At 71.8% G+C, this 227,568-nt stretch carries 200 protein-coding genes, 2 tRNA genes, 2 pseudogenes and 2 riboswitches (1 of these 206 running past the window's edge); of the genes and pseudogenes, 119 read left to right on the top strand and 85 right to left on the bottom strand.

Translation table 11 applies throughout. The annotated features are described in order from the left end of the window. Window positions 1-1,730, top strand: the 3' portion of a protein-coding gene (gene hutU, locus R8Z57_RS01060; RefSeq protein ID WP_318351907.1) for a urocanate hydratase. The gene continues 7 nt to the left of window position 1, outside the view; 1,730 of the gene's 1,737 nt are visible here — the last part of the coding sequence; its start codon lies beyond the left edge, outside the window; it ends in the stop codon at window positions 1,728-1,730. A 99-nt stretch (window positions 1,731-1,829) separates the two neighbouring features. Next, the gene (hutI, locus tag R8Z57_RS01055) at window positions 1,830-3,179 is read left to right on the top strand and encodes an imidazolonepropionase (protein ID WP_318351906.1); all 1,350 of its coding nucleotides are present in this window, start codon (window positions 1,830-1,832) and stop codon (window positions 3,177-3,179) included. Between the two features lie 51 nt (window positions 3,180-3,230). On the opposite strand, the gene R8Z57_RS01050 is transcribed toward hutI, so the two are convergent. The 6 genes from R8Z57_RS01050 to R8Z57_RS01025 form a co-directional block, all read right to left on the bottom strand. Then, the gene (locus R8Z57_RS01050) at window positions 3,231-5,612 is read right to left on the bottom strand and encodes a LamG-like jellyroll fold domain-containing protein (RefSeq protein WP_318351905.1); all 2,382 of its coding nucleotides are present in this window, start codon (window positions 5,610-5,612) and stop codon (window positions 3,231-3,233) included. Between the two features lie 232 nt (window positions 5,613-5,844). After that, window positions 5,845-6,315, bottom strand: a complete 471-nt coding sequence (locus tag R8Z57_RS01045) for a SixA phosphatase family protein (RefSeq protein ID WP_318351904.1) — start codon at window positions 6,313-6,315, stop codon at window positions 5,845-5,847. Further along, the gene (locus R8Z57_RS01040; protein WP_318351903.1) at window positions 6,312-7,199 is read right to left on the bottom strand and encodes an agmatinase family protein; all 888 of its coding nucleotides are present in this window, start codon (window positions 7,197-7,199) and stop codon (window positions 6,312-6,314) included. The genes R8Z57_RS01045 and R8Z57_RS01040 overlap by 4 nt, the downstream gene beginning before the upstream one ends. Window positions 7,200-7,233: 34 nt before the next feature. Next, complete coding sequence (locus R8Z57_RS01035; RefSeq protein ID WP_318351902.1) at window positions 7,234-7,584, bottom strand: gamma-glutamylcyclotransferase family protein; 351 nt, start codon at window positions 7,582-7,584, stop codon at window positions 7,234-7,236. 80 nt (window positions 7,585-7,664) lie between these two features. Continuing rightward, window positions 7,665-8,936, bottom strand: a complete 1,272-nt coding sequence (locus tag R8Z57_RS01030; protein WP_318351901.1) for a DUF445 domain-containing protein — start codon at window positions 8,934-8,936, stop codon at window positions 7,665-7,667. A gap of 36 nt (window positions 8,937-8,972) precedes the next feature. Beyond that, window positions 8,973-9,506, bottom strand: a complete 534-nt coding sequence (locus R8Z57_RS01025; RefSeq protein ID WP_318351900.1) for a PadR family transcriptional regulator — start codon at window positions 9,504-9,506, stop codon at window positions 8,973-8,975. Window positions 9,507-9,556: 50 nt separating this feature from the next. On the opposite strand from R8Z57_RS01025, the gene R8Z57_RS01020 reads away from it, so the two are divergent. After that, window positions 9,557-10,693 (top strand): serine hydrolase domain-containing protein, encoded by a 1,137-nt coding sequence (locus R8Z57_RS01020; RefSeq protein ID WP_318351899.1) that lies wholly within the window; start codon window positions 9,557-9,559, stop codon window positions 10,691-10,693. A gap of 7 nt (window positions 10,694-10,700) precedes the next feature. Here the strand turns inward: R8Z57_RS01020 and R8Z57_RS01015 are convergent, their stop codons facing one another. Further along, window positions 10,701-11,834, bottom strand: a complete 1,134-nt coding sequence (locus R8Z57_RS01015) for an acyl-CoA dehydrogenase family protein (RefSeq protein ID WP_318352701.1) — start codon at window positions 11,832-11,834, stop codon at window positions 10,701-10,703. Between the two features lie 67 nt (window positions 11,835-11,901). On the opposite strand from R8Z57_RS01015, the gene R8Z57_RS01010 reads away from it, so the two are divergent. After that, entirely contained in the window at window positions 11,902-12,909 is a 1,008-nt protein-coding gene (locus R8Z57_RS01010) for a TIGR00341 family protein (protein ID WP_318351898.1), read from the top strand. 77 nt (window positions 12,910-12,986) lie between these two features. Here R8Z57_RS01010 and R8Z57_RS01005 read toward each other — a convergent pair whose 3' ends face one another. After that, window positions 12,987-13,745, bottom strand: a complete 759-nt coding sequence (locus tag R8Z57_RS01005) for an alpha/beta hydrolase (protein ID WP_318351897.1) — start codon at window positions 13,743-13,745, stop codon at window positions 12,987-12,989. A gap of 43 nt (window positions 13,746-13,788) precedes the next feature. Then, window positions 13,789-14,286: a MarR family winged helix-turn-helix transcriptional regulator gene (locus tag R8Z57_RS01000; RefSeq protein ID WP_318351896.1), complete on the bottom strand. Its 498-nt coding sequence runs from the start codon at window positions 14,284-14,286 to the stop codon at window positions 13,789-13,791. 164 nt (window positions 14,287-14,450) lie between these two features. Between R8Z57_RS01000 and R8Z57_RS00995 the strand changes: the two genes are divergently transcribed. Then, a complete protein-coding gene (locus tag R8Z57_RS00995; protein WP_318351895.1) occupies window positions 14,451-14,786 on the top strand; it encodes a hypothetical protein in 336 nt (111 codons plus the stop codon). A 129-nt stretch (window positions 14,787-14,915) separates the two neighbouring features. Continuing rightward, complete coding sequence (locus R8Z57_RS00990) at window positions 14,916-15,320, top strand: pilus assembly protein CpaE (RefSeq protein ID WP_318351894.1); 405 nt, start codon at window positions 14,916-14,918, stop codon at window positions 15,318-15,320. Window positions 15,321-15,334: 14 nt separating this feature from the next. Here R8Z57_RS00990 and R8Z57_RS00985 read toward each other — a convergent pair whose 3' ends face one another. After that, a complete protein-coding gene (locus tag R8Z57_RS00985) occupies window positions 15,335-16,543 on the bottom strand; it encodes an MFS transporter (RefSeq protein ID WP_318351893.1) in 1,209 nt (402 codons plus the stop codon). Window positions 16,544-16,907: 364 nt separating this feature from the next. Here R8Z57_RS00985 and nrdH point away from each other — a divergent pair, with 364 nt between their 5' ends. Genes nrdH through nrdF form a run of 4 tightly spaced genes read left to right on the top strand, consistent with a single transcriptional unit; the run spans window position 16,908 to window position 20,754 of the window. Next, window positions 16,908-17,141: a glutaredoxin-like protein NrdH gene (nrdH, locus tag R8Z57_RS00980; RefSeq protein WP_116196298.1), complete on the top strand. Its 234-nt coding sequence runs from the start codon at window positions 16,908-16,910 to the stop codon at window positions 17,139-17,141. Between the two features lies 1 nt (window position 17,142). Then, a complete protein-coding gene (gene nrdI / locus R8Z57_RS00975; protein WP_318351892.1) occupies window positions 17,143-17,586 on the top strand; it encodes a class Ib ribonucleoside-diphosphate reductase assembly flavoprotein NrdI in 444 nt (147 codons plus the stop codon). Continuing rightward, window positions 17,571-19,724, top strand: a complete 2,154-nt coding sequence (nrdE, locus tag R8Z57_RS00970) for a class 1b ribonucleoside-diphosphate reductase subunit alpha (protein WP_318351891.1) — start codon at window positions 17,571-17,573, stop codon at window positions 19,722-19,724. The genes nrdI and nrdE overlap by 16 nt, the downstream gene beginning before the upstream one ends. A 55-nt stretch (window positions 19,725-19,779) precedes the next feature. Then, window positions 19,780-20,754: a class 1b ribonucleoside-diphosphate reductase subunit beta gene (gene nrdF / locus R8Z57_RS00965; protein ID WP_318351890.1), complete on the top strand. Its 975-nt coding sequence runs from the start codon at window positions 19,780-19,782 to the stop codon at window positions 20,752-20,754. Window positions 20,755-20,963: 209 nt separating this feature from the next. Here the strand turns inward: nrdF and R8Z57_RS00960 are convergent, their stop codons facing one another. Then, the gene (locus R8Z57_RS00960) at window positions 20,964-21,905 is read right to left on the bottom strand and encodes a helix-turn-helix transcriptional regulator (RefSeq protein WP_318351889.1); all 942 of its coding nucleotides are present in this window, start codon (window positions 21,903-21,905) and stop codon (window positions 20,964-20,966) included. Between the two features lie 474 nt (window positions 21,906-22,379). On the opposite strand from R8Z57_RS00960, the gene R8Z57_RS00955 reads away from it, so the two are divergent. Further along, a complete protein-coding gene (locus R8Z57_RS00955) occupies window positions 22,380-23,060 on the top strand; it encodes a hypothetical protein (RefSeq protein WP_318351888.1) in 681 nt (226 codons plus the stop codon). A gap of 10 nt (window positions 23,061-23,070) precedes the next feature. Here R8Z57_RS00955 and R8Z57_RS00950 read toward each other — a convergent pair whose 3' ends face one another. Continuing rightward, complete coding sequence (locus R8Z57_RS00950) at window positions 23,071-24,183, bottom strand: class I SAM-dependent methyltransferase (RefSeq protein WP_318351887.1); 1,113 nt, start codon at window positions 24,181-24,183, stop codon at window positions 23,071-23,073. A gap of 92 nt (window positions 24,184-24,275) precedes the next feature. On the opposite strand from R8Z57_RS00950, the gene R8Z57_RS00945 reads away from it, so the two are divergent. Together R8Z57_RS00945 and R8Z57_RS00940 are read left to right on the top strand one after the other, a co-directional pair. Then, window positions 24,276-24,725 carry a helix-turn-helix domain-containing protein gene (locus R8Z57_RS00945; protein ID WP_318351886.1) on the top strand — a complete coding sequence of 150 codons (450 nt, stop codon included), beginning with the start codon at window positions 24,276-24,278 and terminating at the stop codon, window positions 24,723-24,725. Window positions 24,726-24,747: 22 nt separating this feature from the next. Further along, window positions 24,748-25,212 carry a DUF3817 domain-containing protein gene (locus R8Z57_RS00940; protein ID WP_318351885.1) on the top strand — a complete coding sequence of 155 codons (465 nt, stop codon included), beginning with the start codon at window positions 24,748-24,750 and terminating at the stop codon, window positions 25,210-25,212. A gap of 105 nt (window positions 25,213-25,317) precedes the next feature. On the opposite strand, the gene R8Z57_RS00935 is transcribed toward R8Z57_RS00940, so the two are convergent. Further along, window positions 25,318-25,689 (bottom strand): GNAT family N-acetyltransferase, encoded by a 372-nt coding sequence (locus R8Z57_RS00935; RefSeq protein WP_318351884.1) that lies wholly within the window; start codon window positions 25,687-25,689, stop codon window positions 25,318-25,320. A gap of 181 nt (window positions 25,690-25,870) precedes the next feature. Here R8Z57_RS00935 and R8Z57_RS00930 point away from each other — a divergent pair, with 181 nt between their 5' ends. Next, the gene (locus tag R8Z57_RS00930; RefSeq protein WP_318351883.1) at window positions 25,871-28,507 is read left to right on the top strand and encodes an ATP-dependent Clp protease ATP-binding subunit; all 2,637 of its coding nucleotides are present in this window, start codon (window positions 25,871-25,873) and stop codon (window positions 28,505-28,507) included. A gap of 106 nt (window positions 28,508-28,613) precedes the next feature. On the opposite strand, the gene R8Z57_RS00925 is transcribed toward R8Z57_RS00930, so the two are convergent. Next, the gene (locus R8Z57_RS00925) at window positions 28,614-29,333 is read right to left on the bottom strand and encodes a DUF72 domain-containing protein (protein ID WP_318351882.1); all 720 of its coding nucleotides are present in this window, start codon (window positions 29,331-29,333) and stop codon (window positions 28,614-28,616) included. 111 nt (window positions 29,334-29,444) lie between these two features. Here R8Z57_RS00925 and R8Z57_RS00920 point away from each other — a divergent pair, with 111 nt between their 5' ends. Genes R8Z57_RS00920 through R8Z57_RS00900 form a run of 5 tightly spaced genes read left to right on the top strand, consistent with a single transcriptional unit; the run spans window position 29,445 to window position 34,022 of the window. Then, a complete protein-coding gene (locus R8Z57_RS00920) occupies window positions 29,445-30,320 on the top strand; it encodes an LLM class flavin-dependent oxidoreductase (protein WP_318351881.1) in 876 nt (291 codons plus the stop codon). After that, window positions 30,317-31,081 (top strand): LLM class flavin-dependent oxidoreductase, encoded by a 765-nt coding sequence (locus R8Z57_RS00915; protein WP_318351880.1) that lies wholly within the window; start codon window positions 30,317-30,319, stop codon window positions 31,079-31,081. Before R8Z57_RS00920 ends, R8Z57_RS00915 begins: the two co-directional genes overlap by 4 nt. Beyond that, entirely contained in the window at window positions 31,081-31,479 is a 399-nt protein-coding gene (locus R8Z57_RS00910; protein ID WP_318352700.1) for a hypothetical protein, read from the top strand. Before R8Z57_RS00915 ends, R8Z57_RS00910 begins: the two co-directional genes overlap by 1 nt. Further along, on the top strand, window positions 31,476-32,480 hold the full coding sequence (locus R8Z57_RS00905; protein ID WP_318351879.1) for an epimerase: 1,005 nt from the start codon (window positions 31,476-31,478) through the stop codon (window positions 32,478-32,480). Before R8Z57_RS00910 ends, R8Z57_RS00905 begins: the two co-directional genes overlap by 4 nt. Before the next feature lie 15 nt (window positions 32,481-32,495). Further along, on the top strand, window positions 32,496-34,022 hold the full coding sequence (locus R8Z57_RS00900; protein WP_318351878.1) for an ATP-dependent DNA ligase: 1,527 nt from the start codon (window positions 32,496-32,498) through the stop codon (window positions 34,020-34,022). Between the two features lie 118 nt (window positions 34,023-34,140). Here the strand turns inward: R8Z57_RS00900 and R8Z57_RS00895 are convergent, their stop codons facing one another. Together R8Z57_RS00895 and R8Z57_RS00890 are read right to left on the bottom strand one after the other, a co-directional pair. Then, a complete protein-coding gene (locus R8Z57_RS00895; RefSeq protein WP_318351877.1) occupies window positions 34,141-34,797 on the bottom strand; it encodes a response regulator in 657 nt (218 codons plus the stop codon). Then, entirely contained in the window at window positions 34,794-36,476 is a 1,683-nt protein-coding gene (locus tag R8Z57_RS00890) for a sensor histidine kinase (RefSeq protein WP_318351876.1), read from the bottom strand. Before R8Z57_RS00890 ends, R8Z57_RS00895 begins: the two co-directional genes overlap by 4 nt. A gap of 191 nt (window positions 36,477-36,667) precedes the next feature. Between R8Z57_RS00890 and R8Z57_RS00885 the strand changes: the two genes are divergently transcribed. Genes R8Z57_RS00885 through R8Z57_RS00875 form a run of 3 tightly spaced genes read left to right on the top strand, consistent with a single transcriptional unit; the run spans window position 36,668 to window position 39,573 of the window. Further along, window positions 36,668-38,206, top strand: coding sequence for a CitMHS family transporter (locus R8Z57_RS00885; protein ID WP_318351875.1), 1,539 nt, complete (start codon window positions 36,668-36,670; stop codon window positions 38,204-38,206). Window positions 38,207-38,245: 39 nt separating this feature from the next. Continuing rightward, a complete protein-coding gene (locus R8Z57_RS00880) occupies window positions 38,246-38,866 on the top strand; it encodes a hypothetical protein (RefSeq protein ID WP_318351874.1) in 621 nt (206 codons plus the stop codon). Beyond that, window positions 38,863-39,573, top strand: a complete 711-nt coding sequence (locus tag R8Z57_RS00875; protein WP_318351873.1) for an NAD-dependent deacylase — start codon at window positions 38,863-38,865, stop codon at window positions 39,571-39,573. Before R8Z57_RS00880 ends, R8Z57_RS00875 begins: the two co-directional genes overlap by 4 nt. A gap of 58 nt (window positions 39,574-39,631) precedes the next feature. On the opposite strand, the gene R8Z57_RS00870 is transcribed toward R8Z57_RS00875, so the two are convergent. The 7 genes and pseudogenes from R8Z57_RS00870 to R8Z57_RS00840 form a co-directional block, all read right to left on the bottom strand. Next, window positions 39,632-40,906, bottom strand: a complete 1,275-nt coding sequence (locus R8Z57_RS00870) for an ABC transporter permease subunit (RefSeq protein ID WP_318351872.1) — start codon at window positions 40,904-40,906, stop codon at window positions 39,632-39,634. Then, a complete protein-coding gene (locus tag R8Z57_RS00865) occupies window positions 40,903-41,712 on the bottom strand; it encodes an ATP-binding cassette domain-containing protein (protein WP_318351871.1) in 810 nt (269 codons plus the stop codon). Before R8Z57_RS00865 ends, R8Z57_RS00870 begins: the two co-directional genes overlap by 4 nt. Window positions 41,713-41,801: 89 nt before the next feature. After that, window positions 41,802-42,881 (bottom strand): sugar ABC transporter substrate-binding protein, encoded by a 1,080-nt coding sequence (locus R8Z57_RS00860; protein ID WP_318351870.1) that lies wholly within the window; start codon window positions 42,879-42,881, stop codon window positions 41,802-41,804. Window positions 42,882-43,170: 289 nt separating this feature from the next. Further along, window positions 43,171-44,418: an ABC transporter permease subunit gene (locus R8Z57_RS00855; protein WP_318351869.1), complete on the bottom strand. Its 1,248-nt coding sequence runs from the start codon at window positions 44,416-44,418 to the stop codon at window positions 43,171-43,173. Window positions 44,419-44,624: 206 nt separating this feature from the next. Further along, window positions 44,625-45,383: pseudogene (locus R8Z57_RS00850) on the bottom strand (ATP-binding cassette domain-containing protein); the annotation flags it as partial. A 10-nt stretch (window positions 45,384-45,393) separates the two neighbouring features. Continuing rightward, complete coding sequence (locus tag R8Z57_RS00845; RefSeq protein WP_318351868.1) at window positions 45,394-46,485, bottom strand: sugar ABC transporter substrate-binding protein; 1,092 nt, start codon at window positions 46,483-46,485, stop codon at window positions 45,394-45,396. A gap of 9 nt (window positions 46,486-46,494) precedes the next feature. Further along, entirely contained in the window at window positions 46,495-47,697 is a 1,203-nt protein-coding gene (locus R8Z57_RS00840) for an ROK family transcriptional regulator (protein WP_318351867.1), read from the bottom strand. A 99-nt stretch (window positions 47,698-47,796) separates the two neighbouring features. Here R8Z57_RS00840 and R8Z57_RS00835 point away from each other — a divergent pair, with 99 nt between their 5' ends. Next, a complete protein-coding gene (locus R8Z57_RS00835) occupies window positions 47,797-49,203 on the top strand; it encodes an FAD-binding oxidoreductase (protein WP_318351866.1) in 1,407 nt (468 codons plus the stop codon). Further along, the gene (locus R8Z57_RS00830; RefSeq protein WP_318351865.1) at window positions 49,184-49,990 is read left to right on the top strand and encodes an alpha/beta hydrolase; all 807 of its coding nucleotides are present in this window, start codon (window positions 49,184-49,186) and stop codon (window positions 49,988-49,990) included. The genes R8Z57_RS00835 and R8Z57_RS00830 overlap by 20 nt, the downstream gene beginning before the upstream one ends. Window positions 49,991-50,009: 19 nt before the next feature. Here the strand turns inward: R8Z57_RS00830 and R8Z57_RS17405 are convergent, their stop codons facing one another. The 4 genes and pseudogenes from R8Z57_RS17405 to R8Z57_RS00815 all read right to left on the bottom strand — a co-directional run bounded on the left by R8Z57_RS17405 (window position 50,010) and on the right by R8Z57_RS00815 (window position 53,705). Next, window positions 50,010-50,240, bottom strand: coding sequence for an OST-HTH/LOTUS domain-containing protein (locus tag R8Z57_RS17405; RefSeq protein WP_404810344.1), 231 nt, complete (start codon window positions 50,238-50,240; stop codon window positions 50,010-50,012). Window positions 50,241-50,576: 336 nt separating this feature from the next. Then, a pseudogene (locus R8Z57_RS17400) lies at window positions 50,577-51,251 on the bottom strand (NYN domain-containing protein); the annotation flags it as partial. Between the two features lies 1 nt (window position 51,252). Further along, entirely contained in the window at window positions 51,253-52,278 is a 1,026-nt protein-coding gene (locus R8Z57_RS00820) for a Gfo/Idh/MocA family oxidoreductase (RefSeq protein ID WP_318351863.1), read from the bottom strand. 41 nt (window positions 52,279-52,319) lie between these two features. Next, entirely contained in the window at window positions 52,320-53,705 is a 1,386-nt protein-coding gene (locus R8Z57_RS00815; protein ID WP_318351862.1) for an O-acetylhomoserine aminocarboxypropyltransferase/cysteine synthase family protein, read from the bottom strand. Between the two features lie 116 nt (window positions 53,706-53,821). Between R8Z57_RS00815 and R8Z57_RS00810 the strand changes: the two genes are divergently transcribed. Then, window positions 53,822-54,697, top strand: a complete 876-nt coding sequence (locus tag R8Z57_RS00810) for a sulfurtransferase (protein ID WP_318351861.1) — start codon at window positions 53,822-53,824, stop codon at window positions 54,695-54,697. Here the strand turns inward: R8Z57_RS00810 and R8Z57_RS00805 are convergent. Together R8Z57_RS00805 and hrpA are read right to left on the bottom strand one after the other, a co-directional pair. Next, a complete protein-coding gene (locus R8Z57_RS00805; protein ID WP_318351860.1) occupies window positions 54,681-55,622 on the bottom strand; it encodes an NADP-dependent oxidoreductase in 942 nt (313 codons plus the stop codon). The genes R8Z57_RS00810 and R8Z57_RS00805 overlap by 17 nt on opposite strands. 60 nt (window positions 55,623-55,682) lie before the next feature. Continuing rightward, window positions 55,683-59,639: an ATP-dependent RNA helicase HrpA gene (gene hrpA / locus R8Z57_RS00800; protein WP_318351859.1), complete on the bottom strand. Its 3,957-nt coding sequence runs from the start codon at window positions 59,637-59,639 to the stop codon at window positions 55,683-55,685. 97 nt (window positions 59,640-59,736) lie between these two features. Between hrpA and R8Z57_RS00795 the strand changes: the two genes are divergently transcribed. The 6 genes from R8Z57_RS00795 to R8Z57_RS00770 all read left to right on the top strand — a co-directional run bounded on the left by R8Z57_RS00795 (window position 59,737) and on the right by R8Z57_RS00770 (window position 65,247). Further along, window positions 59,737-60,450 (top strand): hypothetical protein, encoded by a 714-nt coding sequence (locus R8Z57_RS00795; RefSeq protein ID WP_318351858.1) that lies wholly within the window; start codon window positions 59,737-59,739, stop codon window positions 60,448-60,450. Continuing rightward, window positions 60,447-60,743, top strand: coding sequence for a transcriptional regulator (locus R8Z57_RS00790; protein ID WP_318351857.1), 297 nt, complete (start codon window positions 60,447-60,449; stop codon window positions 60,741-60,743). The genes R8Z57_RS00795 and R8Z57_RS00790 overlap by 4 nt, the downstream gene beginning before the upstream one ends. Next, window positions 60,740-61,678: an ABC transporter ATP-binding protein gene (locus R8Z57_RS00785; RefSeq protein WP_318351856.1), complete on the top strand. Its 939-nt coding sequence runs from the start codon at window positions 60,740-60,742 to the stop codon at window positions 61,676-61,678. The genes R8Z57_RS00790 and R8Z57_RS00785 overlap by 4 nt, the downstream gene beginning before the upstream one ends. After that, window positions 61,675-62,451 carry an ABC transporter permease gene (locus R8Z57_RS00780; RefSeq protein ID WP_318351855.1) on the top strand — a complete coding sequence of 259 codons (777 nt, stop codon included), beginning with the start codon at window positions 61,675-61,677 and terminating at the stop codon, window positions 62,449-62,451. The genes R8Z57_RS00785 and R8Z57_RS00780 overlap by 4 nt, the downstream gene beginning before the upstream one ends. A gap of 71 nt (window positions 62,452-62,522) precedes the next feature. Continuing rightward, a complete protein-coding gene (locus tag R8Z57_RS00775) occupies window positions 62,523-63,359 on the top strand; it encodes an aldo/keto reductase (RefSeq protein ID WP_318351854.1) in 837 nt (278 codons plus the stop codon). A 13-nt stretch (window positions 63,360-63,372) separates the two neighbouring features. After that, window positions 63,373-65,247 carry a thioredoxin domain-containing protein gene (locus R8Z57_RS00770; protein WP_318351853.1) on the top strand — a complete coding sequence of 625 codons (1,875 nt, stop codon included), beginning with the start codon at window positions 63,373-63,375 and terminating at the stop codon, window positions 65,245-65,247. Window positions 65,248-65,256: 9 nt separating this feature from the next. Here R8Z57_RS00770 and R8Z57_RS00765 read toward each other — a convergent pair whose 3' ends face one another. Continuing rightward, the gene (locus tag R8Z57_RS00765) at window positions 65,257-66,840 is read right to left on the bottom strand and encodes a dolichyl-phosphate-mannose--protein mannosyltransferase (protein ID WP_318351852.1); all 1,584 of its coding nucleotides are present in this window, start codon (window positions 66,838-66,840) and stop codon (window positions 65,257-65,259) included. Between the two features lie 23 nt (window positions 66,841-66,863). On the opposite strand from R8Z57_RS00765, the gene rsmI reads away from it, so the two are divergent. Next, window positions 66,864-67,682: a 16S rRNA (cytidine(1402)-2'-O)-methyltransferase gene (gene rsmI, locus R8Z57_RS00760; RefSeq protein ID WP_318351851.1), complete on the top strand. Its 819-nt coding sequence runs from the start codon at window positions 66,864-66,866 to the stop codon at window positions 67,680-67,682. A 16-nt stretch (window positions 67,683-67,698) separates the two neighbouring features. Here the strand turns inward: rsmI and R8Z57_RS00755 are convergent, their stop codons facing one another. The 5 genes from R8Z57_RS00755 to R8Z57_RS00735 all read right to left on the bottom strand — a co-directional run bounded on the left by R8Z57_RS00755 (window position 67,699) and on the right by R8Z57_RS00735 (window position 76,453). Then, window positions 67,699-70,428 (bottom strand): glycosyl hydrolase 53 family protein, encoded by a 2,730-nt coding sequence (locus R8Z57_RS00755; RefSeq protein WP_318351850.1) that lies wholly within the window; start codon window positions 70,426-70,428, stop codon window positions 67,699-67,701. Between the two features lie 41 nt (window positions 70,429-70,469). Continuing rightward, on the bottom strand, window positions 70,470-71,390 hold the full coding sequence (locus R8Z57_RS00750) for a sugar ABC transporter permease (RefSeq protein ID WP_318351849.1): 921 nt from the start codon (window positions 71,388-71,390) through the stop codon (window positions 70,470-70,472). Further along, the gene (locus tag R8Z57_RS00745) at window positions 71,390-73,012 is read right to left on the bottom strand and encodes an ABC transporter permease subunit (protein ID WP_318351848.1); all 1,623 of its coding nucleotides are present in this window, start codon (window positions 73,010-73,012) and stop codon (window positions 71,390-71,392) included. Before R8Z57_RS00745 ends, R8Z57_RS00750 begins: the two co-directional genes overlap by 1 nt. A 154-nt stretch (window positions 73,013-73,166) precedes the next feature. Further along, window positions 73,167-74,393 (bottom strand): maltose ABC transporter substrate-binding protein, encoded by a 1,227-nt coding sequence (locus R8Z57_RS00740; protein WP_318351847.1) that lies wholly within the window; start codon window positions 74,391-74,393, stop codon window positions 73,167-73,169. 41 nt (window positions 74,394-74,434) lie between these two features. Beyond that, complete coding sequence (locus R8Z57_RS00735; protein ID WP_318351846.1) at window positions 74,435-76,453, bottom strand: beta-galactosidase; 2,019 nt, start codon at window positions 76,451-76,453, stop codon at window positions 74,435-74,437. 212 nt (window positions 76,454-76,665) lie between these two features. Between R8Z57_RS00735 and R8Z57_RS00730 the strand changes: the two genes are divergently transcribed. The 4 genes from R8Z57_RS00730 (at window position 76,666) to R8Z57_RS00715 (ending at window position 80,922) form a co-directional block, all read left to right on the top strand. Beyond that, window positions 76,666-77,673: a LacI family DNA-binding transcriptional regulator gene (locus R8Z57_RS00730; protein ID WP_318352699.1), complete on the top strand. Its 1,008-nt coding sequence runs from the start codon at window positions 76,666-76,668 to the stop codon at window positions 77,671-77,673. 102 nt (window positions 77,674-77,775) lie between these two features. Then, complete coding sequence (metG, locus tag R8Z57_RS00725) at window positions 77,776-79,353, top strand: methionine--tRNA ligase (RefSeq protein WP_318351845.1); 1,578 nt, start codon at window positions 77,776-77,778, stop codon at window positions 79,351-79,353. A 117-nt stretch (window positions 79,354-79,470) separates the two neighbouring features. After that, complete coding sequence (locus R8Z57_RS00720) at window positions 79,471-80,382, top strand: TatD family hydrolase (RefSeq protein ID WP_318352698.1); 912 nt, start codon at window positions 79,471-79,473, stop codon at window positions 80,380-80,382. A 3-nt stretch (window positions 80,383-80,385) separates the two neighbouring features. Next, window positions 80,386-80,922, top strand: coding sequence for an NUDIX hydrolase (locus R8Z57_RS00715; protein WP_318351844.1), 537 nt, complete (start codon window positions 80,386-80,388; stop codon window positions 80,920-80,922). Window positions 80,923-80,965: 43 nt separating this feature from the next. Here the strand turns inward: R8Z57_RS00715 and R8Z57_RS00710 are convergent, their stop codons facing one another. After that, the gene (locus R8Z57_RS00710; protein WP_318351843.1) at window positions 80,966-82,270 is read right to left on the bottom strand and encodes an MFS transporter; all 1,305 of its coding nucleotides are present in this window, start codon (window positions 82,268-82,270) and stop codon (window positions 80,966-80,968) included. Between the two features lie 44 nt (window positions 82,271-82,314). Beyond that, the gene (locus tag R8Z57_RS00705; RefSeq protein ID WP_318351842.1) at window positions 82,315-83,778 is read right to left on the bottom strand and encodes a sugar porter family MFS transporter; all 1,464 of its coding nucleotides are present in this window, start codon (window positions 83,776-83,778) and stop codon (window positions 82,315-82,317) included. A gap of 169 nt (window positions 83,779-83,947) precedes the next feature. Here R8Z57_RS00705 and rsmA point away from each other — a divergent pair, with 169 nt between their 5' ends. Together rsmA and R8Z57_RS00695 are read left to right on the top strand one after the other, a co-directional pair. Next, window positions 83,948-84,808 (top strand): 16S rRNA (adenine(1518)-N(6)/adenine(1519)-N(6))-dimethyltransferase RsmA, encoded by an 861-nt coding sequence (rsmA, locus tag R8Z57_RS00700; RefSeq protein WP_318351841.1) that lies wholly within the window; start codon window positions 83,948-83,950, stop codon window positions 84,806-84,808. 119 nt (window positions 84,809-84,927) lie between these two features. Beyond that, a complete protein-coding gene (locus R8Z57_RS00695) occupies window positions 84,928-85,878 on the top strand; it encodes a phosphodiesterase (protein ID WP_318351840.1) in 951 nt (316 codons plus the stop codon). On the opposite strand, the gene R8Z57_RS00690 is transcribed toward R8Z57_RS00695, so the two are convergent. Next, window positions 85,826-87,412 (bottom strand): stealth conserved region 3 domain-containing protein, encoded by a 1,587-nt coding sequence (locus R8Z57_RS00690; RefSeq protein WP_318351839.1) that lies wholly within the window; start codon window positions 87,410-87,412, stop codon window positions 85,826-85,828. The two genes, R8Z57_RS00695 and R8Z57_RS00690, sit on opposite strands and share 53 nt — an antisense overlap. A 210-nt stretch (window positions 87,413-87,622) precedes the next feature. Here R8Z57_RS00690 and R8Z57_RS00685 point away from each other — a divergent pair, with 210 nt between their 5' ends. The 6 genes from R8Z57_RS00685 (at window position 87,623) to R8Z57_RS00660 (ending at window position 94,860) form a co-directional block, all read left to right on the top strand. Next, the gene (locus tag R8Z57_RS00685; RefSeq protein ID WP_318351838.1) at window positions 87,623-88,690 is read left to right on the top strand and encodes an aldo/keto reductase; all 1,068 of its coding nucleotides are present in this window, start codon (window positions 87,623-87,625) and stop codon (window positions 88,688-88,690) included. Next, window positions 88,687-89,613 (top strand): 4-(cytidine 5'-diphospho)-2-C-methyl-D-erythritol kinase, encoded by a 927-nt coding sequence (locus tag R8Z57_RS00680; RefSeq protein ID WP_318351837.1) that lies wholly within the window; start codon window positions 88,687-88,689, stop codon window positions 89,611-89,613. The genes R8Z57_RS00685 and R8Z57_RS00680 overlap by 4 nt, the downstream gene beginning before the upstream one ends. Window positions 89,614-89,668: 55 nt before the next feature. Then, entirely contained in the window at window positions 89,669-91,042 is a 1,374-nt protein-coding gene (locus R8Z57_RS00675; RefSeq protein WP_318351836.1) for a GNAT family N-acetyltransferase, read from the top strand. Window positions 91,043-91,136: 94 nt separating this feature from the next. Continuing rightward, complete coding sequence (locus R8Z57_RS00670; protein WP_318351835.1) at window positions 91,137-92,189, top strand: iron ABC transporter substrate-binding protein; 1,053 nt, start codon at window positions 91,137-91,139, stop codon at window positions 92,187-92,189. A 77-nt stretch (window positions 92,190-92,266) separates the two neighbouring features. Then, a complete protein-coding gene (locus R8Z57_RS00665) occupies window positions 92,267-93,742 on the top strand; it encodes an ABC transporter permease (RefSeq protein ID WP_318351834.1) in 1,476 nt (491 codons plus the stop codon). Then, a complete protein-coding gene (locus tag R8Z57_RS00660; RefSeq protein ID WP_318351833.1) occupies window positions 93,739-94,860 on the top strand; it encodes an ABC transporter ATP-binding protein in 1,122 nt (373 codons plus the stop codon). The genes R8Z57_RS00665 and R8Z57_RS00660 overlap by 4 nt, the downstream gene beginning before the upstream one ends. On the opposite strand, the gene R8Z57_RS00655 is transcribed toward R8Z57_RS00660, so the two are convergent. Further along, entirely contained in the window at window positions 94,835-97,495 is a 2,661-nt protein-coding gene (locus tag R8Z57_RS00655; protein ID WP_318351832.1) for an AMP-binding protein, read from the bottom strand. The genes R8Z57_RS00660 and R8Z57_RS00655 overlap by 26 nt on opposite strands. Window positions 97,496-97,638: 143 nt before the next feature. Here R8Z57_RS00655 and R8Z57_RS00650 point away from each other — a divergent pair, with 143 nt between their 5' ends. Together R8Z57_RS00650 and R8Z57_RS00645 are read left to right on the top strand one after the other, a co-directional pair. Next, window positions 97,639-99,510 carry an ABC-F family ATP-binding cassette domain-containing protein gene (locus R8Z57_RS00650; protein ID WP_318351831.1) on the top strand — a complete coding sequence of 624 codons (1,872 nt, stop codon included), beginning with the start codon at window positions 97,639-97,641 and terminating at the stop codon, window positions 99,508-99,510. Between the two features lie 90 nt (window positions 99,511-99,600). After that, window positions 99,601-105,066, top strand: a complete 5,466-nt coding sequence (locus tag R8Z57_RS00645; protein WP_318351830.1) for a cell wall protein — start codon at window positions 99,601-99,603, stop codon at window positions 105,064-105,066. 115 nt (window positions 105,067-105,181) lie between these two features. Here R8Z57_RS00645 and R8Z57_RS00640 read toward each other — a convergent pair whose 3' ends face one another. Further along, window positions 105,182-105,679, bottom strand: a complete 498-nt coding sequence (locus R8Z57_RS00640) for a MarR family winged helix-turn-helix transcriptional regulator (RefSeq protein ID WP_318351829.1) — start codon at window positions 105,677-105,679, stop codon at window positions 105,182-105,184. A gap of 244 nt (window positions 105,680-105,923) precedes the next feature. Between R8Z57_RS00640 and R8Z57_RS00635 the strand changes: the two genes are divergently transcribed. The 8 genes from R8Z57_RS00635 (at window position 105,924) to R8Z57_RS00600 (ending at window position 114,939) form a co-directional block, all read left to right on the top strand. Beyond that, window positions 105,924-105,995 (top strand) — tRNA-Gln (locus R8Z57_RS00635). Window position 105,996: 1 nt separating this feature from the next. After that, window positions 105,997-107,469 (top strand): bifunctional UDP-N-acetylglucosamine diphosphorylase/glucosamine-1-phosphate N-acetyltransferase GlmU, encoded by a 1,473-nt coding sequence (glmU, locus tag R8Z57_RS00630; protein ID WP_318351828.1) that lies wholly within the window; start codon window positions 105,997-105,999, stop codon window positions 107,467-107,469. Continuing rightward, window positions 107,444-108,478 (top strand): ribose-phosphate diphosphokinase, encoded by a 1,035-nt coding sequence (locus tag R8Z57_RS00625; RefSeq protein ID WP_318351827.1) that lies wholly within the window; start codon window positions 107,444-107,446, stop codon window positions 108,476-108,478. Before glmU ends, R8Z57_RS00625 begins: the two co-directional genes overlap by 26 nt. Window positions 108,479-108,532: 54 nt before the next feature. Next, window positions 108,533-111,307 (top strand): HAD-IC family P-type ATPase, encoded by a 2,775-nt coding sequence (locus R8Z57_RS00620; RefSeq protein WP_318351826.1) that lies wholly within the window; start codon window positions 108,533-108,535, stop codon window positions 111,305-111,307. 92 nt (window positions 111,308-111,399) lie between these two features. Further along, a complete protein-coding gene (locus R8Z57_RS00615) occupies window positions 111,400-111,879 on the top strand; it encodes an FMN-binding protein (RefSeq protein WP_318351825.1) in 480 nt (159 codons plus the stop codon). Window positions 111,880-111,888: 9 nt separating this feature from the next. Continuing rightward, complete coding sequence (locus tag R8Z57_RS00610; protein ID WP_318351824.1) at window positions 111,889-112,821, top strand: FAD:protein FMN transferase; 933 nt, start codon at window positions 111,889-111,891, stop codon at window positions 112,819-112,821. Continuing rightward, window positions 112,818-113,372 (top strand): MOSC domain-containing protein, encoded by a 555-nt coding sequence (locus tag R8Z57_RS00605; RefSeq protein WP_318351823.1) that lies wholly within the window; start codon window positions 112,818-112,820, stop codon window positions 113,370-113,372. The genes R8Z57_RS00610 and R8Z57_RS00605 overlap by 4 nt, the downstream gene beginning before the upstream one ends. A gap of 4 nt (window positions 113,373-113,376) precedes the next feature. After that, window positions 113,377-114,939: a flavodoxin reductase gene (locus R8Z57_RS00600; protein WP_318351822.1), complete on the top strand. Its 1,563-nt coding sequence runs from the start codon at window positions 113,377-113,379 to the stop codon at window positions 114,937-114,939. 152 nt (window positions 114,940-115,091) lie between these two features. Here R8Z57_RS00600 and R8Z57_RS00595 read toward each other — a convergent pair whose 3' ends face one another. After that, window positions 115,092-116,699 carry a sensor histidine kinase gene (locus R8Z57_RS00595; RefSeq protein WP_378723172.1) on the bottom strand — a complete coding sequence of 536 codons (1,608 nt, stop codon included), beginning with the start codon at window positions 116,697-116,699 and terminating at the stop codon, window positions 115,092-115,094. Beyond that, window positions 116,696-117,424, bottom strand: coding sequence for a response regulator transcription factor (locus R8Z57_RS00590; RefSeq protein WP_318351821.1), 729 nt, complete (start codon window positions 117,422-117,424; stop codon window positions 116,696-116,698). The genes R8Z57_RS00595 and R8Z57_RS00590 overlap by 4 nt, the downstream gene beginning before the upstream one ends. A gap of 296 nt (window positions 117,425-117,720) precedes the next feature. On the opposite strand from R8Z57_RS00590, the gene R8Z57_RS00585 reads away from it, so the two are divergent. Together R8Z57_RS00585 and R8Z57_RS00580 are read left to right on the top strand one after the other, a co-directional pair. Continuing rightward, the gene (locus tag R8Z57_RS00585; protein ID WP_318351820.1) at window positions 117,721-119,178 is read left to right on the top strand and encodes an ABC transporter permease; all 1,458 of its coding nucleotides are present in this window, start codon (window positions 117,721-117,723) and stop codon (window positions 119,176-119,178) included. A 71-nt stretch (window positions 119,179-119,249) separates the two neighbouring features. After that, window positions 119,250-119,975 (top strand): ABC transporter ATP-binding protein, encoded by a 726-nt coding sequence (locus tag R8Z57_RS00580; protein WP_318351819.1) that lies wholly within the window; start codon window positions 119,250-119,252, stop codon window positions 119,973-119,975. 36 nt (window positions 119,976-120,011) lie between these two features. Here the strand turns inward: R8Z57_RS00580 and R8Z57_RS00575 are convergent, their stop codons facing one another. Next, window positions 120,012-121,001, bottom strand: coding sequence for an SDR family oxidoreductase (locus R8Z57_RS00575; protein ID WP_318351818.1), 990 nt, complete (start codon window positions 120,999-121,001; stop codon window positions 120,012-120,014). A gap of 124 nt (window positions 121,002-121,125) precedes the next feature. Between R8Z57_RS00575 and R8Z57_RS00570 the strand changes: the two genes are divergently transcribed. Then, window positions 121,126-122,463, top strand: coding sequence for an FAD-binding oxidoreductase (locus R8Z57_RS00570; RefSeq protein ID WP_318351817.1), 1,338 nt, complete (start codon window positions 121,126-121,128; stop codon window positions 122,461-122,463). Between the two features lie 54 nt (window positions 122,464-122,517). Here the strand turns inward: R8Z57_RS00570 and gndA are convergent, their stop codons facing one another. Further along, the gene (gene gndA / locus R8Z57_RS00565) at window positions 122,518-124,125 is read right to left on the bottom strand and encodes an NADP-dependent phosphogluconate dehydrogenase (RefSeq protein WP_318351816.1); all 1,608 of its coding nucleotides are present in this window, start codon (window positions 124,123-124,125) and stop codon (window positions 122,518-122,520) included. A gap of 128 nt (window positions 124,126-124,253) precedes the next feature. On the opposite strand from gndA, the gene R8Z57_RS00560 reads away from it, so the two are divergent. Further along, a complete protein-coding gene (locus R8Z57_RS00560) occupies window positions 124,254-124,760 on the top strand; it encodes a gluconokinase (RefSeq protein WP_378723168.1) in 507 nt (168 codons plus the stop codon). Window positions 124,761-124,772: 12 nt separating this feature from the next. Here the strand turns inward: R8Z57_RS00560 and R8Z57_RS00555 are convergent, their stop codons facing one another. Continuing rightward, window positions 124,773-124,895 (bottom strand): hypothetical protein, encoded by a 123-nt coding sequence (locus R8Z57_RS00555; RefSeq protein ID WP_318351815.1) that lies wholly within the window; start codon window positions 124,893-124,895, stop codon window positions 124,773-124,775. Window positions 124,896-125,152: 257 nt separating this feature from the next. Here R8Z57_RS00555 and R8Z57_RS00550 point away from each other — a divergent pair, with 257 nt between their 5' ends. After that, on the top strand, window positions 125,153-125,794 hold the full coding sequence (locus R8Z57_RS00550) for a 50S ribosomal protein L25/general stress protein Ctc (protein ID WP_318351814.1): 642 nt from the start codon (window positions 125,153-125,155) through the stop codon (window positions 125,792-125,794). Between the two features lie 138 nt (window positions 125,795-125,932). Beyond that, window positions 125,933-126,517 (top strand): aminoacyl-tRNA hydrolase, encoded by a 585-nt coding sequence (pth, locus tag R8Z57_RS00545; protein ID WP_318351813.1) that lies wholly within the window; start codon window positions 125,933-125,935, stop codon window positions 126,515-126,517. Window positions 126,518-126,653: 136 nt separating this feature from the next. Here pth and R8Z57_RS00540 read toward each other — a convergent pair whose 3' ends face one another. After that, on the bottom strand, window positions 126,654-127,253 hold the full coding sequence (locus R8Z57_RS00540; RefSeq protein ID WP_318351812.1) for a hypothetical protein: 600 nt from the start codon (window positions 127,251-127,253) through the stop codon (window positions 126,654-126,656). Window positions 127,254-127,373: 120 nt separating this feature from the next. Here R8Z57_RS00540 and mfd point away from each other — a divergent pair, with 120 nt between their 5' ends. Beyond that, window positions 127,374-131,000, top strand: coding sequence for a transcription-repair coupling factor (gene mfd / locus R8Z57_RS00535; protein WP_318351811.1), 3,627 nt, complete (start codon window positions 127,374-127,376; stop codon window positions 130,998-131,000). Window positions 131,001-131,102: 102 nt separating this feature from the next. Here the strand turns inward: mfd and gdhA are convergent, their stop codons facing one another. Then, a complete protein-coding gene (gdhA, locus tag R8Z57_RS00530; protein ID WP_318351810.1) occupies window positions 131,103-132,461 on the bottom strand; it encodes an NADP-specific glutamate dehydrogenase in 1,359 nt (452 codons plus the stop codon). Between the two features lie 138 nt (window positions 132,462-132,599). Between gdhA and R8Z57_RS00525 the strand changes: the two genes are divergently transcribed. Together R8Z57_RS00525 and R8Z57_RS00520 are read left to right on the top strand one after the other, a co-directional pair. Next, complete coding sequence (locus tag R8Z57_RS00525) at window positions 132,600-133,199, top strand: gamma carbonic anhydrase family protein (RefSeq protein ID WP_318351809.1); 600 nt, start codon at window positions 132,600-132,602, stop codon at window positions 133,197-133,199. Between the two features lie 40 nt (window positions 133,200-133,239). Further along, the gene (locus tag R8Z57_RS00520) at window positions 133,240-134,931 is read left to right on the top strand and encodes an MFS transporter (protein WP_318351808.1); all 1,692 of its coding nucleotides are present in this window, start codon (window positions 133,240-133,242) and stop codon (window positions 134,929-134,931) included. A gap of 57 nt (window positions 134,932-134,988) precedes the next feature. Here the strand turns inward: R8Z57_RS00520 and R8Z57_RS00515 are convergent, their stop codons facing one another. Together R8Z57_RS00515 and R8Z57_RS00510 are read right to left on the bottom strand one after the other, a co-directional pair. Beyond that, the gene (locus R8Z57_RS00515; protein WP_318351807.1) at window positions 134,989-135,156 is read right to left on the bottom strand and encodes a hypothetical protein; all 168 of its coding nucleotides are present in this window, start codon (window positions 135,154-135,156) and stop codon (window positions 134,989-134,991) included. Window positions 135,157-135,223: 67 nt separating this feature from the next. Beyond that, window positions 135,224-137,896: a phosphoenolpyruvate carboxylase gene (locus R8Z57_RS00510; protein ID WP_318351806.1), complete on the bottom strand. Its 2,673-nt coding sequence runs from the start codon at window positions 137,894-137,896 to the stop codon at window positions 135,224-135,226. Window positions 137,897-138,066: 170 nt separating this feature from the next. On the opposite strand from R8Z57_RS00510, the gene nhaA reads away from it, so the two are divergent. From nhaA to R8Z57_RS00495, 3 genes are all read left to right on the top strand, one after another. Next, on the top strand, window positions 138,067-139,227 hold the full coding sequence (gene nhaA / locus R8Z57_RS00505) for a Na+/H+ antiporter NhaA (protein ID WP_318351805.1): 1,161 nt from the start codon (window positions 138,067-138,069) through the stop codon (window positions 139,225-139,227). After that, a complete protein-coding gene (locus R8Z57_RS00500) occupies window positions 139,182-139,967 on the top strand; it encodes a MazG family protein (protein ID WP_378723318.1) in 786 nt (261 codons plus the stop codon). Before nhaA ends, R8Z57_RS00500 begins: the two co-directional genes overlap by 46 nt. 329 nt (window positions 139,968-140,296) lie before the next feature. Further along, a complete protein-coding gene (locus tag R8Z57_RS00495; RefSeq protein WP_318352694.1) occupies window positions 140,297-141,565 on the top strand; it encodes a histidine--tRNA ligase in 1,269 nt (422 codons plus the stop codon). A 105-nt stretch (window positions 141,566-141,670) separates the two neighbouring features. On the opposite strand, the gene R8Z57_RS00490 is transcribed toward R8Z57_RS00495, so the two are convergent. Then, window positions 141,671-142,921 (bottom strand): APC family permease, encoded by a 1,251-nt coding sequence (locus tag R8Z57_RS00490; protein ID WP_318351804.1) that lies wholly within the window; start codon window positions 142,919-142,921, stop codon window positions 141,671-141,673. A gap of 71 nt (window positions 142,922-142,992) precedes the next feature. Here R8Z57_RS00490 and R8Z57_RS00485 point away from each other — a divergent pair, with 71 nt between their 5' ends. Both R8Z57_RS00485 and R8Z57_RS00480 read left to right on the top strand, forming a co-directional pair. Further along, window positions 142,993-143,433: a YdeI/OmpD-associated family protein gene (locus R8Z57_RS00485; protein WP_318351803.1), complete on the top strand. Its 441-nt coding sequence runs from the start codon at window positions 142,993-142,995 to the stop codon at window positions 143,431-143,433. Between the two features lie 278 nt (window positions 143,434-143,711). Continuing rightward, window positions 143,712-144,539, top strand: a complete 828-nt coding sequence (locus tag R8Z57_RS00480) for an SGNH/GDSL hydrolase family protein (protein ID WP_318351802.1) — start codon at window positions 143,712-143,714, stop codon at window positions 144,537-144,539. Here the strand turns inward: R8Z57_RS00480 and R8Z57_RS00475 are convergent. Further along, the gene (locus R8Z57_RS00475; RefSeq protein WP_318351801.1) at window positions 144,526-145,032 is read right to left on the bottom strand and encodes a VOC family protein; all 507 of its coding nucleotides are present in this window, start codon (window positions 145,030-145,032) and stop codon (window positions 144,526-144,528) included. The two genes, R8Z57_RS00480 and R8Z57_RS00475, sit on opposite strands and share 14 nt — an antisense overlap. A 93-nt stretch (window positions 145,033-145,125) precedes the next feature. Here R8Z57_RS00475 and R8Z57_RS00470 point away from each other — a divergent pair, with 93 nt between their 5' ends. Next, complete coding sequence (locus tag R8Z57_RS00470) at window positions 145,126-145,887, top strand: helix-turn-helix domain-containing protein (RefSeq protein ID WP_318351800.1); 762 nt, start codon at window positions 145,126-145,128, stop codon at window positions 145,885-145,887. A gap of 3 nt (window positions 145,888-145,890) precedes the next feature. Here the strand turns inward: R8Z57_RS00470 and R8Z57_RS00465 are convergent, their stop codons facing one another. Next, the gene (locus R8Z57_RS00465) at window positions 145,891-146,370 is read right to left on the bottom strand and encodes a DUF4442 domain-containing protein (RefSeq protein WP_318351799.1); all 480 of its coding nucleotides are present in this window, start codon (window positions 146,368-146,370) and stop codon (window positions 145,891-145,893) included. Between the two features lie 107 nt (window positions 146,371-146,477). Here R8Z57_RS00465 and R8Z57_RS00460 point away from each other — a divergent pair, with 107 nt between their 5' ends. The 11 genes from R8Z57_RS00460 (at window position 146,478) to R8Z57_RS00410 (ending at window position 155,492) form a co-directional block, all read left to right on the top strand. Beyond that, window positions 146,478-146,849: a GntR family transcriptional regulator gene (locus R8Z57_RS00460; protein ID WP_318351798.1), complete on the top strand. Its 372-nt coding sequence runs from the start codon at window positions 146,478-146,480 to the stop codon at window positions 146,847-146,849. Next, window positions 146,827-147,822: a type II CAAX endopeptidase family protein gene (locus tag R8Z57_RS00455; protein ID WP_318351797.1), complete on the top strand. Its 996-nt coding sequence runs from the start codon at window positions 146,827-146,829 to the stop codon at window positions 147,820-147,822. The genes R8Z57_RS00460 and R8Z57_RS00455 overlap by 23 nt, the downstream gene beginning before the upstream one ends. Then, on the top strand, window positions 147,819-148,832 hold the full coding sequence (locus R8Z57_RS00450) for a DUF1648 domain-containing protein (protein ID WP_318351796.1): 1,014 nt from the start codon (window positions 147,819-147,821) through the stop codon (window positions 148,830-148,832). The genes R8Z57_RS00455 and R8Z57_RS00450 overlap by 4 nt, the downstream gene beginning before the upstream one ends. Before the next feature lie 247 nt (window positions 148,833-149,079). Next, on the top strand, window positions 149,080-149,748 hold the full coding sequence (locus R8Z57_RS00445; protein ID WP_318351795.1) for an O-methyltransferase: 669 nt from the start codon (window positions 149,080-149,082) through the stop codon (window positions 149,746-149,748). Window positions 149,749-149,877: 129 nt separating this feature from the next. Beyond that, complete coding sequence (gene eno, locus R8Z57_RS00440; RefSeq protein WP_318351794.1) at window positions 149,878-151,158, top strand: phosphopyruvate hydratase; 1,281 nt, start codon at window positions 149,878-149,880, stop codon at window positions 151,156-151,158. An 86-nt stretch (window positions 151,159-151,244) separates the two neighbouring features. Beyond that, on the top strand, window positions 151,245-151,733 hold the full coding sequence (locus R8Z57_RS00435) for a septum formation initiator family protein (protein WP_318351793.1): 489 nt from the start codon (window positions 151,245-151,247) through the stop codon (window positions 151,731-151,733). Window positions 151,734-151,839: 106 nt separating this feature from the next. Beyond that, window positions 151,840-152,358, top strand: a complete 519-nt coding sequence (locus R8Z57_RS00430; RefSeq protein WP_318351792.1) for a DUF501 domain-containing protein — start codon at window positions 151,840-151,842, stop codon at window positions 152,356-152,358. After that, complete coding sequence (locus R8Z57_RS00425; protein ID WP_318351791.1) at window positions 152,355-153,632, top strand: S8 family peptidase; 1,278 nt, start codon at window positions 152,355-152,357, stop codon at window positions 153,630-153,632. Before R8Z57_RS00430 ends, R8Z57_RS00425 begins: the two co-directional genes overlap by 4 nt. Window positions 153,633-153,666: 34 nt before the next feature. Continuing rightward, entirely contained in the window at window positions 153,667-155,094 is a 1,428-nt protein-coding gene (locus R8Z57_RS00420) for an NAD(P)/FAD-dependent oxidoreductase (RefSeq protein WP_318352693.1), read from the top strand. A 73-nt stretch (window positions 155,095-155,167) separates the two neighbouring features. Continuing rightward, window positions 155,168-155,243, top strand: a tRNA-Leu gene (locus R8Z57_RS00415). Window positions 155,244-155,309: 66 nt separating this feature from the next. Beyond that, window positions 155,310-155,492, top strand: coding sequence for a hypothetical protein (locus R8Z57_RS00410; RefSeq protein ID WP_318351790.1), 183 nt, complete (start codon window positions 155,310-155,312; stop codon window positions 155,490-155,492). Here R8Z57_RS00410 and R8Z57_RS00405 read toward each other — a convergent pair. From R8Z57_RS00405 to R8Z57_RS00395, 3 genes are all read right to left on the bottom strand, one after another. After that, the gene (locus R8Z57_RS00405; protein ID WP_318351789.1) at window positions 155,482-155,709 is read right to left on the bottom strand and encodes a hypothetical protein; all 228 of its coding nucleotides are present in this window, start codon (window positions 155,707-155,709) and stop codon (window positions 155,482-155,484) included. The two genes, R8Z57_RS00410 and R8Z57_RS00405, sit on opposite strands and share 11 nt — an antisense overlap. A 97-nt stretch (window positions 155,710-155,806) precedes the next feature. Then, window positions 155,807-156,649 (bottom strand): class I SAM-dependent methyltransferase, encoded by an 843-nt coding sequence (locus R8Z57_RS00400; RefSeq protein ID WP_318351788.1) that lies wholly within the window; start codon window positions 156,647-156,649, stop codon window positions 155,807-155,809. A 123-nt stretch (window positions 156,650-156,772) separates the two neighbouring features. Further along, window positions 156,773-157,864 carry an alpha/beta fold hydrolase gene (locus R8Z57_RS00395; protein WP_318351787.1) on the bottom strand — a complete coding sequence of 364 codons (1,092 nt, stop codon included), beginning with the start codon at window positions 157,862-157,864 and terminating at the stop codon, window positions 156,773-156,775. A 180-nt stretch (window positions 157,865-158,044) separates the two neighbouring features. Here R8Z57_RS00395 and R8Z57_RS00390 point away from each other — a divergent pair, with 180 nt between their 5' ends. From R8Z57_RS00390 to R8Z57_RS00375, 4 genes are all read left to right on the top strand, one after another. Next, window positions 158,045-159,274, top strand: coding sequence for an alanine racemase (locus R8Z57_RS00390; RefSeq protein ID WP_318351786.1), 1,230 nt, complete (start codon window positions 158,045-158,047; stop codon window positions 159,272-159,274). Further along, complete coding sequence (locus R8Z57_RS00385; RefSeq protein ID WP_318351785.1) at window positions 159,271-160,584, top strand: D-arabinono-1,4-lactone oxidase; 1,314 nt, start codon at window positions 159,271-159,273, stop codon at window positions 160,582-160,584. Before R8Z57_RS00390 ends, R8Z57_RS00385 begins: the two co-directional genes overlap by 4 nt. An 83-nt stretch (window positions 160,585-160,667) precedes the next feature. Then, complete coding sequence (locus R8Z57_RS00380; RefSeq protein ID WP_318351784.1) at window positions 160,668-161,234, top strand: LemA family protein; 567 nt, start codon at window positions 160,668-160,670, stop codon at window positions 161,232-161,234. Between the two features lie 33 nt (window positions 161,235-161,267). Continuing rightward, window positions 161,268-162,359, top strand: coding sequence for a DNA glycosylase AlkZ-like family protein (locus R8Z57_RS00375; RefSeq protein WP_318351783.1), 1,092 nt, complete (start codon window positions 161,268-161,270; stop codon window positions 162,357-162,359). Window positions 162,360-162,409: 50 nt separating this feature from the next. Here the strand turns inward: R8Z57_RS00375 and R8Z57_RS00370 are convergent, their stop codons facing one another. Continuing rightward, complete coding sequence (locus tag R8Z57_RS00370; RefSeq protein ID WP_318351782.1) at window positions 162,410-163,732, bottom strand: winged helix-turn-helix domain-containing protein; 1,323 nt, start codon at window positions 163,730-163,732, stop codon at window positions 162,410-162,412. A 127-nt stretch (window positions 163,733-163,859) separates the two neighbouring features. Between R8Z57_RS00370 and R8Z57_RS00365 the strand changes: the two genes are divergently transcribed. Both R8Z57_RS00365 and ilvA read left to right on the top strand, forming a co-directional pair. Further along, window positions 163,860-165,050 (top strand): AI-2E family transporter, encoded by a 1,191-nt coding sequence (locus tag R8Z57_RS00365; RefSeq protein ID WP_318351781.1) that lies wholly within the window; start codon window positions 163,860-163,862, stop codon window positions 165,048-165,050. 71 nt (window positions 165,051-165,121) lie between these two features. After that, window positions 165,122-166,342, top strand: a complete 1,221-nt coding sequence (gene ilvA, locus R8Z57_RS00360; protein WP_318352692.1) for a threonine ammonia-lyase — start codon at window positions 165,122-165,124, stop codon at window positions 166,340-166,342. 72 nt (window positions 166,343-166,414) lie between these two features. Here ilvA and greA read toward each other — a convergent pair whose 3' ends face one another. Next, window positions 166,415-166,903, bottom strand: coding sequence for a transcription elongation factor GreA (gene greA / locus R8Z57_RS00355; protein ID WP_318351780.1), 489 nt, complete (start codon window positions 166,901-166,903; stop codon window positions 166,415-166,417). A 132-nt stretch (window positions 166,904-167,035) separates the two neighbouring features. Then, window positions 167,036-167,443 carry a DUF4307 domain-containing protein gene (locus R8Z57_RS00350; RefSeq protein ID WP_318351779.1) on the bottom strand — a complete coding sequence of 136 codons (408 nt, stop codon included), beginning with the start codon at window positions 167,441-167,443 and terminating at the stop codon, window positions 167,036-167,038. A gap of 116 nt (window positions 167,444-167,559) precedes the next feature. Between R8Z57_RS00350 and R8Z57_RS00345 the strand changes: the two genes are divergently transcribed. Next, the gene (locus tag R8Z57_RS00345; protein ID WP_318351778.1) at window positions 167,560-167,895 is read left to right on the top strand and encodes a hypothetical protein; all 336 of its coding nucleotides are present in this window, start codon (window positions 167,560-167,562) and stop codon (window positions 167,893-167,895) included. A gap of 47 nt (window positions 167,896-167,942) precedes the next feature. Here the strand turns inward: R8Z57_RS00345 and trhA are convergent, their stop codons facing one another. Further along, entirely contained in the window at window positions 167,943-168,686 is a 744-nt protein-coding gene (trhA, locus tag R8Z57_RS00340) for a PAQR family membrane homeostasis protein TrhA (RefSeq protein WP_318351777.1), read from the bottom strand. Between the two features lie 113 nt (window positions 168,687-168,799). Here trhA and R8Z57_RS00335 point away from each other — a divergent pair, with 113 nt between their 5' ends. The 4 genes from R8Z57_RS00335 to R8Z57_RS00320 all read left to right on the top strand — a co-directional run bounded on the left by R8Z57_RS00335 (window position 168,800) and on the right by R8Z57_RS00320 (window position 173,266). Next, on the top strand, window positions 168,800-169,585 hold the full coding sequence (locus tag R8Z57_RS00335) for an isoprenyl transferase (protein ID WP_318351776.1): 786 nt from the start codon (window positions 168,800-168,802) through the stop codon (window positions 169,583-169,585). 23 nt (window positions 169,586-169,608) lie between these two features. After that, a complete protein-coding gene (locus tag R8Z57_RS00330; protein ID WP_318351775.1) occupies window positions 169,609-170,739 on the top strand; it encodes an aminotransferase class V-fold PLP-dependent enzyme in 1,131 nt (376 codons plus the stop codon). Between the two features lie 213 nt (window positions 170,740-170,952). Beyond that, on the top strand, window positions 170,953-172,308 hold the full coding sequence (locus R8Z57_RS00325; protein WP_318351774.1) for a PhoH family protein: 1,356 nt from the start codon (window positions 170,953-170,955) through the stop codon (window positions 172,306-172,308). Between the two features lie 226 nt (window positions 172,309-172,534). Then, window positions 172,535-173,266 (top strand): hypothetical protein, encoded by a 732-nt coding sequence (locus R8Z57_RS00320; RefSeq protein ID WP_318351773.1) that lies wholly within the window; start codon window positions 172,535-172,537, stop codon window positions 173,264-173,266. 117 nt (window positions 173,267-173,383) lie between these two features. Here R8Z57_RS00320 and R8Z57_RS00315 read toward each other — a convergent pair whose 3' ends face one another. The 7 genes from R8Z57_RS00315 to xseA are packed head-to-tail and all read right to left on the bottom strand — an operon-like array spanning window position 173,384 to window position 179,910. Then, a complete protein-coding gene (locus R8Z57_RS00315; RefSeq protein WP_318351772.1) occupies window positions 173,384-174,040 on the bottom strand; it encodes a response regulator transcription factor in 657 nt (218 codons plus the stop codon). Continuing rightward, entirely contained in the window at window positions 174,037-175,551 is a 1,515-nt protein-coding gene (locus R8Z57_RS00310; protein ID WP_318351771.1) for a HAMP domain-containing sensor histidine kinase, read from the bottom strand. Before R8Z57_RS00310 ends, R8Z57_RS00315 begins: the two co-directional genes overlap by 4 nt. 47 nt (window positions 175,552-175,598) lie before the next feature. Continuing rightward, window positions 175,599-176,993 carry a class II fumarate hydratase gene (locus R8Z57_RS00305; protein ID WP_318351770.1) on the bottom strand — a complete coding sequence of 465 codons (1,395 nt, stop codon included), beginning with the start codon at window positions 176,991-176,993 and terminating at the stop codon, window positions 175,599-175,601. A gap of 38 nt (window positions 176,994-177,031) precedes the next feature. Continuing rightward, the gene (locus R8Z57_RS00300) at window positions 177,032-177,643 is read right to left on the bottom strand and encodes a carbonic anhydrase (RefSeq protein ID WP_318352691.1); all 612 of its coding nucleotides are present in this window, start codon (window positions 177,641-177,643) and stop codon (window positions 177,032-177,034) included. A 35-nt stretch (window positions 177,644-177,678) separates the two neighbouring features. Beyond that, window positions 177,679-178,326, bottom strand: a complete 648-nt coding sequence (locus R8Z57_RS00295; RefSeq protein WP_318351769.1) for a DUF4245 family protein — start codon at window positions 178,324-178,326, stop codon at window positions 177,679-177,681. Then, window positions 178,326-178,586, bottom strand: a complete 261-nt coding sequence (locus tag R8Z57_RS00290) for an exodeoxyribonuclease VII small subunit (protein WP_318351768.1) — start codon at window positions 178,584-178,586, stop codon at window positions 178,326-178,328. The genes R8Z57_RS00295 and R8Z57_RS00290 overlap by 1 nt, the downstream gene beginning before the upstream one ends. Window positions 178,587-178,596: 10 nt before the next feature. Further along, window positions 178,597-179,910 (bottom strand): exodeoxyribonuclease VII large subunit, encoded by a 1,314-nt coding sequence (gene xseA, locus R8Z57_RS00285; RefSeq protein WP_318351767.1) that lies wholly within the window; start codon window positions 179,908-179,910, stop codon window positions 178,597-178,599. A gap of 140 nt (window positions 179,911-180,050) precedes the next feature. On the opposite strand from xseA, the gene R8Z57_RS00280 reads away from it, so the two are divergent. The 5 genes from R8Z57_RS00280 to R8Z57_RS00260 all read left to right on the top strand — a co-directional run bounded on the left by R8Z57_RS00280 (window position 180,051) and on the right by R8Z57_RS00260 (window position 183,681). Next, window positions 180,051-181,091: a 4-hydroxy-3-methylbut-2-enyl diphosphate reductase gene (locus tag R8Z57_RS00280; protein ID WP_318352690.1), complete on the top strand. Its 1,041-nt coding sequence runs from the start codon at window positions 180,051-180,053 to the stop codon at window positions 181,089-181,091. Beyond that, window positions 181,088-181,684: a DUF6264 family protein gene (locus tag R8Z57_RS00275; RefSeq protein WP_318351766.1), complete on the top strand. Its 597-nt coding sequence runs from the start codon at window positions 181,088-181,090 to the stop codon at window positions 181,682-181,684. Before R8Z57_RS00280 ends, R8Z57_RS00275 begins: the two co-directional genes overlap by 4 nt. A 150-nt stretch (window positions 181,685-181,834) precedes the next feature. Next, entirely contained in the window at window positions 181,835-182,374 is a 540-nt protein-coding gene (locus R8Z57_RS00270) for a sigma-70 family RNA polymerase sigma factor (RefSeq protein WP_318351765.1), read from the top strand. Next, on the top strand, window positions 182,371-183,075 hold the full coding sequence (locus tag R8Z57_RS00265; protein WP_318351764.1) for a zf-HC2 domain-containing protein: 705 nt from the start codon (window positions 182,371-182,373) through the stop codon (window positions 183,073-183,075). Before R8Z57_RS00270 ends, R8Z57_RS00265 begins: the two co-directional genes overlap by 4 nt. A 54-nt stretch (window positions 183,076-183,129) precedes the next feature. Beyond that, complete coding sequence (locus R8Z57_RS00260) at window positions 183,130-183,681, top strand: MOSC domain-containing protein (RefSeq protein WP_318351763.1); 552 nt, start codon at window positions 183,130-183,132, stop codon at window positions 183,679-183,681. Between the two features lie 77 nt (window positions 183,682-183,758). On the opposite strand, the gene fbaA is transcribed toward R8Z57_RS00260, so the two are convergent. Beyond that, window positions 183,759-184,790: a class II fructose-bisphosphate aldolase gene (gene fbaA, locus R8Z57_RS00255; RefSeq protein WP_318351762.1), complete on the bottom strand. Its 1,032-nt coding sequence runs from the start codon at window positions 184,788-184,790 to the stop codon at window positions 183,759-183,761. Between the two features lie 215 nt (window positions 184,791-185,005). On the opposite strand from fbaA, the gene glpX reads away from it, so the two are divergent. Both glpX and R8Z57_RS00245 read left to right on the top strand, forming a co-directional pair. After that, window positions 185,006-185,995, top strand: coding sequence for a class II fructose-bisphosphatase (glpX, locus tag R8Z57_RS00250; RefSeq protein ID WP_318351761.1), 990 nt, complete (start codon window positions 185,006-185,008; stop codon window positions 185,993-185,995). Window positions 185,996-186,198: 203 nt separating this feature from the next. Beyond that, window positions 186,199-186,414, top strand: a complete 216-nt coding sequence (locus tag R8Z57_RS00245; protein ID WP_318351760.1) for a UDP-N-acetylmuramyl pentapeptide phosphotransferase — start codon at window positions 186,199-186,201, stop codon at window positions 186,412-186,414. A gap of 11 nt (window positions 186,415-186,425) precedes the next feature. On the opposite strand, the gene R8Z57_RS00240 is transcribed toward R8Z57_RS00245, so the two are convergent. Next, window positions 186,426-187,718 carry a DNA recombination protein RmuC gene (locus R8Z57_RS00240; protein ID WP_318351759.1) on the bottom strand — a complete coding sequence of 431 codons (1,293 nt, stop codon included), beginning with the start codon at window positions 187,716-187,718 and terminating at the stop codon, window positions 186,426-186,428. Between the two features lie 57 nt (window positions 187,719-187,775). After that, the gene (locus R8Z57_RS00235) at window positions 187,776-188,378 is read right to left on the bottom strand and encodes a 3'-5' exonuclease (RefSeq protein WP_318351758.1); all 603 of its coding nucleotides are present in this window, start codon (window positions 188,376-188,378) and stop codon (window positions 187,776-187,778) included. A gap of 69 nt (window positions 188,379-188,447) precedes the next feature. Between R8Z57_RS00235 and R8Z57_RS00230 the strand changes: the two genes are divergently transcribed. After that, the gene (locus R8Z57_RS00230) at window positions 188,448-189,206 is read left to right on the top strand and encodes a class I SAM-dependent methyltransferase (protein ID WP_318351757.1); all 759 of its coding nucleotides are present in this window, start codon (window positions 188,448-188,450) and stop codon (window positions 189,204-189,206) included. A gap of 37 nt (window positions 189,207-189,243) precedes the next feature. Here the strand turns inward: R8Z57_RS00230 and R8Z57_RS00225 are convergent, their stop codons facing one another. After that, window positions 189,244-189,900 carry a methyltransferase domain-containing protein gene (locus R8Z57_RS00225; RefSeq protein WP_318351756.1) on the bottom strand — a complete coding sequence of 219 codons (657 nt, stop codon included), beginning with the start codon at window positions 189,898-189,900 and terminating at the stop codon, window positions 189,244-189,246. Between the two features lie 69 nt (window positions 189,901-189,969). Between R8Z57_RS00225 and ychF the strand changes: the two genes are divergently transcribed. Together ychF and R8Z57_RS00215 are read left to right on the top strand one after the other, a co-directional pair. Further along, window positions 189,970-191,043, top strand: coding sequence for a redox-regulated ATPase YchF (gene ychF, locus R8Z57_RS00220; protein ID WP_318351755.1), 1,074 nt, complete (start codon window positions 189,970-189,972; stop codon window positions 191,041-191,043). Window positions 191,044-191,070: 27 nt separating this feature from the next. Further along, on the top strand, window positions 191,071-191,637 hold the full coding sequence (locus R8Z57_RS00215) for an alpha/beta fold hydrolase (protein ID WP_318351754.1): 567 nt from the start codon (window positions 191,071-191,073) through the stop codon (window positions 191,635-191,637). Between the two features lie 15 nt (window positions 191,638-191,652). Here R8Z57_RS00215 and R8Z57_RS00210 read toward each other — a convergent pair whose 3' ends face one another. Beyond that, window positions 191,653-193,026, bottom strand: a complete 1,374-nt coding sequence (locus R8Z57_RS00210) for an NAD(P)-binding protein (RefSeq protein WP_318351753.1) — start codon at window positions 193,024-193,026, stop codon at window positions 191,653-191,655. 109 nt (window positions 193,027-193,135) lie between these two features. Here R8Z57_RS00210 and R8Z57_RS00205 point away from each other — a divergent pair, with 109 nt between their 5' ends. Both R8Z57_RS00205 and R8Z57_RS00200 read left to right on the top strand, forming a co-directional pair. Then, on the top strand, window positions 193,136-193,852 hold the full coding sequence (locus R8Z57_RS00205; protein WP_318351752.1) for a phosphatase PAP2 family protein: 717 nt from the start codon (window positions 193,136-193,138) through the stop codon (window positions 193,850-193,852). Window positions 193,853-193,916: 64 nt separating this feature from the next. Further along, window positions 193,917-194,717, top strand: a complete 801-nt coding sequence (locus R8Z57_RS00200; protein ID WP_318351751.1) for a DUF1206 domain-containing protein — start codon at window positions 193,917-193,919, stop codon at window positions 194,715-194,717. Here the strand turns inward: R8Z57_RS00200 and R8Z57_RS00195 are convergent. Then, window positions 194,702-195,454, bottom strand: a complete 753-nt coding sequence (locus R8Z57_RS00195; RefSeq protein WP_318351750.1) for an EI24 domain-containing protein — start codon at window positions 195,452-195,454, stop codon at window positions 194,702-194,704. The genes R8Z57_RS00200 and R8Z57_RS00195 overlap by 16 nt on opposite strands. Window positions 195,455-195,623: 169 nt before the next feature. On the opposite strand from R8Z57_RS00195, the gene R8Z57_RS00190 reads away from it, so the two are divergent. Further along, window positions 195,624-195,878, top strand: coding sequence for a hypothetical protein (locus R8Z57_RS00190; RefSeq protein WP_318351749.1), 255 nt, complete (start codon window positions 195,624-195,626; stop codon window positions 195,876-195,878). Between the two features lie 19 nt (window positions 195,879-195,897). Here R8Z57_RS00190 and R8Z57_RS00185 read toward each other — a convergent pair whose 3' ends face one another. Then, complete coding sequence (locus R8Z57_RS00185; protein ID WP_318351748.1) at window positions 195,898-196,386, bottom strand: MarR family transcriptional regulator; 489 nt, start codon at window positions 196,384-196,386, stop codon at window positions 195,898-195,900. A gap of 156 nt (window positions 196,387-196,542) precedes the next feature. Here R8Z57_RS00185 and R8Z57_RS00180 point away from each other — a divergent pair, with 156 nt between their 5' ends. From R8Z57_RS00180 to R8Z57_RS00155, 6 genes are all read left to right on the top strand, one after another. Continuing rightward, on the top strand, window positions 196,543-196,911 hold the full coding sequence (locus R8Z57_RS00180; protein ID WP_318351747.1) for a hypothetical protein: 369 nt from the start codon (window positions 196,543-196,545) through the stop codon (window positions 196,909-196,911). 116 nt (window positions 196,912-197,027) lie between these two features. Next, the gene (locus R8Z57_RS00175; protein ID WP_318351746.1) at window positions 197,028-197,993 is read left to right on the top strand and encodes a TIGR03885 family FMN-dependent LLM class oxidoreductase; all 966 of its coding nucleotides are present in this window, start codon (window positions 197,028-197,030) and stop codon (window positions 197,991-197,993) included. Between the two features lie 286 nt (window positions 197,994-198,279). Beyond that, window positions 198,280-198,570: a hypothetical protein gene (locus R8Z57_RS00170; RefSeq protein WP_318351745.1), complete on the top strand. Its 291-nt coding sequence runs from the start codon at window positions 198,280-198,282 to the stop codon at window positions 198,568-198,570. Window positions 198,571-198,606: 36 nt separating this feature from the next. Next, window positions 198,607-199,437 (top strand): DNA-formamidopyrimidine glycosylase family protein, encoded by an 831-nt coding sequence (locus R8Z57_RS00165; RefSeq protein WP_318351744.1) that lies wholly within the window; start codon window positions 198,607-198,609, stop codon window positions 199,435-199,437. Window positions 199,438-199,490: 53 nt separating this feature from the next. Then, window positions 199,491-199,613 carry a hypothetical protein gene (locus R8Z57_RS00160; protein WP_318351743.1) on the top strand — a complete coding sequence of 41 codons (123 nt, stop codon included), beginning with the start codon at window positions 199,491-199,493 and terminating at the stop codon, window positions 199,611-199,613. Between the two features lie 34 nt (window positions 199,614-199,647). Next, window positions 199,648-200,157, top strand: coding sequence for a hypothetical protein (locus R8Z57_RS00155; protein WP_318351742.1), 510 nt, complete (start codon window positions 199,648-199,650; stop codon window positions 200,155-200,157). Here R8Z57_RS00155 and R8Z57_RS00150 read toward each other — a convergent pair. From R8Z57_RS00150 to R8Z57_RS00140, 3 genes are all read right to left on the bottom strand, one after another. Further along, entirely contained in the window at window positions 200,144-200,743 is a 600-nt protein-coding gene (locus tag R8Z57_RS00150) for a carboxymuconolactone decarboxylase family protein (RefSeq protein ID WP_318351741.1), read from the bottom strand. The genes R8Z57_RS00155 and R8Z57_RS00150 overlap by 14 nt on opposite strands. 102 nt (window positions 200,744-200,845) lie before the next feature. Then, on the bottom strand, window positions 200,846-202,366 hold the full coding sequence (locus tag R8Z57_RS00145; protein WP_318351740.1) for a DHA2 family efflux MFS transporter permease subunit: 1,521 nt from the start codon (window positions 202,364-202,366) through the stop codon (window positions 200,846-200,848). 128 nt (window positions 202,367-202,494) lie between these two features. Next, window positions 202,495-202,698: a hypothetical protein gene (locus R8Z57_RS00140; protein ID WP_318351739.1), complete on the bottom strand. Its 204-nt coding sequence runs from the start codon at window positions 202,696-202,698 to the stop codon at window positions 202,495-202,497. A 47-nt stretch (window positions 202,699-202,745) separates the two neighbouring features. Here R8Z57_RS00140 and R8Z57_RS00135 point away from each other — a divergent pair, with 47 nt between their 5' ends. Next, window positions 202,746-204,752 (top strand): ABC transporter ATP-binding protein, encoded by a 2,007-nt coding sequence (locus tag R8Z57_RS00135; RefSeq protein ID WP_318352689.1) that lies wholly within the window; start codon window positions 202,746-202,748, stop codon window positions 204,750-204,752. Window positions 204,753-204,794: 42 nt separating this feature from the next. On the opposite strand, the gene R8Z57_RS00130 is transcribed toward R8Z57_RS00135, so the two are convergent. From R8Z57_RS00130 to R8Z57_RS00105, 6 genes are read right to left on the bottom strand one after another with little or no spacing between them, the layout of a single operon-like run. Continuing rightward, window positions 204,795-205,748 (bottom strand): glycosyltransferase family 2 protein, encoded by a 954-nt coding sequence (locus tag R8Z57_RS00130; protein WP_318351738.1) that lies wholly within the window; start codon window positions 205,746-205,748, stop codon window positions 204,795-204,797. Between the two features lie 48 nt (window positions 205,749-205,796). After that, window positions 205,797-206,951, bottom strand: a complete 1,155-nt coding sequence (locus R8Z57_RS00125; RefSeq protein ID WP_318352688.1) for a cysteine desulfurase family protein — start codon at window positions 206,949-206,951, stop codon at window positions 205,797-205,799. 22 nt (window positions 206,952-206,973) lie between these two features. Further along, on the bottom strand, window positions 206,974-207,831 hold the full coding sequence (gene nadC / locus R8Z57_RS00120) for a carboxylating nicotinate-nucleotide diphosphorylase (RefSeq protein WP_318351737.1): 858 nt from the start codon (window positions 207,829-207,831) through the stop codon (window positions 206,974-206,976). Next, complete coding sequence (gene nadB, locus R8Z57_RS00115) at window positions 207,825-209,612, bottom strand: L-aspartate oxidase (protein WP_318351736.1); 1,788 nt, start codon at window positions 209,610-209,612, stop codon at window positions 207,825-207,827. The genes nadC and nadB overlap by 7 nt, the downstream gene beginning before the upstream one ends. Next, window positions 209,609-210,961: a quinolinate synthase NadA gene (nadA, locus tag R8Z57_RS00110; RefSeq protein ID WP_318351735.1), complete on the bottom strand. Its 1,353-nt coding sequence runs from the start codon at window positions 210,959-210,961 to the stop codon at window positions 209,609-209,611. The genes nadB and nadA overlap by 4 nt, the downstream gene beginning before the upstream one ends. Window positions 210,962-210,985: 24 nt before the next feature. Further along, a complete protein-coding gene (locus R8Z57_RS00105) occupies window positions 210,986-211,723 on the bottom strand; it encodes an NUDIX hydrolase (RefSeq protein WP_378722269.1) in 738 nt (245 codons plus the stop codon). A 149-nt stretch (window positions 211,724-211,872) separates the two neighbouring features. Here R8Z57_RS00105 and R8Z57_RS00100 point away from each other — a divergent pair, with 149 nt between their 5' ends. From R8Z57_RS00100 to gcvP, 4 genes are all read left to right on the top strand, one after another. Then, the gene (locus R8Z57_RS00100; protein WP_318351733.1) at window positions 211,873-213,045 is read left to right on the top strand and encodes a MarP family serine protease; all 1,173 of its coding nucleotides are present in this window, start codon (window positions 211,873-211,875) and stop codon (window positions 213,043-213,045) included. Between the two features lie 42 nt (window positions 213,046-213,087). Then, a riboswitch (glycine riboswitch) is annotated at window positions 213,088-213,184 on the top strand. Further along, window positions 213,185-213,276, top strand: a riboswitch (glycine riboswitch). A 45-nt stretch (window positions 213,277-213,321) separates the two neighbouring features. Further along, window positions 213,322-214,437 carry a glycine cleavage system aminomethyltransferase GcvT gene (gene gcvT, locus R8Z57_RS00095; protein WP_318351732.1) on the top strand — a complete coding sequence of 372 codons (1,116 nt, stop codon included), beginning with the start codon at window positions 213,322-213,324 and terminating at the stop codon, window positions 214,435-214,437. Continuing rightward, complete coding sequence (gene gcvH, locus R8Z57_RS00090) at window positions 214,434-214,817, top strand: glycine cleavage system protein GcvH (RefSeq protein ID WP_318351731.1); 384 nt, start codon at window positions 214,434-214,436, stop codon at window positions 214,815-214,817. Before gcvT ends, gcvH begins: the two co-directional genes overlap by 4 nt. After that, a complete protein-coding gene (gene gcvP / locus R8Z57_RS00085) occupies window positions 214,814-217,705 on the top strand; it encodes an aminomethyl-transferring glycine dehydrogenase (protein ID WP_318351730.1) in 2,892 nt (963 codons plus the stop codon). Before gcvH ends, gcvP begins: the two co-directional genes overlap by 4 nt. A 277-nt stretch (window positions 217,706-217,982) precedes the next feature. On the opposite strand, the gene R8Z57_RS00080 is transcribed toward gcvP, so the two are convergent. Both R8Z57_RS00080 and R8Z57_RS00075 read right to left on the bottom strand, forming a co-directional pair. Beyond that, the gene (locus R8Z57_RS00080; protein WP_318351729.1) at window positions 217,983-219,005 is read right to left on the bottom strand and encodes a hypothetical protein; all 1,023 of its coding nucleotides are present in this window, start codon (window positions 219,003-219,005) and stop codon (window positions 217,983-217,985) included. A 279-nt stretch (window positions 219,006-219,284) separates the two neighbouring features. Further along, window positions 219,285-220,142, bottom strand: a complete 858-nt coding sequence (locus R8Z57_RS00075) for a CPBP family intramembrane glutamic endopeptidase (protein WP_318351728.1) — start codon at window positions 220,140-220,142, stop codon at window positions 219,285-219,287. A 156-nt stretch (window positions 220,143-220,298) separates the two neighbouring features. Here R8Z57_RS00075 and R8Z57_RS00070 point away from each other — a divergent pair, with 156 nt between their 5' ends. The 3 genes from R8Z57_RS00070 to R8Z57_RS00060 all read left to right on the top strand — a co-directional run bounded on the left by R8Z57_RS00070 (window position 220,299) and on the right by R8Z57_RS00060 (window position 225,035). Then, on the top strand, window positions 220,299-222,152 hold the full coding sequence (locus tag R8Z57_RS00070; protein WP_318351727.1) for an ABC transporter family substrate-binding protein: 1,854 nt from the start codon (window positions 220,299-220,301) through the stop codon (window positions 222,150-222,152). Window positions 222,153-222,328: 176 nt separating this feature from the next. Continuing rightward, entirely contained in the window at window positions 222,329-223,846 is a 1,518-nt protein-coding gene (locus tag R8Z57_RS00065) for an ABC transporter permease subunit (protein ID WP_318351726.1), read from the top strand. A gap of 1 nt (window position 223,847) precedes the next feature. Continuing rightward, on the top strand, window positions 223,848-225,035 hold the full coding sequence (locus tag R8Z57_RS00060) for an ABC transporter permease (RefSeq protein WP_318351725.1): 1,188 nt from the start codon (window positions 223,848-223,850) through the stop codon (window positions 225,033-225,035). A 7-nt stretch (window positions 225,036-225,042) separates the two neighbouring features. On the opposite strand, the gene R8Z57_RS00055 is transcribed toward R8Z57_RS00060, so the two are convergent. Beyond that, the gene (locus tag R8Z57_RS00055; protein ID WP_318351724.1) at window positions 225,043-225,651 is read right to left on the bottom strand and encodes a PH domain-containing protein; all 609 of its coding nucleotides are present in this window, start codon (window positions 225,649-225,651) and stop codon (window positions 225,043-225,045) included. Between the two features lie 32 nt (window positions 225,652-225,683). Between R8Z57_RS00055 and R8Z57_RS00050 the strand changes: the two genes are divergently transcribed. Beyond that, entirely contained in the window at window positions 225,684-227,489 is a 1,806-nt protein-coding gene (locus tag R8Z57_RS00050) for an ABC transporter ATP-binding protein (protein ID WP_318351723.1), read from the top strand. Window positions 227,490-227,568 lie beyond the last annotated feature (79 nt).

Below are 227,568 nucleotides of genomic sequence, written 5' to 3'. Positions count from 1 at the left end.
CGACCGAAGAACAGCAGATCTCCGACGGCGTGGCGCCCGGCACGCCCGGCCCGGCCGCGGCCTCGACCGGGACCCGTGTCGTGCGCGCCCCGCGCGGCAGCGAGCGCACCGCCAAGAGCTGGGGCGCCGAGGCCGCCAAGCGCATGCTCATGAACAACCTCGACCCCGAGGTCGCCGAGCACCCCGAAGACCTCGTCGTCTACGGCGGCACCGGGCGCGCCGCGCGCAACTGGGCGGCGTTCGACGCGATCGTCCGCACGCTCGACGAGCTCGAGCCCGACGAGACCCTGCTCGTGCAGTCGGGCAAGCCGGTCGGCGTGTTCCGCACCCACGAGTGGGCGCCGCGCGTGCTCATCGCGAACTCGAACCTCGTGGGGGACTGGGCGACGTGGCCCGAGTTCCGCAAGCTCGAAGAGCTCGGCCTGACCATGTACGGCCAGATGACCGCCGGGTCGTGGATCTACATCGGCACGCAGGGCATCCTGCAGGGCACGTACGAGACGTTCGCCGCCGTGGCGCGCTCGCTGGGACGCGAAGACCTTGCCGGCACGCTCACCCTGACCGGCGGCGCGGGCGGCATGGGCGGCGCGCAGCCGCTCGCCGTCACGCTCAACGGGGGAGCGGTGCTCATCGTCGACGTGGACGAATCGCGCCTCGCGCGCCGCGTCGAGCACGGCTACCTCGACGAGTACACCACCGACCTCGAGGCCGCCCTCGCCCGGGTCACGGCGGCCAAGGACGCCGGTGAGGCGCTCTCGGTCGGGGTCGTCGGCAATGCCGCCGAGGTCTTCGGCGACGTCCTGCTCCGCCACCGGGCGGGGGAGCTCACCGTCGACATCGTCACCGACCAGACGAGCGCGCACGACCCGCTGGCCTATCTCCCGGTGGGCGTCGCGTTCGAGGACTGGAAGGCCGAGGCATCCCGCGATCCCGAGGGGTTCACCGCCCGCGCGCGCGGCAGCATGGCGAAGCACGTGGCCGCGATGGTCGGATTCCAGGATGCCGGAGCCGAGGTCTTCGACTACGGCAACTCGATCCGCGCCGAGGCGCAGCTCGGCGGGTTCGAGCGGGCGTTCGCGTTCCCCGGGTTCGTGCCGGCGTACATCCGGCCGCAGTTCGCCGAGGGCCGTGGTCCGTTCCGGTGGGTGGCGCTGTCGGGCGACCCCGAAGACATCCGCAAGACCGACCAGGCCGTCAAGGCGCTGTTCCGCGACAACGCCGGGCTCGTGCGGTGGCTCGACAAGGCCGGCGACGCCGTGCACTTCGAGGGACTCCCCGCCCGCATCTGCTGGCTCGGCTACCAGGAGCGCCACCTCGCGGGCCTGAAGTTCAACGAGATGGTCGCGTCGGGCGAGCTGTCGGGGCCGATCGTGATCGGCCGCGACCACCTCGACGCCGGATCGGTCGCGAGCCCCTACCGCGAGACCGAGGCGATGGCCGACGGCTCCGACGCGATCGCCGACTGGCCGCTGCTCAACGCGCTGCTCAACACCGCGTCGGGCGCGGCCTGGGTCTCGATCCACCACGGCGGCGGCGTCGGCATCGGTCGCAGCATCCATGCCGGTCAGGTGACCGTCGCCGACGGCACCCCGCTGGCGGCGGAGAAGCTCGAGCGCGTGCTCACGAACGACCCGGGCACGGGCGTCATGCGGCACGTCGACGCGGGCTACGACCGCGCGAAGGAGGTCGCGCGCGAGCGCGGGCTCCAGGTGCCGATGCTCGACGCGTAAGCCGGGCATGTCCCGATTTCGTTCCCACCGTGACGCGGGTAGGAACGAAATCGGGACACGCCGGCGAGATTTCGGGACACGCCGGCGAGATTTCGGGACATGAAGAGGACGGATGCCGTGACCACGACGCTCATCACCCACATCGGCGAGCTGACGACCAACGTCGCGCGCGACGGTGATCCGCTCGGCACGCTGCACGACGCGGCGGTGCTGATCGAGGGCGACCGGATCGCCTGGGTCGGACCGGCCGCCGACGCCGCGACCGCCGCCCGCCTGATCCGCGAGAGTACTCCTGACCGCCGAGAGGTAGGGAACCCACCCGCATCTCGTCCACCAGCTGTTCTCTCGCGGAACCGGGCGGGGCGCGACGGCGAGGACCGGACGGAGGGCGACGGCGAGGACCGGGCGGTCGACGGCGAGGACCGGGCGGAGGTCGAGGTCATCGACGCCGGCGGTCGCGCGGTCATCCCGGGGTTCGTCGACAGCCACACGCACCTCGTGTTCGGCGGCGACCGGGCCGACGAGTTCGAGGCCCGCATGACCGGCACGCCGTATGCGGCGGGCGGCATACGCCGCACCGTGGCCTCGACACGGGCCGCGACCGACGACGAGCTGCGGGCCCGCCTGCGCGCGTTCGTCGCCGAGCTGCGCGCCCAGGGCACGACCACCTTCGAGGTCAAGACGGGCTACGGGCTCGCGGTCGCCGACGAGGAGCGGCTGGCCCGGCTCGCCGCCGAGGTCACGCCCGAGGTCACGTTCCTCGGCGCGCATGTGGTGCCGGCCGAGTACGCCGAGCGCCGCGACGAGTACATCGACCTCGTGTGCGGCGAGATGCTCCGCGCGTGCGCGCCGCACAGCCGGTGGATCGACGTGTTCTGCGAGCGCGGCGCCTTCACCGCCGACGAGTCGCGCCACATCCTCGCCGCCGGTGTGGCCGCAGGGCTCGAGCCGCGCGTGCACGGCAACCAGCTCGGGCCCGGCGAGGGCGTGCGTCTCGCGGTGGCGGTGGGCGCGGCATCCGTCGACCACTGCACCTACCTCGACGACGCCGACGTCGCCGCGCTCGCCGGGTCGGCGACGGTCGCCACGCTGCTGCCCGGCGTGGAGTTCTCGACCCGCCAGCCCTATCCCGACGCGCGTCGGCTGATCGACGCCGGCGTCACCGTCGCGCTCGCGAGCGACTGCAACCCGGGGTCGAGCTTCACCAGCTCCATGCCGCTCATGATCGCGCTGGCCGTCCGCGAGATGGGGATGACGCCGGCCGAGGCGGTGTGGGCGGCCACGGCGGGCGGGGCCCGCGCGCTCCGCCGCGACGACGTCGGTGTGCTCGCGCCCGGGATGCGGGCCGACGTCGTGCTGCTCGACGCCCCCACGCGCGTGCACCTCGCGTACCGCCCGGGGGTGCCGCTCGTCCGCACGGTGTGGGTGGCGGGACAGATCCGCGAATGACGCAGGGCCGCCCGGCGCGGATGCTGGGCGGCCCTGCGGTCAGCGTGCGGCTCAGCGCGTCGCGAGCTCCGCGACGTCGTCGGGCGAGAGCGCCGAGCTCCACGCCGACAGCTCGTCGACGTCGCCCCGGAACGGCACGTCCCACCAGTTGACGCCGAGCGCGAAGACGTTGCCCGCGCCCGACAGCACGTCGGGGAATCCGGTGCCCTGGTACCGCAGCTCGCCGTCGACGTACACCGAGGCGGCGCCGCCGTCGACGACGAACGCGACGTGCGACCACTCGCCGAGCGGCAGGCTGCGCCCGGTGCCCGCGTCGTACCACTGCGTGCCCGACCACAGCATCGTCGAGCCGCCGACGCCGTCGTGGCCGCGCGGCACGAGGCTCACCCACGAGGTCGGGGTCGCCGCCGCGAAGAACGCCGTCGTGTACGCCGTCAGCGCCTCGGGCCGCAGCCACAGGCTCACCGAGTACGACGAGCCCTGCACGAGCCCGTCGGGCAGGCGCACCCCGCCGGTACCGTCCAGGTGCAGGGCCGTCCCCTCGACCCCGTCGGCGACGAACGCCGCCGGAGCGGTGGCCGGCGCGTCGATGCGGGCGCCGGTGAGCGTGGCGTCGGCGAAGGCACCCGCGTCGTCGGAAAGCGAGCCGTCGAACGACCACGCGCCGGCGAGGACGCCCGGCGTCCGCGCGAGCACGGTCACCTCGAAGGTCGCGGATGCCGATGCCGCCCCGTTCGCGACGGTCGCGGTGAGCGTCACGTGGGCGTCGGGCTCGCCGATCCCGGGGCGGGTCACCGTGCCGTCGGCAGCGATCACGCTCGCGTCCGACGTCGCCCACGCGATCGTGGTCCCGCCGGTGCCCGAGGCGGGCAGATCGAGGTCGACGGTCACACCCGACGTGTCGCCGAGCGAGAGGTCGGCGATCACCGCGGCGACGGCTGCGGCATCCGTCACCTCCACGCTCTTGCGGGCCCACAGGGTGACGCCGGCGTCCGAGACCGCGGTGAAGCCCGTCGACCACGCCTCGAGGTCGGGGTCCCACACCGGCGCGAACACGCCGCGGTAGGCGACGCCGTCGATCGTGATGGTCGCGGTGTGCTGACCGGTCAGCTTCCACTCGCCGTCGACCGCGCCGCTGACCCGTCCGGTCTTCCCGAGGGTGACATCGGATGCCTCGGCCGCCGTCGCCGTGATGTCCTTGCCCAGATCGACCAGCTGCCACGAGCCGACGACGTCGGCGCGCTTCACCTTGCCGGCGGTCTCGCCCGCGTACCGCATCGGCGAGACGACGGGCCACCCGTCGGCGTTCATCCACATCTGGTGCACGCGCACCTCGTGGAGCTCACCGGTGCCCGGGAAACGGGCGTGGAACACCATGAACATGCGGCCGGTCGCGGGGTCCTGGTACCACGAGGTGTGACCGGGGGAGACGTAGCCCGTACCGGCGCCGGTGCCCGGGTCGCCGAGCTCGCGGCCGAACAGGTGCCCGCCCATGAGCTTGACGCCGTAGGGCTGAATCGACGCGTCGTCGAACAGCGGCAGTGCCGGGTCGGACTTCACCTCGCGCATGTCGTTGCCCTGCGCGTCGAGGTAGGGCCCCGCGACGTCCTTCGAGCGGGCGACGCGCACGTCGTAGCCGCCGGTCACGCCGAGGCCGCCGAACGAGAGGTAGAGGTAGTAGTAGCCGGTCGCGGCGTCGTACTGGATGGTGGGCGCCTCGATGCGGCTGTGGTTGCCGCCCACCAGGTGCGTGCCGTAGCCCTGGCCGGGCAGCGGCTGGCCGGTCGCGGCATCCATCTCGAGCAGGAAGATGCCGCCCGAGTACGAGCCGTAGACCATCCACATCCGCCCGTCGGCGTCGACGAACGCGTCGGGGTCGACGGCGTTGGGGTGGACGCGCGCGTCGTAGACCTCGCCGGGGTTCTCGGACTCTTCATCCCACATGCCGCTCTTGAGCAGGATGCCCTGGTTCTCGTACGGGCCGTCGACGGCGTCGGACGTCGCAAGGCCGAGCGCCGACCGCGGTGACGAGCCCTCGCACGCGTTGTAGTACATCGCGTACCGGCCGTCGGGCAGCTGGATCACGTCGGCCGCCCACAGCGTCGAGGTCTGCGCCCACTCGAACGTCTCGGCGAGCTCGGTGTAGATGTCGTCGAAGAGCGCGTTGTCGGCGTTCTGCGAGAGGTCGACGGTGTGCTGCTGCCACGACATGAGGTCGGTGGTGCGCGCCGACGCGCCGTGCGAGCCGAAGGCCCAGATGTCGTCGCCCGAGGTGACGATCGACGGGTCGTGCACCGTGACGTCGGTGAACACGGGGGCGGGGGGATCTGCCGGCGGCTTCGCCCAGGCGGGCGCGGCGCTGAGCGTGCCGGCGACGAGAAGTCCGGCGGTGGTGAGGGCGAGCGCGGTGCGATGGGGTGCGCGGCGCGTCATGGAGTCTCCAGTTCGACGATGGACGGGACGGTGACGGATGCCGCCGCTCGGCGTCGAGGGTCGGACCGTCGTCATGCAATCTACAACGATGTAGAGCAGAAGTACAACGATGTAGATCGCAATCGCGCAGAGGTCGGGGTCCGCCCGTCAGCGCCGCGCGACCGCTCGGCCGCAGCGGATCAGCGCGGGGGCGCGAATCAGTGCGGGGCGCGGATCGGCGCGTGGCCTCGGCTCAGCGAGGCGTGTCGAAGGTCCAGTCGTCGGGATCGAGGGCCGTCGCGACGTCCCAGTCGTCGGCCGACCACCGGAAGGTCGCCACGGCGCACGTCGGCATGTGGCCGATGCCCCCGCCCGAGAGCCGCCCCGCGAGCACGCTCATGCCCGGGTCGTGGGCCACCACCGCGACCGAGCGCGCGCCGCTCGCCGCAGCCGCGGCGAGCAGGGCGGACGCCGGCGCGCCGTAGAGCTCGGGATCGGGTGAGACGGCCACCCGGAGCGCGGCGGCGAAGGCGTCGGCCGTGGTCCGGGCGCGCAGCGCGGTGCTCGTGAGGATGAACTCGGGGCGGAAGCCGTTCGCGGCCAGCCGCTCGGCCATGACCGGCGCGTCGCGCATCCCGCGGTCGTTGAGGGGCCGGTCGTGGTCGGCGAGGCCCGGGTCGCCCCAGTCCGACTTCGCGTGACGCACCAGTGCCAGTTCGATCATCGTCCGACCGCCTTTCCCGCGAGGAGTTCCAGCACGCACAGCGCCGCGAGCCGCACGGTGCGCCCGTCCGGGGCATCCGCGGTCGCATCGACCTCGGCGATGTCGGCGCTGTGCACGCGTGCGTCGGCGGCGACGGCGCGCACGAGCGCCCGCAGCTCCCAGGCCGCGAGGCCGCCCGCGATCGACGCCGGGCACCCGGGCGCCACGGACCGGTCGCACACGTCGACATCGATGTCGAGATGCACCGGGCCGCCGCCGGCCCCCGCGATCTCGAGCGCCTCGGCGGCGACGTCCGCGGCGCCTCGGCGCCGCAGCTCGTCCATCGTCACGACGGTGATGCCGAGGTCGGCCGCCCGCCGTGCGTAGGCGGCGGAGTTGGCGAAGTCGGCGATCCCGAGCTGCACGATGCGCCGCGGGTCGAGGCCGTCGTCGACGAGGCGGCGCACCGGCGAGCCGTTCGAGACGCCGTCGCGCAGGTCGAAGTGCGCGTCGATGGTGATGAGCCCGGCGGCGTCGGCGCCCTGCGCCACCGCATAGGTGAGGGAGTTGTCGCCCCCGAGCGCCACGACGAGGTCCGCGCGCTCGCACAGGGCGCGAACGGCCGCGCGGACGGATGCCTCGCCCGCCGGCCCGTCGGGCTCGTCGACATCGCCCGCATCGGCGATGCGCAGCGCCTCCGTCAGGTCGACCGGCGGAGGGCCGAGGAGCGTCGGGCTGTACCGGCGGAGCGCCTCGCGGATCGCCGCCGGGGTGGCGTGCGCGCCGGTGGGCGAGAGGGAGGTGCGGAAAGTGGGGACCCCGAGGAGCACGGCGTCGGCGCCGGTCTCGTCGATGGCCGGCCACGCGCCCGCGCGCGGCCAGAGGGGATCGTGCGGTAGCGTCACGCCCCGACGCTACCCCAGCGCGTGCCCGCCGCACTCACGCCGCGACGTACACCCAGGCGCGGCGCCCCGACGCGAGCACGACGGCGATGCGCCGGTAGAGCGACACCTCGTACTCGTCCGAGGCGTCGAGCTCCTCCTCGGTGACGACCAGCGCGCGGCCGAGCACCTTGTCGAGCGGATTGCCCGTCTCGCGCACGATCGGATGCACCGAGTGCCCCGACAGGTCGACGACGCGGGTGTCGTCGATCTCGGCGTAGTCGACGGTGTAGCCGGGCAGGGCGTCGGGCTCGCTCTCGACGAGGCGCCCGAACGTGTCGAGCTGCACGTCGGCGTTCTGCAGCGTTCCGTAGCTGAAGAGGTACTGGGTGGGCTCATCCGCAGACACGGCCTCAGGCTAGCCCTCGCCGTCGCCCCGCGACCGGGACGTCACGCACTCTTAACACCCGCACAGGTGGGGCGGAGGCGTCAGCCGAGCACCGCGTGGGCGATCGAGAAGATGGCGAGCCCGGCGAGCGCGCCGACGATGGTGCCGTTGAGGCGGATGTACTGCAGGTCGCGCCCGACCATGAGCTCGATCTTCTCGGTGGTCTCGGCCGGGTCCCAGCGTTCGACGGTGTCGGTGATGATCGAGGCGATGTCGTGCCGGTACCGGTCGACGAGGAACACCGCGGCATCGGTGACCCAGGAGTCGACGCGGCGTTGCAGCGCGGCATCCGTCGTCAGCCGTGCGCCGATCTCGGCGAGCGCCTCGGCGGCCCGGCGGCGCAGGCCGCTGGCGGGATCCTCGAGCGAGCGCAGCAGCCCGGACTTCGCCGTCGTCCACGCCTCGGACGCCAGCTCCCGCACCCGCGGGCTGTCGAAGACCGCGAGCTTGGCATCCTCGAACCGCCCGATGGTGGCCGGATCGTGCTGCAGGTTGTCGGCGAGGCGCTCGAGGTAGCCGTCGATCGCGACGCGCGCGGGGTGATGGGGGTCTGTCCGCACCGCGGCGACGAACTTCACCGCCTCGTTGTAGACGGTGTCGTCGACGAACCGGTGCGCGACGGACGGCATCCACGAGGGCAGGCGACGCGAGATCACGCCGGTGAAGGCGCCCTTGTTGGCCTCGAGCCACGCGGCGATGGTGTCGGCGGCGAGCTCGACGGCGCCGTGGTGCGCGCCGGCGTCGACGATGCGCCCCAGCCATTCGCCGAGCGGCGGCCCCCACTCCGGCGCGATGAGGTGCTCGCGGGCGAGCTCCTCGATGACGTCGCGCACATCGTCGTCGCTCAGGGCGCGCAGCACGCTCCCCGCCATGACGGATGCCTCGGCCGCGACCCGCTCGGCATGCTCGGGCGCGCTCAGCCACTCGCCCAGGCGCGCCGAGATCGCGGTCTGCTCGAGCTTCGTGCGCACGACGTCGCCCCGCAGGAACTCCGTCTCCACGAACTCCCCGAGCGTGCGGCCGATCTCGTCCTTGCGGCTCGGGATGATCGCGGTGTGCGGGATGGGAATGCCGAGCGGATGCCGGAACAGCGCCGTGACCGCGAACCAGTCGGCGAGAGCCCCCACCATGCCGCCCTCGGCGGCGGCGCGTACGTAGGCCAGGGCGGGCACGTCCTGCTGGAAGGCGAAGGAGAACGCGAACAGCACCGCCATGAAGACGAGGGCGCCGAGCGCGACGCCCTTCATCGTGCGCAGTCCGCGCCGCCGCTCTTGATCGGCGGGGCTCAGCAGAGAAGTCGGGGTCCGCGCCATGTCGTCATCCTCGCACGCGGGCAGCAGGCGGGGCCGTCATCCGCGGGCGCGTGCCGGCAGCTCGTCGCACCACGCCAGCGCCAGGCGGTTCGAGCGGATGCCGTAGTCCAGGGTGGCGCGCTGGAAGGCGAAGACCTCGGCGAACTCCGCGGGGATCTCGGCGCCGTCGAGGCTGCGTGCCACGTCCTCGAGCTCGGCGAGGTCCGCCTCGATCCGCGCCCGGATCGACGCCACGGCGGCGGGGCGGTCGGCGTCCGGGAGAAGGCCGAGGAAGAAGACGCGGGCCAGCGCGGTCGTCTCGACGTCGGCGCCGGTCACGGGAGAAAGCATCCATGCGCGCCAGGAGGCGCGGCCGGCGTCGGTCACCGTGTACGGCTTGCGGCCCCGCGCATCGGCGCTCGCCGCGGCGACGGTGACCGATCCCTGCGCGGCCAGCTGGGTGAGCGCGCGCGTGATGCTGCCGAAGCTCGCGCTGTAGAAGAGGGATACGCCCTGCTGGAAGTGCCGCTGGACGGCGTACAGCGACAGGGGCCCGTGCAGGATCAGCAGACCCAGGATCACGTGTTGCACCGCGCCTCCGATCACGATATATCTAGTGGAGATATCTAGGGGGTATATCTGTGAGTGATGTCGACACCGATCTTCCCACGGGCCGTGCGGTCGACCCGGACCGGCTGACGGAGAGGATGACGCGGGCGGTGGCCGCGGCAGATCGTGCCCGGGCCCGCCGCGGCCTGCCGCCGCTGCAGGCGCTCGTGCGCGCGCCCGGCTTCGAGTTCTCCTCCGGCGACCGGGGGCGGCCCTTCCATGCCGCGAGCGTCGGCAAGGCGCTCACCGCCACGCGCGCCTTCCAGCTCGCCGAGGCGGGGCGCCTCGATCTCGACGCACCGGTGACCGACGTGCTCCCGCAGGACGACTGGCGCGGCCTCTTCGTGCGCGACGGCCGGGACCGCGCCGCGGAGGTGACCACCCGCCACCTGCTGGCGCACACCAGCGGCGCGGCCGACTACTTCGAGGGCAGGGTCCTGTCGGGGCCGACCTTCGGGGAGCTGCTCGTCCAGGAGCCGGAGCGGCGGTGGACACCCGCCGAGCTGCTGGCCTTCAGCCGGGATCACCAGCGTCCGGTGGCCGAGCCCGGTCGAAGGTTCTCGTACTCCGACACCGGCTACGTCCTCCTCGGCCGCGTCATCGAGAACGCGGGCGGCGCGGGCCTCGGCATGCAGCTGCACGAGGGCATCTTCGCGCCCACCGGCATGGCGGACTCGTGCCTGCTGTTCCACACGCTGCCCGGGGGCGCGGCATCCACCTCCGCCGCTCCGGCGGCCGACCTCGGCATCGCGCCGCTGTGGATCGGTCGCGACGAGCTCAGCCGGGCCGGCAGCCTCAGCTGCGACTGGGGCGGCGGGGGAGTGGTGACCACGCTCGACGATCTCGACCGCTTCTGGTCGGCGTGGAGCGCGGGCGACCTCATCGGCGAGGAGTCGCGGCGGCGCATGGGCGACATCCACAGCACGTTCCGCCCCGGCATCCGCTACGGACAGGGGCTCATGCGCCTGCACTACGAGGGGTTCTCCCCGTTCCTGCGCGGCCTGCCGCGGCCGGTCGGCCATCTCGGTGTGACGGGCGCGCACGCCTTCACGGCGCCCGAGCTCGGCATCCGCATCGTGCTGAACTTCCATTCCACCCGCGAGATGCTGCGGAGTTTCCGTGTGCACATCCAGCTGATGCAGCTGCTCACCCGCGCGCTGCGCTCCTGAACCGCGCTCAGTCCTCGATCGGCCCGAGCCACGCCGTCGCGACGGCGGAATGCGCGGATTCGGGATCGGACGGGTGGAAGAGGCCCGCGAGGACGTCGCGGTAGAGACGGCTCAGCTCGTTCGCCGAGAAGTAGGACGAGCCGCCCGCCACGAGCATGGCGTCGTCGACGATCGCCTTCGCCGCCGTCACCGCGCGGTGCTTGACGCCCGCCAGCAGCGAGAACCACCGGGCGCCATGGTCGGCGGCGACGTCGACGTCGTGTGCGAGCGACGCCAGCTGCGGCGGCAGGGCGTCGTAGGTCAGGGCCATGCCGGCGATGCGCCAGCGGATGTCGGGGTCCTGGCTGTAGGCCTTGCCCGTGCGCTTCGAGGTGCGGGTGCCCGCGGCGGCGACGGCGAGGTCCAGGGCCCTGCGGGCGATGCCGGTGTACACGGATGCCAGCAGCAGCTCGAAGACGCTGAAGATGCCGAACACGAGCGGATCGGGGTTCGGCCCCGGCGCCAGGCGGCGCACCACGCGGTCGGGGGGAGCCACCGCGTCGCGCAGCACGGTGGTGCGCGACTGCGTGCCGCGCATGCCGAGGGTGTCCCAGTCGTCGCGGACGACGACCCGGTCGGCCTGCACCTCGGACCGCGGCACGAACGCGTAGACCATCCGTGGTCCGTCGTCCGACGTGGTGTCGAGCCCGTGCAGCCCCAGCTGGGTCCACACCGGGGCGAGCGAGGTGAAGATCTTGGTCCCGGTGAACGCGTAGCCGCCGTCGGGGAGGGGCGCGGCATCCGTCCCGCTCCCGAAGAGCACGAGGTCGTTGCCCGCCTCGCTGATGCCGAAGGCGAACACCTCGCCGGCGGCCGCGCCCTCCTGCACGAACCGCAGGTCGTCGCTGCCGCGATCGGCCAGCACCTTCGCCACGCCCGTCCACACCAGGTGCATGTTGACAGCCAGCGCCGTCGCCGGCGCCGCGCCCGCCAGCCGCTGCTGGAGAGCGGATGCCTCTACCAGCCCGAGACCCGCCCCGCCGAGCTCGCGCGGCGCCAGGACGGCGAGGTAGCCGGCATCGCGCAGCTCGGCCAGATCGTCGTCGGGGAACGTGTTGTCGCGGTCGTGGACCGCCGCTCGCGCGCGGAAGCGCTCGAGCATCTCGTCGGTCAGGATCTCGCGCGAATCGAATGGGGCCACCCCGTCATTCTTACGCGATGATGTGCCCATGGCGACGCTTTCGGACGCGCTGCACGCGCTCATCCCGCCGACCCAGCGGCAGACCGCGGCCGAGGTCACCGAGGCGCTCGACCTCGGCTCAGGAGACCGGGCGGGCAAGCGCAGCGGCTTCCTCATCATGCTCACGCTCGCGGGCGTCATCGCGATCGCCGGCGTGCTCACCGACTCGACGGCGACCGTGATCGGCGCCATGATCATCGCGCCGCTCGGCACGCCCATCCTCGCCATCGGGCTCGGGATCGTGACGGGGCACCTGAGCCTCGTGGTGCGCTCGATCCTGTGGGTGCTGCTCGGCCTCGTCATCGTCGTGGTGCTGGGCCTGGCGTTCTCGGTGTTCGTCTCGACGCCCGAGAGCCTGGAGACGAACTCGCAGGTGCTCGGCCGCACGTCGCCGAGCTTCATGGACCTCGTCGCGGCACTGGCCACGGGCTTCGCGGGCGGCTTCGCCATGTGCCGGCGTGACCTCAGCGCCATCCTCCCCGGTGTCGCGATCGCCATCTCGCTCGTGCCGCCGCTCGGAGTGGTCGGCGTCTGCGCCGGCCAGGGGCTGTGGGGCGACGCGCTGGGGGCGCTGTGGCTCTTCCTGTCGAACGTCGTCGCGCTCGTCATCGCCGGCAGCATCGTCTTCACCATCGCCGGCTACGCCCGCGACCCCGGTTCGTCGCCCGTGGCGAACCGCCGCCGCGCTTACGTCATCGTCACGCTGCTCGCCGTGGTCATCGCGATCCCGCTGGCGGTGAACTCCATCATCTCGGTCGCCCTCGCGCGCTGGTCGGTCTCGATCCAGGACATCACGGCGGACTGGCTCGACGATGACGACGGGGCGCGCGTCCTGGGCGTCGAGTGGTCGGGCGCGGTCGCCACCGTGAACGTGCTGACCGACGACGGCACGACCCCCGACGTCGACGATCTGCGCGAATCGCTCGCAACGGCGATCCCGTCGTTCGTCGGCGTCTTCGTCGACGTCGGTCAGGGTGTCGAGGTCCGCGTGCAGTAGCTCGGGGCTCGGGGCTCGGGGCTCGGGGCTCGGGGCTCGGGGCTCCGCGACCCGGCGACCCGGCGTTCGGCGCCGCGTCAGGCGAGGGCTGCGAGGAGCGCCGCGATGGTCGCCTCCGGCGCGTCGCGGTGAGGGGAGTGGCCGGCGCCGGCGACGACCGAGACCTGGAACAGCGGGTTGGCGGCGACCGCCCGCTCCGCGGGCTTGCCGCGGAAGATCGAGTACACCTCGGGGTCGGAGGCGATCACGTGAGTGGGCACGGCGACGCGGAGCGCGGCATCCGTCACATCCCACTGCGGATTCTGCACGCTCGTCTGCTCCACCGCCCACCGGCTCGCCTGCTGCGCCGAGAGCGCCTTGAGCTCGACGTCCTGCGCATGCCAGTCCGGATGCTCGGCGCGGACGGCGGCCGCGCTCGGGTCGTCGAACGACCGCGTCTGGCTGTCGCGGACGATGTCGCGATCGCGCGCGGTCAGCGAGATGGCGGGGTCGATGAGCACGAGGCGGCGCGTCCACGACGCATCCTCCGCCGCGGCGAGGACGGATGCCGCGCCCCCGAGCGAATGGCCGATCACGAGGTCCCACGGGGCACCGTCCGCCGGGCGCGTGCCGAGGACGTCAGCCCCGTAGGCCGCGAGGCTGTAGTCGAGCGTGCGCGGTGCCGTGCCGTGCCCACGCAGGTCCACGGCATCCGCCCGCCATCCTCTTTCGGCGAGAGCGACCCCGTAACGCCACATCAGCGCGCCGTTCGAGCCGAGTCCATGGATGAGGAGCGCGCGGCGCCCGGCCGTGGGGAAGCCCCAGGACTGGCGTGGAAGGGTCACGGGGTGCGGCATGCGTTCAGCCTAGGCGCGGCGTGGCTGCGTGGACCCGGTGTCGTCAGGCGACGCCGTCCAGCGCGTCCGCGATCCTGACCAGGACAGCGGCGGCACCTTCGGCTTCGTCGTCGTCGAGCCCGTCGATGACCTCGACGATCGCCTCGTGGTGCGCGGCGAACGCCTCATCGATGCGCTGGATCGCCTCGTCGGTCGGGACGAGGAAGTGCGCGCGGCGATCGGAGGGGTGCTCGACGCGCGTCACGTAGCCACGGGTGACGAGCCGTTCGACGACGTTGGTGACCGTCGCGCTCGAGGTGTCGAGCATCACGATGAGGTCCTTCGGTCCCAGGTCGCGCTCCTCGCGCAGGCCCTGCACCAGGTACCGGAGCGCGGTGAGATCGAGGTTCGACAGCCCCGACTCGCGCAGGGCCCGCTCGGACTGGCGGCGCTCGGCGCGCCGCAGCTGGAGGATGGCCTCGCTCAGCCGCCTGCCGGCCGCCGACTGCGGCTGGGCGGCGTACAGGTGCTCGTTCTCGTGACGTACGACGTTCTGGGGCATTCGTCCTCCCCGATCTTCATTCCGACTGGATGCCTCGCGTCCGCCCTAGCATAGTCTCACATCACTTGTGACGGCTAGTGGATTACACAATCATTGTGATACATATTCACTGGGATTGACAGATGGTGGTCGATTCGCCCACCGCCGCACAGGAGGAGGAAGCCATGGCACACCTGTACTACGGAGCAGACGCTCGCCCGGCCGAGATTCCAGACCACGTGCTCGCGCACGTCAAGGTCGTCGCGGCGACGAAGCTGCGACGGGGCGAGAGCTTCATGCTGACGTGGCGTCAGGGGGAGGACGGCCCGGACGGTCGCACGTCGGTGTGGATCCAGCCGTCCATCCCGCTCCGGTTCGTCTTCGACAGCGCCGAGCCCGAGACGCTCGACCAGGAGTACCTGCGCGCGCTGGCGAACGAGGCCACGTCGAGCCGCGGCATCGTGCTGGAGTGGGACGAGGAGCGGGCCGACGCTCCGCCCGTGCGCGCGGTGGCGGCCTGACCGCGGGCCCGCGGGCTGACCGCGGGTGGTGCGGCCCGGCGGCGCGGGCCGCGCGGTCCGGTCGCGGGTCTCGCGGCCCCGTCGCTGGCCTCGCGGCCCGGCCGGCGCGGGGCGCGTAAGAATGGTGGGGTGATCTCGACGGAGCTGGCGGTGGCCCTGCGCGACGGCGGCCTGGTGTGGCATCCGCGATCCGGCGACCGGTTCCAGCTCGACGAGCCGGAGTTCGAGGCCGACGTCTTCACCGTCAGCGAGATGACGATCGAGCCGCGGGAGTACCCGACCGGGCGCATCCTCGCCTTCAACGGCACCACCGAGTGGGCGCTGGACTCGGTGGCCCTCGAGGATGCCCTGTGGCTGCCGCACGAGCACCAGCTGCGAGAGCTGCTGCGCGGGGCGTTCCGGACCCTGCGGCGCCTGCCCGACACCCACGAGGTCGAGATCGTGGTGGGCGGCGAGCGGCGGGTGTTCGAGCACCCCGAGCCCGCCGACGCCTACGCGCTCGCCGTGCTCGAGCTGCTGCGCCGCCTGGCCTGAACGGCCGGGCCGCGTCAGCCGATCGTCGTGACCGGCTCGGTGTCGGGGATCGGGCTCGCGCCCCGCACGCGCAGATCGGGCAGGCCCCGCGCGAACACGATGGCGACGAGCAGGCCGAGCGCGCAGAAGGCCGCGGCGGACGCGTATGCGGCCGTCACGCCGCCCGGGCCGTCGATGAGGATGCCGGCGACGGCCGATCCCGCCGCGGCGCCGATCAGCTGACCCGTGCCGACCCACCCGAACGCCTCGGCGGTGTCGCTGAACTTGACGCTCGCCGTCGTGACCGCCGAGAGCACGGCGAGGGCCGGCGCGATGCCGATGCCGGCCAGGAACAGGGTGGCGCCGATCCACCACACGTTCACCCAGAGCGCGGTGAGCGCGAGTCCGACGGCCACGACCGTCAGGCGCCGCGCCATCGCCCACCGGCCCATCGGCAGATGCCCGAAGGTGAGTCCGCCGGCGAGGCTGCCGATCGAGAAGACGGCGAGCACGAGTCCGGCCTCGAGTCCGCCGTGGTCGAACGTCGCCACGACGCTCGCCTCGACGGCGGCGAAGGAGCCGATGAGAAGGAAGCCGATGATCGTCGCCAGCAGGATCGGCGGACGGGTGAGGACCTTGCCGAACGACCGCTTGCTGCGCGGGATGCGCACGCGCCCGACCTCGGGGGAGAGGATGAACCAGGCGCCCCCGCCCACCAGGATCACCACGACCAGCATCAAGCCGACGACGGTGCCTGCCTGCGTCGCGACGAAGGTGATCAGCACCGGGGCCAGGATCCAGATGAACTCCTGCAGCGAGGCGTCCAGCGAGTACAGCGCGGTCAGCTGCGTGGAGTTGACCATCTTGGCGTAGATCGTGCGCACCGCGGCGACGATCGGAGGCGTCGCGGCGCCCGCGATGAACCCGAGGACGATGTACGCCGGCACCGGGACGACGAGCAGGGCGATCGCCGTGAGGGATGCCGCGGCCACCGCGGTGGTGAGGGTGAGCACCGGGCGCATGCCCCAGCGGCCCATCCAGCGGCTCGTCACCGGGCCCGCGAGCGCTTGACCGATCGAGACGGCGGCCAGCACGACCCCCGCCGCCCCGTACGAGCCGGTGATCCCCTCGATGTGGAGGAGGATCACGAGGCTGATCATCCCGTTCGGGAACCGTGCGGTCAGCTGGGCCGCGATGATGCGCGCGACCCCGGGGGTGCGAAGGAGTTCCCGGTAGCCGGCCACCCGACAACGCTACGTCAGGTGGCGACGCGCCGAGGACGCCGACGCGACACGCCGAAGGCTCTCTCCACAGGCGAATCCGATGTCGGCGCCCCTCGCTACCGTCGCGCCTGTGGACGGATGCGGCCGCGGAGCGTGAAAGCCCTGTGATCCAGGCGTTTTCCCAGGGTCGCGCGCTGTGGATGAATCCGTGGACAACCTGTGTTGTACATGGGGAGAGCGGTGGAAAATCACACCGATGTAACTACTAGCCCTTGTGGTGCTATCGAATGTCGGTACCCATATGTAGTATTGGACTCCCGGTGGGGGGTCTACCGGAAACTACGCCGGATGCCACCGGGGGAAGCACTGAGGAGACGGAATCGACATGGCGATCACGGTTTACACGAAGCCCGCGTGCGTGCAGTGCACGGCGACGTATCGAGCACTCGATTCCAAGGGGATCGAGTACGAGATCCACGACCTCTCGGAGGACCCGGCGGCCCTCGAGCAGGTCAAGGCCCTGGGTTACCTCCAGGCCCCGGTGGTCATCACCGATGAGGACCACTGGTCGGGCTTCCGTCCCGACAAGATCGACGAGCTCGCCTCGCGACTGGCGTGACATGGCCGTCGTGACGCAGGGCGTCGCGACGAGCGCCCCGCTGCTGGTCTACTTCTCGAGCGTGTCGGGCAACACCGCACGATTCGTCGAGAAGCTCGGCGCCCGAGCCGTCCGGATCCCGCTCCGTTCGACGGATCCGGGGCTCGTGGTCGACGAGCCGTACGTCCTCGTGACACCCACCTATGGCGGCGGCCAGGGGAAGGGCGTCGAGAAGGGCGCCGTTCCCAAGCAGGTGATCCGGTTCCTCAACGACGAGCGCAACCGGCGCTTCATCCGCGGAGTCATCTCCGCCGGGAACACCAACTTCGGCGAGCACTTCTGCGTCGCCGGCGACATCATCAGCCGCAAGTGCAACGTGCCGCACTTGTACCGGCTCGAGGTATTCGGCACGCCTGAAGATGTGGAACGCGTGAGCGCGGGATTGGAACGATGGTGGGAACTCTGACGGAGACCGATTTCAAGGCGGAGGCTCGCTTCGAGGGCATGGATTACCACGCCCTCAACGCCATGCTGAACCTGTACGACGCGGACGGGCAGATCCAGTTCGACGCCGACAAGCGCGCGGCGCGGGAGTACTTCCTGCAGCACGTGAACCAGAACACGGTGTTCTTCCACTCCCTCAAGGAGCGCCTGGACTACCTGGTCGAGAAGGAGTACTACGAGGGCGCCGTCCTCGAGAAGTACTCGTTCGAGTACATCCAGAAGCTCAACGACCTCGCATACTCGAAGAAGTTCCGCTTCGAGACGTTCCTCGGGGCGTTCAAGTACTACACGAGCTACACGCTCAAGACGTTCGACGGCAAGCGCTACCTCGAGCGCTTCGAGGACCGCGTCGTCATGACCGCCCTCGCCCTCGCCGACGGCGACGAGAAGCTCGCCACCGCCCTGGTGGAGGAGATCATCTCGGGTCGCTTCCAGCCGGCGACCCCCACGTTCCTCAACGCGGGCAAGGCACAGCGCGGCGAGCTCGTCTCGTGCTTCCTGCTCCGCATCGAAGACAACATGGAGTCGATCTCGCGCGGCATCAACTCGTCGCTGCAGCTGTCCAAGCGCGGCGGCGGCGTGGCGCTGCTGCTGTCGAACATCCGCGAGTCGGGTGCGCCGATCAAGCAGATCGAGAACCAGTCGTCGGGCATCATCCCGGTCATGAAGCTCCTCGAAGACAGCTTCAGCTACGCCAACCAGCTCGGCGCGCGGCAGGGTGCGGGCGCGGTGTACCTCAACGCGCATCACCCCGACATCATGCGGTTCCTCGACACCAAGCGCGAGAACGCCGACGAGAAGATCCGCATCAAGACGCTGTCGCTGGGCGTCGTCGTCCCCGACATCACGTTCGAGCTCGCCAAGAACGGCGAGGACATGTACCTCTTCTCGCCGTACGACGTCGAGCGCGTCTACGGGGTGCCGTTCGGCGACATCTCGGTCACCGAGAAGTACCGCGAGATGGTCGACGACCCGCGCATCAAGAAGACGAAGATCAACGCGCGCGAGTTCTTCCAGACCCTCGCCGAGATCCAGTTCGAGTCGGGCTACCCGTACATCATGTTCGAAGACACGGTGAACAAGGCCAACCCGATCAAGGGCCGGATCAACATGTCGAACCTGTGCTCCGAGATCCTCCAGGTCAACACGCCGACCACGTTCAACGAGGACCTGTCGTACGACCAGATCGGCAAGGACATCTCGTGCAACCTGGGCTCGCTCAACATCGCCCTCGCGATGGACGGCGGCGACCTGGCGCAGACGGTGGAGACCAGCATCCGCGCTCTCACCGCCGTGAGCGACCAGAGCCACATCCGCTCGGTGCGCTCGATCGAAGACGGCAACGACCGCTCGCACGCGATCGGCCTCGGGCAGATGAACCTGCACGGCTACCTCGCCCGCGAGCACGTCTACTACGGCTCGGAAGAGGGCGTCGACTTCACGAACATCTACTTCTACTCGGTGCTGTTCCACGCGCTGAAGGCGTCGAACACCATCGCGATCGAGCGCGGTGAGGTGTTCGACGGGTTCTGGGACTCGAAGTACGCGACCGGCGAGTTCTTCGACAAGTACATCGACCAGGAGTGGGCACCCGCGACCGACAAGGTCGCCGAGATGTTCGCCGGCCACCACATCCCGACGCAGGACGACTGGCGCGAGCTGAAGGCGTCGATCCAGCAGCACGGCATCTACAACCAGAACCTGCAGGCGGTGCCGCCGACCGGCTCGATCTCGTACATCAACAACTCGACGTCGTCGATCCACCCGATCGCGGCGAAGATCGAGATCCGCAAGGAGGGCAAGCTCGGCCGCGTCTACTACCCGGCGGCGTTCATGACGAACGACAACCTGGAGTACTACCAGGACGCGTACGAGATCGGCTACGAGAAGGTCATCGACACCTACGCCGCCGCCACCCAGCATGTCGACCAGGGACTGTCGCTCACGCTGTTCTTCAAGGACACCGCGACCACGCGCGACATCAACAAGGCCCAGATCTACGCCTGGCGCAAGGGCATCAAGACGATCTACTACATCCGCCTCCGCCAGATGGCGCTCGAGGGCACGGACATGAGCGAGTGCGTCAGCTGCACCCTCTGACCCCCGGTCGTTGAGCGAGCTTGCGAGACGAAACGTTTTCGGAGAAGAAGGAAAGATGAGCGAGAAGCTCCAGCTCCTGGACCACGTCCAGGCCATCAACTGGAACAGGATCCAGGACGACAAGGACCTCGAGGTGTGGAACCGCCTCGTGAACAACTTCTGGCTGCCCGAGAAGGTGCCGCTGTCCAACGACATCCAGTCGTGGAACACGCTCACCCCCGAGGAGCAGACCCTCACGATGCGGGTGTTCACCGGCCTGACCCTGCTCGACACCATCCAGGGCACGGTCGGCGCGGTGTCGCTGATCCCCGATGCGCTCACCCCTCACGAGGAGGCCGTCTACACGAACATCGCGTTCATGGAGTCGGTGCACGCCAAGTCGTACTCGTCGATCTTCTCGACGCTGTGCTCGACGAAGGAGATCGACGAGGCGTTCCGCTGGTCGATCGAGAACCCGAACCTTCAGAAGAAGGCTCAGATCGTCATGGAGTACTACCGGGGCGATGAGCCGCTCAAGCGCAAGGTCGCGTCGACCCTGCTCGAGTCGTTCCTGTTCTACTCGGGCTTCTACCTGCCGATGCACTGGTCGAGCCGCGCCAAGCTCACCAACACGGCCGACCTGATCCGCCTCATCATCCGTGACGAGGCCGTCCACGGCTACTACATCGGCTACAAGTTCCAGCGCGGGCTCGAGAAGGTCGACGAGGCGACCCGCAACGACATCAAGGACTACACGTTCTCGCTGCTGTACGAGCTCTACGACAACGAGGTGCAGTACACGCAGGACCTCTACGACGGCGTCGGCCTCACCGAGGACGTCAAGAAGTTCCTGCACTACAACGCCAACAAGGCCCTCATGAACCTGGGGTACGAGGCGATGTTCCCCTCGACCGTCACCGACGTGAACCCGGCGATCCTGTCGGCCCTCTCGCCGAACGCCGACGAGAACCACGACTTCTTCTCGGGGTCGGGCTCGTCGTACGTCATCGGCAAGGCCGAGGCGACGGAGGACGAGGACTGGGACTTCTAGAAGCTCCAGAACACGCTTCGCCCGTATTGGGCGGCTGAGAGGCCCGGACCCGCAGGATTCTGCGGGTCCGGGCCTCCTCTCCGATCGGGATCATCGGGTGCTCGGCTGCCGAGGCGCCGACGACCCCGAGCTGCCAGCCGCGCTGGTGTCGCGCGGCTCCTCCTGACGCATCCCGGCATCCGCGGCGCGTCCCGACAGCAGGTCGGGGATCAGCGGTCCAGGACCTGCTTGGGCGAGACGCCGTACGCGTCGGCGAAGTACCCGGCGAATCGGCTCGGAGACAGGAACCCCCATCGTCGGCTGATGTCGCGCACCGTGTCTCCGCGGGTGGGGTCTCCGAGACGGAGGTCTTCGTAGGCTGCCTGCAGCCGCACGTTGCGCAGATAGGTCCTCGGTGGCGTCTGGTCGATCTCCCTGGCGCGGAACGCGGTGGTCAACTCCCTGACCGAGGTTCCCGCGGCCGCCGCGACGTCGAGCACCGTGATGGGCAGCGACGCGTGCGCGTGCATGAAATCGACGGCTTCGCGGTGGATCCGAGCCAGGCGCTCTATCGACGCCCGCCGCTGGACCGGGTCGCCCACGAGTCGGAAAGAGTCGAGGGCGGTGACGGCGAGGAGCCGGTAGACGGTCGTGCGGACCATGTCGTCGTGCAGTCGACCGGCGCGCTGGAGGTTCTCGGCGACGTCGAGCACGGAAAGAACCGTGGCCCCCGCCCGCGGGCTCGCCGGGTGTGCTCCGTCGAACGCCAGGGCCAGGTCGTCCTGCCCGTACAGCACACGGGCGGTCTCCGCGAGGGCGGCGGGCTCCAGGATGACGGCGCGGTTGCAGGTCGGCTGGAAGAACGTCTCGTAGCGGGTGTTCGGCTGGAACAGCACCGGTGCGGACGACAGGTCGCCGTCTTCGTCGCCCGTGTGCCAGCCGACCGGGGTCGAGCTGGTGCCGATCACGAACTGGTCGCTCTCGCCGGCGCACCCATACGATCCCGCGGATCGCGTGATCGAGATCTGGAACCGATCGTCCCCGACCACGAGCTGAGCGAGCACACCGAACCCCGTGCTCATCTTCACGGGGCCGTACACCCCCGTGAGATGCTGCTCGGTCCGGTCCGGGTCGTCGAGATCGAGGACCCTCTCGAGATAGGCGGGCGACATCACAACCTTCCTGCGACCGTCGCTGCGGCGACGACTTCCGCCCAGCGTGCCCCCGCATCGGGCATGGGTCAATCCCACCGACGCGGGGCCACGCTCGCGCTGATGATGACGGATGCCGGGGGCCGCGGCATCCGTCATCATCTCGTCGAGACGAACCTCTCGAAGTCGCGTAATAGAACCGACGTCGCGGTGTCTCTTGAGTGGGGGGATTGCGCCGGAGCCCCGGTCCGGCACCCCGGCCGCGAGTCCCGAGCTTGTGGCTACCGGGGGAGCCGGCATTCTCGCGTCGGCCCCCCGGTCAATCTCCGGCCTGCGCCGCGGTGTTCCCGCGTGCGGCCGCGAGCTCCCTGGAGTCACGCGAAGCGCGTGAAATCGCGGGCGGACAGGTGACACGCGGCCACCGCGTTCCCTACAGTGGCCACATCGGCACCGGGCTGTGGGAGTCCGGGCCCAGCGCGGGGGAAGGGGTTGACCGTGGAGAGCAGCACGAGCCCGAGCAGCGAGTCCGGGCGCGCCGTCGCCGCGCCCGGTCGCCCGCCGGCGGCACCCGTCACCCGCGGGACCCTGGTGTGGTTCGGCCTGGGGTTCGTCCTCCTGTCGTTCTTCGCCGCCTTCCTCGGCTCGTGGCTCGCACGCTCGGTCGACACCGCCGAGGCGGTCCCCGCCCCCGCGCCGTCGCAGTCCGAGACCGTGGCGCCCGAGTACGAGGAGGCGCTGGCCGAGATCCTGCCCGCGGGCTCTGCCGTCAGGGCGGGGTCGGGCGTGCCCGAGGCGGGCAAGGGCTACGAGGGCGACGTCTACATCGACATCCTGACCGCCGACGTCTACTACTTCGAGGACGGGGAGTGGACCCACGTCGGCAACATCCGTCAGTCGGCGGCCGAGAACCTCACCGGCGAGCAGGGGCCGGCCGGGGCGCAGGGAGCTGCGGGGCCGCAGGGGCCGACGGGAGAGGCGGGCGCGCCCGGCGCGCCCGGAACGCCCGGGACGCAGGTCGCCCTCGGGACGTCCGCGCCCGCGGATGAGACGTGCACCGCCGACGGAGACATCTACATCGACACCGCCGCGGTGGAGTTCTACGAGTGCCAGGCCGGGGAGTGGGTGCTCTTCGGACCGACGACCGAGCCGACGCCCGAACCCGAGCCGACGGAGTGACTCGGCGCCGCTACGACCGGCGCGTCGAGGCGGTGACGGTGAACTTGGCGTTGCGTGCGACCTGGCGCGTCGGTCCGACGTGGCGCTCCAGCGCGGGGCGGTAGCGCAGGGCGGAGTTCCACACCGTCCACAGCTCGCCGCCCGGTCGCAGGACGCGCGCGGCGTCGGCGAACATGCGGGGTGCGATGCCCTCGTGCACGGCGGAACCGGAGTGGAACGGCGGGTTCAGCGCGATGAACGACGCGCTCTCGTAGGGTCGTGACCCGAGCATGTCGTCACGGACGACCTCGACACGGTCGGCGACCCCGTTGGCGATCGCGGTCGCCCGCGCGGAGGCGACCGCGGCGGCCGACTGGTCGCACGCCACGATCCGCAGCGCGGGTTCGCGGAGCGCCAGCGTCGCGCCGACGACGCCGGTGCCGCACGCGAAGTCGATGACATCCCCGCCGCTGGTGACGAGCTCGGGCAGCTGTGCGAGGAGGAATCGCGTGCCGATGTCGATCGACGTCCCGGCGAAGGCACCCCCGAACGCGCAGACGACGAGCCCGTCGTGCGTCTCACGCCGGGGCGCGGGATCGGCTCCGCCCCGCGCGCCGCGGACCACGAGCACGCGCGACTTCTGACGCGCGTGCGTGACGTCCAGTCGCACGAAAGAGTCGCGCAGCACGTCGTTCATCGCGAGCGTCATGTGCTTGACCCGCCCGCCGGCGAAGACCACGACGTCCGGCTCGGCGTGCGCCGCGATGAGCTGCGCGATGTCGCGCAGCGCGTCGAGCGACCGCGGCAGCCGCAGGAGGACGACGCGCGCGCCGCGCACGAGGTCCTCCGACAGCGGCAGCGACGCGAAGGCGCCGGTGAGTGCCGCGCGGTGCGCGTTGGCGGCGAGGGCGCGCTCGCCCGTGAGCGGATCCTGGTGGACGCGGATGCCGCTTCCGCCGTCGGCGGCGGCACTCAGGGTGAGCGCCCCGTAGCCGTCTCCGATCACGACCAGCTCGCCGGGGGCGGCCTCGCGCCGCGCGGACACGGACTCGTCGAGCAGCAGCCGGTCGGCGGCATCCGATGCGACGAGATCGGGAGCCTCGACGTCGGGCCACCGCCGCAGGTCGTCGAGCGAGAACGTCACCGTCCCACGCTACCGGGGCGGTGCGTGCGAAGGCGGTGCGGCCGCACCCGCGAATGCGCACCGGATCCAGACGGCGGGTCTAGCATTCAGAGGTGTCCGAGCGCCCGTTCAGCCCCGTCATCTCGCTGCTCACCGTGGCCGCCGTCTGGGACGCGCACCTGGGCGCCCAGTTGCGCGACCTCGGACTCACGACGCGCAAGTACGGACTCTTGGCCCACATCGACGCCACACCGGGCATCTCGTTCAGCGAGCTCGCCCGGCGGTCGCAGATCACGGTCCAGTCGGCGCATGCCGCCGTGCAGACGCTGGTCGCTGACGACCTCGTCGCCGACGCGACGGCGCACGCCGGTGCGGCGTCCGACCTGCGGGTGACGGCGCGGGGAAGCGACGTGCTGCAGGCTGCTGAACGACGGCTGGCGGCGCTCGACGCGAATCTCACCGCGGGCGCGCCGGGCCTGGCCCGCGCGCTGGAGGGACTGCACGAGGAGCCGTTCGGCCTGGACCGCGGCTCGCTCGGCACGGGAGCCGGTCCGAACCGCTGATTCCTTCAGGTAGCCTGAAGGTGTGTTCCGAAATCCCCATCACCTCTTCCGTGCGCTCGCGATCGCCGAGGCGATCTCGTGGACGCTCCTCATCGCGGGCCTGATCGCGCGGGCGCTCACCGGCTGGTCTTTCGGGGTCACCGCGGGTGGCGGCATCCACGGCTTCATCTTCCTGTCGTACGGGGCGACGGTGATCCTGGTCGCGCTCAACAACCGCTGGCGCGTGGGCGCGACTCTCGTCGCGCTCGTTAGCGCCATCATCCCCTACGCGACCATCCCGGCCGAGCTGTGGCTGCAGCGCACCGGACGACTCGCGGGCGCCTGGCGCCTCGACCCGACCGACGACCCGCGCGACGCCACCTGGTACGACCGGACGATGCGCTGGTTCCTGCGCCGCCCGTGGGTGCTCGCCGGGCTCATCGCCCTGGCAGTCGTCGCTCTCTTCGTCGCCCTGCTGATCATCGGTCCCCCCGGCGGACGCGACTGACGCGCCGACCGCGGCCGGAGGGGCGCGACGGGTGCGCCGAACCGCAGCCGGACGGGCGCGGCAGACGCGCCGGTTGCGCAGCGCGTCCGGCGCGTCCGTCGCTGCTCAGTCCCGCGGCGGCAGCTGCTGCAGCGTCCAGGTGTTGCCGTCGGGATCGTCGAAGGTGACGAAGCGGCCCCACGCCTGCTCGTCGACGCCCTGCGCGTCGAGGCCCTGCGTCCGCAGGTGCGCCAGCGCCTCGTCGGCGTCGGGCACCACGACCTGGATCGTGTTCTGCTGCCCCGGCTCGAGCGTGCCGCCGAGGCCGGTGCCGAAGGCGATCGAGCAGGCCGAGCCGGGCGGCGTCATCTGCACGAAGCGGAGCCCTTCGAAGGGCACCTGGTCGTGGTCGGCGTGGAAGCCGATGCGCTCGTAGAACTCCTTCGCGCGGTCGACGTCGCTGACCGGCACGAAGATGAGCTCGATCTTCCAGTCCATGGGCATCCCTCTCGTCGGTGAATCGGGCCCCCTCCATCGCTCACGCTACGCCCGGGGTCCGACAATCGGCGGGGTCGGCGTCGATCCGGGAATACCTGCGCGGTTCCTCCGTTGAACTTGACAACGCCTGTATCAAGTTCAAAACTTGATGCCGATCCACTCAAGTTTCAGGAGAGATGGAATGCCCGAAGACTTCACCCCCCAGGCCGCCGGCGACGGAAGCTCGTTCGACGAGTTCCTGGCCCGCTACCTCGCGGGGGAGCGCGCCCGTGCGGAGCGCTCGATCGACCTCAGCCGCTTCCTGGGCGCCCGCACCCAGCAGCTTCTCCAGCGCGCCGGCAAGTACGCGCTCGACCGGGGCCAGCATGAGCTCGACGCCCTCCACGTGCTGCGCGTCCTGGTGGCCGAGGCCCCGGCGCGCGACGCGGTGCGCCGCATCGGTGCGGACGCCGACGCGATCGTGCGCGCCACGGAGGAGCGCCTGCCCGCGCCCGCTGCGGCGGCCGACGTCGACGGTGCCGTGGTCACCTCGTCCGTGCAGCGCGCGCTCTTCCACGCCTACCAGGTCGCCCGGTCGTCCGGTTCCACGTATGTCGACCCGGAGCATCTGTTCTTCGCGCTCGTGCTCGCGCAGGACACCCCGGCCGGGCAGGTGCTGGCACGCGCCGGCGTCACCGCCGAGGCGCTGACGCAGGGCGCGCGCGAGACCGTATCGCCCTCGAACGCCCCCGCGACGGACGAAGCGGATGCCGCGGCATCCGACACTCCGATGCTCGACACCTACGGCACCGACCTCACCGCGCGCGCCCTGGACGGCGAGCTCGACCCCGTGATCGGCCGCGCCGACGAGATCGAGCAGACGATCGAGATCCTCAGCCGCCGCACGAAGAACAACCCCGTGCTCGTCGGCGAGGCCGGTGTCGGCAAGACAGCGATCGTCGAGGGCCTCGCCCAGGCGATCGTCGAGGGCGCCGTGCCCGAGCAGCTGCTCGGCAAGCGCGTGGTGGCCCTCGACCTCCCGGCGATGCTGGCGGGCACCCGCTATCGCGGGGACTTCGAGGAGCGCCTGACCAAGACGATGGACGAGATCGCCGACCGCAAGGACGAGCTCATCGTCTTCATCGACGAGGTGCACACCGTGGTGGGTGCCGGCGGCGCCGGTGACGGCGGCATGGACGCCGGCAACATCCTGAAGCCGCGCCTCGCCCGCGGCGAGCTGCACCTGGTGGGCGCGACGACCCTCAAGGAGTACCGCGTCATCGAGAAGGACCCCGCCCTCGAGCGGCGGTTCCAGCCCGTGCGTGTCGGCGAGCCGTCGGTCGAGGACGCCGTGCTGATCCTGCACGGCCTGAAGCCGGCCTACGAGGAGCACCACGGCATCGTGTACACCGACGAGGCGCTGCGCGCGGCCGTGGAGCTCAGCGACCGGTACCTCACCGAGCGCGTGCTGCCCGACAAGGCCATCGACCTCATCGACCAGGCGGGTGCCCGGCTGCGGCTGCGGCTCGGCGCGCGCGCCGAGGGACTGAGCAGCCGGCGGATCAGCGGGCTCATCGAGCGCCTCGCGACGCTCGAGGCCGACAAGAACGCCGCCGTCTCGGCCGAGCACTACGAAGAGGCCTCGCGCATCCGCGACCAGATCGCCGACGTGCAGGAGCAGCTGGACCGCGCGACCGCGCCGAGCCAGGGGATCTCGCGCGAAACACAGGGCGATGCCCTCGGTCTCGGCGAGAATCCCCGGGTTCGGGATGCCGGCACCCCCGCGGCGGTCGTCGACGAGGCACAGATCGCCGCCGTGATCAGCCGGGCCACCGGCATCCCGGTGAACCGGCTCACCGAGACCGAGCGCGAGCGCCTCGCCGCCCTCGAGGACGAGCTGCACGATCGCGTGATCGGGCAGCACGACGCCGTGACCGCCGTCGCCAAGGCCGTGCGCCGCAGCCGCACCGGCATGGGCGACGCCCGCCGGCCCGTGGGCTCGTTCCTCTTGCTCGGCCCGACCGGGGTGGGCAAGACCGAGCTCGCCAAGGCGCTGGCCGGGTCGCTCTTCGACGACGACACCGCGGTGATCCGGTTCGACATGAGCGAGTTCGGCGAGCGGCACACCGTGTCGCGTCTCGTCGGCGCCCCTCCCGGATACGTCGGCTACGACGAGGCCGGACAGCTCACCGAGCGTGTGCGGCGCAACCCGTACTCGATCGTGCTCTTCGACGAGATCGAGAAGGCGCACCCCGACGTGTTCAACCTGCTGCTGCAGGTGCTCGATGACGGGCGCCTGACCGACGGCCAGGGCCGCACGGTCGACTTCCGCAACACCGTGATCGTGATGACCTCCAACCTCGGCTCGGAGTTCCTCGCCTCCCGCGGCGGCGCGATCGGCTTCCTCGCCGACGGCGGCGGGTCGACCGGCTTCGGCTCGGAGAAGGACCTGCGCGACCGCGTGTTCAGCAAGCTCCGCGAGGCGATGCGGCCGGAGTTCCTCAACCGCATCGACGAGATCGTGCTGTTCCGCAAGCTCGAGAAGCCGCAGCTGCAGAGCATCGTGCGCCTGCTGCTCGGGGCGTCCGACGCCCGCCTCGCCCAGCGCGAGGTGTCGCTGGTGGTGACCGACTCGGCCGTCGCCTGGCTCGCCGACAACGGCTACGAGCCCGAGTACGGCGCCCGCCCGCTGCGGCGCCTCATCCAGCGCGAGGTCGACGACCGCATCGCCGACCTGTTCGTCACGGGTGCGCTCGTGGACGGCGGGACGGTGACGGTGGATGCCGCGGCCGACGCGCTGACGGTGGTTTCGGGTTCGCCCTTCGCCCAGGCCGCCTGACCCGCTCAAACCCCGCTCACCTGTCGCGATCTGCCGCCCGTGCCGGCAGGTTGTGACAGGTGAGCTTCGGGGGCGCCGGCCGTCGGGCGTGGTGCTCCGGCACGGGTCAGGGCTGCAGCATCCCCTTCAGCGTCCGGGCGTTGCGGACGGCGTTGCCCTCGCCGTCGTTGTTGAAGTAGGCGAAGACCTCGTGCCCGCCGGCCTCCCATTCCCCGATGCGGTCGGCCCACCACCTCAGGTCGTCGTCCGAGTACGAGCCGGCGTACAGATGCTGCGTGTCGGGGCCGTGCAGCCGCACGTACACGAGGTGGGTGGTCGCGCGGAGGATGCACGGGAGGTGCGCCCCGCTCATGACGCAGTACGCGGCCGCGTGCCGCTCCAGCATCGCGAACACCGCCTCGTCGTGCCACGACGGGTGCCGGAACTCGATCGCCGGCCGCGTCCAGTCCGGCAGCACCGTGAGGAAGTGGTCGAGCAGCCCATCGTCACGCTCGAGGCTCGGATGCAGCTGCACGATGAGCGGTCCCCGTTTGCCATCGAGGGCGTGCAGGCCGCGGGTGATGCGCTCGATCCAGACCTCGGGATCGCGCAGCCGGCGTGCGTGGGTGAGGCCGCGCGAGGCCTTGACGGCCATCTCGAATCCGTCGGGGAGGCGATCGCGCCACGCGGCGTACCGGGCGTCGGCGGGCCAGCGGTAGAAGCTGCCGTTGAGCTCGACGGTGTCGAACTCGGCCGTGTACTGGTCGAGCCAGGTGCGCTGGTCGCCGCGATAGATCACGCCGCGCCAGTGGGGGTAGATCCACCCCGAGGTCCCGATCCGAGCCATGGCCCCAGCGTGGGCGACGCCGGCCCGGAGCGGCACGGGGTTGCACCGCCGCCGCGTCCGCGATAGCCCCGCCAGGATGCGACTGTCGGCGACCGCTGACAGAGTGGGTCCATGGCGCGCATCGGAGCGATCTTCAACCCCTACACGCACACCCCCGACGAGTTCCGCGATGCGGTGCTGGCGGCCGAGTCCGCGGGCCTCGGGGAGCTGTGGATCTGGGAGGACTGCTTCCGGCAGTCGGCCTTCGCCGCCGCGTCCGCGGCGCTGGCCTGGACCGACGCGCTGCGCGTCGGGATCGGCATCGCGCCGATGCCACTGCGCAACGTCGCGGCGACGGCCATGGAGATCGCGACGATCGAGCGGCTGTTCCCCGGCCGGCTGCTGCCGGGGGTGGGCCACGGCGTGCTCGACTGGATGGGACAGGTCGGCGCGAGGGCCGCCTCGCCGCTGACCCTCATGCGCGAGTACGTGCCCGCGCTGCGCGCACTGCTCGCCGGCGACGAGGTGACGGTGCCGGGCCGCTACGTCGGCCTCGATGCCGTGCGCCTGGACTACCCGCCGGTGACACCGCCGCTCGTCTACGCGGCCGCCGAGGGCCCCAAGACGCTGCGCCTCAGCGGCGAGGTCGCCGACGGCACCGTGCTCGACAGCGGACACACCGCCGAGGAGTACGCCACGGCGACCGCGTCGATCCGCGATGCCCGCGCGCAGGCGGGGCGCGGTGAGGCGCACGACATCGTGGCGTACGTCGTGACGGCGTTCGGCGCCGACGCCGAGGCGCGCGCGACAGCCGACGTCGGCGACAAGCCCGATCCGGCGTCGCGGGCGCTGTGGGGCGAGCCGGACCGCGTCGCCGCCGAGGCGCAGCGGTTCTTCGCGGCGGGCGTCGACGACGTCGTCCTGCTCCCCGCCTCGCGCGGCGACATCGCCGAGTTCTACCGCTCGGCCGCCGAGGTCGCACGCCTGGTGCGGGGCGACGCCGCATGACCGCCGTCCTCTCTCTCGGCATCGCGGCGGCCGGCGGTTCCGAACTCGCCGCGCGCATCGCTCCCGCCGCCGAGGCCGCGGGGCTCCATGCGCTGTGGGTCAACGACACGCCGGGGCATGATGCGCCGGCGCTGCTCGCGGTCGCCGCCGACGTGACGGAGCGCCTCGTGCTCGCCACGGGCGTGCTGCGCGTCGACCGGCGCACCGCGAGCGACATCGCGGCCGCGGCGGCCGCGCTCCCGCAGGACCGCCTCGTCCTGGGGATCGGATCCGGGCAGCTGCGCGTCGGCGCCGTCGACGCCGTGACGGATGCCGCCGCCGACCTGCGCGCCGCCACCCGGGCGCGCGTCGTGGTCGGAGCGCTCGGCCCGAGGATGCGGCGGGCGGGGGCCGCGGCATCCGATGGACTCCTCCTCAGCTGGCTGACGCCCGAGGCGGCCGCCGCGCAGACGGCGGAGGCGCACGAGCTAGCGCCCCGCGCGCACGTCGCGCTCTACGTGCGGGCGGCCACCGACCCCGCCGCGGTCGCCGCGCTCGAGGAGGAGACGGCGCGTTACGCCGGGTACCCGGCCTACGCCCGCAACTTCGCGCGGCTGGGAGTGGATCCCGCGACCACCGTGATCCGCCCCGCCGAGCTGCGCGAGCGCATCGCGGCCTACCGGGGTGCGGCCGACGAAGTGGCGCTGCGGATGATCACGCCGCACGGCGGCGTCGACGAGCACCTCCGGTTCATCGACGCGGTCGCGGAGGCCGTCGCGTGATCCGGCTGATCGCGCGTGCGGCGCTCGCGGCGCTGCTGCTCGCCGCCGGGGTGTCTCACCTCACGTGGGGGCGCCGCGGCTACCGGATCGTCGTGCCCGACTGGGCGACGCGCCTGCTGCGCACCGACAAAGACACCATCGTGGTCGCCTCGGGGGTGGTCGAGATCATGCTCGGCGGTGCGCTGGTCGCGCTGCCGGCCGAGCGGCGCCGCGTCGGATGGGTGGTCGCCGCGTTCTTCGTCGCCGTCTTCCCGGGCAACGTGCACCAATGGCGCACGCGGCGATCTGCGCCGATGCTCGAGACCGACCGTGCCCGGCTCCTCCGGCTCCTGCTCCAGCCGGTGCTCGTGGCCTGGGCGCTGTGGAGCACGTTCGACGCTCGCCGGCGCGCCCGGTGAGCCAGCCGCGCGCCGTCATCGCGGGTGCCTCCGGCTTCGTCGGCACGGCGCTCGTCGCGGCGTTCACCGACGACGGCTACGAGGTGCGCACCATCGGACGGCCCGGCGGCGGCGCCGACGTGGCATGGAGCGACCGGGACGGCGTGCGGCGCCTGGTCGACGGCGCGGCGGTGCTCGTGAACCTCGCCGGCACGTCGGTCAACCGCCGGTACACCGACCGCAACCGCGACGACATCCTGCGCTCGCGTGTCGAGACGACCCGCCGGCTCCGCGAAGCGGTGACGGATGCCGCGGCCCCACCGCCGGTGTGGCTCAATGCCAGCACCGCCACGATCTACCGCTACGCACTCGACCGGCCGCAGACCGAGGCCGACGGGGAGCTGGGACAGGGGTTCTCGGTCGACGTCGCGCGCACGTGGGAGGACGAGTTCTTCCGCGGCGAGCTGCCGGCGACACGGCGTGTGGCGCTGCGGATGGCGATCGTCATCGGCGACGGTCCCGCGACGCGCGTGCTCCTGCGGCTGGCGCGGCTCGGGCTCGGGGGACCCCAGTACGACGGCTGGTGGTTTCCGCGCCGCCGCTACCGCGGCATCGGGCCGGCGCCCACGGGCGATGGCCGCCCGCCGTGGCATCGCTCGCGCGGGCGCCAGCGATTCAGCTGGATCCACCTCGACGACGTGGTGGGCGCGGTCCGCTTCGTCCGGGACCGCGACGACATCGCCGGGCCCGTGAACCTGGCGGCACCCGCCGCGAGCGACAACCGCACGCTCATGGCGACCCTGCGACGCGTCACGGGCGCGCCGGTCGGTCTGCCGGCATGGCGGTTCATGCTGGAGCCGGCGATGTGGGTGCTGCGCACCGAGCCGGAGCTCGTCCTCAAGAGCAGGTGGGCGCAGCCCGCCGCGCTCACCGCCGCCGGCTACGTGTTCGTGCAGCCCGACCTGGAGCGCGCGCTGCGCGATGCGGCGCACATAGCGAGGGGAGCGCGTGTCGGCACCTGATGCGACAATGCGGGAGTGCTGCTGAACGAGCTGGTGGAGGCGACCGAGACGGTCGCCGCCACGTCGTCGCGTCTGGCGAAGATCGCCGCGCTCGCGACCGTGCTGCGCGGGCTCGACGCCGACGAGGTCCCGGTGGCGATCGGCTTCCTCACCGCCAGCCCCCGGCAAGGGCGGCTGGGCGTCGGCTGGCGCAGCCTGGGCGGCCTCGACGTCGCGCACGCCCGCGAGCCGGGGCTCACGGTCCTCGACGTCGATGCCGCCCTGACCCGGCTCGCGGCGACCGACGGCGCGGGGTCGGTGAGCGCGCGGCGGACGGAGCTCGACACGCTCGCCGCGGCCGCGACCGCCGCCGAGTGGGACTTCGTGGCGCGGGTCATCCTCGGCGAGCTGCGCACCGGGGCCCTCGAGGGCGTGCTGCTGGATGCCGTGGCCAAGGCGTCCGGGCGGGAGGCCGCGACCGTCCGGCGCGCGGCCATGCTGTCGGGCGACCTCGGCGAGACGGCGCGCCTGGCACTGTTCGGCGAGCCGGAGGACCTCGCGTCGGTCGGGCTGGAGGTCGGGCGCGGTGTGCTGCCGATGCTCGCGTCGACCGCGGGCTCGGCGACCGAGGCCGTGGCCCTGCTCGGGGGAGCGGCGTCGGTCGAGTACAAGCTCGACGGCGCGCGCGTCCAGGTGCATCGCGACGGCGACGCGGTGCGGGTCTTCACGCGCAGTCTCGCCGACATCACCCACCGCGTCCCCGAGATCGTCGACGCCGTGCGGGCGCTGCCGGCGGAGCGCGTGATCCTCGACGGGGAGACGCTGTCGCTCGACGAGGACGGCGCGCCCCGGCCGTTCCAAGACACCATGGCGAGGTTCGGTTCCGAGGCCGCCGCCGCCGTCGCCCTGCGTCCGTGGTTCTTCGACATCCTCCACCTCGACGGGCGCGACCTGATCGACGAGCCGCTGTCGACCCGCCTCGAGATGCTCGAACGGGTCGCCGGTGACGCGCGCATGCCCGGCGTGGTCACCGACGACCCCGTCCGGGCCGAGGAGTTCTCGCGCGAGGCGCTGGCGGCCGGCCACGAGGGCGTGATGGTCAAGGGCATCGACTCGCCCTATGCCGCGGGGCGGCGCGGAAAGAGCTGGCTCAAGGTCAAGCCGGTGCTCACCTACGATCTCGTCGTGCTCGCGGTGGAGTGGGGCTCGGGTCGGCGCACCGGCAGGCTGTCGAATCTGCACCTCGGGGCGCGCGACCCCGAGGGTGAGTTCGGCGAACCGGGCGGGTTCGTAATGGTCGGCAAGACCTTCAAGGGGCTGACCGACGCGACGCTGAAGTGGCAGACCGAGCACTTCCCGACCATCGAGACCCATCGCTCGTCGTACGCCGTGCACGTGCGACCAGAGACCGTCGTCGAGATCGCGATCGACGGCGTGCAGCGGTCGACCCGGTACCCCGGCGGCGTGGCGCTGCGCTTCGCGCGCGTGAAGGGCTACCGCCCCGACAAGCGCGTGGACGAGGCCGATACGATCCAGACCCTGCGCGCTCTGCTGCGCGGCTGATCCGGGCGTGCGCGGGGGCCGCCGCGCAGCGACCCGCGCGACCCCCGTCGCGGGCCGTCGCCCCGGGCCAACGCCCCGGGGCCAACGCGCCGGGCCGCCCGGGCCGCCGCCTCGGCGCTCAGCGCCGCGCCACGACGTAGCGGTGCTCGGGGCGCCCGGTGCTTCCGTAGCGCAGCCGCACCTCCACCTGGCCGCGCGCCGCCAGTGCGGCGAGATGCCGCTGTGCGGTCGCCCGCGAGATGCCGACGCGATCGGCGACTTCGGCCGCCGACGCCTCCTCGTCGCCGAGGCCGTCGAGGATCAGCTGCTCGGTCGCCGAGCGCGACGCCGTCGCGGGCTCCGCCCCGCCGTGCAGGATCGACAGCGACCGGTCGATCTGCTCCTGCTCGAGCGGCCGGTCGCCGCCGAGCACGTTGCGCATGCGCGCGTACCGGTCGAGGCGATCGGCGAGCGTCCGCGCCTCGAACGGCTTGGTCAGGTAGACAAGCGCACCGACGCGCAGCGCACGACGCACGGTCGCGGCATCCGTCGCCGCCGACAGCACGAACGCGTCGACATCGACCGAGGCGACGAAGTCGACGCCGTCGCCATCGGGCAGGAACGCGTCGACGAGCAGCAGGTCGGGGGTGTGTGCGCGCACGGCTTGACGCGCGGCGCCGAGGGTGTGCACCGGGTCCAGGGCGACGAACCCGGGTCGCCCGGCGACGACGTCGCGGTGGAGGCCGGCGACGCGGAAGTCGTCGTCGACCACGAGGACGCGGATCGGGGTGCTCATCGGGGTTCCTCTCGGTCGGATCCGTCGCCGTCGGGCTCGCGGAGCGCGTGCGGGATGCGTGCGCCGAACACCGCGCCGGCTGCTTCGCCCCCCGCGTCGATGACCCACACGTCGCCGCCGTGCCGCCGCGCCAGGTCGCGCGACAGCGGCAGCCCGTAGCCATGGCCGTGGACCGCGTCGGCCGAGGCCGAGGGGGACGCCGGGCCGTCACCGCCCGAGAACGGGTCGGCGCCGGCGGGAAGGCCCGGGCCGGAGTCGGCGACGGTGACGACCAGCTCGCCCCGGTCGCCGAGGAGCGCGAGCTCGACCCAGCCGGGAGAGGACTCCGCCGCCGAAACGGCGGCGCGGACCGCGTTGTCGACGAGGTTGCCGAGGATCGCGGCGACGTCCTCGGGCTCTGCGACCTCGCCCAGCAGCAGGGTGTCATCCGAGACGCGCAGCGCGACGCCGCGCTCGCGTGCCGACATCGACAGGGCGCCGACGAGCGACTGCAGGAACGGATCCGGCAGCCGCTCGATCCCCTCGACGGCGAAGTCGACGGAGCCGCGCGAGGTCAGGTCGCCGAGGAACGCGCGCGCGTCGTCCGTGCGGCCGGCGTCGAGGAGCCCGGTGGCGACGTGCAGACGGTTCGCGAACTCGTGCCGCTGCACGCGCAACGCCTCCGTCATGGCGCGCACCGTCTCGAGCCGGCCAGCCAGCGCCTCGATGTCGGTGCGGTCGCGCACCACGACGACACGGCCGAGGGAGCGTTCGTCGCGGAGGACCGGCCGCACCTCGATGTACAGCACGCGATCGGCGACCACCGCCTCGACGCCCCCGCCCGCCGCGTCCTTGCCGGTCCCGACGCCGTCGCGCATCGCCTCGAGCACGGTGCCGGCCAGGCCGAGCGCCTCGACGGTGCGGCCGACGGGAGCCTTTAGTCCCAGCATCCGCTCCGCCGCGCGGTTGCACACGCGCACGACGCCCGCGGTGTCGATGGCGATGACCCCGTCGCCGACGCCGTCGAGGACGGCGGCCTGATTCTGCACGAGCGCGACGAGCTCCTCGGGCTGCAGGCCCAGCGTCTGCCGTTCGAAGCGGCGGCGCAGCAGCAGCGTGGCCAGGGTGGCGAGCACCAGCGCCCCCGCGGCAGCGACGGCGATCGTGGTCACGAGTGCGGGCAGGTCGTCGAACACGCTCGCGCGCTCGAAGCCCACGCTCACCTCGCCGACGGGGCGCTCGCCGTCCGGCGGCAGGATGGGCACCTTCGCGCGCGCGGACTCGCCGAGCGTGCCGGTCTCCCAGTCGACGACCTCGTTGCCCTCGAGCACCTCGGCGAACGGCGTCGACACGACCTGCCCGAGCAGGTCCTGATTCGGATGGGCGAGCCGGATGCCGTGGTCGTCGGTGATGACGACGAACAGCGCGTCGGTGCGCTCGGCGACGGCGATGGCGACCTGCTGCAGCGCCCCGTCGCGCAGGTCCTCGTCGTCGGGCGTGCCGGGATCCGCGGAGAAGTCCGCGACGAGGGCGCGGACGTCGGGGTCCTCCGCGACGGTGCGCGCGATGTTGAGGGCGGATGCCTCGGACTCGGCGCGCAGCTGCCGCACCGCCAGCCAGCCGAAGACGGCGACGCAGATCGCGACGACGGCGGTCACCGTCGCCAGCTGGACCAGCAGCAGGCGGGTCGCGAATCGCATGCGTCCTCCTCGCTCGGCGTCCGGGGTCGAGCACAATGCGCAGAACCTACGCTACGCGCATAAGGCGCGGGAATGAGACTTAGCGCGCGCGGCCTCGGCGACGCCTCCTACTCTCGCGGGAACGCATCTCGCTTCCCGCCCGATGCGCGGACCACGCGACGCACCACGCACGACACGACGAAGGAGTCGACATGCACGCGGCACTCCCGATCTTCACGGCGGCCGACGCCGAGACCTACGACACGGCCTTCGTGCCGCCCGAAGGGGTGCTCGTCGCCCTCGGGTTCACCATGGTCCTCGTGTTCATGGCGCTCATCATGACGCGGCGGCTCACCCCCATGGTCGCGCTCATCCTCGTGCCGACGGCGTTCGGCCTGTTCGCCGGCGCGGGCCTCGGCCTCGGCGACATGATCATCGACGCGATCGGCAGCATGGCGCCCACGGCGGCGCTCCTCATGTTCGCGATCATGTACTTCGGCATCATGATCGACGTCGGCCTGTTCGACCCGCTCATCCGCGTCATCACGCGCGTGCTGGGCGAGGATCCGGCGAAGGTCGTGCTCGGCACGGCGATCCTCGCCGGCGCGGTGTCGCTCGACGGCGACGGCTCGACCACGTTCATCATCACGACGTCGGCGATGCTGCCGATCTACCTGCGCCTGGGGATGAGCCCGGTCGTGCTCACCTGCGTCGCCGGCCTCGTCAACGGGACGCTCAACATCGTGCCGTGGGGAGGGCCCACCGTGCGGGCGGCCACCGCGCTCGGCATCGAGCCGACGGACGTCTTCGTGCCGATGCTGCCCTCTCTCGCCGCGGGACTCGTCATCGCGTTCACCTTCGCGTGGTTCCTGGGCCTCGCCGAGCGCAAGCGCATCGGCCTCATCGACACCACGCGCCTGGACGGCGGCTCCGGCGGCGCGGGCGGCGGCACAGCGGGGCGGATCTTCCGCACCCCGGACGCCAAGCCGGGCGCCCGCGCGACGCTGCGCACCGGGAACATCGTGACCGTGGCCGGCGGTCACGGGGCGGTGGCGGCCGCGACCGCGGTCGTCGACCGCGACGACACCGCGATGGCCGACACGCTCCTCGACCCGAACCGCGCGACGCTGCGACCGAAGCTCATCTGGTTCAACCTGGCCCTGACGGTCGCGGTGATGGTGCTGCTCGTGCTCGACCTCTTCCCGCTGGCCTACGTCTTCATGGTGGGCGCGGCGATCGCGCTCCTGGTGAACTTCCGCAAGCTCAAGAGCCAGGCCGACGAGATCGTCGCGCACGCCCCGAGCATCGTCGGCGTCGTGTCCATGGTCCTGGCCGCCGGCGTGCTCGTCGGCGTGCTCAACGGCACCGGGATGGTCGACGCCATGGCGACCTGGATCACCACCGTGATCCCGGCGTCGCTGGGTCCCTTCCTCGCGGTCATCACGGGGGTGCTGTCGATCCCGTTCACGTTCTTCATGTCGAACGACGCGTTCTACTTCGGCATCCTCCCCGTGCTCGCCGAGAGCGCCGCGCACTTCGGCATCGAGCCCGTCGAGATGGCCCGCGCCTCGATCACCGGGCAGCCGGTGCACCTGCAGAGCCCGCTCGTGCCGGCGATCCTGCTGCTGGTCTCGCTCGCGAACGTGAACCTGGGCGACCACCACAAGAAGGTGCTCTGGCGGGCCTCAGTGGTGTCGCTGGCGATGCTGGCGGTCGGCGTCCTCGTCGGTGCGATCCCGCTCGTCGCGTGATGCCGCCGGTGCGGCTGCCGCGGATCCTAGGATGATCGCATGACCAGGGCAGCCGCACCCGACGCCGCCTTCGAGCACCGCAGCTTCGGCGCCCCCGGCGCCGAGCGCACTGTCGTCGTCCTGCGCACCGGGACGGCGACGCTGTCGGATCCTCACCCCGACGTCACCGCCCGCCGCGATGTGCGGATCCTCGCCGTGGCGCTGACCGTCGACGACATCGACGACCCCGCCGCCTACCGGGGCACGACGCCCGCCGAGGCGACCGCCGACGCCATCTCGCAGTTCATCGCGGGGGAGGGGCACGACACCCCGGTCGGGCTCGTCGGGGTGGGCGCGGCGGGTGAACTGGCGATCCTGATCGCCGCGCGGCTGGGCGCAGGCGTCGACCGCCTGGCGCTCGTCGCGGTTCCGCGGCCCGAATCCGAGCTCGGCGGCCACGAGGTCGCCGAGCTGCTCGCGGAGATCGACGCGAAGGCGCTCGTCATGAACGCGGGGTCGGATCCGGATGCCGCGGCCGCCGCGGCGCGGTGGTTCCAGGAGCGACTGTCTTCGGCGCGGGTCGAGATGGTGCCCCGCACGTCTGATCCCGAGGGGCGGCTCATCCTCGCCGACGTGTGGGAGCGCGTGCTCTCGCACGCCGCCCCCGGAACCGTGCGATGACCCGCATCGTCGTCCTGACCGGCGCGGGCATCTCGGCCGAGAGCGGCGTGCCGACCTTCCGCGGACCGGACGGCCTGTGGGAAGGGCACCGGATCGAAGACGTCGCGACCCCCCAGGCGTTCGACCTCGACCCCGGCACGGTGCTGCGGTTCTACGACGCCCGTCGCCGGGCCCTGACGCGCGTCGCGCCCAACGCCGCGCACCGCGCCCTCGCACGGCTGGAGGGCGCACTCGGCGACGGCCTGCTCGTGGTCACGCAGAACGTCGACGACCTGCACGAGCGGGCCGGCAGCCGTAACCTCGTCCACATGCACGGCGAGCTCCGCCGCGCGCTGTGCGTCGCCTGCGGAGCGCGCCCCGAATGGGACGAGGATCTCGCCGGGCGCCCGTCCTGCCCGACATGCGGACAGCGGATGCTGCGCCCCGACGTGGTCTGGTTCGGCGAGATGCCGTACGAGCTCGACCGGATCGAGCAGGCGATCGTCGCCTGCGACGTCTTCGCCTCGATCGGCACGTCCGGCGTCGTGTATCCGGCGGCCGGGTACGTCGCACTCGCGTCGGCGTTCGGCGCGCGCACGGTCGAGCTGAACCTCGAGCCGAGCGACGCCGACGTGCCGTTCGACGATGCGCGCGCCGGCCGCGCGAGCGAGCTCGTGCCGGCCTGGGTCGACGAGGTCATCGCGGCGGAGGCTTCGGCTCGGTCGTGAACGCGCAAGAGCGCCGGGCGGAGGCATCCGTCCGGCGCTCTTGCGTGGTGCGGTGACGCTACATGCGCACTCCGCCCGATCGCACGCGCGAGAGCGCGTCGACCGTGGCGGCGAGGATGAGCACGCCGCCCGTGACGAGCAGGTTGATGCCGGCCGGCAGGTTGAGCAGGCCCAGCCCATTCGTGATGGTCGCGATGACCAGCGCGCCGATCGCCGCGTGCATCAGGCGCCCCTTGCCGCCGAACAGGCTGACGCCGCCGACGACCGCCGCCGCCACGCCCGAGAGGACGATGTCGCGCCCCACGGTCGCGTCGACCGATCCGACGCGGGCGACGCTGAGCAGCGCCGAGAAGACCGCGAGGCTCGAGCAGATCACGAACGCCCACCACTTGATCCAGCGCACCTTGACGCCTGAGCGGCGCGCCGCCTCGGCGTTGCCGCCGATCGCGTAGATGTAGCGGCCGAAGCGGGTGCGGTCGAGGACGAAGGTGCCGATCCAGAGGATCGCAAGCACGACCGGGACGACGATCGGCACGCCGGCCACCTCGACGACGGACTGCCCGCGGTTCTGGTTCAGCACGTACACGACCACGCCGCCGATGACGGCGATCGCGGCGAGCTTGATCCAGACCATGGAGAGCGCGCGGTTGGGTACCCCCGCGCGGCTGCGCCGTGCGCGATCCCAGAACGACGTGCCCGCCGAGATCGCCAGCATGATCACCAGCATCGCCCAGCCGCCCCACACCGGGAGGTTGCCGTTCTGCAGCGCGATGAGCTCGGGCACCTCGAGGCGGAACAGGCCACCCGGGCCGATGATGACGAGCGCGAGCCCCTGGAAGCCGAGGAAGAGACCCAACGTCACCACGAAGGACGGGATGCCGACCCTGGCCACGAAGAAGCCGATCAGCGCACCGGTGAGGAAGCCGAACCCGAAGCCGATCAGGAGCGCGAGCGGCCAGGGCACGCCGAACTGGGCGTTCAGCACCACGAAGAGCGCCATGCCGACGCCGCCGGTGACACCGGCCGACAGGTCGATCTCACCGAGGAGCAGCACGAAGACCAGCGCCATGCCGAGCACGACCAGGGTCGCCGCCTGGTTGAGCAGGTTGGCGAAGTTGCGCTCGGTGAGGAAGTACGGGCTCAGGATCGAGAACAGCGCCCCGAGCACGATGAGGCCGCCGATCGCCGGCAGGGCGCCCATGTCGCCGCCGCGGACGCGCTGCCACCAGGCGCGGAGCTGGTCGCCGAGCCCGCCCTCGACGCCGCTGCCGATGAGGTCGCTCGCCAGCGGGTCGGGCGCGGCCTCGGTGCGGGTGGTCGCGTTGCTGCTCATTCGTCGCCTCCTTCGGTGCGGATGGTGGATGTGTCGACGATCGAGACGCCGGCCGGCGCCTTCGTGCCGGTGATGTAGCCCACGACATCGTCGCGGGTGGTCTCGCTGGTCGGGATCTGCGCGACCATCTGGCCGAGGTAGAGCACGGCGATGTCGTCGGCCACCTCGAACACGTCGGCGAGGTTGTGGCTGATGAGGATCACCGCGACGCCCTGCTCGGAGAGTCGCTTGACGAGGTTGAGCACCTGCTCGGTCTGCGCGACGCCCAGCGCCGCGGTGGGCTCGTCGAGGATCACCACACGCGCCTTCTTGAGCACAGCGCGGGCGATCGCGACCGTCTGTCGCTGGCCGCCCGAGAGGGACGACACCTTCTGGCGGACGGACTTGACCGTGCGCACCGACAGCGATCGCAGCGTGTCGGACGCCTCGCGCTCCATGCGGCCCTCGTCGAAGGTGCCGAACGACAGCTCTTCGCGGCCGAGGAACATGTTCTGCACGATGTCGAGGTTGTCGCAGAGCGCGAGGTCCTGGTACACCACCTCGATCCCGAGGCCGGCGGCGTCGCGCGGGGCGTGGAGGTCGCGGTGCCTGCCGTCGATGAGGACTTCGCCCTCGTCGTAGGGCTGGACGCCCGCGAGCCCCTTGATGAGGGTGGACTTGCCGGCGCCGTTGTCGCCCACCAGGGCGGTGACCTTGCCGGGATGGACCTTGAGATCGACGCCCTTGAGGACGCTGACCGGTCCGAAGGACTTCTTGACGCCGACCAGCTGGATGATCGGCTCGGTGGCGGTGAGTGTGTCTGACATGCTCGCTTCCTTGCGATGACGGCGGTCCGGCGCGAAGGGGCGCCGCGCCTGCGGCGCGACGCCCCCGCGGCCTGTGCCGGCTGGCGTTCTTACTCGGTGACTCCGTACTGCTCGCAGGCGGCCATCACGTCGGGCGTGCACACGTCGTCGTAGGCGGCGTCACCGGCGGCGACGACGTCCTTGACCTTGTCCGGTCCGACAAGGATCGGCGTGACCTGGACGTAGGGAGTGCCGTCCTCGAGCTCGGCGTCCGCCGTGACGTCCTCGCCCTTGAGCAGGGAGACGGCGGTCTCGACCGCGGCCGTGGCCTCGTCCTTGACCGGCTTGTACACCGTGGCGGTCTGCCAGCCGAGCAGGATGTTCTGCAGGCCCGCGACGTTCGCGTCCTGGCCCGACACGGCCACGCCGGTCAGGTTGTTGTCCTGCAGGACCTTGATGACGCCCGCGGCGTTGGTGTCGTTCGCGACCCACACGCCGTCGACCTTCCCGCCGAGCGAGGTCAGCGCCTGCTCGAAGTTGGTCTGCGACTTGGCCTGGTCCCACACCCCCGGAGGCTCGGCGGCCGCCTTGATGCCGGCAGCCTCCATGACCTCGACCGCGCCGTCGTGGAACATCGCGGCGTTGCCGTCGGTCGGGTCGCCGCCCATGTAGACGACGACGGCCGACGCCGGGTCCTTGCCGGCGGCCTCGAGGCCGTCGAGCACGGTCTGGCCCTCCATGCGTCCGACCTCGGTGTTGTCGAACGACACGTAGTAGTCGGCGCCCTCGAAGGGGCGGTCGTAGGCGATGACCGGGATGCCCTCGCTCTTGGCCTTCGCCGCGACGGCCTCGGCCGCGCCCTGGTAGTCGACCAGGAGCATGACGCCACAGCCCTGCGTGAGCTGCTGGTCGGCGATGGTCGAGTACTTGTTGACGTCGCCCTGCGCGTTCTGGATGTCGGCCTCGAACCCGGCCGCCTCCAGGCCTTCCTGGAGGTACTTGCGGTCGAAGTTCTCCCAGCGGGGCGAGGACGCCGCGTCGGGAAGGATCACGCAGGCGCGGCCAGCAGCGTCGCCGCCGCCCTCGGTCGCGCCACCGCCGGTGTCGCCGCTGTTGCCGGCACAGCCGGCCAGCATCACCGCAGCAGCGCCCGTGAGGGCCGCCACCGCGAGGAGTGAAGACTTCTTCATCTTTCGCCTTTCGTCGTTGAAGCGAGCGAGTCCCAGGATCGTCCCCGGGTGTCCATCGCGCTGAGAGCGATCATTCCGATACGGATTCTTGGCGTCAAGTCTTGAACATAACGCTTTGGCAACGCCGGAGAGGTCGCTGCCGACAGGCGCCAGGCGCCGCCAGGCAGAGAGCGTTTACCGGCCGGAAGTCACCGGTCCGCCGGGATCGCGGGCTCCGGGTACGGCTGAGACCGCGAAAACCGTCCTCGGCGACGTGGACGTGTTCGTGAAGTGAAGACAGCGCGTGGCGTCAGGCCCGGCCGGCGGCGGCGCGCGTGCGGCGCGAGAGCGAGTCCACGATGACCGCGAGGACGAGCACGACACCGGTGACCATGAACTGCACCGACGAGTCGAGGTTCAGCAGCGTCAGACCCGACGAGATGGACTGGATCACGACGATGCCGATGAGCGCCGCGTACGCCGACCCCCGGCCGCCGAACAGGCTCGTGCCGCCGATCACGGCGGCGGCGATCGCGTTCAGGTTGACGTCGCCGGTGCCCGAGCTCTGGTTCGCCGAGGCGAGCCGCGCGGCGGCGAGGATGCCGCCGAGCGCGGCCAGCGACGAGCACAGTGCGAACACCGAGAGATAGATCCGGTCCACGCGGATGCCGGCGCGACGGGCCGCCTCCACCGAGCCGCCCACGGCGTACACGGCCCGGCCCCACCGGGTGCGGGTGAGCGCGAAGTCCATCGCCACGACGAGGGCGAGGAAGAACAGGAACATGACGCCCACGCCGCGGTACAGGTTGAGGTACCACGTCGCCGCCAGCAGGAACAGCAGCAGCACCGCACTGCGCACCGCGATCTCGGCGTAGCTCTGGCTGGCGAGGTTCGCCGCCGCGCGGCGGCGCGCACGCCGGAGGCGCGACGCGGTGAAGGCGGCCACCGTCAGCACGGCGACCGCGTACGAGGCCCACACCGGAAGGAACATCTGCTGTGCGAACTGCACCAGCCACGAGTCGAACGGCAGCGCGATCGACCCCGTCTCGCCGAGCACCCAGAGCTGCAGCCCCAGGAACCCGAGCAGGCCCGCGAGCGTGATCACGAAGCTCGGCAGGCCGAAGCGGGTGAAGAGGTAGCCGTAGAGCAGTCCCACGAGGCATCCGATCGCGATGGCCGCGACCAGGGCGAGGATGAGGTTCCATTGCAGCTGCACGAAGGTGACGGCGAGCACGGCGGCCGCCAGTCCCGACACCGACCCCACCGACAGATCGATCTCGCCGACGAGCAGCACGAGCACGACGCCGAGCGCGATCGTGCCGATCGCGGCGCACTGCATCGTGAGGTTGACGAGGTTCTCGCTCGAGAGGAACACGGGGTTCAGCAGCTGGAACACCGTCCAGATCACCGCGATGCCGACCACCACTGGCACCGCGCCCAGGTCGCCGCCGCGGATGCGTGCGACGAACCCGCCCACCGCCTCTCGGACCGCGGGTCCGCTCAGCACGCGCCGCTCCGGCGCCGTGACCTCCGTCACCCGCTCGCCGCCGGCGCTCATCGGCGCCCCTCGCCGGGGGACCGGGGCGTCCGGCGAGGCCCGGGGCGCGGCATCCGGATCACCGTCCCTCCGCTGTCGTCGCGGTCATCGCCGCCGCCGTCGTCGCTCTCGCCCGCGTGGCTGTCGACAGCCGGGGCGGCGGGAGCGGCGTGAGGGCTGCGGTCGCCGGTCGCGGCGACCTCGGGTGCGCGGCGCACCGCCGAGTGGTCCACGGCGCCCGTGATGGCGGCGATGAGCGTCTCGCTCGTGACGTCAGCGACGTTGTAGACGCCGTTGTTGCGGCCGAGCCGCAGCACCACCACGCGGTCGGCGACGGCCATCACGTCGGCCATGTTGTGGCTGATGAGGATCACACCGTGCCCGCGCTCGCGCAGCCGCTCGATGAGGTTCAGCACCTCGGCCGTCTGCGCCACGCCGAGCGCCGCGGTCGGCTCGTCGAGGATCACGACGCGCGGCTCGCCGATGAGCGATCGCGCGATCGCCACCGTCTGGCGCTGACCGCCCGACAGCGCCGCCACCGGCACGCGGACCGAGGGGATCTTCGCCGACAGCTCGCGCAGCAGCGTCCAGGTGCGCCGCTCCATGTCGACCTCGTCGAGCGTGGCGCCGTCGCGGAGCTCGCGCCCGAGCCAGAGGTTCGCGACGACGTCGAGGTTGTCGCACAGCGCGAGGTCCTGGAAGATCGTCTCGATCCCGAGCTCCTGGGCGTCGGCGGGGGAGCCGATGCCCACGGGCTCGCCGTCGAACTCGATGGTGCCGGCATCCGGCGGGTGCACGCCGGCGAGCACCTTGACGAGCGTCGACTTGCCGGCGCCGTTGTCGCCCACGAGGGCGACGACCTCGCCCTCGTTCACCCAGAAGTCCACGTCGGTGAGCGCCCGGACGGCGCCGAACCGCTTGCCGATGCCCCGCATCGTCAGCACGCGTTCGCGCGGGCGTCCCGTCCGCGGCTGCGTCATCGACATCCTCCGGACCCTACCCGATGCCCGCGGCTTCGCACGCATCGGCGTAGGCGGGCGTGCAGATGTCGTCGACCGTCCAGAAGCCGTCGGCCACGACGGTGTCCATGATGTCGTCGACGGTCACCGCCACCGGGTCGAGGAGGGTGGCCGGCGTCCCCTCGATCTCGAGCGGCGCGGTCACCTGTTCGCCGTGCAGGAGCTTGACGGCGACCTCCGCGGCGAGTTCGGCCTGCGGCCGGATCGCCTTGTAGACCGTCATGTACTGGTCGCCGGTGAGGAGCCGTTGGATGGCCGAGAGCTCGGCATCCTGTCCCGTCACGATCGGGAGCGGATCGACGTTCGCCACCCGCAGTGCCGCGATGGCGCCACCGGCCGTGGCGTCGTTGGCGGCGTAGACCCCTGCGATCGCGTCGCCGTGCTGCGCGATCTGCCCCGACACCCACTCCTGCGCCTTCTCGGGGTTCCAGCCCGGGGTGTCGTACTCCGCGAGCACGCGCAGGCCGCTGTCGTCGATGACGCTGTGGGCGCCCTCCTTGAAGAGCGCGGCGTTGCTGTCGGTCGGCGAGCCGTTCACCATCAGGATGCCGCGGCCGTCGTCGCCGTCGCCCACGCCCTCGACGAACGCGGTCGCCTGCAGCACCCCGACCTTCTCGTTGTCGAACGAGATGTAGTACGCCAGATCGCCACCGGCCACGAGCCGGTCGTACGAGATCACCGGGACCCCCTTGGCGTTCGCCGAAGACACGATGCTGACCGCGGCATTGGCGTCGACGGGGTCGAGGACGAGGACGCCGGCACCCGCCGTGAGCGCGGACTCGGCCTGCTGCTGCTGTTTCGCGGCGTCCTGGTCGGCGTTGGCGTACAGCACCTCGTAGTCGCCGAGCTCGGCGACGCGGGCCTCGAACAGGGGCCGGTCGAACGTCTCGTAGCGCGCGGTCTTCGCATCGGGCAGCAGCAGGGCGATGGTGTCGTCGGCGGGCGTCGCACTCGGCGCCGCCGTCCCGCCGCACCCCGCCAGCAGCGAGACCGCGAGCAGGGACGCGGCCACCGCGCTCGCGCGGCGCCCGGGGCGCCGTCGCGGCCGATCCAGTCGCGTACGGGGCATCGGACGAGCTTATGCGGTGATGGGCAGCGACGGTGCCGACGGCAGCTGCGCGTCGACCGTGACGTGATCGAGGGCGATGGCGATCGCGCCCCGGGTCTCGGCCCACTCGCCGAACGACGCCCCGACGATCTCGGGCAGGCCGTCGGCCGAGGGGAGCGCCGTGCGCTCGAGCGAGTGCCGCATCGGCGCCATGAGGATCTCGCCGGCCTGACCGAGCTCACCGCCGACGACGATGATCTCGGGATCGAACAGGTTGCACAGGCTCGCCGCCGCGATGCCGATGTGGCGACCGGCGTCGGCGATGACCCGGCGTGCGGCCCCGTCGCCGGCCTCGGCGGCGTGCAGCAGGTCGCCGAGGCGGTGCATGCCCTCGCTCGGCGGGAAGAGCGACAGCAGCGCCGGGCCGCCCGCGTAGGTCTCGAGGCACCCGCGGTTGCTGCAGCGGCAGATCGGCCCGTGCTCGTCGAGCGTCACGTGCCCGATCTGCCCGGCCTTGCCGTTGACCCCGCGGAACAGGTCGCCGCCGACGACGAGTCCCGCGCTGATGGTGTGGCCGACGCGGATGAACACCGACGAGGCGGCGGAGCGGCCGTTGCCCTCGCGCGCCTCGGCGAGGCCGCCGAGGTTCGCCTCGCTGTCGACGTGGACGGGACGCCCGATGCGCGCCGAGAGGCTCTCAGCGACGTCGACGCCCTCCCAGCCGCGCAGCAGTCCGGGCGTCGAGACCATGCCGGTGCGCGGGTCGATGGGGGCGGGCAGGGCGAGTCCCACTCCGAGCAGATCGGAGAGGGTGCCGCCGAGCGACTCCATCATGTCGCCGAGGAGGAGCGCGAGCCGGTCGAGCTCGGAGTCGTGGCGATGGTCGAGCGGCAGCGGCAGCGACGACTGCGTCACGATGGTGCGCGCGGTGTCTGCGATCGCGATGTGCAGGTGGCGCGAGCTGTAGTGCACGCCGGCGACGAGGCCGAGCCGCCGGGCGAGCGAGACGAGGGTCGCGCGACGGCCGCTGCTGGTGGTGAACGAGGTGTGGAGCAGGCCCGACGCGGTCAGTTCTTTGACGATGTTCGAGACGGTGGCGGGGGAGAGCCCGGTGCTGCCGGCGAGCTCGATCTGGGTCAGCCGGCCGTGGCGCTTCAGCGACTCGACGACGCGCGCGCGATTGGCCTCGCGCAGCGAGGTCTGCGAGCCCGGCGGGGCTTGACGGCGTGCCACAGGTCACACTGTACCCGACCGCCGTTTTCCCAGATCGGGTCTCGGATCTCCTGGCGCCGCGAACGCGCGGGCGTCCTCGGGCATTAGCATCGGTAGGCCATGGACACCGTCGTCGACGCCCTTCGGGCCGTTCTGCCCCCGCTCGCCGTCGCCACCGACGCCGAGACGCTCGCCCGCCACAGCCACGACGACGCGGAATGGGCGCCCTACGGTCTGCCCGCCGCGGTCGTGTTCGCCTCCCGTGTGGACGACGTCGTGGCGACCGTGCGCATCGCCGCCGAGCGCGGCGTCCCCGTCGTGCCCCGCGGCGCCGGCACCGGGCTGTCGGGCGGTGCGAATGCGACGAGCGGATGCCTCGTGCTCTCGCTCGAGCGCATGACCCGGATCGTCGAGGTCGATGCCGCGGAGCGCTACGCGGTCGTCGAGGCCGGCGTGCTCAACGACGACCTGCGCCGTCACGTCGCCGGGCACGGGCTCTGGTACCCGCCCGACCCCGCGAGCCAGGCGATCTCGACCATCGGCGGCAACGTGGCGACCAACGCCGGCGGGATCTGCTGCGTCAAGTACGGCGTGACGCGCGACTACGTCCTGGGCATGACGGTGGTGCTCGCCGACGGCAGCATCGCGAAGCTGGGGCGCACGACGGCGAAGGGCGTCACCGGCTACGACCTGACGGGTCTGCTGGTCGGCTCGGAGGGCACCCTCGCGATCATCGTCGACGTCACGGTCCGGCTGCTGCCGCTGGGCGGGAGGCAGGAGCGCGCCGTCGTCGGCTACTTCCGGACGCTGACGGATGCCGGAGCCGCCGTGGCGGCGGTGACGCGGGCCGGCATCGTGCCCTCGGCCCTCGAGCTGATCGACCGCACGTGCCTGCACGCGGTGGCGCAGTGGCAGGGCTGGGACCTCCCCGAGGAGGCGAACGCCCTGCTGCTGGCGAAGGTCGACGAGCCGGGGGAGCGGGGCGAGGAGCTCGCCGCCGCGCTCGCCGGCCTGTTCCGCGATGCCGGCGGCGACCGTGTCGAACGGGCTGCGGACCCCGCCGAGATCGATCGCCTCTTCGCCGCGCGCCGCCTGGCCTACCCCGCCCTCGAACGACTCGGCCCCGTGCTCACAGAGGACGTATGCGTGCCCCGTCGCGCGGTGCCCGAGATGCTCGCGCGCATCGAGGCCGTTGCGGCGGAGGCCGGCGTCGTCATCGCCAACATCGCCCACGCCGGCGACGGCAACCTCCACCCGCTGATCATCGCGCCCGAGGGCGACGACGAGGCGAAGGCGCGGGCCAAGGTCGCGTTCGACCGCATCGTCGACGCCTGCCGATCACTCGGCGGCACGGTCACCGGCGAGCACGGCGTCGGGCTGCTCAAGCTCCCCGGTGCCGCAGCCGAGCTCAGCCCCGTCGTGCGCGGTCTGCACCGGGCCGTCAAGCACGCCCTCGACCCGGCCGGGATCCTCAACCCCGGCAAGGCCTTCCCGGACGGAGAATCGGATGCCCTCGATCCACGCTGACGACGGTGTGCGGCTGGAGTACGGCGCGCACGGCGACCCGGCGGGTCGGCCCGTCGTGCTGCTGGCCGGATTCAAGGCCGCGGCGGCCAGCTGGCGGTATCAGGTGCCCGCGCTCGCGCATGCCGGCTACCGGGTGCTGAGCGTCGACCTGCGTGGCCACGGTCTCGCCGAGCGCCCGGCGACCGGCGTCGACATGGCGCGGCGCGGGAAGGACGTCGCGAACGTGCTGGACGCGCTCGACCTGCACCGCGCGGTGCTCGTGGGGGGATCGATGGGCGCGAGCACCGTCTGGTCGTACCTCTCGCAGTCCGCAGCGGAGCGCGTCGCGGCGGCGGTGTCGGTGGACCAGACCCCGAAGATGCTCAACACGGCGGACTGGCCGCACGGATTCTACGGCTACGCCGAGGCGAACGCCGACACGTACTTCGCCGACGGGATCCCCGAGACCGGGCACGGCACGCCGCTGTTCCGGCGCGGGCCGAGGCTGCTGCGGCTGCTGCGGGCCATGAAGGGCGCGGAGCGGGAGCTGTCGCCGGGCGAGCTGGCGCTGCTGCACGACCACGCGCGCGCGGACTGGCGCCCGGTCATCGCCGCGACCCAGCTGCCGGTGCTCTTCGTCGCGGGCGCCGAGAGCGAGTTCTGGCCGAGCTCGCACGCCGCCGCGGCCGCTGCCCTGGCACCGCGCGGCGAATCGGCGGTGATCGCGCATGACGGGCACGCGGCGAACATCGAGCAGCCGAAGGCGTTCAACGCCGGGCTGCTCGACTTCCTGGCGCGGGTCGGCTGAACCGGCCCCGGGCGGCGCGCTATTCGCGCAGCCGCACCAGTCGTTCGTGCCCGGTCTCCTCGAGTTCGGCGATCGACTCGCGGGCCTTCACGAAATCGTTGAAGGAGCGGTAGCCGAGGGCCTTCTCGCTGAACGACGGGTCCATCCGGCGCATGTGCGTCTTCACCGCGGAGCTGTGCAGCCACTCCGAGTCGTCGTTCTTGTCGTGGCCCAGTCGCAGGGCGCGTTCGAGCAGTCGCGTGGCGACCACCTGCGGGTCCTCGACCGGCTCCTCGGCCGGCTGCGGCTCGTCGACGGTCTGCGACGGCTCGGCCGGCGCGACGTCCGCACCGGCGGCCACGCTCTGGGATGTCGCGCGCCGGCTGGTGCGCTTCGGCGGCGCGGTGGTGCCGAGCGCCTCCTGGAGCGCGGCCTCGACCTCCGCAGCGGACGGGGCGGCGGCCACGGCCGCGCCGGCGCCCGGGGCGCCCGCACCGGCCGCGGTCGCGGCATCCGTCTCCGTCTCGGTCGCCGAGGCCGCCTTCGCCGTGCCGCGGCGGCCACCGGATCGTGCGGTGCCACCGGCCGCGGGTGCCGCGGCCGTGCCCGTGGCCGCCTTCGCCTTCGTCGTGCGCGTCGCCTTCACCGGCGCCTTCACCGGCGCCTTCTCGGCCTTCTCGGCGGGCTTCGCCGCCTTCGCGGGCTCGCGCACGACGCGCGGAACGCCGGGAAGCGAGTCGTAGGCCTCGAACTCGTCGCAGGCCGCCGCGAGCGACTTCGCGGTGGAGCCGGCCACGCCGACGCCGACGACGTAGCGGCCGAGGCGCTTGCAGCGCTGGGCGAGCGGCACGTAGTCGGAGTCGCCGGCGACGATCACCACGTGCGTGAGATCGGGGAGACGGAACATGTCCTCGACCGTGTCGACCGCGAGGCGGATGTCGGCGCCGTTCTTGGCGTACGCGGCGGCCGGGAACAGCTGCACGAGGTCGACCGCGCGGGCGACGAGCTGCGAGCGGTAGATCGCGTTGACCGGCGACGACCAGTCGGCGTACGCGCGCGTGAGCACCAGCGTGCCGAACGACGCGGCGAAGTCGATGATCGCCCCCACGTCGATCGTCGCCGCCGAGAGGCGCTCGGCGATCTCGGGGTCTGCCGGGTTCTCGGCGATCCGCTGGCGGTCGCGCGAGTACGAGTTCTTGCCGTGCACGCGGTCGTACCACGACATCACGATGTTGTCGAAGTCGAGGTACACCGCGACGCGGGGATCCTGCAGGTCGGGCATCTCATTCCTCCCCGGGGTAGCGCACGCCCACGAGCGCGCGGATCTCGTCGAGCGTGGCCATGATCGCGACGGTCTCGTCGATCGGCAGCACGTCCGAGTCGGTGCGCCCATCGGCGAGGTACCGCTCGGCCGCCAGTGCCTGATACTGCATGCCGCGGCCGGCGATGTCGGAGCGGAACTCCTCGCGGACCGTCCCGTCGGGGCCGACGAGGCGGAACGAGCTCGCGGAGTACCACACGCGGTCGATGTCGATCCTGGCCTCGGTGCCGATGATCGATGCGGTGTTCGGTCCCGCGCCCCGCGACGCCGACAGAGATGTCGACAGGGCGCCGGACGCGTGGGCCATGATGGTCGCCACCTCGGTGTCGGATCCGGCGTCGCCCAGCCGCGCCGAGGCGACGATCGAGAGGGGCTCGCCGAGGATGTCCCACGCGAACGAGACCGGGTAGATCCCGAGGTCGAGCAGGGCGCCGCCGCCGAGCTCCAGCGCGTTGATGCGGTGCGCGGGGTCGGTCGGGAGGAGCTGGGTGTGGTCGGCCATGACCGCGCGCACCTCGCCCAGTGCTCCGGCGGCGACCAGCTCGCGGATGCGCACCATGTGCGGCAGGTACCGGGTCCACATCGCCTCCATCGCGAGCAGCCCGCGCTCGGCGGCCGCGTCGCGGACGGCGGCGGCCTCTGCCGCGTTGAGGGTGAAGGGCTTCTCGACGAGCACGTGCTTGCCGGCCTCCAGTGCCAGGAGCGCGTTCGCGGCGTGCATGGGGTGCGGCGTCGCGATGTAGACGATGTCGACGTCGGGATCGGCGACGAGCTCCTCGTACGAGCCGTGGGCGTGCGGGATGCCGAAATCGGCCGCGAAGGCCTCGGCAGTGTCGCGGCGCCGCGAGCCGACGGCCGCGACCTCGCAGCCGGCCGTGCGCAGGTCGCTGGTGAACGCCCGTGCGATGCCGCCGGGACCGAGGATGCCCCAGCGCGGCGCGGACGATCCTCCGGACGACGACGGGGCAGGGGAGGACGGTGAGGTCATGTCACGAGGCTACTGGTCCGCGCCCCGTCCGCCGCGGACGGCTAGCGGGAAAGGCTCCCGGCCGGCTGCGTCAGTCCGGCGTCCAGCGCGATGGGGTCGAGTGCGCGCGCGAGGTCGGCCACGATGTCGCGCGAGTCCTCGAGCCCGATCGACAGCCGCACGGTGGTGGAGCAGATGTGCGCGTCGGCGAGCTGCGTCGGCGACATGTGGCTGTGCGTCATCGAGGCGGGGTGGGCGACGAGGCTGCGCGCGTCGCCGATGTTGGCGACGAGCCGGACCACGCGCAGGCGCGCGATCAGCTCCTCGACGAGACGGAAGTCGGCCTCGGCGTCGCCGGTGGCATGCACGTCGAAGGCGAAGACCGAGCTGGCGCCGCGCGGCAGGTACGTCTGCGCGGCGGCGTGCCACGGGCTCGACTCCAGGCCGGGGTGATGCACCCGCGCCACGGCGGGGTGCGTCTCGAGGAACCGCGCGACGGCGAGCGCGTTCTCGGTGTGGCGCTGCATGCGCAGGTCGAGGGTCTCCAGGCCCTGCAGCAGCTGGAACGCGTTGAACGCCGACAGCGACGGGCCGAGGTCGTGCACGTACTTGGTCTTCACGAGTGCGATGTAGGGCGAGCCGGTGGCGCCGAACCGCTCGACCAGGCTGCCGTCCGGCACGCGCGGGTAGGTCCGGGTCAGCTGCGGCCAGCGCGCCGCGTCGGCGGTGAAGTCGAAGGTGCCGAGGTCGACGACGACGCCGCCCAGCGACGTGCCGTGCCCGCCGATGAACTTGGTCGCGGAGTGCACGACGATGTCGGCGCCGAAGTCCTTCGCGCGCTGCAGGTAGGGCGTCGCGACGGTGTTGTCGATGACCAGCGGCACGCCCGCCCGGCGCGCCACGGCCGAGACCGCACCGAGGTCGAGCACCTGCGCGATCGGATTCGAGATGGACTCGGCGAACAGGGCGCGGGTGGTGGGACGCACGGCGGCCTCCCAGGCCGCCAGGTCGTCCTGGTCGACGAACGTGACCTCGATGCCCCAGTCGGCGAAGGTGTCCTGCAGCAGGTCGACCGTGCCACCGTAGAGCTGGCGCGCGGCCACGATGTGCTCGCCCTGCTTCGCGAGCGCCAGCAGCGCGACGGCGACGGCGGCCTGGCCCGACGCGACCCCGGCGGCGCCGATGCCGCCCTCGAGCTCGGCGACGCGTCGCTCGAACACCAGCACGGTCGGGTTCGCGGCGCGGCTGTAGATGTTGCCGTCCTTGCGCAGCGCGAACAGCTCCCGCGCCTCGGTCAGTGAGCCGAACTCGAAGCCGTTGGACTGGTGGATCGAGGGGACGGCGGTGTTCTCGGCGACGGACGAATCGAACCCGGCCTGCACCTGCGCCGTCGCGAACGAGCGGGGGGCGGCGGAGGGCGCGGCGGCGTCGCGGACCGATTCAGACATAAGAAGCATTGTCGATCCGTGATGCCCCGCACCGTGCGTCGTGTGTCGAACTGTTGCGGCCCGCGACGGCGGAGGGAATTCCGGAGCACCGGCCCCCGGCGGGCGAGAATGGACCGGTGGCGCAGCTGATCACCCCCGCAGACCTCGACGACCTCCTCCGCTCCGACGCCGGCGGGCGCGCCGTGCGCGTGCTCGACGTGCGGTACCGGCTGGACCGGCCGGACGGCCGCGCGGACCACGACGCGGCCCACATCCCGGGCGCCGTCTACGTCGACATGGAGACGGAGCTGTCGCGCCACGGCCGGCCGGAGGAGGGCCGCCACCCGCTCCCCGAGCGCGCCGCGCTGCAGGCTGCCGCGCGACGCTGGGGCATCGACCGGGGCGCGACGGTGGTGGTCTACGACGAGGACCGCGCGCTCGGCGCGTCGCGGGCGTGGTGGCTGCTCACCCGGTCGGGCGTCGCCGACGTGCGCATCCTCGACGGCGGGCTGCCGGCCTGGCGCGCCGCCGGGCTCGCGCTCGAGAGCGGACCCGTCGTCCCCGCGCCGGGCGACGTGTCGCTCGATCCGATCTCCGAGCCGGTGCTCTCGATCGACGACGCCGCAGCCCTCCCGGCCGCGGGCGTGCTGCTCGACGTCCGGGCCGCCGAGCGCTACCGCGGCGAGGTGGAGCCGATCGACCCCGTCGCAGGGCACATCCCGGGCGCGGCGAACCTGCCCACCGGCGCGTACATGGACGGAGAGCGGTTCCGGGATGCCGCCACCCTGCGCGCGCTGTTCGACACGGTCGGCGTCCGGCCGGGGGTGTCGGCCGCCGCCTATTGCGGTTCGGGCGTCACCGCCGCGCAGGCGGTCTTCGCCGCGGAACTGGCGGGACTGGACCTGCGGATCTACCCGGGCTCGTGGAGTCAGTGGTCGAACACGCCCGGGCGCGCCGTCGCGACCGGGGCGACGCCCGACGACGTGACGGGGACGGTCACGGCACCAGCGTGATCTTGCCGTCCACGCCGCTCTCGACGGCGCGATGGGCGTCGGCGGCATCGGCGAGTGCGAAGGACGGACCCAGCTCGACTGCGAAGGCCCCCGCGGCCATGAGCGCGAGGGCGACCGGGACCGCCTCGCTGCGCCACGCCTGCTGCTGCGCCGTGAGCGGCTGGGGCGAGCCGCCCGAGAACGCCCGGATGCCCAGGCCCGCGGCATCCTTCCCCCGTACGAGGGTCGCAACGCGCTGACGGTCGTCGACGAGCTCAAGCGAGACCGCGAGCGCCTCGTCGGTGCCGGCAGCGTCGATCGCGACCGTCACCCCGCGCGGAGCGGCCGCGCGCACGCGGTCGGTCAGTCCCTCGCCGTACGCCACCGGCGCGGCGCCGAGCTCGCGCACGCGGTCGAAGCGCCGCTCGGACGACGTGGCGATCACCGTCGCGCCCCAGAGCACGGCGAACTGGATGATCGCCTGGCCGACCGCGCCGGATCCGCCGTGCACGAGGAGCGTGTCGCCGGCGCCGACGCCGAGCGACCGCAGCGTCTGGTACGCCGTGCCGACCGGGATGCCGAGGGCGGCGCCCTCTGCCGCGCTCACCCGCGACGGGCGGGCGAAGACCTGCGAGGCGGTGACGGCGACCTCGTCCGCGTAGGCGCCGGTGGCGCCCGTGAACACCACGGCATCGCCGGCGCGGAAGCCGTCGACCCCGTCGCCCACCGCCGTCACCACGCCCGCTCCGTCGGCCCCGACGCGGCGGGGCTCGACGATGGGCGCCGAGGGGCGCGCACCGCTGCGCAGCTTGGCGTCGATCGGGTTCACGCCGGCGGCCGCGACGCGGACCAGCACCTCGTCCTCGCCGGGAACCGGATCGGCCACCCTGATCTCGTGGAGGACCTCGGGGTTCCCGAACTCGGTGTACGCGATCGCGCTGGTCATGACGTTTGCCGGCTCCTCTCCGCGGGGCACCGGCCGCTCGGTCGCGGGCCCCCTCGAAGGCTACCCGCGCAGGGCCTTCTGGATCCGCTGGAGCGACACCGGCTCGGCCGTCCCGAGGGACTGGGCGAACAGGCTCACCCGGTACTCCTCGAGGAGCCACCGGACGTGCTCGAGCGGCGCGGGACCGTCTTCGACCGGAGGGATCACCCCGCCCGCATCGGCGAACACCGCCGCCGCGCGCTCGAACTCGGTCATCCGCTGGCGGTCGCGCCCAGGGTTGTCGGAGAGCGTCCGCACGCGGTCGAGAGCCCCGCGCAGATAGCGGGGGAGATGCGTGAGCCGCGCCGTGCCGGTCCGCGAGGCGAACCCGGGGAAGACCAGGCCGGCGAGCTGCCCCTTGATGTCGCCGAGCGCGCCGAGGAGCGTCAGCGAGTTGGCGTCGCGCATCGCCCGCTCCACGTCCCGGGCGCCGCTGAGGATGCGCGCGGCGAGAGACACCGTCTGGAACAGCTCGTCGACGACCACGGCCGAGAACGCGTCGCGCACGGCCTCGAAGCCGGCTCGGGTGCGCACCGGGCGGTCGGGCGCGGTGCGGGCGATGACGGCATCCGCCACCGCCACGCGGCAGTCCTCGATGAGCGCCTTCGCCGACGGATAGGGCGAGGCCGCCAGGGCGAGCTTCTCGGCGGAGGTGAGGTGCTCGAGGACGTAGGCCGCGGGGGAGGCGACCGACAGCAACACGAGCCGGCGCACGCCCGCCGTCGTCTGCCGGAGGGCGGCCTCGGGGGTCGCCTCGATGCGGAGGGCGACCGAGGTGCCCTCGTCGACGAGCGCCGGATACCCGCGGACGACGCCGCCCGCCACCTTCGTGTCGACGACCTCGGGGAGGTCGCCGAAGGTCCAGTCGGTGAGGCCCGTGCGCTCGGCGACGGCTGCCGCACTCCGGTTGCCGGGCGAGGGAGACGCGACCGGGGCGGCAGGCACCCGGCCGGAGGGGCCATCGACGCGGGCGGTCTCGCCCCGGGCGCCGAGCGACCGTGAGACCGATGCGCGCGCCCGGTCGGCGAGCCGCGCCTGCAGCGCGCCGAGATCGCGGTCGGAGCCGACGGTCCGGCCGCGCTCGTCGACCGCGCGGAACGACACGCGCAGGTGCGACGGCACCCGCTCCAGCTCGAAGTCGGCGGCGCTCACGGGCTGGTTCGCCACGCGCTGGATCCGCGCGGCGAGCGCGTCGAGCAGCGCCGTGGGCGGGAGCCCGTGACGTGACTCGGGGCCCTGACCCGCGAGGTCGGCCGCGAACGTCGCCGCCCAGTCGGCCGCAGGCACCACGTGCCGGCGGATCGCCTTGGGCAGCGCCCGCAGCAGGGCCGTGATGAGCTCGTCGCGCATGCCGGGCACCTGCCAGTCGAATCCGTCCGGGCGCAGCTGGGCGAGGAGCGCCAGCGGCACGACGGCCGTGACGCCGTCGTCGGGCGCGCCGGGCTCGAACCGGTACGCGAGCGAGAGCACCTGGTCGCCCTGCGTCCAGCGCGCGGGGAAGTCGCGCTCGTCTCCCCGGGAGGCCTCGTCGACCAGGTCGGCCTCGGTCATGTCGAGCAGGCGCGGCGTGCGGGCCGAGGCATCCTTCCACCAGGCCTCGAACGAGCGCGCATCGAACACGTCGCGGGGGATGCGCGCGTCGTAGAACCGGAACACGGCCTCGTCGCCGACGAGGATGTCGCGGCGGCGCTCGCGCTCCTCGATCTTCTCCAGACGGCGGCGCAGCTCGAGGTTGCGGCGCTCGAACGCGGTCAGCTTCTTGTCGAGGTGCGACGAGTCCCACTCGCCCTCGACGAGCGCATGGCGCACGAACAGCTCGCGCGCGAACGGCCGGTCGAAGCGGGCGAGCTGCACCCGGCGCTTCGGGATGATCTCGAGGCCGAAGAGCGTGACCTTCTCGTAGGCGGATGCCGCACCCGACGCCTTCGACCAGTGCGGCTCGCTGAGCGACCGCTTGGCGAGGTCGCCCGCGAGCGGCTCCGCCCACGCCGGGTCGATCGCGGCCACGGTGCGGGCGAACAGGCGGCTCGTCTCCACGACCTCGGCGGCCATGACGGCGCTCGGGCGCTTCTTCTTCAGGCCCGAGCCGGGGAAGATCGCGAAGCGCGTGCCGCGCGAGCCGAGGTACTCGGCGCCGCGCCGCTGCTCGGCGCGCTCGGAGCGGTCGGCGGCGCCGCGCCCGCGCGCTGCGGAACCGGTGGTGCGCTCGTCGAGGACGCCGAGCTGCGACAGCAGGCCCGACAGGATCGCCTTGTGGATGTCGTCGGGGTCGGCGGTGCCCGCCGCGTCGGCCCGTCCTCGCTCGGAGCCCTTCGCCCGAGGGGCGTTCATGAGCGCGCTCAGCTGGCGGTGCACGTCGGCCCATTCGCGCACGCGCACGTAGTTGAGATGTTCGGCGCGGCAGAGGCGCCGGAAGGCGCTCGAGCCGAGGTCGGCCTGCTTCTCCTGCAGGTGGTTCCACAGGTTCAGCAGGCTCAGGAAGTCGCTGGTGGGATCGGTGAAGCGTGCGTGCAGGCGGTCGGCCTCGTCGCGGCGGTCCTCCGGGCGTTCGCGGACGTCCTGGATCGACATGCCGGCCACGATCGCGAGGACGTCGCGCAGCACGCCCGTGCGCCGCGCCTCGATCAGCATGCGCGCGAAGCGCGGATCGATCGGCAGCCGGGAGATTTCGCGGCCGAGGTCGGTGAGCGTCGGGTGCTCGCGGCCGGTGCGCACCGCGCCGAGCTCCACCAGGAGGTCGAGCGCGGCCTTGACGCCCCGTGAGTCCGGCGGCGTCAGGAACGGGAACGACGAGATGTCGCCGAACCCGAGCGACAGCATCTGCAGGATGACCGACGCGAGGCTCGTCCGCAGGATCTCGGGCTCGGTGAACTCGGGGCGGGCGTCGAAATCCTCCTCCGAGTACAGCCGGATCGCGATGCCCTCGCTGGTGCGGCCCGCGCGCCCCGATCGCTGCTGCGCCGAGGCCTGCGACACCGGCTCGATGGGCAGCCGCTGCACCTTGCTGCGGTTGCTGTAGCGCGAGATGCGCGCCGTCCCGGTGTCGACGACGTACCGGATGCCCGGCACCGTGAGGCTCGTCTCCGCGACGTTCGTCGCGAGGATCACGCGGCGACGGATGCCGGCCACCTGCGATCGTTCGAACACCCGGTGCTGCTCGGCCGCCGACAGACGGCCGTAGAGCGGCAGCACCTCGGTCGGGGCGGCATCCTTCGCGTACATGCCCCGGACCGCGTCGGCGGCGTCACGGATCTCGGCCTCGCCGGGAAGGAACACCAGCACGTCGCCCGCCGCCTCGCGGTCGAGCTCGCGCAGGGCGCCCGTGATGCCGTCGACGTCGTCGGACTCGTCCTCGCCTCTCGCGGGCTTCGCGGGCGGGCGGTAGCGGATCTCGACGGGATAGGTGCGCCCCGACACCTCGATGATCGGCGCCGGGGTGCCATCGGCCCCCGCGAAGTGCTTCGCGAAGCTCTCGGGATCGATCGTCGCGCTGGTGATCACGACCTTGAGGTCGGGGCGCTTCGGCAGGATGCGGTGCAGGTACCCCAGGAGGAAGTCCACGTTGAGCGAGCGCTCGTGCGCCTCGTCGACGATGATCGTGTCGTAGCGGCGCAGCAGCCGGTCGCGGTGGATCTCGTTGAGCAGGATGCCGTCGGTCAGCAGCGCGATGCGCGTGTCTTCCGACACCTTGTCGGTGAAGCGCACCTTGTAGCCGACGGTGGAGCCGAGGGGGACCTGCAGCTCTTCGGCGACGCGCTCGGCGATCGTGCGGGCCGCGATCCGGCGCGGCTGGGTGTGGGCGATGCGGGTCCGGCCGAGCTCGAGGGCGATCTTCGGGAGCTGCGTCGTCTTCCCGGAGCCGGTGGCGCCGGCGACGATCACCACCTGGTGGTCGCGGATGGCGCGCGCGATCTCGTCGCGCGCGGCGCTGACGGGGAGCTCCGGCGGGTAGGAGATGACGGGTTCGGGCGCGGACATAGCCCTCCATCGTATTCCGCGGGAGGGTGGCCGTCGGCCCGTGGCAGCATGAGCAAACTCATTGGAGTCGACGACTACTTTGTGATACAAAGTTGATGTGAACATCACAGACCCCTCCACCTGCGGCCCCGTCCCGGGCGTCCCCGGCTCCGTCGCCGACGACGCCCCACTCGATCCGGCGGCGATGCTCGCGCTCGTGGACGATCAGCGCCGGAGCGTGGAGCGGCAGATGGCGGGATTCGTCCCGTACATCGTCACCGCATGGGGCGTCGCCTGGCTGGTCGGATTCGGCGCTCTCTGGCTCATCGAGGGGCTCGCGCCGGCGTTCTCGCTCCCGGCCTCGATCGCCTTCTCGATCTTCGGCGTCTGCATCGTCGGGGCGATCGTCGTCTCGGCGGTGTTCGGCGCACGATCCGGACGCGGGCTACGAGGTAACCCCGGCGAGGCCTTCACGGGCATCGTGTACGGCTGCGCGTGGTGGATCGGCAGCATCGCGATCGTCGGCCTCGGGCAGGGGCTCCACGCCAACGGCATGTCGGCCGACCTGGCCGAGATCTACTATCCCGTCGCATTCGTCTCGTTCGCCGGCATCATGTACGTGCTCGCCGCGGCCATCTGGCGCGCGGTGCCGATGCTGGTCGTCGGCGTGTGGACCGTAGTCGTCGCCGTCGCGGCCCCCTTCTTCGGCGTGCCCACGCAGTACCTCGTCCTGGCGCTCGGCGGCGGCCTCGGGTTCCTCGCCCTGGGGGTCGCCTCGTTCGTGCATCTGGCACGGCTGCGCGGCCGCGTGCGGCGGGCGGCGCACCGATGACCGAGCTCGACCCGGTCATCCACGCGGCCGCGCGCCTGCGCATCACCGCGACGCTCGCCACCCTCACGCCGGGGGAGAGCATCGCCTTCCCGCGCCTGCAGGAGCTGCTCGACATGACCGCCGGCAACCTCTCGACGCACGTGCGCAAGCTCGAAGACGCCGGCTACGTCACCGTCGAGAAGACCCACCGCGGTCGCACCCCCGTCACCTACCTCGCGCTGACCCGGCAGGGCCGTCGCGCGTTCGAGGACTACACCGAGGCCCTGCGCTCCGTCCTGGGAGAACTGCCATGAACCTCGCGCGCTTCGATCGCGTCACGCGTCGCTACGGCGACGTGGTCGCGGTCGACGATGTCAGCCTCGACCTCGAGCCCGGCGTCCTCGTCGGCCTCCTCGGCCCCAACGGCGCGGGGAAGACCACCCTGCTGTCGCTGCTGCAGGGCCTCCGTCGTCCCACGTCCGGGACGGTGACGCTGTTCGGCGGCGATCCCCGGGACGCCCGCAGCCGGCAGCTGCTCGGTTCGACGCCGCAGGAGACGGCGCTCCCCGAGACGCTGCGCGTGCGCGAGGTGATCGACTACGTCGGCGGGCACTTCGCCGACCGCGTGCCGACCGGCGAGCTGGCCGCCGAGTTCGGCATCGACGAACTGCTCCGGCGGCAGTGCGGCGCGCTGTCGGGAGGCCAGAAGCGGCGCCTGTCGGTCGCGCTCGCGTTCGTCGGGCGCCCGCGGCTGGTGCTGCTCGACGAGCCGACGACCGGGCTCGACGTCGACGCGCGCCGCACGCTGTGGGAGGCGATCCGCCGCCAGCACCGCAGCGGCGCGACCGTCGTCGTCACGAGCCACTACCTCGAGGAGATCGAGGCGCTCGCCCAGCGCGCGGTGGTGGTGGGCGGCGGTCGGCTCATCGCCGACGACTCGGTCGAGCGGATCCTCGCGCGCGTGGGCGTCAGCCACGTCCGCCTGCGCTCGCCCGAACCGGCGCGTCTGGACCGGCTGACCGGCGTCGTCCACCACGAGCGCGACGACGACCGCGAGGTGCTCACCGTCGCCGATGCCGACGCGTTCGTCCGCGAGCTGGTCGGCAGCGGCGTCCCCTTCCAAGACCTCACCGTCCGCGGCGCGACCCTCGAAGAGGCCTTCCTCGCCCTGACCGGCACCGGTCGCGCGCCGCACACCGGCGCACCCGCACCCCTTTCCGACTCCGCAGATCAGGAGGCGCCCGCATGAGCGTGGCCGCGGCATCCGTCCCGTCCCTCCGGCAGCTGACCCTGCTGCACGCGCGCTACCAGCTGATCGAGACGCTGCGCGTGCCGATCGCCGTGATCGGCTCGCTCGTCTTCCCCGCGCTCGCGCTGCTGTTCTTCGTGGTGCCGCAACGTGCGGTGGCCGAAGACCCGGTCATCGCGACGCAGGCCGTCATCTCGCTCGCGGTGTTCGCCGTCATGTCGAACGCGCTGTTCAACTTCGGACTCACGATCGCCGAGAGCCGCGAGAAGCCGTGGGACCCCTACCTGCGCACGCTTCCCGCCCCGGGGCTCGCACGCGTGCTGGCGCAGATCCTCTCCACCGGGACGCTCGGACTCGTCGCCGTACTGCCGGTCATCGTGATCGGGGCGCTGTTCACCGCGGCGGAGGCGACAGTCCTCGCGGTGCTCGCGGGCCTCGTCGCCCTCGCGATCGGTGCGCTGCCCTTCATGCTGATCGGCACGGCCATCGGCTACGGGCTGCCGTTCAAGGCCGCGATCGCGGTCATCCAGATCCTGATGTTCGGTCTCGCGTTCATCGGCGGCCTGTTCCTGCCGCCGATCCTCTTCCCGGACTGGCTCGACACGATCTCGAAGTTCACCCCCTCGCGCCAGGCCCGTGAGCTGGTGATCTGGGCCGTCGAAGGGGGCACTCTCGAGTGGTGGGTGTGGGTCGGCATCCTCGTATGGACCGCGGTGTCGCTCGCGGCGGCGCTCCTGCTGTTCCGCCGCGACGAGGGGCGGCGCTACCGCTGAGAAGCTGCGGCGAGGGGCCGGGGCTGTCAACCCCGGCCCCTCTCGCCGCGGGCGGCTTCTAGGCTGGACGCATGACAGTCCCCAGCGTGACCCTCAACGACGGCAACTCGATCCCCCAGCTCGGCTACGGCGTCTTCAAGGTGCCGCCGGCCGACACCGAGCGCGCTGTCACCGAGGCTCTCGAGGTCGGCTACCGCCACATCGACACGGCGGCCATCTACGGCAACGAGGAGGGCGTGGGCGCGGCCATCGCTGCGAGCGGCATCGCCCGCGACGACCTGTTCATCACCACCAAGCTCTGGAACGACCGTCACCACGACGAGGAGCCCCGCGCGGCCATCGGCGAGAGCCTCGAGAAGCTCGGGCTCGAGAAGGTCGACCTCTACCTCGTGCACTGGCCGACGCCCGCCAAGGACGACTACGTCCACGCGTGGGAGAAGATGGTCGAGCTCCGCGCCGCCGGTCTCACGCGCAGCATCGGCGTCTCGAACCACCTGGTGCCGCACCTGGAGCGCATCGTCGCGGCGACGGGCGTCGTGCCGGCGGTCAACCAGATCGAGCTCCACCCGGCGTACCAGCAGCGCGAGATCACGGACTGGGCCGCGGCGCACGACGTGAAGATCGAGTCGTGGGGACCGCTCGGGCAGGGCAAGTACGACCTGTTCGGCGCAGGGCCCGTGGCCGCGGCGGCGAGCGCGCACGGCAAGACGCCCGCCCAGGCGGTGCTGCGCTGGCACCTGCAGAAGGGCTTCATCGTCTTCCCGAAGTCGGTGCGCCGCGAGCGTCTGGAAGAGAACCTCGACGTCTTCGACTTCGAGCTCACCGCCGACGAGATCGCCGCGATCGACGCGATGGACCCGGGCGACGGCTCGGGTCGCGTCAGCGCCCATCCCGACGAGGTCAACTGACGGGGCGGATGCCGTGAACTCGCGCCTCGCGGAATCCACGAGCCCGTACCTGCGGGCCCACGCCGGCAACCCGGTCGCGTGGTTCCCGTGGGGCGAGGAGGCGTTCGACGAGGCGCGCCGCCGTGGTGTGCCGGTCATGGTGTCGATCGGGTACTCGACCTGCCACTGGTGCCACGTGATGGCGCGGGAGTCGTTCGACGATCCCGCGACGGCCGCCCAGCTCGACGCCGGCTTCGTGTCGATCAAGGTCGACCGCGAGGAGCACCCCGAGGTGGACGCCGCCTACATGGCGGCGGCCTCTGCCTTCACGGCGCACCTCGGCTGGCCGCTCACGGTGTTCGTCACGCCCGAGGGCCGTCCGTTCTACGCCGGCACCTACTTCCCGCCCGAGCCGCGCGCCGGCATCCCGGCGTTCCGGCAGGTGCTGGCGGCGGTCGAGGAGGCCTGGACCGAGCGGCGCGACCAGATCGACGCCACCGCGGACGCGGTGGCCGAGGCGCTCGCCGAGGCGCGGGCAGCCGCTCCCGCCGACGGCGGCCTGCCGGGGCCGGACGCGCTGGCCGAGGCGGCCCGGGTGCTCGCCGCCCGGGAGGATCCCCGCCACGGCGGCTTCGGGGATCCCGCCGCACCCGCGCCGAAGTTCCCGGTCGCCACCGCGCTGCGCTTCCTGCAGACCCGTCTCGTGCGCGAGCGGGCGGCCGAGGCGGCGGCGGTCGCCGACCGGGCGCTGGCCGCGATGGCCGCCTCGCCGCTGCGCGACACCGTGGAAGGCGGGTTCTTCCGCTACGCCACGCGGCCCGACTGGACCGTGCCGCACTTCGAGAGGATGCTGACCGACAACGCGCAGCTGCTCGACGTCGCCCTCGACGCCTCTCCGAGCCGGGAGGACGTGGCGCGCGGCATCGCCGGTTTCCTCGTCGAGGTGCTGCAGCAGCCGGGCGGCGGCTTCGGCGCGGCGCAGGACTCCGAGTCGTGGATCGACGGCGCGCGCAGCGAGGGCGGCTATTACGAACGGGATGCCGCAGCCCGGGCGACGCTCGACCCGCCGGCCGTCGACGGCAAGGTCGTGACCGGGTGGAACGGCCTCGCGATCGGCGCGCTCGCGCGCGCCGGCGGGCGCCTGGGCGAGGCATCCTGGATCGCATCCGCGCGCTGGGCGGCCGACGCCGTGCTCGAGACCAACCTCGACGCCGACGGACGCCTGGTGCGGGCATCGCTCGACGAGGTCCCGTCGCGGGCGCACGCCACGCTCGCCGATCACGGTCAGCTCGCCGCGGGGCTGCTGGCGCTGGCCGCGGCGACCGGCGAGACGGCCTACGCCGTCACGGCACGCCGGCTGGTCGACGCCTGCGCCGATGCGGCGGGACGGCCGTCAGTGCCGGGCGGGGGAGACCCGGTGCTCTCGCAGCAGGGGATCGCGGCGCCGGACGCCGCGTCCGACGGCGACGAGCCCTCGGGCGTCGCGTCGCTCGCGGAGGCGGCCGCCGGGCTCTGGCTGCTGGGGGCGGGCGACGGCTATCGCGCCGTCGCCGAGAGGCTCCTCGCCCCGCACTCCGCGGCTGCCACGAGCCAGCCCCTCGCCTATGGGGCACTGCTGCGCGTCGCGGCGCTGCTCGCGGCCGCGCCGCGGCAGGTCGTGGTGGTGCACCCCGGCGAACCCCGTGCGGCCGAGATCGCCGCCGACCCGCGGGGGCTCGCGGCGGCTGCGCGGGCGATCCCCGCCGACGTCGTGACCGTCGTGACGTCCGCGCAGGCGGCGGAATGGGCGGCGGCCGGGTTCGCGCTGTTCGACGACAAGGGCGCACGCGACGGCCTGCCGACCGCCTACGACTGCCGCGACTTCGCGTGCCGGCTGCCCGTCACCGACCCGGCTGACCTGGTGCCCTGAGCGCGGGCGTCACACCCAGCTGGTCAGCCACATGTGCATGTGCCAGAACTCGTAGGGCACGTTCATCGCCGTGACGATCGGGTACCAGTAGGCCGACAGGGCGAGCGCCACGCCCAGGAAGACAATGACGAGGCGCTGCCCGGTGAGCCGGCGGTACGTCGTCGCGTTCGGCCCGCCGGCGATGTCTTTCAGCGCGAAGGTCAGCGCGAGGATCATGAATGGCAGGATCAGCACCGTGTAGAACTGGAACACCGTGCGCGCCGGCAGGAACAGCCAGGGCGCGTATGTCACCGCGACGCCGGTGAGCACGAGGGCGTAGCGCCAATCCCGCGCCACCACGAACCGGTACGCGAGGTACAGCACGGCGGCCACGCCCGCGTACCAGACCAGCGGATTCGGCATCGTGGAGATGGCCTCGGAGCACCCCTTCGCGGCGGTGCAGCCGTCGACGCCGAGCTCGTCCTGGTGGAAGTACACGCTCGTGGGCCGCAGCAGCAGCGGCCACTGCCACGCCGGACTCGCGTACGCGTGCGGGGAGGTGATGCCCGACGTCGAGTTGTACATCGCGACGTGGTACAGCCACAGGCTCTCGAGCGGGTTGCTGCCGGCGTGACGGTCGTAGCCGCCGTCGGTGACCAGCCAGCCGGTCCACGACGCGAGGTACACGGCGACGGCCACCGGCACGAAGAGCAGGAACGTCACCACACCCTGACGCAGCGCGTCGGTCGGCCAGAACAGCACGCCCGCGCGGCGGCGCGCCAGGGCGTCGGTCACCACGAGATAGAGGCCGAGCCCCGCCAGCACCCACGCGCCCGACCACTTGACCGCGGTCGCGGCGCCGAAGGCGGCTCCGGCGGCGATGACCCACGGCCGGTTCCACAGCAGCGGACCCCACGACGGCGGCTCGTCGCCGTCGAACCGCGCCGCGACGGTCTGCGCGATGCGGGACATCGTGCGCTCACGATCGCGCACCACGAAGAGGAAGCCCAGGAGCACGAAGAAGGTGAGGGAGGTGTCGAGCAGCGCGACCCGGCTCATCGAGATCGCCAGGCCGTCGACCGCCATGAGGAGCCCCGCCACGACGGCGAAGGTCGTCGACGTCGAGAGGCGCTTGGCGATCAGCATGAGGACGAGCACGGCGGCGGTGCCCAGGAGCGCGGTCGTGATGCGCCAGCCCCAGCCGCTGTCGGGTCCGAGCACCATCATGCCGAGCGCGATGATCCACTTGCCGAGCGGCGGATGCACCACGAACGCCGCGTTGCCGGTGAACACGTCCACGTCGCCGGCGAGGAAGCTCTCGTTCGCGCCCGAGGGCCACGAGCCCTCGTACCCGAGGTTCAGCAGCGTCCACGCGTCCTTGACGTAGTACGTCTCGTCGAACTGGTTCATCAGGTCGTGCGCGGCGGCGAGATTCCACAGCCGCAGCACGCCGGCCAGCACGACGACGATCGCCGGGCCGAGCCAGCGATAGAGCCGGGCGGCGCGAGGGTCCTCGCTCACGCGCCGCGTGAACCGGTCGTAGAGGCTCGGGCGCTGCGGCGGCGGGAGGGGCGCGGCGGGCGGTTCGGCCTCGAGCCGCGGGGCATCCGTCACCCGGCCAAGTCTAGGCTGAGGGCGTGATCATCCTCGCGGCGACCCCGATCGGCAACCTCGGGGACGCCTCCCGCCGGCTCATCGAGGCGCTGGAGGACGCGACCGTCGTCGCCGCCGAGGACACCCGCACCACGCAGCGCCTGCTGGCGGCGCTCGGCGTCGCCAACCGGCCCCGGCTGATCGCCCTCCACGACCACAACGAGAAGGAGCGCGCGCCCGAGCTCGTCGAGCTCGCGCGCGACCAGGACGTGCTCGTGCTCAGCGACGCCGGCATGCCGACGGTCAGCGATCCGGGGTACGGCCTGGTGGCCGCGGCCGCGGCGGCCGGCGTCGACGTCACCGCGATCCCCGGACCGAGCGCCGTCGTCACCGCCCTCGCCGTCTCGGGGCTCCCCACCGACCGGTTCACCTTCGAGGGCTTCGTGCCGCGCAAGCCCGGCGAGCGGGCGGCGACGCTGCGGGCGCTCGCCTCCGAGCCGCGCACGATGGTCTTCTTCGAGGCGCCGTCGCGGGTCGCCGCGACCCTCGCCGACATGGCCGCCGCCTTCGGCGACGACCGCCGCGCGGCCGTGTGCCGGGAGCTGACGAAGCTCCACGAGGAGGTCGCCCGGGGTCCGCTCGCCGACCTGGCCCGCTGGGCCGATGCGGGGGTGCGCGGCGAACTTGTGATCGTGGTGGAGGGAGCGCCCGCACGCGGCGTCGCCTTCCCCGACGCGGTCACGCAGGTGCTCGAGCTGGTGCGCGACGGCGTGCGCTTGAAAGCGGCCGCGGCCGAAGTGTCCGGCCTCACCGGCCACTCCAGCCGCGAGCTGTATCAGGCGGCGCTCGCCGTGCGGGGCTGACACGGCACCGCCGCCGTCATCTCCGCACTGTGACCGAGACATCCTTACTCATCGTCACACCCGCGTCGTTCGCGAATTCGACACGGTAGGTGTGCGTGCCGCGGGCGGCACCGGTGACGACGAACGTCGCGTGCTGTGCGCCGGGGGTCGCCGCGACGAGCGTTCCGCCGGCGATGACGGTGTCGCCTTCGAAGAACCGGTAGGTGGTGGCGTTGGTGCCCCACCACAGGTCGGCGGTCAGCGTGAAGACGCCGTCTCCGTCCTTGTTGTCGTGGCTGAGCACCGGCTTTCCCGGTGAGGCGTCCGTCACGGTGACGGTGACCGGGCGGAGCGCCGTCGCGCCCTGCGAGTTGACGAGTTCGCCGGTGTAGACGTAGACGCCGTTCTTCTTCCCCGTCACCGGGATCTCGGCCGACTGCTCGCCGACGCCGCCGTACGCGAGCGACACCGTCGCGATGCGCTCGCCGTTCTCGAACACTCGGAGCTTCGTGCCGTTCTCACCCCACCACAGGTTCATCCTCACGGTGTAGGCGCCGTCCTTGAGACCCGTGTCCCAGCCGTTGTCGTGCGAGAGGATGCCCCGGCCCGGCGCCTTCGCGGCGGCATCGAGTGCGACGAGCCCGTCGACGGCGTCGGCCAGCGCGGTCGTCGCGCCCTCGACCGCGTCGCGGGACGCGGCATCCGCCGACAGCACGATGCGGGCCCGCTCGATCGCCGCCTGCAGCGCGGCCGCGGTCGCAGGCGTGTACGCGGCCGGATCGATCGCCTCCGCGGCGGCGAGGTCCGCGGTGAGGGGGGAGGTGTCGACGCCCGTCGGGGCGGCCCGCACGAGTTCGAGGTCGTCGATCGTGCCCCAGGCCCCGCCGGCGAGCGTCGCGGTCACCGTGACCGTCACGCTTGCGCCCTCCGCCACGTCGATCGGCGCCGTCGTCGGCGTCGACCAGTTACGCCAGCCGTCCATCGAGAAGGGGACGGATGCCTCGGCCGATCCGCTCGAGACGCTCAGGCGCACGCTGCTCGCGGCGTCCTCTCCATCGCCCTGCAAGGCGCCGCGGACGACGTAGGATCCGGCGGGGACGGCGTCCACGCGCTGGGAAAGAGAGAACGAGTAGGCGCCCGCGGCCCAGAAGTGCGCGGACCGGTCGCCGGAGTGCGGGTCGTCCCACGCGCCGATCGTGAGTCCTGTGCCGGTCTTCGTCCAGGGGCTGTTGTCACCCTCGAATCCGGGGCTGCGGAGCAGGTTCTTCTGCGCGACGACGACCGTGGCGTTCGCCGCGAGACCCGACGACGTGACGCCTGAGATCGAGTACGTGCCGGGGCCCTCGATCCAGGTGGCGGCGTCGGACCAAGCGACCGGTTCCGCCTCTGACGAACCGTCGTTGTACGACACCATGACGGTGTCCGGGAGGATGATCTCGTCGCCCTCAGTCACGGTGAGCTCCGCCGGCGCCACCTCGGTGACCTCCCGCGGCGCCAGCGCGCCGGTGCGGGCATAGGCGAAGACGTTGAGCGACTCGAGCGGCGTGCCGTCGTGCGCGAACAGCGCCTGGTTGTCCCACGCTGAGCCGCCGTACCACTGCCCGGCGTCGTGGGGGTCGTACTCACCGGCGTAGCTCGACGCCCAGCCCGACCCGTGGGCCTCCCAGAGCGCCTTGTTCGTCTCGAGCTGCGACGGCGGACCGACCGGCAGCCAGGCGGGCTCCCAGTAGAAGACGCCGATGCCCGCGTCGCCGACGTTCACCACGGCCTGGATGACGTCGCGGACGGCGGTGGCCTGGCCCTGGACGCTGATCGGATACTGCGTCGCCTCGGACGGAACGTCGATGACGTTTCCGTGCCCGTCTCCGTCCTCCAGTGTGTACGCCCACGAGGTCTCCGCGACCATGACCTTCTTGCCGTACGTGTCGGCGACGTTCTTCAGCACCGTCGTGAGGTTCTGGACCGTGCCGTGCCAGTACGGGTAGTAGCTCGACGCGAACACGTCGTAATCGACGTCGCGCGAGGCGAGATTCGCTGCGTACCCGGCGTAGCGGCCGCTGGTCTCCGGGTTGGTGAAGTGCACGGCGACGAGGGCGTCGGGGAAGACCTCGCGGACGGCCGCCGAGCCGGCGGAGAAGATCTGCGCCATGCCGTCCCAGCCGCTGACGCCGGCCACCGCGTTGTTGGTCTCGTTGCCCACCTGCACCATGCGCACGTCGACGCCCGCGGTCTTCAGCTGCCCGAGAGCGTCGGTGGTGAAGTCCTGCACAGCGACGGCCTTCTCGGCCACGGTGAGCGCCGCCCAGTCCTTCGGGGCCTGCTGCTTGGCCGGGTCTGCCCAGAAGTCGGAGTAGTGGAAGTCGACGAGGACGCCGAGTCCGGCATCCGTCGCCCGCGTGCCGATCTCGATCGCGTGGGCGACGTCGTTGTCCCCGCCTCCGTAGCCGTTGCGGGCGGCGTCGAAGGGGTCGTTCCACACGCGCACGCGCACGTCGGTGATGCCGGCGTCGGCGAGCACTTCGAACAGGTCCGCCGGCTGCCGGGCGGCGTCGCGGAACACCACGCCGGACTCCTCCAGGGCGATGGCCGACGAGACGTCGACGCCGCTGATGAAGTCCGTGGGGAGGTTCTCGACCTTCGGCACCGTGATGCCGGCTGGGACGGGGCCGTCGTCTGCGGCGGCGGGCACTGCCGTTATTACGCCGAGGACGAGGGCGAGGGATGCCGCGACGGCCGCGAGGCGCGCGGATCGGGGGTGGTGAGACACGGTGTTCTCCGATCGACGTTGATCAAGGGGTGGGCTGGAAGTCAGCCCTTGACGGACCCCGCGGTGAGGCCGCCGACGATGTAGCGCTGCAGCGACAGGAACAGGACGAGCACGGGGATGGCTGCGATCACGGCACCGGCCGCGAACAGACCCCAGTTGGAGGCGAGCTGGTTCGAGACCCACTGGTACATGCCGACGGCGAGGGTCCAGTTGTCTTCGGAGACGAGCACGATCTTGGCGATGATGTAGTCACCGAAAGCGGCGATGAAGGCCAGGAGCGCGACCACGGCGAGGATCGGCGTCACCAGGGGGAAGATGAGCCGCCAGAAGATCTGCGCGTGCGTGGCGCCGTCGATCTTGGCGGATTCGTCGATCTCGATCGGCACGGTGTTGAAGAAGCCGTACATCAGGAAGGTGTTCACCCCGAGCGCGCCGCCGAGGTACACGCAGATGAGTGCGATCTTGGAGTTGAGCCCGAGCGCGGGTATCACTTCGCCGAGTCCCAGCAGCATCAGGAAGATCGCGACGAAGGCGAGCGCCTGGGGGAACATCTGGATGATGAGCAGACCCGTGAGGCCGGCGCGACGCCCGGAGAACCGGAAGCGCGAGAAGGCATACGCGGCGGCGGCCCCCATGAGAACCGCGCCGACCGACGCGATGCCGCCGATCAGCAGGGTGTTGCCCGCCCAGGTCCAGAAGCTGGTCGCGCCGAGGGCCGCGTAGTTCGACAGATCCACCACGCTGAAGAGGGCGTTGCTCGCGGCGAGCGTGCCGTTCGGGTTGAGCGATGCCGACAGCACGTACACCAGTGGGAAGATCGCGTAGAAGATCACGACGGCGGCCAGCAGGTACTTCCAGCCCACCTCGAGCAGCCAGCGGCGGCGACGGGCGGAGCGCCGGTCGCGCGGCGCGCCGGGGATGCGGGTGGTCGCTCCAGCGGCGACATCGGCGGCGGTGGACATCACTGGAACTCCTCGAGCTTGCGGGTCTGACGGAACGCGATCGCCGAGATGCCCCCGACGACGGCGAACACGAGGATCGACAGCGCGCTCGCGAGGCCGTAGTCCGCCGCGCCGCCCGACACCCCGGAGATGTCGTAGATGGCGGAGATCAGGATGTCGGTGGCCCCGAGCGCGTACGGGGCGCCGGGGATCGCCGGTCCGCCGTTGTTGAACATGTAGATGACCGTGAAGTTGTTGAAGCTGAACGCGAAGGACGAGATCAGCAGCGGCGCGGTGGCCACGAGAACCAGCGGCAGGATGATCGAGCGCAGCTGCCGCGAGCGGCCCGCGCCATCCAGCGACGCGGCCTCGAGAGTGTCCTGCGGCAGCGCCTGTAGCGCTCCCGTGCACACGAGGAAGTAGTACGGGTAGGTGAGCCACAGATTCACCCACACGACTGCGGCACGGGCGAGCCACGGATCGCCCAGCCAGTTGATGTTCGCGCCGAAGAAGAACAGGTCGTTGATGACACCGAACTCGGCGTTGAACATGCCGCGGAACAGCAGCGCAGACATGAATGCCGGGAAGGCGTACGGGAGGATGTACAGCGTCCTGAGGAACCGCCTGCCCTTCAGCCGCGCGTCGTTGTAGATGAGCGCGAGCAGCAGCCCGAGTGCGAACGGCAGAACGACAGACAGCGTTGCGAACGCAAACGTCCACACCGTGACCGAGAGCAGCGTCTGCGCGAGCGCCGGGTCGGTGAACAGCCGGAGGAAATTCTCGAAGCCGACGTTCACGTACCAGCCGGCAGGCAGCGCCGAGCCGTCCTCGGCGACGAAGGAGCCCGTGTCGCTCGCCGTGTAGACGGTGCCGGTCGTGGTGTCGGTGATGGTCTGGGTCTCGGCATCCCAGACCAGGGTCGACTCGTAGACCGCACCCGACGAGCCGTCGCGGGTGCGGATCGACCCGTCGTTGGGGTCTTCCGAGACCGGCACGCGCAGGCCGGCGATCTGCTCCTGCAGCGCGGCGTCGGTGATGACGGTGGCGCGAGGGACGACGTCCCAGCCGGGAACTTCGGTCGGAGCGCCGGCGCTGCCCACTTCGGCGCCCCGGGCCTCCTCGAGGGGCTGTTCGGCAGAGCCGACGAGGACGTCGCCGTTTTCGTCCATGATCGCGAATCCGAGCTCGCCGACGCGCTCGACGACGGAGAGCGGGTAGGTGGGCGAGTCGTCGATACGGCGCTCGCCCTGGATGAGGGCGGCCTCGACCGCCTGCTCCTGGGTGCCGGCGTGGCCGGTGCCGTAGTTCGTGAAGGCGATGTAGGCGGTGTAGCCGAAGATGAAGACCTGGAAGACGAGCAGGAACACCAGCCCGGGCAACAGGTACTTGAGCGGCAGCGCGCGCTTGGTGAAATAGACGATGTCGGCGGCAAGGAGCAGCACGAGCGTCGCCGAGAACACCACCCACGACTCTGCGCGCAAGGCGCTCAACAGGGTCATCACGCCGAAGGCGTTCACGAGAGCCATCAGGCCGAGTTTCGCGAGGAAACCCCAGCCGAGGCCCCGCCAACGGCGCGCGTGAGATTCGCGCGGCGGCGTCTGCACCGGCGCCGGGGTCGTGGTGGGTCGGGAGTCCACCGTCATGCGTCTGCTCCTGTCACCGGCCTCATCGCCGGGCGTGAGGGAATCGATCGGTCGATCGGGAAGTGGGTGGGATCCGGGAGGCGGGGAGAGGCACTCACCCGCCTCCCGGAGCATGTCGGTCACCGTGCCGGTGACCGGGTTCAGGCGACCGGGATCAGCCCTCGACCGCGGCCTGGACGTCGGAGACCATGGTGTTCCATGTCGACACGGGGTCTGCGCCGCTGATGATCTGCGACTGCGCCGCGTTCCAGAGGTCCCAGACCGACCCCATCTCGGGGATGCTCGGCATCGGAACGCCGTTCTGCGCCGAAGCGAGGAAGCCCGCGATGACCGGGTCGGATGCCACCTCCGAGGCGAGCGTCGACCACGCGGGGATGCGCGGGTCGGCCTCGTACAGGGCGCGCTGCGCCTCCTCGGTTCCGAGATAGTTCACGAGGAACTCCTGCGCGAGCAGCGCGTTCTTCGACTGCGAGCTCAGGTAGAAGCCCTGCACGCCCACGAACGGAGCGGCGGTCTCGCCGCCGGCCGACGGGATCGGGTTGACCGCGATGTTCGCGACATCGGGATACGCGCTGATCGCCCACGGGCCCTGGATCGTGTAGGGCGCCTTGCCGCTGTTGAACAGCTCGTTGTTGATGTCGTAGTCGACGGTCGTCGAGATGTAGCCGGTGCCGGCGGTGCCGTTGGCTCCGAGCCACGTCGCGAAGGCCTCGCCCGCCGCGCCGCCCATGCCGACCTCGGTGGTGTACGAGCCCGACGCGTCCTGCACGAACACGGGGGCGCCGAACGACGTCTGGAAGCCGTACATCGTGTAGCCGTCCCCTGTCTCGCCCGCCGTGTTGATGACGAACGGGCGCTCGGCGCCGGACGCCAGGCCCTTCTGGATCATCTCGTCCCACGTCGCGGGGGCGTCGGCGCCGACGAGATCGACGTTCTGGACGAGCGCGATGGTCTCGAGCGAGTACGGGAGGGCGTACAGCTGACCGTCGTAGGTCATGGCCTCGAGAGCGACGGGCTCGAACTCCGACGCCTTGTCGCCGAGGTCGATCGTGTCGACCACACCGGCGGCGACGAGCGCGCCGAGCCAGTCGTGGGCGCCGACCGTGATGTCCGGACCCTCGCCGGTCGGCACCTGCGCGATGAAGTCGTTGCGGAGGTCCTCGAAGTTCTTCTTGACGATCTCGACGGTCGCGCCGGTCTCCTCCTCGAAGGCCTTCGCGGCGTCCTTGACCGCCGTCTGGCGCTCCTCATCGGTCCAGATGACGAGCTTCGCGCTGCTGTCGGCCTCGCTGCTCTCTTCGGACGAGCCGCCGGCCGCGCAGCCGGCGAGGACGACCGCGGCCGTGAGCGCCAGCGCTCCGAATGCGATCTGCTTTCGCATGATTTCCCTTTCGGTTGTGTGTGTTGCAGGGTTCGTATGGGTCAGGGGATGTGCGGGGCGCGGATGACCGCGACCCCGCCGGCGGGCACGAGGAACTCGTCCTCCACCTCCGCGCCGGTGAGAAGCTCGACGCCGGACGCGGCGAGGGCGACGGCGTCGTCGCGGTGGTTGACCGCGATGGTGTAGTCCGCGTCATCACCGCGGCGCATGACGACCTCGAGGCCTTCGGGAAGGTCCGAGGGGGCGACGCCCGCGTCGGCGTACACGTCGGACATCACGGTGCGGAGCCCCGCCGCATCCAGCCGGGTGCTGATGTACCAGCCGTGTCCGGTGCCGTGCGCGTGACGCGTGACCGCTGCCTTACCGGCCCCCGGGCCGTCGACGTACGTCGCCTTCACCTCGGCGCCGTGCAGCACGAGATCCTCCTGCCACGCGTCGGCGAGGAGCCTGGCGGATGCCGGGCCCGTCCACTCGACGGCGTGGCGGGCGCCCTCACGCAGGGGGAGGAACTCCTCGACGACGATGCCGAGCGCATCCCGCAGCGGCGCGACGAAGCCGCCGAGGTGCACCGCGTCGTTCTCGTCGACGATGGCCGAGAAGAACGACACCACGAGCGTGCCCCCCGCCTCCACGTAGCGCGTCAGGTTCGCCGCGTCGGCGGTGTTCAGCAGGTACTGGGCGGGTGCGAGCACGAGCTTGTAGCCGGAGAGATCCTGGCCCGGGAGCGCGAAGTCGACCGTGATGCCGTCGCGCCAGAGGCGCTCGTAGAAGGCGCGGATCTGCTCGGCGTGCGAGACGTCGACCGACGGGCGCCACTCGAGGTCCTGGGCCCAGAACGATTCGAAGTCCCACAGGATCGCGACGTCCGCAGCGACGCGCGAACCGCGCACCTCTTCGAGGCGCCCAAGGGCGTCGCCGAGCTCGACCACCTCCCGCCACACGCGGGAGGCGGTGCCGGCGTGGGGGACCATCGCCGAGTGGAACTTCTCGGCGCCCGAGCGCGAGGCGCGCCATTGGAAGAAGAGGATCGCGTCGGCGCCGCGCGCGAGGTGGGTCAGTGAGTTGCGCGCCATCTCGCCCGGGCGCTTCGCCACGTTCCGCGGCTGCCAGTTCACGGCCGACGTGGAGTGCTCCATCAGGATCCACGGCGCCCCGCCGCCGACCGACCGGGAGAGGTCCGCGGCGATCGCCAGCCCGATCTCGCCTTCGCAGTCCGCCGCCCACAGGTAGTGGTCGTCCGACACGATGTCGACCTCGCGCGCCCACGCCCAGAGGTCCGTCGTCCAGCTCTGGTTCGCCATGAAGTTCGTCGTGATCGGCTGCGACGCGTGGGCGCGGATGGCGTCGCGCTCAGCGACGAAGCAGGCCCGGAGCTGGTGGTCGGTGAAGCGTGCGAAGTCGAGGCGCTGCGCGGGGTTCACCACCGAGGGTGCTGCGGCCGGTGCGCCGACGTGGTCCCACTCGCCGTAGCGCTGGCCCCAGAAGGTCGTGCCCCATGCGGTGTTGAGCGCGTCGAGGGTGGCGTACTTGTCGCGGAGCCACCCGCGGAACGCCCGCACCGATTGCTCGGAGTAGTCCTCGCCGACGGGAACGCCGTACTCGTTGTGCACGTGCCACATCACCACTGCAGGGTGCGAGCCGTAGCGCTCGGCCAGTGCCGAGGCGATTCGGACGATCGCCGCGCGGTAGGCCGGAGACGCATGCGAGGCCATGCCTCGAGCGCCGAAGCCCATCGTGACGCCGTCGCGCGAGACGACGCGGGCGTCGGGATGGTCGGCGAAGAACCACGCCGGGGGAGAGGCGGTGGGCGTGCCGAGGTCGACCGAGATGCCGTTCTCGTGCAGCAGGTCCAGCAGCTCGTCGAGCCACTCGAAGTCGAACACGCCTTCGCTCGTCTCGAGCAGTGCCCACGCGAAGATGCCCACGCTCACGAGATTCACGCCGGCTTCGCGCATGAGGACGACGTCTTCGCGCCACACCTCTCGCGGCCACTGCTCGGGGGTGTAGTCGCCTCCGTAGGCGATACCCCGGATCTCAGGCCAGCGGTCGGGCGAGGTCATAACACTCCATCGGGTCGTGTGCAGGTGCGGTCCTGCAAGAAGGCGGTGGCCGGCGTCGCATGACTGTGACCGGTCACAGTTTTACCCGACCGCGCGGGTACAGCGTGAACTGGACCCCGGAACCGTTACGCAACTGTGACCGGTCACAGGTTTCGTCGTGTCGACGGGTGGAGCGTCGCTCGACCGGGGTAGAGTCGCTGGTCGTGGAGGAGATGACGTCCGTGCGACGCAAGCCGACGATCCGTGATGTCGCGGCCGCTGCGGGTGTCTCGCGCGGAACCGTGTCTCGCGTCATCAACGGCGGTCACTGGGTGTCGCCGGACGCACGCGTCGCTGTCGAGGAGGCGATCCGTCGCACCGGCTACACCGCGAACCACGCCGCGCGCAGCCTCGCGACGGGCCGGGCGGGTTCACTGGCGTTCCTCCTGACCGAGCCGCAGCACCTCCTTTTCCAGGATCCGACCTTCGCCCTTCTGCTGCGCGGGGCGGCCGAGGCGCTCGCCCAGCGCTCGATGACGCTGGTCCTTCTCGTGGCGGGAACCCCCGCGGAGCGGGCCAACGTCGCCCACTTCGTCCGCGCGGGCCACGTCGACGGCGTGCTTCTCATCTCCTCGCACGAGGCCGATCCGCTGGTGGACGAGCTGCTAGAGGCGGGCGTGCCCACCGTGTGCTGCGGCATCCCGCTCGGTCACGAGTCGCAGGTGCTGACGGTGTCGGTGGACGAGGTGGGTTCGGCGCGCGAGATGACACGGTACCTGCGCAATCGCGGGTACCGCCGGATCGGCATGATCGCGGGCCCGCACGACACCCCGGGCGGGAAGTTCCGGCTCGTGGGCTTCGAGGAGGAGATGGGCGCGGACTTCGATTCCGCCCTCGTCGAGGAGGGCGACTACAGCCAGGAGTCCGGCGCACTCGCGATGTCGCGACTGCTGGAGCGCTCCCGCGACATCGATGCCGTCTTCGCCGCGAGCGACCTCATGGCGGCGGGCGCGGTGGCGACCCTGCGCAAGGCCGGGCTGCGTGTGCCGGACGACGTGGCCGTCGCGGGCTTCGACGACTCCGGCATGGCCGCCACCCACGAGCCGCCGCTGACCACCATGCGGCAGCCGTGGGAGCGGATCAGCGAGGGCATGGTGTCGTTGCTGCTCCAGCTGATCGACGGTGCGCTGCCCGAGCCGATCACGCTCCCGACCACTCTGGTGGTGCGCGAGAGCGCCTGACACCGGACCGCGGATTATGACGTTCGCGGGCCCATGGGCGGCTTCTGCCGGGGCTTCGGTCACAGCGCCGGGGGCGGCATCCGCTCGAACTAGACTCGTCGGGTGACTTCCGGCCCCTCGTCCTTCTACATCACGACGCCGATCTACTACCCGAGCGACGTGCCCCACATCGGCCACGGCTACACCACCGTGGCGGTCGACACCCTCGCGCGCTGGCACCGCCAGGCGGGCGACGACACGTGGATGCTCACCGGCACCGACGAGCACGGCCAGAAGATGATGCGCGCCGCCAGTGCGAACGGCGTCACGCCGCAGCAGTGGGTCGACAAGCTCGTGGGCGAGTCGTGGTTCCCGCTGCTGAAGACGCTCGACGTCGCGAACGACGACTTCATCCGCACCACGCAGCCCCGCCACGAGGAGCGCGTGCGCGCCTTCGTGCAGGCGATCTACGACCGCGGCTACATCTATGCCGGCGAGTTCGAGGCGCTGTACTGCGTGGGCTGCGAGGAGTTCAAGACCGAGGCCGAGATCGTCGACGGCACCGGGCCGTTCGAGGGGCTCAAGGTCTGCGCGATCCACTCGAAGCCGCTCGAGCTGCTCCAGGAGAAGAACTACTTCTTCAAGCTCAGCGAGTTCCAGGACCGCCTGCTCGACCTGTACGCGTCGACGGACTTCATCCGTCCGGAGTCGGCGCGCAACGAGGTCGTGTCGTTCGTGAAGAACGGCCTCAAGGACCTCTCGATCTCGCGGTCGACGTTCGACTGGGGCATCAAGGTGCCGTGGGACGAGACGCACGTCATCTACGTGTGGGTCGACGCCCTGCTCAACTACGCGACCGCGATCGGGTACGGCACCGACCCGGAGGAGTTCGCGCGCCGCTGGCCCGCGTACCACGTGGTCGGCAAAGACATCCTGCGCTTCCACGCCGTCATCTGGCCGGCGATGCTCATGGCCGCGGGTGTCGAGGTGCCGCGCGGCGTCTTCGCGCACGGCTGGCTGCTGGTCGGCGGCGAGAAGATGTCGAAGTCCAAGCTCACCGGCATCGCCCCCACCGAGATCACCGACGTGTTCGGCTCGGACGCCTACCGCTTCTACTTCCTCTCGGCCATCGCGTTCGGCCAGGACGGCTCGTTCTCGTGGGAGGACCTGTCGGCCCGCTACCAGGCCGAGCTCGCCAACGGCTTCGGCAACCTCGCCTCGCGCACGACCGCGATGATCGAGCGCTACTTCGAGGGCGTCGTTCCGCCGCCGGGCGCCTACACCGACGCCGACCTGCGCATCCAGAAGACCGTGGCGGATGCCGCCACCGCCGCCGACGCCGCCATCGAGCGGTTCCGCATCGACGAGGCCATCGCGTCGATCTGGACGATCGTCGACGCGCTGAACCTCTACATCACCGAGAACGAGCCGTGGGCGCTGGCTAAGGACGAGGCGCAGCGCGCGCGCCTCGGCACCGTGCTCTACACGGCCGCCGAGGGACTGCGGGCGCTCGCGGTGCTGCTGTCGCCGGTGATGCCGGTCGCTACCGAGAAGCTGTGGGTGGCGCTCGGCGCCGCCGAGTCGCTCGGACGCCTGCACGACCAGCCCATCCGCGAGGCCGGCGCCTGGGGTGTGCTGAAGCCCGGCACGTCGGTGAACGGGCTCGCCCCGCTCTTCCCGCGCGTGGAGCAGTCGGTCTGACCCCACCCAGGCGTCCGTGTCCCACTTTCAACGATCCATGTCCCGATTCCGGCCCCAAGAGGGGGGCCTTGGGAACGAAAGTGGGACATGCGCCGAGCACAGGATGCGAGACGCATGATGGCTGAACCCCGGGTGCCGTACCCCGACGCGGCGGCGGACCCCTCGCAGTACGTGCGCACCCGCGAGAAGGGCTCGCGCGACGTCACCTACCCCGACGCGCCCGAGCCCCTCGCGGTGCCGGTATACGACAACCACGCGCACCTCGAGATCGAGGACGGCGTCGGGCTCGACCTCGATGAGCAGCTCGAGCGCGCCACGGCCGTCGGTGTCGTCGGCGTCGTGCAGGCCGGGGGCGACATCGAGTCGAGCCGGTGGTCGGCGTGGGCCGCGGCATCCCATCCCCGCGTCCTCGCGGCGGTCGCCATCCATCCGAACGAGGCGCCCGCGTACCAGGAGGCGGGGCGGCTCGACGAGGCGATCGCCCTGATCGACGAGCTGGCGGCGCAGCCGCGCGTGCGCGCGATCGGCGAGACGGGCCTGGACTTCTTCCGCACCGAGGCCGACGGCATCCCCGCCCAGGTCGAGAGCTTCGAGGCGCACATCGCCCTCGCGAAGAAGCACGGCATCGCGATGCAGATCCACGACCGCGACGCGCACGACGCGGTGCTCGAGACGCTCGAGCGCGTGGGCGCTCCCGAGCGGACGGTGTTCCACTGCTTCTCGGGCGACGCCGACATGGCGCGGATCGCGGGGGAGCGCGGCTACTGGCTGTCGTTCGCGGGCAACGTGACGTTCAAGAACGCGCAGAACCTCCGCGATGCGCTCGCGGTGATCCCGCGCGAGCGGATCCTGGTCGAGACGGATGCCCCGTTCCTCACTCCGACGCCGCACCGCGGTCGTCCGAACGCCCCCTACCTGATCCCGGTGACGGTGCGCTTCATGGCCGCCGAGCTGGACGTCGACGTCGACGAGCTGTGCGCGCAGATCGCCGCGAACACGCTCGCTGTCTACGGGAGCTTCGAGGACTGAGCCGTGGAGGGCGAGCTCTGGGATCTGGTGGATGCCGCGGGCACGCCTGTCGGCCTGACCCACTTGCGCGCCGACCCCGCCTTCCCCGCGGGTCTGTTCCACGTCGTCGCGTCGGTGTGCGTGGTGCGCGGCGACGGCCGGGTGCTCATGACCCGGCGTGCGGCGGCGAAGGACTGGGGCCTCACGTGGGAGTTCCCGGCGGGGAGCGCCCTCGCCGGCGAGACCAGCGCCGAGGCGGCGGCCCGCGAGCTGCACGAGGAGACCGGCGTGCGTGTCGAGGTCGAGCAGCTCGAGCTCGTCGGGCGGCTGACTGAGCGCATCGCGCTCTTCGACGTGTACGTCACCCACGTGCCGGGCGACCCGGCGCTCGCCCCCGACCCCGAGGAGGTGTGCGAGAGCGCGTGGGTGCCGTTCGCCGAGGCGCTCCGCCGCGCGGATGCCGGCGTGATGGCCGGCCCCTGGGCGCCGCGCCTCGCGCAGCTGGGCGCGCGGCTCGGTGAGCTCGTCGATACCGGGGATTCGCGCCGAGACCCGGGGTGACGCCCCGCGTCTCGACCGAGACGCCGTGTCTCGGCGACGGCGGTCAGTCGCGCAGCGGCAGACCGCCCGCGCCCGGCTCCTCGTCGCCCGCGACCTCGTCGGCCTCATCGGGGTCGAGCACCGGCTTCGCGGCCGCGATGTGCGAGATCGAGCGCCACACCAGCGCGAGCGTGATCGCCGAGCCGGCGAACGCGAACCACCACGGCGCGGTCAGGCCGAACAGCTGCGCGAGCACCCCGCCGATGAACTGCCCGATCACGAGGCCGCCGAACACGCCGACCATGTTGACCGAGGCGATGCGGCCCTGCAGCTCCATCGGCACGAGCCGCTGGCGGACGGTCGTCGAGATCGTGCCCCACACGAACGCGTACAGCCCGAAGCCGAACATGATCATGAAGGCCACCACCGACGACGTCGTGAGCGCGAAGCACAGGTGCATGAGCACCTCGAGCGACAGGCACACCCGCATCAGCGTCGAGAACGACACGTGCTTCTCGAGCCACCCGAAGCTGAAGACCGCGATGATGCCGCCGAGCGCGGAGGCGGTGGTGAGCGCGCCGTAGCCGACCGGCCCCATGCCCAGGTGCTCGGTGGAGTAGAGCACCAGGACTCCCCAGGGCGCCGCCCACGTGACGTTGAACACGAGGATGATGATGACGAGCGTGCGCACCGGCGCGTTGTGACGCAGCCAGTGCAGGCCCTCGCGGATCGCGTGCGCCTTCGTGCCCCGCTCGGATGCGGGGTGCTCGGGAACCGGCGTGCGCGCGATCCGCGAGATGAGCAGCACCGCCAGCGACACGCACAGCACCTGCAGCACGAACGGCCAGAACGAGCCGACCGCGAACAGGAAGGCGCCGAGCGGGGGCCCGGCGAGCTGATTGGCCACGAGATACCCCGCCTGCATGCGGGCGTTGCCGATGCCGAGGTCGGCGGGCTTGACGAGCATCGGCAGGAGCGTGCTGCCGGCGGAGTCGGCGAACACCTCGGCGGTGCCGTAGAGGAAGGCGGTCGCGAGCACGAGCCACACGGTGGCCTGGCCGGTCACCAGGAACACCACCAGCACGCCCACGATGACGGCTCGCAGGCCGTTGGCGAGCATCACCAGCCGCCGGCGGTCGTGGTGGTCGGCGACCGCCCCCGCGAGCAGTCCGAACAGCAGCCACGGCAGGAACTGCATCATGGCGCCCGCGGCCACGAGGATCGGCGACGAGGTGAGCGATGCGATCAGCAGCGGAGCCGCGGCCAGCGCGATCCCGTCGCCGAGGTTGCTCGTCCACGACGACGCGAGCAGCCAGCGGAAGTCCCTGCCCAGACGGCGTGGTGCGATGAGGTCGCCGAGCGAAGGCATCCGTTCATCCTAGAGCGGAAGACGGATGCCGCTGCCACCGCCCGTCAGCTCGCGGTCGGTGCGTCCTTCCGGTGCACGAACAGCGTCTCGGTCTGCTCGATGTCCATGCCCTTCGTCTCGGGGATGCGCCACGCGACGTAGACGAACGACAGCGCCGCGAACAGCGCGTACATGCCGTACGTGAGCGGCAGCGACCAGGCCGACATCGCCGGGAACGAGATCGTGATGAGGAAGTTCGCGATCCACTGCGCGCCGGCGGCGACGCCCAGCGCCTTGCCGCGGATGCGGCTCGGGAAGATCTCGCCGAGCAGGACCCACACGAGGGGTCCCCACGACGCCCCGAACCCGATCACGAAGATGTTCGCGGCCACGAGCGCGATGGGCCCCCACGGCGCCGGCAGCACGACAGCGCCCTCGGCGTCGGTCGTGGAGAAGAGGAACGAGATCGCCATGAGGCCGAGCGAGAGCGTCATGAGCACCGAGCCCGTGAGGAGGATCGGCTTGCGCCCGACGCGGTCGACCAGGAAGATCGCGACGAGCGTGACCAGGACGTTGGTGATCGAGGTCGCGACGCTGATCGTGAACGAGTCGCTCTCGTCGAACCCGACCGACTGCCACAGGCTGGTCGAGTAGTAGAAGATCACGTTGATGCCCACGAATTGCTGGAACACCGACAGGATGATGCCGACCCACACGATCCGCTGCAGGCCCAGCACCGGGCCGCGAAGCGAGACGCCGGCGTTCTTGCGGTCGGTCTCGATCGCGGTCTGGAGCTCCCGCATCGTCTGGTCGAGGTCGGCCTCCGGCACGAGGCGGGCGAAGATCGCTCGCGCCTCGTCGAAGCGGCCCTTCGAGATGAGGTAGCGCGGCGACTCGGGAAGGGTGAACGCCAGGATGCCGTAGACCGCCGAGGGCACGACGCCCACGAGGAACATCCACCGCCAGGCCTCGAGCCCCAGCCACAGCACGTTGTCGGCGCCCCCGGCGGTGTTGGCCAGGAGGGCGTCGGAGAGGAGGGCGGCGAAGATGCCGAGGGTGATGGCCAGCTGCTGCAGCGACGCCAGCCCGCCGCGGATCTGGCGCGGCGCGATCTCGGCGATGTAGGCCGGCGCCACGACCGACGCGATGCCGATGCCGAGGCCGCCGATGACGCGCCACAGCGCGAGATCCCAGGCCGAGAACGCGAGGCCGGCGCCGAGCGAGCTGACGAAGAACATGATGGCGCCGAGGAACATCACCCGCAGGCGGCCCCAGCGGTCCGAGAGGTTGCCGGCGATGATGGCGCCGACCGCGCAGCCGAGCAGGGCGATCGCGACGACGAAGCCGGTGATGACGTCGTTGAGCGCGAAGTCCTTCGAGATCGAGTCGACGGCGCCGTTGATGACCGACGAGTCGAAGCCGAACAGGAAGCCGCCGACCGCGGCGGCCACCGACAGGCCGATCGCGCGACGACCGTACGGGCTGCGCATCGAGAAGGCGCCGGTGGGGATCGACCCTGTCGTGTTCATGACCGTCACGGTAGCGGCCGTGCGGCCCCAGGGCGAGGGCCTCCGGCGCGCGTCGCCGTATGCTACGGCGCGGACGCAGGACGGATGCCGGCGGCATCCTTCCGCGCCGATCCGCCGGTGCGCGGGCCCGGCGCCGGGATCCCGGCGCGCTGATGGGTACAGTGAACGCATGCCCGTGACTCTTCTCGGCGCGGCCGAGATCCGCGCGCTCGCCGCCGAACTCGACGTCACGCCGACGAAGAAGCTCGGGCAGAACTTCGTCGTCGACGCCAACACGGTGCGCAAGATCGTGAGCGTCGCCGAGGTGCGCCCGGGCGACCGCGTGGTCGAGGTGGGGCCGGGTCTGGGATCGCTGACCCTGGCGATCCTCGAGGCCGGGGCCACGGTCACCGCGGTGGAGATCGACCACCGCCTCGCCGAGCGCCTGCCCGCGACCGCCGCGGCGCACGGCGTCGCGGACGGCGCGCTCACCGTCGTGGACGCCGATGCGCTGCGCGTCACGGAGCTGCCAGGAGACCCGGCCGTCCTCGTCGCCAACCTGCCCTACAACGTCAGCGTGCCGGTGCTGCTGCACTTCCTCGAGACCTTCCCGGGACTCGACCGCGGCGTCGTGATGGTGCAGGCCGAGGTGGGGGAGCGGCTCGCCGCTCCGCCCGGATCGAAGGTGTACGGCGCGCCGAGCGTCAAGGCGGCCTGGTATGGTCCGTGGCGCCTGGCGGGCACGGTGTCGCGCCAGGTGTTCTGGCCGGTGCCGAACGTCGACAGCGTGCTGGTCGGCTTCCGTCGCGACGTCGAGCCCCGCGGCGACGACGAGCTCCGCCGGCGCACGTTCGCGATCGTCGACGCGGCGTTCCAGCAACGGCGGAAGATGCTGCGGCAGGCGCTGTCTCAGGTGCTCGGCGGCTCGTCGGCCGCGGCATCCGCTCTCCTGGAACGCGCCGGCGTCGCCCCGACCGCGCGCGGCGAGGATCTCGGGATCGACGACTACGTCCGCATCGCCGAGACGGTCGCGGTCACCGGCCAGAGCTGAAATTCAGCGGATGTTCACCGCGCCATCGGGGTTCTCCCGAAACCTCCCGGTAACATTCCGGGCATCCGTCGTCCGGTAACACTGGCAGATCGCCACGCGGCGGAGCGGAGTGACCCGACATGCGCACCGCCGAGTATCCGGCCCCCGAACGCATCCTTCTGCACCTCAGCGACACCCACCTGCGCGCCGCGACGACGCCGCAGCTCTTCGACGCACTCGACGGTGCGGCCCGCCTCACCGAGGCGATCGCCGCGATCGAGGCGAGCGGCGTGCGCCCCGACGCCATCGTCTTCACCGGCGACCTCGTCGACCTCGGCGAGCCGGCGGCGTACGCCGACCTCCGCGCGCTCGTCGAGCCGTTCGCAGAGCGCCTCGGCGCGCGCGTGCTGTGGGTGATGGGCAACCACGACGAGCGCGGCGCGTTCCGCGCAGGGCTCCTGGACGAGGCCGCCGGGCCGGGTCCGATCGACCGGGTCGACGAGCTCGACGGCCTGCGCGTGATCACCCTCGACACGAGCGTGCCCGGCCACCATCACGGCGAGGTGCGCGACGAGCAGCTGGAGTGGCTCGGCGAGGTGCTGGCGACGCCGGCGCCGCTCGGCACGATCCTCGCGATGCACCACCCGCCGGTGCCGAGCGTGCTGCCCCTCGCCGCGAGCGTCGAGCTGTGCGACCAGGCCCGCCTGGCGGCGGTGCTGCGGGGCAGCGACGTCCGCGCGATCATCGCCGGGCACCTCCATTACTCGACCTTCGCGACGTTCGCGGGCATCCCGGTCTCGGTCGCGTCGTCGACCTGTTACGCGCAGGACCTCACCGTGCCCGTCGGCGGCACGCGCCCGCAGGACGGCGCGCAGGCCTTCAACCTGGTGCACGTGTACGACGACACCGTGGTGCACTCGGTCGTGCCGGTGTCGGCACCGCGCACGCTCGAGCACATCGACGCCGACGAGGCGCGCCGCCGCCTCGAGGCTGCCGGCGTCGCCCCGCTGACCGCGATCCGCGCCGCAGCTCCTGCCGCTACCGCCGCGCGGAGGGATGCGCCGACCGAGCCGATTCCCGTGCTGCGCTGAGCTCGTCGCGCTCCCAGGGCGCCCGCACCGGGAACATCCGCTCCAGCGCGCTGCGGATCGCCCGCACGCGGATCTCCTCGGCGACCTCCCTCTCGCCGCCGTCGTTCAGGCAGAACATGTCGGCGTCGCACCGCTCCGCGAGTCGCTCCATGAGCCGCAGCCCGCGGGGCAGGGTGGTCTGCGCGTAGCGGACGCGCGGTGCCCGCGTGGGGACCGCCCGCCCGGTCAGCAGCGCGTAGTAGTGGTAGAGGCTGTTGGTCACCGAGATGTCGGTCGCCGAGCGGAAGCGGGATGCCGCGGTCCGGGCGAAATCGTCGGGGAAGGCGTCTTCGAGCTCGGCCATCACGCTCTTGCGCAGGGGAGCAGCGCAGTGCTCCAGGTCGCGGACGATCGTCCGGCCGAACCGCTCCTTCAGCAGGGCGCGGTTCACGCGCAGCCCGTTGTCGTGGCCGCTGCGGTGCAGCGCCGGGTCGCCCGCGCCGATGCGCACCTCGCACTCGACGAACTTGGTGACGCCCGCCGGGGTGAAGAACATCTCCGGCGCGACGGCCCGCCCGAAGAACATGTCGTCGTTGGAGTAGAGGAAGTGCTCGGCGAGCCCGGGGATGCGGTGCAGCTGCGCCTCGACCGCGTGCGAGTTGTGGGTGGGCAGCACCGAGGGGTCGGCGAAGAACTCCTCGCTGCGCACGATGGTGACCTTCGGGTGGTCGAGCAGCCACGCCGGCGCGGGGGAGTCCGTCGCGATGAAGATGCGGCGCACCCACGGCGCGTACATGTGCACGCTGCGCAGGGCGTAGCGCAGCTCGTCCACGTGCCGGTACCGGGCAGGGCCGTCGTCCCCCTCGCCGACGACGTACTCCGCGAGCTGCGCGGCCCGCTGCCGGCGGAAGTCGCTCGACGAGCCGTCGACCCATGAGAAGACCATGTCGATGTCGTAGGTGACCTCGAGCGGGTGGGGATCGAACATCCCCGCCGGTGTGCGCCACACCCGGTCGTACCGTTCGACCGTGGTGCAGGCGACGTCCTCGGCGGCCGTGCGGCGGCGCATGAGCGCGTTGTCGCGCGGTGCCTCCACCGTCTCGGATCCGAACCGCCAGAACTCCAGGTGCACACCGAGGGCCGCGCCGTAGCGCAGCGACCCGCCGCGGGTGATGCGCGGGCGGAAGAGGCGCACCGTGGCGGGCGCGTCGGGGATCGGCGCCGCATCCGACGCGAGGACGGGTGGCCGTCCCTTGGCCTTCAGATACAGCGGCTCCCGCGTGCACAGCTCGGCGAGGGCGGCCAGCGCCGCCTCCCGGTGGGCGAGGTCGACCGCGAGCGCGGGCACCCCGCTGTCGTGGCGGATCAGGAGCGTCTCGATGCCGGCGTCGTCGAGGGCCGCGGCGACGAGCAGCAGGTCGGCTTCGCGCGCGTGGTGCGGCGCGACGTCGTCGTGCACGAGATGAAGGATGCCGCGATCGACGACGACGTCGCCGCGCTCGACGAGGACGCTCCACGGGTCGGCTGCGGGCGGCAGCGCAGACAGCAGGCTCATGCGTCCTCCTTCGGGGTGGGGAACCGGCCGGCGCGGAAGTGCGCGGGACCCGGTGTCGCCACCATAAGTGAGAGTCCGTTACGGGCGCGTTTCCGGCGAAGGCCCTTGACAGACGGTTCTGCCATGTGCCGTGCCCGCCTCCGGCCGGGTGGGGCTCGTATGCCGTGCCCGGCTCCTGCGCAGGCCCGCCGACATCGCTAGCCTGGACCGGTGAGCGAAGACGCGCGTTACCTGTCCCGTGGAGGAGACCTCCACCGCCCCTACACCGCCGCTGGCGAGCGCTATGACGGGGCGCAGTACCGCCGCGTCGGCACGTCGGGTCTCACGCTGCCCCCGGTGTCGCTCGGACTCTGGTGGAACTTCGGCGACAACATCCCGTTCGACAACCAGCGTGCGCTGCTGCGCCACGCGTTCGACCGCGGCATCACCCACTTCGACCTCGCGAACAACTACGGCCCGCCCTACGGCACCGCCGAGACCAACTTCGGCCGGATGATGCGCGAGGACTTCGCGCCGTACCGCGACGAGCTCATCATCTCGTCCAAGGCCGGGTACGACATGTGGCACGGTCCCTACGGCAACGGCGGGTCGCGCAAGTACCTCCTCGCCAGCGCCGAGCAGTCGCTGAAGCGCATGAGCGTCGACTACGTCGACATCTTCTACTCGCACCGCGTCGACCCCGACGTCCCCGTCGAGGAGACGGTGGGCGCGCTCGACACGCTGGTGCGGCAGGGCAAGGCGCTCTACGTCGGCATCTCGTCCTACAGCGCCGAGCGCACGGCGGTCGCGGCATCCGTCGCCCGTTCCCTCGGCACGCCGCTCGTGATCCACCAGCCGGCGTACTCGATCCTCAACCGCTGGGTGGAGGACGGCCTGACGGGCGTGCTGCGGCAGGAGGGCATGGGCGCCATCGCGTTCACGCCGCTCGCCCAGGGGCTGCTCACCGACAAGTACCTCGGCGACGGCTCTGCCGAGCGCGCCCAGCAGCGCGGATCGCTGCCCACCGGGTCGCTCAGCGAGAAGGGCCTGTCGACGCTGCGCTCCCTCGACGTCATCGCGAAGGAGCGCGGGCAGACGCTGGCGCAGATGGCGATCCAGTGGGTGCTGCGCGACCCGGTGGTCGCCTCGGCGCTCATCGGGGCCTCCCGCCCGGCGCAGCTCGACGAGAACCTGAAGGCGCTCGAGGGCCCGGCGTTCACGACCGAGGAGGAGGAGCGCATCGACGCCCTGTCGGACGGCATCGACGTCGATCTCTGGGCGGAATCGGCGAACCGGTGAGCCAGGCTCTCGCCGCCGATGGCGTCCGCGTGAGGGCGCCGGGCAAGCTCAACCTCTTCTTCGAGGTCGGCGGCGTGCAGGACGACGGCTACCACGACGTGGCGTCGGCCTACCAGGCGGTCTCGCTGTACGAGGACGTGTGGGCTTCGCCCTCCGACGAGTTCACGATCGCCGTCTCGGGCACCGTGGACGTCTCGGGCGTCCCGGCCGACGACCGCAATCTCGCCGTGCGCGCCGCGCGGCTCGTGGCGCAGCGCGTCGGTCACACCGGCGGCGTGCACCTCGACATCGTCAAGCACGTGCCGGTCGCCGGCGGTATGGGCGGAGGATCCGCGGATGCCGCGGCCGCCCTCGTCGCCTGCGACGCGCTGTGGGGAGCCGAGCTCGGCACCGCCGAGCTGCACAAGCTCGCCGCGCGGCTCGGCGCCGACGTGCCGTTCGCGCTCATGGGCGGGACGGCGGTCGGCACCGGGCGGGGCGACGAGCTGAGTCCCGCCCTGGCCAAGGGGCGGTTCGACTGGGTCGTCGTGCCGTCGCAGGCGGGGCTGTCGACGCCGGAGGTGTACGCGCACCTCGACCAGCTGCGCGCGCGTCCCGACATCGTCGCGGGTGCGCGCGTGCCGGCGGTGGACCCGGGGGTGCTGCAGGCGCTGCGCGCGGCCGACCCCGTCGCGCTCGCCGAGCACGCGCGCAACGACCTGCAGGTCGCGGCGCTGTCGCTGCGTCCGGAGCTGCGCGACGTGCTCGAGCTCGGCGAGGAGTCGGGCGCGCTCGCCGGGATGGTGTCGGGGTCCGGGCCTACGCTGGCCTTCCTGACGGGCGACCCCGAGTCGGCGCTCGAGCTGCAGATCACGCTGTCGGCCGCCGGGTACGAAGCGCTGCACGTGCACGGGCCGGTGGCCGGCGCCCGTGTGATCAACTGAGGCCGGCGGGCGCGCACCCGACCGGAGCCGTCCCTGCGACGGCGGAGAGGAACACATGACCACGCTCGATTCCCGCACCGTCGCCGTCGGCGAGGACGACCGGGCCGCCTTCCGGGCGGGACCCGTCGACGAGGAGTCGCGCTCGCGCCTCGCGGACGGCGGGCTGGAGTACCGGCGCGTCGCCGTCGAGGGCGACGACTACCCCTCGTGGCTGCAGTCGGTCGCCCGCGGCTTCCAGGACGGCGAGCGATCGGCCGAGCAGATCGCCGCGTCGCGGGAGCGCAGCGGCTACCGCCGCCTCACCGGCGTGTACGACCCGCAGGCGCCCGTCGCGGACGCCCCGGTCGCGACCATCGCCTCGTGGCTCGGGGAGCTCTCGGTGCCCGGGGACGCGGTGATCCCGTCCTGCGCGATCTCGGCGGTCACCGTGGCGCCGACGCACCGGCGCCGCGGCGTCGCGCGCGCGATGCTGGAGGGCGAGCTGCGGGCCGCGCATGCGGCCGGGGTGCCGATGGCGATGCTGACCGTGAGCGAGTCGCCGCTGTACGGGCGCTACGGCTTCGCCCCCGCGGCGGCCGGCGCGGAGTGGCGCATCGAGACCAAGCGCGCGGCGTGGATCGGTCCGCGCCCGGGGGGTCGGGTCGACTTCGTGAGCCGCGAGCGGGTGCGCGAGCTGCTGCCCGTCCTGCACGAGCGCGTGCGCCCGTCGGTCGCCGGCGAGATCGACGTGCCGGGCAGTCACTGGGACGGCTTCGCGGGCACCAATCCCGCGGCGGAGAAGACCGGCGAGAAGCGCGCCGTGCAGTACGCCGATGCCGACGGCGAGGTCCGCGGCGCCGCCGTGTACGCGGTGCGCGAGAACCACGAGGACTTCACCAAGGCGACCGTCGACGTCCACTACCTGCTGGCCGAGACCGACGACGCGTACGCCGCCCTGTGGCGCTTCCTCCTCGAGCTCGATCTGGTCGCCGAGGTGCACGCGTCCCAGCTGTCGGTCGACGAACCGCTCCTGTGGATGATCGCCGACCAGCGCGCCGCCAAGGTGACCGTGCGCGACCACCAGTACGTGCGGATCCTCGACGTCGTCGCGTCGCTCGAGACGCGCCGCTACGGCGGAGCGGGCACGCTGGTGCTCGACGTGTCGGACCCGCTCGGCATCGCCGCCGGCCGCTATCTTCTCGAGGTCGACGAGTCCGGGGCCGGGCGCGTGCGGAGCCTCGGAAGCGAGACGGTCGACGCGGTGACGGTGGCGCTCGGCGTGACCGAGCTCTCGGCCACGTACCTGGGTGGCGTCTCGCTCGCGACGCTGGCCGCGGCAGGACGCGTGACGGTGACGGATGCCGCGGCCGAGTCATCCGTGAATGCGCTCGCCATGGCGACCAGCGTGCTCGGCTGGCACACGGCGCCGCGGCTGAGCATTTGGTACTGAGCGTCCCGGCTCCGCGCCGACGAGGGAACCGGACGAAACACAAGGATCGCGTGCTTTAGGCTAGCCTTACCTGTCTGTTCTCGAGGGGTTCCCCATGCCTTCACGCCTCCCGTCTTCGGCGCGCCTGCGCGCCATCCTCGCCGCACCCGGTCTGATCGCGGCGCTCGCCCTCGCCGGCTGCGCCGGTGGTGCGGCCGGTGACGATGCCGCCGCCGATCCGGACGCCCTCGTCGTCTACAACGCGCAGCACGAGCAGCTCACCGAGGAGTGGGCCGACGCCTTCACGGCCGAGACGGGCATCGAGGTCGTGCTCCGCAACGGCGACGACAGCGAGCTGGCCAATCAGCTCGTGCAGGAGGGGACGGCGTCCAAGGCCGACGTGTTCCTCACCGAGAACTCGCCCGCCATGTCGCTCGTCGAAGAGGCGGGCCTCTTCGCTCCGGTGGACGAGTCCACGCTGGAGCTGGTGCCCGAGCAGTTCCGTCCGGCGTCGGGCCTCTGGACCGGGATCGCCGCACGCTCGACCGTGCTGGTCTACAACCCCGAGCTGATCTCGGAGAGCGAGCTTCCGGCATCCCTTCTCGACCTCGCCGACCCCGAGTGGAAGGGCAAGTGGGGTGCCGCGCCTGCGAAGGCCGACTTCCAGGCGATCGTGTCGGCCGTGCTCGCGACCCAGGGCGAGGACGGCGCGCGCGACTGGCTCGAGGGCATGGCCGAGAATGCGGTCGAGTATCGCAACAACATCGTCACCATGAAGGCGGTCAACGCCGGCGAGGTGCCCATGGGCATCATCTACCACTACTACTGGTTCCGCGATCAGGACGCCGCGGCCGAAGACAGCGCGAACACGGACCTGCACTACTTCGGCAACCAGGATCCGGGTGCCTTCGTCAGCATCTCGGGCGGCGGCGTGCTCGAGAACGCACCTCACGCCGACGAGGCGCAGCAGTTCCTCGCGTTCATCGCCGGTGAGCAGGGTCAGAAGATCCTCGGCGAGGGCTACAGCTTCGAATACCCCGTGGCGTCCGACGTGGCGGCGAAGCCCGAGCTGCCCCCGCTCGCGGAGCTCGACGCACCCGTGATCGACCCGTCGACCCTCAACGGGCCGGCGGTCATCGAGCTCATGACGGAAGCCGGACTCCTCTGACCCAGCTCCAGACGCGAACACCCGCGCGCGGCACGGACGAGAGGCGCCCGCCCGCCGCGCTCGTCGTCGTCGTCGCGGTGCTCGCTCTCGGCGCCCTCATCCCGATCGGGTACGTCGTCCAGGCGGCGGTCGCGATGGGATGGGACGAGCTGTCGGCGCTCGTCTTCCGGCCGAAGGTCGCCGAGCTGCTCGTCAACACGGTGCTGCTGGTGGTCATCGGGGTGCCCGCGACCGTGGTGCTCGGCGTCGGCGGCGCATGGCTGGTCGAGCGGACGACGCTCCCGGGCCGCGGATTCGTCAAGGTCGCCCTGGCCGCTCCGCTGGCGATCCCGGCGTTCGTCGCGAGCTATGGCTGGGCCAGCGCGATCCCGTCCATGAACGGACTGTGGGCGGCGGTGCTCGTCGCGACGCTGGCGTACTTCCCCCTCGTCTACCTGCCCGCCCTCGCCGCGATCCGGGGTCTGGATCCGGCGCTCGAGGAATCGGCCCGCTCGCTCGGCATGGGCTCGTGGGCGGTGTTCTTCCGGGTCGTCGCGCCGCAGCTGCGGCTGGCGGTGCTCGGCGGGGCGCTCGTAGTCGCACTTCACTTGCTGGCGGAGTACGGCGCGTTCGCCTTCCTGCGCTTCGACACGTTCACCACGGCCATCGTCGTCGCCTACGAGAGCATGTTCGCCGGCCCCAACGCCGCCGCCCTCGGGCTCGTGCTCGCGCTCCTGTGCCTGATCCTCCTCGGCGCCGAGTCGGCCGCCCGCGGCCGGGCCCGCTACGCCCGCGTGGGCGGCGGTTCGCCGCACCCGCCGGAGACCCTCGGTCTCGGCCGGCTCACCGTGCCGGCGCTCGTCGCGGTGGCGGCCGTGCTCGCGGGCGCGCTGGTGGTGCCGTTGACGAGTGTGGTCCGGTGGCTTCTGAGAGCGGATGCTGCGGCCTTCGGCGACGTCGGCATCGCAGCGCTGCAGACGCTCGGCCTCGCGCTCGCGGGTGCGCTCTGCACGATCGCCGTCGCGTTGCCGTTCGCGTGGCTGGCGGTGCGCTACCCGGGCCGGCTGGCGCGACTGCTCGAGGGTGCCGCGTATCTCGCGAGCAGCCTCCCGGCGATCATCGTCGCGCTCGCGTTCGTGGCGGTCACGCTCGCGTTCGCGCCGTCGCTGTACCAGACGGCGTTCACCGTGGTCGCGGCCTACGTCGTGATCTTCCTGCCGCGGGCGCTCGTGCCGCTGCGCGCGGGCCTCGCGCAGGTGCCGGAATCGCTCGAGGAGGCCGCGCGCGCGCTCGCTGTGCCGCCCGTCGCCGCCCGCCTGCGGGTCACGGTGCCGCTGCTGCTCCCCGCGATCGGCGCAGGTGCGGCTCTCGTCGCCCTCGGCGCGGCGAACGAGCTGACCGCGACGCTGCTGCTCGCCCCGACCGGCACGAGCACGGTGGCGACGAGCTTCTGGTCGGCGGCATCCGCCCTCGACTACCCGGGTGCCGCACCGTACGCGGTGCTGCTGGTGCTCCTGTCGGTGCCGGCGGTCGCCCTCATGTTCACGCACGCGACGGGGAGGACCCTCAGATGACGCTTCGACTGGAGGGTGTGTCGAAGGCGTACGGCGGCACCGAGGTGCTGCGCGACGTCTCGCTCGAGGTTCCCCGGGGCACACGTCTCGCGCTCGTCGGCGCCTCGGGCAGCGGCAAGACCACGCTCCTGCGTCTGGTCGCCGGGTTCGTCGACCCTGACGCCGGGGTGATCAGCCTCGGCGAGCGCCGGTTGTCCGGAGACGGCCGGGCCGTTCCCACCCACCGGCGCGGCATCGGCTACGTCGCGCAGGACGGCGCGCTCTTCCCGCATCTGTCGGTGGCCCGCAACATCGCGTTCGGGCTCCCGCGGGGATCCGGCCGGGCGGCCCGTGTGCGGGAGCTGCTCGAACTCGCCTCCCTGCACCCCGACCTCGCGGACCGCATGCCGCACGAGCTGTCGGGCGGGCAGCAGCAGCGCGTGGCGCTCGCGCGGGCGCTCGCGCAGAATCCGGGCGTGATCCTGCTCGACGAGCCGTTCAGCGCCCTCGACACCGGCCTGCGATCCGCGACGCGCGACGCGGTGGTCGACGTGCTGGAGCGCAGCGGCGTCACCGCCGTGCTGGTGACGCACGACCAGCATGAGGCGCTGTCGTTCGGGCACCAGGTGGGTGTCCTCGTCGGCGGTCGCCTGGTGCAGTCGGGCGACCCGATGGCCGTGTACGACGCGCCGATCGATGCGAGCGTGGCGCTGTTCCTCGGCGACGCCCTCGTGGTCCCGGCCCGATCGGACGAGAAGGGCGTGGAGTGCGGGTTCGGCCGACTCGACGTGCGGCACGATCTGTCGGGAGGAGCGTCCCGGGTGCGGGCGATGGTGCGCCCTGCGCAGCTGCGCGTGGCCGCCGCGACGCACGGGGCAGCGGCCACCCTGGCCCCGGTGGCCAACGGCACCGTCGTCGCGGTGCGTCCGGCCGGGTCGACCGCCGACCTGCGCCTCCGCGTCGGCACCGGAGAGTTCGAGGCCGAGCTCATGTACCGGGTGCCGCAGCATCGCGCGGCGGCGTTCGCGCCCGGCACGGCCGTGCGCGTGATCGTGGAGGGCGGCGTCGTGCTCTACGCCGCGTCGGGTGAGACCGCCACGACGGGGAGCGTCGTCACGCGCGTCGCAGCCGCAGGCTGAGCGGCGCCGCCGCGCGACGCAGTCGCGCCCACCCGGCCACCGCACGGGCGCCGGCGGCGACGTAGAGCCGGTAGGCGACCACGCCGACCGCGAACGACAGCAGCGTGCCGAACCAGGGCGCGCTCTGCTCGAACGGCGGATACACCTGCCAGTGCGTGAGATACACGAACAGGGACGCCCCGGCCACGGTCACCACGAGCGGCACCGCAAGGCGGGGGAGCGGGATCGCCCTGACCCACACGAGGGCGAGGATGCCGCCCGCGACGACAGCTTCGCGCCACGGCTCGCCGAAGAAGCCGAAGGTCGCCGCGACGGCGACCACGCAGGCGACGATCCGCTTTGCGGTGGTGTCGGCGCGCGCCACGAGCCATCCGAGCGCGACGAGCCAGAGGACGACCGGCGCCGAGTAGCGCTCCACGTACTCGGCGGTGGGTCCGGCGATCGCGAAGCGGGCGGCCAGCGCGACGGCGAGCGCGACGAGGGCGAACGCGAACGGCGCCCGGCGCTCGAGCCGCTCGACGCGGCGGACGGCGAACAGCGCGGCCGCCCCAGCGAACGACCAGAGCATCGCCTCGAGGAACCAGAACTGCCACTGCTCGTTCCACCGTCCGTCGCCGGGAACGAGATTGTTCACGAGTGCGACGGTGGTCGGCGCGTACTGGCCGGTGACGAGGGCGACGGCACCGATCCACAGCACCGCCGGCACCGCCAGCTGGGCGGCGCTGCGCCCCAGCCGCCGCAGGCGTGCGGCGCCTGCGACGGGCGCCAGCTGGAATCGCGCCAGGTTGTAGCCGGCGACGGCGAGGAGCAGGTGCGCGCCGCCCTTCAGAGCGAACAGGTCGGCGTGGGTCGCGACGATGAGGAAGATCGCCGCCGCCCGCAGCACGACCGGCGTCTCCAGGCGCGTCCACGCGAGGCGGCGTCGCCAGGGCTGCACGGCCGCTGCCGCCGCAGCACGCGCGGACGCGGCATCCGCTTCCACGTCCGCGACCGGGGGCTGCGGGGGCGCAGCGGCTGCCGCCAGTTCGCGGGGCGTGCGCGTCGGCCAGTCCCGGGGGAGCGTGCCGACCAGGTCCTCCAGGCGCAGCGACACCTCGACGTAGCTCAGGGAGTCGCCGCCGAGCCCGGCGAACGAATCGTCGAGGCCCGCGTCCGGCTTGCCGAGGAGCGCCGCGTACAGCTCGCGCACGGTCTCGGGCGTGACTGCGGCGGGAGTAGCGGGTCCTGCCGCGGCCGTCGTCGCGGTGCGGTCGTGCACGTCGGCGAAGCGCACCAGCGCGGCGTAATCGCGCTTGCCGTTGGACGTGCGCGGGAACTCGTCCACCGCGTACGCGCCGATCACCCGTGCCGGCACGCCCGTGAGGGCGGCGGCGCGCTCGCGCGCACGGGCGGCCGCGCGCTCGGAGGTCGCGAACAGCAGCAGCCGCTCGTCGGCGCTCGCGGCGCGCACCTCGATCCCCTCGTCGGCGAGGAGGTGCTCGACGCGATCGAGGTCGAGACGCAGGCCGAACACCTTCACGAAGCGGTTCATGCGGCCGACGATCTCGTACAGCCCGTCCGTACGCAGCCGTGCCACGTCTCCGGTGCGGAGCTCGGTCACGGTGCGCCCGAGCGCGAAGTCGTCGGGGCCGTGGGCGTACCCCATCATGACGTTCGGGCCCTCGTATACGAGCTCGCCCGACTCGGCGCCGTCGACGGCGTCGATGCGGAACGCGCCGCCCGGGATGGGAAGGCCGATGGTGCCGGCGTGCGTCATCGCGAGGTCGGGCGGGAGGTAGGCCATGCGGGCGGTCGCCTCGGTCTGCCCGTACATCACGAACAGCTCGAACCCGCGCTCGCGGCCGAGGTGCGCGAACCGTCGCACCGCGTCCGGAGCCATCCGCCCGCCCGCCTGCGTCAGGTAGCGCAGCGACGGCAGGTCGCCGCCGTCGAAGCCTCGCGCCTCGAGCAGTTCGAACGTGTAGGGGACACCCGCGAACGAGGTCACACCGTGCGTGCGCGCCCGGTTCCAGAACTCCTCGTCGGCGACGGAGCGCTCCGTGAGCAGCAGACTCGCCCCGCTCAGCAGGTGGCTGTTGACCACCGAGAGCCCGTAGCAGTACTGGAGCGGCAGCGTCGTCGCGGCGCGGTCGGCCGGGGTCAGCTGCAGGTACTCCGCGATCGCGGCCGCGTTGCTGCGCACGTTCTCGGCCGACAGGCGCACGAGCTTCGGCGAGCCCGTGGAGCCCGAGGTGCTCGAGAGGACGGCGAGGTCGGGGTGGAACTCGTGGCGGCTCCCGGCGCGGCGCTCATCGATCGTCCAGCCCGAGGGCCCGTCGTGCGCGACGACATCGGGGTCGAACCGAGCGATCAGCGACGCGCGATGGGCGGCCGCCGCCGCCTCGTCCTCGTCACCGGAGACGAGCAGCACCGGGTGCCCGCCCTCGAGCGCGGCGAGGTAGGTGACGATCGGCTCGATGGCGTTGCCCGCCGCGATCATCACGAGTCGTCGCACGTCGCCGAGCTCGTCCCGGCGCCGCCCCACCCGAGCGCGCAGTTCCGCGTAGTCGATCCGCGTGCCGTCGGCGATCAGGGCCGTCTGGTCGGGAGCTCCTCCGAGGAGGGACAGGCCGAGGGTGGGCGCGGTCGCGGTCATAGAGGCGGGGCTTTCTCCTGACGCGCCGGTGCGGGGAGAGTCGCCGGCGCACGTGCAAGGTATGGCTAGCCTAACCTGTCCGGTTCCGCGCCACCGCAGTGTGACGCCGGGTGTGGTGGCCCGTCGCCTAGCCTTGAAGGGACATGGCACATCTTCTGGGGGCCGAGGCCCTGCACCTGGAGTTCCCGACCAAGGTCGTCTTCGAGCGGGTGTCGCTCGGCATCGACGAGGGCGACCGCATCGGCGTCGTCGGCCGCAACGGCGACGGCAAGTCCAGCCTGCTGGCGATGCTGGCCGGGCGGCTCGAGCCCGACGGCGGTCGCGTGACCGTCCGGGGCGGTGTGCGGGTCGGCGTGCTGGACCAGGCCGACACGCTCGACGACTCCCTCACGATCCGCGAGGCGGTCGTCGGCGACCGCCCCGATCACGAGTGGGCCGGCGACGCGCGCACGCGAGACGTCATCGCCGGGCTCCTCGGCGACCTCGCGTGGGACGGCCCCGTCGCCGGCCTGTCCGGTGGTCAGCGCCGACGCGTGTCGCTCGCCGCGCTGCTCGTCGGCGACCATGACGTGCTCTTCCTCGACGAGCCCACGAACCACCTCGACGTCGAGGCGATCGCGTGGCTCGCCGAGCACGTCAAGCGGCGGTGGCCGGCGAATCAGGGCGGACTCCTCGTCGTGACGCACGACCGCTGGTTCCTCGACGAGGTGTGCAACACCACATGGGAGGTGCACGACCGCATCGTCGAGCCGTTCGAGGGCGGCTATGCGGCGTACATCCTGCAGCGCGTCGAGCGCGACCGTCAGGCGGCCGTGATCGAGCAGCGCCGCCAGAACCTGGCCCGCAAGGAGCTCGCGTGGCTGCGCCGCGGCGCGCCCGCGCGCACGTCGAAGCCCAAGTTCCGCATCGACGCCGCCAACGTGCTCATCGCCGACGTGCCCGAGATCCGCGACGCCACCGAGCTGCGCTCGCTGGCCGTCTCGCGCCTGGGCAAGGACGTCGTCGACCTCCTCGATGCCGCGGTGTCGTACCCCGATGCGGCCACCGGAGCTGCGCGCGAGGTGCTCCACCCCGTCGAGTGGCGGATCGCGCCCGGTGAGCGCACCGGCATCCTCGGCGTGAACGGCGCCGGCAAGTCGACGCTGCTCGGCCTCGTCTCGGGTGACGTCGAGCCGACCGCGGGCCGTGTGAAGCGCGGCAAGACGGTCAAGGTCGCCACCCTCACGCAGCGGCTCGACGAGCTGGAAGAGCACCTCGACGACCCGGTCCGCGTCGTCATCTCGCGTCTGCGCACGACCTACACCTTCGGCGCGGGCTCGAAGGCGCAGGAGCTCACCCCGGGGCAGCTCCTGGAGAGCATGGGCTTTCAGAGCGCGCAGCTGTCGACGCCGGTCAAGGATCTGTCCGGAGGCCAGAAGCGCCGCCTCCAGCTGCTGCTGATCCTCCTCGAGCAGCCGAACGTCCTGATCCTCGACGAGCCCACCAACGACCTCGACACCGACATGCTCGCTGCGATCGAGGACCTGCTCGACTCGTGGCCCGGCACCCTCCTCGTCGTCTCGCACGACCGCTACTTCATCGAGCGCGTCACCGACCAGCAGTTCGCGATCCTCGGCGGGCACCTCCGCCACCTCCCGGGCGGCGTCGACGAGTACCTGCGCCTGCGCGAGCGCGAGCGCTCCGCGGGTCCCGCGACGTCGAAGGCGACGGATGCCGGGGCCCCGGCCGCCGGATCGAGTGCCGAGGAACGAGGTGTATCGAGATCATCCACCCCCTCCGCGACGCCCGCCCTCGCAGGCGCCGAGTTGCGCGCCGCGCAGAAGGAGGTGACCGCCCTCGAGCGGCGCCTGGAGAAGCTCGAGGCGCAGATCGCCGCCGCGCGCACCGCACTGGCCGACCACGACCAGTCCGACTACGTCGGCCTCGGCGCCGAGATGGCGCGCATCGGCGAGCTTGAGAAGGAGCGCGACGGCGTCGAGGAGCGCTGGTTCGAGCTCACCGAGCAGCTCGGCTGAGCCCGCGACGGCGGGCGGACGCCCGCGAGTCGGCCGCCGTTCACCGGCCGTACGCGTTCGAGACACCCGCGCTGGGTGTGCTCGATCCTCGTGAATCCTCGTGTCCTCTCGCGGTCCCGCGCCGCCGTCGCCTCGCTCGCCGCCGCTGCCATCGCCGTCACCGGCGTGGGCGTCGCCGCCCCTGCCGCTGCGGCAGAGCCGCTCCCGGCGCTGATCGTCACCGAAGTGATGCAGGACAACGCGGGCACGCCGGGCGACCAGGACTACTTCGAGTTCTTCGAGGTGCGCAACACCACGCCTGAGCCGGTCGACTTCGCCGACTACCGGCTGCAGTACAACGGCGGGGGCTTCATCGAGGCGGTCCAGACCGGCACCACCACCGCGCTCGAGGACGTGATCATCCCCGCCGAGGGCACCGTCGTGTTCTGGCTGCGCTACGCCGTCGGCAGCGGAGACGCCGCCGTCGAGCAGTGGCAGCTGACCGACGCCGACTTCCGCGCGCACTACGGCGATGCGGCATCGAGCTACCCCCTGTTCCACGTCACCGGCCAGGCCGGATTCGCCAACTCCGGCGCCCGCTCGCTGCGGCTGTACGAGGGCGACGGGGTCACACTCGTCTCGGGCTCGGACTACAGCCGCCCGGCGGCGGCGAAGGGGGTATCGGACCACTTCCGCCTGCCGGCGGCCGGCGTCGTGCTCACTGCGCCCACGGCCGCCGCGCCGAGCCCGGGCACCGTGCTGCCCGAGCAGCTCGTGCGGGCCGAGCCCCCGAGCGAGCCCGAGCCGACCGACCCGGGGGAGCCCGCGACGCCCGGTGCGGGAGCGGACGGCAACGCGGGCTACTACTTCCCGCTGGTGATCACCGAGATCCACGGCGACAATCCCGGCGCCGACCTCTACGAGTTCGTCGAGGTCACGAACACCACGACCGCGCCGATCGACCTCACCGCGGCGGGCATCGGACTGCGCTACCACACGAGCCGGTGGAACGAGGGGACGCCGCAGCCGGTGATCCACGTCGACGGCGAAGCCGACGCACCGGTCGTGGTGCCCGCCGGCGCCTCGGCGCTGTTCTGGCTGAACTACGCAGCGGGCTCGCAGCAGCTCGCGCTCACCAAGGACCAGTTCCGCACCGCGGTCGGGGCGGCCGCCGACGTGCCGGTCTATCGCTTCGGTCCGCAGGCGGGCATCGCCAACGCCGGCGACCGCGGCTTCAGCCTCGTCGATGCGACGCGCACCCTGAGTCGCGCGTGGGCGCCGGCCGACGCGGATCCCGCCGCGAACTGGAACGCGCAGTTCGCCGTGCCCGAGGTCATCGGCGGGGTTGAGGCGGTGCTGCTGGAGGCGGGACCGGCCGTCGCGGTGACCCCCGGCACGGTCACGCCCGCGCAGGTGACGAGCGCGCTGGTCCGTCAGACCGACCCCGGGCTGAACGCGCCGCTCCTGCAGATCACGGAGATGGCCCCCGACACCGCGAACATCGGCGGGGGCGACGCCTTCGAGTTCATCGAGGTCTACAACGCCTCCGACGCGTCGATCGACTTCCGCGACTACACGCTGTCGTACCTCTACACCGACAACGCGCTCTCGGGTCCCGTCACGCTGAGCTCGACGCTGTGGCCGGCCGAGCCCGCCGCGGTGACGATCGAGGCGGGCGGCACGCTCGTGCTCTGGGTGAAGAACCCCGCCGGGATCGCCGCGGGGCTGACGGTCGCCGACTTCAACGAGGCGTTCGGCACCGATCTGGTGCTCGGCGACGACATCGTCGAGCTGTTCAACGGCGGCATGGCCAACGGCGGCTCGCGCGGCATCCAGGTGCGCACGAACACCGGTCACGACATCAGCCGCGCGTACTACTTCGCCGACGATCAGACCACGGCCTCCACCGCGATCCAGTACGGCTGGAACCCCTCCGCGGCGGCACTGTGGGCCCCGGCGGTGACCGACGGCGCGGTGCAGACCATGATCCGTCTGGCGTCGCCGACCCCCGGCTCGGTCGGCACCGACCAGGTGCCGGCCGCGTTCGTCGCCGCTCCCGACGCCGGTGCCGCACCGGCCATCACGGACCTCACCGGAACCTCGGACGTGCCGGACACGCCCGACCTGGATCTCGGGTTCGACGTCACCGACGACGTCCTCGTGCGCACGGTGACGCTGCGGATGACCGACAACCTCGGCGGCACCGAGGAGCGCGGCCTCGTCTTCGAGGCGGCGAACCGCTACCACTACTCGGTGCCGGCGGCCGACCTCTTCGGCAAGCGCTGGATCGAGTACACGGTGGTCGCGAGCGACGGCGCACAGGAGTCGGAGTTCGGCCCCGTCCGGGTGGACCTGATCGCGGGCGACCCGGACCCGGTGCGCCTGAACCTCGTGAAGGGCCAGTTCGTCGGCGGCGCAGTGCGCGTCTCCGCGACCGCCGACCAGCCGGGCGCCGACATCGCCCTCACGGTCGACGGCGTGGAGGTCGCCGACGCCGCTCCCTCGCTCGAGACCGGCCCGGTGTTCGCCTTCGAGGCGACGAATACCGATGCGTTCTTCCGCAACGGCGTGAAGCTCGGCGACGAGGTGCTGCGGATCTTCGACGAGGGCTACTACTCCCGCATCGTCACCGTCGACGCGACGGTGCCGGTCGATAAGGTCGTGCCCGGCGAGCAGCTCACGCTCACGATCGCCGCTGGCACCAAGGCCTGGCCCGACGCAGACGTCAACGAGAACAACGACGACTTCACGACCATGAACCTGCGCCTCGCACTGCCCGACGGCCGCGTTCTGCGGCCCGACCACTGCGCGACGACCAAGGAGCAGGCGGGCGTGGTCACCGCCCCGGCATTCGTCGACTGCCCCGCCCCCGACGCGCGCATCGCGTACTCCGACGCGAACCTCGTCTCGTTCCTCGCGACGTTCACCATCCCCGACGACGCCTTCACCTCGATGTCCGGCGTGTGGGACACGACGGGCGAGACCGACGGCGCGCACGTCGTCGCGGCCACGGCGGGGGAGTCGGTCGCCTCGCGCACGGTGCAGGTCGACAACACGGCTCCGGTGATCGAGAGCACGCTCGTGGAGGGGCAGCGTTACCGCGGCCACTTCGCCGTGGACGCGTCGGCGACCGACGCCGGAGCGGGACTCGAGTCGCTCTCCGCGCTCCTGGACGGTGATCCGGTCGCGCTTCCGCTGGCCACCTCGTCCCTCGCGCTCGAGCCGGGGGAGCATGTCGCCGAGTTCACCGCGGTCGACGTGGTCGGCAACACCTCGACCCGCACAGTGCGGTTCGAGACGGCGGACGAGCGGCCCGGCATCCGACTCGACGGCCCCGTGGACGGGCAGATCGTCGAGGGCGACAGCGCGGATCTCACGGCTACGCCGACGTCCCCCGAGTCGGACGCGCTGGATCTGAGCTTCCGCGAGGGCTTCGGCTTCGCCCCGGGCGACGCGGGCGTGACGGTGAGCGCCGGCACGGTGACCGACTCGCGCACGGCCGATCGCAGCGGGGGAGCGGCGCTCGGCGCCGACGACCTCGCGAAGCTGCTGGGCACCGACGGGGTGGATGTCGAGACGACGAGCGAGACCGCCCTGCCGTACCAGCTGTTCACGGTGGCCGTCCCCGCGGAGGCCGGGTCGGGCGCGCTCGCCCGCGTCGACTGGCGCGGCCGCGCGAACGCGGACGCCAAGGTGACCCTGTACGCGCGCACCGTCGGCGGGGCGTGGGAGCAGGTCGACCAGGTGCTGACGACCGACGGAGCAGCGACCGAGTTCACGCTCGAGGCGCTCATCCCGGTCGACGGGCACGCCGCCGACGGGGCGCTCACCCTTCTCGTGCAGCATTCGGAGGGCTTCGCTGCGACCGACCTCTCGTCTCGCGACAGCGCGGTCGAGCCGTATCACGCGGAGGCGACACCGCGCGGCGCGTTCGACTTCACCGTGGGCGTCGAATCCGACACGCAGTACTACAACGAGACCGAGGGATACTACCCGCACCAGCTCGCGATCCACGAGTTCCTGCTGGCGCAGCGCGAGAACCTCAACCTGCAGTACCTCATCCACAACGGCGACATCGTCAACGTGCACACGCAGCCGCACCAGTGGGCGAACGCGGATGCCGCCTACCGCATGCTCGACGACGCATCGCTGCCGTACGGTGTGCTCGCCGGCAACCACGACGTGGGCGGGTTCGCCGCCGACTACACGCAGTACTCGCAGTTCTTCGGCGAGGCGCGCTTCGCCGGCAACCCCTGGTACGGCGGCTCGTACAAGGACAACCGCGGACACTACGACCTCGTCTCGGTCGGCGGCGTCGACTTCCTCTTCCTCTACATGGGCTGGCCCACGCCGAACGACGAGGCCTCCAACACCGAGGACATCGCCTGGATGAACGAGGTGATCCGGCAGCACCCCGAGCGCAAGGTCTGGCTCAACCTGCACGAGTACATGCTGACCACGGGCGGTCTCGGGCCCTTCCCGCAGCGCGTCTTCGACGAGGTCGTGGCCACCAACCCGAACGTGTTCGCGGTGAGCTCGGGGCACTACCACGATGCCTACACGCGCACCGACGACTTCGACGACGACGGCGACGGCACCGCCGACCGCACGGTCTACTCGATGCTCTTCGACTACCAGGGGCTGCCGGAAGGCGGCCAGGGGTACCTGCGTCTGGCGCACTTCGACAACGACGGCGGCCGCATCGTCCTCCGCACGTACTCGCCGTCGCTCGACGACTTCGACTCCGACGACGCGTCGCTGAACGACCCGCCGGGCATGCAGGAGTTCGAGATCCCGTACGCCGCGGTCGGCATCGCGCCGCAGGCCAAGACGCTCGCCACGGACTCCTTCCGCGCCGAGATCCTCACCGCGCACGAGATCGGCGGCGTCGCGGGCGCGACGTCCGGCGCGCCCGCGACGGTGACCTGGGCGGGTCTCGCCGAGGGCGAGCACGGCTGGTACGTCATCGCAGAAGGACCCCACGGGGGCGTCGAGTACTCGCCCGTCCGCACCTTCACGACCGTGCCGGGTCAGACCCACCCGGGGGGTGGCGAGCCGGGCGGCGGCGACCCTGGCGAAGGTGAGCCGGGGGGCGGCGACCCCGGCGAGGGCGAGCCGGGCGGCGGCCAGCCGGGCGGCGGTCAGCCGGCCGGTGACGGCGGAGAGGTGGAGCCGAGCGGCAGCGTGACCGCGGCGCCGGGCTGGGCGCTGGCGCCCGGTGGGCGCATGCAGGTCGCGTTCACCGGATTCCAGCCGGGTGAGGAGGTGCGGTTCGTCCTGCACTCCGACCCGCTGGCCCTGACGGAGGTGCTCACGGCCGGTGCCGACGGCACGGTCTCCGGCGTGCTGGCGGTGCCCCGCGGCGCGGACCCGGGCACTCACCGCCTCGAAGCGATCGGCGCGTCGGGGCTGTCGGTGATGTCGGCGCCGTTCACCATCTCGCAGCCGTCGGCGGCAGGCGTGACCGCGCTTCCCTTCACCGGTGTCGATGCGTGGCCCGCACTCGCCGTGGCGCTCGTCGTGCTGCTGCTCGGGGCCCTCGTCCTGGTCGTCCGCAGGCGGCGGGCGCTGCGATAGGCCCGACCGGCTGCCGGCGCCCGGGCGCCCCATCGCGACGAACCCCTCGCGGTGGGGCCCGCCCGCGGGCGGCGCCCCGGCGGGTCCGCGCGTGGTGTGAACCGGGGCGTCCGGGTCAGGCGTCGAAGCCGAGGCTGAGTTTGCGCAGCAGCGCCGCCAGGCGGTCCCGGTCGGGGCGCGAGAGCGACTCGAGGAGGACCGCCTCGGCGTCGACGAGTCGGGTGATCGCGGCATCCACCCGGATCCTCCCGTCGTCGGTGAGCGTGACCAGCACGCTGCGGCCGTCGTCGGGATCGGACTCGCGACGCACCAGGCGGCGCGCGACGAGCCTGTCGATGCGGTTGGTCATGGTGCCGCTCGACACCAGCGTCTGCTGCAGCAGCTGCTTGGGGCTCAGCTGGAAGGGCTCGCCCGCGCGTCGCAGCGCCGACAGCACGTCCCACTCCCAGGGCTCGAGGTCGCTCCGGCGGAAGGCGTCGCGGCGAGCCCGGTCGAGGTGGCGCGAGAGCCGGTCGACGCGTGAGAGCACGCCGAGCGGCGAGAAGTCGAGGTCGGGGCGCTGCGTCGTCCACGCCTCGACGATGCGGTCCACCTCGTCGCTCTGCGCCGTCATGCCCCCCATTATCCGGCCACGCGTGCGGCATCCCGTGCGCGCCGGGGCTCCTCTTCTCCGCCGAGATGCCACCATCTCGGCGAGACAGCACGCTGTCGGCGCCGATAACGGGGAGGTTCGCCGAGTACGCACGATCTCGACGAAGCAGAGTGGAGGAGAGAGGCGGGAGCAAGGGCGCACCGGGAATCGGCCGCGCAGTGGTCTGGCAGACTTGACGGGCGGCGCCCAGGCCCGGGCGCGGCGGTCCGCCGTGGTGTAGTGGCAGCACGACAGCCTTTGGAGCTGTGAGGTCCAGGTTCGAGTCCTGGCGGCGGAGCATGACCGACACCACCCGCGACAACGCTCTCGCCGTCATCGTCCTGGCCGCAGGACAAGGCACGCGCATGAAGTCCTCGCTGCCCAAGGTGCTGCACCGCATCGGCGGCCGCCCGCTCGTCGGTCACGTGCTCGACACGGCGCTCGCCCTCGAGCCGGAGCGCGTCGTCGTCGTGGTGCGGCACGAGCGCGACCTCGTCGCCGACGCCGTGGTCGGCGCGGCGCCGGGCGTGGTCGTCGTCGACCAGGACGACATCCCCGGCACGGGCCGCGCGGTCGAGGTGGCCCTCGACGCCCTCGAGGACTTCGCCGGCGACGTGCTCGTCCTGAGCGGCGACGTGCCGCTCCTCGAGTCCGACACCCTGGCGGCCCTCGTCCGCACCCACCGCGACGGTGCGGTCGCCGCGACCGTGCTGAGCGCGACCCTCGACGATGCGACCGGGTACGGTCGCGTGATCCGCGACGCCGACGGCGCCGTGGCGCGCATCGTCGAGCAGAAGGACGCGACGCCGGACGAGGCATCCGTCACCGAGATCAATGCCGGCGTCTACGTGTTCCGCGCGCAGGCCCTCCGCACCGAGCTGGCGCTCGTGGGCACGGCGAACGCGCAGGGCGAGAAGTACCTGACCGACGTGGTCGCGCTGCTGCGCGGGTCGGGTCAGGCGGTGGCGGCGCAGACGGCACCGGATGCCGCGGCCGCCCTCGGCGTGAACGACCGCGTCCAGCTGGCCGAGGCCGCGCGGCTGCTGAACGCGCGCACCGTGCGTCACTGGCAGCTCGAGGGCGCGACCATCCTCGACCCCGCGACGACCTGGATCGATGTCACCGCGAAGCTCGCCGCCGATGTGACGGTGCTGCCGAACACCCACATCCTGCGCGCCACGGTGATCGCGACCGGCGCGACCGTCGGCCCCGACACGAGCCTGGTCGACTGCGAGGTCGGGGAGGACGCCACCGTCACCCGCACCGACGCGACGCTGGCCGTCATCGGAGCGAACGCCACCGTCGGCCCCTTCGCCTACCTGCGCCCGGGCACCTACCTGGGCGAGAAGGGCAAGATCGGCACCTTCGTCGAGACGAAGAACTCCACGATCGGCGAGGGCAGCAAGGTGCCGCACCTCTCGTACATCGGCGACACCACCATCGGCCGTCGCGTGAATCTCGGCGCCGGGGCCATCACCGCGAACTACGACGACATCGCCAAGCACCGCACCGAGATCGGCGACGAGGTGCACTCCGGGTCGCACAACGTCTTCGTGGCGCCCGTTAGGATCGGAGACGGCGCGAAGACCGGGGCCGGGGCGGTCATCCGCAAGGATGTGCCGGCCGGCGCTCTGGCTCTCAGCGTCGCCCCTCAGCGCAACGTCGAGGGGTGGGTCGAGAAGAACAGGCCGGGCACCGGTGCGGCGGATGTCGCATCCCGGGCCCGCAGCGCACAGAAGGCGGACGATGGCGCGCAAGAAGAAGACCGTTGAGCTCGACCGGGCGAACGACATCGCCCCCGGCCTCGTCGCCAAGACGAAGAAGCGCCTCGTCGTCGCACGAGGAAGCTCGCACCCCGAGCTCGCCGCCGAGGTCGCCGCGCAGCTGAGCACGGAGCTCGTGCCGACCGAGTACCGCACCTTCGCGTCGGGGGAGATCCTCACGCGGTTCGAGGTGTCGATCCGCGGCTGCGACCTCTTCCTCATCCAGAGCTTCGGCCCGCCGGTGAACGAGTGGATGATGGAGACCCTCATCATGCTCGACGCCGCCAAGCGTGCGTCGGCGAAGCGCATCACCGTCGTCGCCCCGTACTTCCCCTACTCCCGTCAGGACAAGAAGGGCCGTGGCCGCGAGCCGATCAGCGCGCGCCTCGTCGCCGACCTGTTCAAGACCGCCGGCGCCGACCGCGTCATGAGCGTCGACCTGCACGCCGCGCAGATCCAGGGCTTCTTCGACGGACCCGTCGACCACCTCTTCGCGAAGCCCGTGCTGCTGGAGTACTTCGAGAACACCCTCAGCGCGGAGGACCGCGAGCGACTGACCGTCGTCTCGCCCGACACCGGTCGTGTGCGCGTGGCCGACACGTGGTCCGACAGCCTCGGCGCGCCGCTGGCCATCATCCACAAGCGCCGCGACCCGAACGTCGCGAACCAGGTCACGGTCAACGAGATCGTCGGTGCCGTCGAAGGCCGGGTGTGCCTGCTCGTCGACGACATGATCGACACCGGCGGCACGATCGTGAAGGCCGCCGAGGCCCTCAAGGCCAACGGCGCCGTCAAGGTCATCGTCGCCGCGACGCACGCGATCTTCAGCGATCCCGCCGCGCAGCGCCTGCAGAGCCCCGCGATCGACGAGGTCGTCGTGACCGACACGGTGCCGATCCCCGACGAGAAGCGGTTCCCGAGCCTGACGATCCTGCCCATCGCACCGCTGCTGGCGCGCGCGATCCACGAGGTCTTCGAAGACGGCTCGGTCACCAGCATGTTCGACGGGGCGGCCTGACGCCGGCACCGGGTCGATGACGGCTGCGGCGGGGGTTTCGAGGACGGAGCATCCATGACGCAGCCGCTCACCGAGGCCCGCCTCACGGTCCCGCGTCCGTGGGCGATGCCGGCCGATGAGGTGCTCGAGCACCTGGGGGCGGATGCCGGCGGCCTCGGGGCCGCAGACGCGGCAGCCAGGCTCGAGATCGCCGGCCCGAACCGCCTGCCGGAACCCGCCCGCAAGCCCGCGATCGTGCGCTTCCTCGCGCACTTCAACGACACGCTGATCTACATCCTGCTGGGCGCCGCCGTCATCAAGGCGCTCATGGGGGACTGGCTCGACTTCTGGGTCATCATGGTCGTCGCCGTCATCAATGCCGTGATCGGCTACGTCCAGGAGGGGCGGGCCGAGAAGGCACTGGCCGGCATCCGCGGCATGCTGTCGTCCGATGCCAGTGCGCGGCGCGACGGCGGGTGGGTGACGGTCGCGGCCGCCGACCTCGTGCCGGGCGACGTGGTGCGGCTGATGCCGGGCGACAAGGTGCCCGCCGACCTGCGGCTGCTGCAGGCGTTCCAGCTGCGCATCGACGAGGCGGCGCTCACGGGCGAGTCCGTGCCGTCGTCGAAGACCGCCGACGCCGTTGCCCCGGACGCCGGCGTCGGCGACCGGCGCTCGATGGCGTTCTCGGGCACGATCGTGAGCGCGGGGCAAGGGCGCGGCATCGTGACCGCCACCGGGCCGACGACCGAGCTCGGTCGCATCCAGAGCCTCGCCGATGAGGCGGGCTCGCTGGCGACGCCGCTCACGCGCCAGCTCGACGGCTTCGGCCGCGTTCTCACCGTGGTCATCCTCGGCATGGCCGCCGTCATGATGATGATCGGCCGATTCCTGCATGGGATGCCGTACCCCGAGCTGATCTCGGCCGCGATCGGCTTCGCGGTGGCCGCGATCCCGGAGGGGCTGCCCGCGCTGGTCACGATCACGCTGGCGATCGGCGCGCAGCAGATGGCGCGGCACAACGCCATCACGCGCAAGCTCCCCGCGGTCGAGGCGCTCGGCTCGGTCACGACCGTGTGCTCCGACAAGACCGGGACGCTCACCAAGAACGAGATGACGGTGCGGCACATCGTCACCCCGCTCGCGGAGTACGAGGTGACGGGGCTCGGCTACACGCCGGAAGGCGAGATCCACCAGGTGGGCGCGGCCGCCGACGCGCCGAGCGGCGGCGGGGGCGACCTCGCGGCGATCCTCGCGATCGCGACGCTCTGCAACGACGCCCACATCGTCCGCGGCGACGACGGCGCGTGGAGCCTGGTGGGCGAGCCGACTGAGGGCGCGCTCAAGGTCGCGGCGATCAAGGGCGGGGTCGGCAGCGCCGGCGGACGCCGTGTCGCGGTGATCCCGTTCGATTCGGCGAACAAGCTCATGGCCACGCTCAACGAGGCCGCGCGCTCGGGAGGCGAGGCGGGGGAGGTCTCGCGCGCCATCCTCGTGAAGGGGGCACCCGACCGGCTGCTCGAACGCTCTCTCACGCAGCGCGGCGCCGATGGGTCCGAGCCGCTCGACCTGCCGCGGTGGGAGCGCGCCGTCGCCGCGCTGAGCGCGCAGGGGCTGCGGGTGCTGGCCGCCGCCCGCAAACCCGTGCGCGCCACGACGGCCGAGTTCGCGCTCGAAGACCTGATCGACCTCGAGTTCATCGGACTGTGTGGTATCGTCGACCCGCCCCGGCCCGAGGCCGTCGCGGCGATCGCCGACTGCCATACCGCCGGCATCCGCGTGAAGATGATCACGGGCGACCACGCCGGCACGGCGCTGGCGATCGCGACCGAGATGGGTCTCGCTGCCGCGGACGCCGATGTCCTCACCGGCGCCGAGCTCGAAGCGCTCAGCCAAGAGCAGCTGCGCGAGGTCGTGCGCGACGTCGACGTCTACGCGCGCACGAGCCCCGAGCACAAGATCCGCATCGTGCGCGCGCTCCAGTCGCACGGCGAGGTCGTCGCGATGACCGGCGACGGGGTCAACGACGCGCCCGCGCTCACCCGGGCCGACGTGGGCATCGCCATGGGGATCAAGGGCACGGAGGCGACGAAGGAGGCCGCCGAGTTCGTGCTCGCCGACGACAATTTCGCCACGATCCGCAGCGCCATCGCCGAGGGACGGCGCATCTACGACAACCTGCGCAAGTCGATCGTGTTCCTGTTGCCGACCAACGGCGCCCAGTCGCTGGTGATCCTTGTCGCGGTGCTCTTCGGGCTGGCGCTGCCGCTGACGAGCGTGCAGGTGCTGTGGGTCAACATGGTGACCGCGGTCACGCTCTCTCTCGCCCTCGCTTACGAGCCGGCCGAGCGCGGCATCATGCGCCGGCCGCCCCGTGCAACGGGTGGCCCCATCATCGACCGCGGCGAACTCGGCTTCGTGCTCGTGGTGTCCCTGCTCATCGGGGGTGCGGCGATGGGCGTGTTCTACGGCTCGGTCGCCGCGGGCGCCGACATCGACGTCGCCCGCACCGAGGCCGTGCTGATGCTGGCGCTCGGGCAGCTCGCCTATCTCTTCAACTGCCGGTTCCTCACCCGCTCGAGCCTCACCGTCGACGTGCTGCGCGGCAACCGCGCGATCTGGTGGTCGGCCCTCGCGCTCCTCGTCCTGCAGCTCGTCTACACCTACGCGCCGTTCATGAACGTGCTGTTCGAGTCGCGACCGCTGACCGCGGCATCCTGGATCGTCCCGGTGATCGCCTCGATCGCGATCTTCCTCGGCGTGGAGCTGCTCAAGGCGCTGCTGCGACACCGGTCGCCGTCGTCGCCGCGCTCATCGGCCGCAGCTCGCTCGCTCAAAGGCGACTCATAGGCGCGGTTGCGAGGATCGCAGCGACGCACACCGCGTCACCGCTCACGGCCACCACGAGCGGAACGAGCCCGACCCGAGCCAGGAGGACCGTCATGATCCGCACCGCACTCGATTCCCGCCCCGTCCGCGCCGGCGCCGCCCTCACGGCGGCGGCCGGCATCGCCCTGCTGGCCGGATGCGCGCCGGTCGCCTCGGAGGCCGAGGAGCCGGGCACCGCCGACACCGGCTCGTCGGGATCCTCCGACACCGGCTCGACCGGCGGCTCCGGCTCCGGCTCCTACGCCGACGGCACCTACACGGCGGAGGGCTCCTACGCCACGCCCGAGTCCGTCGAGCAGATCTCGGTCACCGTGACGCTCGAGGGCGACGTGATCACCGCCGTCGAGGTGACCGGCGACCCGCAGAAGCGCGAGTCCGAGCAGTACCAGAGCCAGTTCATCGGCGGCATCGCCGATGTCGTGGTGGGGCAGGACATCGACGAGATCCAGGTCAGCCGCGTCGCCGGCTCGTCGCTCACGAGCAACGGGTTCAACGAGGCGATCGAGACGATCAAGTCCGAGGCGGCGAACTAGGAGTCGGCCGTGGCCGCGGCGGCGTCCTGGCGTTTCGACGCGATCGGCACCGGGTGGGAGATCCTCACGAAGCGCCCGCTCGCGCCCGAGGTGCGCGATGCGGTGACCGCCCGGATCGACGCCTTCGATCGCACCTGGTCGCGATTCCGGGTCGATTCCGCCGTGAGCGCCCTCGCGCGCGGAGGGGGCTCGATCCCCGGCCCGAGCGACGCCGTGCCGATGCTCGACGCCCTCGCCGGGATCTCGGACGCGACCGAGGGTGCGGTGAGCCCGCTCGTGGGGGCGTCGCTCGCGGCGCTCGGCTATGACGCGGCGTACTCGCTGCGGGATCGCGGCCCGGTGGCCGCCCCCGCGGACTGGCGGAAGCGGCTGACGTGGCACGACGGCGCGCTCACTCTGCGCGGGCCCGCCGTCATCGACGTCGGCGCCCTCGGCAAGGGGCGTCTGGTCGACCTCGTGCTCGATGTGCTCGCGCGCACCGAGCGCGGGGACCTCGTCGTCGACGCCTCCGGCGACCTCGCCGTGCGCGGACGGCCGCAGCGCATCGGCTTGGAGCATCCGTTCGATCCGCGCCGTGCGATCGGCGTGTGGGAGGTGACGGATGCCGCGCTCTGCGCCTCGGCGATCAACCGGCGGTCCTGGCCTTCGGCCACGGGCACGACGCTGCACCACGTGCTCGACGCCCGCACCGGCGAGCCGGTGCGGGCGATCGCCGCGACGTGGGCGGTCGCGCCCGACGCCATGACCGCCGATGCGGCGGCCACCGCCCTGTTCTTCGACGGCGGCCCGCGCCTCGCCCACGACTGGGGCGTCGAGTGGGTGCGCATGACGACCGACGGCCGGGTGGAGTGGTCGCCGGGGTGCCCCGCCGAGCTGTTCGTCCGCGCGGGCGGCGTCGGGCGGACCGCGCCGGGGCCACGAGCGAATAGCCTGGAAACGTGACCGACTCCCTCCCCGGACACGTCGTCGCCGTCTCGCGCGACGACGCGCATCGCTTCCGCAAGCCGACGCGCGAGAGCATCACCCTGATCGCCGGGCTCGGCGTCGAGGGCGATGCCCACGCCGGCGCCACCGTGCAGCACCTGTCTCGCGTCCGCCGCGATCCGACGGCACCCAACCTGCGGCAGGTGCACCTGATCCACGCCGAGCTCCTGGAGGAGATGGCCGGCCGCGGGCACGAAGTGACCCCGGGTGCGCTCGGCGAGAACGTGACGACTGCGGGCATCGACCTGCTCGGGCTCTCCCGCGGCACGCGCCTCGCCCTCGGTGACGACGCGGTCGTCGAGATCACCGGCCTGCGCAATCCCTGCGCCCAGATCAACGGCCTCTCGGAGGGACTGATGAAAGAGCTCGTCTACGTCGACGACGCCGGTGCCACCGTGCGGCTGGCCGGCGTGATGTCGATCGTGCTCGAAGGCGGTGTCGTGCACCCGGGCGACGGCATCCGCGTCCTCCCGTCCGCGGGCCGCCACGAGCCCCTGCAGCCGGTCTGAGCGCATGGGGACCCTCACCGCCCTCTGGAACCGTGTCTTCGCGGTGCTCGGCCGCGTGTCGATGTACCGCCTGGTGTACCTCGCGCTCGCCGCGCTCGCGGTCGTCTCGCTGCTGCTGTCGTTCTTCGGCCTCGTCGGCCCCGACCCGCTGCAGCTCGTCGTGACGCTCGCCGTGCTCGCCGCGGTGTGCGTGGGGGTGGATGCCGCGGCCCAGCGCATCCTGCATCTGCCCTGGCGTCTGGAGTCCTCGCTCATCACGGCGCACATCCTGCTCTTCGTGCTGCGGCCGACGGTCGAGCTCGCGGGCCTCCTCGGCATCGCGATCGCCGCCGCGGTGGCGTCGCTGTCGAAGTACGTGCTGGCCTGGCGCGGCCGTCACATCTTCAATCCGGCCGCCATGGGCGCCACGGTGCTGACGCTGCTCAGCCTCGCGTGGCCCGATCTCGGCGCCTCTTCGTGGTGGGTCGGCACGCCGGCGCTCGCCGCGCCGGTGATCCTGCTCGGCCTCGCGGTGCTCGTGCGCACCGAGAAGCTCCGCGTCGTGGCGGTGTTCCTCGTCATCGCCGTGGGCGTCGCGGTGTTCCGCAGGGCATCGCAGTACCAGGCGGCGGGCCTCGAGGTCGAGGCGCTCGACCTGCTGTGGCCCGTGCTGTGGTCGTCGCCCTTCCTGTTCCTCGGCGCGTTCATGCTGTCGGAGCCCCTCACCCTTCCGCCGCGCCGCTGGCAGCAGCTGACCGTCGCGACAGTCGTCGGCGTGCTGGCGGGGTGGCCGATCCCGATCGGCGACATCACGCTCGGTCAGGAGCGCGCGCTCCTCGTCGGCAACCTGGTCGCCTTCGCGTTCGCCCTCCGCACCGCGGTGCGCCTCACGCTGGTCTCGCGCGCCGCGCCGACCGCGACGGTGCAGGAGCTCACCTTCCGTGTGCACGACCGCCTGGCCTTCCTGCCGGGGCAGTACCTCGAGCTCGAGGTTCCCCACCGCCACCCCGACGCCCGCGGCACCCGCCGGGAGTTCAGCATCGCCTCGGCGCCCGAGGACCTGCCACTGCTCAAGGTCGCCTTCAAGGAGGGCGGAAGTGCCAAGCCGCTGAGCTCATACAAGAAGGCCCTCGCCGAGGTGCAGCCCGGCGACGCGCTGGCGATCACCGGGGTGTGGGGCGACTTCCTGCTCCCCAAGCGCGACGCGGCCCCGATCCTGATGGTGGCCGCCGGCATCGGCGTGACGCCGTTCGTGTCGCAGCTGCGTCACGCCCGCGAGGCCGGGCGCGAGCGCGACATCGTGCTCGTGTACGTGGCGTCGGATGCCTCGGAGCTGGCGTACCGCGCCGAGATCGAGGCATCCGGAGCCCGCGTCGTGGTGTTCACGCGCGACCGCCCGGCGGATCTGCCCGACCACTGGGAGTGGGCGAAGGGCGTGCGGCTCGACGCGGACGGGCTGCTGCGGGTCGTGCCCGACATCTCGTCCCGGCACGCCTACATCTCCGGCCCCGCAGCCCTCATCGCCGATCTGGCCCCGGCACTCGAGCGCGCCCGTTCGATCACGACCGACGCCTTCAGCGGCTACTGACGCGTCCCGTCGCGCCGCGCGGCCTCGACGCCCCGCACGGTTCGCACGATTCGCGAGAGGACAGCTGGTCGCCGAGATGCAGGTGGGTTCCCTACCTCTCGTCCACCAGCTGTACTCTCGCGGTCTGGAGCGGCGGGCGTGGGCGCGACCGCTCAGGCCGGCGCGACCACGACCGGGTCGGTGGGCCGCGCAGGCAGACGCACCTCGAAGGTCGTGTCGCCGGGCGTGCTCGTGACGCGGATGCTGCCGCCGTGGGCGTCGACGATCGCCCGCGCGATCGAGAGCCCGAGGCCGGTGCCGCCGGTCTGACGCGCGCGCGACCGGTCGCCGCGCGCGAACCGCTCGAACAGCTCGCCCTGCAGCGCCGGGTCGATGCCGGGGCCGTCGTCATGGACGCGCAGCACGGCGTCGCGGCCCTCGCGCGCCACGGTCACCGTCACCGTCGTCCCTTCGGGCGTGTGCGTGCGGGCGTTGGCGAGCAGGTTCGCGGCGACCTGGTGCAGTCGTCCGGCGTCGCCGGCGATCAGCACGGGCTCTTCGCCCACGTCGAGCACCCACTCGTGGCCGGGACCGGTCGGCGTGACGTCGCCGACCGCGTCGATGGCGAGGCGGGTGAGGTCGACCGTGCCGTAGACGAGCTCCTGTCCCTCGTCGAGGCGGGCGAGCAGCAGCAGGTCCTCGACCAGCGACGTCATGCGCAGCGACTGCGCCTGGATGCGCTCGAGCGACGCCTCCGTGGTCTCGAGGGTCATGGCGTCCGGTCCGGGTTCGGGGCGCGACGCGCGGCCGAGGGCCTTCAGCGACAGCTCGGAGTAGCCGCGGATCGAGGCCAGCGGGGTGCGCAGCTCGTGGCTCGCGTCGGCGACGAACGCGCGCATGCGCTCCTCGTTGCGCTGACGGGCGGTGAGCGACTCGTCGACGTGGTCGAGCAGCGTGTTGAGCGCCTCGCCCACGCGACCGACCTCGGTGCGCGGATCGGCTTCGCGCACGGGCACGCGCTCGGCGATCGACACCTCGCCCTGGTCGAGCTGCTGCTTCGACACGCGCTCCGCGGTCGCGGCGACGGCGCGCAGCGGCGCGAGCCCGCGGCGGATCGTCCACGCCGTCGCGACGGCGAGCAGGATCAGCCCGCCGGCGGTGAGGAGGCCGATCGTGGTGAGCATTCGCGTGAGGGTGTCGCTGATGCCCGCACGAGAGAGGCCGACGATGGCGTAGGCGTTCCCCAGCGAGACTCCCTCGATCCGGTAGGTGCCGACGCCGTCGACGGAGACGACGAACTGGCCCTGCTGCTGCTTGATGCTCTCGACGATCGCCTCGATCTGATCGTCGGTGAGCGGCACCACGTCGCCGTCGGCCTCGACCACGGCCGCGGTCGGCTGGCCGATGGTCGACTCGACGGCGAGGAAGAAGCCCGGACGTGGCGCCGGCTGCTGCTCGAGGATCTCCTCCGCGGTCATCCCCGCGCTGATCGGCACGCGCATGAACTCGACGCTCTGGCGTGCCGACTTCACCTCGGAATCGAGCTGCTGCTCCACGACCTGGCCGAGGATCGCGCTGGTCGCGACGGCGACGAGCACCATGATGAACGACGTGATGCCGACGACGGTGACGATGAGCTTGCGCTGCAACGTCCAGGGGGCGCGCCGGGGGAGTGCGTCACCCGTCGCGGTCTCGGTGACGGATGCCTCGGCCGGCGTGGAATCGTCGGTCGCGGCATCCGTCCCCTCCGAGGCCGGTGTGCGGGTGTGCTGGTCGGTCACTGCGGCGCCTTGATCATGTAGCCGACGCCGCGCACGGTGTGGATGAGGGGCTCGCGGCCCGCGTCGATCTTCTTGCGGAGGTACGAGATGTAGAGCTCGACGACGCTGGAGCGTCCGCCGAAGTCGTAGTTCCAGACGCGGTCGAGGATCTGGGCCTTCGACACGACGCGGCGCTGGTTGCGCATGAGGTAGCGGAGCAGCTCGAACTCGGTGGCGGTGAGTTCGATCTCCTCGCCGGCGCGGGTGACCTCGTGGCTGTCCTCGTTCAGGCTGAGGTCGCCGACGCGCAGGATCGGCTCGGCGCCCGCGGCATGCGCGGTGCCGGCGCGGCGCATCAGCCCACGGAGCCGGGCGACCACCTCTTCGAGGCTGAACGGCTTCGTGACGTAGTCGTCGCCGCCCGCGGTGAGGCCGGCGACGCGGTCGCTCACCGCGTCCTTGGCGGTGAGGAACAGCACGGGCACGTCGTCTCCCGACTGGCGCAGCCGCTGCAGCACGGCCATGCCGTCGAGGTCGGGCATCATGATGTCGAGCACCATGGCGTCGGGCTCGAACTCCCGCGCGGTCTGCAGCGCCTCGAATCCGGAGCCGGCGGTGCGGACCTCCCAGCCCTCCATGCGCAGCGCCATCGACAGCAGGTCGGTGAGCATCTGCTCGTCGTCCACGACGAGGACGCGCAGGTTCGATCCGTCGGGTCGCAGCAGGGCGGGAGCGGGGTTCGTCATGCGTCCATTGTGTACGGCTTCCTATGGGCTTCCTATGGAGCCCGCTATGCACCCGCTGTGAGATTCCCGGCCCTGTTCCTGCTTTCGAATCGCGCACTTTGCAGTTCTGGCCGCATGGGAACTGCAAAGTGCGCGATTCGAACCAGAGGGGCGGACGGTCGAACGAGGGGCGGACGGATGCCGGGGCTCCCCGCATCCGTTCTCATAAGGTCTCCATAGCTCTTCCTGGCTCCGCCCATCACGACCCTTCGTAGCGTCGCTGCGACGGCCGGCATCTCGCCGCCGGGAGGAGACCCATGTACATGACCTATCTGCGGCGGGAGCTGGCCGGCCGCAAGAAGCAGACGATCATCGTGGCCGCCGGGCTCGCGATCGCCATCGCGCTCGTGATGATCGTGAATTCGCTGGCCGCCGGCGTCAGCGCCGCCCAGGCACGGGCGCTCGAGTCCGTCTACGGGGTCGGCACCGACCTCACCGTGACAGGGCCGCAGGCCGAACCCGGTCAGGGCGGCGGCGCGCGGTTCGATTTCGAGGAGGACGGCGGCCAGACTGCCGACGACGGCACCACAGAGCTCAGCCAGTCCCGGCTGATGACCGACTTCATGCGCGGCACCATCGAAGCCTCGTCGCTCGACACCGTGACCGGCGTCGACGGGGTCGCGTCGGCGTCCGGGGCCCTCAGCCTCACCAACTCCACCTTCTCGGGCGAACTGCCGCAGCGTCCTGCCGAGGGCACGGAAGGAGACGTGATGCAGGCGCCGCCGCAGCAGGGCGAGGGCGGCGGGTTCGGCGGCGGCTCGTTCGACATCGACTCCTTCACCGTGCTCGGCATCGACCCGTCCGCTGACGCGGTCGGCCCGCTCTCCGCGGTGGAACTCACGGATGGCCGCGGCCTCGAGGCCTCCGACGACGGGGAGTACGTCGCGGTGCTCGATGCCACGTACGCCACGACCGCCGAACTCGCGGTGGGAGATACGCTCGACGTCGGGGGCCAGGACTTCGAGATCGTGGGCATCGTCGCCTCGACGTCCGAAGAGGCCGACACCGCCGCCAACGTCTACATCCCGCTCGGGGTGGCGCAGGAGCTCTCCGGCGCCGGTGACGTCCTGTCCACGATCTACGTCCAGGCCGATTCGTCCGACGCCATCGCCACCGCGCAGGCGGGCATCCAGGAGGAGCTCCCCGACGCCACCGTGAGCTCGCAGTCGGATCTCGCGTCCACGGTCTCGGGTTCGCTCTCGAGCGCATCGGCGCTCATCACCAACCTGGGCACCTGGCTCTCGGTGATCGTGCTCGCCGTCGCGCTGGCGCTCGCCGTCCTCTTCACGATCTCGGGCGTCTCGCGACGCACCCGCGAGTTCGGCACGCTGAAGGCCATCGGCTGGTCCAACGGCCGCGTCGTCGGACAGGTCGCGGGCGAGTCGGTCGTGCAGGGCGTCATCGGCGGCGTGGCGGGCATCGTGATCGGCCTCGCCGGCATCGTCACGATCAACCTGATCTCGCCGACCATCTCCACCGCACCGTCGACCGAGGGGATGCCCGGCGGCGGCTCGCTGCCGGGCGGCGGCGGTGGTCCGTTCGGCGCTGCGATGACCTCGTCGTCCACCGACATCGTCCTGCAGGCGCCTGTCACCCTGTGGGTCATCGTCGTGGCGGTCGGCATCGCGGTGCTCGGCGGCCTGGTCGCCGGCGCGTTCGGCGGATGGCGCGCGGCGCGGCTCAGTCCGGCCGAAGCGCTGCGGTCGGTGGGGTGAGGCATCCGATGGCCGACGTCACCTCCGCCGACGCAGCTTCCCGATCCCGCTCCACGAGAGGAGAACACACCATGACCATGACAGAGACCGCTGAAGGCATCGTTCCGGATGCCGCGCCCCCCGCGATCTACCGCCTCGCCGGCGTGACGCGCACCTACACCCAGAAGGGCCGCGTCGTGAAGGCGCTCGCCGGCGTCGACCTCACGATCGAGACGGGCGACTTCGTCACGATCCAGGGCCCGACCGGAGGCGGCAAGTCCACGCTGCTGCAGCTGCTCGGCGCGCTGGACCGTCCGAGCTCCGGCGCGGTGCGCCTGGGCCATGTCGACATCGCGACGGCGAGCAACCGCGAGCTCAGCCGCATCCGGGCGCACGAGATCGGGTTCGTGTTCCAGGGCTTCAACCTCATCCCGACGCTCACCGCGCACGAGAACGTCGACATGGCGCTCGAGCCGCTCGGGCTTGCGAAGGGAGAGCGCACGGCGCGCGCGACCGAGGCTCTCACCCACGTCGGCCTCGCCGATCGCGCCGACCACCGTCCGGGCGAGCTGTCGGGAGGGCAGCAGCAGCGTGTGGCGATCGCGCGGGCGATCGTCAAGCGTCCGCGTGTGCTGCTGGCGGATGAGCCCACCGGCAATCTGGACGAGAGCATGCGCGACGAGATCCTGGAGGTGCTGCAGGCGCTGAACGAGGAGGGGCTCACGCTCATCGTCGTCACACACGACTCGGCCGTGGCCCGTCGCGCGCGCAGGCGCCTGCGTCTCGACAGGGGCACGGTGCGCGACATCACGCGCTGACGGGGCCGGCGCACCCGCGATCCGCGGGTGCGCGCCTCAGCCGGCGGAACGGGCGTGGGCCGCGATGCGATCGAACAGCGCATCGCGGCCTTCGTCGACCTGCTGCGCTTCAGGGGTGGCGTCGTGGTAGGCGAGGATGCGCCGGGCGCCCTCGTCGAAGGTCACCGTCGTGCGGAACTCCGGCACGAGCTGCGTCACCTTCGACACGTCGAACACCATCGAGTGCGCCTTGTCGCCGATGAGGGTGGGACCGAGGTCGGGCGCGAACGCGGCGATCGTGTCGGAAGCGACGTGAACCAGTTCGGGCGCCGAGACCCCGGCGGCATCGGCGAGCCAGCCGTAGATCTGATTCCAGGTAGGCGCGTGGGTGCCGGTGATCGTGAACGCCTCGCCGATGGCGGCGGGGTTGCCCAGCAGGCCCGTGAACGCGACCGCGAAGTCGTCGGCGTGCGTGATCGTCCACAGACTCGTGCCGTCGCCGTGCACGATGACGGGCTTCCCGGCCCGCATGCGCGCGATGTCGGTCCAGTGGCCGAGGGTCGGCAGCATCCGCTCGTCGTAGGTGTGGGAGGGACGGATGATCGTGACCGGGAGCCCCCGCTCGCGATGCGCGCCGACGAGCACGTCCTCGCACGCGATCTTGTCGCGGGAGTACTGCCAGAAGGGGTTCCGCAGCGGCGTCGACTCGGTCACCGGCAGCCGGCGCGGCGGCTTTTCGTAGGCTGACGCCGAGCTGATGAACACGTACTGGCCCGTGCGGCCCTCGAACAGGTCGAGGTCGGTCGCGATGTGCTCGGGAGTGAAGGCGAGGAACTCGGCGACCACGTCGAAACGGCGGTCGCCGAGCGCTGCGCGAACGGCGGCCGCATCGCGGATGTCGGCCTCGATGAGTTCGACCTCGTCGGGCACCGGGCGCCGCGCGCTGCCGCGATTGAGGATCGCGACCTCGTGGCCGAGGGAGACGGAGCGGCGCACGCAGGCCGCGCTGATGGTTCCGGTGCCGCCGATGTAGAGGATGCTCGTCACCCTCGCGAGCCTACGCCCCGGCGGTCGGGGTGCGCCGTCGGCCCGCGTGGCGCGACGTGCCGGTGTCGTGGGGCGCGGCACCCGAGGGGTGGCCGATGTCGGCGGCGACCCCTAGCGTGTCGGCATGACCAACGACCACCTCGGCGCCGGCTCGATCGGCACCGTCATCCGCCCGGGAGACTCCGACTGGGAGTCCGCCCGCCGCTTCCACTCCGGCATCGGCGAACCCGCCGCCGTGATCCGCGCCGCCACCGTCGACGACGTCCGCGGCGCGCTGCGCTACGCGTCGGCGGAGCGCCTCGACGTCATGATCCGCTGCGGCGGCCACAGCGCGTGGGGCGGCGTGCCGGGCGGCTTGACGCTCGACATCTCGGCTCTCGACGGCGTCGAAGTCGACGGCACCCGCGTGCGCGTCGGCGGCGGCGCGCAGTGGGGCGCGGTGGCCCGCGCGCTCACTGCGCACGGGCTCGGCATCAGCTCGGGCGACACGGCGTCGGTCGGGGTCGGGGGTCTCACTCTCGGCGGCGGGATCGGCTGGATGGTGCGCGCGTGGGGTCTCGCGGCCGACCAGCTGGCGGGCGCCCAGCTCGTCACTGCGCGGGGCGAGGTGGTGGAGGTGTCGGATGCCTCGCACCCTGAGCTGATGTGGGCCCTCCGGGGCGGCGGGGGCAACTTCGGGGTCGTCACCCGATTCGACTTCGAGGCGCACGCGCTCGACGGCGTGGTGCATGCGGTCTACGGGGTGGACGGCGATGCCCGGCCGATCCTGCGCGCCCTGCGCGAGCTGATGGCCGGCGCGCCGCGCGAGCTCACGGTCACCTACATGGACGTGCCGCCGATGGACCCGAGCGCCCCGGCCGGCGCCACGATCACCGCGGTCTGGATCGGCACCGACGAAGAGGCCGCGCGACGGGTCCTGGCGCCGCTTGCGGCGACACCCGGCGTGAGTGAGCGGGAGTTCGGCGTGCAGGAGTATCCCGATGTGCTGCTCGAGGCTCCCGAGTTCGACCCCGAGCAGCCGATGCCCGGCTTCGTCGGCGGCAACACGCTGCTGCACGCTCTCGACGACGACGCCATCGAGAGACTCGTCGCCTTCCGTGACGCCAACCCGGCGTCGGTGGCGTTCCTCCGTTCACTGGGCGGCGCGTACGGCGACGTCTCCGACTCGGTCTTCCCGGCGCGGGACGCGACGTGGTTCGCGATGGCCGGAGCCTTCGACGTGCCCGGGATGATGGATGACGCCGCCCGCGCCGCGGCGGTCGACGCCTGGGAGGCGATCGAGGCGAAGGGCGCCGGGGTCTACGGCAACTTCTCCGTCACGACCGAGTCGGAATTCGCGGAGCGGATGTATCCGCCGCCGACGATGGCGCGCCTCGCCGCGGTCAAGCGTGAGTGGGACCCCGGCAATGTCTTCTGCCGCAACCACAACGTCAAGCCGAGCCCGGACGGGCACGCCGGCTGAAACGCCGCGGGCGGCTCCCCGCTCAGGGAGCCGCCCGCGTGCACGCGCGTCGCGTCAGTGGGTGTCTTCGGCTTCGATTTCGGTGCGGTCGCCGGACCAGAGGGTGTGGAAGGTGCCGGGTTTGTCGATGCGCTTGTAGGTGTGGGCGCCGAAGAAGTCGCGTTGGCCCTGGATGAGGGCGGCGGGCAGGCGTTCGGCGCGCAGGCCGTCGTAGTAGGCCAGTGATGACGAGAACGCGGGGGCGGGGATGCCGGAGTGCGCCGAGGTGGAGACGATGCGCCGCCACGCGGCCTGGGCGCGGCCGAGGGCCTCGACGAAGTACGGGGCGGTCAGCAGCACGGGCAGGTCGGGCTGGGCGTCGTAGGCGTCGGCGATGCGGTTGAGGAACTGGGCGCGGATGATGCAGCCCGCGCGCCAGATCTTCGAGACCGCACCGAGGTCGATGGTCCAGTCGTACTCGGCAGCGCCGGCGCGGATCTCATCGAACCCCTGGCTGTAGGCGACGATCTTCGACGCGTACAGCGCGAGCCGGACGTCCTCGATGAACGCGTCCGGGTCCTCGACCTGCAGGCCCTCCGCCGGGCCGGGCAGGCCCGTGGAGACCTCACGCTGCTCGGGGTGCGACGAGAGGGAGCGGGCGAAGGTGGCCTCGGCGATACCCGACACCGGGACGCCGAGGGACAGCGCGGTCTGCACCGTCCACGCGCCGGTGCCCTTCGCACCGGCCTGGTCGAGGATCACGTCCACCAGCGGCTGCCCGGTCGCAGCGTCGGTCTGGCGGAGCACCTCGGCGGTGATCTCGATGAGGTAAGACTCCAGCTCGCCGCGGTTCCATTCGGCGAACACCTCGGCGATCTCGGCCGGGGTCTTGCCGGTGCCGCGGCGGATCAGGTCGTACGCCTCGGCGATGAGCTGCATGTCGGCGTACTCGATACCGTTGTGCACCATCTTCACGAAGTGCCCGGCGCCGTCGTGGCCGACGTGCGTGACGCACGGCTCACCCTCCGCGACCGCGGCGATCGAGCGCAGGATCGGGCCGAGGGTGACCCACGACTCGTCCGAACCGCCCGGCATGATCGAGGGGCCGTTCAGCGCGCCCTCCTCGCCGCCCGAGATCCCGGCGCCGACGAAGTTGATCCCGGTCTCACGGACCGCCTTCTCACGACGGATGGTGTCGGTGAACAGCGCGTTGCCGCCGTCGACGATGATGTCGCCCGGCTCGAACACCTCGATCAGCGAATCGATCACCGCATCCGTCGGGCGCCCCGCCTTGACCATGATGACGGCCGTGCGCGGCTTCGTCAGCGACGCCGCGAACTGCTCGTACGAGAACGCCGGCACGAACTCCGCCTCCGGGTGCGCCTCGATCAGCTCGTCCGTCTTCGAACGACTGCGGTTGAACACCGCCACCGTGTTCCCCTCACGCGAGGCCAGGTTCCGGGCCAGGTTCGAACCCATCACCGCCAACCCCACCACACCGATGTTCGCCGTCGCAGCGACCGCCGACTCCGGCCCCGCCGGCTCCGGCGTGGCGCGACCGACCTCCTCGGGCCGCGGTGCAGCCTCGTGCGCCGTCGTCGCCTCATCCGGACCCTGGTCCTGATCGGTCGAGATACGGGTACCGGACTGTTCGCCGGTCACGGTGGGGTCGTTCGAAGACACACGAGCTCCTGAGGTTGAATCGTCGCTTTTCAGCCTAGAGTCTGGCGCGTCCGTGTTACACCGCAGCGGCCGGACGCTCACGAGGCTCGGGTCCGCGTTGTGATCGGCTGTTCGGCTACGGTGGCGGGGTGACGGCATCCCGAATCGTCGTGATGGGCCCGAGCGGCTCCGGCAAGTCCGCGGTCGGCGCGGCGGTCGCCGCGCGCCTGGGGCTGCCCTTCGTCGACGCCGACGATCTGCACCCGATCGCCAACGTGCAGAAGATGGTGGTGGGCACGCCGCTGGACGACGAGGACCGGATGCCGTGGCTCGATGTCGTCGCGGCGCGCCTGCGCGACGCCGGCGGCGGAGCGGTGGTCGCATGCTCGGCGCTGGCTCGTCGCTACCGCGAGCGCCTCCTGGCGGGTGCGCCGGATGCGGTGTTCGTCGAGCTCTGCGTCTCACGCGCCGAACTGGAGCGGCGGATGGCGGGGCGCGAGCACTTCATGCCGACGTCGCTGCTGACATCGCAGCTGCAGACGCTCGAGCACCTCGATCCGGACGAGCCGGGCATCGTGGTGGCGGGCGACCCGCCGCTGGCCGACGTGGTCGACGCGGCGGTCACCGCCCTGCGCCGTCTGCCGCTGGTGCGCTGAGCGCCGCTGCAGTCAGTCCTTGCGGTACTCCTGGCGGCCGAGGCCCCAGAAGGCGAGCACCGTTCCCAGGGCGCCGATGGCGGCCATCGCACCGATCAGCCAGAAGATAGCGTGGCTCCAGAAGCCGTAGTCCATGGGATCCTCCGTGATGCGCAAAAGGGGTGCGTTCCTCATCGTAGCGGGGGCGCTGGTAGACTCGTGTCGAACTTCGGCGAGGGATGCCTCGCGCCTGCCGGTCACGGCGGGCTGCGGCATCCGTGATCGACGCGGTGATGCCGGCCCCGACAGGCTTTCCTCACGCGCTCGCGTTCGAGTCGAAATCACCCACATACCAGGGCCCGCCACCGCGCAGGCCGATCATGAACGGGCTCTGCGCCCGCAAGGAGAACCCCATGTCCACTGAGGTCGACACCAAGGTCAAGGCCGAGCTTCGCGAGAACTTCGGCAAGGGCTTTGCCCGCCGCCTGCGCGCCGCCGGCAAGATCCCCGCCGTCATCTACGGCCACGGCACCGACCCGGTGCACGTCGCGCTGCCGGGCCACCAGGTCTCGCTGCTCGTCCGCCGCGCCAACGCGGTGCTCGAGCTCGACCTCGCCGGCAAGGAGCAGCTCACGCTGGTCAAGGACGTCCAGAAGGACCCGGTGCACCAGATCATCGAGCACATCGACCTCCTCGTCGTGAAGAAGGGCGAGAAGGTCCAGGTCGACATCCCCGTCGTCGTCGTCGGCGAGCCGGCCGCCGGCACCATCGCCAACCTCGACGCGCAGACCATCGCGCTCGAGGTCGAGGCGACCCACATCCCCGAGCACGTCGAGGTCGACGTCGAGGGTCTCGAGGACGGCACCCACGTCACCGCCGCCGACCTGAAGCTGCCGAAGGGTGCTTCGCTCGTCGCCGAGGGCGACGTCCTGGTCGTCGCCATCTCGGTCCCGGCCGCGACGCTCGCCGCGGAGGACGAGATCGCCGAGGCCGACGCCGAGGTCGCCGCCGAGCAGTCCGAGGCTGCCGAGGGCGGTGCCGAGGCCGCCGAGTAATCGGATCGCCGCGGCGGCCGGCCGACCGGGAGCACCGGCGGCCGAGCCGCATGAGCGCACGGGGCGAGGAGATGCGGATGCCGCATCCCCTCGCCTCTTCGCATGACGGGTCTTCGGGCCTCGGGCAGGATGGATGACATGGCAGACGCGTGGCTGATCGTCGGACTCGGCAATCCGGGACCGCGCTACGAGCTCACCCGGCACAACGTCGGGCAGATGGTCGTGGATGAGCTCGCCGCCCGCCGCAGCGAGTCCTTCAAGGCGCACAAGGCGAACGCGCGCGTCGTCGAGACCTGGCTGCGCCCCGGTGGGCCGAAGCTCGTCCTCGCCAAGCCGAACACCTTCATGAACGTCTCCGGCGGCCCCGTCGCCGGCCTCGCGAAGTTCTACGGTGTCGAGCCCGAGCGCGTCGTCGTCGTGCACGACGAGCTCGACATCCCGTTCGACACCATCAAGCTCAAGGTCGGCGGCGGGCATGGCGGGCACAACGGCGTCCGCGACGTCGCGAAGGCGCTCGCCAGCGCCGACTTCGCCCGCGTGCGGGTGGGCATCGGGCGTCCGCACGGCCGTCAGGACCCGGCGGACTGGGTGCTCGACCCCTTCGGTGCGGTCGAGCGCAAGAATCTCCCGATCCTCCTGGGCGATGCCGCCGACGCTGTCGAGCAGCTGGTGGGCGAAGGTCTCCTCGCCGCCCAGCAGAAGCACCACGCGCCCCGCGCCTGACGCTTCGGACGCGCGATGCGAGCCGGCCGGTGGGCCGGCGCACGAGCGGAGATCTGCGGACCGCCGGACGTTCCGGGGCCGGGTCTCCGCGGGTGCGCAGAAATCCGCGCGTGCGCCAGGGCGATGGCGCCCGAGGCTAGAGGCCGGTGCCGGCGGCGAGGCCCGCGCCGAGGAAGACCTGCACCGCGACGCCGAACGCGGCAGGACCGAGCGCAGCGATGACGACGGCGGCCATCCCCGCGCCGCGGCCGCGGCGGGTCACGATCGCGACGATCCCCTGCACGAGGGCCCACACCCCGAGCGCCGTCGCCACCCAGAAGGTGAGCTCGCCGGTCAGCACCCAGTCGCGCACGGGTGTGAGGATCGTCCAGTCGAAGTCGGCATCGAAAGGCCGCGACGTGATCTCACGCCCCGCGCCCAGCCCGATCCGGAACGCGGCGACCGCCCCGAGCAGGCTCGCCCCGACCGTGGCGACGAGCGCGAGGCCCAGGGCGACGAACCCTAGAGCCCGGCTCCGACGAGGCGACGGCACTGCGGGTCGGCCCACGCTGGGCGCCGGATACCCCGTCGGCGGTGCGTAGCCGGCGGCCGGCGGTGCGTGGCCGGCGGGCGGCTGTGGCTGTGGCGGCGTGCCGGCGTAGCCCGGCGGCGGCCCGAACGGGGCGGCACCCGGTGGAGCCCACGCCGGCGGCGCGGGAGCGGCGGGCGGGGCGACAGGCTGCGAGGGATCGCTCACGCGACTCATCCTAGGAGGGTCCGCGTCGGCCGCCGCGGGCGCGGCGCCCCACAGCGCGGCGTGCCGGGGTCGCCTCCTCCTGCGGGGCCCGGTGTCGGTGCCGGGTCGTAGACTCTTCCGGTGACAGTTCCCGGGATCGTGCGCGCCCTCGAGCAGGCTGAACCATTCCGAGACGCGGTGGCCGCGGCATCCGTCGATGCGGACTTCTCCCTCGTCGAAGGACTCGACGCGCCGCTGCTGGCAGCTCTCATCGAGCGTCGTCGCGCGGCGGGGCGGCCGCCGCTCGTGCTGCTCGTCGCGCCCACCGGCCGACGGGCGGAGTCGCTCGGTCCGGCCCTGGGAGCCCTGCTTCCCGGCGCCGAGGTCCTGCACTTCCCGGCGTGGGAGACGCTGCCGCACGAGCGGCTGAGCCCCAGCGCCGAGACCGTCGGCGCGCGGCTGGAGATCCTCGCCCGCATCGCGCGGTGGGATGCCCAGACGCCCCTGGTCGTGACGGCCTCCGTGCGCGGCGCGATCCAGCCCCTCGCGGCCGGCCTCGCCGACGTCCAGCCCATCGAGCTGGTCGTCGGGGGTCGCGGGCACGACCTCGGCGACGTGTCGACGCGGCTCGTCGAGCTCGCCTACCACCGCGTCGACATGGTCTCGCGCCGTGGCGAGTTCGCGGTGCGCGGCGGCATCCTGGACGTCTTCCCGCCGACGGCGCCGCACCCATTCCGCGTCGAGTTCTTCGGCGACGAGGTCGACCAGGTGCGCGCCTTCTCGGTGGCCGACCAGCGGTCGCTGCCGGGAGATGTGCGCGAGGTCACGCTGCTGCCCAGTCGCGAGCTGCTGCTGACCGACGCGGTGCGCGGCCGTGCGCGACAGCTCAAGGACGAGTTCCCGGGCCTCGCCGGCATGCTGGAGAAAATGGCCGAGGGCATCCCGGTCGAGGGCATGGAGTCGCTCCTTCCCGCCGTGGTCGACCGCCTCGTGACCCTCGTCGACTACCTGCCGGAGCACGCGGCGGTCGCCCTCGTCGACCCCGAGCGCGCCGTCACCCGCGCGATCACCCTCGGCGAGACGAACCGCGAGTTCCTCGACGCCGCGTGGAGCGCGGCCACGGCCGGCGCCAGCACGCCCGTCGATCTCGGTGCCGGCGACTTCCTCACCCTCCCCGCGCTGCGCGAGGCGACGCGGGAGCGCGGCGGCGTCTGGTGGACGCTGAGCGCCTTCGACTCGGGCCAAGCGGATGCCGCGGCCGACGGGCTGATCGACACCGACATCGACGTCGCGCTCGAGGCCGCCGCGGCGATCCGCGTGCCCGCCTCTGCCGTGCCGTCGTTCCAGGGCAACGTCGAGGGGGCGGTCGACCATGTCGGCGCACTGCTCGCGGACGGCTGGCGCGTCGTGGTCGCGGCATCCGGAACCGGACTCGTGGAGCGCGCACGCGACGTGCTCGCCGAGCGCGGCATCGCGGCGCGCAAGGTCGACGAGGTGCTGCAGGCGCCGGAGCCGGGCGTCGCGCACATCGTGCTGAGCGTGCTCGAGCGCGGATTCCAGGCGCCCGACGCGAAGCTCGCGGTGCTCACCGAGTCGGAGTTCTACGGCCGCACGATCGGCGGCGACAACCGCGTGGTCAAGAAGCTCGCGTCGCGGCGCAAGGCGGTCGTCGACCCGCTCAAGCTGACCGCCGGCGACTACGTCGTGCACGCGACGCACGGCATCGGCAAGTTCGTCGAGCTGACCCAGCGCGAGGTCTCCAGCGGCGGCCGCAACGCGGTCAAGAGCATGCGCGAGTACCTCGTGCTCGAATACGCGCCGTCCAAGCGCGGCTACCCCGGCGACAAGCTCTTCGTGCCCACCGACCAGCTCGACCTGCTCTCCCGGTACGTCGGCGGCGAGGCGCCGTCGCTGTCGAAGATGGGTGGCAGCGACTGGGCGCAGGCCAAGAGCAAGGCCCGCCGGGCGGTGCGCGACATCGCCGTCGAGCTCGTCAAGCTCTACTCCGCGCGCATGGCGGCCAAGGGGCACGCGTTCGGCCCCGACACCCCGTGGCAGCGCGAGCTCGAAGAGGCGTTCCCGTTCGCCGAGACGCCCGATCAGCTGCAGACGATCGACGAGATCAAGGCCGACATGGAGAAGCCGATCCCGATGGACCGGCTGCTGTCGGGCGACGTCGGCTTCGGCAAGACCGAGGTCGCCGTGCGAGCAGCGTTCAAGGCGATCCAGGACGGCAAGCAGGTGGCGATGCTGGTGCCGACGACGCTGCTGGTCAAGCAGCACCTCGAGACGTTCACGGAGCGGTTCGCCGGCTTCCCGGTCAAGGTGCGGCCGCTGTCGCGCTTCCAGACCGACAAGCAGGCGCGCGACACGATCGCGGGCCTCGCCGACGGCACGGTCGACATGGTCATCGGCACGCATCGGATCCTCACCGAGAAGGTGCTGTTCAAAGACCTCGGCCTCATGATCATCGACGAGGAGCAGCGGTTCGGCGTCGAGCACAAGGACCAGCTGAAGAAGCTCAAGACCAACGTCGACATCCTGGCCATGAGCGCGACGCCGATCCCGCGCACGCTCGAGATGGCGGTCACCGGCATCCGCGAGATGTCGACGCTGCAGACGCCGCCCGAAGACCGGCACCCGATCCTCTCGTACGTGGGCGCGCGCAACGACAAGCAGATCGCCGCCGCCATCCGCCGCGAGCTGCTGCGCGAGGGGCAGGTCTTCTACGTGCACAACCGCGTGCAGTCGATCCAGCGCGTCGCGTCCGAGCTCGCCGAGCTCGTGCCCGAGGCCCGCATCGCCGTCGCGCACGGGCAGATGGGTGAGCACCAGCTCGAGCAGGTCGTCGACGACTTCTGGGAGCGCAAGGCCGACGTGCTCGTCTCGACGACGATCATCGAGACCGGACTCGACATCTCGAATGCCAACACGATCATCATCGACCGCGCCGACAAGTACGGGCTGAGCCAGCTGCACCAGCTGCGCGGTCGCGTGGGGCGCGCCCGCGAGCGCGCGTACGCCTACTTCCTCTACGACGACATGAAGCCGCTGTCGGAGACCGCCGCCGACCGTCTCGAGACGATCGCCGTCAACAACGACCTCGGGTCGGGCATGCAGGTGGCGCTCAAAGACCTCGAGATCCGCGGCGCGGGCAACCTCCTCGGCGCCGAGCAGGCCGGCCACATCGCCGGGGTCGGCTTCGACCTGTACCTCCGCATGATCGGAGAGGCGGTCGCGACGTTCCGCGGCGAAGAGACCGAGGGGCCCACCGAGCTGCGCCTCGAGCTGCCCGTGCAGGCCCGCATCCCCGAGTCCTACATCGACAGTGAGCGGCTGCGCCTGGAGGCGTACCAGAAGCTCTCGGCCGCGGCATCCGTCACCGCATCGCCCGAGGCGATCGATCTGGTGGTCGACGAGCTCACCGACCGCTACGGAGAGCCGCCGGCCGACGTCGAGGGGCTGCTCGCGGTCGCCCGGCTGCGCCGCCGCGCGGCGCAGGCGGGGCTCGCCGACGTCGTGGCGATGGGACCGAACCTGCGCGTGGCGCCGGCGAACCTGCCCGACTCGATGCGCGTGCGCCTGCAGCGCCTGCACCCCAAGGCGAAGCTCGTCGCCGGGGGAGAGGCGATGGTGGTGCCGCTGCCGACGGCGGGCGGCGAGCCGCTGGGCGACGACGAGCTCATCGCGTGGGTCGCGCAGCTGATCGATCAGCTGTGGCCGGAGAAGAAGACGGATGCCGCGGCCGACGCCGCGGCGACGGCCTGACGCGAACGGGCCGGGCCCTGACGCGAACGGGCCGGGCGCCCCGTCGAGGGTTCGCCCGGCCTGTCGGCGGTCGCGGAGACCGTCAGCGGTCGGTGAGGACCGTCAGATGACGCCCTGCGCGAGCATCGCGTGGGCGACGCGCTCGAAGCCGGCGGAGTTCGCTCCGACGACGTAGTCGCCCGGGCGGCCGTACCGCTCGGCGGCGTCGAAGGCAGCCTGGTGCACGTTCGCCATGATCGCCCGGAGCTTGGCCTCGCTGTCGTCGAAGGTCCAGCGCTGACGCGCGGCGTTCTGGCTCATCTCCAGCGCCGAGGTCGCCACGCCGCCGGCGTTGGCGGCCTTGCCCGGTCCGAACAGCACGCCGGCCGTCTGGAAGAGCTCGACGGCCTCCGGGGTGGAGGGCATGTTCGCGCCTTCGGCGACGGCGCGCACGCCGTTCGCGATGAGCGCGCGGGCATCGTCGGCGTCGAGCTCGTTCTGCGTCGCCGACGGGATCGCGACGTCGACCGGCACCTGCCACGGACGCGCGCCCTCGAGGTACCGCGCACCGGGCCGGCGCGCCGCGTACTCCGAGATGCGGCCGCGCTCGATCTCCTTGATCTGACGCAGCAGGTCGACGTCGATGCCCGCGTCGTCGACGACCGAGCCGGAGGAGTCCGATGCCGTCACCGCCGTGGCGCCGAGCTGATGGGCCTTCTCGATCGCGTAGATCGCGACGTTGCCCGAGCCCGAGACACCGACGCGCTTGCCCGCGAGGCTGTCGCCGTGGACGCCGAGCATCTCCTCCACGAAGAACACGGCGCCATAGCCGGTGGCCTCGGTGCGGACCTCGGCACCGCCCCACTGCACGCCCTTGCCGGTGAACATGCCCGACTCGTGGCGGTTGGTGATCTTGCGGTACTGGCCGAAGAGGTACCCGATCTCGCGGGCGCCGACGCCGATGTCGCCGGCGGGCACGTCGGTGTGCTCGCCGAGGTGCCGGTACAGCTCGCTCATGAACGACTGGCAGAACCGCATGATCTCGGCGTCCGACCGGCCGTGCGGGTCGAAGTCGCTGCCGCCCTTGGCGCCGCCGATGCCCTGGCCGGTGAGCGCGTTCTTGAAGATCTGCTCGAAGCCGAGGAATTTGATGATCGACAGGTTGACCGACGGGTGGAACCGGAGACCGCCCTTGTACGGGCCCAGCACCGAGGAGAACTGCACACGGAAGCCGCGGTTCACCTGCAGGCGCCCGGCGTCGTCGACCCACGGCACGCGGAACAGGATCTGCCGCTCAGGCTCGACGAGACGCTCGAGGATGCCGCCGTCGACGAACTCGGGGTGCGCCTCGAGCACCGGGGTGATCGCCTCGAGCACCTCGTGCACGGCCTGCAGGAACTCGGGCTCGTTCGGGTTGCGCGCTTCGACGGTGTCGAGCACGAGCCGGATGGAGTCGGTGGAGGTGAGAGTCGCAGAGGGCATGGCGGTGGAGCTTTCGGAGCGGGGGAGCGGTGCGGCGCGGGCGGCGCCGTTTTCACCCTAACCGGCGGCTGCCGCACCGGTCGCGCGTGTGACAGGGGGCTACGCTGGCCCCATCCACGAACGCGGGAGGCAGGAACGATGAGGTTCGAGCACCTGGGGGCCCAGCCCCGCATCCACCCCGATGCGGTCGTCGCGTCGACGGCGGTGATCAGCGGCGATGTCGAGATCGGTGCCGACTGCCAGATCCTCCACGGCGCGGTCATCACAGCCGAAGGCGGTGCCATCACCCTCGGCACGAACGTCATCGTCATGGAGAACGCGCTGATCCGGGCGACCTCCACCAACCCGGTGCACATCGCCGATCACGTGCTCGTCGGGCCCATGGCGAGCGTCTCGGGCGCCGTCATCGAGGAGGAGGTCTTCCTCGCCACCGGCACCCGGGTCTTCAACGGCGCCCGCATCGGCGCCCGCAGCGAGGTCCGCATTAACGGCGTCGTGCACCTGCGCACCACGCTGCCGGCGGATTCGACCGTGCCGATCGGCTGGGTCGCCGTCGGCGACCCGCCGCAGATCCTCTCGCCCGACCGTCACGAGGAGATCTGGGCGGCGCAGCGCGAGCTCGACTTCCCCGGCTACGTCTTCGGGCTCGACCGCGAGACCCCCGACCTGATGGTGCAGCTCACCGAGCGCTACGGTCGCAGCCTGGCGCGCCACGCCGACGATCGCCGAGTGGACTGACCCCCTGGCCACGGCGCGGAGGCCGCCCTAGAGTCTTCGCATGGGGCTGCGGGGGAGCCGGGGCCGACTCGCCGAGGGCCTCGTCGTCTTCGCGAGCACATGGCGCAACGTGAGTCTGCGTCGCGCCCAGCTGAGCTTCTTCGCGATGTGGGGCGCGGAGTGCGCGTTCACCGTGGCGCTCAGCATCGCCGCATACGAGGCGGGGGGTGCGCTCGCGGTCGGGCTGGTGGGTCTCATCACGATGCTGCCCTCGGCCGTGCTCACGCCGCTGCTCTCGCCGCTCGCCGACCGCGGGCGTCGCGAACGGGTGCTCGTGGTGGTGTCGCTGATCCGCGGCGCGGCGATGGCGGCCGCCGCGGTGACCGTCGCGATGGGCGGTCCGATCGCGCTCGTCTTCGTGCTCGCCGCGGCGTCAGCGGTGCCGTCCACGCTCTTCCGCCCCGCACACTCCGCCCTGCTTCCCACGCTGTCGCACACCGGGCACGAGCTCGCCGGCGCCAACGTCGTGCGGGGACTCCTGGATTCGGCGGCGAGCCTCGTCGGGCCTCTCGTGGCGGCCGTGCTGCTCGCATTCTCGGACGTCGCGGTCGTGATCGCCGTCGCCTCCGCCGCGGCCTTCGCCGGTGGTCTGGTGGTGATCGGGCTGCGGTACGACGCGCCGGCCAAGGAGGCGCCGCCGCGGCGCCCGGCCCTGATCGCGGAAGCCGTCGAGGGCCTTCGCGCCGTCGGCCGCCGGCGCGACCTGCAGCTGATCCTCGCACTCGTCGCAGCGCAGACCTTCACCCGTGGCGCGCTCACCGTGTTCTCGGTGGTGGTGGCGATCGAGCTCCTCGGCATGGGGGAGTCGGGGGCCGGCGGGCTGATGGCCGCCTTCGGGGTGGGCGCGGTGATCGGGTCGCTGGCCGTCTCGATGCTCGTGAGCACGTGGCGGCTGGGCGGCTGGTTCGCGATCGGCGTCGCGGTCTGGGGCCTCCCCATCGCGCTGATCGGCCTGTTCCCGCAGCAGGCGACCGCCCTGTGCATGCTCGCTGCGGTGGGCGTCGCGAACGCGCTGATCGACGCGGCCGGGTTCACGCTCATCGGCCGGCTCACCCCCGACGCCGTGATGGCACGGGTGTTCGGCGTGCTGGAGTCGCTCGTGGCGGTCTCGATCGGCACGGGCTCGATCCTCGCGGCGGCGCTCATCGAGGCGATCGGCATCGCGCCGACGCTCATCCTCATCGGCTCGATCTGCCCCGTGGCAGCGCTCGCGGCGTGGTGGCCGCTGCGCCGGCTGGACCGGTCGGTCGAGGTGATCGACCGCGAGATCGGCCTGCTCCAGCGGGTGCCCATGTTCGATCCGCTGCCGCTGCCGGCGATCGAGCAGCTCGCGCGCGGCCTCGAGCCGGTGTCGGTGCCCGGCGGGCGGGTGGTGTTCTCGCAGGGTGACCCCGGCGATCGGTACTACGTGATCGAGTCGGGCGCGGCCGACGTGCTGGGCGACGGACGCGTCGTGGCGACCCTCGGGCCCGGCGACGGGTTCGGCGAGATCGCACTGCTGCGGCGCACGCCGCGCACCGCGACCGTCGTGGCGCGGACGCCACTGGAGCTGCAGACGCTCACCAGCGCCCGGTTCCTCGCCGTGGTCGTCGGCTTCACGCCCAGCGCCCGCGCGGCCGAGGCGAGCGTCGCGCGGGAGCTGGACCGCTTCTCACCGGACGAAGCCGCCGGTGGGCCGCCCGGCCCACGGTGACGGGCGCGACCGTGGTGAGCGGATGCCGCGGGCTGCGGCATCCGTCGATCTCGGAAGTCACTCCCAGACGAGCCCGCAGTCGCGGCAGCCGAACTCGAGGTCGACCCAGTGCTCGTCGACGACCGTGCGGCGCTCCCATTCGATCCGGAACCAGCGCGGCTCGGTCGCCCGCACATCGAGCGACCCGCATCCGGGACAGACTTCGGCGACGATCATGCCAGCCATGCGCGACACGGTACGCCGCCCCGCCGGCGATGACGGCAGCGACGCGCGGTTGTGCGCGGGCCGGCGATCAGCCGGTGTTCTGCAGGCCCGCGGCCACACCCGACACCGACAGCAGCAGTAGCCGCTGCAGCTCGGGGTCGACCGGCGCGCCCTCGGGGGCGTCGCGCAGGGCCCGCAGTGCGCGCAGCTGCAGCAGCGACAGCGCGTCGACGTAGGGGCTGCGCATCTTCACGGCGCGCTGCAGCACGGGCTTGTTGCCGAGGAGCTCGGTGCCGGCGGTCACGCGGACGACCCAGTCGCGGGTGAGCTGCATCTCGTCGCGCACCAGGGCGGCGAGATCCTCGCGGTCGCCGAGCTCGAGGTAATGGCGGGCGATGCGGTCGTCGGTCTTGGCGAGGCTCATGGCGACGTTGTCGATCAGCGTGCGGAAGAGCGGCCACTCCCGGTAGGCCTGCTGCAGCAGCGGCTCGTCGCCGACCCGCTCGAGCGCGGTGCCGAGGCCGAACCAGCCGGCGAGGTTGATGCGGGCCTGCGTCCACGCGAAGACCCACGGGATCGCGCGCAGGTCCTCGAGCGACTCGACCGACAGTCCGCGGCGGGCGGGTCGTGAGCCGAGGGCGAGCAGCCCGATCTCCTCCATGGGCGTCACCCGCGCGAACCAGGGCGCGAAGCCCGGCGCCTTGACGAGGGAGAAGAAGCGCTCGCGGGATGCCGCGTCCATCGTCGCGGCGACGCTCGCGTACTTCTCGGCCGCCGCGCGGTTGCGCTCCTCGTTCGAGGGTGCCGAGGCCAGCAGGATCGCCGCCGCGACCTGGTCGATGTGACGCATCGCGATGGCGGGGTCCCCGTAGCGGGCGAAGATGACCTCGCCCTGCTCGGTGAGTTTGAACCGGCCGTCGACCGAGTGCGGCGGCTGGGCGAGGATGGCGGAGTTCGCGGGCCCCCCGCCGCGGCCGAGCGCGCCGCCACGGCCGTGGAAGAGCGTCAGCTCGATGCCGCTCTCGTCCGCCCACGCGGCGATCTTCGCCTGCGCCTCGTAGAGGGCGAGGTTGGCGGCGACGGGTCCCACGTCCTTCGACGAGTCGGAGTAGCCGAGCATGACCTCCAGGCGCCGGCCGGTCTCGTCCAGGCGCGCGGCGAACTCGGGGTGCTCGACGATCTCGGCGAGGATCCGCGGGGCGGCCTGCAGGTCGGCGAAGGTCTCGAACAGCGGGATGACGTCCAGCACGGGCGGTGTGCCGTCGGGACCCACCGCGAAGCGCGCGAGCTTGTGCACGTTCGCGAGGTCGTCGGCGGACTGCGTGAACGACACGATGTACCGGCCGGCCGCCCGCGGGCCGTAGCGCTCCTGAAGGAATCCGATCGTGCGGATCACGTCGAGCACCTCTTCGGCGAGCTCGCTGCGCGGCGCACCCGACTCCAGCTCGGCCAGCACCTTGGCGTGCACGGCGGAGTGCTGGCGCACCTCGAGCTCGGTCAGGTGGAACCCGTAGGTCTCGACCTGCCACAGCAGCTGCTGCAGGTGCCCGTAGGCCTGCCGCGGGGCGCCGGCCTGCACGAGCGAGTCCTGCACGACGCGCAGATCCGCCAGGAGGTGCTCCGGGTCGCGATAGGCCAGGTCGGCGTCGCGGCGCCGCGTGGCGTCGATCTTGCGCGCGAGGAGCAGCAGGATGCGGCGGTGCGGCTCATCGGGCGAGCGCTTCGCGATGTCTTTCGCGGCGTCCTCGTCGGCCGCCTTGAGGCGCCGCCACAGCGCCACCAGCGCGTCGCTCGGGGGAGTGGTCGCGGCATCCAGCGTCAAGGTGCGGCCGATGCGGGCGGCCGTGCGCTCGAGTCCGAGCAGGACGTGCTCGCTGGCGATCGCGGACGCCTTGCGGGTGACGGATGCCGTCACGAACGGGTTGCCGTCGCGGTCGCCGCCGACCCACGAGCCGACGCGGACGAACGGACGCACGACCGGGGCACGACCCCCCGCAGCCGGACCCTGCAGCGCGTCGTCGACCCGGCGGTAGACGTGCGGCACCGCGGTGTACAGGGTCTCGTCGAAGACGGCCATGACCGCGCGAACCTCGTCGGTCGGCGATGGCTTCTCGGGGCGCAGCGGCGCGGTCCGCCACAGCGTGTCGATCTCTTCGAGCATGCGGCGCTCGGCGCGGCGCTCGTCGGCGCCGTTGCGCAGCGACGCGTCGCGCTCCTCGAGCAGCGACGCCAGCCGCCGGATGCTGGACGACACCGCGCGACGGCGCGCCTCGGTGGGGTGCGCCGTGAAGACCGGGTGGAAGCGCATGTTCTGCAGGTGCTGCAGGGCTGTGTCGTCGCCGACCTCGGCGGCGAGCCGGACGAACGCCGCGGCGACCGAGTCGGTCGCCTGCTCGCGGTCGGGGCGGCCGTCGCGCTCCCGCAGGATGCGCACCCGCTGGTGCTCCTCCGCGAGGTTCACGAGGTGGAAGTACGCCGTGAAGGCACGGGCGACCTCGTCGGCCCGCGCGATCGTGAACGAGTCGGCGATCGCCGCGGCCCGTGCGAAGGCCTCGGGTGTCTCGTCGGTGTAGGCCTGGATCGTCGCGGTGCGCAGGCGCTCCACATCCTCGTAGAGGCCCTTCGACCCGCTCTCGCGCAGCACCTGACCGAGGAGCGTGCCGAGCATGCGGACATCGCCGCGCATCTGCTCCGGAATGGCCTGCTCCGCCTCGAACCGTCCGACGAGGTCGATCGCTTCGGTGTGGGTGAGTTCGCGCATCTGTCCAGGCTAACCGCGCGATGATTCGCCGATGTCACAGCGGACGTTGTGTGACGACGCGTGCCCGGAGCTGCGCGGCGCGCGGGCGGCGTTGGCTAAGCTGGCGCGCGGAGAGCCGGGAAGTCTGGTCGGCGCGCCCTTGTCGACCCGCGAGTTCTCACGGAGGCCCGATGTCGCTTCTTCGCTCGGCCCGCTTTCCCGCCATCGTCCTGCTCGTCGCCGCAGCGCTCGGCCTCATCGTCGCCAATTCCGCGATCGGGCCCGCCGTGGACGATGCGATGCACGCCTATCTCGGCATCCCGGGGGTCTTCGAGCTCAGTCTGTCGCACTGGATCAAGGACGGACTGCTCGCGGTCTTCTTCTTCGTCGTCGCCGTCGAGCTGCAGTACGAGCTCACGAACGGGCAGCTGAACTCCGCCCGGAAGGCCCTCCAGCCCGCGATCGCCGCCGCCGGGGGCGTCGTGGTGCCGATCGCCGTCTACGCCGCGTTCGCCTGGGGCTCGGACGCCGCCGCCGGCTGGCCGATCCCCACCGCCACCGACATCGCCTTCGCCCTGGGCGTGCTCGCGGTCTTCGGCAAGGGGCTTCCCCCGGCGCTGCGCGTGTTCCTCCTCGCCCTCGCGATCCTCGACGACATCGTCGGCATCATCTTCATCGCGGTGCTGTTCACCACGGGCGTGAACTTCGCCGCGCTTGCCGGCGCGGCCGTCGCCGTGGTGGCGTTCGGCGTGCTGAGCCGTCAGCTCGACACGCGCGCCCGGGTGCCGGTCGCGATCGTGCTCGTGGTCCTCGCCGTCGCCACATGGGTGCTCACCTACGAGTCCGGCGTGCACGCGACGATCGCCGGGGTCGCGCTGGGGCTGGCCATGGCGCAGCGGCCGGCGCTGCGCGTGCGGCACGAGCTGGAGCCGTGGGTCAACGGCGTGGTGCTGCCGATCTTCGCGTTCTCGGCGGCCCTGGTGGCCATCCCATCGGTGCCGCTGTCCGAGCTCTCGCCCGCCTTCTGGGGCGTGCTGGTCGCGCTGCCCGTCGGCAAGATCGTCGGCATCGCCGTGTTCGGCTGGCTCTCGCTGCGTCTCGCGCATCGGGGCGGCACCGCTCCTCTCGCCTTCGGAGACCTCCTCGCCGCGGGGGCGCTGGGCGGCATCGGGTTCACGGTGTCGCTCCTGCTGTCCGAGCTCGCGTTCACCGACGAGCCGGCACTCCGCGATCAGGCGACGCTCGGCGTGCTGGCGGGATCGGTCATCTCGCTCATCGTGGCCGCGGTGCTCGTATCGTGGCGGGCATGGCACTATCGACGCCTCGCGACGACGGCTCCCGCGACGACATGAGCACGCCCGGCGGGGGTGAGACCTCCGACCCGCTGCGCGAGGCGGCCGACGTCATGCGCGCGGTGCGCGACCGCTGCGTCTGGACGCAGCAGATCGACCACCGCGCGCTCGTGCCCTACCTCGTCGAGGAGAGCGCCGAGCTGATCGACGCCGTCGAGGACGGCTCCCGCGACGAACTACGCGAAGAGCTCGGCGACCTGCTCTGGCAGGTGCTGTTCCACGCCGAGATCGCCTCGCGCGACGTCGACCACCCCTTCGACATCGACGACGTCGCCCGCGGGCTCACCGACAAGATGGTGCGCCGGCATCCGCATGTCTTCGGAGACGCCGTCGCGACGACGCCCGAGGAGGTGCTCGTCCACTGGAACGCCGCCAAGGCCGCTGAGAAGCACGAGCGCCGGTCCGTCCTCGACGGGGTGAGCGAGCGGATGCCGAGCCTCGCGCTCGCGCAGAAGCTCCTGTCGAAGGCGGCCCAGGCCGGCCTCGACCCCGCGAGAGTACAGCGGGCGGACGAGAGCGCGGTTGGTTCCCTACCCCTCGGCGACCAGGTGTACTCTCGCGGATCCGATGCCGGGCGACCGGAGTCGGAGGCCGAGCTCGGCGAGGCCCTGCTGGGGCTCGTCGCCACCGCCCGGGCGAACGGGTGGGACGCCGAGCGCGCCCTGCGCGAGCGCCTGCGCGGCCTCGAGCGCGACATCCGCGCCGCCGAAGCAGGCGACGTCCCGCCCCGCGGCCGCTGACCCGCACCCCGCACCCCGCACCCGGGGCGCGAGCGAGCGCCCCACACCGCACCCCTGCACCTCGCACCCGGGTACTTCGCACCCCGGGCCCCGCATCCCCGACCCGCACCCCGCGCCCGACCCGTCGAGATCGCATCATCTCGGCGAACGAGCACGTTGCGGGCGCCGACGACGTGCTGGCTCGCCGAGATGCTGCTATGTCGACGCAAGGGGGAGACCGCACCCGCACCCGCATTCGCATCAACACCCAAGCACCCCCGGGCGGCACGACGACCGCTGGCGCGACCTGAAAAGATAGGGGCGTGGCATCCGTGAACCCGCCGCGCGGCATGCGCGACTTCCTCCCCGCTGACAAGGCCCGTCGCGAGCGCGTGCTCGCCGTCATCCGCGAGCGCTATCGCGCGCACGGCTTCGATGAGATCGAGACGCCGGTCATGGAGGAGTACACGCGGCTGCACGCCGGCATCGGCGGCGACAACGAGAAGCTCGCCTACAACGTCCTCAAGCGCGGCCTCGACGCCGAGGCCATTCGCGCGGCCGCCGACGACCCCGCGGGACTCACCGACCTCGGCCTGCGGTACGACCTGACGGTTCCGCTGGCGCGCTTCTACGCCACCAACCGCGGGCAGCTGCCGTCGGTGTTCCGCGCGATCCAGATCGCGCCGGTCTGGCGCGCCGAGCGCCCGCAGAAGGGCCGGTACCGCCAGTTCGTCCAGTGCGACATCGACATCATCGGCGACCCGACGGCGCGCGCCGAGGCCGAGCTCGTCGTCGCGACGCTCGACGCCGTCGACGCGCTCGGTCTCGAGGGCGGGAGCGTCCGCATCAACGACCGGCGCGTGCTCGACTGGATGCTCGACAGCTTCGGCTTCGGCGCCGATGAGCGACCCGGCGTCCTCATCACGATCGACAAGCTCGACAAGATCGGCCCCGACGGCATCGTCGCCGAGCTGCGCGAACGCGGCGCCACCGCGACGGCGGTCGACGCCTTCGACGCGTTCCTGCGTCGCCCCATGACCCTCGAGTACAACCCGTACGGCGAGCGCCAGATCCGCAAGGCGCTGCCCGAGGGGGCGCCCGACGACATCGTCGCGCACCTCATCGGCATCGGTGAGGCTGTGGCGGCGGCGCGCGGCGGCGCGGAGCCGCTCGGCGACATCCCGCTCGTGTTCGACCCGTTCCTGGTGCGCGGCATGGGCTACTACACCGGCACGATCTTCGAGCTGGCGCACCCGTCGGTCGACTACTCGCTCGGCGGCGGCGGCCGCTACGACGGCATGATCGGCCGCTTCCTCGGCCAGGACGTGCCCGCGGTCGGGTTCTCGATCGGCTTCGAGCGCATCGTCGACCTGGTGGCGGAGGGGACGGATGCCGCGGCCCCGGCCGTCGTGCTGGTCCACGACCGTGACGTGCCACAGGCCGAGCTGCTCGCGCTCAAGGCCGGTCTCGTCGGCCAGGGCTCGCGCGTGCGCCTCGAGCAGCGGACCAAGAACCTCAAGGCGCTGCTCGAGCGGGCGGCAGCCGACGGCTACACCGCGTTCGCGACGGTCGCCTCGGGCACGACCCCGGCGTCGCTGGAGGTCAAGCCGCTCGCATGATCCGGTCGGGTGCAGAACTCCACGCATTCGGCGGCTGGACGGTGCATTCGCGCCCGGATGCGCTCTCAGCACGCGAGTTCCGTGGAGTTGCGCCGAGCTATCGGGTCAGCCTCGGCGGGTGCGGAGCCTGATCGCCCGGTAGGCCACCCCGACGCCGACGACCGCGACCCCGGCCACGACGGACTGCCAGGGCAGCGTCACGGCGAGGACGAGGCATCCGATCCCGCCGACGACCTGGAGCGCGACCGGGTAGCGGCGCGCGGCGCCACGCTGTCGCAGCGCCGCGACGTTGGCGACGAAGTAGTACAGCAGCACGCCGAACGACGAGAAGCCGATGGCGCCGCGCAGATCCACGAACGCCACCAGCAGCACCGCCGCGGCGGCCGCGGCGAGTTCGGCGCGGTGAGGCACGTGCCAGCGGGGGTGCACCGCGTCGAGGACGCCGGGCAGGTCGCGCTCGCGCGCCATCGCGAAAGTCGTGCGGCTCACGCCCGCGATGAGGGCCAGCAGCGCGCCGAGCGAGGCCGCCGCCGCGCCGACGCGCACGACCACGTCGATCCAGGCCCACCCCGACTGCGCGGCGGCCTCGGCAACGGGCTCGGTCGACGACGCGACGGCACCGGGGCCGAGCGCGCTCAGCACCGCGACCGCGACGACCGCGTAAACCGCCAGCGCGACGAGGAACGCGATCACGATGGCGCGCGGGATCACGCGGCGCGGATCGCGCACCTCCTCGCCCATGGTGGCGATGCGCGCGTACCCCGCGAAGGCGAAGAACAGCAGACCGGCGGATTGCAGGATGCCGTAGCCGCCGCCCATCCAGAGGGCGTCGGGCGCGAGCCACCCCGGCGTGGCGCCGGCCGAGAAGGCGGCCGTCACGCCGGCGGCGAGCGCGCCGAGCGAGATCACGACGATCGCCCGCGCGGCCGTGGCCGTGCGAGTGACACCGAACCAGTTGACGGCGGTGAGCGCCACGACGGCCGTGATCGCCACGGGCCGCTCCCATCCTGCCGGTGCCGCGTAGGCGGCGAATGTGAGCGCCATCGCCGCGCAGCTCGCGATCTTGCCGATGACGAAGCCCCAGCCGGCGACGAAGCCCCACCACGCGCCGAGCTCGGCGCGTCCGTACGCGTAGGTGCCGCCCGACGTCGGATACGCCGCCGCCAGCTGCGCCGACGACGTCGCGTTGCCGAAGGCGACCACCGCCGCGATCGCCAGGCCCACAAGCAGGCCGGTGCCCGCAGCATCCGCCGCCGGCGCCCACACCGCAAAGACGCCGGCTCCCACCATGGAGCCGAGTCCGATGAACACGGCGTCGCCGAGGCCGAGGCGGCGCTGGAGCGCGGGGGAGGTCACGGGCGAACTCTAGCCCGCGGCCGAGAACGGGCGGGTTCCCGCAGCGTGGCCGCACCGGAGAGGATAGGCCCATGACGCTTCAGATCCACACCGTGCTCGCGCCCATGGGGCCGGCGACCGCCATCGAGCTCACCGACGAGCAGGTCGCCGAACTCGGCGGAGGAAAGCGCGCTGCCGTCATCGTCGGGATCGGCGGGCGCACGGCCCGTGTGCGGCTCGGCGTGATGGACGGCCGCAATCTCGTCGGGCTCTCGAAGGCGGTCCGCGCCGAGCTCGGTGTGGAGATCGGCGACGAGGTGGACGCCACGATCGACCTCGACACCGCCGAGCGCGAGGTCGAGGTGCCCGACGACCTGGCCGCGGCCCTCGACGCGGCCGGCGTGCGGGCCGCGTTCGACGCGCTGACGTTCAGCCGTCGCAAGGAACTCGCGCGCGGGGTCACGGAGGCCAAGCGGCCCGAGACCCGCGAGCGCCGCGTAGCCGCCGCCCTGGAGGAGCTCTCCGCGTCGTAGTCGGCGCCCCCGCTGCGGTCCGGGTTCCGCAGCCCGCCCGCGTCAGATACCTGTGAAGTCCCGGACTTCGCACGACTGGCCGGCGTGCGGACACGCCAGGGGGAGGGGGCGGTCCAGGAATCGCACGGACTCTGCCCTCGAATGCGGTGCAGTGCGGACATGGCACGGCCTCGCGCGACCGGGCGCGGCGGCGCGGCGCGGGCGGGGCGGGAAGGCCGCGCACCGGGTCGTCACCCGGGTGACGGCATCCGTTCATCCGGCTGTTGTCGCATGGGGGCATGGCTCGTTCGCGTCAGATCGCGCCGCGCTCGGTCCTGGTCGGCGCGGCCGGCGTCGCGCTCGGCGCCGGCGTTGCGCTGCTCGGCGGCCGCGCCGTGCTGAAGCGCCAGGCGGCGGTCGCGCGGCGCCGGATCGGCAAGCCGCTCGGCGAGGAGGCGCTCGACGCCGACCGCGTGTGGGCCCGCCGCTTCGACGGCGCGCCGCTCGAGCTCGTCGTGCTCGGCGACTCGATCGCGGCCGGGCTCGGGGCCGAGCGTCGCAAGGACACCCTCGGTGCTCGCCTGGCCAAGGGGCTCGCGCGCTCCGAGCGACGGCCGGTACGCCTGCGCACAGCCGCGATCGTCGGCTCGGAGTCGTCGGTGCTCGCCGCGCAGGTCGACGCGCTGCCCGCCGACTACCGCCCCGACGCCGCCGTCATCGTCGTGGGCGGCAACGACATCACGCATCGCGTGCCGGTGTCGACCTCGATCGCCCACCTCGAGACGGCGATCGTGCGCCTCCGCGCGCGCGGCGCCGTGGTCGTCGTGGGCACGTGCCCCGACCTCGGGGCGCTGCGTCCGGTGCCGCAGCCGCTGCGCGCGCTGGGGTCGCGACTGTCGCGGCAGCTCGCTGACGCCCAGGCCGTCGCCGCCGCGCGCACCGGCGCGCGCGCCGTGTCGCTCGGCCGCGCCGTCGGGCCGTTCTTCGTGACCCAGCCCGACGAGATGTTCAGCCTCGACCGGTTCCACCCGAGCGCCCTCGGTTACCGCCGCACCGCCGAGGCGCTGCTGCCGGCCATCGTCTCGGCTCTCGCCGCCGCGCGCGAGGGCGCGGTCAGCCCGCGCTGACCGACGCGGCCCACTCCGCGACGCGCGCGGCGCTCTCCACCTCCGAGAGGTCCTCGACGCGCGTCATGATCGACCACCGGACGCCGAAGGGATCGCGGACGCTCGCGAAGCGGTCGCCCGACACGAACGTCGACGGCTCCTCGCGCACCGTCGCACCCGCAGCGACCGCGCGCGCCGTCACCGCGTCGACGTCGGGCACGTAGATGCCCATCGAATAGCAGTCGTCGTCGCCCTCGGGCGCCGGCACGAGTCCGTAGGCCGGGGAGGGCTCGCCGAGCTGCAGGAGCCCCATGCCGAAGTCCAGGCCCGCGTGCGCCACGACGCCGTCGAACTCGGTGACGTCGGTCACGCGTGCGCCGAACACGTCGCGGTAGAAGTCGAGCGCCTCCTTCGCCCCGCGGATCGCGAGGAAGGGGGTGAGGCTGGTCGCGCCGTTCGGGCGGCCGTCGGTCGTGTGCGCGCCGGTCACGCCGGTCGTGTGCTGAGTGGTCATGTCCCCATGCTCGCGAGGAACGGATGCTGCGGTCTTGAAGATTCGCGACACCCACGGCTGCGGGGTGTCGGCCCCACGCACTACCGTGTCGGGGTGACCGATCCGACCCGCGGGGTGCTCTACCCGGAGCGCCTTCCACGCTTCACCCGGATCGCGCCGGAGGGCGCAGCATCCACTCTCGTGGAATGGTTCTGGATCCCGGAGTGGGATCTTCCCGACGGCGTCGTGTCGCGGCAGCCCGTGCTCGGCTATCCGGCCGCGAACCTCGTGGTCGAGGCGGGCACCGTGACGCTGTGGGGCGCGACGACCCGTGCTTCGGAGCGCGAGCTGCGGGGGAGCGGATGGGCCGTCGGCGCCCTGCTGAAGCCCGCCGCGTACGCCCGCCTGTACGACGCGCCAGGCGCTCTCGTCGACACGCATGTCGAGCTCGACGCGCCCGAGGCGTCGACCGCGGTCTCGGCGGCGATGCCGGATCTCGCGGCGGCCGCGGCGGAGCTCTCGAGGTGGCTCGCGGCACGGGTCGGGCAGCCGACGTCGGACGCGCGCCTGGCGAACGCGATGGCGGACCTGCTCATGGGCGACCCGTCGATTCTCCGCCTCGACGATGCCGCCGAGCGCCTGCGTGTGTCGGTGCGGACGCTGCAGCGCCTGGCGCATCGCACGGTCGGCGTGTCACCGGCCGCCATGATCCGCCGCCGGCGCCTGCAGGAGGCGGCGCAGCGCGTGCGCGAGGATCCCGCCGCCCCGCTCGCCGAGATCGCCGCCGACCTCGGCTACGCCGATCAGGCGCACCTCGCCAACGACTTCCGCGCGGTGCTCGGGCTGACCGCGACGGACTACCGCGCCGACCGCTGAGTGCTACGCGCCGCTCGCCGACGCCGTGGTCACGCGCTTCTTCTCGCGCACGTAGACCTCGCGCCGCACGCGGGCGACGACGTCGCCCGCGGCATCCGTGATCTCCGTCTCGAACCACTCGAGCACCTTCGCGCCGCCGCGCGCCCGCTCCCGCAGCTCCGCAGCCTTCTCGCGCGGCACCTCGAAGTGCGCCGTCAGCACGCCGCGCCCGGGCTTCACGAATTCGATCTCGCCGCGGGTGTCCCACACGACGTAGTCGCGTCCGAGCTGGTGCATGACGAGCATGAAGTAGTACGGATCGGTCATCGCCGACATCGAGCCGCCGAACGCCGTCTTCACGTAGTTGCGGGTGAAGACGTTGACGTGCAGCTCGACGGTGGCGCTCGTCCAGTCGTCGGCGAACCGCTTCACCCGGATGCCGCTGAAGAGGTTCGGGATCCACAGGCTCATGCCGAGTGCGAGGCGTCGGGGGGTCACGCGCATCGGCCCAGCTTGGCCGAACCCGCGCCGCTCGGCCGAGTCCTTTGGTTGATGTCGACAAAATCAGCCCAGTGCTGGTGGCATTGTTCTAGTTGTCATAGAATTAGGCCATGTTGGTGCGGATCGACCCCGAGAGCGATGCGCCGCTGTTCGCGCAGATCGCGGCATCGGTGCGAGCGGATGCCGCGGCCGGCCGTGTGCAGCCGGGCGACCGCCTTCCGGCTGCCCGTGACATCGCCGCGGCGCTCGGAGTCAACGTCCACACCGTGCTGCACGCCTACCAGGACCTGCGCGACGAGGGGCTCGTCGAACTGCGGCGCGGCCGGGGAGCGGTCGTCACGGCGCAGGGCGCCGCGCTTCAGGACCTGCACAGCGACATCGCCGACCTCGCCGCGCGTGCCCGCGCGGCGGGACTCCCGCCCGACGCCCTCGCCGCCCTCGTGAAGGAGATCGCCACCCATGACCAGTCCACTTCCCGCTGACCCCGCCCTGCGCGCCGACCGATCGCCCGGTGTCGAAACCGGCGGCGTCCGGTGGCCGGCGGTCGCCGCCTTCGTCCTGCTGGCCTGCGGCCTCGCGTGGCTCGTCGCGCTGCCCCTCTGGCTCGGAGAGGGCCTGGCCTCGCCGCTGACCGGCGTCCTGCTGCCGGTGATGATGTTCACCCCGGCGATCGCCACCCTCATCGTGATGTTCGCCTTCCGCGCCCCCGCCGCCGCGCGGCTGCGCTTCCTCGGGATGTGGCCGCTGCGGCCGGCCGGACGCTTCGTGCTCTTCCTGGTGCTCGGCCTCGTCATCCCCATCGTGGTCGTCATCGCGACCGTGCTGCTCTCGGGTGCCTTCGGGCTCGTGCGACTGGACCTCGCCGGGTTCTCGGGGTTCGCGGATCAGCTGGCCGCGGCCACCCCCGCCGGAGTACCGCTGCCCCCGGTCGGGGTGCTCGTGGCGATTCAGCTCGTCATGATCCCGGTCGGCGCGCTGCTCAACAGCGCGCTCGCGTTCGGCGAGGAGCTCGGGTGGCGCGGGTGGCTGCAGACCGCGCTGCTCCCGCTCGGCACCTGGCCCGCGCTCCTCCTGACGGGCGTCGTCTGGGGGCTCTGGCACTCGCCGATCATCCTGCTGGGGTACAACTTCGCGCGCCCCGACCTCACCGGCGTGCTCTTCATGATCGGCGGCTGCGTGGCCTGGGGGGTGCTCCTCGGGTGGCTTCGCCTCCGCAGCGCGTCGCTCTGGCCGGCCGTGCTGGCGCACGGCTCGCTCAACGCGGTGGGCGGCGTCATCCTGCTGTTCGCGGCATCCGGCGCCGTTCCCGACCTCGCGCTCGTCGGCCCGCTGGGCGTGGTCGCGTGGGCCGTGGTCGCCGTCGTCATGGTTGCCATCGTGCTGCTGCGGCAGTTCCGCGCGGGGGCTCCCGCCGCCCCGCTCGCCGCCGGCGCGATCGAGGGAGCGGCACGATGACCGCGGCGTCGGGTGCGGTGCGCCGCGCGCGTCGCGCCTACCTCGTCGTCGCCGTCTGGGTGCCCCTCGCGGTGACGACCGTCGCGGTCGTCCTCATGCTCACCTGGCTCGGCGAACTCCCGGCCGTGGTCGCGACGCACTGGAACGGTGCGGGTGAGCCGGACGGCTTCGGCCCCGCGTGGGCCTCGCCGGTGCTCGCGGCGGTCCTGGGCTACGGGCTCGCCGCGCTCTTCGCCGGCGTCGCCGCCGCCGCGGCCCGCACCGGTGAGTGGGGTCCGACGCTGCGCTTCCTCGGTGCGCTGGCGTGCGGCCTGTCGTTCTTCCTCATGGCCCTGGTGACGGCGACGCTCGCCGGCCAGCGCGGGCTCGAAGACGCCGCCGACGCCCCCTCGATCGTCCCCGCGCTCGCCGTCGCCGGCGTGCTGGGCCTCGTGACCGGGGCGATCGCGTGGTGGGTCCAGCCGGCGGTCGCGGTCAGCGGTGGAACCGTCGCGATCTCCGCCGAGGCCATGCAGCTGGCGCCCGGCGAGCGCGCCGTGTGGCTGCGCACCACCACGATGGCCCGTCCCGGCATCATCGCCGTCGTGGGCGTCGCGCTTCTGATGGCGGCGCTCGCCGTCGTGCTCGCACTGACGGGCGGCCCCCTGTGGGGCATGTTCGCCGGGCTCGCCGTGCTGTTCGGCGTGCTCGCCGCGACCACCTGCGTCTTCCGCGTGCGGGTCTCGGCCGACGGCCTGCGCGTGCGGTCCGTCGCCGGGTTCCCGCGCTTCGGCGTGCCGATCGACGACGTCGCGGCGGTCTCGGTCGTGCACGTGCAGCCGATGGCGCAGTTCGGCGGCTGGGGCATCCGTGCCGGCCTCGACGGCAGATTCGGCCTGGTGCTGCGCGCCGGTGAGGCGATCCAGGTCGAGCGCCGTCAGGGGCGCACGTTCGTCGTGACCGTCGACGACGCCGCCACGGGTGCGTCCTTGCTGGAGGCTCTGGCCGCGCGCGCGAGTCGCCCGCGCTGACCGTCCGAGCCGCTCCGGACGGCTGAGGGTCACGATCGACGGCGCCGCGGGGGCCGTGCGGCCGCGCGTTCACGCCCCGCGCAGTGCCGAGACGAGGACGTGAGCCGGGACGAGGGCCCGTGGACTCCCGCACGCCCTCGTCTCGGCACATCCCCTCGTTCCGGCACGGCGTCGCGCGCCCGGCGTCGCGCGCCCGGCGTCCCGCGGCCCTTGACGGCCGTGGGACGTCACCGGTTGGCTGGGGGCCATGGCAGAGCCCACTCCCGAGACCTGGCGCCGTGTCGACTCCTATCTGACCGAGCTGCTGGTCGGCCACGACGAAGACCTCGAGCAGGCCGTGGCCGACCAGAACGCGGCCGGGCTCCCCGCGATCGAGGTGGCGCCGGTCAACGGCAAGCTGCTGCACCTCATCGCCCGTATGACCGGCGCCCGGCGGGTGCTCGAGATCGGCACCCTCGGTGCGTACTCGACGATCTGGCTGGCGCGTGCCGTCCCGCAGGACGGGCGGATCGTGACGATCGAGGCCGAGCCCCGCATCGCCGACATCGCCCGCGCGAACCTCGACCGCGCCGGGGTGGGCGACAAGGTCGAGATCAGACTCGGGCGCGCGGCCGAGGTCCTGCCGACGCTCGACGGCGGCGCGCCGTTCGACCTCGTGTTCATCGACGCCGACAAGGAGTCCAACACGATCTACCTCGACTGGGCGGCTCGCCTCGGAAGGCCCGGCACGGTCGTGATGGTCGACAACACCGTGCGCGGCGGCGAGATCGCCAATCCCGCCACCGAGAATCCCCAGATCATCGGCGTGCAGCGCGGGCTCGAGATGCTCGGCCGCGACCCGCGCTTCGACGCGACGGCGATCCAGACGCTCGACGCCAAGGGCTACGACGGCATCGCGATCGCACTGGTGGTGTGACGCCTCCCGGCCGGCGGATGAACCGGTGGATGACGGATGCCTCTGGCCACGGCATCCGTCATCACTAGACTCATGGGCGGACCGACGACGCTCCGACGATTCACGCTCCACAAGCAAGGAGAAACCCCTGTGGCACAGATCGAGGCTGTAGGCGCGCGCGAGATTCTCGACTCGCGCGGAAACCCGACCGTCGAGGTGGAGGTGCTGCTCGAAGACGGCACCGTCCAGCGCGCGGCCGTCCCCTCGGGCGCGTCGACCGGCGCCTTCGAGGCGTACGAGCTGCGCGACGGCGACAAGAGCCGTTACGGCGGCAAGGGCGTGCTGAAGGCCGTCGCCGCCGTCATCGACGAGCTCGGCCCGGCGATCGAGGGTGTCGAGGCGAGCGAGCAGCGCCTCGTGGACGAGATCCTCATCGCCACCGACGGCACCGAGAACAAGTCGCGCACCGGCGCCAACGCGATCCTGGGCGTCTCGCTGGCCGTCGCGAAGGCCGCCGCCGACGCGGCCGACCTCCCGCTCTTCCGCTACCTCGGCGGTCCGAACGCGCACGTGCTGCCCGTGCCGCTGTTCAACGTCATCAACGGCGGCGAGCACGCTGACAACGGCATCGACTTCCAGGAGTACTTCCTCGCGCCGATCGGCGCCGACACGTACGGCGAGTCGCTGCGCTGGGGGACCGAGGTCTATCACGTCCTCAAGGGCGAGCTGAAGGCCGCCGGCTTCGCCACCGGCCTGGGCGACGAGGGCGGCTTCGCCCCCGACCTGCCCAGCAACCGCGAGGGGCTCGACTTCCTCATCAAGGCGATCGAGAAGGCCGGCTTCACGCCGGGCCGCGACATCGCCGTCGGCCTCGACGTCGCCGCGACCGAGTTCTTCAAGGACGGCGTCTACACCGTCGAGGGCAAGGCCTGGTCGGCCGAGCAGCTCACGGACTACTACGCCGACCTCGTCGCGAACTACCCCGTCGTCACCATCGAGGACGCCCTCGCCGAGGACGACTGGGACGCGTGGAAGGCCCTCACCGACAAGATCGGCTCGAAGGTGCAGCTGGTCGGCGACGACCTCTTCGTCACCAACCCGGAGCGCCTGCAGCGCGGCATCGACCTCGGCGTCGCAAACGCGCTGCTGGTCAAGGTGAACCAGATCGGCACGCTGTCCGAGACGCTCGACGCGATCGCGCTGGCCACTCAGAGCGGCTACCGGTCGATGCTGTCGCACCGTTCGGGTGAGACCGAGGACACCACGATCGCCGACCTCGCCGTCGCCGTGAACTGCGGTCAGATCAAGACCGGCGCGCCCGCTCGCAGCGAGCGCGTCGCGAAATACAATCAGCTTCTGCGCATCGAGGAGGAGCTCGGCGAGGCCGCGGTGTTCGCGGGCCGTCGTGCGTTCCCGCGCTTCCAGGGCTGACGCGCCGGATTTCGAGAGAGGGGGGAGCCGTGGTCAAGACGACGGCTTCCCCCTCTCGGCCGTCCGCGACCCCGCGGCGCCGTCCTGTGGCCGGACGCCGCCCGGTCGACGTGCGGGGGTGGCTCGGCGGCATCCGCCTGTCGGGCTTCATGGTCATCATGATGGGGCTGGTCGTGCTCGCCGCCTTCGTGCTCGTGCCCACCATCGGCACCTACGTCGACCAGCGGCAGCAGATCGCCGCCCTCGAGGCGGCGGTGCAGCTCAGCCGTGAAGAGGTCGACGACCTCGAGTCCCAGCGGGAGCGCTGGCAGGATCCGGCCTACATCACCACTCAGGCGCGCGAGCGGCTCTACTACGTCAAGCCCGGGGAAGTGGTGTACCTCGTGGACGACGACCTTCCGCCCGAGCTCGCCCCGCAGGAGCAGGAGCCCGTGAGCGACGAGCTCCAGGCGGCGCGGTCGGACTGGATGTCGAAGCTCGTGCGGTCGGTGACCGAGGCGGGCCTCGCGCAGACGGTGGCCCCGGTGACGATCGGCGTGCCCGACCCCGAGCCCACGCCCGCGCCGACGCCGTGAACGACGGCGGGACGCGGCATCCGTTCGCGTCCGCGGCGAAAGCGTCGTCGCCCGCGGCGGCCGTCCGGTCCAGCACCGTCCCAGGCGGCGCCGCTAGCCTGGTCGAGTGACGACCCCGCCGTTCCCCCCTGTCAGCGACGCCGATCTCGCCGTTCTCCGGGAGCAGCTGGGCCGACCCGCGCGCGGCGTCGTCGGCATCGCCGCCCGCTGCGTGTGCGGCAACCCGACCGTCGTGGCCACGTCGCCGCGACTGCCCGACGGCACGCCCTTCCCGACGTTCTACTACCTGACGCATCCGGCGGCCACGGCCGCCATGTCGGTGCTCGAGGCCGACCACGTGATGCGCGCCCTCTCGGACGAGCTCGCCGCCGACGAGGACGTCGCCGCGGCTTACCTCCGCGCACACGAGGCCTATCTGCACGACCGCGCCGCGTACGGCGACGTCGAGGAGATCGACGGCATCTCGGCGGGCGGCATGCCGACGCGCGTGAAGTGCCTGCACGCCCTCGCCGGGCACGCGCTGGCGGCAGGCCCCGGTGTCAATCCGATCGGCGACCGCGCACTGGCGATGTCGACCTGGTCGCCCGAACGCTGCGTGTGCGCACAGCCGGGATCGGGCGGATGACGCGCCGCCTGCTCGGGGCACTCGTCGCCGTCGCGGCCGTCGTCGGCCTCGTCGCAGTGGGGCCCGGGGCGGCGCAGGCGGCCGCGCCGGACGCGGATCCGGTGCGGGCCGCGGAGTACTGGCTCGCCGACTACGGCATCGAGAAGGCCTGGGCCACCACGCGGGGCGCCGGCGTCAAGATCGCCGTCATCGACACCGGCATCGGACGGGGGCCGGTGGAGTTCGCCGGCGCCGTCGCCGGCGGCACCGACGTGTCGGGAGCGGGCTCGCCCGACGGACGCACGCCCGTCGGGGCAGTCGACAAGGACCACGGCAGCTGGGTGGCCTCGCTCGCCGCCGGCCGCGGGACCGGTCCGAGCGCCGGCATGATCGGCGTCGCGCCCGAGGCGCAGCTGCTCTCGGTGTCGGTCGCCTTCGGCTCGTCGGCGCAGCGCTCGTTCGCCGACCAGATCGCCGAGGCGATCCGCTGGTCGGTCGACAACGGCGCCGACGTCATCAACATGTCCCTCACCACGAACGTCCCGGATTGGCCAGAGAGCTGGGACGACGCCTTCCTCTACGCGTTCGAGCACGACGTCGTCGTCGTCGTGGCCGCCGGCAACCGGGGGAGCGGCACGACCCGCGTCGGCGCGCCGGCCACGATCCCCGGCGTGCTCACGGTCGGAGGCGTCGACCGCAACGGCAAGGCCAGCGTGGACGCCTCGACGCAGGGCATCACGATCGGCGTCTCGGCGCCCAGCGAGGAGCTGGTCGGAGTGTCGGCCGACGCCACCCTCGTCTCGTGGGACGGCACCAGCGGGGCCGCCCCCATCGTGGCGGGGATCGCTGCGCTCGTGCGCGCGGCACATCCCGACCTCGACGCCGACAACGTCATCAACCGCATCATCAAGACCGCACAGCCGGCTGCGGGCGCGACCGACGTCCCCGACGTCCTGTACGGATACGGACTGGTGGATGCCGCGGCCGCCGTGACGGCGGATGTGCCGACGGTGACCGCCAATCCCATGGGCAGCCTCGAGGACTGGGTGCGCCTGTATCGCCGGGCGCCTGTGGCGGCGCCGCCGCAGGAGCCGGCCGCGCCCGTCGAGGTCCCGCCGCTCCCCGAAGCCGACCCCGCGACGCGTCTCGCCTCGCCACTCCTGCCGGACCGTGACACCGTCCTCTACGGCACCCTCCCGCTCACCTTGGCCACGGTGGCGGCTATACTGGTGGCGCTCGGCGTCACCGCTGCTGTCCGACGCATCCGATTGGCGTCCCGCGCGCCGAGCCGCTGACACAGGAGGAGAACTCCAAACCGTGACCAACACCGTGCCCAAGATCCTCATCGTCGGTGGCGGATACGCAGGCTTCTACACGGCCTGGAAGCTCGAGAAGCACCTGCGCAAGGGCGAGGCGGACGTGACGATCGTCGATCCGCTGCCCTACATGACGTACCAGCCGTTCCTCCCCGAGGTCGCGGCCGGCTCGATCGAGGCCCGTCACTCCGTCGTGGCCCTTCGGCGTCACCTCAAGCGCACGAACGTCGTGGCCGCCAAGGTCACCGGCATCAACCACGCGAACAAGGTGGCGACCATCACGCCCATCGCGGGCGAGCCGTACGAGTTCGAGTACGACCAGATCGTCGTGACCGCGGGTGCCGTCTCGCGCACGTTCCCGATCCCCGGCATCGCCGACAACGCGATCGGGCTGAAGACCATCGAAGAGGCGGTCGCCATCCGCGACCGCCTGATGTCGAACTTCGACAAGGCGTCCACCCTCCCGCCCGGCCCCGAGCGCGAGCGTCTCCTGACCGTCGTGGTCGTCGGCGGTGGCTTCGCCGGCATCGAGGTGTTCGCCGAGCTCCGGTCGCTCGCCTCGTCGCTCGTCAAGAGCTACCCGCAGCTGACCTTCGACGACACCCACTTCCACCTCATCGAGGCGATGGGCCGCATCATGCCCGAGGTGTCGCTCAAGACCAGCGAGTGGGTGCTGAAGAACCTCGCGCAGCGGGGGGCGTTCGTGCACCTCGACACGCAGGTCACCGGCGCCATCGGCGGGAACATCGAGCTCTCGACCGGCGAGGTCATTCCGACCGACCTCATCATCTGGACGGCCGGCGTCATGGCGAACCCGACGGTGGTGCGCGGCGGCGACCTGCCCGTCGAGGAGCGGGGCCGCATCCGCACCCGTGCCGACCTCCGCGTCGGCACCGACGACGAGATCGTCGAGGGCGCGTGGGCGGCCGGCGACGTGTCGGCCGTGCCCGACCTCACCGGCGGTGGCGTGGGCGGCTACTGCGTGCCCAACGCGCAGCACGCGGTGCGCCAGGCCAAGCTCCTGGCCAAGAACCTCGTGGCGGTGCTGCGCGGCGAGCTGCCGCGCGACTACTACCACAAGAACCTCGGCGCGGTCGCCGGTCTCGGCCTCTGGGTCGGTGTGTTCCAGTCCGGCAAGCTCGCGCTCAAGGGACCGATCGCGTGGCTCGCCCACCGCGGCTACCACGGCCTGGCCATGCCGTCGTGGGAGCGCAAGTGGCGCGTGCTGTGGGGCTGGTGGAACAACTTCTGGCTCGGTCGTGACATGGTGAACCTCTCCACCGTGCAGAACCCGCGCTACGTGTTCGAAGAGTTTGCCGCGCGCCCGCGACCGCCGCAGCCCGTCGAGGCTCCCGCAGAGCCCGCCCCGGCGACGGCGGCGAAGAAGGCTCCTGCGAAGAAGGCTCCGGCGGCGGAGGCCGAGAAGGTCGCCGCCCGCTGAGTCCGAACGGATGCCGCAGGCCCGTCTGAGAAGATGGGCCTGCGGCATTCGTGTTCCCGGCGGGAGACGAGAGGCCCCCGTAGCCCAACGGCAGAGGCAGGCGACTTAAACTCGCTCCAGTGTGGGTTCGAATCCCACCGGGGGTACCATCGGCCCCCTCGCGCGCCGGCAGAACCCCGGCTCATCTGGCGGAATCCCGGAGAAGGGGTCCCGACATGAGCGAGCGCGACGACGACGGACCGAGTGTGGAGCGGGCCCCGGCGGCGAAGAACGGCTGGTGGTGGAGAGTGGTCGCCCTCTTCGCAGGCGTTCCGCCCGTGGCCGTCTACGGCGCCGAGGACGAGGTCGACGCGGAGCGCTCTGCCGGCGCCCCGCGACCCTCGAACGTCACGGAATGACATCGGCCGCGAGATCTGGCCGCGCGGGGTGTGCCGGCCGTGCCGGGCGCGACAGCGCTCGGGCGAGTCGCTGACCGACGACGACGACGCGATCACGCAACGGCGCGGGCGGGCGCGTCAGGCGTCCCTCGCGGATGGCGATCGCGATGGCATGGGCGTCGGCGGCCTCGCGCGAGCGCGCACGGTCGTCGACGAGTGTGAAGGGTGGAACGAGCATCGGTGTCTCCTGACGGGGGTGACGGACGGATCGGTGCCGGACGGTGAGCGTGGCGGGTGCGGCCCGATCAGCGGACCCGGCCGCACCCGCGAGGCGCTCAGGCGCGCCGGGCCGTCACGAGCAGGTACTCCCACGGCATGACGCCGTCGTGCAGGAAGCGGTCTCCCAGCGCGGCGATCTCGGCGTCGAGGGCGGCGACCTTCTCCGGGTCCTGCGCGATGAAGCGGTAGACGGAGATCGTCGGTCCGTAGTTCGCCTTCATGAAATCGCGGAACTCCCGGCCGCTCGCGAAGCGGTCGACGGCGAGCACCTGCTGACTGGCGGTGAGGTCGTCGACCCGATCGCCGAAGAGCGTGGCGACGTGGTCGGCCAGGCCCCACAGCGGTGCCGGCGAGGCGCCCGCCGGAGCCGGCGGCGCGAACGGCTTCATGACCGTGAACAGCTGGCCGATGAACCCGTCGGGGGTCCAGCTCAGCACGCCGACACGGCCGCCGGGGCGGCACACGCGGACGAGCTCGTCCGCCGCCTGCTGATGGTGCGGCGCGAACATCACGCCGATGGTGGACAGCACGACGTCGAACTCGGCGTCGGGGAACGGCAGGGCCTCGGCATCGGCGGTGAGCCAGCGCAGGGCGACGCCCGCGGCCGCGGCGGTCTGCTCGCCCACGCTGAGCAGACGCGGTGTGAGGTCGGTCGCGACCACGTCGGCCCCGAGCCGGGCGGCGGGGATCGCGGCGGTGCCGGTGCCGGCGGCGACGTCGAGGACGCGCTCGCCGGCGCACACGCCGAGCGCCTCGACGAGGACGCCGCCGAGCTCTCCGACGACTTCGTCCGCCACGGCGGGGTAGTCGCCGCTGGCCCACATCGCAGCGTGCTTGGCCTTGAGTGCGCGGTCCTCCTCGGTGTCGGTGATCGCGTGTTGTGCGGTGAAAAGGGACATGATTCCTCCGAATCGATGGGTTGTGGGCACCACCGTAGGAATCAGTGGACGGGCGCGGCATCGGGGTGAACGCGCAATCGCGCACAGCCGCCGGGCGACCGATGGCGGCTGACGCGTAGTGCGTCAGCTCTGCGAGAGGAGGCGCGCCACGGCGGCGGTCCGCGCTGCGCGGCCCTGCAGGCCGAGCTTCGCGTAGGCGTTCTGCAGATGGCGCTCGACGGTGCGGACCGAGAGGAAGAGCTCGGCCGCGATGCCGTCGTTGTCACGCCCTTCGGCGGCCAGGCGGAGGATGTCGAGCTCCCGGGGCGACAGCAGCGAAGCCGGGTCCATGCCGTCCGACTCCACAAGGCCGATGGCACGATCCGGAGCCATGAAGTCGGTCACCTCGCTGAGGAACTGCGCCCACGCCGGCTCGTCCTCGAGCACGATGTGGTTGTTGCTCTCCAGGGCGGCCAGCCGCGCGCCGCGGATGCCGGCGGCCAGTTCGCGCGCGTGGTGGAAATCGTTCATCTGGTCGCCCCGGCTGTGGATCACCAGCGTCGGCAGGTCGATCTCGCGCATCCGCGCGCTCGAGTCCGTCACCTGCCGTTGGGCGCGGGAGGCGATCGCCGTCTCGGCGTCGACCGAGACGCGCTGCAGATCGTCCAGCCACCGCATCTGCTCCTCCGTGCCGCCGGGGATCATCATGCTGCTGAAGACGCGGCGGAACTCCGAGGTGGGGCGTGCCCAGCCCACCCTGATCAGGGCCTCGAACGCGGCATACATGTCGAGCTCTTCCGGCGTGGCTGCCGCGTGCGCACCGGCGTAGCTGCCGTAGAAGATGAGTCGCGTCAGTCGCTCGGGATGCCGCGCCGCGTACTCCAGCGCGACCGGGCCGCCCTGCGCCATGGCCATCAGCGCGAACCGCTCGAATCCGGCATCGTCGGCGACGGCCTCCAGATCGGCGACGCGCGCCTCGAGGCCGTGATCGGTCGCGTGGCGGTCGGAGAGTCCGTGCCCGCGCTCGTCGTAGCGGATGACGGTCGCGATGCTTCCCAGCCCGGTGAGGTAGTGACACCAGACGGGGCTCTGCCAGTCGAACTGGAGGTGGCTCAGCCAGCAGGCGTCGATGAGCAGCGGGGGACCCGCGCCGTGGACCGCGTAGGCGATGCCCGTCCCGTCCGCGGAGCGTGCGAAGCGGATGTTCTGCACGGTGTCCGAACGGCCGGTGTTCACGGAGCCAGTGTAGGAGCGGGCGGGCCCGCGGAACAGCGCGGGACCGCGCCGAAGCGGATGCGTCCCGAGCCGCCGCGGACGGATCCGGAGCCACCCCCGGCGCGCCGTGCACAGCGCGTCATCGGGGCTGCCCGCGTGGTCGTAGGCTGGGGCGATGTGCGCGCACCCGAAGCGAGCCCAATGAGTCTCGATCTGCTGTCCCAGCCCGCGGCGACGAAGCCGTGGAGCCATCCCGCCTCCTACTGGGGCGGCATGAGCCGTGCCGTCGCGGAGATCAGCGGCCCCGTCGCCGCGATCCATGCGGATGCGCTGCGCTACAACGCCCTCGACCTGGTCGTGCGCGCGGGAGGTGTTCCGATCCGTGTCGCGAGCAAGTCGGTGCGGGTGCGCGCGGTGCTCGACGCGGTGCTCGCGCTCCCCGGCTACCGGGGCATCCTCGCCTTCACCCTGCCCGAGGCGCTCTGGCTCGCCGAGGATCACGACGACATCGTGCTCGGCTACCCGACGGTGGACCGCGCCGCGATCGCGTCGCTCGCCGCCGACGAGGCGGCCGCCTCGCGCATCACCCTGATGGTCGACGACCTCGCACAGCTCGACGCCGTCGACGCGGTCGCCGCTCCCGGCTCCCGGCCCGAGATCCGTGTCGCCATCGACGCCGACGCCTCGTGGCGCGCACCCGCGCTCGGCCACATCGGCGTCCTGCGGTCGCCCGTGCACGAGGCGGCGGAGGTGGCGGCGCTCGCGCGCTCGATCGCCTCGCGCCCCGGGTTCCGCCTGGTCGGGCTGATGATGTACGAGGCGCAGATCGCGGGTCAGGGCGACGCCACCGGATCGGGGGATGCCGTCATCCGCTGGATGCAGCAACGCTCGGGTTCGGAGCTCCGGGATCGCCGCGGGGCGATCGTCGCGGCCCTGCGCGACATCGCGCCCCTCGAGTTCGTCAACGGCGGCGGAACCGGATCCCTGGAGCTGACGGCATCCGATCAGTCCGTCACCGAGGTCACCGCCGGGAGCGGCCTCCTCGCCGGGCACCTCTTCGACGGCTACCGCGCGTTCGACCCCGCGCCGGCGGCCGCGTTCGCGCTCGAGGTCGTGCGCAAGCCCGCTCCCGACGTGGCCACCGTGCTCGGAGGCGGCTGGATCGCCTCGGGTCCGCCGCTCGAGTCGCGCCAGCCGCGTGCGGTGTGGCCGGCGGGGCTGCGCACAGCACCCCGGGAGGGGCACGGCGAGGTTCAGACGCCGCTCCGCGGCGACGCCGCCCGCGGCCTGCGGGTCGGCGACCGGGTCTGGTTCCGTCATGCCAAGAGCGGCGAGCTCGCCGAGCGGGTCGAGCGCTACCATCTCGTCGAAGGCGACGCGGTGACGGGGCAGCTGGCGACTTACCGCGGCGAGGGAAAGGCGTTCCTGTGACCCGTCCAGGCGGAGTGTGGCGCAACTGGGGCCGTTCCGAGTCGGTGCGACCGCAGCGAGTCGAGTTCCCCCGCACGATCGCGGCCGTGCAGCGCGCGGTGCGCGCCGCCGCGGCCCAGCACCTGCCGGTGAAGGCGGTGGGTGCGGGGCACAGCTTCACGGGCATCGCCGTGGCTCCCGGAGTGCTGCTCGAGCTCCGCGACCTGAGCGGTCTCGTCAAGGTCGACGCCGATCGCGGCCGCGTCACCCTGCTCGCCGGAACCCGGTTGCACCAGGTGCCGGGGCTGCTGGCGCCGTACGGCCTCGCGATGGAGAACCTGGGCGACATCGACCGGCAATCCATCTCGGGTGCCATCTCGACCGGCACGCACGGCACCGGTGCGCGGTTCGGCGGCATCGCGGCGCAGGTCGTCGGCGCCACGCTGGTGACGGCGTCCGGAGAGCTGCTCCGCGTGGATGAGGACGAGAACCCCGAGCTCGTGCCCGCCGTCGCGCTCGGGCTCGGTGCGCTGGGCATCCTCGTCGAGGTCACCCTGCAGTGCGTGCCCGCGTTCGTGCTGCACGCGGTGGAGCGGCCGGAGGCGCTCGACGACGTGCTGGCCGCCCTCGACGACCGCGTCGCCGCCGCGGATCACTTCGAGTTCTACTGGTTCCCGCATACCGACCGTGCGATGACGAAGACCAACACCCGGCTGCCCGAGAGCGCGCCGCGGCATCCGCTGCCGGCAGTGGGGAAGTGGGTCGACGACACTCTGGTGGGAAGCGGACTCCACCAGATCGCGTGCACCACCGGCAAGCTGGTGCCCGCGCTCGTGCCGCCCATCAACCGGCTGTCGGCGAAGGTGTGGGGCGACCGGGAGTTCACGGATGCCTCCGCCCGCGTGTTCGCGACCTACCGGTCGGTGCGGTTCCGGGAGATGGAGTACGCGCTGCCCGCCGCCCAGGTGCGGCCGGCCTTCGACGCGCTCCGAGCCCTCGTCGACGAGCGGGGATGGCGGATCGGCTTTCCGGTCGAGGTGCGGTTCGCCGCGGCCGACGACCGCTGGCTGTCGACCGCGCACGGACGTGCGTCGGGATACATCGCGGTGCACCGGTACTGGCGCGAAGACCCGACGGAGTACTTCGAGGCGGTGGAGGAGATCATGCTCCGCTTCGACGGACGCCCCCACTGGGGCAAGATGCACACGCTGGGCGCCGACACGCTCCGCGAGCGGTACCCGCGTTTCGAGGACTTCACGGGCCTGCGCGACCGCCTCGACCCGGAGCGGATCTTCCGCAATCCGTACCTCGACCGCGTCCTCGGTGGGTAACGGCTGAGAGTAGGGCTTCCGGCCTCATCTGGGGTAACTGGGCGTCGGTAGGATGAGGGGCACTATCGAAACGGAGCCTCGGCATGGAATGGCTGATCCCAGTCCTTATCGTGGTGGCACTCGCCATCATCGTCGGCATCTATCTCTGGGCGACGTACAACTCGCTGGTCCAGCTGAACGTGCGTGTCGACGAGGCCTGGAGCGACATCACCGTGCAGCTGAAGCGGCGCGCCGACCTCCTGCCGAATCTGATCGAGGCCGTCAAGGGCTACGCGACCCACGAGAAAGCCGTCTTCGAACGGGTCACCCAGGCGCGGGCCGACACGCTCTCGGCCTCGGGGCCGGCCGAGGCGGGGGCCGCCGAGGGGCGCATGCAGCAGGCGCTGAAGTCGCTGTTCGCCGTGGCCGAGGCCTACCCGCAGCTGCAGGCCAGCCAGAACTTCCTGCAGCTGCAGCAGTCGATCGTCGACACCGAAGACAAGGTGCAGGCGTCGCGTCGCTTCTACAACGGCGGCGTGCGCGAGCTGAACACGAAGATCAAGGTGTTCCCCAACAACATGTTCGCGCGCAACCTCGGCTTCCACGAGCGCGAGTTCTTCGAGGTGATCGACGGCGCCGCGATCTCGGAGCCTCCCCGCGTCCAATTCTGAGGTGATGTCGGCTGCCGGCGGTACCGTCGACGCATGGTCCTCCGGCTGACTGCCGAGCAGGCGCGCCGCATCGCCGTGCGCGCGCAGCTGCTCACCGCCGAGCGCCCGGCCGGGATCGTCGAGACGATCGATGCGCTCACCGTGGTGAACATCGAGCCGACCGCGGCGATCGCCCCGAGCGCCGATCTGATCCTGTGGAGCCGGCTCGGGTGGCCGTACCAGCCCGCCGACCTCGTGCGCCTGGTGGAGCGGGACCGCGCAGTGTTCGAGTGGGGCGGCTTCTACCGGACCATGGCAGACCTCGCCCTGCTGCTTCCGGAGATGCGGCGGCGCCCCGAGTCCATCCAGGCCCGTGAGTGGCTCGCCGCCAACGACGTCTTCCGGCGCGACGTGATCGCCCGCCTGCGCGCCGAGGGGCCGCTCCACGCGGCCGACATCCCCGACGCGGCGCAGGTGCCGTGGCGTTCCTCGGGGTGGACGAACAATCGCAACTCGCTGCAGCTGCTCGAGATCCTCGTCCTGTGCGGCGAGGTCGCCGTCTCGTCGAGGGATGCCGCGGGCCGGCTGTTCGACGTCGCCGACCGCGTGTACCCGGCCGACGTCCCGGTGCTGTCCGACGAGGACGCCGCCCGCGAGCGCGCCCAACGCCGGCTGGCAGCGCTCGGCGTGGCGCGGGCGAAGGCCGCGCAGTCACCGGAGCCGATCGACGTCGGCGAGATCGGCGAGGCCGCCGTGGTCGAGGGCGTCGAGGGGGAGTGGCGGGTCGATCCGGCGGCCCTCGAGGCCGGTGACGGATTCGCTGCGCGGACGGCGCTCCTCTCACCGTTCGACCGTCTGGTGTTCGATCGCAAGAGGCTCACCGAGCTCTTCGGCTACGGGTATCTGCTGGAGATGTACAAGCCCGCCGCCCAGCGGCGCTGGGGCTACTTCGCGCTGCCGATCCTCCACGGCGACCGGTTCATCGGCAAGCTGGACGCGAAGGCCGACCGCAAGGCCGGGGTGCTGCGCGTGCACGCCGTGCATGAGGATGTGCCCTTCACGGAGGACACGTCGGCCGCCGTCCACTCCGAGATCGAGCGGCTCGCGCAGTGGCTCGGCCTCGAGGTCACCGAGGCCTCGAGGTGACCGACGGCTCGACCATCTCCGGCGGCTGACCGTCGACTGAAGGGGGCGGGTCAGCCGGCGATCGCCTCGGGGTCCAGCTCGGCCCCGACATCCGCGGCTTCGTCGCGGGCGTCGGTGACCGACGGGGCGGCCGCCGCCGCGCCGCCTTCGACTCGCGTGGCCTCGGGGAGCGCGTCGGCCACGTCGTCGGCGGCGTCGCCCCACCGGGCGACCGAGATCGACTCGAGTCCCTGCCATCGGGCGGCGAGGCGCAGCTCGTCGGCCAGGCGGACTGCGGCGTCCGGCGGTCGGCTGCGCTCCCACCACGCGGACTGCACGCGCAGCGTCGAGGCCGCGCGATCGGCTTTCAGATCCACCCGCCCGACGAGGTCGTCGCCGATCAGCACCGGCAGCGAGTAGTAGCCATAGCGGCGCTGCGCCGCCGGGGTGTAGATCTCGATCCGGTACTCGAAGTCGAACAGGCGCTCGGCGCGGTCGCGGAACCAGACCACGGGGTCGAACGGCGTCAGGATCGCGGCCGCATCGATCCGCCGGGGGATGACGGCGTCGGCGTGCAGCCAGGCCTTCGCGGGGCGCCCGCCGCTGGACCAGCCTTCGACCGTCACGGGGTGCAGCTCGCCGGTGTCGACGAGTTCGCCGAGCGCGGCGGTCACGGCCTTGCGATCGGCGATGCGCCAGTAGTCGGCCACGTCGGCGGCGGTCGCGACACCGTAGGCTCGGGCGGCGCGGCGCACGAGCTCGCGGATCGCGTCGTCGCGAGGGACCGGGGACGCGAGTACGTCGTGCGGGATCACCTGTTCCGCGAGCGCATAGCGCCGCTCGAACCCCCGTCGCCCCGCGATCGCGACCTCGCCGAAGAGCCACAGGTACTCCAGTGCGTGCTTGACGACGTCCCAGTCCCACCAGGGGCCCCGCGCGCCCTTCTTGGCGTCGTGCTCGATCTGGGCCGGCCGCAGCGGGCCGCGGTCCGCCAGTTCCGCGCGCACCCAGTCGACGATCTCGCGGTGCGTGTCGAACCAGCCACCCGGCTTCGAGCCGTACTTGTGGCGCAGCGCGGTCATCCGGAAGTCGAAGAGTCCCCAGTCCGACGCCGGGATGAACGCCGCCACGTGCGCCCAGTACTCCACGTAGGGGGCTCGCCGCGCGAACAGCAGCCGGTCCAGCGCCGCGGTGTCGTACGCGCCCACGCGCGAGAACAGCGGCATGTAGTGGGATCGGGCGAAGACGTTGACCGAGTCGATCTGCAGCGTCGCCATGCGTGCCAGGGCTCCGTTGAGCTGACGCGTTCCCGCGGTGGCGGGGCGCGCACGCCCGAATCCCTGGGAGGCGAGTGCGACGCGCCGCGCCTCGGCGGCGCTCAGTGCGGACTTCACGGGCGTCAGCCTAGCCAGCGGGTCCGACATGGCGCGCGCGACGACAGGCGGTCGGCGCGGACGACGGGGCCCCCGCGCCCCCGGCGTTCATGACCGGCGCGGAATGCGCCGCGCCTAGACTGGGCGGATGAGCGGCTCCGACGAAAAGCCCCGCGGATCCCTGTTCGACGCCGTCCGGGATCGCAGCAGGATCGTCTCGACCGAGACGTCGGCGGCCGTTCCTCGCGGACTGCGCCTGGCGACCGCGTACTCGTGGCGTCTGATCGTGGTGGCTGTCGCGATCGGCATCGGCGTCTGGCTGGTCATCCAGCTGAAGCTGCTCGTCATCCCGCTGCTCATCGCCATCCTCATCACCGCACTGCTGTGGCCTGCGTTCGCGTGGATGCTGCGGCACCGGGTGCCGCGGTGGCTCGCCATCGTCATCTCGGTCGTCGGCACCCTGGCAGTCGTGGCGGGACTCCTGTGGCTCGTGGTGTGGCAGGTCATGCGCCAGTGGACCGACGTGCAGGCGAGCACGCTCGCCGCGATCGACCAGTTCCGGCAGTACCTCATCGACGGGCCCCTGCACCTGACCGAGGAGCAGATCGACGACCTGCTGCGGCAGGCGGGCGCCTTCTTCCAGGAGCAGGCCGAGCTGCTCTGGTCGGGTGCGCTCGCGATCGGCTCCACCATCGGCCACGTCGTGACCGGCGCGGTGCTCGCGCTGTTCATCCTCCTGTGCCTGCTCGCCGACGGCGCGGGGATCTGGCGCTGGACCCTGCGCCTCTTCCCGAAGAAGGCGCGGGCGGCGGCTGACGGCGCCGGACGCGCCGGGTGGATCACCGTCGTCAACTACGCGCGCACGCAGCTGCTCGTGGCGACGATCGACGCGGTGGGCATCGGCCTCGGCGCCGCGCTCCTCGGCGTTCCCCTCGCCATCCCCGTCGCCGTGCTCGTCTTCCTCGGCGCCTTCGTCCCGATCGTCGGCGCCGTCGTCACCGGCGCGGTCGCCGTGTTCCTCGCCCTCGTCTACAACGGCCCGTGGATCGCCCTGTGGATGCTGGTCGTCGTCCTGGGCGTGCAGCAGCTCGAGGGGCACGTCCTGCAGCCCCTGCTCATGGGTTCCGCCGTCAAGGTCCACCCCCTCGCCGTCGTGCTGGTCGTGGCCGGCGGCGCCATGATCGCCGGCATCCCGGGCGCCCTCTTCGCCGTGCCGCTGGCAGCGTTCGTCAACGTGGTCTTCGTGTACATCGCGGAGCGCTCGTGGCAGACCGGCGTCAGACCCACCGGCGACCTCATCTGGAGCACCGTCCCGCGGCCGAGGAGAACCCGTTCGTGACCACCACCACCCCGTCCGCCGCGCAGTCCCTCCCGTCGGCCCCCGGCTCTGAGACCGGCGGGCAGCGCGGCCTGCCCAGCCTGGCGGACTTCGCGGATGCCGCGGCCACCCTCGAGGGCGTCATCGCGCACACCCCGCTCGACGAGTCGCAGCACCTGTCCGATCTGCTCGGCGTACCGGTGCACCTGAAACTGGAGAACCTCCAGCGCACGGGCTCGTTCAAGATCCGCGGCGCCACTTACCGGCTCTCCCGGCTCACGCCCGAGGAGCGCGCACGCGGCGTGGTCGCGGCATCCGCGGGCAACCACGCACAGGGTGTCGCACTCGCGGCCAAGGCCCTCGGCATCCCTGCCACGATCTTCATGCCGCTCGGAGTCCCCGTGCCGAAGCTGCTCGCCACCCGCGGCTACGGCGCCGACGTCGTGCTCGAGGGCGCGACGGTCGAGACCCCGCTGCGGCTCGCGGCGGAATTCGCCGAGCGCACCGGCGCCGTCTTCATCCACCCGTTCGACCACCCCGACGTCATCGCGGGTCAGGGCACGCTCGGGCTCGAGCTCATGGACGAGCTCCCCGACCTCGACACCGTGGTCCTCGGCATCGGCGGGGGAGGCCTGATCGCCGGGGTCGCCGCGGCGGTCAAGGCGCGCGCCGCAGCGGAAGGCCGCACGGTCCGGGTCATCGGGGTGCAGGCGGCGAACTCGGCGGCGTACCCCGCGTCGCTCGAGGCGGGGCGTCCGGTCGACGTGGCCACGTCTCCGACGATCGCCGACGGCATCGCGGTCGCGCGACCGGGCGACCTGCCCTTCGAGATCATCCGCGAGCTCGTCGACGAGATCGTCACGGTGTCGGAGGACGACATCGCACGGGCTCTGCTCGTGCTGCTCGAGCGTGCCAAGCAGGTGGTGGAGCCCGCCGGAGCGGTCGGGGTGGCCGCGATCCTGGCCGGCAAGGTCGTCGCGCACGGTCCCACCGTGACCGTCCTCTCGGGCGGCAACATCGACCCCCTGCTGCTGCAGCGGGTCGTCGCGCACGGGCTCTCGGCATCCGGCCGCTACATGACCCTGCGCATCCCCCTGCCCGATCGTCCGGGGCAGCTCGCGCGCGTGTCGGAACTGCTCGCGATCGCGGGGGCGAACGTCATCGAGGTGCTGCACACCCGGCACGGCCAGGGACTGCAGATCAGCGAGGTGATCCTGCAGCTGAGCGTCGAGACGCGCGGCGAAGAGCATCGCGCGCACGTCATCTCGGTGCTCGAGGAGGCCGGCTACACGCCGACCGTGGTGCCCGACTAGCAGGCGGGCGCCGGGCTCACGCCGGCACGTCGCCCCTCGCGGCGCGACGGCCGGCGGGCGCCGGCGACGGACTCACTGCCCGTTGTAGGTCTCGACCTTCACGATCTCGACGGCGATCTCGCGGCCGTTGGGGGCGGTGTACGAGGTCTTCTCGCCCTCCTTGCGGCCGAGGATCGCCGTGCCGAGCGGCGAGGCCTCGCTGTACACGTCGAGCTCGGAGCCGACGGCGATCTCGCGGTTGCCCAGCAGGAAGACCTCTTCGCCGCCGGCGATGATTGCGGTGACGACCGTGCCGGGCTCGACGACACCCTTGCTCTCGGGCGCCTCGCCGACCTTGGCGGTCTTCAGCAGCTGCTGGAGCGTGCGGATGCGCGCCTCCTGCTTGCCCTGCTCGTCCTTGGCGGCGTGGTAGCCGCCGTTCTCCTTGAGGTCGCCCTCCTCGCGTGCGGCCTCGATGCGCTTGGCGATCTCCTCGCGACCGGTCGTCGAGAGCTGCTCGAGCTCGGCGGCCAGGCGGTCGTACGCGTCCTGGGTGAGGAAGGTCACGGTGGCGTCGGACACGGCTGACTCCTTCGTTGGGCCCGTCGGCCCCGGTGGCGTGACGGGATAAACCGAACGCCCCGGCTCACGGCCAGGGCGCGATTCGACTGATGTTCCCGTCAGACTACGTCAGACTGCGGGCGGGGGACAAACTCACGAGGCCTCGGGCGGCAGCACCCAGCACGAGTTCACGAAGCCGGTGGTGGCCAGCGCGGTGGTCGGGATGACCTCGCGGAAGGCGCGCGCGTGGACGTCGGATGCCGGGATCTCGACGACCCGCCAGCCCACCACGCCGTGCTCCTCGTCCTGTGCCTCGATGGCGCACGCCACCGCCGCGCCCGGGGGAGAGGTGATCTGGAACCCGAGGGTCACGGAGTGCTCGTCGGCGACCTCGAAGGAGGTGGTGTCGGAGTCGACGGAGTCCAGGGCGCCCTGCACCGTGAACCAGCCGAACAGGACGACGGCGCCGACGGCGAGGACGCCGCCCAGGGCGAGGATCCAGCGGCGCCCGGGCGAGCGGCGCCGGCCGTAGCGCTCGTCGAGCATGTCCTGCGTGGTCATGCCGCTCCTCACGTCTCGTCGGGTCGCATCGGAAGATTAGGCTGGAACTCCAGGCTATGCGCTCGCGCGCACACCCGATGACACCGCCCGCCTCGCGGGCAGACCCGAGGACCCCCATGCATCACGCGCTCGCCGCTCTCGTCAGCGCCGCGGCCACCCCCACGCCCACGCCGACGGTGCCCGAGGTCGACCCCGAGCTCGTGACCCCCGGTGTGACGGGGTTCCTCATCACGGCCTTCATCGCGCTGGCCGTGATCGTGCTCGTGTGGGACATGATGCGCCGCATCCGCCGCGGCCGCGTGCGCGCCGACATCCAGGAAGAGCTCGACGCCGAGGAGCAGGCCGCGCGCGCCGCCGCCGCGACCGAGGCCGATGACGAGAGCATCGACGCGGCGGGCGACGACCAGGTCGACGGGGCGCCCGACGACGGTGCGCCCGGCCCCCAGCGCTGAGGTCGCCGCCCACCCGGCTCAGACGGGCGTGCGCGCTCTCGCGCCGGTCAGGCCGGGACGCCGAGCGACGGCGACAGCGGATCGAGCGCGATGATCAGGCACGCGGTCCAGTGGCAGAGGAACGCCAGCACGGTGCACACGTGGAAGATCTCGTGGAAGCCGAAGTGGCCCGGCCACGGGTTCGGGCGCTTGAGCGCGTAGACGACCGCGCCGAGCGTGTACAGGATGCCGCCGACCGCGACGAGGATCATCATCGCGGCGCTCGCCTGGAACAGGGGCACGATGTACATCACGGCGGCCCATCCCAGGAGCAGGTAGAGCGCGACGTAGAGCCACCGCGGCGCGTTGATCCAGAACACGCGGAAGAGGATTCCCAGGAGCGCGCCGCTCCACACCAGGATCAGCAGCAGCGCCCCCTGCTGCGGCGGGAGCGCGAGGGTGGCGATGGGCGTGTACGTCCCAGCGATGAGCAGCAGGATGTTGGCGTGATCGATGCGCTTGAGGACCGCCTTGGTCTTCGGCTGCCAGTTGAAGCGGTGGTAGAGCGCCGAGTTGCCGAACAGCAGCAGCGAGGTCGCCATGAAGACGGCGGACGCCCACTTCGCCGGAGCGCCCTGAGCCAGCACGATGAGCACGATGCCCGCGGCGATCGCCACCGGGAACGTGGCCGCGTGGATCCATCCGCGCCAGGACGGCTTGAGCTCGGGCGTCGCGGCGTCGACGGCCGCGGCATCCATCAGCGGCAGCACGGGAACGTCGGGGGCGCCGGGAATGCGGCGACGGCTGCTCATTCCCCCAGGGTACGTCGGCGCACATGCCGGCGGAGGAACATACCGGGAACCCCGGGGCTGCGGCACTCGGCGTCCCGCTAGGGCCCGCCGCCCGTGCGGGGTAGCGTAGGCATGTGGCGCGTGGTTCGACGAACGAGGGCAGGGGTCCCCTCTACCGCCTCTACATCAACCGGCTCCGGCGGCGCCTCGACCCGGCGGCGGTGCCGCACCATCTCGCGATGATGATCGACGGCAATCGGCGCTGGGCGAAGCAGCTCGGCTACGACTCGGCCGCGCACGGCCACCGCGCCGGGGCGGCGAAGATGAAGGACTTCCTGCGCTGGTGCGACGACGTCGGCATCCGCGTGGTGTCGCTGTACCTGCTCTCGAACGACAACCTCCGCAAGCGTGACTCGCGGGAGCTCTCGGACCTCATCGAGATCATCGCCGAGCTCGCCGAAGAGCTCTCGCACGAGCGCGACTGGCGTGTCAAGCACGTCGGGCGGGCCGACGCGCTCCCCGCCGACCTGGCGTGGGTGCTGGCCGACGTCGAGGCGAGGACCCGCGGCAACGCCGGGATGCACGTGAACCTCGCGGTCGGCTACGGCGGCCGGGGTGAGATCGTCGACGCGGTGCGCAGCATCATCGCCCAGCACGACGAGGGCGGCGGTTCGCTGGAGGAGCTGGCGGCGAGCCTCACGCCCGAGCAGATCGGCGAGCACCTCTACACCGGAGGGCAGCCCGACCCCGACCTGGTGATCCGCACGTCGGGGGAGCAGCGCCTGAGCGACTTCCTGCTGTGGCAGTCCGCCCACAGCGAGTTCTACTTCGTCGAGGCGCTCGGCCCCGACCTGCGTGAGGTCGACTTCCTGCGCGCCATCCGCGACTTCGCCTCGCGCGACCGTCGCTACGGCGGGTGACCCTGCGTCACCCCTCTGCCAGAATGAGCGGCGTGACCGATCTGGACTCGTATCTGGCGTCGTTCGACGGAGAACCCGGATACCTCGACTGGGCCGCGTTCGGCCCGCTCTCGCCCGCCGTCCGCAACGAGGTTCAGGGCGACACCGAGCTGCTGGGCTCCGGCCGTCGCACCAGCATCGATCTCGTGGCCGACCACGTGCGCGACGCGCGGGAGCTCGTGGCCGGACTCATGGGGACGGATGCCGCGCAGGTCGTCCTGCAGCCCTCGACGACCTACGGGCTCATGCACGCGATCTACGGGCTGGCGGGCGGCCTCCTGCTGGGCCGCGGCGAGTTCCCCAGCCTCACCGTGGCCGCCACCCGGGCGTCGGAGTCGTTCGGCTCCCTGCAGCTGCAGTGGGTCGAGCCGCCGGACGGGTTCATGACGCCCGACGCCGTCCGCTCGGCGCTCAATGACGACACGCGCGCGGTCGCGGTCAGCCTGGTGGACTTCCGCACGGGCTACCGCACCGACCTGACGGCGCTGCGGGAGGTGATCGGTGATCGCCTCCTGATCGTCGACGCGATCCAGGGCTTCGGCGTGATCGAGGCCGACTACCTCGCCGCCGACGTCGTCTGCGGCCACGGGTACAAGTGGCTGCGCGCCGGTCGGGGCACGGGATTCTCCTGGTTCGGGGAGCGGGCGCTGGAGCGCATCGCGCCGGTGCTCTCGGGCTTCCGAGGGGTGGAGGGCGATCTGCCGGTCGACGCGGTGCCGGCACCGGCGGCGTCCGCGCAGGCGTTCTCGGTCTCGAGCCCCGACACGCTCGCCGCCGCCCGGCTGGCGGCCGCGCTGCGCGAGGTGGCGGATGCCGGAGTGGCCGACATCGAGGCGGTGCTGGCGGCGCGCACCGCCGACGTGATGTTCTTCGCCGACCGGTACGAGGTGCCCGTCGTCACCCCGCGCGAGCCCGAGCGCCGGGCCGGCATCGTGACGCTCGAGCCCGCGCCGCAGGACGCCGCCCCGCTGGCGGCATCCCTGGCGAACCACGGGCTCACCGTCACCGCGCGGGGCGGGCGGATCCGTGTCTCCCCGCACGTCGGGACGGGTGCCGACACGCTGCGTCTCTTCGGCGACGCGCTCGCCGCGTTCGCCTCGTCGCGCGTCTGGTGACACCGGACGGTGACGGATGCCGCGGCCCCCGGCATCCGGAATTCACCCGCGCGTCATCTTCCCGCGCGTGTCGTGCCGGGGCGATGTCGCCGGCCGGTCGTACGTTCATCACATCGGGCAAGGAGCCCGGTCGAGTCGGCCTTCCGGATCGCGACTCGTGACCCCTGGTCGACTCGTGACTGCCGGGTGAACCACCCGGGGCGGGAGTGGGTTGTGACCACACGAGCACCACACGAGCAGCGCAGTCAGGACCTCGAGCAGGTCGCCGGATCCGATCAGGATCTGCGCACCTATGTGCTCGACACCTCGGTGCTGCTGAGCGATCCGCGAGCGTTCTTCCGCTTCGCCGAGCACAACGTCGTGATCCCCGTCGTGGTGGTCACCGAGCTCGAGGGGAAGCGGCACGACCCCGAGATCGGCTACTTCGCACGCCAGGCGCTGCGCCACCTCGACGAGCTGCGGGTCGAGCACGGCCGCCTCGACTTCCCGGTCCCGGTCGGCCAGGGCGGCACGCTGCGCGTCGAGCTCAACAACACCGACTCCACCATCCTGCCCTCGGGCATGCGGCTCGGCGACAACGACAGCCGTATCCTCGCCGTCGCCATGAACCTCGCGCAGGACGGGCAGGAGGTCACCGTCGTCTCCAAGGACCTGCCGATGCGCGTCAAGGCGGCCTCCCTCGGCATCAGTGCGGAGGAGTACCTGGCGGAGCAGGCCGTCGACTCCGGCTGGACCGGCATCACCGATCTCGATGTGTCGGGCGACGACATCAGCGACCTCTACGAGAGCGAGGTCGCCTCGAGCGAGGACGTGATCGGGCTGCCGGTCAACACCGGGCTCATCATCCACTCCGAGCGGGGTTCGGCACTCGGTCGCGTCGTCGGCGACGGCGAGTACCGCCTGGTGCGCGGTGACCGCGAGGTGTTCGGGCTGCACGGCCGCTCGGCCGAGCAGCGTATCGCGATCGACCTGCTGCTCGACCCGGAGGTCGGCATCGTCTCGCTCGGCGGCCGGGCCGGCACGGGCAAGTCGGCGCTCGCGCTGTGCGCGGCGCTGGAGGCCGTGCTCGAACGCCAGCAGCAGCGCAAGATCATCGTCTTCCGCCCGCTGTTCGCCGTCGGCGGGCAGGAGCTCGGATACCTGCCGGGCGACCAGCAGGAGAAGATGAACCCCTGGGGTCAGGCCGTGTTCGACACGCTCGGGTCGGTCGTCTCCGGGAACGTGCTCGACGAGGTCGTCGAGCGGGGCCTCCTCGAAGTGCTGCCGCTCACGCACATCCGCGGCCGCTCGCTGCACGACGCCTTCGTGATCGTCGACGAGGCGCAGTCGCTCGAACGGAACGTGCTGCTGACGGTGCTGAGCCGCATCGGCCAGAACTCGCGCGTCGTGCTCACGCACGACGTCGGTCAGCGCGACAACCTCCGCGTGGGGCGCCACGACGGTGTCGCGTCGGTCATCGAGACGCTGAAGGGGCATTCGCTGTTCGGCCACGTGACACTGGTCCGGTCCGAGCGCTCGGCGATCGCGGCCCTGGTCACCGATCTGCTGGAGGCCGGCGAGCTCGCCTGAGCGCGCGCCGGGCCGATCCGCGGCCGGCCGGGAAGCGGCTTCCCGGCCGGCCGTCTGCGCGCGCGCCTCGCTCCTGTGGACCCTCGGCCGGGACCGGTGATCGAGGCTGCCGGGGAGTCGCTGCGCATGAGAAGAGTCTCATCGCGTACGGCGTTGCGGGCGTGATCGGTCTGTCACCATGGATGAGGGGACGATCGACCGCGCACATCCGGAGGACAGGCGAGACGTGGAAGCACGCACGGGGCTCGTGATCGGCGGCATGACCGCCGTCGGAGCGAGCATCGCCGTCGTGACCGCGGTCGCGCTGGCCAACACCGCCGCCCTGGCGGATGCGCCCGGGACGAGCGTCTCGGCCGGACGGGTCGTCGTGCCCTCCGCCGAAGCCCCGACTGCGACTCCACGCGCCACCCCGGCGACAGCGCCGACGGCCGCCCCCGAGACCACCCCGCCGGCGGCCGCGGGCCCCGAGACCGTGTCGGCACCGGACCCCGTGTTCGTCGACCGGCCGAGGATCGTGGTCGACCAGTCGCCCGCCCCTGCGCCGGCGGCACCTGCCGCGCCGCCGGCACCGCCGGCCGCGCCCCCTGCCGACCTCGACGCGGTCATCGCGGCGGCCAAGGCCTCCGGCTCGTGGGACGACCTGCGGCGGTGGGCGTCCGAGCAGGGCTGGTCCGGCGGCCGGATCGAACAGCTGGTCTCGCGACTGGAGGAGGAGCGCTCGAACCAGAGCGGCCAGGGCGGGCAGGAGTGGCTGCCGAGCCCCGACGATTCCGGCGACCGGCAGGGGCTCGTGGGCCCAGGCTCCACGAGCGACCGCCCGGGCAACTCGCCGCAGGACCAGAAGAAGAACCCCCCACAGCGTCCCGCGCACGCGGGATCGAATGCCGGGCACGGCGATGACGCCGGCCCGGGCCCGAAGAAAGACCAGTCGCGCGATTCCCCAGACAGGCGCGACTGAAAGAGGCCGGATCCCCCAGTCCGGCCTATTTCCAGCCCCCGGTGTCCCCCAGCACCGGGGGCTTCTTCGCGCGCCGGGCGCGCCCCGCCGCGCCGGGGACGTGGCCTCGGTGCCGCCTCACTCCCAGCGGTAGCCTGCGCCGCGCACCGTCACGATGTGGTCGGAGCCGAGCTTGCCGCGGAGATACCGTACGTAGACGTCGACCACGTTCGACCCCGGGTCGAAGTCGAGCCCCCACACGCGGCTGAGGAGCTGTTCGCGGCTGAGCACGCGGCCCGGGTTGCGGAGGAACTGCTCGGCGAGCGAGAACTCCCGCGCCGAGAGGTCGATCTCGCGCCCGGCGACCGTCGCCCGCCGGGCGAGGATGTCGAGCACGACGTCGCCGTGCGAGATCGACACCCCGGGCTGGGGCACGCTCTCGCGCAGGCGCGAGCGCACGCGGGCGAGGAGCTCCTCGAAGGTGAAGGGCTTGGGCACGTAGTCGTTGGCACCGGCATCCAGTCCGGTGACGGTGTCGCGCGTGCTCGAGCGAGCGGTGAGCATGATCACCGGTACGGCCGAGCCGCGCGCCCGCAGTTCGCGCAGCACCTCGAAGCCGTCCATGGTGGGGAGGCCGACGTCCAGCAGCACGAGGTCGCCGTCGCCCCGGAGGGCCGCTTCGAGGCCCTCCGGACCGTCGTCCACCAGCATCGTCTCGTAGCCGGCGGACTCCAGCCCCCGGCTCACGAACGCCGCGATCCGCGGCTCGTCCTCGATGATGAGGATCCTCGTCATCCTGATGCCTCCCGTTGCAGCACGACGTCTCCGGCGCGCACGGGTGCCGGCAGCCCGGCCTCCGTACCCGAAGGAGGCAGATGGATCGTGAACGTGGCGCCGCCGCCCGGCGTGTCGGTGACGGCGCAGTGCCCGCCATGCCCCTTGGCGATGGCGTCGACGATGGCGAGCCCGAGTCCCGAGCCGCCCACGGCGCGCTTGACGTGCGCGCGGTCGAAGCGCCGGAAGATGCGCACGCGGGCGGCCGCGGGGATGCCGGGGCCATGGTCGCGTACCCACAGGCGTGCACCGGCGTCGTCGTGCGCGCTGCCGATCTCGATCGGGCTGCCCGCCGGCGTGTACTTGGCGGCGTTGTCGGCGAGCTGCAGCCAGGCCTGCAGCAGGCGATCCTGGTCGCCGACCGCGGTGCCGTCGGCCCGCGCCTCGACCGTCCACGTGTGACCGGGGATGACCGCCACCAGTTCGCCCACGCGGGCGGTCAGCGCGCCGAGATCGACGTCGTCGAGGGTGTAGGCATCCGCTTCGGCCGTCGCGAGCAGGTCGATGTCTTCGACGAGGCGGGCGAGCCGGTCGAGCTCGGCGATGCCGATGTCACGTGCGGACGCGACGTCGACGGCATCCCGCGGGTCCATCAGCTCCAGATGGCCGCGGACGATCGTGATCGGGGTCTTGAGCTCGTGCCGCACGTCGTCGAGAAGCTGGCGCTGGCCGTCGACCGAGTCCTCCAGGCGATCGAGCATCGAGTTGACGGTGCGCGACAGGTCGGAGATGTCGTCGTTGCCGTGGGGTTCCAGACGCAGCGACAGGTCGGAGATCGAGATCGCGTCGGCGGTCTCGCGGAGGTGGCGGATGGGTGACAGCAGCCGCCCGGTGACGAACCACCCGACGACGGCGATCGCCGCCAGCACGGCGAGGGCGGCGACGACGTAGGTGGTCATCGCGAGCGTCACGGGCTGAAGCTCCGCCCCGAGGTCGACGGCGCGCACGTACAGACCCTTCCGGTCGTCGCCGGGCATCGACACCGGGATCGCGATGTACCGCAGCGAGCCCTGGTCGGTCACCGCCGTTCCTCTCTTGGCCTCGCCGTCGCTGGTCTCGGCCACGACCCGGTCGATCAGCTGCTGGTTGTCGGAGATGTCGAAGCCCGAGAGCGTCGACGGCTTCCACCGGGGCACGCCGTCGACGAGAGCGAGAGAGGCTTCGTTCCGGGCGGGGACGAGGCGCGCGACGACCGCGTAGAGGTAGTCGTCGATCGAGTCGTACTCGTTCATGTCGAGCTGCTCGGTCGCTGCCGAGGCGCCGTCGCGAACGCCCGCTGCGCCGCTGTCGTCGGCGACCGCCTTGAGCGACTCGACCTGGGTGTCGAGGCGCTCCTTGACGCTGCCGAGCGCCTGCTCGCGCTGGACCAGGAACGTCACGCTGCCGACGATCGCCAGACCCACGCACGCGACCGCCAGGATCGCGGCGAGGATCCTGACGCGTGCGGGTATCGGCCGGGGCGTGCGGGCCATCTCCCGATTATCCCGCCGACGCGACGAATCCGGCACGGGGCGGGCGTTCAGCCCGGGTGCGTCATCGAGAGCAGATCGAGCTTCTCGTCGAGCTGCTCGAGCGTGAGCTCGCCGCGCTCCACGTAGCCGAGGTCGATCACGGCCTCGCGCACCGTGATGCCCTTGGCGACGGAGTGCTTGGCGATCTTGGCCGCGGCCTCGTAGCCGATGAGCTTGTTGAGAGGCGTGACGATGGACGGCGACATGCCGGCGTAGGCGGCCGCGCGCTCGACGTTGGCCTCGAGGCCCGCGATGGTCTTGTCGGCGAGGACGCGCGAGGTGTTCGCGAGCAGCTCGATCGACTCGAGCACCGCGCTGCCCATGATCGGGATGGCGACGTTCAGCTCGAACGAGCCGGAGGCGCCCGCCCAGGCCACCGTGGCGTCGTTGCCGATGACGCGCGCGCACACCATGAGCGTGGCCTCGGGGATCACCGGGTTGACCTTGCCGGGCATGATCGACGACCCCGGCTGGAGGTCGGGGATGTGCAGCTCGCCCAGGCCGGTGTTGGGCCCGGAACCCATCCAGCGCAGGTCGTTGTTGATCTTCGTGAGCGAGACGGCGATGGTGCGCAGGGCGCCGGATGCCTCGACCAGGCCGTCGCGGTTGGCCTGGGCCTCGAAGTGGTCCTTGGCTTCGGTGATCGGCAGCTCGGTGTCGGAGACGATGAGTTCGATGACCCGCTGCGGGAAGCCGAGCGGCGTGTTGATGCCGGTGCCGACCGCGGTCCCGCCCAGCGGCACCTCGGCGACGCGCGGCAGCACGGCCTGGACGCGCTCGATTCCGAGACGGATCTGGCGCGCGTAGCCGCCGAACTCCTGGCCGAGCGTGACCGGCGTGGCGTCCATGAGGTGCGTGCGGCCGGACTTGACCACGGTCTTCCACAGCTCGGCCTTGGCCTCGAGGGCGACAGCGAGGTGGTCGAGCGCGGGGATCAGGTCGTCGATGATCTCCTGCGTCACAGCGATGTGCACGGACGTGGGGAACACGTCGTTGGAGGACTGCGAGGCGTTGACGTGGTCGTTCGGGTGCACCGTCGAGCCGAGAGCCTGCGTCGCGAGCGTCGCCAGCACCTCGTTCATGTTCATGTTCGACGACGTGCCGCTGCCGGTCTGGTAGACGTCGATGGGGAACTGGTCGGCGAACTCGCCCGCGATGATCCGGTCGGCTGCGCCGGCGATGGCGTCGGCGATCCCCCCGTCGAGCGTGCCCAACTCCTTGTTGGCGAGCGCGGCGGCCTTCTTGATGCGGGCGAGCGCGACGATCTGCGCGGGCTCCAGCCGGTCGCCCGAGATGGGGAAGTTCTCCACTGCGCGCTGGGTCTGCGCGGCGTAGAGCGCGTTCTTGGGCACGCGCACCTCGCCCATCGTGTCGTGCTCGATGCGGTACTCGATGTCGGTCACGTCGTTGTTCCTCACGTGTCGGTACAGGGGGTGGGGGATCAGGCGGGGTCGGAGATGCCGACGATGACGTCGGGTACGGCGGTTCCCTCCGACAGGCGGTAGTTCGCGCCGACGATCGCCAGCCGGCCGTCGGCGACCGCCTGGCTGATGAGCTCGGAGGAGTGGAGCAGCTCGCCGACGGTGTCGCGCAGGTGCTCGCGGCCGACCTCCTCGGCGTCGATGCGGTCGGGGAACACGCCGTCGACGGCGGACGCGCGCTGCACGCGCCGGACCGCGGGCACGATCGGGGAGATCAGACGCCAGATGTGCGGGGGGAGCGGATCGGCGTCGGGATCGGTGCTGTCGATCGCCGCGCGCACGGCGCCGCACGCGTCGTGGCCGAGCACCACGATGAGCGGCACTTCCAGCACGGCGACGGCGTACTCGAGGCTGCCGACGACCGATTCGGAGACGACCTGCCCGGCGTTGCGCACCACGAACAGGTCGCCCAGGCCCTTGTCGAAGATGATCTCGGCCGCCAGGCGCGAGTCGGCGCAGCCGAACAGCGCCGCCCGCGGACGCTGCCCGCCGGCGAGCTCGTGGCGGGTGTCGACGTCCTGGCGAGGGTGCCGCGGCTCACCCGCGACGAAGCGCGCATTGCCGCGCTGCATCTCCTGCCAGGCCTTCACGGGGGTGGGCTGATCGGTCACTCGGCCTCCTCGCGCAGTGCGCTGATCTGATCGGTCACGGAACGTGCGGTCTCTTCCAGGGCCTCGGCGTCGGCGGCGCCGTAGATGAGCACGGTGTCGGCTCCGGCATCCGTCGCCAGCGCGACCGAGATGTTGCCGGTGCGGCCCGGATCGAGGGTGTAGCGATCCCACGTGATGCCGTCGATCTCGACGGTGTCTTCGGGGGCGGCGCCCGAGAGGACGCGAGCGGGCCACGATTCGTCGGCGTCGAAGCCCTGCGCGACGCGCAGGAAGCCGCGCTCGTCCTCGCCGGCCGGTGCGTACACCACGCTGAAGGTGCGGACCGAGCCGACGCCGTCGATCTCGGCGCGGTTGATCACCCACGCGTCCGACATCTCCGGCGCGATCACGACGCGGTCCTCGGCCGCGGCGATGCGTTCGGCCACGGCCGCGACGTCGATGGCCTCGCGCTCCGGGGGCGCGCCGCGGGGCACGGCGAAGACGATGACCGCGACGACCGCGAGGATCACCAGCAGCGCCGCCACGAGGTTGCGCACGTTCTGGCTCGAGCGGTGGACCCGCGACGACTCCGCCTTGCGGGCGGCCGTCTCTTCGGGCGTCTCCGGGCGGCCGAGCTCGGCGACGATGCGGGGCGCGCGGGCCATCACACCACCCCGGGCTCGGCGGGGCGTGCGCCCTCCGGCCGGTCGGCCGAAGCGCGCGCCGCGTCCAGCCGGCGCTTCGCGCCGAGCAGCCACTCCTCGCACCGGGCGGCGAGCGCTTCGCCGCGCTCCCACAGGGCGAGAGAGTGCTCGAGCGTCGGGGCGCCCTGCTCGAGTTCGGCGACGACGCGCACGAGCTCATCGCGCGCCTGCTCGAACGAGAGGGTCGAGACGTCGGTGGGGGCGCCGCTCGACTCGGTCATGCCCCCCAGTCTAGTTCGGCGCGGGGACGCCCTCGTCCGCGCTCGCGCCGGAGCCTTCGGCGATCTCGCCGTCGGAGCGGGCGGCGAACGACCCACGGCCGACGGTGACGACGACGGGAGTGGATGCCGGGGCCTGCGCCGCGTCGCGCACGATCACGCCGTCGGCCAGGTGCGCGATGGCGTAGCCGCGGGCGAGCGTCGAGGCCGGGGAGAGGGCGCGCAGGGTCGCACGCAGCTCGGCGGTGCGCCGCTCGTGGGTCTGCAGACTGCGGTCGATGCGGTCCCTGCCGCGCGCCGCGAGCAGCTCGATCTCGTGCGATCGGCTGTCGACGAGCGACTCCGGCGCGCGCAGCACCGGCCGCGAGCGCAGCTGCTCCAGCTGTGCGATGTCGTGCGTGACGCGCTGCGTGAGGCGCGAGGTGAGCCGCGCCCGCAGCTGCGCCACGAGCGCGCGCTGCTCGGCCACATCGGGCACCAGCCGCTTGGCGGCGTCGGTCGGCGTGGACGCGCGGAGGTCGGCCACGTCGTCCAGCAGCGGATGGTCGTTCTCGTGGCCGATGGCGCTCACGACGGGGGTGGATGCCGCGGCCACCGCTCGCAGCAGTCGCTCGTCGCTGAAGCCGAGAAGTGTCTGCGGGTCGCCGCCGCCGCGCGCGATGACGATGACGTCGACGTCGGGCGCGGCATCCAGCGCCTTCAGCGCCGCGATCGTCTCGGGCACGCAGCGGTCGCCCTGGACGGCGGCGTACTTCGTGCGGAAGCTCACCTGTGGCCAGCGCAGCTCGGCGTTGCGGTGGACGTCCTTCTCGGCATCCGAGTTCTCACCGGTGATCAGACCGATGACGTGCGGCAGGAACGGGATCGGCTTCTTGCGCGCGGGGTCGAACAGTCCCTCGGCGCGCAGCTGTGCGCGCAGCCGTTCGAGGCGCTCGAGCTGGTCGCCGAGGCCGACGTGGCGCATCGCCGAGACGCCGAAGCTGAAGTCGCCGTTCTTGGGGAAGTAGTCCGCCTTGACGCAGGCGATCACGTGGTCGCCGACCTTGAGGTCGCCGGGAAGCCGGTCGCGCGTGGAGGACCAGATGCGGAACGAGACCGTCGCGTCGGTGACGAGGTCTTTCAGGCGGCCGAACACGTTGCCGCCGCGCTGGTTCCAGCCGGTGATCTCGCCCTCGACCCACACCGAGCCCCACGTCTGCACGAAGCCGCGGATCGTGTCGTTGAGCCGGGCCACCGACGTCGGCGCCTGCGCGGTCGAGTCGCGAGGCCGCACCGAGTCGGGGGGCGGCGCCTCGCCGGGGACGACGGCGGGCTGGAAGGTCGTCATGCGTTCCTCTCGTGCGCGGCCGGACCGGCCGTCGCTGCGGGCGGGTCGCGCCGAGGCTCCGCTCAGGAGGCCGCCCGTAGAATCGACGGGTGAGCATCAGCACCGTGGGGCAGACCCGTCCGAGTCAGGCCCCTGTGGCCATGCCCGTCCCGCGCGTCCCGCGGCGGCGCGAACCGCTCCAGGATATCGCCGGCACCGGACAGAAGCGGGTGCTCCTGGCCGCGCCGCGCGGCTACTGCGCGGGCGTGGACCGCGCCGTCATCGCGGTCGAGAAGGCGCTCGATCGCTTCGGCGCGCCGGTGTACGTGCGCAAGCAGATCGTCCACAACATCCACGTCGTGACCGAGCTCGAGAAGAAGGGCGCGATCTTCGTCGAGGAGGTCGACGAGGTCCCCGAGGGCGCGCACGTCGTGTTCAGCGCGCACGGGGTCTCGCCGGCGGTCGTGAACGCGGCATCCGATCGCGGTCTTCGCGCCATCGACGCGACCTGCCCGCTCGTGACCAAGGTGCACCGCGAGGCCGTCCGGTTCGCACGCGACGACTACGAGATCCTCCTCATCGGCCACGTCGGCCATGAGGAGGTCGAGGGCACCGCGGGCGAGGCGCCCGACCACGTCACGATCGTGAACTCGCCCGACGAGGCCGACACGATCGAGGTACGCGACCCGTCGAAGGTCGTGTGGCTGTCGCAGACCACGCTGTCGGTGGACGAGACGATGGAGACGGTGCGGCGGCTGCGCGCCCGCTTCCCGCAGCTGCAGGACCCGCCGTCGGACGACATCTGCTACGCCACCCAGAACCGCCAGGTCGCCATCAAGAAGGTCGCCAAGGACGCCGACCTCGTGATCGTCGTCGGGTCGGCGAACTCGTCGAACAGCGTGCGCCTGGTCGAGGTGGCTCTGGAGTACGGGGCCAAGGCCGCGTACCGCGTCGACTACGCCGACGAGGTCGAGCAGGCGTGGCTCGAGGGCGTCGAGACGGTCGGCGTCACCAGCGGCGCGTCCGTGCCCGAGGTGCTCGTGCAGCAGGTGCTCGACGACCTCGCCGCCGCGGGCTACCGCGACGTGCAGGAGGTGCGCACCGCCGAGGAGGACCTGCTGTTCTCCCTCCCCAAGGAGCTGCGGCAGGATTCCGCCGGCAAGCGCGACGATCGCGCACTCGGCGGCCGGGCGCGCGCATGAGCGACTCCGCGTCGCCCGAGCCGGCGTCCCGGCCCGCGGACTCCGGGCGACCGCGCCCGCAGTACGGCGAGTACGCGACGCCCGAGGAGCAGCGCGCGCGCATACAGCAGCCGGCGCCGTGGCAGCTCGAGACCGCGGGGCCGGTCATGACGGATCTGCCCGACCCCGCGCCCGCACCCGGGCACGTCGCTCCCGTGCCGCCGGAACCGCGCCGCCGGCCCGTGGACCGGATCGTGACCATCGCGCTGCTGGCCTACGGCCTCATCAACGTCGTGACGTCCGTGCCGGCGTTCCTCGACTACTCGGCGTATGCCGACATGATGCTGGGCATGCTCGGCGTGGACGCCGAGCTCTCCGACCCGGCCGGCGCGCGCGGATGGGCGATCGCCGCCGCGCTCGTGCTCGTGATCGGCTGGGCGATCACCGCCGCCCTGTCGGTGTGGAGCCTCCGCCGTGGCCGTCTCACGTGGTGGATCCCGCTGACGGCGGGCATCGTGGTCACCTTCGTCGCGGGCGCACTGATGGCCGCGCCTCTCCTCGGCGACCCCGCCATCTGGCAGGCGCTCGTCGACAGCGGTCCTGGCCTCGGCTGACGGTCCGGCCCTAGCGTCGGACCCGCCGCGCCGCAAGGACCACCGCGGACGTCGCAGCCGCCGCCATACTCGGGGTGACGAAGCGGTCGGACCGCGGTTGCTGCTGAACCCGCGGGGGCCGCGTCTCGTGTCCCTTGCGGGAGGTGACGGATGCCGCACGACAGCGTGGAACGCCGTGACACGGCCGAGAGCCGCGACGCCGTCCGGCTCGCCGCCCTCTACGACGCGCATGCGGCGCCGGTGTGGCGCTACGTGGTGCACCTGACCGGCGATCGGGCCGGCGCCGACGATGTCGTGCAGGAGACGCTGCTGCGCGCCTGGCGGACCCCCCGCATCCTCGAACAGGATCCGTCGACCACGCGCTCCTGGATGTTCACGGTCGCCCGTCACCTCGTGATCGACGAGGTGCGCAGCGCGCGGCGGCGGCGCGAGATCGGCGTCGCCGAGGTGCCCGAGCGCAGCGTGCCCGATGCGACGGACGCGCTCTTCGAGGCGATCCTCGTGGAAGAGGCGCTCGCCGCGCTCACCGTCGAGCACCGATCCGTCGTCATCCACGCCTACTATCGCGGGCTGTCGGTCGCCGAGATGGCTGACGCCCTGGACATCCCGGAGGGCACGGTGAAGTCGCGGCTCCACTACGGTCTGCGTGCGCTGCGGCTCGCCCTGCAGGAGAGGGGAGTGACCCGATGACTCCCGACCACGTCCGCTACGCCGAGTGGGACGCCGCGTACGTCGTGCGGGCGCTGAGCTCGGTCGACCGGCTGGAGTACGAGGCGCATCTGGACGAGTGCCCGCTGTGCCGCGCCGCCATCGGCGACCTCGCGCCCACCCTCGGCCTTCTCGCGCGCGTTCCTGCCGAGCGGGCGGATTCGCTCTTGGCGCCCGATCCCGAGACCGGCCCCGACCCGGCCGCACGCGCCCGCCTGGTGGCCCGCGCGGCAGCGGACGCGCGCCGTCGTCGCGTGGTGACCTGGGCGGCCGGCATCGCGGCGGCCGCCGCGCTCGCGCTGGTCGTCGGGTTCGGCGTCACCATGAACCTCGCGCCGCCGTCCCGAGCCGGCGAGGTGGTCGCGCTCGAGCCGGTCGCCGGCGTCCCGCTCACCGCCACCGTCGAGCTGACGCCGGTCTCGTGGGGCACCCGGATCGCGATGGAATGCCGCTACGCCGCGAGCGACGATGCCGGCGCGCCGGACCGTGAGTGGCCGTACGTGCTGGTCGTGATCGCCGCGGACGGCACGGCGAGCGAGCTGTCGTCGTGGCGCGCGGCGCCCGGCACCACGGCGCGGCTCGACGCCGGCACCGCCTTGGATCCCGATGAGATCGCGGCCATCGAGGTGCGCTCGCCGTCGGGCGACCGGGTGCTGCTGCGAGGGGCGCCGATCGGACGATGAGGCGCGGCGTGCGCACCCGCCGCACCGCGTGATCGCGCGTCATAGGATGAGCGGATGCCTCGTCTCCTCGCCGTCTGCGCCGTCCGTCAGCTGCGCCCGGACGCCGGCTACAACGGCGTGACCGCGATCGACAAGGGTCCGCTGGAAGGTGCGGTGCGCATCGGGCGCTACGGGGTACGCGCCGACGTTCAGGCCGATCGCAAGCATCACGGCGGACTGGACAAGGCGCTGTACGCCTACGCGCAGGAGGATGCCGCCTTCTGGGAGTCCGAGCTCGGTCGCGAGCTGCAGCCCGGCTGGTTCGGCGAGAACCTCCGCGTCGAGGGGCTCGACGTCAACGCCGCGCGCATCGGCGAGCGGTGGCGCATCGGCGAGCGGGTCGACGTCGAGGTGACGATGCCGCGAACCCCGTGCCAGACTTTCGCGCGCTGGGTCGGCGGCGCGGACGCGCGCGGCTGGGTGAAGAGGTTCTCGCGCGAGCGTCGCCTGGGCCCCTACCTGCGCGTCGTGCGCGGGGGACTCGTGCGAGCGGGCGACGAGATCGTCGTCGTGCACCGTCCGGACGACGCGCCCGGCGTTCTCGACATCTACATCGACCCCGAATAGGCCCCCAGACGACGGATGCCGCGACCCGGTGCCTCTCGCGAGGCGCGGGTCGCGGCATCCGATGCCGTTCCTCGTGCTTACGCGGCGAGGCTCTTGCCGTGCGAGCCGAGCTGCTGCGTGGCCTCGACGACGCGGGCAGCCATCGCCGACTCGGCGATCTTGCCCCACGCACGCGGATCGTAGGCCTTCTTGTTGCCGACCTCGCCGTCGACCTTCAGGACGCCGTCGTAGTTCTGGAACATGAAGCCGGCGACCGAGCGCGTGAACGCGTACTGGGTGTCGGTGTCGATGTTCATCTTCACGACGCCGTTCGCGACCGCCTCCGCGATCTCGGCGTCGGTCGAGCCGCTGCCGCCGTGGAAGACCAGGTCGAGCGGCTTGGGGCCGGTGCCGAACTTCGCGGCGATGCCCTCCTGGATCTCACCGAGGAGCTCGGGGCGCAGCTTGACGTTGCCCGGCTTGTAGACGCCGTGCACGTTGCCGAAGGTGAGCGCCGAGATGTAGCGGCCGTTCTCGCCGAGGCCGAGCGCCTCGACGGCCTTCGTCACATCGGCGACGGTCGTGTAGAGCGCCTCGTTCGACCCCTCGTGCTGCACGCCGTCCTCTTCGCCGCCGACGACGCCGATCTCGACCTCGAGGATGGCGTTGATGTTCTTCAGGCGGGGGAGGAGGTCCTTCGCGATCTCGATGTTCTCGTCGAGCGGCACGGCCGAGCCGTCCCACATGTGGGACTGGAAGATCGGGTTGCGACCGGCCTTGACCTCCTCCTCGGAGGCCTCGATGAGCGGGAGCACGAAGTCGGCGAGCGCCGGCTTCGGGCAGTGGTCGGTGTGGAGGGCGACCGTGATCGGGTAGCTCTTGGCCACCTCGGTGGCGAACTTCGCGAACGCGAGCGCGCCGGCGGCGCGGGCCTTGACGGTGTGGCCGGCGAAGTAGTCGGCGCCGCCGGTCGTGACCTGGATGATGCCGTCGGAGCCTGCCTCGGTGAGGCCCTGCAGCACGGCGTTGATCGACTGGGAGCTCGCGACGTTGATGGCGGGATACGCGAAGCCGCCGGCCTTCGCGCGGTCCAGCATGTCGGCGTACTGCTCCGGGGTGGCGACGGGCATGAGTGCTCCTCTGTCTGCCTTGGGCTCAAGGCTGTGATCGATGCGGGCGTCACCGCAAACTCTACCCAAGCGGCGCCGACGCGATCGGATGCCGCCTCCCGCCGTGCAGCCGGGGAAAACCCCGTCCCTGCCGCGGGTGAAAGAAATGCGATTCCTTCACGCTCGCGCGCGTGAAATTCCGCCGACGAGAACGGGAGGATGGCTAGGCTGACCGCATGGTGAGCCTGACCGCGGATATGAGTCCCCTCCACCCCGACCGGAATCTCGCGCTGGAGCTCGTGCGCGCGACGGAGGCGGCGGCGATCCGCGCGGTCCCGTTCATCGGGCGCGGTGCCAAGGAGGCGGCCGACGGTGCGGCCGTCGACGCCATGCGGGCCTTCTTCACGACGGTGAACTTCGACGGCACGATCGTCATCGGCGAGGGCGAGAAGGATGAAGCGCCCATGCTCTACAACGGCGAGCGGGTCGGCAACGGGCGCGGCCCGCGGGCGGATGTCGCGGTCGACCCGATCGACGGCACGTCGCTCACGGCCGCCGGACGCAACAACGCCCTCTCTGTCATCGCCGTCTCGGACCACGGCACGATGCTCGACGCGTCGAGCGTGTTCTACATGGACAAGCTCGTCACCGGGCCCGCCGGCGTCGGCGTGGTCGACATCCGTCTGCCCATCGGCGAGAACATCCGCCGCCTTGCCAAGGCGCTCGACAAGCCCGTCGACGAGCTGGTGGTCTCGGTGCTGCACCGGCCGCGGCACGAGCGGCTGATCGAGGAGATCCGCGAGGCGGGCGCGGGGACGCGGCTCATGAGCGACGGTGACGTCGCCGGCGGCATCAACGCCGCGCGTCACAACGCCCGCACCGACATGTGCGTCGGCGTCGGCGGCAGTCCGGAGGGCATCGTGACGGCCTGTGCCATCAAGGCTCTGGGCGGTCATATCCAGGGGCGCCTCTGGCCGCGCGACGACGATGAGAAGCAGCGTGGGATCGACGCCGGCCTCCAGCTCGACGGCTTCGTCTACGAGGCGGACGACCTCGTGAAGGGCAACAACACGATCTTCGTGGCGACAGGCGTGACCGACGGCGCGCTGGTCGCCGGTGTGCGCCGCGAGGGCGGCTACGTCTACACCGAGAGCGTGGTGCTGCGCGGCGCCTCCGGAACGCTGCGACGGATCTCTTCGGAGCACCTCGTCTCGAAGTGGCTCTGACGGCCACCGGCACGGAGCCGGTGTCGCAGGGAAGCGGGTTCGCGCGGAAGGAGCCGCAGCCGACGCCTCCCGGACGGTCCTCCCGCAACGCGACACGTGAGACTGCCGTGACTGTTTCGTGACGGCCCTCGGCATCGATCTCTGGCAGAATCGATACCGGTGTCGACGGGGACGCGACAGTGTTCCCGAGCGAGGAGTGGACGATGGCCACGCAGCAGACCGGTGAATCGTCGTCGCCCCAGACGGGCGCGCAGGCGGTGGTCGCCAACGCGATCGATCCCGCTCGTCGGCCGGACGTGCTGCTGCGCGTCCGCCGCGCCGAGGGCCACGAACCCAGCGCCTGGTGGATGATCGGCGCCTTCGTCGGCGTCTCGGCCGCGGTGATCGTGCTGCTGAGCTTCGTGCCCGGCGGGCACTGACCCCGCCCCGCTCAGTCGCCCGGCGACGCGATCCTGGTCCTGACGTCGCCGAGCTCCGCGACCGCGGCCGGAGCGTCGAGAGTCCCGTCCAGCAGTTCTGGTGCCGTCAGTCGTCGGGGGCTCTTCTCGATCGCGATCGGCTCACTCACCGCGTCGAGTTTCGTGGCGTCGATGCCGGGGAACTTGCGGGCGCTCACCAGCACCCGCGTCTCGAGCGATCCGGCGAACCGGTTGTAGCTGTCGACCGTGCGCTCGATGGCACGCCGCAGGTCGTCGGCGTGGGACGCGAGGGAGCCGAGCCGCTCGTACAGCTGGTTGCCGAGGTCGAACAGCGTGCGGGCCTCCTGGGACACGTCCTGCTGGGTCCACGTGTAGGCGACGGTCTTGAGCACCGCCCAGAGGTTGACCGGCGACGCCAGCGCCACGCGCTTCCCGAACGCGTAGTCGAGCAGTGAGGGGTCCTCCTCCAGCGCGGCCGCCAGGAGCGACTCGCTCGGCACGAAGCAGACCACGAACTCGGGGCTCGACGACAGGCCGGCCCAGTACGTCTTGCGCGCGAGGGCATCGACGTGGGCCCGCACCGCCTTCACGTGCTTGTCGAGCAGGGTCCGCCGCCGGGCGGCCTCCGCCCCCTGGGCGGTGAGGGGGATCGCGCTCGCCTCCAGGAAGGCGTCGAGCGGCACCTTGGCGTCGACGGCGATCGCCTTGTCGCCGGGCAGGCGGATGACCATGTCGGGGCGGCCTGCTCCGGCATCCGTCGTGATCGAGGCCTGCAGGTCGAAGTCGACGTGGCGGGTGAGGCCCGCGGCCTCGACCACCCGCCGCAGCTGCGTCTCGCCCCAGACCCCGCGTGTGCTGCCCGAGCACAGGGCCCCCGCAAGGGACTCCGTGGTCGCCCGGAGCGCCTCGTCGGACTCGTGCGCGCGCCGCAGCTGCTCGGCCAGCGTGCCGAACTGCGTGTGCCGATCGCGCTCGAGCTCGTCGACCTTGAGGTGCATGGCCGCGAGCGTCTCCTGCACCGGTGCGAGAGCCCGCAGCACCGACTGCTCGCGACGCTCGCGCTCCTCGCGCGCCGCCTGGTCGTGGCGGGCCTGGCTCGCGAGCTCGCGGTACAGCAGCTGCTGGTGGTCGAGCTGCGCCTGCACACCCTCGCGGGCCGCGTCGGATGCCGCCAGGCGCGCGGCGAGGCCCGCCTGTTCCCGCGCACCGCGCGCCGCGCCGCGGGCGAGTCCCGCGGTCCACCCCGCGACAGCGCCCACGAGCAGGCAGGCGATCACCACGGCACTGATCATGACGGCGTCCATGGCACCAGCGTGCCGGACCCCTCCGACATGGCCGCGGCGGCGTGCCGCGGCATCCGTCTACGCGACCGCGAAGGAGATCGCCGGTGCCTCGGCGACGGTGATCTGCGACACCCGCACGCCGACCGCTTCGGTCAGGGTCTCGATGTCGGTCGCGCCCACGCGCTGCGCCGCGTCGATCATGACGTGCGCGCAGGCCGTGGCGTCGGCCGTGGCGTTGTGGTGCGCGAAGTCGGCGAAGCCGGCCTCGGCCGCGACGAAGGGGAGCCGGTAGGACTCGAGGCGGTAGACCTTGCGCGCCACCTGCAGGCTGCAGGCGTAGCGGTAGGGCGGGCACTCGTCGCCGGTGGCGTCGCACGCCCGCTTCAGCACGGCCATGTCGAAGCCGGCGTTGTGGGCCACGAGCACGTCGTCCCCGGCGAACGCCACGATGTCGGCGAGCTGCTGCGACCAGGTGGCGGCGTCGGCGACGTGCTCGGGCTGGATCCCGTGGATGCGGACGTTGAGCTCGAAGAAGACGTCATGCCCTGCGGGCGGCCGGATGAGCCAGCCGGTGGAGTCGACGATGCGCCCGTCGCGGACCCGCACCAGTCCGACCGCGCAGGCCGACGCGTTGCTGGAGTTCGCCGTCTCGAAATCGATCGCGGTGAAGTCCAGAGGCACGGGTCCAGACTCACCCGGGCATGCGCGGTCGCCGGGGAGGCGCGCCGCGCGAGGTCGTAGAGTCGGATCATGGCCGGCCACGAGGAGATGTCGCTGTCGTTCGGATCCGCCGCCGGCGCGTACGAGTCGGGGCGGCCGGACTACCCGCGCGAGGCGGTCGACTGGATGCTCGCGCCGCTGCGCGGACACGAACGCGCCCTGCGCGTGGCCGACGTGGGAGCCGGCACCGGCAAGCTCACGCGCACCGTCGTGGAGACCGGGGCCGACGTGGTCGCGATCGATCCCGATCCGGCGATGCTCGCCGCCCTGCGCGAGCACGTGCACGGCGTGCCGACCTTCGCCGGCACGGGCGAGCGGATGCCGCTGCCCGACGCCTCCGTCGACGCGGTGCTGTTCGGCCAGGCGTGGCACTGGGTCGACCCCGAGGCGGCCTCGGCGGAGGCGGCGCGTGTCCTTCGCGCCGACGGCGTGCTCGGACTGGTGTGGAACATCCGCGACGAGTCCGACCCGTGGGTCGCGCGCCTGACGGCCGCGATGCACGGCAGCCATGCCGAGGAGATGCTCTCCGGGGAGGGTCCCCGAGTCGCGGCGCCGTTCGGCGGGCTCGAGGAGCGCAGGTGGACGTGGACGCGCACGGTCACGCGGGCGGCGCTCCTCGACATGGTGTCCTCGCGCAGCTATGTCATCACCGCGTCCGAGCCGGAGCGGGCCGCGATCCTCGCCGCCGTCTCCGGCCTCTTCGACGAGCGCCGGCTCACCGACGCGTCCGGCGCCGAGGTCGTCGACCTTCCCTACGTCACGCGCGCGTATCGCGGCATCCGCCCCTGAAGGCGCCTCGCAGCCGACCGCGGCGGCGCCACCGGGTCTATGCGCGCACCGCGCCGACGACGTGCCATGGCCCGCGACGCTCGTGGTACCGCGGCGCGAAGCCGTGGCCGACCAGGACTGCCTCCATGGCCCGTGGGTCGTGCGCGAAAGAGCGGTACGGGTTCCCGGTGAGCGTGTACAGGGCATTGATCGAGCGCGACGCGATCCGGGTCCAGAGCGTGTGGCCGGGGTGGCTGAAGACGACAGCCCGCCGGCCGCGTGCCGCGGCGGCGCCGAGCAGCCGCCGGTAGTCGGGGTAGCAGCAGACCACCCGATGCAGCACCACGATATCTGCGACGTCGACGGCGGCCGGGGCGCGGGCGACGTCGACGCCGAGCACCCGGGTGACCCGGTCGCGAAGTCCCGCCTCGTCGAGCAGCTCCGCGGCGATCGGCTCGTACGAGGACGACAGCTCGACATTGGTGGTGCGGGCGGCCCCGCGCTTCAGTGCCTCGAGCTGGATGTCGCCGATGCCCCCGCCGATCTCGAGCACGGATGCGCCGTCCAGCCCGACCGAGTCTGCGAAGTCGAGGATCAGGTGCGCGCTGGGCGTCAGGCCTTCGCGACGGTACCGTCGCGCGAGGCGGGCCGCGAACCGCGCGTCGAACTCCCGGTCGAATCCGTCCGCGGGCGGCGGGGCGCAGCACTCGTCCACGCGCACAGTATCGCGCGGCGCGAGAGCGCCGACAAGGCGCCGGCCCCCGCCCGTCTAGACTGGATGCCCGTGGCTCTCACCATCGGAATCGTCGGTCTCCCGAACGTCGGCAAGTCGACCCTCTTCAACGCACTGACCAAGAACCAGGTGCTCGCCGCGAACTACCCGTTCGCGACGATCGAGCCCAACGTCGGCGTCGTGAACCTGCCCGACCCGCGTCTGGACACGCTGGCCGAGATCTTCCACTCCGAGCGGATCCTCCCCGCCGCCGTATCGTTCGTCGACATCGCCGGCATCGTGCGCGGCGCCTCCGAGGGCGAGGGGCTCGGCAACAAGTTCCTCGCGAACATCCGCGAGGCGGACGCGATCGCCCAGGTCGTTCGCGGCTTCGCCGACGACGACGTGGTCCACGTCGACGGTGCGGTCGACCCGCAGAACGACATGGAGACCATCAACGCCGAACTGCAGCTCGCCGACCTCGAGACGCTCGAGAAGGCGATCACCCGCTACGAGAAAGAGGTCAAGGGCCGCAAGCTCGACCCCGCCGTCCTCGCCGCCGCGGTCGAGGCGCGCGAAGCGCTGCAGCGCGGCGAGCTGCTGTCGGCTTCGGGCATCGACCTGTCGCCGATCAAGGAGCTGGGCCTGCTCACCGCGAAGCCGTTCATCTTCGTGTTCAACGTCGACGAGGCGGTGCTGACGGATGCCGCGCGCAAGGCCGCGCTCGAGGCGCTGGTCGCCCCGGCCAAGGCCGTCTTCCTCGACGCGAAGATCGAGTCCGAGCTGATCGACCTCGATCCCGCCGACGCCGCGGAACTGCTCGCCTCGACCGGGCAGGACGAGTCGGGACTGGACCAGCTCGCCCGCATCGGCTTCGACACCCTGGGCCTCCAGACCTACCTCACGGCCGGTCCCAAGGAGGCGCGGGCGTGGACCATCGGCAAGGGATGGAAGGCGCCGCAGGCCGCCGGCGTCATCCACACCGACTTCGAGAAGGGCTTCATCAAGGCGGAGGTCATCTCGTTCGACGACCTCGTCGCGACCGGATCGGTCGTCGAAGCCCGTGCGAAGGGCAAGGCCCGCCTGGAGGGCAAGGACTACGTGATGCAGGACGGCGACGTCGTCGAGTTCCGCTTCAACGTCTGAGTAATCCGCCGAGAGGATCCGCAGAGAATGACCCACATCCAGACCTTCGAGTCAGACGGCCGCACGGTGCCCTACGTCGTGGAGGGCGACGGTCCGATCGGACTGGTCCTGATCCCCGAGCGCGGGGAGGACGTCCTCGGGGTGGTGGGCCACTATCTGGCCGAGGAGGCGGGCTTCCACGTCGTGCGGATCGGCTACCGGTCCGCGGGTGCCGACGGCGAGCCGACGCGCGCCGACCGCGTCGCCGACGTCGTCGCCGTCCTGGACCACATCGGTCTCGACCGCGCGTGGATCGGCGGCCACGGGTTCGGCGGCACCGTCGCACGCGAGTTCGTCGCGGCCCACGCCGACCGCTCCAACGGACTGCTGCTGCTCGGTGTCGAGGACGAGGACGTGGAGCTGGCCCCCGCGCTGCCGGTCCTCATCATCCAGGGCACGACGGACGCCGTCACTCCGGTGGCGCATGCCGAGCGCCTGCGGGATGCGGCGCCGGAGCGGGCGAGCATCAAGACGGTGGAGGGTGACCACGGGTTCCCGGGTGCCAACCCGATCGAGACCGCCGTCATCATCGAGGAGTACCTCGACTGGGACTGACGCGCGGCGCGCCGGTCAGGCGCTCGCCGCGTATTCGGCCAGGCGGGTCCGCGCCGCCACGATGTGCTCCTTGAGCCGCGTGCGCGCCTCCAGGACGGCCGGGTCGCCGACGCGGTCCGCAGGGACGCGAGAGGGATTGAGCGGCGTGGCGTTGGACCACTCGCGCAAGTCCGCCTCCTGGGTGAGGGCCAGTGACGCGTCGCCGCCGATCACCTGCATGGCCGCCCAGTCGGCCGGCGTGTTCGAATACGGCGACGGACGGCACACCCGGTTCTTCTCGTCGTCGTCGTCGCGGGTCGCCTCCACATAGCCGGTGAGGGCCGCCCCGAAGCAGGGGAACCCCACCCGTACCGGTTGGGGCCGGATGGCCTCCGGCGTCCAGATCGGTGTCAGTCCCGGATATTTCAGTCCCGGGGCGGCGCAGTGCACGACGAGGGTCTCGGCGGGCACCCGCACATCGCCGTCGGCGAAGGTGAGCCGCCCGCGGCCGACCGCATGCAGGTGTCCTCGGCGGACGACGTCCTCGATGGTGCGGACGAGGTCGAGCTCCCACTCCGCCAACGTCGGGGTCTTGGCCATGGTCGGGGTCACCGAGGTGTCGAACCGCAGCATGATCCCGGCATCCTCGAGCCGGAGGAACACGTCGTCGATGTCGCGCGCCGCCGCGGCCGCGGCCATGGTGTCGGCGGCCATGCGAAGGAAGATCGCCGGATCCGGCTGCACCACGGCGCGGTTGAGCAGCCAGGGTTCTCGCGGTCGCACCCACGTGATGGCATCCGGTGACACGCCGTTCTGCAGCAGCCACACGCACGTGTCGGTCGCGGTCTTGCCCGCGCCCACCACGACGTAGTGCTCGGGCGGCTCCGCGATGCGCACCAGTTCGTTGACCGGGACGACCCGTGCACCGTCCTCGACGGTGAAGGGGGGCGGCGTGAGCAGCGGGATGTCGGGGGAGAGGTACCGCGCGTCCACCACGCGGGCCCGCGGGGCATGGAAGACCGCGCCGCTCAAGAGCGACATGAACCGTCGATCGCCGAGGTACTCGCTGCGGCCGTGGAAGGCGACGCGGCCCGAGGCGACGAGGCGCGCGAGCACGCGGGCGTAGTACTCGGTGATCTCGGCCGCCCGGGCACGCTCGTGCAGGCCGCGCTCCGGTCCGTCGGGCTGGACGCGTCCACCGCCCAGCAGCGTCGAGGCGACGCCGTAGAACGCCGAGGCCTGGTGGAGGCGCACGAAGCCGTACGCGTCCAGCCAGTGCCCACCCGCGCCATGACGGCGATCCACCAGCGCCACGGACACGTCGGCATGGGCGGTGAGGGCGTCGGTGAACGCCATCCCCATCGCCCCCGCCCCGACGACCACGTAGTCGACGTCGGCGATCGCCTCCATGCGCTCATCAGAGCAGTGCGCGTGCCGCTCGTCAATGGGCCCCTACGACACCGAGGCCGTCCGCGGCAAGAGGGCGCGCGCGAGACCCGTCCGCGTCCACAATTGTCGCGTGGGCGAGAACGAAGAATCCCCGGGTGGGCGCGCGCCACTGGCCGCCACGCCCGACGAGCCGCTTCCGCACCCTGATCCGCACCGTGCCACGGTCCTGGTCATCGGCGTGGTGGCCACCGTGCTGTTCGTGGTGCTGCGCTTCGCAGTGGCTCTGGGCGGACACGATCCGCTTGCCGTCGACGTGTGGTGGGACGAGCTGATGTTCACCTGGCTGAGCGACACCGGCCTGGTGATCGCGTGGGTGCCGTCCATCGTCGGCGGCGTCATCGGCGCCCCTGTCGTCGGCATCCTCATCATCGGGATCTTCCTTTGGAGACGACGACGATGGGATGCCGCGACCCTCGCGGTCGCCATCGTCACCGTGACGGCGATCGGCGCCCCGATGGCCGCGATCATCGCGCGGGTGCGGCCGTCGGAGTCGCTCGCCGAGAGCGTCGACACCTCCTTCCCGTCCGGCCACACCGCCGTGGCGACGACGATCGCCGTCACGCTGGGACTGCTGCTGCGTCGCTGGTACGTCTGGACGCTCGGCGTCGTCTGGGTCGTGTACATGATGTGGAGCCGCACCTACCTCCACGCCCACTGGGCCAGCGACGTGGTCGCCGGGCTGCTGGAGGGAATCGCCGTGGCCTGCCTGGTGTGGAGCGCGATGCAGGCTCTCCGGATCCGGAGGCAGATGTCCACGTCGGCCTCCTCGCCGGAGCCGGACGCCTGAGCACAGTTCGCCCGTCGAATGCAAGCCCACCTCCCGCGGGTTTTCGCGGGGATAGCCTTCGAAAATGACCACTGCGAAGAACGCGGCGCGGGCAGCGACGGAGTCGCCCGCATTCCGGACCATCGCCCGCATCGGCTACGTCGTGCTGGGCATCGTGCATATCGTCATCGGCTTCATCGCGATCTCGGTCGCCACCGGCGGCGTCGGTGAGGCAGATCAGGGCGGTGCCATGGAGGCCATCCGCAGCACCCCCCTCGGGCTCTTCCTCCTCTGGGCGATCGCCATCGGACTCGCGGCGCTCGCCGTGTGGCAGGTGACACAGGCGTTCCTGGAGCGCAATCCCGACACGAAGAAGAAGTGGGGCTACCGCGTCAAGTACGTCGGCACGGCCGTCGCGTACCTGGCGATCGCCTTCACGGCCGTCGTCTACGCCCTCGGCGGCTCGTCCGACTCGTCCCAGTCGTCGCAGACGATGAGCGCTCAGCTGATGAGCACCCCCGCCGGCGTCTTCCTCCTCGTGCTCATCGGGCTGATCATCTTCGGGGTCGGCGCGGCGTTCGTCGTCCGCGGAGCCCGGCGCTCCTTCGAGAAGCACCTCGACCTGCCCGCCGGCGTGGCCCGCAAGGGCATCGTGACCTTCGGCATCGTCGGCTACATCGCCAAGGGCATCGCCGTGGCGGTCGCCGGTGTGCTGTTCGTGGTCGCGGCCGTCACCCACGATCCGCAGAAGGCGGGCGGATTGGATGCCGCGCTCCACACGCTCGCCGAACTGCCGCTGGGTGCCGTCATCCTCTGGGTCGTCGCCGCGGGGCTGATCATCTACGGCGTCTTCTGCTTCGCCCGTGCGCGCTACGCCCGGATGTGAGCGGCGGACGCCGCGTCGTCGAGCAGCGAGCGCGCCAGGAGCGTGGCACCGGCGACCGCGGCCGGCATCGACGCCACGGCGCCGAGCGGCACGAGGAAGCAGAGCTGCGTCGCGACCCCGAACCCCAGGAGGCGGGCGCGTCGCCCCTTCCCGAGCTTCCGGCGGGCCGCAGGCGCCAGCCCGCGCGCGGTGAGCGCCCGTGACGTCAGCTCGTCGGCGAGCAGGCGTCCGGTGAGGAGCACTCCGACCACGGGGCCCAGCACCCCGCCCACGACGGGGATCAGCGCCACGAGTGCGGCGAGAAGGGCCACCAGCACGCCGCGCGCGATGAGCGAGACGGCGTCGCCGACGGAGCGCCAGAAGCCGTAGCGCGCGTCGAGGCCGGTGCTGCCGAGGTCGGTCTCGACCGCCCGCCAGATCCGGTCGTAGAACGGCTCGCCCACGACGAGGGTCAGCGCTGTGAACGTCACGGCGACGAGGATGAGTGCGGCCCCGAGGAGCGCGGTGCCCACCGTGAGGCGCAGGACGGTGACCCACACCCCCGGCCAGCCGTCGGCGAACGGCGTCATCGCCTCGGTGATCGCCGGGAGGAACGCCCCCAGCGTGACGAGGCCGCCGAGGAAGAGCAGGCCCACGATCGCGGCGGGGACGAGTCCGAGCGCCATGAGTCCCGGCCGCCGACGCCAGTACGCGAACCCGCGTCCCAGCATGCCCATTCCGCCCACGAACTCGCGCATCGCCTCCAGCCTAGGTGGCGCCGCCGGTCAGTCGGCGGCGATGAGCGTCTGCGGCCTCTGCGATTGCAGATGCCGCCGCGGGCGTCAACCCCCTGCCTGCCGCGGCCATGCCCGCGCCACCGTGAGCGCCACGCGGCGCGGAGGCGCGCCATCAGGGGAGGAGGTCGCCATGAGTGTCACCGAGCTCATCGCCGATCCGGTCCGTCGCCCGGAGCTCGTGTGGGTCGGATCGGGAGCCTGGGTCGCCTGCGATCCCGACGCCGGTCCCGACGATCCGCACCGCGTGGTCGCCTACCTGGAGTGCAAGGACGGCCGGGTGTACCTGCTGTGGGTCGGCGCCTCGTCGCACGTCCGCGAGTTCGCCTCGCTGCGCGACGCTCTCGACGCGGTCGCGCAGCGGCTGCCGGCGTCCTCCCCGCGCTGAAGCGCGCGTCTCGGACCCGCTACGCGGCGGGTGCGGGAGCCGTGGCGTGGGTCACGGTCGTGAGCACGTCTTCGAGGAACGTCGCCACGACGCGCGCCTCGGATGCCGGAAGCTGAGCCGCAAGCGCGCGCAGCCGCGTCGTGAGGGGGTCCAGGTGATCGGGGTCGGTGTTCCGGTCGAACGGCCGGACGAGCTTCTTGCGCCTGTCGCGAGGGTGTCCGGCCACGATCACCAGTCCGCGTGCCACGAGACGATCGATGAGCGCGGTGCCCGAGGCGGGCGAGAGGTGGACCGCCCGGGCGATCATGCCGGTCGTCACCTCTTCGCTGTCCACGCGTTCCAGCAGGAACCGCATGGCCGCCCGGTCGGTCTCGTTCATCCCCGTCTGCTGCTCGCGCTGGCGGGCGAGCTTCGCCTCCGCCAGCCGCAGACGCTCGAGGAGCCCGGCGACGTCGGGCCGCCTTCCGTCGGCGCTCGCTGCGGGTCGAGCCGTCAGATCCCTGGCCATGGTGCCCCTCCTTCTGTCTCCCCGAAGACGCGGTGGTCGGCTGCTGCCATTGGATCATGAAAGCGAGTTTCACAAAAGGTGTGATAACAGAACTCTCATGGACGAAAGGTTCGACGTCGAAGTATCATGGGAGGACCTCTCCGAAAGGACGAAGTCATGGCCGAACTCATCTACGGCACGGAGGGTGAGCCGATCCACATACCCGAGCACCTGCTCGCCCACGTGAAAGTCGTCGTCACAGCCAAGCTGCGTCGCAACGAGAGCTTCATGATGACCTGGCGGCATGCCGACGGGACGGGGCGGTCGGCGGTCTGGCTGCAGCCGTCCATCCCCCTGCGATTCGTCTTCGACGACGCCGAAGCCCCCGCCATCGACCATCAGCTGCTGCAGGCGCTCGCCGCGGCGGCCAACTCGAACGGCGGACTCGTCCTCGATCTCGGCGAAGCCGGCTCGAGGACACGCCCGGCACGGATGCCGCAGCCCCACGCCGACGCGTTCCCCCGGGTGGCGCAGCCCGCCGCATGAGGGGCTGCCGGCCCCGGCCCGGCGGCGGGCGGGTCTGAGGCGGCATCCGCTACCACGCCCGACCGGCGGGTGGCAACGGCGTGGGAAAAACCGGAGCCTGTGCCCAGGGTGGAGCCATGGTGTTCATCGGTTACCACGCCTCGCACGAGCAGCTGCCCCCGTCTCGCCTGCTGGCGGCCGTGCAGGAGGCGGAGCGTGCGGGCTTCGACGGCGCGATGTGCTCCGACCACTTCGCACCCTGGGGACTCGCACAAGGTGAGTCGGGGCACGCCTGGAGCTGGCTGGGTGCGGCGCTGGCGACGACGCGGTTCTCGCTGGGAGTCGTCACGGCTCCGGGGCAGCGCTACCACCCGGCCGTCTCAGCGCAGGCGTTCGCGACGTTGAGCGAGATGTTCCCCGGGCGATTCTGGGCGGCCCTCGGCAGCGGCGAGGCCCTCAACGAGCACATCACGGGCGACGAATGGCCGCCCAAGCCCGAGCGGGAGCAGCGACTGGTCGAGGTGGTGGATGTCATCCGGCGCCTTCACGCCGGGGAGAGGGTCGATCACGACGGGCTCGTGCGCGTGCACGACGCGCGGGTGTGGTCCCTCCCGTCCGATCCGCCCGCGCTCCGCGCGGCCGCCGCGTCGGCCCGCACGGCGTCGCTCACCGCCGCGTGGGCCGACGGACTGATCACGGTCGGGCACGACCCCGGCACCGTGCGGCAGATCATCGAGGCGTACCGCGAGGCCGGGGGGCGGGGCCCCTGTGCGGTGCAGGTGCACGTCTGCCTGGCGGGATCCGACGGCGACGGCCTGCAGATCGCGCGGGAGCAGTGGCCGCAGGCCACGGTGCCGCCGCAGCTCATGTGGGAGATCGCGCAGCCTGAGGAGTTCGATCGTCTGGCAGACCCCACCGACCGGCAGGCGCTCGAGCGCGGCGTGCTCATCTCGGCGGACGACGACGAGACGGCGGAGAAGCTGGCGGCGCTCGCCGCCGTGGGGGCAGACGAACTCTATCTTCACGAGGTGGGCACCGATCAGAGCGCGTTCCTGGCGCGGGCCGGTGGGGGACTGCTCGACCTGGTGCGTCGGCTGACCTGACTCCTGCGCACGAGTATCCGGGCACGCCGGTCCGTGTCAAGCCCCTCGCTCTCGCGGTGGGGAGCGAGGCATCCTCTGGGCGCAGGACGGCCACAGCAGGAGGCACGACGATGTCCGACCATCCGCCGAGCGACGACGCTCGCGACCGCGAACCGGCACCATCCGCACCGCGCGCGAGGGAAACCGCTGCCGGGGATCCACGTCGTCCCGTGCGGAGCGAGCGTCCGCCGCACGCCGTCCGCGCCGCCGCGATGCCCGCGGACCGTCACGAGTGAACGGAGGGGACATGGCTCACGAAGACATCCACCAACTGGTGCTGACGCCCCTCGGCGACCGCGCCTGGCGTCTGTGCGACCGCGGGGTCGCGCGGGATGACGCGACGAGCGTCGTCGCGTACGTGGAACAGCTCGACAGCGGTGCGTACGAAGCGGTCTGGGTCTCGGTCGGCCTCGGCGCCGCGCGCTTCTCGTCGCTCGAGGGGCTGTTCCGGGCGGCGGTCGAGATGCTCGCGCAGTGCCGCAGCCTCGGCGCCTTGAAGCCGGCACCGATCCCGCACCGCCCGCCCGCGCACGCCTGAGCCCTCGACGTCGGCGGCCGGTGGCAGGATGGCACCATGCCAGAGTCGCCGGAGGTCGAGGCGCTCGCGAGGTTCCTCGCCGAGGAGGCAGCCGGGCGCGAGATCGCGGCTGTCGACGTGCTCGAGTTCCGCGCGATCAAGACCCGTGGCGCGCCGCCGTCCGGCCTGATCGGCCGCTCGATCACCGGAGCGGTCCGCCACGGCAAGCATGTCGAGCTCGTCCTCGACACCGGCAGTCTCGTGGTCTCACTCGGCCGCCACGGCTGGATGCGGTGGAACGAAGGCGGGTCGGCCGGGGAGGAGTCCGCAGCCGACGCACCGCCGGCGCTGGCGACGATGGACCTGTCGGGGGCGATCCTCGAGGTGACGGATGCCGGATCCTGGGTGTCGCTGGGACTCTTCGTCGTCGCGACCGCCGACGACGTGCCTGCCATCGCCAAGCTCGGCCCCGATCCCGCCGTCGAGGGCTTCACCCGTCACGACTTCGACAACGCCCTCGGCGGCCGGCGCAAGCAGATCAAGGCGATCCTGCAGGAGCAGGAGTCGCTCGCGGGGATCGGGAACGCGTACTCGGACGAGATCCTGCACCTGGCCCGCGTCTCGCCGGTCACCCATGCCGCGCGCCTCGGCGACGACGAGACCGAACGCCTCTACCAGGCGACCGTCACCACCGTCCGCGACGCCATCGCCGCGCGGACGGGCGTGCCGATCGCCGAGCTGAAAGCGGCGAAGATGGCGGCGATGCGCGTGCACGGGCGCACCGGTGAGAGCTGCCCCGTGTGCGGCGACACGATCCGCGACCTCACGTTCGCGGGGGCGTCGGCGCAATACTGCCCGACGTGCCAGAACGGGGGAGCGCCGCTCTGACGGCCCTCGCCCACCGCCGCCCCCTCTGCCCAGACGTGGGTAGCATGGTGGGCATGACGACTTCCCCGCAGCCCGCTCCGATCACCCTGGCTCCCGTCTCCGACGACAAGAACCTGCTCACGGTCGTCGAGTCCGGTGGCTCGTGCTGCGGCGGCGGCAGCTGCAGCATCGACTGACCCGCATCCCCGCGATCCTCGACACACGCCGGCGATGACCGACGAGCAGCTGCACATCACGCCACGCCTGGGGCGCATCCTCATGTCGGAGGAGGCGATCTACGGCCTGATCCTCGTCTCGGGGATGATCGTGGTGAGCGGCAGCGCACACGGCTCGTCGCTCGACGCGTTCATCACCGTGCTGGTGACGGTGGTCGTCTTCTTCGCCGCGCACGTCTACGCCGGCACGCTCGGCCGTCTCGCGGCCACCGATGGCCACGCCGGCCTGCGTGCCAGCCTGATGGCGGCCGTGCATCAGTCCAGCGGCATGCTCCTCGCGTCGGTCCCGCCCCTCATCATCCTGCTGCTCGGAGCAACGCGCGTCATCGACGACAGCACGACGCTGTGGGCGGCGCTCATCGTGAACACCGCGCTGCTGGGCGTGCTGGGCTGGATCGCCGTCGCGCGGTGGAGCACCCACTGGGTGCCGCGCCTCCTCAGCGCCCTGACCACCGCGGCCTTCGGCGGTGCGCTCATCATCCTGAAGGCGGTCATCCACCACTGACGGCGCGTGCCCGGTCACCCGGCGCCCGCAACGCCGCGACCAGCTCGCCGCTCAGACCCGGCACGTCGTCCACCGGCACCGCGATCGCGAGAAGTGCGCGGCTGAAGAAGTTCCGCGCGGCGGCGGCGAGGGCGATGTCCACGATCTGCCGGTCGGTGAAGCCGACGTCCCGCAGGCGCTGCGAGTCCGCATCGGACATGGACGCGGCATCCGTCGACAGCCTCTCCGCGAAGGCGAGCACGGCGACATCCGTCTCCGAGAGTCCCGCCGTCGTGTAGTCCTCGGCGAGCTGCGCAAGCTGACGCTCGTCGAAGAGCTCGGCACGCAGGCTCTTCCGGCCGTGCGCGAGCAGACAGTGATCCGAGCCGATCGCGCGCGCCGCGCCCAGGGTCGCGAGCTCGTACGTGCGGAGGCCGATCGAGGGGACGACCGCCCTCACCAGAGCCTCGAACGCCTCGTGCGCCTCGGGGTTGACCGCCATGGCACGCGTGTACCCGAACACCATGCCGTCGCCGCTCAGGTCTTTGCCGTAGATCTCGGCCGCGTGGCCCGTCACGTCGTCGGGGTCAGGAGTGGTGATGATCATGGTGCCGGCCTTCCCGTCGGATCGGGCGCAACCAGGATGGCGGATGCCCCACCCCTTGTCGAGGGGTGGGGCATCCGCCTGATACCGGGTCGAGGCCGGGGCTCAGTGGCCGACCGGGGCACCCATCGGCTGATCCGCGGGCTTGCGGATGAGGAAGGCGCCCACGAGGAGCGGCAGCGACAGGATCGCCGCCGTGAGGAAGGCGGCATGCGTTCCCGCCGCACCCGCCGCGACCTCACTCGCTCCCGAACCGGACGCCGCGGCGCTGGCGGCGGCCATGACGCCGAACATCAGCGCGATGCCGGCGGCGCCGGCGACCTGCTGCACCGTTCCGACCACGGCCGAGCCGTAGGAGTAGAACTTCGGCTGGAGCGAACCCAGCGATGCCGTGAACAACGGGGTGAACGACAGCGCAAGACCCACCGACAGGACCGTCTGCGCGACAGCGACGAGCCACACCGGCGTCGCATCGGAGAACGTGGTGTAAGACCACAGCATGGCGCTGGTGATGACGGCGCCGGGCACCAGCAGCACCGTCGTGCCCCACCGGTCGTAGATGCGGCCGATGAAGGGACCCGCAAGGCCCATCGCGAGCGCGCCGGGGAGCACCACCAGGCCGGTGGTGAGCGGGTCGACGAGGAGCACGTCCTGCAGGTACAGCGGAACCACGGTGATCGCCCCGAAGAAGGCCATCGACATGATCGCCATCTGCGCGATCGACAGCGAGAAGTTGGCGCTGCGGAAGACGCGGAGGTCGAGCAGGGCGTCGTCCTTGCGCTGCAGCGCGACCTGCCGCCAGCCGAAGAGGCCGAGCGCGACGATGCCGACCGCCAGCGCCACGATCAGGGTCGTGGTCGACGCGGTGGCGGCGGCCGCGGCATCCGCTCCGCCACCGTGCCCGCCGGCGCCCAGCTGGCTGAGACCGAACACCAGTCCACCGAAGCCGAGGGCCGAGAGGATCACCGACAGCACGTCGATGGGCGCGTGGGTCGTCTCGCCGAGGTTGTGGATCCAGCGGGCGCCGACGATGAGCGCCACGACGGCGATGGGCAGGACGATCCCGAAGATCCAGCGCCACTCGAAGTTGTTGAGGATGGCGCCGGCGAGGGTCGGGCCGATCGCCGGGGCGAGCGACATCACTATGCTGACGCGGCCCATCATGCGGCCGCGGATCGCCGGGGGGACGACCGTCATGAGCGTCGTCATGAGGAGCGGCATCATGATCGCCGTGCCGGACGCCTGCACCACCCGCGCGGCGAGGAGCATCGGGAACCCGGGGGAGAGGAACGCCAGAAGCGTGCCGAGCGAGAACAGCCCCATCGCGGCGACGAACATCGTGCGCGTCGTGAAGCGGCGCAGCAGGAAGCCCGTGATCGGGATGATGACGGCCATGGTCAACATGAACGCGGTCGTCAGCCACTGTGCGGCGAGCGCCGTGATCCCGAGGTCGGTGATGAGATGCGGGATCGCGACGCCCATCGTCGTCTCGTTGAGGATCGCGACGAAGGCGGCGGCGAGGAGCAGCCAGATGACGCGGCTCTCCTCCGGGCGGAGCCGGGGAGCGTCCGCCGCGGCGGGTGCGGGTATGCTGCCGGTTCCGGGGGTCGTTTCGATGGCGGCCATGGGTCGTCTCCTCGAGGGCTCGGAAGGTCAGCGAAGGGCCACCCGAGGATGGCAAGCTACCAACTTAACCACAGCCGCCGACATCGCATTCCCGATCCGGAGGACGATGTCGGCGGACGACCCGGGGGTCAGCGCGTCGGTGCTGCGCCGTCTTCCCACTTCTCCGACCCGATGGCGTCCGTGGGCCGGGGCGTCGGCTCGCGCTCCTCGATGTCCTTGGGCATCGGGTTCACGACCTCCTCGTGCGGGATCGCCTTGAGCGCGTCGATCTCCTCGCGCAGCTCGGCGAGGTCGCTGCCGTCGTGTTCGGGGGCATCGGGAGTCGAGGTCATGCGACGAGCCTAGCGTCGGCGGGGCGAATTAGGCTGGCCGGGTGAGCATGCGCGGCGGGGGAGGCGGGGGAGGACACCCCGGCTTCCGTCCGATCGACACCGAGGCGCAGCGACGCGCGAACGCCGAGGCGCCCCGCATCCCGCAGCTGGGGCGCCGCGTCGTCGCCCTGTTCCGCCCCTACACCTGGCCCATGGTCGTCACCGGCGTGCTCGTGGTGGTGGGTGCGGGCATCGCCGTCATCCCGCCGCTGCTCGTGGAGCGCGTGTTCGACGACGCGCTCTTCCCGTCCGACGGCTCCGGTCCCGACCTGGATCTGCTCTGGAAGCTCGTCCTCGGCATGATCGCCCTCTTCCTGCTGTCGGCGGCGGTCGGCGTGGTGCAGACGTGGTTCACCTCCACGGTGGGCAACCGCGTGACCGGCGACCTGCGCACCCGGCTGTTCGACCACTTGCAGTCCATGGAGCTCGGCTTCTTCACGCGCACGAAGACCGGCGTCATCCAGTCGCGGCTGCAGAACGACGTCGGCGGCGTCTCGGGCGTCCTCACGAACACCGTCACCAGCATCCTGGGCAACGCCGTCACCGTCATCGCCTCGCTCGTGGCCATGATCCTCATCGACTGGCGGCTCACCATCATCGCGGTGGTGCTGATGCCCTTCCTCGTGCTCGTGCAGCGGCGGGTCGGCCAGGTGCGCGCCCGCATCGCCGGCGAGACGCAGGAGTCGCTCTCGGAGCTCACCGCCATCACGCAGGAGACCCTGAGCGTCTCGGGCATCCTGCTGTCGAAGTCGTTCAACCGCCAGCGCACCGAAGCCGCGCGCTACGCCGATGAGAACCGCAACCAGGTGCGCCTGCAGGTGCGCCGGGCCATGAGCGGGCAGGGATTCTTCGCCGTCGTCCAGGTGCTGATGGCGAGCGTGCCGGCGGTGATCTACCTCGTGTCGGGCTACCTCATCACCGGGAGCGCCGACGTCATCACCGCCGGCACCATCGTGGCCTTCACCACCGTGCAGGCGCGGCTCCTCATGCCGCTCATGGGGCTCATGCGGGTGTCGCTCGACCTGCAGACCTCGGCGGCGCTCTTCGCGCGCATCTTCGAGTACCTCGATCTCGTGCCCGCGATCCGGGACGCGCCCGCCGCGATCGACGTCGCCGACGCGCCGGGGCCGCTCGGGCGGATCGAGTTCCGCGATGTCGTCTTCCGGTACCCCGACTCCGCCGCCGACGCCCGTGCGACCCTGCAGGGCGTGTCGTTCGTCGCCGAGCCCGGTCAGCACGTGGCGTTCGTCGGACCCTCCGGCGCCGGCAAGACGACGGTGCTGTACCTCACCCCGCGCCTGTACGAGGCATCCGGCGGGTCGGTGCTCTTCGCGGGGGAGGACGTGCGGCGTCTCAGCCAGGAGTCGATCATCGACCACGTCGGCATCGTGTCGCAGGAGACGTACCTCTTCCACGCGTCGATCCGCGACAACCTCCGCTACGCGAAACCGGACGCGACGGATGCCGACCTCGAGGCCGCGTGCCGCGCGGCCAACATCCACCACGTGATCGCGGGGTTCGAGCAGGGCTACGAGACGGTCGTCGGCGAACGCGGGTACCGCCTGTCCGGCGGAGAGAAGCAGCGCATCGCGATCGCGCGCGTGCTGCTTAAGGATCCGCCCGTGCTGCTGCTCGACGAGGCGACCTCCGCGCTCGACACCGTGTCGGAGCGGGTGGTGCAGGAGGCGCTGGATGCCGCCGCGCGCGGCCGCACCACGCTGACGATCGCGCACCGGCTGTCGACGGTGATCGCCGCCGACGTCATCCACGTGGTGGAGGCGGGGCGCATCGTCGAGTCGGGCACGCACTCGGAGCTGCTGGCTGCCGGCGGCCTCTACGCCGAACTCGCCGCGCAGCAGCTGGCGACCACGCGCATCCTCGAGGCCGAAGAGGCGGAGCCGCCCGCCGATCACCGCGATCGCCGGGCCGACAGTGCGCCCGACGTGCCGATCGTCCCCGCCGACGAGGTGCTCGCCGCCGGACGCCGGGGCTCCACCGCAGCGTCCGCGGAGTGATGCGCATCGGACCGGCGGGCTCGAGTCGTCAGCGGCCGGCGGTCACCACAGGCGTGCGGCCGCGAGCGCGGTCGCGGCCGGCGGGGGCAGGGGGAGTCCGTCCACGCGCGACCAGAGCGTCCGCACGAACGCGCCGAGCTCGCGCCGGTAGGCCTCGTCGGGGTGGTCACGGGCCAGTTCGACCAGGGGCGGAAGGTCCATCGCGAGGATGAGGCGGACGCGGGATGCCGCAGCCCGCACCTGGCCGGCCGCGTCGAGCACCTCGATCCCGCCGGCGAGCGCCTCGAGATAGTCGCGCAGCACGGGCAGCTCGCCCTTGTGCTGCGTGATCGACGAGCCGTCGGCGCGCTCGCGCCACTCCACGACCACGTCGGGGATGACGTCGAAGGCGCGGGCGCGCGTGTACATCTGCTGCGCCACGATCTGGTCCTCGTAGGCCTTGCCCACGGGGAACCTCAGTCCGGTGCGCTGCCACAGGTCGGTGCGGCTCACCTTCGACCACGCGACGATGTTGCCGGACGCGTCGGGATGCTCGTCGAGCGTCGTGCCCACCCGCGCGGGCGCGGTGGCAGCGGCCACCCAGGGCTGCACGCTCCCCGCCTCGTAGCCGCCGGCGGTGTCGGGGCGCAGCCGGACGTATGCGCCGACGGCGAAGTCGCTGCCGCTGGCCGACACGGTTCCGAGCAGTCGGTCGAGGGCATGGGGGGTCAGCCGGTCGTCGGCGTCGAGGAACCCGAGGAACGGCGTGCGCACGAGATCGAGCGCCGTGTTGCGAGCGGCGCCGAGTCCGCGCTGGGAGGAGTGGTGCACGACCCGGAATCGCTCGTCGGCCGCCGCGGCGGCCGCGAACAGCCGACCGGTGTCGTCCGTGGACGCATCGTCGACCAGCACGGCCGTCCAGTCACGGCGGGTCTGCGCGCGCAGGGAGTCCAGCGCCTCGACGGCGTATGCGGCCACGTCGTAGCCCGGGACGATGACGGTCACGGCGGGGGTCACCGTCCGATCCTAGGGGCGGATCGTCGCCCCGGCGCGCGGGGGTGCGCGTCAGCGACCGGGGTCGGCGACGGCGGCCACGGACGCCTCGACCGCGTCGGCGACGGCATCCAGCGGCGCGTTCAGCCAGCGCGGGAAGGTGAAGCGCACGGCGGTCTGTGCGATCTCGGAGGGGATCCCCATCGCGACGAGCACATGCGACGGCTCATCGCTGCCGGCGGCGCACGCCGAGCCGCTGGATGACACGACGCCGCGGCGCTCGAGCTCGAGCAGCACCGCCTCGCCGCTCGTCCCCGCGAACGTGAAGCTCGCCGTTCCCGGCAGGCGGTGCACCGGATCGCCGGTGAGTCGCGCGGCCGGGACGCGCTCGAGCACGCGTGCGATGAAGCGGTCGCGGAGTGCACTGACGCGGACGGATGCCTCCACCCGCTCGGCCTCGGCCAGCTCCAGCGCCGTCGCGAAGCCGACGGCACCGGCGACGTCCTCGGTGCCGCTGCGGCGTCCCCGTTCCTGCCCGCCCCCGTGCAGCAGCGGCTCGAGCGGGATGCGCCCGCGTACGCCGAGCACGCCGATGCCCTTAGGCGTGCCCAGCTTGTGCCCGGCGAGCGAGATCGCGTCGTAGCCGAGCTCTTCCGCCGACAGCGGAAGCCAGCCGGCCGCCTGCACGGCGTCGAGGTGCAGCGGCACGCGCTGTTCGCGCAACGCGGCGGTGATGGCCGCGACGTCCTGCACCGTGCCGACCTCGTTGTTGGCGTAGCCGATGCTCACCAGCGCGGTGTCGTCGCGCAGCGCGGCGGTCACGGCATCCGTCGACACGCGCCCGTGCTCGTCGACCGGCACGTGCGTCGCGGCGAAGCCGTGCACCCGCTCGAGGAACTCCACCGACTCGAGCACCGCCTCGTGCTCGATCGGGGTGGTGACCACGTGCGCGTGCCGGTCTGCGCGCCGCTGCGCCGCGGCGATCGCGATGCCCTTGATGGCCAGGTTGTCGGCCTCGGTGCCGCCCGACGTGAACACGATGTCGCCGGTGCGCAGACCCAGCACGCGTGCCACGCGAGCGCGCGCGTCGGCGAGGCCCTCGGCGGCGGCCTCGCCGACCGAGTGATGGCTCGAGGCATTGCCGTACCAGCGCGTGAGGTACGGCATCATCGCCTCGAGCACTTCGGGGCGCACCGGTGTGGTCGCGGCGTTGTCGAGGTACAGCATGCTCACGGGTGGCTCCTCGGGGTCAGGCGACGTCGATGCGGACGTCCAGGCCCAGGTCCAGTGCGCGCGCCGAGTGCGTGAGGGCGCCGACCGAGATGACGTCGACGCCGGTCTCGGCGATGGCACGGACCGTCTCGAGCGACACCCCGCCCGAGGCCTCCACGGTCGCTCGTCCGCCGACCTGGGCGACGCCGGCGCGGAGCTCGTCGAGGGAGAAGTTGTCGAGCATGATCGTGCCGATCCCGGCCGCGAGGACGGGCTCGATCTGGTCGATGCGGTCGACCTCCACCTCGATGTGCGCCGTGTGCGGCAGCAGGTCCTTCGCGGCCAGGAGCGCGGCCGTGGGCGAGACGCCCTTCTGCGCGAGGACGGCCAGGTGGTTGTCCTTGGCCATGACGGCATCCGACAGCGAGTGCCGGTGGTTGCGGCCGCCGCCGTCGCGGACGGCCTTGCGCTCGAACGCGCGCAGCCCGGGGGTCGTCTTGCGCGTGTCGGCGATGCGCGCGCCGGTGTGCGCCACCTCGGCGACATAGGCGCCCGTGAGCGTGGCGATGCCCGACATGCGCTGGACGAAGTTCAGGCCGATGCGCTCCGCGGTGAGCACCCCGCGGGCGGGGCCGGTGACGACCGCGAGCACCGCGCCGGGCTCGAACCACTCGCCGTCTTCGACGACGAGCTGCACGTCGATCGTCGGGTCGGTGAGCCGGAAGGCTGCGGCGAAGACCTCGCCGCCCGAGAAGACCCCGCGTTCGCGGGCGACCAGGTCGGCACGCGCGACCGCGTTCTCGGGGATGAGCGCCTCGCTCGTGAGGTCGCCCCAGGGCGCATCCTCCTCGAGGGCGGCGGCGACGGTGCGGTCGATGACGGCTCGGGTCAGCATGCGAGTGCCTCCTTCGAGAGCTCGGTCTCGGCGGAACTCCACGGATCCGGTGCAGACGTCGCCGGATCTGCTGACGCGGTGGTCAAGGCATCCGGATTCCGTGGAGTTCGGCCGGCGCCGTCGTCGGAGCGGAAATGCGCGCCGACCGACGCGCGGCGCGCCCGCGCCGCGGCGACGAGGTGGGCGCCGACGAGCAGCAGGTTCTCGTCCTCGTAGTCGTGCTCGGTGGCAGGAGTCCGCTGCTGCGCACGCCAGGCCGCGATGACCGCGGCCGCGTGCGCGAGCCCGGCATCGTCGCGCACCAGTCCGGCGTGCTCCCACAGCAGCTCCTGCAGCGCCTCCCGCGTGAACTCCGGCGCGACGACGCCAGGATCCCCGTGCCCCGCGGTCACAGATGGCGAAACCGTCGCCTCCCCGGCCGCGCTTCGGGCCTGCGGAACAGCGTGACCCGCCGCCTCCGCCGTCGCGAGGTGCGGATCGCCGTGGGGGGAGATCGCGCTTCGCGACCCTGGAGCGGAGGGGACGGAGGGCCAGGATCCGGATGCCGCATCCGCCGCGATCGCGTCGCCCGCACGGGCTCCGAACACCGCGCCCTCGAGCAGCGAGTTCGACGCGAGGCGATTGGCGCCGTGCACGCCGGTGCGGGCGACCTCGCCCACCGCGTAGAGGCCGGGAAGCGTGGTGCGGCCGCACAGATCGGTCGCGACCCCGCCCATGAGGTAGTGCGCGGCCGGTGTCACCGGAATGGGCTCTCGCGCCCAATCGAGGCCGCGATCGCGCACCGCGCGGTCGATGGTGGGGAACCGCCGCGCGAGGAACGCGGCGCGCTCGCGGACGTCGGCGGAGTGGATGCCGGTCGCGTCGAGGTGCACCGGCCGACCGCCCTGTGACTCCATCTGCTGCGCGATCGCGCGGGCGACGATGTCGCGCGGCGCGAGCTCGCCGTCCGGGTGCGCATCGAACGCGAATCGGCGGCCGTGCTCGTCCACGAGAGTCGCGCCTTCGCCGCGCACCGCCTCCGACACCAGGAACGCCTCGCCCACGGCGAGGACCGTCGGATGGAACTGGAAGAACTCGAGATCGGCGACCTCGGCACCGGACCGGATCGCGGCGGCGATGCCGTCGCCGGTCGCCACGGTCGGATTGGTCGAGTGCGCGTACAGCTCGCCCGCGCCGCCGGTCGCGAGCACGACCGCGTCGGCCCGGAGGATCACGCGGCGGCCGGGTTCGGCATCCGCTTCTCCCACGAGCAGCTCCACACCGCGTACGCGCTCGCCCGCCACGTCGAGGTTCAGGAGGAAGGCGTGCTCGATGACCTCCACGTCGCTCGCGCGCAGCCGCGCGACGAGGGCCTTCTCGATCGCGGTGCCCGTGGCGTCGCCGCCGGCGTGCAGGATGCGCGGATAGGAGTGCGCCGCCTCGAGCCCCTTCACGAAGCCGCCCGCGGCGTCGCGGTCGAAGGCGACGCCGAGCTCGATGAGCTCGCGGATGCGGGCGGGGCCCTCCTCGGCGAGCACGCGCACCGCGTCGGGGTCGCTCAGACCCGCGCCCGCGACGAGGGTGTCGTGGATGTGGTCGTCGATGCGGTCGTCGCCGAACATGACCCCGGCGATGCCGCCCTGCGCGTAGCGCGTGTTGGCGTGCTCCAGCACGTCCTTCGTCACGAGCGTGACGCGGCAGCCCCGCTCGACCGCGTGCAGGGCGACGGTGAGACCCGCGATGCCCGAGCCGACGACCACCGCGTGCACCGGCGTCACCCCGCCGCGCGCGCGAACGGTCATGACGCGTTCTCCCACGCGGCCGCCGGCGCTGCCGGAGGCTTGGCGGCGAGCATGCGCTCGAGCGCAAGCCGGGCGGGGTCGGCGACGTCGCGCGGGACCGTGATGCGGTTGCGCACCTCGCCGTCGACGAGCCCCTCGAGCACCCATGCGAGGTAGCCGGGGTGGATGCGGTACATCGTCGAGCAGGGGCACACCACCGGATCGAGGCAGAAGATCGTGTGCTGCGGGTGCTCGGCGGCCAGGCGCTGCACCAGGTTGACCTCGGTGCCGATCGCGAACGTCGTCGGCTCGGTCGCCGCTTCGATCGCCTTGCGGATGTAGTCGGTGGAGCCCGCCTCGTCGGCGGCGTCGACGACCTCCATCGGGCACTCCGGGTGCACGATCACGCGCACCCCGGGGTGCTCGGCGCGCGCCTGGTCGATCTGGGCGACCGAGAAGCGGCGATGCACGGAGCAGAAGCCGTGCCACAGGATGACGCGGGCGTCGGTCAGGGCCTCCTCCGACGAGCCGCCCAGGGGACGGCGCGGATTCCACATCGGCATCTGCTCGAGCGGCACGCCCATCGCCTTGGCCGTGTTGCGGCCGAGGTGCTGGTCGGGGAAGAACAGCACCCGGCGGCCCCGCGCGAACGCCCATTCCAGCACGGTGCGCGCGTTGGACGACGTGCACACGATGCCGCCGTGCCGGCCCACGAAGCCCTTGATGGCGGCCGAGGAGTTCATGTACGTGACCGGGATGACCGGCACGAGGCCGTCCTCGTCGACGGCGTCCATGTCGCCGTAGACGTCGGCCAGCTGCTCCCAGCACTCCTCGACCTGGTCGATGTCGGCCATGTCGGCCATCGAGCAGCCGGCCGCGAGGTTGGGGAGGATCACGGCCTGCTCGGGGCGCGACAGCAGATCGGCGGTCTCGGCCATGAAGTGCACGCCGCAGAACACGATGGCCTCGGCATCCGGGTGCTCGAGGGCGGCGTTCGCGAGCTGGAACGAGTCGCCCACGTAGTCGGCGTGCACCACCACCTCTTCGCGCTGGTAGAAGTGCCCGAGCACCACGACGCGCTCGCCGAGGGTCGCCTTGGCCGCGCGGATGCGCGCGTCGAGCTCGGCCTCGGACGCCTCGCGGTACTCCCGCGGCAGCTCGCCCTGGCGCGGCGACCCCGTGGGGATCACGTCGCCCATCGACGAGCCCGGGCCGTAGCCGGGACGCGTGTCGAAGTCCCACGGGCCGGCGGCCAGATCGGTGTTGCATGTCTCGCCCGTCGTCGCGCCGGCGACGATCGCCTGGATGGCGTGGTCGACGGACGCATCGAGGTCGGGCCGGGGCTGAAGGGTGATGTTCACGGCGGACATGGCGTGTGCTTTCGTTCGGGCGGATCAGTCGCGGTCGCCGAGCGGGCCGCGATCGGCGAGCTCGACGTCCTGGTTGTAGCGGTACAGCCGCGCGGGGCGGTGGCTGCCGGTGCGGAAGCGGTCGGTCGGGATGAGGGTTCCGGAGTTCTCGACCTGGCGGCGGAAGTTCGCGGGGTCCAGGCGGCGCCCGAGGATGGCCTCGTACACCTCGCGCAGCTCGGCGAGGGTGAACTCGTCGGCGAGCAGGCCGTGCGCGATGCGGCTGTAGCCCACCTTGTTGCGCAGCCGCCACAGCGCGTAGTCGACGATCTCGTTGTGGTCGAAGGCGAGCCGCGGGAGGGTGGCGGCGTCGAACCACTGGACGTTCTCGCGCTGGTCGGCGCTGTCGAGCTCGGTCGAGACGTCGTCGGCGCGCAGCAGCGCCCAGTAGACGATCGACACGACGCGCGTGGGGGAGCGGTCGACGGCTCCGAACGCGTACAGCTGCTCGAGATAGCTCGGTGCCAGCCCGGTCGTCTCGGAGAGGGTGCGGGATGCCGCGGCCACCAGGCTCTCGCTGACATCCAGCCATCCGCCCGGGAGGGCCCACTGGCCTTCGTGGGGATCGCGCGTGCGCCGCACCAGAGGGAGCGCGACCCGGACGTCATCGGAGCCGGGGAGGCGCCGGAGCGTGAAGATCACCGTCGAAACGGCGACGCGCGTGGGATCGCCCTCCGTCGACGGGGGACGGGGCCTCAGGGTGGTTGGCGGTGTTCTGGTCATGGTGACTCTAACTCTCGCTCCGATCATAGTGTCATGATGACCAGAAGCCAAACGCACGTCGTCATGTTCCACGGCGACGCGGTGTCGGGGCCGTCTCCCAGGCTCGGTGCGTAGCCTGTCCTGACGCGCCGGAGAGGGACGGAGGGGCGATGATCGTCGTCGACGTGATCGTCGTGCTCCTTCTCGTCGGTGCTCTCGTCGCCGGCATCCAGCGCGGGTTCTTCGCCAGCATCGGCACCCTCGCCGGGCTCGCCGCGGGCGCGGTGGCCGCGTTCTGGCTCACCCCGCTGGTGAGCGCGTGGGTCCCGTCCCCGGTCTGGCGCGGCCCGGCCGTGCTCCTCACCGCGATCGGCCTCGTGTTCGGCGGCGCCGCGCTGGGCGCCGCGATCGGCGGCGCGCTGCGCTCCGGAGCCGACCGGCTGAAGCTCCGCGGTCTCGAGCGCTTCCTGGGCGGCATCGCGTCGGTGGTCGCCGCGATCCTCGCGCTGGCGCTGGTCACCCCCGCGATCGCCGTGGCCGGCATCCCCGTGATCTCCTCGGCCGTGGCTTCATCGTCGCTGCTGCGCGGGATCGAGGCCGCCACGCCCGATCCGGTCGCGGCCGCGCTCGCCGAGCTGCGGGGAGCGGTGCTCGACGACGGCCTGCCCGGTCTCGGGGTGCTGCTCGGGCCCGGTACGGCCGAGCCCGCGCCCCCGGTGGCCCTGGACGATCCCGACCTGCAGCGGGCTGCGGCATCCGTCGCCCGCGTCTCGGGCAACGCGTACGCCTGCGGCCGCGGATCGTCGGGCACCGGATTCGTCATCGCGGAGGACCGCGTCGTGACCAACGCGCACGTGGTGGCGGGCGTCGACACGCCCATCGTCGAGCTTCCCGGCGTGGCGGCGCGCGAGGGGCGCATCGTGTACTTCGACCCGGTCGACGACCTCGCCGTGATCGCCGTCGACGACCTCGGCGCGGCCGCCCTGCCCGTCTCGCCGACGCTGGCGGCCGGTGAGGCGGCGGTGGTGCAGGGCTACCCCTACGGCGGCCCGTTCACGATGGTCTCGGCCGGCGTGACGTCGGTGGGCACCGCGACGGTGCCCGACGTCTACGACGACTCGTGGAACCCGCGCGAGATCTATGCGCTCCAGGCGACCGTGCGGCCGGGTAACTCCGGAGGACCGCTGCTCACCGGCGACGGCGAGGTCGCGGGCGTCGTCTTCGCCCGCGCCGAGGACGACGAGAACCTGGGCTACGCGATGACCATGGCCGAGCTCACGCCGGTGGCCGAGCGCGCACCGTCGCTCGGCGACACCGTGTCGTCGGGGGCATGCGTCGCCTGAGCGGCACGCCGGGTATGCTGGCTCCGCAAGTCAATACGGCCCATCACCCGGGCGGGAGAGCCTCGGCAGCGTCATAGCCGGGCACCGAAGGAGCAAGCCTCCCCGCCAATCTCTCAGGTACGCGTACCGTCCGGGCAGGCCGACTCTGGAGAGTGACGTTCGCGTCCGCCGAAGGAGAAAGCCGGATGCCGCATCCGGCGAAGCTCTCAGGCCCATGACAGAGGGGGAGTTCACAGGCGCCGATCGGCGTCTGCCCGTCCGCGACCGGGAGAACTCATGACAGAACTCCGCACGACTGCTCTGCACGACCGCCACGAGGCGCTCGGCGCCTCCTTCACCGACTTCGGCGGCTGGCTCATGCCGGTGCGCTATACCTCGGATCTCGCCGAGCACCACGCGGTGCGCACGGCGGCGGGACTCTTCGACATCTCGCACATGGCCGAGTTCCGGGTGACCGGCGCGCAGGCCGCCGCGTTCCTCGACTACGCGCTCGCCGGCGCCATCTCGCCGATGAAGAGCGGCAAGGCGAAGTACTCGCTGGTGCTCGCCGAGTCGGGCGGCATCGTCGACGACGTGATCGTCTACCGCCTCGCCGAGGACCGCTTCCTCGTGATCGCGAACGCCGGGAACCGGGATGCCGTCGCCACGGCGCTCGCCGCGCGCGTGGGCGCCTTCGACGTCGAGGTCGAGGATCAGACCGACGAGCTCGCGCTGATCGCGGTGCAGGGACCGGTCGCGCGCGCGGTGGTGGAGGCGACGGCCGGCATCGCGGACGTCGAACCGTCGTTCGCCGACCTCGGGTACTACGCCTGGTCGGAGGGCACGTTCCAGGGAGAACCCCTCTTCGTCGCGCGCACCGGGTACACCGGGGAGGACGGCTTCGAGCTGCTCGTGCCGAACGCCTCCGCTCCCGCGCTGTGGGACGCGCTGCTGGCCGCGGGGGAGCCGCTGGGCCTCGTGGCGGCGGGGCTCGCCGCTCGCGACACGCTGCGCCTGGAGGCCGGGATGCCGCTCTACGGTCACGAGCTGTCGCTCGACGTCGTGCCGGCGCAGGCGGGGCTCGGCCGCGTGGTCGCGACGGGCAAGGAGGACTTCGTCGGCAAGGACGGCCTCGCCGGCTCCGCCCCCGACGCCCCCGTGCTGGTCGGCCTCGCCTCGGAAGGGCGCCGCGCCGGTCGCGCCGGCTACGCCGTCTTCGACGGCGCTGACGCCGAGGCGCCGGTCGGAGAGGTCACGAGCGGTGCGCTCAGCCCGACGCTCGGGCATCCTGTCGCCATGGCGTTCGTCTCGCCCGCCGCCGCCGAGCCCGGCACGCAGCTCTTCATCGATGTCCGGGGGACCCGCATCCCGGCGACCGTCACCGCCCTGCCCTTCTACCGGAGGAACTCATGACCGATCTCACCGCCCTCAAGTACACCGCCGAGCACGAGTGGGTCGCCCTGGACGGCGACACCGCGACCGTCGGCATCACCGCGTACGCCGCCGACAAGCTCGGCGACGTGGTCTTCGTCGAGCTGCCGGCCGTGGGCAGCTCGGTGACCGCCGCCACCGTGGTCGGCGAGATCGAGTCGACCAAGTCGGTCGGCGAGCTCTACGCGCCGCTGACCGGCGAGGTCGTGGCCGTCAACGACGCGGTCGTCGACGACCCGTCGCTCGTCAACGCCGACCCCTTCGGCGCGGGCTGGCTGGTGAAGATCACGGTCGACCCGGCCGCGGTCGAGAGGCTGCTCGATCGCGACGCCTACATCTCGCTCACGGGCGGCGCCGAATGACGGGTCTGTTCGCCGAGCGCCACATCGGGACGGATGCCGCAGCCCAGCGCACGATGCTCCAGGCCCTGGGCTACGACAGCGTCGACGCCCTCGTCGAGGCGGCGGTCCCGGCATCCATCCATGCCCAGCCGCGCGCCACGAGCGACATCCCGCCCGCGGCGACCGAGGCCGAGGCGCTCGCCGAGCTGCGCGTGCTCGCGTCGCAGAACCGCACGGCTCGTCCCATGATCGGCCTCGGCTACTACGACACGCTCACCCCTTCGGTGATCGCGCGGAACGTTCTCGAGAACCCCTCGTGGTACACGGCCTACACGCCGTACCAGCCCGAGATCTCGCAGGGACGTCTCGAGGCCCTCATCAACTTCCAGACCATGGTCACCGACCTGACCGGGCTCGCCACGGCGAACGCGTCGATGCTCGACGAGTCGACCGCCGCGGTCGAGGGCATGCTCGTCGCCCGCCGCGGCTCGAAGTCCGCGTCGAACGTGTTCGTGGTCGACGCCGACGCCCTGCCGCAGACGAAGGCGCTGCTCGCCCACCGCGCGGCGGCGGTCGGCATCGAGCTGCTCGAGCTCGACCTCGCCCACGGTGCCACGCTCCCCGATGAGCTGTTCGGCGTGCTCGTGCAGTACCCGGGCGCCTCGGGCAACGTGTGGGATCCGTCCGGCGTCGTGGACGCCGCGCACATCGCAGGCGGCCTCGTGGTCGCGGCCGCCGACATCCTCGCGCTCACGCTGCTGCGCTCGCCGGGCTCGTTCGGCGCCGACGTCGCCGTGGGCTCGACCCAGCGCTTCGGGGTGCCGCTCGGCTTCGGCGGCCCGCACGCCGGCTACATGGCGGTCCGCCAGGGGCTCGAGCGTCAGCTGCCGGGCCGCCTCGTCGGCGTCTCGCAGGACGCCGCCGGTCACCCCGCCTACCGCCTCGCGCTCCAGACGCGCGAGCAGCACATCCGCCGGGAGAAGGCGACCTCCAACATCTGCACGTCGCAGGTGCTGCTGGCTGTCATGGCGTCCATGTACGCGGTGTATCACGGCCCGGAGGGGCTTCGCGCGATCGCCACCGACGTGGCTCGCAAGGCCGAGGCTCTCGCCGAACGGCTGCGGTCGTATGGCCTCTCCCTGCGGTCGGACTCCTTCTTCGACACCATCCGCGTGGCCACGCCCGGCGCGTCGCGCCGCGTCATCGAGCGCGCCCGCGAGCGCGGCTACCAGCTGTTCTGGGCCGACGACGCGACGGTCGGCGTCTCGGTCGACGAGACGACGACCGCCGACGACCTCGCCGCCGTGGCCTGGGCCTTCGGCCTGCCCGAGGGCGAGTTCCTCGGTGCGGGTGAGCAGGGCGAGCGAGTGCTCTCCTTCGCGGATGCCGAAGCGCTCGCCGGCGTGCCCTCCGAGCTGCGCCGGGTCGAGGAGTTCCTCACCCACCCGGTGTTCAACACGCACCGCTCCGAGACGGCGATGATGCGCTACCTCAAGCAGCTGTCGGACCGCGACTACGCGCTGGATCGCGGCATGATCCCGCTCGGCTCGTGCACGATGAAGTTGAACGCCGCGACCGAGATGGCGGCGGTCTCGTGGCCGGAGTTCTCGCGCGTGCACCCGTTCGCGCCCGAGGCGGACGTGCACGGCTACCTCGCCCTGATCGAGCAGCTCGAGGTGTGGCTCGCGGAGGTCACGGGCTACGACGCGGTCTCGCTGCAGCCGAACGCCGGCTCGCAGGGCGAGCTCGCGGGGCTCATGGCGATCCGCGGTTACCACCGCGCGAACGGCGACCTCGAGCGCACCGTCTGCCTCATCCCGTCGTCGGCGCACGGCACGAACGCGGCCTCGGCCGTGCTCGCGGGCATGCGCGTCGTCGTCGTGGCGTGCGACGAGGCGGGCAACGTCGACCTCGACGACCTGCGCGCGAAGATCGCGGCCCACGCCGACGAACTGGCCGCGCTCATGATCACGTACCCGTCGACCCACGGCGTGTACGAGCACGACGTGCTCGACATCACCCAGGCCGTGCACGACGCCGGCGGACAGGTCTACGTCGACGGTGCCAACCTCAACGCGCTCCTGGGCTATGCGCGCTTCGGCGACCTGGGCGGCGACGTCTCGCACCTGAACCTGCACAAGACGTTCGCGATCCCGCACGGGGGCGGCGGCCCGGGCGTCGGACCCGTCGCGGCGAAGGCGCACCTGGCGCCGTACCTGCCGAGCCACCCGTTCTCGCAGCGGCGGGACCACGCCGGCGGCGTCTTCGACGGGGGACCCATCTCGGCCGCACCGCACGGGTCTGCCGGCATCCTTCCCATCTCCTGGGCGTATGTGCGCATGATGGGCGCGGAGGGCCTGCGGGCGGCGACCGCCGCGGCGGTGCTCGCCGCGAACTACATCGCGTACCGCCTGCGCGACCACTATCCGGTGCTCTACACCGGCGAGGGCGGGCTGGTCGCCCACGAGTGCATCCTCGACCTGCGACCGCTGCGCGAGGCGACCGGTGTGACGGTCGACGACGTCGCCAAGCGCCTGATCGACTACGGCTTCCACGCCCCGACGATGTCGTTCCCCGTCGCGGGCACGCTCATGGTCGAGCCGACCGAGTCGGAGGACCTCGCCGAGATCGAGCGGTTCATCGAGGCGATGATCGCGATCAAGGCCGAGGCCGACCGCGTGGCCGCGGGGGAGTGGCCCCAGGGCGACAACCCGCTGGTGAACGCCCCGCACACGGCGGAGTCGGTCGTCGCCGGCTCGTGGGATCACCCCTACACGCGCGAGACCGCGGTGTACCCGGTGCACGCGCTCGTGCGGACCAAGTACTGGCCGCCGGTCCGCCGCATCGACCAGGCCTACGGCGACCGCAACCTCGTGTGCGCCTGCCCGCCGATCGAGGCGTTCGCCTGAGCCTCGCGCCTCGCTGAGCAGAGGAGGGACGGATGCCGGTGGCCCCGGCATCCGTCCCTCCTCTCGTTCGTGCGGCCCGCGCCTGCGCGACGTTCTGCGCCCGTTCGCCTGCGGTGGCCGCCCGGCCGCCGTCCCGCCGGCCGCGGGCCGCGGGCCCGTCGCCCCGCCGTCCCGCCGTCCCGCCGTCCCGCCGTCCCGCGGCCCGCCCCGCCCCGCTCGAATCCGCGAGAGTACACCTGGTGGACGAGAGGTAGGGAACCAACCAACACCTCGGCGATCAGCTGTACTCTCGCGGTCTCAGCGGACCTGAGGCGGCGTGGGTGCGCCGACGAGGTGGTGCGAGCGAGGTCAGCGAGCGACGGAGCGAGTAGAGGCGTGCGGTCTGCTCGGGCGCGATCGCCCGAAGACCTGCGCCGGTGAGGATGTCTCGCAACGGGGTGATTGCGGTCACATCGCTCCACCCCCAATGAGCGACCGCGCGGAGGTGGGTTCGCAGCCTCCTGTCCCGGAGCGACTGGCGGCGCAGCACGTCACGAGGATCGCCGTATCGCCCGTCGAACTTGAGGTCGCCGTCGGCTTCGCCGCCGAGCCCGACCTGCTTCCAGACGAAGTCGCTGCGATCCTCCTTGCCGGAGGATCGGAAGACGACCTGGAGTTCGGGCGCGGGGAAGCCGAGCCACTCGATCACTGCGCGACTGACGGCTTCGATCGCCGTCTCGGACCGGGCGGACGCGCGAGCGAGCGGCCACCGTGCGAGGGCGCGACCGCGGCTGCTGACGCGGGCTTCGTTGATCAGCAGCAGGCGCTCGGCGGTCGACTCCGTTTCGATCCGCAGCGCAGCGTCTGCCATTGCCAGGCCGATCGCCGGGTGCCGTAGGCGGGCGAGATCCACTGCGGTGTCTTCCGGCGACGTCATGGCGAGACCGCCGAGCTCCACGATCGTCCTATCCTCACTCGAGCGATGCGCGCGGACACCCGCAATGAGCCGCGAGGCGCACCGTGCGGGCACCAGGATGTGAACATCGACGGGGTCGCCGAAGACCGGCATGCCCAGGAGCGCAGCAGCGGACTCCAGACAGAAGATCGCGTCCGGGTGGATGAGCGCCGCAGCGTGGACGCGTGCAAGATATCTGTCCCACGGCGGCAGTGACTTCCACGCGGGCGCGGAGGCATACACGCCATGGCGGACCTTGACCAGAACGCCCTTGGCTACGCTGCGTTCTGGGTGCGGCGTGTCGCTGTGGCGGAGCAAGGCCAGGGGACTCGGTCTTGCAGTTCGAGCGACAGTGACCAGCGGCATCCGTCCACCATCCTCGAGTCGCGCGCCCAGCGGACACGGGACAGCACTTTCTGTGGACCGCGCGCATCCTCCCGCCGTTGTGGAGGAACACGCGAGTTCTTCCGAACCCGCGTCTTGGCGCCTCCCCGCAGCACCTGGGTCGGCGAGAGTGCAGCTGGTGGACGAGAGGTAGGGAACCAACCAGCATCTGGGCGACCAGCTGTACTCTCGCCGGAGTGGCGGCGGCGGGGCGGGCCGGGTGGAGAGACGGATGCCGCGGGCCCGGGCATCCGGGACGGGTCAGGCCGACGGCGTGGGGGTCGGGGTCGGGGTCGGGGTGGGGACCGGGGCGAACACGCCGGGCCAGAGCGCCACCGCCAGCGGATAGCCGACGAAGGCCACGATGTCGAGGAGGGTATGGGCGATCACGAGCGGCATCACGCGGCCCCAGCGCCGGTAGCACCAGCCGAAGACGACGCCCATCACGAAGTTGCCGACGATCGCGCCGAAGCCCTGATACGCGTGATAGGCGGCGCGCAGCGCGGCGCTCGAGAGGATGATGGTCCAGTCGTTCCAGCCCAGGCGCCGCAGGCGGTCGAAGAGGTAGCCGATGAAGATGACCTCCTCGGTCAGCCCCGCGCGCAGCGCCGAGAGCACGAGCAGCGGCACCGTCCACCAGGCGGCGTCGAGCGGCGAGGCGACGACGGCCACCGTGATCCCGAGCGCGCGCCCCGCCGCATAGAGCGCGAGACCCGGCACGCCGATGACGGCGGCGAGCAGGATGCCTCGTCCGAGGTCGCCGCCGAACCGTGAGAAGTCGAGGCCGATGCGGCGCAGCGCATTGCTGCCGGGCTCCCACAGCAGGTAGACCACCAGCGCCACGAGCGACAGCGCGAAGAACACCGAGAGCAGCTGGTACGCGGCATCCCACAGCGCCTGCGTGTCACGCGACGGATTGACCTGCGTCTGCTGCTGGCCGAGGGGGACGGGAGCGAGAAGACGCCGCACGAGGGAGAGCACGGAATACAGCGCCGACTGCCCGACCGTTACCGCCAGGACGATCGAGATCTCCCACGTGAGTCGCCGCCGCTCGTAGCGATCGGCGGGCGCAAGAGTAGTGGATTCCCTACGGCCGAGGGGAGGGGTCCGGGGCGTCATCTTGTCAGATTGTCACACTTGTTCGCGGTTGAGTTAAGGGTGTGTAACGTTTTGGTCGATCGTTTTGACCATCTCATACACCGTGCTTATCGTTTTCTCATCCGCGCGCCCGTCCCCCCAGCGGACGGATGCGCATGACCCTGCACAGGAGGAACAGTGAGAATTAAGCGCATCTCGGCTGCGGTGGCACTCGCCGCTGCCGGCGCACTGGTGATCTCGGGGTGCGCCCCCGGCGGTGGTGCGGACGACAGCGCCGACGACTCCGGTCTCGTCGAAGGTTCGTCGATCACTGCGGCGTGGAACCAGGCGTTCTACTCGATGAACGGCAACTCGTCGTTCGGCAACGCGACCGCGAACAACAACATCAACTACTTGGTGCTCGACGGTTTCAACTACTACGACAACACCCCGAAGCTGGTGAAGAACGACTCGTTCGGCTCGTACGAGCTCGTCAGCGAGGACCCGCTGACGGTGAAGTACACCGTCGCCGAGGGCAAGAAGTGGTCGGACGGCACCGAGATCGACGCAGCCGACCTGATGCTGCACTGGGCCGCACTGTCGCGTGCCCTCGACACGCCTGACTTCGACCCGGCCGAGTACACCGACCCGGAGACCGGCGAGTTCACCGACGCGTTCCCCACCGACGTCGTCTACTTCGACTCCGGTGCCACCGAGGGCTCGCAGTTCGGCCTCGTCACGCAGACGCCGGAGATCGGCGACGACGGACGCTCGATCACGATGACCTACGACAGCCCGTACGTCGACTGGGAGGTCGCCTACGGCACGATGGGCGAGATCCTGCCCGCGCACATCATCGCGAAGAAGTCGCTCGGCATCGACGACAACGCCGAGGCCAAGCAGGCGGTCCTCGACGCCATCGAGAGCGACGACGCCGAGGCGCTCGCTTCCCTCTCGGCGTTCTGGAACAACGGCTTCAACTTCACCGAGATGCCGTCGGACCTCGAGCTCGTCACGGCGAGCGGCCCGTACATGATCAGCGACTTCGAGGCCGACCAGTTCGTCACGCTCACCGCGAACCCCGAGTACACGGGTGACAACACGCCGAACATCGAAGAGGTCACGATCCGCTTCATCCCCGACCCGCTCGCCGCAGTGCAGGCGCTCGAGAACGGTGAAGTCGACGTCATCCAGCCGCAGGCGACCGCCGACATCACCACGGCGCTCGAGGGCATCGAGGGCATCACGGTCGCGACCGGCGTCGGTGGCACCTACGAGCACGTCGACCTGCAGATGGCCAACGCGCGCAACCCCGAGAACATCTTCTCGAACCCGGACGTGCGTCAGGCGTTCATGATGACGATCCCGCGTCAGGAGATCCTCGACACCCTGATCAAGCCGATCATCGGTGACGACGCCATCCTGCGCGACTCGTACATCTTCGTCCCGGGCGCCGAGGGCTACGACGAGTCGGTCGCGAACAACGGCTCGGCCGAGTACGCCGAGGTCGACATCGAGGGTGCCAAGGCTCTCCTCGCCGGTGCCGGCATCAGCAACCCCGAGGTCTGCATCCTCTACGCGTCGAACAACCCGCGCCGTGTGAACGAGTTCGCGCTCATCCAGGCGTCGGCCAACCAGGCCGGCTTCAACGTCACCGACTGCGGTTCGACCGACTGGGGCGGGCTGCTCGGCACGCCGGGCGCCTACGACGCGTCGCTGTTCGGCTGGCAGTCGACCTCGCTCAGCGTGACCGACTGGACGGCGAACTTCGTCACCGGCGGCATCAACAACCTGAGCTTCTACTCGAACCCGCGCATCGACGAGATCTCGCAGGAGATCTCGGGCGAGTTCGACCCGGCTGCTCAGCAGGAGCTGATGATGGAAGCCGACAAGATCCTCTGGGAGGACTTCTTCGGCCCGACCATCTACCAGTTCCCCGAGGTCACCGCGATCAGCGACCGTGTGGAGGGCATCGACTCGTCGATCCTCGCTCCCACGATCTTCTGGAACACGTGGGACTGGGCTGTGACGGACGGCGGCTCGGAGGAGTGATCGTCGTACGGTAGTCGCCCGGGCTCCGGCCCGGATGATCACCGAGGTGGGGTGCAGGTCACCAAGGGGACCTGCACCCCACCGCGTTAGACTCCTCTCAGTGACGGATCTCGAGGCCGGCATCGTCGCCTGCCTCTTCTTCTGTGCTGATTGATCGATTGGCAGGCGGCCAGACCATGGCTTCATTCATCATTCGGCGATTGATCGCATCGATCTTCGTGCTCTTCGCCGCGACCTTCCTGATGTACATGCTCGTGTCCTTCTCGGGTGATCCCCTCCAGGACCTCCGTGAGAGCAGTGCACCCAACAAGGCCGAGCTCATCGAAGCTCGCACCAAGCTCCTCAACCTCGACGTCCCGCCGCCGCTGCGCTACTTCCTGTGGCTCGGCGCGCTGTTCCGCGGCGACTTCGGCGTCAGCATCCAGAACCAGTCCGTGAACGCACTGCTGGGCAACGCGATCACGGCCACCCTGACGCTCGTGACCACGGCGACCGTCGTCGCCATCGTCCTCGGCATCACAGTCGGCATCGTGTCGGCGCTGCGCCAGTACACCGGGTTCGACTACGGGGTGACGCTGCTGTCGTTCCTGTTCTTCTCGCTCCCCATCTTCTGGGTGGCCGTGCTCCTCAAGCAGTACGGCGCGATCCAGCTCAACAACTGGCTGGGCGACCCGGTCATCTCCGTCCCGGTGATCATCGGGCTGTCGGTGCTCGCCGGCCTGATCTGGATGTCGCTCATCGGCGGCAGATGGCGGCGACGCCTCATCGTCTTCGGCGTCTCCGCCGTGGCGACCGGCGCGGTCCTCGCCTTCCTCTCGGCCACCGAGTGGTTCGCCGACCCGAGCATCGGCATCGTGGTCTACGCCTTCCTCGCCGTCGGCGTGGCCGTCGGCGTGACGGCGATCTCGGCCGGCCTGCGCAACCGCAAGGCCCTGTACGCCTCGCTGATCGTCGCGGCGGTCGGCATCGCCCTGTACACGCCGATGATGAACTACATCCTCAACGGGATGACGATGTGGGTGTTCCTCCTGCTCGCCGTGGGCGCCGTCGTCGTCTCGGGCGCCATCGGCTGGTTCATGGGCGCGCCCGATCGGGCGCCGGTCGTCCGCACGACGGCGATCACCGGATTCCTCGTCGCGGCCTTCATCGCCCTCGACAAGTACATGTCGTACTGGCAGGCCTACGCGAACTCCAGCCGCGTCCGCGGCCGCCCGATCGCGACGGTGGGTTCTTCGACGCCCGGGCTCGGCGGCAACTTCTGGGTGCAGGGCATCGACCTCTTCACCCACCTCCTGCTGCCGACGATCGCCATCATCCTCATCTCGTTCGCCAGCTACACGCGCTACTCGCGCGCGAGCCTCCTCGAGGTGATGAACCAGGACTACATCCGCACGGCCCGCGCCAAGGGCCTCACGCAGCGCACCGTCGTCGTGCGCCACGCGTTCCGCAACGCGCTGATCCCGATCACGACGATCATCGCGTTCGACGTGGGCGCCATCATCGGCGGTGCGGTCGTGACTGAGACGGTGTTCGGCTGGACCGGCATGGGGCGTCTCTTCGTCGACGCGCTCGACGTGGGAGATCCCAACCCTGTGATGGCGTTCTTCGTCGTGACCGGCACCCTGGCCGTCCTGTTCAACCTGATCGCGGACCTCGTGTACGCCGCGCTCGACCCGAGAATCAAGGTGGGCTGACATGAGCACCACAACTGAGAACGAGATCGACTCCCGCGAGAGCGAAGCCAAGGCCGAGGTCTCCATCGAGCAGAAGGAGACCGAGGGCCTCAGCCAGGGGCAGATCGTCCGCCGGCGCTTCTTCCGCCACCGCGCCGCGCTCACCTCGATCATCGTCCTGGGACTGATCGTCATCCTCGCCTTCACCTCCGTGGGCGTGAACCTCTGGGGTCTGCGCATCCCGGGCTGGTGGCAGTACTCGTGGGACGAGATCCCGACGAAGATCAACAACGGCGTCCCGACCCTGAGCCTGTGGCCGCTGCAGTTCGGCGACCACCCCTTCGGGCAGGACGAGGTCGGCCGCGACATCTTCGCGGTCGTGATGCGCGGTACGCAGCAGTCGATCATGGTGATGGTCATCGCCGGTGTGGTCGCCACGATCATCGGCGTCGTCATCGGCGCGATCGCCGGCTACTACGGCAAGGTGACCGACTCGGTGCTGATGCGATTCACCGACATCATCATCACGATCCCGCTGATCGTCATCGGCTCGGTGCTCGGCAACATCTTCGGCAGCCTCGGTGCGGCCGTGCTCGGTGTCGTGATCGGCCTCTTCGCATGGACGACGATGGCGCGACTGGTGCGAGGAGAGTTCCTCACGCTGCGCGAACGCGAGTTCGTCGACGCCGCCCGGGTGTCGGGCGCGCGGGATCGCCGCATCATCTTCCGCCACATCCTGCCGAACTCCGTGGGCGTCATCGTCGTGAACGCGACGCTGCTCATGGCCGGAGCGATCCTCCTGGAGTCGTCGCTGAGCTTCCTCGGCTTCGGCGTCCAGTCGCCCGACACCTCGCTCGGCAAGATCATCTCCGAGAACCAGGCCGCGTTCTCCACGCGCCCCTGGCTGTTCTGGTGGCCCGGCATCTTCATCATCGTGATCGCGCTGTGCGTCAACTTCATCGGCGACGGTCTGCGGGATGCCTTCGACCCGCGTCAGAAGAAGATGCCGAGCGAGCGCGCCATGGCGCGCGCCGGTCACGCGAGCGGGCCGGTCGCGCCCGCCGTCGACACGACGCCGTCGACCGACGCGCACATGGTGGACGTGGGGATCCAGACCGCGTACACCGGCGACGACATCGTGAACTTCAACGATCCTCGTCGCGAACAGCCCGGCGACGTGCAGCACAAGCCGCTCGACCCGGAGCGGTGACGTGCTGCTAGACCACCGATCCGATCACCGTGGCGGCGCCCAGCGCCGCCACGGTGGCGATGGTCGCCCAGTGCCACGTCTGCGTCGAAGCCTCGGGGTCCACTCCGCTGGCGAACGCCCCGGAGTCGCGCAGGCGCTCCCAGCGGCCGCGGATGAGCTGCGCGAGGTTGCCGCTCGGCGTCGTCAGGGCATCGGCCGGACGCAGTTCGCCGACCGGTCCGCGCGCGGTCTCTCCGACTCCGTCGAAATCCTTCGCGGCCATGCCCATGGTGCGATGACGGCCCGGCGCGGGAGCGGCCCACACCGGCACGCGACCCTCGGCGGTGTGCAGCGTCAGGGAGTAGCGCGTATCGATGGCGGTGATCGCCGGCCACGGCACGAAGCGCGTGCGCAGCACGTTCTCGACGGTGATGCCGTGCTCCTGCACGAGAAGGCTCGGTCGCCAGAAGAGGGCCCAGGCCAGCACCGCGACCAGGAGGACCGGCCACACATAGCGCACGGCGTCAGCGGGTTCGGTGAGGAACAGCGCGACGATCCCCAGTGCGCACACCACGACGGTCACGACAGCGAGGACGCGCCCGAAGACGGGTCGATAGCGGATCTCCTGGAACGACATGACTTCAAGCTTTGCAGATAGGACACCAGCGAATGACTGACACCACGCGTCCGACGTCCCGGACCGCACCCGCCCACGAGGAGTCTTCCGAGACGATCCTCGCGGTCGAGAACCTGGGAGTCGAGTTCTGGGTGGAAGGCGAGTTCTACCCGGCCGCCATCGACATGAACTACCAGGTCCGCCGCGGCGAGGTGCTGGCCATCGTCGGCGAGTCGGGCTCGGGCAAGAGCACCAGCTCGATGGCGCTGCTCGGGCTCCTTCCCGAGAACTCGCGCGTCACCGGCTCTATCAAGCTGCTCGGTCGCGAGCTCCGCGGCGTCGACGACGCCACGCTCCGATCGCTGCGCGGCAACGAGATCGCCGTCATCTTCCAGGAGCCCATGACGGCTCTCAACCCGGTCTACACGGTGGGCTTCCAGATCATCGAGGCGCTGCGCTCGCACGATCGCAGCCTCGCGCCGAGCGAGGCGAAGGAGAAGGCCATCGAGCTTCTCCGCATGGTCGAGATGCCGAACCCGGAGCAGTCCTTCCACAAGTACCCGCACCAGCTGTCGGGCGGCCAGCGTCAGCGTGCGATGATCGCGCAGTCGATCTCGTGCGACCCGCTGCTGCTGATCGCCGACGAGCCGACCACGGCACTGGACGTGACGGTGCAGGCGGAAGTCCTCGATCTCCTCCGCAACCTCCACAAGCGCCTCGACTCGGCGATCATCCTCATCACGCACGACATGGGTGTGGTGGCGGACCTCGCCGACCGCATCATGGTGATGAAGAACGGCGTCGTGGTCGAGTCGGGGTCGGTGGACAAGATCTTCCACGCCCCGGAGCACCCGTACACCCAGCAGCTCCTCGCCTCGGTGCCCCACCTCGGGCTCGGCGTGCTCGAGGAGGCGGAACCTGGCCCCGCCGAGGTCGCCACCGAGACCTCTACGGTCCCGTCGGTCTCGTCGATCCGCGAGCGCGCCAGCGATGCGGCCGACGAGGTCGTGGAGACCCGCGCACCGGTGCTCGCCTTCGAGGACGTCGCGATCGACTACCCGAAGCGCGGCCGCATCCCGGCCTTCCGCGCGGCCGAGCACATCGATCTCGCGATCTACCCCGGCGAGATCGTGGGCCTGGTGGGGGAGTCCGGCTCCGGAAAGACCACTCTCGGGCGCGCGGCGATCGGCCTCCTGCCCATCGCGGAGGGCAAGCTCACGACCGTCGGCACCGACATCTCCCACGCGTCGCAGAAGGACCTGTTCGCGATCCGCCGCAAGACCGGCATCGTCTTCCAGGACCCGGCGTCGTCGCTGAACCCGCGCATGCCGATCGGCCAGTCGATCGGCGAGCCGATCCTGCTCGCGGGGCTGGCCAAGGGCAAGGATCTCGACAAGCGCGTGGAGGGCCTGCTCAGCCAGGTGGAGCTTCCCGCGTCGTACCGCAACCGCTTCCCGCACGAGCTCTCGGGCGGCCAGCGCCAGCGCGTCGGCATCGCGCGCGCCCTGGCGCTCGCGCCGGAGCTGCTCGTCGCCGACGAGCCGACCTCGGCGCTCGACGTGTCGGTCCAGGCGCGGTTCCTCGACCTGCTGCAGGAGCTGCAGCAGGAGCTGCAGTTCGCCTGCCTCTTCATCAGCCACGACCTCGCGGTGGTCGACATCCTGTCGCACCGCATCGCGGTGATGCACCACGGCAAGCTCGTGGAGGCCGGCACGCGCGACGAGATCCTGCGCGGGGCCAAGGACCCGTACACGCAACGACTCATCGCCGCAGTCCCCGTGCCGAACCCCGCCGAGCAGAAGCTGCGTCGCGAGGCCCGCGCCGCGCTGCTGCAGCGGTCGGGCTCCGCGGCGAGCTGATCGCCGGCGTCGCACCTCACCGACGCGCGAGCCGCACGCACCATCGCCCGTGTCGCGCCGTCCCGATGCCCCGGGACGG

This window comes from Microbacterium sp. M3 (assembly GCF_033548675.1).
GTDB classification, from domain to species: Bacteria; Actinomycetota; Actinomycetes; order Actinomycetales; family Microbacteriaceae; genus Microbacterium; species Microbacterium arthrosphaerae.
The sequence above is the reverse complement of the archived record's forward strand: the minus strand, read 5'-3'. Positions and strand labels throughout refer to the sequence as shown.

Excerpts from the sequence above, each read along its gene's own strand:
- hutI (WP_318351906.1), top strand. The coding sequence starts at position 1,830 with ATGAAGAGGACGGATGCCGTGACCACGACGCTCATCACCCACATCGGC.
- R8Z57_RS01050 (WP_318351905.1), bottom strand. The coding sequence starts at position 5,612 with ATGACGCGCCGCGCACCCCATCGCACCGCGCTCGCCCTCACCACCGCC.
- R8Z57_RS01045 (WP_318351904.1), bottom strand. The coding sequence starts at position 6,315 with ATGATCGAACTGGCACTGGTGCGTCACGCGAAGTCGGACTGGGGCGAC.
- R8Z57_RS01030 (WP_318351901.1), bottom strand. The coding sequence starts at position 8,936 with ATGGCGCGGACCCCGACTTCTCTGCTGAGCCCCGCCGATCAAGAGCGG.
- R8Z57_RS01015 (WP_318352701.1), bottom strand. The coding sequence starts at position 11,834 with ATGCTCGAGCGCTTCCGCGCGCGAGCGGCGGTCCACGACCGCGACAAC.
- R8Z57_RS01010 (WP_318351898.1), top strand. The coding sequence starts at position 11,902 with ATGGCGACGCTTTCGGACGCGCTGCACGCGCTCATCCCGCCGACCCAG.
- R8Z57_RS01005 (WP_318351897.1), bottom strand. The coding sequence starts at position 13,745 with ATGCCGCACCCCGTGACCCTTCCACGCCAGTCCTGGGGCTTCCCCACG.
- R8Z57_RS01000 (WP_318351896.1), bottom strand. The coding sequence starts at position 14,286 with ATGCCCCAGAACGTCGTACGTCACGAGAACGAGCACCTGTACGCCGCC.
- R8Z57_RS00995 (WP_318351895.1), top strand. The coding sequence starts at position 14,451 with ATGGCACACCTGTACTACGGAGCAGACGCTCGCCCGGCCGAGATTCCA.
- nrdH (WP_116196298.1), top strand. The coding sequence starts at position 16,908 with ATGGCGATCACGGTTTACACGAAGCCCGCGTGCGTGCAGTGCACGGCG.
- nrdI (WP_318351892.1), top strand. The coding sequence starts at position 17,143 with ATGGCCGTCGTGACGCAGGGCGTCGCGACGAGCGCCCCGCTGCTGGTC.
- nrdE (WP_318351891.1), top strand. The coding sequence starts at position 17,571 with ATGGTGGGAACTCTGACGGAGACCGATTTCAAGGCGGAGGCTCGCTTC.
- nrdF (WP_318351890.1), top strand. The coding sequence starts at position 19,780 with ATGAGCGAGAAGCTCCAGCTCCTGGACCACGTCCAGGCCATCAACTGG.
- R8Z57_RS00960 (WP_318351889.1), bottom strand. The coding sequence starts at position 21,905 with ATGTCGCCCGCCTATCTCGAGAGGGTCCTCGATCTCGACGACCCGGAC.
- R8Z57_RS00935 (WP_318351884.1), bottom strand. The coding sequence starts at position 25,689 with ATGGACTGGAAGATCGAGCTCATCTTCGTGCCGGTCAGCGACGTCGAC.
- R8Z57_RS00930 (WP_318351883.1), top strand. The coding sequence starts at position 25,871 with ATGCCCGAAGACTTCACCCCCCAGGCCGCCGGCGACGGAAGCTCGTTC.
- R8Z57_RS00925 (WP_318351882.1), bottom strand. The coding sequence starts at position 29,333 with ATGGCTCGGATCGGGACCTCGGGGTGGATCTACCCCCACTGGCGCGGC.
- R8Z57_RS00920 (WP_318351881.1), top strand. The coding sequence starts at position 29,445 with ATGGCGCGCATCGGAGCGATCTTCAACCCCTACACGCACACCCCCGAC.
- R8Z57_RS00915 (WP_318351880.1), top strand. The coding sequence starts at position 30,317 with ATGACCGCCGTCCTCTCTCTCGGCATCGCGGCGGCCGGCGGTTCCGAA.
- R8Z57_RS00895 (WP_318351877.1), bottom strand. The coding sequence starts at position 34,797 with ATGAGCACCCCGATCCGCGTCCTCGTGGTCGACGACGACTTCCGCGTC.
- R8Z57_RS00890 (WP_318351876.1), bottom strand. The coding sequence starts at position 36,476 with ATGCGATTCGCGACCCGCCTGCTGCTGGTCCAGCTGGCGACGGTGACC.
- R8Z57_RS00885 (WP_318351875.1), top strand. The coding sequence starts at position 36,668 with ATGCACGCGGCACTCCCGATCTTCACGGCGGCCGACGCCGAGACCTAC.
- R8Z57_RS00880 (WP_318351874.1), top strand. The coding sequence starts at position 38,246 with ATGACCAGGGCAGCCGCACCCGACGCCGCCTTCGAGCACCGCAGCTTC.
- R8Z57_RS00875 (WP_318351873.1), top strand. The coding sequence starts at position 38,863 with ATGACCCGCATCGTCGTCCTGACCGGCGCGGGCATCTCGGCCGAGAGC.
- R8Z57_RS00870 (WP_318351872.1), bottom strand. The coding sequence starts at position 40,906 with ATGAGCAGCAACGCGACCACCCGCACCGAGGCCGCGCCCGACCCGCTG.
- R8Z57_RS00865 (WP_318351871.1), bottom strand. The coding sequence starts at position 41,712 with ATGTCAGACACACTCACCGCCACCGAGCCGATCATCCAGCTGGTCGGC.
- R8Z57_RS00860 (WP_318351870.1), bottom strand. The coding sequence starts at position 42,881 with ATGAAGAAGTCTTCACTCCTCGCGGTGGCGGCCCTCACGGGCGCTGCT.
- R8Z57_RS00855 (WP_318351869.1), bottom strand. The coding sequence starts at position 44,418 with ATGAGCGCCGGCGGCGAGCGGGTGACGGAGGTCACGGCGCCGGAGCGG.
- R8Z57_RS00845 (WP_318351868.1), bottom strand. The coding sequence starts at position 46,485 with ATGCCCCGTACGCGACTGGATCGGCCGCGACGGCGCCCCGGGCGCCGC.
- R8Z57_RS00835 (WP_318351866.1), top strand. The coding sequence starts at position 47,797 with ATGGACACCGTCGTCGACGCCCTTCGGGCCGTTCTGCCCCCGCTCGCC.
- R8Z57_RS00830 (WP_318351865.1), top strand. The coding sequence starts at position 49,184 with ATGCCCTCGATCCACGCTGACGACGGTGTGCGGCTGGAGTACGGCGCG.
- R8Z57_RS00820 (WP_318351863.1), bottom strand. The coding sequence starts at position 52,278 with ATGACCTCACCGTCCTCCCCTGCCCCGTCGTCGTCCGGAGGATCGTCC.
- R8Z57_RS00815 (WP_318351862.1), bottom strand. The coding sequence starts at position 53,705 with ATGTCTGAATCGGTCCGCGACGCCGCCGCGCCCTCCGCCGCCCCCCGC.
- R8Z57_RS00805 (WP_318351860.1), bottom strand. The coding sequence starts at position 55,622 with ATGACCAGCGCGATCGCGTACACCGAGTTCGGGAACCCCGAGGTCCTC.
- hrpA (WP_318351859.1), bottom strand. The coding sequence starts at position 59,639 with ATGTCCGCGCCCGAACCCGTCATCTCCTACCCGCCGGAGCTCCCCGTC.
- R8Z57_RS00790 (WP_318351857.1), top strand. The coding sequence starts at position 60,447 with ATGACCGAGCTCGACCCGGTCATCCACGCGGCCGCGCGCCTGCGCATC.
- R8Z57_RS00785 (WP_318351856.1), top strand. The coding sequence starts at position 60,740 with ATGAACCTCGCGCGCTTCGATCGCGTCACGCGTCGCTACGGCGACGTG.
- R8Z57_RS00780 (WP_318351855.1), top strand. The coding sequence starts at position 61,675 with ATGAGCGTGGCCGCGGCATCCGTCCCGTCCCTCCGGCAGCTGACCCTG.
- R8Z57_RS00775 (WP_318351854.1), top strand. The coding sequence starts at position 62,523 with ATGACAGTCCCCAGCGTGACCCTCAACGACGGCAACTCGATCCCCCAG.
- R8Z57_RS00750 (WP_318351849.1), bottom strand. The coding sequence starts at position 71,390 with ATGTCCACCGCCGCCGATGTCGCCGCTGGAGCGACCACCCGCATCCCC.
- R8Z57_RS00745 (WP_318351848.1), bottom strand. The coding sequence starts at position 73,012 with ATGACGGTGGACTCCCGACCCACCACGACCCCGGCGCCGGTGCAGACG.
- R8Z57_RS00740 (WP_318351847.1), bottom strand. The coding sequence starts at position 74,393 with ATGCGAAAGCAGATCGCATTCGGAGCGCTGGCGCTCACGGCCGCGGTC.
- R8Z57_RS00735 (WP_318351846.1), bottom strand. The coding sequence starts at position 76,453 with ATGACCTCGCCCGACCGCTGGCCTGAGATCCGGGGTATCGCCTACGGA.
- R8Z57_RS00730 (WP_318352699.1), top strand. The coding sequence starts at position 76,666 with ATGACGTCCGTGCGACGCAAGCCGACGATCCGTGATGTCGCGGCCGCT.
- R8Z57_RS00720 (WP_318352698.1), top strand. The coding sequence starts at position 79,471 with ATGGCTGAACCCCGGGTGCCGTACCCCGACGCGGCGGCGGACCCCTCG.
- R8Z57_RS00710 (WP_318351843.1), bottom strand. The coding sequence starts at position 82,270 with ATGCCTTCGCTCGGCGACCTCATCGCACCACGCCGTCTGGGCAGGGAC.
- R8Z57_RS00705 (WP_318351842.1), bottom strand. The coding sequence starts at position 83,778 with ATGAACACGACAGGGTCGATCCCCACCGGCGCCTTCTCGATGCGCAGC.
- rsmA (WP_318351841.1), top strand. The coding sequence starts at position 83,948 with ATGCCCGTGACTCTTCTCGGCGCGGCCGAGATCCGCGCGCTCGCCGCC.
- R8Z57_RS00695 (WP_318351840.1), top strand. The coding sequence starts at position 84,928 with ATGCGCACCGCCGAGTATCCGGCCCCCGAACGCATCCTTCTGCACCTC.
- R8Z57_RS00690 (WP_318351839.1), bottom strand. The coding sequence starts at position 87,412 with ATGAGCCTGCTGTCTGCGCTGCCGCCCGCAGCCGACCCGTGGAGCGTC.
- R8Z57_RS00675 (WP_318351836.1), top strand. The coding sequence starts at position 89,669 with ATGACCACGCTCGATTCCCGCACCGTCGCCGTCGGCGAGGACGACCGG.
- R8Z57_RS00670 (WP_318351835.1), top strand. The coding sequence starts at position 91,137 with ATGCCTTCACGCCTCCCGTCTTCGGCGCGCCTGCGCGCCATCCTCGCC.
- R8Z57_RS00660 (WP_318351833.1), top strand. The coding sequence starts at position 93,739 with ATGACGCTTCGACTGGAGGGTGTGTCGAAGGCGTACGGCGGCACCGAG.
- R8Z57_RS00655 (WP_318351832.1), bottom strand. The coding sequence starts at position 97,495 with ATGACCGCGACCGCGCCCACCCTCGGCCTGTCCCTCCTCGGAGGAGCT.
- R8Z57_RS00650 (WP_318351831.1), top strand. The coding sequence starts at position 97,639 with ATGGCACATCTTCTGGGGGCCGAGGCCCTGCACCTGGAGTTCCCGACC.
- R8Z57_RS00640 (WP_318351829.1), bottom strand. The coding sequence starts at position 105,679 with ATGACGGCGCAGAGCGACGAGGTGGACCGCATCGTCGAGGCGTGGACG.
- glmU (WP_318351828.1), top strand. The coding sequence starts at position 105,997 with ATGACCGACACCACCCGCGACAACGCTCTCGCCGTCATCGTCCTGGCC.
- R8Z57_RS00625 (WP_318351827.1), top strand. The coding sequence starts at position 107,444 with ATGGCGCGCAAGAAGAAGACCGTTGAGCTCGACCGGGCGAACGACATC.
- R8Z57_RS00620 (WP_318351826.1), top strand. The coding sequence starts at position 108,533 with ATGACGCAGCCGCTCACCGAGGCCCGCCTCACGGTCCCGCGTCCGTGG.
- R8Z57_RS00615 (WP_318351825.1), top strand. The coding sequence starts at position 111,400 with ATGATCCGCACCGCACTCGATTCCCGCCCCGTCCGCGCCGGCGCCGCC.
- R8Z57_RS00600 (WP_318351822.1), top strand. The coding sequence starts at position 113,377 with ATGGGGACCCTCACCGCCCTCTGGAACCGTGTCTTCGCGGTGCTCGGC.
- R8Z57_RS00590 (WP_318351821.1), bottom strand. The coding sequence starts at position 117,424 with ATGACGAACCCCGCTCCCGCCCTGCTGCGACCCGACGGATCGAACCTG.
- R8Z57_RS00585 (WP_318351820.1), top strand. The coding sequence starts at position 117,721 with ATGTACATGACCTATCTGCGGCGGGAGCTGGCCGGCCGCAAGAAGCAG.
- R8Z57_RS00580 (WP_318351819.1), top strand. The coding sequence starts at position 119,250 with ATGACCATGACAGAGACCGCTGAAGGCATCGTTCCGGATGCCGCGCCC.
- R8Z57_RS00570 (WP_318351817.1), top strand. The coding sequence starts at position 121,126 with ATGACCAACGACCACCTCGGCGCCGGCTCGATCGGCACCGTCATCCGC.
- R8Z57_RS00555 (WP_318351815.1), bottom strand. The coding sequence starts at position 124,895 with ATGGACTACGGCTTCTGGAGCCACGCTATCTTCTGGCTGATCGGTGCG.
- R8Z57_RS00550 (WP_318351814.1), top strand. The coding sequence starts at position 125,153 with ATGTCCACTGAGGTCGACACCAAGGTCAAGGCCGAGCTTCGCGAGAAC.
- pth (WP_318351813.1), top strand. The coding sequence starts at position 125,933 with ATGGCAGACGCGTGGCTGATCGTCGGACTCGGCAATCCGGGACCGCGC.
- gdhA (WP_318351810.1), bottom strand. The coding sequence starts at position 132,461 with ATGCCCTCTGCGACTCTCACCTCCACCGACTCCATCCGGCTCGTGCTC.
- R8Z57_RS00525 (WP_318351809.1), top strand. The coding sequence starts at position 132,600 with ATGAGGTTCGAGCACCTGGGGGCCCAGCCCCGCATCCACCCCGATGCG.
- R8Z57_RS00520 (WP_318351808.1), top strand. The coding sequence starts at position 133,240 with ATGGGGCTGCGGGGGAGCCGGGGCCGACTCGCCGAGGGCCTCGTCGTC.
- R8Z57_RS00515 (WP_318351807.1), bottom strand. The coding sequence starts at position 135,156 with ATGGCTGGCATGATCGTCGCCGAAGTCTGTCCCGGATGCGGGTCGCTC.
- R8Z57_RS00510 (WP_318351806.1), bottom strand. The coding sequence starts at position 137,896 with ATGCGCGAACTCACCCACACCGAAGCGATCGACCTCGTCGGACGGTTC.
- nhaA (WP_318351805.1), top strand. The coding sequence starts at position 138,067 with ATGTCGCTTCTTCGCTCGGCCCGCTTTCCCGCCATCGTCCTGCTCGTC.
- R8Z57_RS00500 (WP_378723318.1), top strand. The coding sequence starts at position 139,182 with ATGGCACTATCGACGCCTCGCGACGACGGCTCCCGCGACGACATGAGC.
- R8Z57_RS00495 (WP_318352694.1), top strand. The coding sequence starts at position 140,297 with ATGCGCGACTTCCTCCCCGCTGACAAGGCCCGTCGCGAGCGCGTGCTC.
- R8Z57_RS00485 (WP_318351803.1), top strand. The coding sequence starts at position 142,993 with ATGACGCTTCAGATCCACACCGTGCTCGCGCCCATGGGGCCGGCGACC.
- R8Z57_RS00480 (WP_318351802.1), top strand. The coding sequence starts at position 143,712 with ATGGCTCGTTCGCGTCAGATCGCGCCGCGCTCGGTCCTGGTCGGCGCG.
- R8Z57_RS00475 (WP_318351801.1), bottom strand. The coding sequence starts at position 145,032 with ATGACCACTCAGCACACGACCGGCGTGACCGGCGCGCACACGACCGAC.
- R8Z57_RS00465 (WP_318351799.1), bottom strand. The coding sequence starts at position 146,370 with ATGCGCGTGACCCCCCGACGCCTCGCACTCGGCATGAGCCTGTGGATC.
- R8Z57_RS00460 (WP_318351798.1), top strand. The coding sequence starts at position 146,478 with ATGTTGGTGCGGATCGACCCCGAGAGCGATGCGCCGCTGTTCGCGCAG.
- R8Z57_RS00455 (WP_318351797.1), top strand. The coding sequence starts at position 146,827 with ATGACCAGTCCACTTCCCGCTGACCCCGCCCTGCGCGCCGACCGATCG.
- R8Z57_RS00450 (WP_318351796.1), top strand. The coding sequence starts at position 147,819 with ATGACCGCGGCGTCGGGTGCGGTGCGCCGCGCGCGTCGCGCCTACCTC.
- R8Z57_RS00445 (WP_318351795.1), top strand. The coding sequence starts at position 149,080 with ATGGCAGAGCCCACTCCCGAGACCTGGCGCCGTGTCGACTCCTATCTG.
- R8Z57_RS00425 (WP_318351791.1), top strand. The coding sequence starts at position 152,355 with ATGACGCGCCGCCTGCTCGGGGCACTCGTCGCCGTCGCGGCCGTCGTC.
- R8Z57_RS00410 (WP_318351790.1), top strand. The coding sequence starts at position 155,310 with ATGAGCGAGCGCGACGACGACGGACCGAGTGTGGAGCGGGCCCCGGCG.
- R8Z57_RS00405 (WP_318351789.1), bottom strand. The coding sequence starts at position 155,709 with ATGCTCGTTCCACCCTTCACACTCGTCGACGACCGTGCGCGCTCGCGC.
- R8Z57_RS00400 (WP_318351788.1), bottom strand. The coding sequence starts at position 156,649 with ATGTCCCTTTTCACCGCACAACACGCGATCACCGACACCGAGGAGGAC.
- R8Z57_RS00390 (WP_318351786.1), top strand. The coding sequence starts at position 158,045 with ATGAGTCTCGATCTGCTGTCCCAGCCCGCGGCGACGAAGCCGTGGAGC.
- R8Z57_RS00380 (WP_318351784.1), top strand. The coding sequence starts at position 160,668 with ATGGAATGGCTGATCCCAGTCCTTATCGTGGTGGCACTCGCCATCATC.
- R8Z57_RS00375 (WP_318351783.1), top strand. The coding sequence starts at position 161,268 with ATGGTCCTCCGGCTGACTGCCGAGCAGGCGCGCCGCATCGCCGTGCGC.
- R8Z57_RS00365 (WP_318351781.1), top strand. The coding sequence starts at position 163,860 with ATGAGCGGCTCCGACGAAAAGCCCCGCGGATCCCTGTTCGACGCCGTC.
- R8Z57_RS00350 (WP_318351779.1), bottom strand. The coding sequence starts at position 167,443 with ATGACCACGCAGGACATGCTCGACGAGCGCTACGGCCGGCGCCGCTCG.
- R8Z57_RS00345 (WP_318351778.1), top strand. The coding sequence starts at position 167,560 with ATGCATCACGCGCTCGCCGCTCTCGTCAGCGCCGCGGCCACCCCCACG.
- trhA (WP_318351777.1), bottom strand. The coding sequence starts at position 168,686 with ATGAGCAGCCGTCGCCGCATTCCCGGCGCCCCCGACGTTCCCGTGCTG.
- R8Z57_RS00330 (WP_318351775.1), top strand. The coding sequence starts at position 169,609 with ATGAGCGGCGTGACCGATCTGGACTCGTATCTGGCGTCGTTCGACGGA.
- R8Z57_RS00315 (WP_318351772.1), bottom strand. The coding sequence starts at position 174,040 with ATGACGAGGATCCTCATCATCGAGGACGAGCCGCGGATCGCGGCGTTC.
- R8Z57_RS00310 (WP_318351771.1), bottom strand. The coding sequence starts at position 175,551 with ATGGCCCGCACGCCCCGGCCGATACCCGCACGCGTCAGGATCCTCGCC.
- R8Z57_RS00300 (WP_318352691.1), bottom strand. The coding sequence starts at position 177,643 with ATGCAGCGCGGCAATGCGCGCTTCGTCGCGGGTGAGCCGCGGCACCCT.
- R8Z57_RS00295 (WP_318351769.1), bottom strand. The coding sequence starts at position 178,326 with ATGGCCCGCGCGCCCCGCATCGTCGCCGAGCTCGGCCGCCCGGAGACG.
- R8Z57_RS00290 (WP_318351768.1), bottom strand. The coding sequence starts at position 178,586 with ATGACCGAGTCGAGCGGCGCCCCCACCGACGTCTCGACCCTCTCGTTC.
- xseA (WP_318351767.1), bottom strand. The coding sequence starts at position 179,910 with ATGACGACCTTCCAGCCCGCCGTCGTCCCCGGCGAGGCGCCGCCCCCC.
- R8Z57_RS00280 (WP_318352690.1), top strand. The coding sequence starts at position 180,051 with ATGCCCGTCCCGCGCGTCCCGCGGCGGCGCGAACCGCTCCAGGATATC.
- R8Z57_RS00275 (WP_318351766.1), top strand. The coding sequence starts at position 181,088 with ATGAGCGACTCCGCGTCGCCCGAGCCGGCGTCCCGGCCCGCGGACTCC.
- R8Z57_RS00270 (WP_318351765.1), top strand. The coding sequence starts at position 181,835 with ATGCCGCACGACAGCGTGGAACGCCGTGACACGGCCGAGAGCCGCGAC.
- R8Z57_RS00265 (WP_318351764.1), top strand. The coding sequence starts at position 182,371 with ATGACTCCCGACCACGTCCGCTACGCCGAGTGGGACGCCGCGTACGTC.
- R8Z57_RS00260 (WP_318351763.1), top strand. The coding sequence starts at position 183,130 with ATGCCTCGTCTCCTCGCCGTCTGCGCCGTCCGTCAGCTGCGCCCGGAC.
- fbaA (WP_318351762.1), bottom strand. The coding sequence starts at position 184,790 with ATGCCCGTCGCCACCCCGGAGCAGTACGCCGACATGCTGGACCGCGCG.
- glpX (WP_318351761.1), top strand. The coding sequence starts at position 185,006 with ATGGTGAGCCTGACCGCGGATATGAGTCCCCTCCACCCCGACCGGAAT.
- R8Z57_RS00245 (WP_318351760.1), top strand. The coding sequence starts at position 186,199 with ATGGCCACGCAGCAGACCGGTGAATCGTCGTCGCCCCAGACGGGCGCG.
- R8Z57_RS00240 (WP_318351759.1), bottom strand. The coding sequence starts at position 187,718 with ATGGACGCCGTCATGATCAGTGCCGTGGTGATCGCCTGCCTGCTCGTG.
- R8Z57_RS00230 (WP_318351757.1), top strand. The coding sequence starts at position 188,448 with ATGGCCGGCCACGAGGAGATGTCGCTGTCGTTCGGATCCGCCGCCGGC.
- R8Z57_RS00215 (WP_318351754.1), top strand. The coding sequence starts at position 191,071 with ATGACCCACATCCAGACCTTCGAGTCAGACGGCCGCACGGTGCCCTAC.
- R8Z57_RS00210 (WP_318351753.1), bottom strand. The coding sequence starts at position 193,026 with ATGGAGGCGATCGCCGACGTCGACTACGTGGTCGTCGGGGCGGGGGCG.
- R8Z57_RS00200 (WP_318351751.1), top strand. The coding sequence starts at position 193,917 with ATGACCACTGCGAAGAACGCGGCGCGGGCAGCGACGGAGTCGCCCGCA.
- R8Z57_RS00195 (WP_318351750.1), bottom strand. The coding sequence starts at position 195,454 with ATGCGCGAGTTCGTGGGCGGAATGGGCATGCTGGGACGCGGGTTCGCG.
- R8Z57_RS00190 (WP_318351749.1), top strand. The coding sequence starts at position 195,624 with ATGAGTGTCACCGAGCTCATCGCCGATCCGGTCCGTCGCCCGGAGCTC.
- R8Z57_RS00185 (WP_318351748.1), bottom strand. The coding sequence starts at position 196,386 with ATGGCCAGGGATCTGACGGCTCGACCCGCAGCGAGCGCCGACGGAAGG.
- R8Z57_RS00180 (WP_318351747.1), top strand. The coding sequence starts at position 196,543 with ATGGCCGAACTCATCTACGGCACGGAGGGTGAGCCGATCCACATACCC.
- R8Z57_RS00175 (WP_318351746.1), top strand. The coding sequence starts at position 197,028 with ATGGTGTTCATCGGTTACCACGCCTCGCACGAGCAGCTGCCCCCGTCT.
- R8Z57_RS00170 (WP_318351745.1), top strand. The coding sequence starts at position 198,280 with ATGGCTCACGAAGACATCCACCAACTGGTGCTGACGCCCCTCGGCGAC.
- R8Z57_RS00165 (WP_318351744.1), top strand. The coding sequence starts at position 198,607 with ATGCCAGAGTCGCCGGAGGTCGAGGCGCTCGCGAGGTTCCTCGCCGAG.
- R8Z57_RS00160 (WP_318351743.1), top strand. The coding sequence starts at position 199,491 with ATGACGACTTCCCCGCAGCCCGCTCCGATCACCCTGGCTCCCGTCTCC.
- R8Z57_RS00155 (WP_318351742.1), top strand. The coding sequence starts at position 199,648 with ATGACCGACGAGCAGCTGCACATCACGCCACGCCTGGGGCGCATCCTC.
- R8Z57_RS00150 (WP_318351741.1), bottom strand. The coding sequence starts at position 200,743 with ATGATCATCACCACTCCTGACCCCGACGACGTGACGGGCCACGCGGCC.
- R8Z57_RS00145 (WP_318351740.1), bottom strand. The coding sequence starts at position 202,366 with ATGGCCGCCATCGAAACGACCCCCGGAACCGGCAGCATACCCGCACCC.
- R8Z57_RS00140 (WP_318351739.1), bottom strand. The coding sequence starts at position 202,698 with ATGACCTCGACTCCCGATGCCCCCGAACACGACGGCAGCGACCTCGCC.
- R8Z57_RS00135 (WP_318352689.1), top strand. The coding sequence starts at position 202,746 with ATGCGCGGCGGGGGAGGCGGGGGAGGACACCCCGGCTTCCGTCCGATC.
- R8Z57_RS00125 (WP_318352688.1), bottom strand. The coding sequence starts at position 206,951 with ATGCTGTACCTCGACAACGCCGCGACCACACCGGTGCGCCCCGAAGTG.
- nadC (WP_318351737.1), bottom strand. The coding sequence starts at position 207,831 with ATGCTGACCCGAGCCGTCATCGACCGCACCGTCGCCGCCGCCCTCGAG.
- nadB (WP_318351736.1), bottom strand. The coding sequence starts at position 209,612 with ATGACCGTTCGCGCGCGCGGCGGGGTGACGCCGGTGCACGCGGTGGTC.
- nadA (WP_318351735.1), bottom strand. The coding sequence starts at position 210,961 with ATGTCCGCCGTGAACATCACCCTTCAGCCCCGGCCCGACCTCGATGCG.
- R8Z57_RS00105 (WP_378722269.1), bottom strand. The coding sequence starts at position 211,723 with ATGACCAGAACACCGCCAACCACCCTGAGGCCCCGTCCCCCGTCGACG.
- R8Z57_RS00100 (WP_318351733.1), top strand. The coding sequence starts at position 211,873 with ATGATCGTCGTCGACGTGATCGTCGTGCTCCTTCTCGTCGGTGCTCTC.
- gcvT (WP_318351732.1), top strand. The coding sequence starts at position 213,322 with ATGACAGAACTCCGCACGACTGCTCTGCACGACCGCCACGAGGCGCTC.
- gcvH (WP_318351731.1), top strand. The coding sequence starts at position 214,434 with ATGACCGATCTCACCGCCCTCAAGTACACCGCCGAGCACGAGTGGGTC.
- gcvP (WP_318351730.1), top strand. The coding sequence starts at position 214,814 with ATGACGGGTCTGTTCGCCGAGCGCCACATCGGGACGGATGCCGCAGCC.
- R8Z57_RS00080 (WP_318351729.1), bottom strand. The coding sequence starts at position 219,005 with ATGCCGCTGGTCACTGTCGCTCGAACTGCAAGACCGAGTCCCCTGGCC.
- R8Z57_RS00075 (WP_318351728.1), bottom strand. The coding sequence starts at position 220,142 with ATGACGCCCCGGACCCCTCCCCTCGGCCGTAGGGAATCCACTACTCTT.
- R8Z57_RS00065 (WP_318351726.1), top strand. The coding sequence starts at position 222,329 with ATGGCTTCATTCATCATTCGGCGATTGATCGCATCGATCTTCGTGCTC.
- R8Z57_RS00060 (WP_318351725.1), top strand. The coding sequence starts at position 223,848 with ATGAGCACCACAACTGAGAACGAGATCGACTCCCGCGAGAGCGAAGCC.
- R8Z57_RS00055 (WP_318351724.1), bottom strand. The coding sequence starts at position 225,651 with ATGTCGTTCCAGGAGATCCGCTATCGACCCGTCTTCGGGCGCGTCCTC.
- R8Z57_RS00050 (WP_318351723.1), top strand. The coding sequence starts at position 225,684 with ATGACTGACACCACGCGTCCGACGTCCCGGACCGCACCCGCCCACGAG.